Annotated in this window: 204 protein-coding genes, 2 tRNA genes, 1 pseudogene and 1 riboswitch (2 of these 208 cut by a window edge); of the genes and pseudogenes, 125 read left to right on the top strand and 82 right to left on the bottom strand. The window is 73.7% G+C overall.

What is annotated here, in order from left to right; translation table 11 throughout:
- Positions 1–600, top strand: partial view of an 8-oxoguanine deaminase gene (locus tag OG896_RS07570; protein WP_329363598.1) — the 3' end only. The gene continues 795 nt to the left of window position 1, outside the view; only the last 600 of its 1395 coding nucleotides appear in the window; its start codon lies off the left edge, out of view; it ends in the stop codon at positions 598–600.
- A gap of 253 nt (positions 601–853) precedes the next feature.
- Here OG896_RS07570 and OG896_RS07565 read toward each other — a convergent pair whose 3' ends face one another.
- The 3 genes from OG896_RS07565 to OG896_RS07555 form a co-directional block, all read right to left on the bottom strand.
- Positions 854–1348 (bottom strand): GNAT family N-acetyltransferase, encoded by a 495-nt coding sequence (locus OG896_RS07565; RefSeq protein WP_329363596.1) that lies wholly within the window; start codon positions 1346–1348, stop codon positions 854–856.
- A 49-nt stretch (positions 1349–1397) separates the two neighbouring features.
- Positions 1398–3017 (bottom strand): malate synthase A, encoded by a 1620-nt coding sequence (gene aceB / locus OG896_RS07560; RefSeq protein ID WP_329363595.1) that lies wholly within the window; start codon positions 3015–3017, stop codon positions 1398–1400.
- Between the two features lie 290 nt (positions 3018–3307).
- Complete coding sequence (locus tag OG896_RS07555) at positions 3308–3922, bottom strand: nucleotidyltransferase family protein (RefSeq protein WP_329363593.1); 615 nt, start codon at positions 3920–3922, stop codon at positions 3308–3310.
- A gap of 127 nt (positions 3923–4049) precedes the next feature.
- Between OG896_RS07555 and OG896_RS07550 the strand changes: the two genes are divergently transcribed.
- Entirely contained in the window at positions 4050–6206 is a 2157-nt protein-coding gene (locus OG896_RS07550; RefSeq protein ID WP_329363592.1) for a hypothetical protein, read from the top strand.
- Positions 6207–6308: 102 nt separating this feature from the next.
- Complete coding sequence (locus tag OG896_RS07545) at positions 6309–6623, top strand: DUF5955 family protein (protein ID WP_329363590.1); 315 nt, start codon at positions 6309–6311, stop codon at positions 6621–6623.
- A 421-nt stretch (positions 6624–7044) separates the two neighbouring features.
- Here OG896_RS07545 and OG896_RS07540 read toward each other — a convergent pair whose 3' ends face one another.
- Positions 7045–7797, bottom strand: a complete 753-nt coding sequence (locus OG896_RS07540; protein ID WP_328470917.1) for an IclR family transcriptional regulator — start codon at positions 7795–7797, stop codon at positions 7045–7047.
- A 208-nt stretch (positions 7798–8005) separates the two neighbouring features.
- Here OG896_RS07540 and allB point away from each other — a divergent pair, with 208 nt between their 5' ends.
- Positions 8006–9406: an allantoinase AllB gene (gene allB, locus OG896_RS07535; RefSeq protein ID WP_329363589.1), complete on the top strand. Its 1401-nt coding sequence runs from the start codon at positions 8006–8008 to the stop codon at positions 9404–9406.
- A 134-nt stretch (positions 9407–9540) separates the two neighbouring features.
- Here allB and OG896_RS07530 read toward each other — a convergent pair whose 3' ends face one another.
- Genes OG896_RS07530 through OG896_RS07515 form a run of 4 tightly spaced genes read right to left on the bottom strand, consistent with a single transcriptional unit; the run spans position 9541 to position 14136 of the window.
- Positions 9541–10896 carry a GH1 family beta-glucosidase gene (locus OG896_RS07530; RefSeq protein WP_329363587.1) on the bottom strand — a complete coding sequence of 452 codons (1356 nt, stop codon included), beginning with the start codon at positions 10894–10896 and terminating at the stop codon, positions 9541–9543.
- Between the two features lie 19 nt (positions 10897–10915).
- A complete protein-coding gene (locus OG896_RS07525; protein ID WP_329363585.1) occupies positions 10916–11785 on the bottom strand; it encodes a carbohydrate ABC transporter permease in 870 nt (289 codons plus the stop codon).
- Positions 11778–12782 carry a carbohydrate ABC transporter permease gene (locus tag OG896_RS07520; protein ID WP_329363584.1) on the bottom strand — a complete coding sequence of 335 codons (1005 nt, stop codon included), beginning with the start codon at positions 12780–12782 and terminating at the stop codon, positions 11778–11780. Before OG896_RS07520 ends, OG896_RS07525 begins: the two co-directional genes overlap by 8 nt.
- 16 nt (positions 12783–12798) lie before the next feature.
- Positions 12799–14136 (bottom strand): ABC transporter substrate-binding protein, encoded by a 1338-nt coding sequence (locus OG896_RS07515; protein ID WP_329363582.1) that lies wholly within the window; start codon positions 14134–14136, stop codon positions 12799–12801.
- Positions 14137–14284: 148 nt separating this feature from the next.
- On the opposite strand from OG896_RS07515, the gene OG896_RS07510 reads away from it, so the two are divergent.
- From OG896_RS07510 to aroA, 4 genes are all read left to right on the top strand, one after another.
- Complete coding sequence (locus OG896_RS07510; RefSeq protein ID WP_329363580.1) at positions 14285–15655, top strand: ROK family transcriptional regulator; 1371 nt, start codon at positions 14285–14287, stop codon at positions 15653–15655.
- Positions 15656–15760: 105 nt separating this feature from the next.
- A complete protein-coding gene (locus OG896_RS07505) occupies positions 15761–16585 on the top strand; it encodes an AIM24 family protein (RefSeq protein ID WP_328470931.1) in 825 nt (274 codons plus the stop codon).
- Positions 16586–16790: 205 nt separating this feature from the next.
- A complete protein-coding gene (locus OG896_RS07500) occupies positions 16791–17426 on the top strand; it encodes a bifunctional 4-hydroxy-2-oxoglutarate aldolase/2-dehydro-3-deoxy-phosphogluconate aldolase (RefSeq protein ID WP_328470933.1) in 636 nt (211 codons plus the stop codon).
- A 566-nt stretch (positions 17427–17992) separates the two neighbouring features.
- Positions 17993–19228, top strand: a complete 1236-nt coding sequence (gene aroA / locus OG896_RS07495; RefSeq protein WP_329363577.1) for a 3-phosphoshikimate 1-carboxyvinyltransferase — start codon at positions 17993–17995, stop codon at positions 19226–19228.
- 103 nt (positions 19229–19331) lie between these two features.
- On the opposite strand, the gene OG896_RS07490 is transcribed toward aroA, so the two are convergent.
- Complete coding sequence (locus tag OG896_RS07490; protein ID WP_329363575.1) at positions 19332–20120, bottom strand: arylamine N-acetyltransferase family protein; 789 nt, start codon at positions 20118–20120, stop codon at positions 19332–19334.
- A 92-nt stretch (positions 20121–20212) separates the two neighbouring features.
- Positions 20213–20938 (bottom strand): TetR/AcrR family transcriptional regulator, encoded by a 726-nt coding sequence (locus tag OG896_RS07485; RefSeq protein WP_329363573.1) that lies wholly within the window; start codon positions 20936–20938, stop codon positions 20213–20215.
- Positions 20939–21152: 214 nt separating this feature from the next.
- Between OG896_RS07485 and OG896_RS07480 the strand changes: the two genes are divergently transcribed.
- From OG896_RS07480 to OG896_RS07430, 11 genes are all read left to right on the top strand, one after another.
- Positions 21153–22109 carry an NAD-dependent epimerase/dehydratase family protein gene (locus tag OG896_RS07480; protein WP_329363571.1) on the top strand — a complete coding sequence of 319 codons (957 nt, stop codon included), beginning with the start codon at positions 21153–21155 and terminating at the stop codon, positions 22107–22109.
- 325 nt (positions 22110–22434) lie between these two features.
- Positions 22435–23421, top strand: coding sequence for a sugar ABC transporter substrate-binding protein (locus OG896_RS07475; RefSeq protein WP_329363569.1), 987 nt, complete (start codon positions 22435–22437; stop codon positions 23419–23421).
- Entirely contained in the window at positions 23418–24479 is a 1062-nt protein-coding gene (locus OG896_RS07470) for an ABC transporter permease (protein WP_402447711.1), read from the top strand. Before OG896_RS07475 ends, OG896_RS07470 begins: the two co-directional genes overlap by 4 nt.
- On the top strand, positions 24479–25426 hold the full coding sequence (locus OG896_RS07465; RefSeq protein ID WP_443057234.1) for an ATP-binding cassette domain-containing protein: 948 nt from the start codon (positions 24479–24481) through the stop codon (positions 25424–25426). Before OG896_RS07470 ends, OG896_RS07465 begins: the two co-directional genes overlap by 1 nt.
- Complete coding sequence (locus OG896_RS07460) at positions 25423–26571, top strand: ROK family glucokinase (protein ID WP_329363565.1); 1149 nt, start codon at positions 25423–25425, stop codon at positions 26569–26571. Before OG896_RS07465 ends, OG896_RS07460 begins: the two co-directional genes overlap by 4 nt.
- The gene (locus OG896_RS07455; RefSeq protein ID WP_328470949.1) at positions 26568–27191 is read left to right on the top strand and encodes a hypothetical protein; all 624 of its coding nucleotides are present in this window, start codon (positions 26568–26570) and stop codon (positions 27189–27191) included. The genes OG896_RS07460 and OG896_RS07455 overlap by 4 nt, the downstream gene beginning before the upstream one ends.
- A 59-nt stretch (positions 27192–27250) precedes the next feature.
- On the top strand, positions 27251–28636 hold the full coding sequence (gene pcaDC, locus OG896_RS07450) for a bifunctional 3-oxoadipate enol-lactonase/4-carboxymuconolactone decarboxylase PcaDC (protein ID WP_329363562.1): 1386 nt from the start codon (positions 27251–27253) through the stop codon (positions 28634–28636).
- A gap of 186 nt (positions 28637–28822) precedes the next feature.
- A complete protein-coding gene (locus OG896_RS07445; RefSeq protein WP_329363561.1) occupies positions 28823–29455 on the top strand; it encodes an MBL fold metallo-hydrolase in 633 nt (210 codons plus the stop codon).
- Positions 29456–29498: 43 nt separating this feature from the next.
- Positions 29499–30278 carry an exodeoxyribonuclease III gene (locus OG896_RS07440; protein ID WP_329363559.1) on the top strand — a complete coding sequence of 260 codons (780 nt, stop codon included), beginning with the start codon at positions 29499–29501 and terminating at the stop codon, positions 30276–30278.
- 197 nt (positions 30279–30475) lie between these two features.
- Positions 30476–30733: a TfoX/Sxy family DNA transformation protein gene (locus tag OG896_RS07435; RefSeq protein WP_328470957.1), complete on the top strand. Its 258-nt coding sequence runs from the start codon at positions 30476–30478 to the stop codon at positions 30731–30733.
- Positions 30734–30899: 166 nt separating this feature from the next.
- Positions 30900–32765, top strand: a complete 1866-nt coding sequence (locus OG896_RS07430; protein ID WP_329363557.1) for a transketolase — start codon at positions 30900–30902, stop codon at positions 32763–32765.
- Positions 32766–33219: 454 nt separating this feature from the next.
- On the opposite strand, the gene OG896_RS07425 is transcribed toward OG896_RS07430, so the two are convergent.
- Positions 33220–33612, bottom strand: a complete 393-nt coding sequence (locus tag OG896_RS07425; protein ID WP_329363555.1) for a DUF6479 family protein — start codon at positions 33610–33612, stop codon at positions 33220–33222.
- Between the two features lie 117 nt (positions 33613–33729).
- Between OG896_RS07425 and OG896_RS07420 the strand changes: the two genes are divergently transcribed.
- The 3 genes from OG896_RS07420 (at position 33730) to OG896_RS07410 (ending at position 37709) form a co-directional block, all read left to right on the top strand.
- Positions 33730–34707: a cation diffusion facilitator family transporter gene (locus OG896_RS07420; protein ID WP_329363553.1), complete on the top strand. Its 978-nt coding sequence runs from the start codon at positions 33730–33732 to the stop codon at positions 34705–34707.
- Positions 34708–34785: 78 nt separating this feature from the next.
- Complete coding sequence (locus OG896_RS07415; protein ID WP_328470965.1) at positions 34786–35538, top strand: ZIP family metal transporter; 753 nt, start codon at positions 34786–34788, stop codon at positions 35536–35538.
- A gap of 536 nt (positions 35539–36074) precedes the next feature.
- On the top strand, positions 36075–37709 hold the full coding sequence (locus OG896_RS07410; RefSeq protein WP_329373780.1) for a subtype B tannase: 1635 nt from the start codon (positions 36075–36077) through the stop codon (positions 37707–37709).
- Positions 37710–37813: 104 nt separating this feature from the next.
- Here the strand turns inward: OG896_RS07410 and OG896_RS07405 are convergent, their stop codons facing one another.
- The 4 genes from OG896_RS07405 to OG896_RS07390 all read right to left on the bottom strand — a co-directional run bounded on the left by OG896_RS07405 (position 37814) and on the right by OG896_RS07390 (position 41626).
- Positions 37814–38566: a hypothetical protein gene (locus OG896_RS07405; protein ID WP_328470967.1), complete on the bottom strand. Its 753-nt coding sequence runs from the start codon at positions 38564–38566 to the stop codon at positions 37814–37816.
- 238 nt (positions 38567–38804) lie between these two features.
- Positions 38805–39371, bottom strand: a complete 567-nt coding sequence (locus OG896_RS07400; protein WP_329363549.1) for an isochorismatase family protein — start codon at positions 39369–39371, stop codon at positions 38805–38807.
- Between the two features lie 244 nt (positions 39372–39615).
- The gene (locus OG896_RS07395) at positions 39616–41130 is read right to left on the bottom strand and encodes an MFS transporter (protein ID WP_329363547.1); all 1515 of its coding nucleotides are present in this window, start codon (positions 41128–41130) and stop codon (positions 39616–39618) included.
- Between the two features lie 64 nt (positions 41131–41194).
- Positions 41195–41626 carry a MarR family winged helix-turn-helix transcriptional regulator gene (locus OG896_RS07390; RefSeq protein ID WP_328470973.1) on the bottom strand — a complete coding sequence of 144 codons (432 nt, stop codon included), beginning with the start codon at positions 41624–41626 and terminating at the stop codon, positions 41195–41197.
- Between the two features lie 286 nt (positions 41627–41912).
- Between OG896_RS07390 and OG896_RS07385 the strand changes: the two genes are divergently transcribed.
- The 8 genes from OG896_RS07385 to OG896_RS07350 all read left to right on the top strand — a co-directional run bounded on the left by OG896_RS07385 (position 41913) and on the right by OG896_RS07350 (position 51271).
- Complete coding sequence (locus OG896_RS07385) at positions 41913–43292, top strand: hypothetical protein (RefSeq protein ID WP_329363545.1); 1380 nt, start codon at positions 41913–41915, stop codon at positions 43290–43292.
- A 224-nt stretch (positions 43293–43516) separates the two neighbouring features.
- Complete coding sequence (locus tag OG896_RS07380; protein WP_329363543.1) at positions 43517–43807, top strand: hypothetical protein; 291 nt, start codon at positions 43517–43519, stop codon at positions 43805–43807.
- 231 nt (positions 43808–44038) lie between these two features.
- Positions 44039–44881 (top strand): nitrilase-related carbon-nitrogen hydrolase, encoded by an 843-nt coding sequence (locus tag OG896_RS07375; protein WP_329363541.1) that lies wholly within the window; start codon positions 44039–44041, stop codon positions 44879–44881.
- Between the two features lie 4 nt (positions 44882–44885).
- The gene (locus OG896_RS07370) at positions 44886–46325 is read left to right on the top strand and encodes an aspartate aminotransferase family protein (RefSeq protein ID WP_329363539.1); all 1440 of its coding nucleotides are present in this window, start codon (positions 44886–44888) and stop codon (positions 46323–46325) included.
- Complete coding sequence (hydA, locus tag OG896_RS07365; protein ID WP_328470983.1) at positions 46322–47722, top strand: dihydropyrimidinase; 1401 nt, start codon at positions 46322–46324, stop codon at positions 47720–47722. The genes OG896_RS07370 and hydA overlap by 4 nt, the downstream gene beginning before the upstream one ends.
- A gap of 90 nt (positions 47723–47812) precedes the next feature.
- The gene (locus OG896_RS07360; RefSeq protein ID WP_329363537.1) at positions 47813–48823 is read left to right on the top strand and encodes a TIGR03842 family LLM class F420-dependent oxidoreductase; all 1011 of its coding nucleotides are present in this window, start codon (positions 47813–47815) and stop codon (positions 48821–48823) included.
- A gap of 115 nt (positions 48824–48938) precedes the next feature.
- On the top strand, positions 48939–49841 hold the full coding sequence (locus OG896_RS07355) for an inositol monophosphatase family protein (RefSeq protein WP_329363535.1): 903 nt from the start codon (positions 48939–48941) through the stop codon (positions 49839–49841).
- 11 nt (positions 49842–49852) lie between these two features.
- Positions 49853–51271: a phytoene desaturase family protein gene (locus OG896_RS07350; protein ID WP_329373779.1), complete on the top strand. Its 1419-nt coding sequence runs from the start codon at positions 49853–49855 to the stop codon at positions 51269–51271.
- 90 nt (positions 51272–51361) lie between these two features.
- Here the strand turns inward: OG896_RS07350 and OG896_RS07345 are convergent, their stop codons facing one another.
- Both OG896_RS07345 and OG896_RS07340 read right to left on the bottom strand, forming a co-directional pair.
- Complete coding sequence (locus tag OG896_RS07345; RefSeq protein WP_443056956.1) at positions 51362–51832, bottom strand: PGPGW domain-containing protein; 471 nt, start codon at positions 51830–51832, stop codon at positions 51362–51364.
- A gap of 116 nt (positions 51833–51948) precedes the next feature.
- Entirely contained in the window at positions 51949–52794 is an 846-nt protein-coding gene (locus OG896_RS07340; protein ID WP_329363533.1) for a helix-turn-helix transcriptional regulator, read from the bottom strand.
- Between the two features lie 53 nt (positions 52795–52847).
- Between OG896_RS07340 and OG896_RS07335 the strand changes: the two genes are divergently transcribed.
- Together OG896_RS07335 and OG896_RS07330 are read left to right on the top strand one after the other, a co-directional pair.
- A complete protein-coding gene (locus tag OG896_RS07335; RefSeq protein ID WP_329363531.1) occupies positions 52848–53003 on the top strand; it encodes a hypothetical protein in 156 nt (51 codons plus the stop codon).
- A gap of 41 nt (positions 53004–53044) precedes the next feature.
- Positions 53045–53653: a TIGR03086 family metal-binding protein gene (locus OG896_RS07330; RefSeq protein WP_329363529.1), complete on the top strand. Its 609-nt coding sequence runs from the start codon at positions 53045–53047 to the stop codon at positions 53651–53653.
- 9 nt (positions 53654–53662) lie between these two features.
- On the opposite strand, the gene OG896_RS07325 is transcribed toward OG896_RS07330, so the two are convergent.
- Positions 53663–54070, bottom strand: a complete 408-nt coding sequence (locus OG896_RS07325; protein WP_328470995.1) for a hypothetical protein — start codon at positions 54068–54070, stop codon at positions 53663–53665.
- Positions 54071–54319: 249 nt separating this feature from the next.
- Between OG896_RS07325 and OG896_RS07320 the strand changes: the two genes are divergently transcribed.
- Complete coding sequence (locus tag OG896_RS07320; protein ID WP_329363528.1) at positions 54320–54799, top strand: SCP2 sterol-binding domain-containing protein; 480 nt, start codon at positions 54320–54322, stop codon at positions 54797–54799.
- Between the two features lie 13 nt (positions 54800–54812).
- Here the strand turns inward: OG896_RS07320 and OG896_RS07315 are convergent, their stop codons facing one another.
- Complete coding sequence (locus tag OG896_RS07315) at positions 54813–55382, bottom strand: NUDIX hydrolase (RefSeq protein ID WP_329363526.1); 570 nt, start codon at positions 55380–55382, stop codon at positions 54813–54815.
- A gap of 84 nt (positions 55383–55466) precedes the next feature.
- On the opposite strand from OG896_RS07315, the gene OG896_RS07310 reads away from it, so the two are divergent.
- A complete protein-coding gene (locus tag OG896_RS07310; RefSeq protein ID WP_329363524.1) occupies positions 55467–56621 on the top strand; it encodes a glycerate kinase in 1155 nt (384 codons plus the stop codon).
- Between the two features lie 257 nt (positions 56622–56878).
- Here the strand turns inward: OG896_RS07310 and pssA are convergent, their stop codons facing one another.
- The 10 genes from pssA to OG896_RS07260 all read right to left on the bottom strand — a co-directional run bounded on the left by pssA (position 56879) and on the right by OG896_RS07260 (position 69034).
- Complete coding sequence (gene pssA, locus OG896_RS07305) at positions 56879–57721, bottom strand: CDP-diacylglycerol--serine O-phosphatidyltransferase (protein ID WP_329363522.1); 843 nt, start codon at positions 57719–57721, stop codon at positions 56879–56881.
- Positions 57708–58355: a phosphatidylserine decarboxylase gene (locus tag OG896_RS07300; protein ID WP_329363520.1), complete on the bottom strand. Its 648-nt coding sequence runs from the start codon at positions 58353–58355 to the stop codon at positions 57708–57710. Before OG896_RS07300 ends, pssA begins: the two co-directional genes overlap by 14 nt.
- Before the next feature lie 181 nt (positions 58356–58536).
- Positions 58537–59751 (bottom strand): acyl-CoA dehydrogenase family protein, encoded by a 1215-nt coding sequence (locus OG896_RS07295; protein ID WP_329363519.1) that lies wholly within the window; start codon positions 59749–59751, stop codon positions 58537–58539.
- A 1-nt stretch (position 59752) separates the two neighbouring features.
- Entirely contained in the window at positions 59753–60325 is a 573-nt protein-coding gene (locus OG896_RS07290; RefSeq protein WP_329373776.1) for a MaoC family dehydratase, read from the bottom strand.
- 2 nt (positions 60326–60327) lie between these two features.
- Entirely contained in the window at positions 60328–62331 is a 2004-nt protein-coding gene (locus OG896_RS07285; protein ID WP_329373774.1) for a protein meaA, read from the bottom strand.
- Positions 62332–62492: 161 nt separating this feature from the next.
- Positions 62493–63845, bottom strand: a complete 1353-nt coding sequence (gene ccrA / locus OG896_RS07280; protein ID WP_329363517.1) for a crotonyl-CoA carboxylase/reductase — start codon at positions 63843–63845, stop codon at positions 62493–62495.
- A 365-nt stretch (positions 63846–64210) separates the two neighbouring features.
- Positions 64211–64999, bottom strand: a complete 789-nt coding sequence (locus tag OG896_RS07275) for a TetR family transcriptional regulator (protein WP_328471013.1) — start codon at positions 64997–64999, stop codon at positions 64211–64213.
- A 96-nt stretch (positions 65000–65095) separates the two neighbouring features.
- Complete coding sequence (locus OG896_RS07270; protein WP_443057233.1) at positions 65096–66829, bottom strand: 3-hydroxyacyl-CoA dehydrogenase family protein; 1734 nt, start codon at positions 66827–66829, stop codon at positions 65096–65098.
- Positions 66830–67371: 542 nt separating this feature from the next.
- A complete protein-coding gene (locus OG896_RS07265) occupies positions 67372–67902 on the bottom strand; it encodes a GNAT family N-acetyltransferase (RefSeq protein WP_329363514.1) in 531 nt (176 codons plus the stop codon).
- A 19-nt stretch (positions 67903–67921) separates the two neighbouring features.
- Entirely contained in the window at positions 67922–69034 is a 1113-nt protein-coding gene (locus tag OG896_RS07260) for an Rv2578c family radical SAM protein (RefSeq protein ID WP_329363512.1), read from the bottom strand.
- A 168-nt stretch (positions 69035–69202) separates the two neighbouring features.
- Between OG896_RS07260 and OG896_RS07255 the strand changes: the two genes are divergently transcribed.
- A complete protein-coding gene (locus OG896_RS07255) occupies positions 69203–69646 on the top strand; it encodes an SRPBCC family protein (protein ID WP_329363510.1) in 444 nt (147 codons plus the stop codon).
- 97 nt (positions 69647–69743) lie between these two features.
- On the top strand, positions 69744–72353 hold the full coding sequence (locus OG896_RS07250) for an MFS transporter (RefSeq protein ID WP_443056955.1): 2610 nt from the start codon (positions 69744–69746) through the stop codon (positions 72351–72353).
- Between the two features lie 252 nt (positions 72354–72605).
- Here OG896_RS07250 and OG896_RS07245 read toward each other — a convergent pair whose 3' ends face one another.
- Positions 72606–74303 (bottom strand): MFS transporter, encoded by a 1698-nt coding sequence (locus OG896_RS07245; protein WP_329363506.1) that lies wholly within the window; start codon positions 74301–74303, stop codon positions 72606–72608.
- Positions 74304–74581: 278 nt separating this feature from the next.
- On the opposite strand from OG896_RS07245, the gene OG896_RS07240 reads away from it, so the two are divergent.
- The 6 genes from OG896_RS07240 (at position 74582) to OG896_RS07215 (ending at position 83444) form a co-directional block, all read left to right on the top strand.
- On the top strand, positions 74582–77209 hold the full coding sequence (locus OG896_RS07240; protein WP_329363505.1) for an ATP-binding SpoIIE family protein phosphatase: 2628 nt from the start codon (positions 74582–74584) through the stop codon (positions 77207–77209).
- 138 nt (positions 77210–77347) lie between these two features.
- Positions 77348–78070, top strand: coding sequence for a methyltransferase domain-containing protein (locus tag OG896_RS07235; RefSeq protein ID WP_329363503.1), 723 nt, complete (start codon positions 77348–77350; stop codon positions 78068–78070).
- A 120-nt stretch (positions 78071–78190) separates the two neighbouring features.
- The gene (locus tag OG896_RS07230) at positions 78191–79027 is read left to right on the top strand and encodes a M55 family metallopeptidase (protein WP_329363501.1); all 837 of its coding nucleotides are present in this window, start codon (positions 78191–78193) and stop codon (positions 79025–79027) included.
- Complete coding sequence (locus OG896_RS07225) at positions 79020–80432, top strand: M20/M25/M40 family metallo-hydrolase (protein ID WP_329363499.1); 1413 nt, start codon at positions 79020–79022, stop codon at positions 80430–80432. Before OG896_RS07230 ends, OG896_RS07225 begins: the two co-directional genes overlap by 8 nt.
- On the top strand, positions 80429–82423 hold the full coding sequence (locus OG896_RS07220) for a prolyl oligopeptidase family serine peptidase (protein ID WP_329363497.1): 1995 nt from the start codon (positions 80429–80431) through the stop codon (positions 82421–82423). Before OG896_RS07225 ends, OG896_RS07220 begins: the two co-directional genes overlap by 4 nt.
- 19 nt (positions 82424–82442) lie before the next feature.
- Positions 82443–83444, top strand: coding sequence for a S66 peptidase family protein (locus OG896_RS07215; RefSeq protein WP_329363495.1), 1002 nt, complete (start codon positions 82443–82445; stop codon positions 83442–83444).
- A gap of 115 nt (positions 83445–83559) precedes the next feature.
- Here the strand turns inward: OG896_RS07215 and OG896_RS07210 are convergent, their stop codons facing one another.
- The 3 genes from OG896_RS07210 to OG896_RS07200 all read right to left on the bottom strand — a co-directional run bounded on the left by OG896_RS07210 (position 83560) and on the right by OG896_RS07200 (position 86091).
- Positions 83560–83847 carry a hypothetical protein gene (locus tag OG896_RS07210; RefSeq protein ID WP_329363493.1) on the bottom strand — a complete coding sequence of 96 codons (288 nt, stop codon included), beginning with the start codon at positions 83845–83847 and terminating at the stop codon, positions 83560–83562.
- Positions 83848–84035: 188 nt separating this feature from the next.
- Positions 84036–85151 (bottom strand): sensor histidine kinase, encoded by a 1116-nt coding sequence (locus OG896_RS07205; protein ID WP_329363491.1) that lies wholly within the window; start codon positions 85149–85151, stop codon positions 84036–84038.
- Positions 85144–86091 carry a response regulator transcription factor gene (locus OG896_RS07200; protein ID WP_329363489.1) on the bottom strand — a complete coding sequence of 316 codons (948 nt, stop codon included), beginning with the start codon at positions 86089–86091 and terminating at the stop codon, positions 85144–85146. The genes OG896_RS07205 and OG896_RS07200 overlap by 8 nt, the downstream gene beginning before the upstream one ends.
- 115 nt (positions 86092–86206) lie before the next feature.
- Between OG896_RS07200 and OG896_RS07195 the strand changes: the two genes are divergently transcribed.
- The 4 genes from OG896_RS07195 to OG896_RS07180 all read left to right on the top strand — a co-directional run bounded on the left by OG896_RS07195 (position 86207) and on the right by OG896_RS07180 (position 90096).
- Positions 86207–87019: a glycosyltransferase family 2 protein gene (locus OG896_RS07195; protein ID WP_329363487.1), complete on the top strand. Its 813-nt coding sequence runs from the start codon at positions 86207–86209 to the stop codon at positions 87017–87019.
- Positions 87016–87714 (top strand): class I SAM-dependent methyltransferase, encoded by a 699-nt coding sequence (locus OG896_RS07190; RefSeq protein ID WP_329363485.1) that lies wholly within the window; start codon positions 87016–87018, stop codon positions 87712–87714. The genes OG896_RS07195 and OG896_RS07190 overlap by 4 nt, the downstream gene beginning before the upstream one ends.
- A gap of 753 nt (positions 87715–88467) precedes the next feature.
- A complete protein-coding gene (locus OG896_RS07185) occupies positions 88468–89706 on the top strand; it encodes a M14 family zinc carboxypeptidase (RefSeq protein ID WP_329363483.1) in 1239 nt (412 codons plus the stop codon).
- Positions 89707–89832: 126 nt separating this feature from the next.
- Positions 89833–90096, top strand: coding sequence for a LapA family protein (locus OG896_RS07180; RefSeq protein ID WP_329363481.1), 264 nt, complete (start codon positions 89833–89835; stop codon positions 90094–90096).
- Between the two features lie 134 nt (positions 90097–90230).
- Here OG896_RS07180 and OG896_RS07175 read toward each other — a convergent pair whose 3' ends face one another.
- Complete coding sequence (locus OG896_RS07175; RefSeq protein WP_329363479.1) at positions 90231–90710, bottom strand: GNAT family N-acetyltransferase; 480 nt, start codon at positions 90708–90710, stop codon at positions 90231–90233.
- A 119-nt stretch (positions 90711–90829) separates the two neighbouring features.
- Between OG896_RS07175 and OG896_RS07170 the strand changes: the two genes are divergently transcribed.
- Positions 90830–91639: a Mut7-C RNAse domain-containing protein gene (locus tag OG896_RS07170; RefSeq protein ID WP_329363477.1), complete on the top strand. Its 810-nt coding sequence runs from the start codon at positions 90830–90832 to the stop codon at positions 91637–91639.
- Positions 91640–91735: 96 nt separating this feature from the next.
- Here the strand turns inward: OG896_RS07170 and OG896_RS07165 are convergent, their stop codons facing one another.
- Positions 91736–92740: a hypothetical protein gene (locus OG896_RS07165; protein ID WP_329363475.1), complete on the bottom strand. Its 1005-nt coding sequence runs from the start codon at positions 92738–92740 to the stop codon at positions 91736–91738.
- A 462-nt stretch (positions 92741–93202) separates the two neighbouring features.
- Between OG896_RS07165 and OG896_RS07160 the strand changes: the two genes are divergently transcribed.
- From OG896_RS07160 to OG896_RS07150, 3 genes are read left to right on the top strand one after another with little or no spacing between them, the layout of a single operon-like run.
- Complete coding sequence (locus OG896_RS07160) at positions 93203–93904, top strand: ArsR/SmtB family transcription factor (RefSeq protein ID WP_329363473.1); 702 nt, start codon at positions 93203–93205, stop codon at positions 93902–93904.
- Entirely contained in the window at positions 93901–94488 is a 588-nt protein-coding gene (locus OG896_RS07155) for a dihydrofolate reductase family protein (RefSeq protein WP_329363471.1), read from the top strand. Before OG896_RS07160 ends, OG896_RS07155 begins: the two co-directional genes overlap by 4 nt.
- Positions 94481–95236 carry an SRPBCC family protein gene (locus tag OG896_RS07150; protein ID WP_329363469.1) on the top strand — a complete coding sequence of 252 codons (756 nt, stop codon included), beginning with the start codon at positions 94481–94483 and terminating at the stop codon, positions 95234–95236. The genes OG896_RS07155 and OG896_RS07150 overlap by 8 nt, the downstream gene beginning before the upstream one ends.
- 119 nt (positions 95237–95355) lie before the next feature.
- Here the strand turns inward: OG896_RS07150 and OG896_RS07145 are convergent, their stop codons facing one another.
- Positions 95356–96159: a polysaccharide deacetylase family protein gene (locus OG896_RS07145; RefSeq protein ID WP_329363467.1), complete on the bottom strand. Its 804-nt coding sequence runs from the start codon at positions 96157–96159 to the stop codon at positions 95356–95358.
- A 496-nt stretch (positions 96160–96655) separates the two neighbouring features.
- On the opposite strand from OG896_RS07145, the gene OG896_RS07140 reads away from it, so the two are divergent.
- The 4 genes from OG896_RS07140 (at position 96656) to OG896_RS07125 (ending at position 100616) form a co-directional block, all read left to right on the top strand.
- On the top strand, positions 96656–97639 hold the full coding sequence (locus OG896_RS07140) for a thaumatin family protein (RefSeq protein ID WP_329363465.1): 984 nt from the start codon (positions 96656–96658) through the stop codon (positions 97637–97639).
- Positions 97640–97912: 273 nt separating this feature from the next.
- The gene (locus OG896_RS07135; protein ID WP_329363464.1) at positions 97913–98620 is read left to right on the top strand and encodes an alpha/beta fold hydrolase; all 708 of its coding nucleotides are present in this window, start codon (positions 97913–97915) and stop codon (positions 98618–98620) included.
- A gap of 532 nt (positions 98621–99152) precedes the next feature.
- Positions 99153–99920: a L,D-transpeptidase family protein gene (locus OG896_RS07130; RefSeq protein ID WP_329363463.1), complete on the top strand. Its 768-nt coding sequence runs from the start codon at positions 99153–99155 to the stop codon at positions 99918–99920.
- Between the two features lie 243 nt (positions 99921–100163).
- On the top strand, positions 100164–100616 hold the full coding sequence (locus OG896_RS07125) for a nuclear transport factor 2 family protein (RefSeq protein WP_329363461.1): 453 nt from the start codon (positions 100164–100166) through the stop codon (positions 100614–100616).
- A gap of 63 nt (positions 100617–100679) precedes the next feature.
- Here the strand turns inward: OG896_RS07125 and OG896_RS07120 are convergent, their stop codons facing one another.
- From OG896_RS07120 to OG896_RS07110, 3 genes are all read right to left on the bottom strand, one after another.
- Positions 100680–101768 carry a phosphatidylinositol-specific phospholipase C domain-containing protein gene (locus OG896_RS07120; protein WP_329363460.1) on the bottom strand — a complete coding sequence of 363 codons (1089 nt, stop codon included), beginning with the start codon at positions 101766–101768 and terminating at the stop codon, positions 100680–100682.
- Between the two features lie 267 nt (positions 101769–102035).
- The gene (locus tag OG896_RS07115) at positions 102036–102353 is read right to left on the bottom strand and encodes an AzlD domain-containing protein (protein ID WP_329363458.1); all 318 of its coding nucleotides are present in this window, start codon (positions 102351–102353) and stop codon (positions 102036–102038) included.
- Positions 102350–103138: an AzlC family ABC transporter permease gene (locus tag OG896_RS07110; RefSeq protein WP_443056954.1), complete on the bottom strand. Its 789-nt coding sequence runs from the start codon at positions 103136–103138 to the stop codon at positions 102350–102352. Before OG896_RS07110 ends, OG896_RS07115 begins: the two co-directional genes overlap by 4 nt.
- Before the next feature lie 83 nt (positions 103139–103221).
- Between OG896_RS07110 and OG896_RS07105 the strand changes: the two genes are divergently transcribed.
- Positions 103222–103794, top strand: a complete 573-nt coding sequence (locus OG896_RS07105) for a helix-turn-helix domain-containing protein (protein WP_328471076.1) — start codon at positions 103222–103224, stop codon at positions 103792–103794.
- A 160-nt stretch (positions 103795–103954) separates the two neighbouring features.
- A complete protein-coding gene (locus tag OG896_RS07100) occupies positions 103955–104728 on the top strand; it encodes a crotonase/enoyl-CoA hydratase family protein (protein WP_329363455.1) in 774 nt (257 codons plus the stop codon).
- A gap of 33 nt (positions 104729–104761) precedes the next feature.
- Here the strand turns inward: OG896_RS07100 and OG896_RS07095 are convergent, their stop codons facing one another.
- A complete protein-coding gene (locus tag OG896_RS07095) occupies positions 104762–105931 on the bottom strand; it encodes a phosphoribosylaminoimidazolecarboxamide formyltransferase (protein ID WP_329363453.1) in 1170 nt (389 codons plus the stop codon).
- Positions 105932–105960: 29 nt separating this feature from the next.
- A riboswitch (ZMP/ZTP riboswitch) is annotated at positions 105961–106046 on the bottom strand.
- A gap of 143 nt (positions 106047–106189) precedes the next feature.
- Here OG896_RS07095 and OG896_RS07090 point away from each other — a divergent pair.
- A complete protein-coding gene (locus tag OG896_RS07090; protein WP_329363450.1) occupies positions 106190–106744 on the top strand; it encodes an AAA family ATPase in 555 nt (184 codons plus the stop codon).
- A 46-nt stretch (positions 106745–106790) separates the two neighbouring features.
- Here the strand turns inward: OG896_RS07090 and OG896_RS07085 are convergent, their stop codons facing one another.
- A complete protein-coding gene (locus OG896_RS07085) occupies positions 106791–107378 on the bottom strand; it encodes an anthrone oxygenase family protein (protein ID WP_329363449.1) in 588 nt (195 codons plus the stop codon).
- Positions 107379–107613: 235 nt separating this feature from the next.
- On the opposite strand from OG896_RS07085, the gene OG896_RS07080 reads away from it, so the two are divergent.
- From OG896_RS07080 to alc, 3 genes are all read left to right on the top strand, one after another.
- Positions 107614–108582, top strand: a complete 969-nt coding sequence (locus OG896_RS07080; protein ID WP_329363447.1) for an AraC family transcriptional regulator — start codon at positions 107614–107616, stop codon at positions 108580–108582.
- A 70-nt stretch (positions 108583–108652) separates the two neighbouring features.
- Entirely contained in the window at positions 108653–109576 is a 924-nt protein-coding gene (locus tag OG896_RS07075) for a LysR family transcriptional regulator (protein ID WP_329363445.1), read from the top strand.
- Between the two features lie 169 nt (positions 109577–109745).
- Positions 109746–110876, top strand: coding sequence for an allantoicase (alc, locus tag OG896_RS07070; protein WP_329363443.1), 1131 nt, complete (start codon positions 109746–109748; stop codon positions 110874–110876).
- A gap of 192 nt (positions 110877–111068) precedes the next feature.
- Here the strand turns inward: alc and OG896_RS07065 are convergent, their stop codons facing one another.
- The 3 genes from OG896_RS07065 to OG896_RS07055 all read right to left on the bottom strand — a co-directional run bounded on the left by OG896_RS07065 (position 111069) and on the right by OG896_RS07055 (position 113065).
- Positions 111069–111506 carry an ankyrin repeat domain-containing protein gene (locus tag OG896_RS07065; RefSeq protein ID WP_329363441.1) on the bottom strand — a complete coding sequence of 146 codons (438 nt, stop codon included), beginning with the start codon at positions 111504–111506 and terminating at the stop codon, positions 111069–111071.
- Positions 111507–111515: 9 nt separating this feature from the next.
- On the bottom strand, positions 111516–112127 hold the full coding sequence (locus OG896_RS07060; protein WP_329363439.1) for a hypothetical protein: 612 nt from the start codon (positions 112125–112127) through the stop codon (positions 111516–111518).
- A 119-nt stretch (positions 112128–112246) separates the two neighbouring features.
- A complete protein-coding gene (locus OG896_RS07055) occupies positions 112247–113065 on the bottom strand; it encodes a maleylpyruvate isomerase family mycothiol-dependent enzyme (protein WP_329363438.1) in 819 nt (272 codons plus the stop codon).
- Positions 113066–113249: 184 nt separating this feature from the next.
- Between OG896_RS07055 and OG896_RS07050 the strand changes: the two genes are divergently transcribed.
- Positions 113250–115580, top strand: a complete 2331-nt coding sequence (locus OG896_RS07050; protein WP_329363437.1) for a DUF5107 domain-containing protein — start codon at positions 113250–113252, stop codon at positions 115578–115580.
- A 42-nt stretch (positions 115581–115622) separates the two neighbouring features.
- Here the strand turns inward: OG896_RS07050 and OG896_RS07045 are convergent, their stop codons facing one another.
- Entirely contained in the window at positions 115623–116612 is a 990-nt protein-coding gene (locus tag OG896_RS07045; protein WP_329363436.1) for a ketopantoate reductase family protein, read from the bottom strand.
- Between the two features lie 149 nt (positions 116613–116761).
- Positions 116762–116968: pseudogene (locus OG896_RS07040) on the bottom strand (transcriptional regulator); the annotation flags it as partial.
- A gap of 1 nt (position 116969) precedes the next feature.
- Between OG896_RS07040 and OG896_RS07035 the strand changes: the two are divergent.
- The 3 genes from OG896_RS07035 (at position 116970) to OG896_RS07025 (ending at position 118911) form a co-directional block, all read left to right on the top strand.
- Positions 116970–117137: a hypothetical protein gene (locus OG896_RS07035; protein ID WP_329363434.1), complete on the top strand. Its 168-nt coding sequence runs from the start codon at positions 116970–116972 to the stop codon at positions 117135–117137.
- A gap of 153 nt (positions 117138–117290) precedes the next feature.
- Positions 117291–118358, top strand: coding sequence for an RNA ligase (ATP) (locus OG896_RS07030; protein WP_329363433.1), 1068 nt, complete (start codon positions 117291–117293; stop codon positions 118356–118358).
- A 124-nt stretch (positions 118359–118482) separates the two neighbouring features.
- Positions 118483–118911: an SseB family protein gene (locus OG896_RS07025; RefSeq protein ID WP_329363431.1), complete on the top strand. Its 429-nt coding sequence runs from the start codon at positions 118483–118485 to the stop codon at positions 118909–118911.
- Positions 118912–119113: 202 nt separating this feature from the next.
- Here OG896_RS07025 and OG896_RS07020 read toward each other — a convergent pair whose 3' ends face one another.
- Positions 119114–120577 (bottom strand): phosphatase PAP2 family protein, encoded by a 1464-nt coding sequence (locus OG896_RS07020; RefSeq protein ID WP_329363429.1) that lies wholly within the window; start codon positions 120575–120577, stop codon positions 119114–119116.
- 332 nt (positions 120578–120909) lie between these two features.
- Here OG896_RS07020 and OG896_RS07015 point away from each other — a divergent pair, with 332 nt between their 5' ends.
- Together OG896_RS07015 and OG896_RS07010 are read left to right on the top strand one after the other, a co-directional pair.
- The gene (locus OG896_RS07015; protein ID WP_329363427.1) at positions 120910–122055 is read left to right on the top strand and encodes an aminotransferase class I/II-fold pyridoxal phosphate-dependent enzyme; all 1146 of its coding nucleotides are present in this window, start codon (positions 120910–120912) and stop codon (positions 122053–122055) included.
- Positions 122056–122105: 50 nt separating this feature from the next.
- Positions 122106–123272: an MBL fold metallo-hydrolase gene (locus OG896_RS07010; RefSeq protein ID WP_329363425.1), complete on the top strand. Its 1167-nt coding sequence runs from the start codon at positions 122106–122108 to the stop codon at positions 123270–123272.
- Positions 123273–123408: 136 nt separating this feature from the next.
- Here OG896_RS07010 and OG896_RS07005 read toward each other — a convergent pair whose 3' ends face one another.
- Both OG896_RS07005 and OG896_RS07000 read right to left on the bottom strand, forming a co-directional pair.
- On the bottom strand, positions 123409–124104 hold the full coding sequence (locus OG896_RS07005) for a DedA family protein (RefSeq protein ID WP_329373770.1): 696 nt from the start codon (positions 124102–124104) through the stop codon (positions 123409–123411).
- The gene (locus OG896_RS07000) at positions 124104–124904 is read right to left on the bottom strand and encodes an MBL fold metallo-hydrolase (protein ID WP_329363423.1); all 801 of its coding nucleotides are present in this window, start codon (positions 124902–124904) and stop codon (positions 124104–124106) included. Before OG896_RS07000 ends, OG896_RS07005 begins: the two co-directional genes overlap by 1 nt.
- Positions 124905–125124: 220 nt before the next feature.
- Here OG896_RS07000 and OG896_RS06995 point away from each other — a divergent pair, with 220 nt between their 5' ends.
- Complete coding sequence (locus tag OG896_RS06995; protein ID WP_329363421.1) at positions 125125–127290, top strand: phage holin family protein; 2166 nt, start codon at positions 125125–125127, stop codon at positions 127288–127290.
- Positions 127291–127359: 69 nt separating this feature from the next.
- Here the strand turns inward: OG896_RS06995 and OG896_RS06990 are convergent, their stop codons facing one another.
- Together OG896_RS06990 and OG896_RS06985 are read right to left on the bottom strand one after the other, a co-directional pair.
- Entirely contained in the window at positions 127360–128130 is a 771-nt protein-coding gene (locus OG896_RS06990; protein ID WP_329363420.1) for an SDR family NAD(P)-dependent oxidoreductase, read from the bottom strand.
- A gap of 154 nt (positions 128131–128284) precedes the next feature.
- On the bottom strand, positions 128285–128866 hold the full coding sequence (locus OG896_RS06985; RefSeq protein ID WP_329363418.1) for a TetR/AcrR family transcriptional regulator: 582 nt from the start codon (positions 128864–128866) through the stop codon (positions 128285–128287).
- Positions 128867–128963: 97 nt separating this feature from the next.
- On the opposite strand from OG896_RS06985, the gene OG896_RS06980 reads away from it, so the two are divergent.
- Complete coding sequence (locus OG896_RS06980; RefSeq protein ID WP_329363416.1) at positions 128964–129752, top strand: Clp protease N-terminal domain-containing protein; 789 nt, start codon at positions 128964–128966, stop codon at positions 129750–129752.
- Positions 129753–129920: 168 nt separating this feature from the next.
- Here OG896_RS06980 and OG896_RS06975 read toward each other — a convergent pair whose 3' ends face one another.
- Entirely contained in the window at positions 129921–130652 is a 732-nt protein-coding gene (locus tag OG896_RS06975; protein WP_329363414.1) for a class I SAM-dependent methyltransferase, read from the bottom strand.
- Between the two features lie 288 nt (positions 130653–130940).
- On the opposite strand from OG896_RS06975, the gene OG896_RS06970 reads away from it, so the two are divergent.
- Entirely contained in the window at positions 130941–131603 is a 663-nt protein-coding gene (locus OG896_RS06970) for an SLATT domain-containing protein (protein WP_329363412.1), read from the top strand.
- A gap of 105 nt (positions 131604–131708) precedes the next feature.
- Here OG896_RS06970 and OG896_RS06965 read toward each other — a convergent pair whose 3' ends face one another.
- Positions 131709–133535: an AMP-dependent synthetase/ligase gene (locus tag OG896_RS06965; RefSeq protein WP_329363410.1), complete on the bottom strand. Its 1827-nt coding sequence runs from the start codon at positions 133533–133535 to the stop codon at positions 131709–131711.
- A gap of 331 nt (positions 133536–133866) precedes the next feature.
- A complete protein-coding gene (locus OG896_RS06960) occupies positions 133867–134769 on the bottom strand; it encodes a LysR substrate-binding domain-containing protein (protein ID WP_402447810.1) in 903 nt (300 codons plus the stop codon).
- A gap of 273 nt (positions 134770–135042) precedes the next feature.
- Here OG896_RS06960 and OG896_RS06955 point away from each other — a divergent pair, with 273 nt between their 5' ends.
- Together OG896_RS06955 and OG896_RS06950 are read left to right on the top strand one after the other, a co-directional pair.
- On the top strand, positions 135043–136143 hold the full coding sequence (locus OG896_RS06955; RefSeq protein WP_329373766.1) for a bile acid:sodium symporter family protein: 1101 nt from the start codon (positions 135043–135045) through the stop codon (positions 136141–136143).
- On the top strand, positions 136031–136660 hold the full coding sequence (locus tag OG896_RS06950; protein ID WP_329363408.1) for a DinB family protein: 630 nt from the start codon (positions 136031–136033) through the stop codon (positions 136658–136660). The genes OG896_RS06955 and OG896_RS06950 overlap by 113 nt, the downstream gene beginning before the upstream one ends.
- 127 nt (positions 136661–136787) lie before the next feature.
- Here OG896_RS06950 and OG896_RS06945 read toward each other — a convergent pair whose 3' ends face one another.
- Positions 136788–137162 (bottom strand): DoxX family protein, encoded by a 375-nt coding sequence (locus OG896_RS06945; RefSeq protein WP_329363405.1) that lies wholly within the window; start codon positions 137160–137162, stop codon positions 136788–136790.
- Positions 137163–137282: 120 nt separating this feature from the next.
- A complete protein-coding gene (fdhD, locus tag OG896_RS06940) occupies positions 137283–138128 on the bottom strand; it encodes a formate dehydrogenase accessory sulfurtransferase FdhD (protein ID WP_329363403.1) in 846 nt (281 codons plus the stop codon).
- A 164-nt stretch (positions 138129–138292) separates the two neighbouring features.
- Here fdhD and OG896_RS06935 point away from each other — a divergent pair, with 164 nt between their 5' ends.
- The 5 genes from OG896_RS06935 (at position 138293) to OG896_RS06915 (ending at position 142400) form a co-directional block, all read left to right on the top strand.
- Positions 138293–138652: a chorismate mutase gene (locus OG896_RS06935; RefSeq protein WP_328471138.1), complete on the top strand. Its 360-nt coding sequence runs from the start codon at positions 138293–138295 to the stop codon at positions 138650–138652.
- A 115-nt stretch (positions 138653–138767) separates the two neighbouring features.
- The gene (locus tag OG896_RS06930) at positions 138768–139460 is read left to right on the top strand and encodes an NAD(P)-dependent oxidoreductase (protein WP_329363401.1); all 693 of its coding nucleotides are present in this window, start codon (positions 138768–138770) and stop codon (positions 139458–139460) included.
- Between the two features lie 114 nt (positions 139461–139574).
- A tRNA-Leu gene (locus OG896_RS06925) sits at positions 139575–139662 on the top strand.
- Positions 139663–140326: 664 nt separating this feature from the next.
- Positions 140327–141154: an alpha/beta fold hydrolase gene (locus tag OG896_RS06920; protein WP_329363399.1), complete on the top strand. Its 828-nt coding sequence runs from the start codon at positions 140327–140329 to the stop codon at positions 141152–141154.
- Between the two features lie 310 nt (positions 141155–141464).
- Entirely contained in the window at positions 141465–142400 is a 936-nt protein-coding gene (locus OG896_RS06915) for a LysR family transcriptional regulator (RefSeq protein ID WP_329363397.1), read from the top strand.
- A 368-nt stretch (positions 142401–142768) separates the two neighbouring features.
- Here the strand turns inward: OG896_RS06915 and OG896_RS06910 are convergent, their stop codons facing one another.
- Positions 142769–143575 carry a serine hydrolase gene (locus tag OG896_RS06910; RefSeq protein WP_329363395.1) on the bottom strand — a complete coding sequence of 269 codons (807 nt, stop codon included), beginning with the start codon at positions 143573–143575 and terminating at the stop codon, positions 142769–142771.
- Positions 143569–145095 carry an N-acyl-D-amino-acid deacylase family protein gene (locus OG896_RS06905; protein ID WP_329363393.1) on the bottom strand — a complete coding sequence of 509 codons (1527 nt, stop codon included), beginning with the start codon at positions 145093–145095 and terminating at the stop codon, positions 143569–143571. Before OG896_RS06905 ends, OG896_RS06910 begins: the two co-directional genes overlap by 7 nt.
- Before the next feature lie 1014 nt (positions 145096–146109).
- Between OG896_RS06905 and OG896_RS06900 the strand changes: the two genes are divergently transcribed.
- From OG896_RS06900 to OG896_RS06875, 6 genes are read left to right on the top strand one after another with little or no spacing between them, the layout of a single operon-like run.
- Positions 146110–147915: an ABC transporter substrate-binding protein gene (locus OG896_RS06900; protein WP_329363391.1), complete on the top strand. Its 1806-nt coding sequence runs from the start codon at positions 146110–146112 to the stop codon at positions 147913–147915.
- Positions 147908–148969, top strand: a complete 1062-nt coding sequence (locus OG896_RS06895) for an ABC transporter permease (RefSeq protein WP_329363390.1) — start codon at positions 147908–147910, stop codon at positions 148967–148969. Before OG896_RS06900 ends, OG896_RS06895 begins: the two co-directional genes overlap by 8 nt.
- Positions 148966–149877, top strand: a complete 912-nt coding sequence (locus OG896_RS06890; RefSeq protein ID WP_329363388.1) for an ABC transporter permease — start codon at positions 148966–148968, stop codon at positions 149875–149877. The genes OG896_RS06895 and OG896_RS06890 overlap by 4 nt, the downstream gene beginning before the upstream one ends.
- On the top strand, positions 149874–150899 hold the full coding sequence (locus tag OG896_RS06885; protein WP_329363386.1) for an ABC transporter ATP-binding protein: 1026 nt from the start codon (positions 149874–149876) through the stop codon (positions 150897–150899). The genes OG896_RS06890 and OG896_RS06885 overlap by 4 nt, the downstream gene beginning before the upstream one ends.
- Entirely contained in the window at positions 150896–151969 is a 1074-nt protein-coding gene (locus OG896_RS06880) for an ABC transporter ATP-binding protein (protein WP_402447823.1), read from the top strand. Before OG896_RS06885 ends, OG896_RS06880 begins: the two co-directional genes overlap by 4 nt.
- The gene (locus OG896_RS06875) at positions 151966–152910 is read left to right on the top strand and encodes a S66 peptidase family protein (RefSeq protein WP_329363384.1); all 945 of its coding nucleotides are present in this window, start codon (positions 151966–151968) and stop codon (positions 152908–152910) included. The genes OG896_RS06880 and OG896_RS06875 overlap by 4 nt, the downstream gene beginning before the upstream one ends.
- A gap of 168 nt (positions 152911–153078) precedes the next feature.
- Here the strand turns inward: OG896_RS06875 and lysA are convergent, their stop codons facing one another.
- Both lysA and OG896_RS06865 read right to left on the bottom strand, forming a co-directional pair.
- On the bottom strand, positions 153079–154416 hold the full coding sequence (lysA, locus tag OG896_RS06870) for a diaminopimelate decarboxylase (RefSeq protein WP_402447826.1): 1338 nt from the start codon (positions 154414–154416) through the stop codon (positions 153079–153081).
- A 172-nt stretch (positions 154417–154588) separates the two neighbouring features.
- Entirely contained in the window at positions 154589–154912 is a 324-nt protein-coding gene (locus OG896_RS06865) for a hypothetical protein (protein WP_329363380.1), read from the bottom strand.
- Between OG896_RS06865 and OG896_RS06860 the strand changes: the two genes are divergently transcribed.
- Complete coding sequence (locus OG896_RS06860) at positions 154911–155312, top strand: DUF4232 domain-containing protein (protein ID WP_329363379.1); 402 nt, start codon at positions 154911–154913, stop codon at positions 155310–155312. The genes OG896_RS06865 and OG896_RS06860 overlap by 2 nt on opposite strands.
- Positions 155313–155458: 146 nt before the next feature.
- Here OG896_RS06860 and OG896_RS06855 read toward each other — a convergent pair whose 3' ends face one another.
- The 4 genes from OG896_RS06855 to OG896_RS06840 form a co-directional block, all read right to left on the bottom strand.
- Positions 155459–155665: a hypothetical protein gene (locus OG896_RS06855; protein WP_329363378.1), complete on the bottom strand. Its 207-nt coding sequence runs from the start codon at positions 155663–155665 to the stop codon at positions 155459–155461.
- Positions 155662–156453, bottom strand: coding sequence for a COG4280 domain-containing protein (locus tag OG896_RS06850; protein ID WP_329363377.1), 792 nt, complete (start codon positions 156451–156453; stop codon positions 155662–155664). The genes OG896_RS06855 and OG896_RS06850 overlap by 4 nt, the downstream gene beginning before the upstream one ends.
- 147 nt (positions 156454–156600) lie before the next feature.
- Positions 156601–158844 carry an FAD-binding protein gene (locus OG896_RS06845; protein ID WP_329363375.1) on the bottom strand — a complete coding sequence of 748 codons (2244 nt, stop codon included), beginning with the start codon at positions 158842–158844 and terminating at the stop codon, positions 156601–156603.
- 3 nt (positions 158845–158847) lie between these two features.
- A complete protein-coding gene (locus tag OG896_RS06840) occupies positions 158848–159567 on the bottom strand; it encodes a VIT1/CCC1 transporter family protein (protein ID WP_328471179.1) in 720 nt (239 codons plus the stop codon).
- 259 nt (positions 159568–159826) lie between these two features.
- Between OG896_RS06840 and OG896_RS06835 the strand changes: the two genes are divergently transcribed.
- Positions 159827–161509: a M14 family metallopeptidase gene (locus OG896_RS06835; RefSeq protein WP_329363372.1), complete on the top strand. Its 1683-nt coding sequence runs from the start codon at positions 159827–159829 to the stop codon at positions 161507–161509.
- A gap of 685 nt (positions 161510–162194) precedes the next feature.
- Here the strand turns inward: OG896_RS06835 and OG896_RS06830 are convergent.
- The 3 genes from OG896_RS06830 to OG896_RS06820 form a co-directional block, all read right to left on the bottom strand.
- Positions 162195–163775: an amidohydrolase gene (locus tag OG896_RS06830; protein WP_329363370.1), complete on the bottom strand. Its 1581-nt coding sequence runs from the start codon at positions 163773–163775 to the stop codon at positions 162195–162197.
- Complete coding sequence (locus tag OG896_RS06825) at positions 163768–164415, bottom strand: FMN-binding negative transcriptional regulator (RefSeq protein ID WP_329363368.1); 648 nt, start codon at positions 164413–164415, stop codon at positions 163768–163770. Before OG896_RS06825 ends, OG896_RS06830 begins: the two co-directional genes overlap by 8 nt.
- A gap of 156 nt (positions 164416–164571) precedes the next feature.
- On the bottom strand, positions 164572–166218 hold the full coding sequence (locus OG896_RS06820; RefSeq protein ID WP_329363366.1) for a PucR family transcriptional regulator: 1647 nt from the start codon (positions 166216–166218) through the stop codon (positions 164572–164574).
- Positions 166219–166621: 403 nt separating this feature from the next.
- Here OG896_RS06820 and OG896_RS06815 point away from each other — a divergent pair, with 403 nt between their 5' ends.
- The 7 genes from OG896_RS06815 to OG896_RS06785 all read left to right on the top strand — a co-directional run bounded on the left by OG896_RS06815 (position 166622) and on the right by OG896_RS06785 (position 173514).
- Positions 166622–168193: a peptide ABC transporter substrate-binding protein gene (locus OG896_RS06815; RefSeq protein WP_329363364.1), complete on the top strand. Its 1572-nt coding sequence runs from the start codon at positions 166622–166624 to the stop codon at positions 168191–168193.
- A 36-nt stretch (positions 168194–168229) separates the two neighbouring features.
- Entirely contained in the window at positions 168230–169159 is a 930-nt protein-coding gene (locus tag OG896_RS06810) for an ABC transporter permease (RefSeq protein WP_329363362.1), read from the top strand.
- Positions 169152–170099, top strand: a complete 948-nt coding sequence (locus tag OG896_RS06805; RefSeq protein ID WP_329363360.1) for an ABC transporter permease — start codon at positions 169152–169154, stop codon at positions 170097–170099. Before OG896_RS06810 ends, OG896_RS06805 begins: the two co-directional genes overlap by 8 nt.
- A complete protein-coding gene (locus OG896_RS06800; RefSeq protein WP_329363358.1) occupies positions 170096–171151 on the top strand; it encodes an ABC transporter ATP-binding protein in 1056 nt (351 codons plus the stop codon). The genes OG896_RS06805 and OG896_RS06800 overlap by 4 nt, the downstream gene beginning before the upstream one ends.
- The gene (locus OG896_RS06795) at positions 171148–172152 is read left to right on the top strand and encodes an ABC transporter ATP-binding protein (RefSeq protein ID WP_329363357.1); all 1005 of its coding nucleotides are present in this window, start codon (positions 171148–171150) and stop codon (positions 172150–172152) included. Before OG896_RS06800 ends, OG896_RS06795 begins: the two co-directional genes overlap by 4 nt.
- 214 nt (positions 172153–172366) lie before the next feature.
- On the top strand, positions 172367–173230 hold the full coding sequence (locus OG896_RS06790) for an isocitrate lyase/PEP mutase family protein (protein WP_328471198.1): 864 nt from the start codon (positions 172367–172369) through the stop codon (positions 173228–173230).
- A 56-nt stretch (positions 173231–173286) separates the two neighbouring features.
- Positions 173287–173514 carry a hypothetical protein gene (locus OG896_RS06785; protein WP_329363354.1) on the top strand — a complete coding sequence of 76 codons (228 nt, stop codon included), beginning with the start codon at positions 173287–173289 and terminating at the stop codon, positions 173512–173514.
- A gap of 119 nt (positions 173515–173633) precedes the next feature.
- Here OG896_RS06785 and OG896_RS06780 read toward each other — a convergent pair whose 3' ends face one another.
- The 3 genes from OG896_RS06780 to OG896_RS06770 form a co-directional block, all read right to left on the bottom strand.
- Positions 173634–174059 (bottom strand): Fur family transcriptional regulator, encoded by a 426-nt coding sequence (locus tag OG896_RS06780; protein WP_329363351.1) that lies wholly within the window; start codon positions 174057–174059, stop codon positions 173634–173636.
- Positions 174060–174174: 115 nt separating this feature from the next.
- On the bottom strand, positions 174175–174480 hold the full coding sequence (locus tag OG896_RS06775; protein WP_329363349.1) for an ArsR/SmtB family transcription factor: 306 nt from the start codon (positions 174478–174480) through the stop codon (positions 174175–174177).
- Between the two features lie 112 nt (positions 174481–174592).
- Positions 174593–174895 carry a hypothetical protein gene (locus OG896_RS06770; RefSeq protein WP_329363347.1) on the bottom strand — a complete coding sequence of 101 codons (303 nt, stop codon included), beginning with the start codon at positions 174893–174895 and terminating at the stop codon, positions 174593–174595.
- A gap of 430 nt (positions 174896–175325) precedes the next feature.
- On the opposite strand from OG896_RS06770, the gene OG896_RS06765 reads away from it, so the two are divergent.
- From OG896_RS06765 to OG896_RS06740, 6 genes are all read left to right on the top strand, one after another.
- Positions 175326–176306: a metal ABC transporter solute-binding protein, Zn/Mn family gene (locus tag OG896_RS06765; RefSeq protein ID WP_329363344.1), complete on the top strand. Its 981-nt coding sequence runs from the start codon at positions 175326–175328 to the stop codon at positions 176304–176306.
- Positions 176307–176524: 218 nt separating this feature from the next.
- Positions 176525–177418 carry a metal ABC transporter ATP-binding protein gene (locus tag OG896_RS06760; RefSeq protein ID WP_329363341.1) on the top strand — a complete coding sequence of 298 codons (894 nt, stop codon included), beginning with the start codon at positions 176525–176527 and terminating at the stop codon, positions 177416–177418.
- Positions 177405–178361 carry a metal ABC transporter permease gene (locus OG896_RS06755; RefSeq protein WP_329363339.1) on the top strand — a complete coding sequence of 319 codons (957 nt, stop codon included), beginning with the start codon at positions 177405–177407 and terminating at the stop codon, positions 178359–178361. Before OG896_RS06760 ends, OG896_RS06755 begins: the two co-directional genes overlap by 14 nt.
- Positions 178358–179224, top strand: a complete 867-nt coding sequence (locus OG896_RS06750; RefSeq protein ID WP_329363337.1) for a metal ABC transporter permease — start codon at positions 178358–178360, stop codon at positions 179222–179224. Before OG896_RS06755 ends, OG896_RS06750 begins: the two co-directional genes overlap by 4 nt.
- A gap of 215 nt (positions 179225–179439) precedes the next feature.
- Positions 179440–180585 carry a cation diffusion facilitator family transporter gene (locus OG896_RS06745; protein ID WP_329363335.1) on the top strand — a complete coding sequence of 382 codons (1146 nt, stop codon included), beginning with the start codon at positions 179440–179442 and terminating at the stop codon, positions 180583–180585.
- Positions 180586–180722: 137 nt separating this feature from the next.
- Positions 180723–184157: a carbohydrate-binding protein gene (locus OG896_RS06740; protein WP_329363333.1), complete on the top strand. Its 3435-nt coding sequence runs from the start codon at positions 180723–180725 to the stop codon at positions 184155–184157.
- A gap of 81 nt (positions 184158–184238) precedes the next feature.
- Here the strand turns inward: OG896_RS06740 and OG896_RS06735 are convergent, their stop codons facing one another.
- Both OG896_RS06735 and OG896_RS06730 read right to left on the bottom strand, forming a co-directional pair.
- Positions 184239–184763: a flavin reductase family protein gene (locus tag OG896_RS06735; RefSeq protein ID WP_329363331.1), complete on the bottom strand. Its 525-nt coding sequence runs from the start codon at positions 184761–184763 to the stop codon at positions 184239–184241.
- A 47-nt stretch (positions 184764–184810) separates the two neighbouring features.
- The gene (locus tag OG896_RS06730) at positions 184811–185335 is read right to left on the bottom strand and encodes a cupin domain-containing protein (RefSeq protein WP_329363329.1); all 525 of its coding nucleotides are present in this window, start codon (positions 185333–185335) and stop codon (positions 184811–184813) included.
- A gap of 134 nt (positions 185336–185469) precedes the next feature.
- On the opposite strand from OG896_RS06730, the gene OG896_RS06725 reads away from it, so the two are divergent.
- The 10 genes from OG896_RS06725 (at position 185470) to OG896_RS06680 (ending at position 197622) form a co-directional block, all read left to right on the top strand.
- The gene (locus OG896_RS06725) at positions 185470–185904 is read left to right on the top strand and encodes an RrF2 family transcriptional regulator (protein ID WP_328471231.1); all 435 of its coding nucleotides are present in this window, start codon (positions 185470–185472) and stop codon (positions 185902–185904) included.
- Positions 185901–186821 (top strand): DsbA family oxidoreductase, encoded by a 921-nt coding sequence (locus tag OG896_RS06720; RefSeq protein ID WP_329363326.1) that lies wholly within the window; start codon positions 185901–185903, stop codon positions 186819–186821. Before OG896_RS06725 ends, OG896_RS06720 begins: the two co-directional genes overlap by 4 nt.
- Positions 186822–187393: 572 nt before the next feature.
- Positions 187394–188974 carry an ABC transporter substrate-binding protein gene (locus tag OG896_RS06715; RefSeq protein WP_329363324.1) on the top strand — a complete coding sequence of 527 codons (1581 nt, stop codon included), beginning with the start codon at positions 187394–187396 and terminating at the stop codon, positions 188972–188974.
- A gap of 31 nt (positions 188975–189005) precedes the next feature.
- Positions 189006–190067 (top strand): ABC transporter permease, encoded by a 1062-nt coding sequence (locus tag OG896_RS06710; protein WP_329363322.1) that lies wholly within the window; start codon positions 189006–189008, stop codon positions 190065–190067.
- Positions 190068–190070: 3 nt separating this feature from the next.
- A complete protein-coding gene (locus OG896_RS06705; RefSeq protein WP_329363320.1) occupies positions 190071–190961 on the top strand; it encodes an ABC transporter permease in 891 nt (296 codons plus the stop codon).
- On the top strand, positions 190958–191929 hold the full coding sequence (locus OG896_RS06700) for an ABC transporter ATP-binding protein (RefSeq protein ID WP_329363318.1): 972 nt from the start codon (positions 190958–190960) through the stop codon (positions 191927–191929). Before OG896_RS06705 ends, OG896_RS06700 begins: the two co-directional genes overlap by 4 nt.
- Positions 191930–192096: 167 nt before the next feature.
- Positions 192097–192909 carry an ABC transporter ATP-binding protein gene (locus OG896_RS06695; protein WP_329373762.1) on the top strand — a complete coding sequence of 271 codons (813 nt, stop codon included), beginning with the start codon at positions 192097–192099 and terminating at the stop codon, positions 192907–192909.
- 114 nt (positions 192910–193023) lie between these two features.
- Positions 193024–194364 (top strand): NtaA/DmoA family FMN-dependent monooxygenase, encoded by a 1341-nt coding sequence (locus OG896_RS06690; RefSeq protein ID WP_329363316.1) that lies wholly within the window; start codon positions 193024–193026, stop codon positions 194362–194364.
- An 11-nt stretch (positions 194365–194375) separates the two neighbouring features.
- Positions 194376–196307, top strand: a complete 1932-nt coding sequence (locus OG896_RS06685; protein WP_329363314.1) for an FAD-dependent monooxygenase — start codon at positions 194376–194378, stop codon at positions 196305–196307.
- A gap of 193 nt (positions 196308–196500) precedes the next feature.
- The gene (locus tag OG896_RS06680; protein WP_329363312.1) at positions 196501–197622 is read left to right on the top strand and encodes an LLM class flavin-dependent oxidoreductase; all 1122 of its coding nucleotides are present in this window, start codon (positions 196501–196503) and stop codon (positions 197620–197622) included.
- Positions 197623–197631: 9 nt separating this feature from the next.
- On the opposite strand, the gene OG896_RS06675 is transcribed toward OG896_RS06680, so the two are convergent.
- Entirely contained in the window at positions 197632–198864 is a 1233-nt protein-coding gene (locus OG896_RS06675) for an ROK family transcriptional regulator (protein ID WP_329363310.1), read from the bottom strand.
- Between the two features lie 201 nt (positions 198865–199065).
- Between OG896_RS06675 and OG896_RS06670 the strand changes: the two genes are divergently transcribed.
- The 6 genes from OG896_RS06670 to OG896_RS06645 all read left to right on the top strand — a co-directional run bounded on the left by OG896_RS06670 (position 199066) and on the right by OG896_RS06645 (position 205576).
- Positions 199066–200088: a substrate-binding domain-containing protein gene (locus OG896_RS06670; protein ID WP_329363308.1), complete on the top strand. Its 1023-nt coding sequence runs from the start codon at positions 199066–199068 to the stop codon at positions 200086–200088.
- Positions 200085–201095 (top strand): ABC transporter permease, encoded by a 1011-nt coding sequence (locus OG896_RS06665; RefSeq protein WP_329363306.1) that lies wholly within the window; start codon positions 200085–200087, stop codon positions 201093–201095. The genes OG896_RS06670 and OG896_RS06665 overlap by 4 nt, the downstream gene beginning before the upstream one ends.
- A complete protein-coding gene (locus OG896_RS06660) occupies positions 201092–201913 on the top strand; it encodes an ATP-binding cassette domain-containing protein (RefSeq protein WP_329363304.1) in 822 nt (273 codons plus the stop codon). The genes OG896_RS06665 and OG896_RS06660 overlap by 4 nt, the downstream gene beginning before the upstream one ends.
- Positions 201910–202617: a nucleoside/nucleotide kinase family protein gene (locus tag OG896_RS06655; RefSeq protein ID WP_329363302.1), complete on the top strand. Its 708-nt coding sequence runs from the start codon at positions 201910–201912 to the stop codon at positions 202615–202617. The genes OG896_RS06660 and OG896_RS06655 overlap by 4 nt, the downstream gene beginning before the upstream one ends.
- Positions 202614–203381, top strand: a complete 768-nt coding sequence (locus OG896_RS06650) for an SDR family NAD(P)-dependent oxidoreductase (protein ID WP_329363300.1) — start codon at positions 202614–202616, stop codon at positions 203379–203381. Before OG896_RS06655 ends, OG896_RS06650 begins: the two co-directional genes overlap by 4 nt.
- A 182-nt stretch (positions 203382–203563) precedes the next feature.
- A complete protein-coding gene (locus tag OG896_RS06645) occupies positions 203564–205576 on the top strand; it encodes a transketolase family protein (protein ID WP_443057232.1) in 2013 nt (670 codons plus the stop codon).
- Positions 205577–206130: 554 nt separating this feature from the next.
- Here OG896_RS06645 and OG896_RS06640 read toward each other — a convergent pair.
- On the bottom strand, positions 206131–207990 hold the full coding sequence (locus OG896_RS06640; RefSeq protein WP_443056950.1) for a phosphatidylglycerol lysyltransferase domain-containing protein: 1860 nt from the start codon (positions 207988–207990) through the stop codon (positions 206131–206133).
- Between the two features lie 301 nt (positions 207991–208291).
- Between OG896_RS06640 and OG896_RS06635 the strand changes: the two genes are divergently transcribed.
- The gene (locus tag OG896_RS06635; RefSeq protein ID WP_329363295.1) at positions 208292–209269 is read left to right on the top strand and encodes a hypothetical protein; all 978 of its coding nucleotides are present in this window, start codon (positions 208292–208294) and stop codon (positions 209267–209269) included.
- Between the two features lie 46 nt (positions 209270–209315).
- On the opposite strand, the gene OG896_RS06630 is transcribed toward OG896_RS06635, so the two are convergent.
- Positions 209316–210224 (bottom strand): calcium-binding protein, encoded by a 909-nt coding sequence (locus OG896_RS06630; protein WP_329363293.1) that lies wholly within the window; start codon positions 210222–210224, stop codon positions 209316–209318.
- Between the two features lie 511 nt (positions 210225–210735).
- A complete protein-coding gene (locus OG896_RS06625; protein WP_329373758.1) occupies positions 210736–212253 on the bottom strand; it encodes a glycoside hydrolase family 3 protein in 1518 nt (505 codons plus the stop codon).
- A gap of 503 nt (positions 212254–212756) precedes the next feature.
- Here OG896_RS06625 and OG896_RS06620 point away from each other — a divergent pair.
- Genes OG896_RS06620 through OG896_RS06600 form a run of 5 tightly spaced genes read left to right on the top strand, consistent with a single transcriptional unit; the run spans position 212757 to position 218306 of the window.
- On the top strand, positions 212757–213818 hold the full coding sequence (locus tag OG896_RS06620) for a phytanoyl-CoA dioxygenase family protein (protein ID WP_329363291.1): 1062 nt from the start codon (positions 212757–212759) through the stop codon (positions 213816–213818).
- Between the two features lie 2 nt (positions 213819–213820).
- A complete protein-coding gene (locus tag OG896_RS06615; protein WP_329363289.1) occupies positions 213821–215311 on the top strand; it encodes a DUF6271 family protein in 1491 nt (496 codons plus the stop codon).
- Positions 215308–216486, top strand: coding sequence for a type III PLP-dependent enzyme (locus OG896_RS06610; protein ID WP_329363287.1), 1179 nt, complete (start codon positions 215308–215310; stop codon positions 216484–216486). The genes OG896_RS06615 and OG896_RS06610 overlap by 4 nt, the downstream gene beginning before the upstream one ends.
- Positions 216487–217098 (top strand): GNAT family N-acetyltransferase, encoded by a 612-nt coding sequence (locus OG896_RS06605; protein WP_329363285.1) that lies wholly within the window; start codon positions 216487–216489, stop codon positions 217096–217098.
- Between the two features lie 5 nt (positions 217099–217103).
- Positions 217104–218306, top strand: a complete 1203-nt coding sequence (locus OG896_RS06600) for an MFS transporter (RefSeq protein ID WP_329373756.1) — start codon at positions 217104–217106, stop codon at positions 218304–218306.
- A 140-nt stretch (positions 218307–218446) separates the two neighbouring features.
- On the opposite strand, the gene OG896_RS06595 is transcribed toward OG896_RS06600, so the two are convergent.
- Positions 218447–219427 carry an Lrp/AsnC family transcriptional regulator gene (locus OG896_RS06595; RefSeq protein ID WP_329363283.1) on the bottom strand — a complete coding sequence of 327 codons (981 nt, stop codon included), beginning with the start codon at positions 219425–219427 and terminating at the stop codon, positions 218447–218449.
- Positions 219428–219563: 136 nt separating this feature from the next.
- On the opposite strand from OG896_RS06595, the gene OG896_RS06590 reads away from it, so the two are divergent.
- From OG896_RS06590 to OG896_RS06580, 3 genes are all read left to right on the top strand, one after another.
- Positions 219564–221129, top strand: a complete 1566-nt coding sequence (locus tag OG896_RS06590) for an MFS transporter (RefSeq protein WP_329363281.1) — start codon at positions 219564–219566, stop codon at positions 221127–221129.
- Positions 221130–221227: 98 nt separating this feature from the next.
- Positions 221228–221761, top strand: a complete 534-nt coding sequence (locus tag OG896_RS06585) for a YceI family protein (protein WP_329363279.1) — start codon at positions 221228–221230, stop codon at positions 221759–221761.
- Between the two features lie 246 nt (positions 221762–222007).
- Positions 222008–223762, top strand: coding sequence for a hypothetical protein (locus tag OG896_RS06580; protein ID WP_329363277.1), 1755 nt, complete (start codon positions 222008–222010; stop codon positions 223760–223762).
- On the opposite strand, the gene OG896_RS06575 is transcribed toward OG896_RS06580, so the two are convergent.
- Positions 223739–226249, bottom strand: coding sequence for a hypothetical protein (locus OG896_RS06575; RefSeq protein ID WP_329363275.1), 2511 nt, complete (start codon positions 226247–226249; stop codon positions 223739–223741). The two genes, OG896_RS06580 and OG896_RS06575, sit on opposite strands and share 24 nt — an antisense overlap.
- 436 nt (positions 226250–226685) lie before the next feature.
- Positions 226686–226988 carry a hypothetical protein gene (locus OG896_RS06570; protein ID WP_328471271.1) on the bottom strand — a complete coding sequence of 101 codons (303 nt, stop codon included), beginning with the start codon at positions 226986–226988 and terminating at the stop codon, positions 226686–226688.
- A 299-nt stretch (positions 226989–227287) separates the two neighbouring features.
- Here OG896_RS06570 and OG896_RS06565 point away from each other — a divergent pair.
- Positions 227288–227361: transfer RNA gene (locus OG896_RS06565), tRNA-Met, on the top strand.
- Positions 227362–227472: 111 nt separating this feature from the next.
- Here the strand turns inward: OG896_RS06565 and OG896_RS06560 are convergent.
- On the bottom strand, positions 227473–227802 hold the full coding sequence (locus OG896_RS06560) for a DUF6343 family protein (protein WP_329363272.1): 330 nt from the start codon (positions 227800–227802) through the stop codon (positions 227473–227475).
- Between the two features lie 142 nt (positions 227803–227944).
- On the opposite strand from OG896_RS06560, the gene OG896_RS06555 reads away from it, so the two are divergent.
- Together OG896_RS06555 and OG896_RS06550 are read left to right on the top strand one after the other, a co-directional pair.
- Positions 227945–228880, top strand: a complete 936-nt coding sequence (locus OG896_RS06555; RefSeq protein WP_329363270.1) for a GNAT family N-acetyltransferase — start codon at positions 227945–227947, stop codon at positions 228878–228880.
- Positions 228852–229451: a DUF1349 domain-containing protein gene (locus tag OG896_RS06550; protein WP_402447916.1), complete on the top strand. Its 600-nt coding sequence runs from the start codon at positions 228852–228854 to the stop codon at positions 229449–229451. Before OG896_RS06555 ends, OG896_RS06550 begins: the two co-directional genes overlap by 29 nt.
- A 127-nt stretch (positions 229452–229578) precedes the next feature.
- Here OG896_RS06550 and OG896_RS06545 read toward each other — a convergent pair whose 3' ends face one another.
- Together OG896_RS06545 and OG896_RS06540 are read right to left on the bottom strand one after the other, a co-directional pair.
- Positions 229579–230292: a TetR/AcrR family transcriptional regulator gene (locus OG896_RS06545; protein ID WP_329363268.1), complete on the bottom strand. Its 714-nt coding sequence runs from the start codon at positions 230290–230292 to the stop codon at positions 229579–229581.
- Positions 230289–230686, bottom strand: the 3' portion of a protein-coding gene (locus OG896_RS06540) for an enoyl-CoA hydratase family protein (protein ID WP_329363266.1). It continues 343 nt past the right edge of the window; 398 of the gene's 741 nt are visible here — the last part of the coding sequence; its start codon lies beyond the right edge, outside the window — the gene reads right to left on this strand; its stop codon occupies positions 230289–230291. The genes OG896_RS06545 and OG896_RS06540 overlap by 4 nt, the downstream gene beginning before the upstream one ends.

The following is a 230686-nucleotide window of genomic DNA, read 5'->3' as shown; positions in this document are numbered from 1 at the left end:
GAGTCCACCGGCTGGCTCGGCGACGACGTGTGGATGGCGCACTGCGTGCACATGAACGACTCCGACATCGCCGCCTTCGCCCGCACCGGCACCGGAGTGGCGCACTGCCCGTCCTCCAACGCCCGGCTGGCCGCCGGGATCGCGCGGGTGCCGGACATGCTCGCCGCGGGCGTCCCGGTCGGCCTCGGCGTGGACGGCACCGCCTCCAACGAGTCCGGCGAGCTGCACACCGAACTGCGCAACGCGCTGCTGATCAACCGGCTCGGCGGCGGCGAGAAGGCGCTCAACGCCCGGCAGGCGCTGCGGCTGGGCACCTACGGCGGCGCCCAAGTACTGGGCCGGGCAACGGAGATCGGCTCCCTGGAGGCCGGCAAGCTCGCCGACCTGGTGCTGTGGAAGCTCGACGGCATCGGGCACGCGTCCATCGCCGACCCGGTCGCGGCGCTGGTCTTCGGCGCGGCGGCCCCGGTCACCCTCTCGCTGGTGGGCGGCCGCCCGGTGGTGGAGGACGGCCGGCTCACCCGGGTCGACGAAGACGCCATCGCGAAGCTGACCCGCAGCGAGGCCCGCCGCCTCGCACACATCGCCGGACTGGCCTGACCGCCCCGGCGGTTCGGCCGCTCGGCGCCGCGCCGCGCGGGTCGCCGCGCCATGGCGGCCGGCACCGGTGAAGACGACCGGTCGGGGAGGGACGGCCCCCGACCGGTGGCCGGGCCCTGTCCTGAACAGGCCCCGGCGACAGCGCCCCCGGGCCCGGAGATCCGATCCGGATCGCCGGTGCCCGGGGGCGCTGTGCCGTGCGCCGGCCCGTGGCGCGGGCCGCCCGGCCGGCGGCCGTGAGCGCCCAACCTCCTTACGGCTCCAGCGACTTGTACATGATGTGCAGCCCCACGTAGCCCAGCCGCGGGTGCCGGAAGCCCTCGGGCACGGTGCCGATGACCTCGAAACCCAGCGACCGGTAGAGCCGCACCGCGGGGGTGTTGGACGCCACCACCGCGTTGAACTGCATCCCGCGGTAGCCGGCCGCCGCCGCCCAGGCCAGCGCCTCCTCGCACAGCGCCCGCCCCACACCCCGCCCGGAGTGCGCCGGGTCGACCATGAAGCTGGCACTGGCGACGTGGGCCGCGTTCCCCATCTGGTTCGGGTTCATCTTCGCGGTGCCGAGGACCGCGCCCGACCCGGCGACGGCCACGACCGTACGGCCGGGCGGCGTGAGCATCCAGTAGCCGCGGCCCACCTCCTCGGTGAGGTCCACCGGGTAGCTGAACGTCTCGCCCCGCGCGCAGATCCCGTGCAGGAACGGCCAGATCAGCGGCCAGTCCGCGGCCGTCGCGTCGCGTATCTCCACCGTGTCGCGTCCTTCCCTCGTGTCGCGCACCTCCGGGTTCGGCACGCGTCTACCCGACCAGCCGCTGGTAGGCGGGCAGGGTCAGGAAGTCGACGTACTCCGTGTCGAGCGCGGTGCGGATCAGCAGGTCGTGCGCCTCGGCCCACTTCCCGGCGGCGAAGGCGTCCTCGCCGATCTCGTCCCGGATCGCGAGGAGTTCGTCGGCGGCGACCTGGCGGGCCAGCTCGGGGGTGGCCTTCTCGCCGTTGTCGAAGACGACCCCGGTGTTGGTCCACTGCCAGATCTGCGAGCGGGAGATCTCCGCGGTGGCCGCGTCCTCCATCAGGTTGAAGATCGCCACCGCGCCCGAACCGCGCAGCCACGCCTCGATGTAGCGGATGCCGACCTGGACCGCGTTGCGCAGGCCCTCGTAGGTCGGGCGGGCGTCGAGCGAGGCGATGTCGATGAGTTCGGCGGCGGTGACGTGCACGTCCTCGCGCAGCCGGTCCTTCTGGTGCGGCCGGTCGCCCAGCACCGCGTCGAAGGAGGCGCGGGCGATCGGCACCAGGTCGGGGTGGGCCACCCAGGAGCCGTCGAAGCCGTCGGCGGCCTCGCGGTCCTTGTCCGCCTTGACCTTCTCGAAGGCCACCTTGTTGACCTCGGGGTCGCGCCGGGACGGGATGAACGCCGCCATGCCGCCGATCGCGTGCGCGCCGCGCTTGTGGCAGGTGCGCACCAGCAGTTCGGTGTAGGCGCGCATGAACGGCGCGGTCATCGTCACCGCGTTGCGGTCCGGCAGCACGAACCGCGCGCCGCCGTCCCGGAAGTTCTTCACGATCGAGAACAGGTAGTCCCAGCGGCCCGCGTTGAGCCCGGAGGCGTGCTCGCGCAGCTCGTAGAGGATCTCCTCCATCTCGTAGGCGGCGGTGATGGTCTCGATCAGCACGGTGGCGCGGACGGTGCCGCGCGGGATGCCGACGTAGTCCTGGGCGAAGACGAACACGTCGTTCCACAGCCGGGCTTCGAGGTGCGACTCGGTCTTCGGCAGGTAGAAGTACGGGCCCTTGCCGAGGTCCAGCAGGCGCTGGGCGTTGTGGAAGAAGTACAGGCCGAAGTCGACCAGCCCGCCGGGGATCTGCTCGCCGTCGACGGTCAGGTGCCGCTCGCCGAGGTGCCAGCCGCGCGGGCGCACCACGACGGTGGCCAGTTCGGCCGCGTCCTTCAGGGCGTAGCTCTTGCCCTGCGGGGAGGTGAAGTCGATCCGGCGCTCGTAGGCGTCGATCAGGTTGATCTGCCCGCCGATGACGTTCTCCCAGGTGGGGGCGGAGGCGTCCTCGAAGTCGGCGAGCCAGATCCGGGCGCCGGAGTTGAGCGCGTTGATCGTCATCTTGCGGTCGGTGGGGCCGGTGATCTCCACCCGGCGGTCCTGCAACGCGGCCGGGGCCGGCGCCACCTGCCAGTCGCCGTCGCGGATGTGCGCCGTCTCCGGCAGGAAGTCGAGGGCGGCGGTGCGGGCGATCTCGGCGCGGCGCTCCTTGCGGAGGGCGAGCAACTCGTCGCGGCGGGCGGCGAAGTGCCGGTGGAGCTCGGCGAGGAAGGTGAGGGCCTCGGGGGTCAGCACCTCCTCCGAGCGGGGTACGGGCCCGGCGGCCTCGGAGACGACGGCCGGGGACGGCGCGCTTGCTGACATGCGGGTCACTCCTCCGTAGAGCAAGGGTGGCACGGGGTGCCGGGGCGCGCCGGAGCGCGCTCGCTTCTGCAAGGTGGAGCATAGTTTTCGCTGTGCGGAAGTTCAACGTTTTGTGGCACGCCGTGCAGTGTCGGATCGCGGTCCGCCCGGTGTCCGGCTGCCCGCGCCCGCTGCCCGCGCCGCCGCCGGAACGCACCGGACCGCTGCCTCGACCCGCCGTCGGCGCGCCGTCGGGCCGCCCCGGACCGTCCTCGCGCAGCCGAGCGCCCGCCGCCCGGCGCCGTCCCCCCTCAGTCGAGAAGCCGCAGGTCGGCGGGGGTGTCGATGTCGGCGGGATCGCCGACGTCCCCGCACTCGACGAGCACGGTCTGCTCGGCGTGCTCGCGCAGATACGTCCGGGCGCCGCGGTCCTCGCCCGCGCTGCACGCCACCCCCGCCCAGCGGCTCGCACCGAACAGCACCGGGTGCGCCCGCCGCCCGCCGTACACCGCCGAGACCAGCGCCGACGGCAGGTCGTCGGCCTCCCGGGCCGTCGCGATCACCCGCGCCACCGCCGCGCCCGGCACCCCCGGCTGGTCCACCAGTCCGATCACCGCCGCGGTCGGCAGCCGCGCCGAGGCGGCCAGCGAGGCGAGCCCGGCGCGCAGCGAGGAGCCCATGCCGTCCGCCCAGTGCGGGTTGTCCACCAGCACGCAGCCGGCCAGGTCGGCGCGCTCGCGCACCTCCTCCGCCGCCGCGCCCAGCACCACGTGCACCTGGTCGCAGCCGCCCGCCCGCAGCACCGCGACCGCGTGCTCCACCAGGGGCCGCCCCCGGTAGGCCAGCAGCGCCTTCGGCCGGCCGCCGAGCCGCCGACCGCCACCGGCCGCCAGCAGCAGTCCGGCCACCTCGCCATGAGAGTTCATACTTCCTGCATACCGCGCGTGTCACGGCACTGGAACAGGACGCCTTCGGCGTGGCGTGTTCCGGTATCGTCGGGCCGTGTTGCGGGTGGGGCGGTTGCCAGGTGAGGAACGGGGACTGAGGGGACTGATGGGGCCAGCGCACACCGGTCCGGACTTCGGTCAGGACCTCGGGCCGGACTTCCGCGGCCCGGTCTTCGCACCGCTCGCCGGCGACGATCCGGCGACGGTCTCCGGGCACCGGATCGGCGCGCGCCTCGGCGCGGACGGACCGGGTGCCGCCGGCACCACCTACCTCGCGTACGAGCCGGGCGGGCAGCCGGTCGCGCTCACCGTGATCCGCCCCGAACTCACCGCCGCCGACGGCTTCGCGTCCCGCTTCCACCACGACGCGCAGGCCGCGGCCCGGGTGCCCGGACCCCGCGCGGTGCCGGTGCTCGGCAGCGGGCGGGAGGGCGAGCGGTACTGGATCGCCTGCGGCTACGTGCCCTCGCTGTCGCTGCGCGCCGCCGTCGAGGGCGCGGGACCGCTGCCCACCGGGGTCGTGCTGCGGCTGGTCGCCGCGCTCGCCGAAGGGTTGCAGGCGATGCACCACGCGGGTGTGGTGCACGGCGGGCTGCGGCCCGCGCACGTGCTGCTCGCGGGGGACGGGCCCCGGGTGAAGGGGCACGGACTGGCGTGGGTCGCGCAGGAGGCCGGGAACGCCGACGCGGGCAGCGTGGACGTGGCCGGCGTGGACTCCGGCTCCGCTGATGCCGCCTCCGGTGCTGCCGGTTCCGGTGCCGCCGGTTCCGCTGCCGACGGTACGGGCGAGGCCGGCGCGGGCGGGCCCGAAGGCGCGGGCGGCGCGGGGGAGTCGGGGGATGCCGGACGCGCTTCCGCGCATGGGGCGGCACGCGAGGCCGGTCCGGCCGAGGTCGGTGAGGCGACCGCCTTCCGTTCGCCCGAGCAGGCCGCGGGCAAACCGGCCCGGGCCGCCACGGACGTCTTCGCGCTCGGCCAGATAGCGGCGTACGCCTCGATCGGCTCCGCACCCTTCGGCGACGGCTCCCGGGTCCAGCACGCCGAGCCCGATCTGAACGAACTCCCGGGCCAGCTACGGGAGATCGTCACCCGCTGCCTCATCAAGGACCCCGCGCTACGACCCTCCCTCGCGCAGATCACCACGATGTGCGCGCAGGCCGCTCCCGAGTCACGCCCCGTCTCCTGGCTGCCGGCCCCGCTGCTCGCCGCGATCCTCCCGGCCATCCCCCCGCCGCACTTCGCGCAGCCGCCGGCCGCGGCGGCGCCCCCCGCCGCGCACCCGGCCGCGCCCGTGTCGCCGCCCCACCCGCCGCAGCCCCCGCACCGGCCCGCGCCGGAGGCCCCACCTGCCCCTGCCCCTGCCCCTGCGCCCGGCGCCGAGGAGCCGTGGCCCGGGCCCGCTCCGGCCGGCCGCCCGCCGGAGCACGCCCACGCGCAGGTGCCGGGCCCGCCCGGTCCGCTCGGCCCACCGGGTCCGCCCGGTCCGCCGCAGCACGGCGGATACCTCTGGCACCCCCAGCAGTGGCCGCGGGCGCCGTACGTCCATGTGCCGCTGCCGCTGCCGAGGAAGAAGCGCAAGGCGGTCGGCGTGGTGGCCGCGGTCGCCGGGTTCGCGGTCGTGGCGACCGCCGCGGTCGCGCTGTCCTCGGGGGACGGCGGCGGCAAGCCGACCGTGGGGGCCCAGCCGCCGGCGGCCGGGGCGCCGCAGCCGTCGCCCTCGCCGTCGTCCCCCTCCGCACCGGCGATGCCCTCGCCCACGATGCCCTCGCCGACGTCGCCGCCGCCTGGCGGGGGCGCCACCGGGTCGCCGCCGGAGACCGGCCTCGTGTACCAGCAGTTGCACCTGCCCGCCGGCGACGGAATGTCACTGCGCGGCGACCCGCCTACCGTCAGTTCCGGCACGTACAGCGGGGACTTCGGGTTCACCGGGGACGCCGCCGCGTTCACCGCGGACCGCTCCCGCGACACGCTCGCCCTGATCCCCGCGGCGAGCCCGGCGACCGCCGCCGCATGCCGGTCGTCCGACGCGGTCCGGGTGAACTCGGTGAACGCCGACTCGCTCGGCGAGGGCGCGCGGCTGTGCGTGCGGTCCGTCGACGGCACGGTCACCGCACTGGTGACGTTCCGTCAACTGCCGGCCCGTCAGGCCGCCCACCCGGTCGCGGTGTTGGACCTCACGGTGTGGCACGAGGTGGCGGAGCGCTCCGCGCCGGGTACCGGAATCCGCGCGAATTTCGCCGACGGAGTGGCGCGACGAGGGTGATGTCGCGTTAACTGATCCGCCCCGGGGCGAGCCGTGGCGGGGAAGCGCCCGGGTGGAGTCCGACGCGAGGGTGGGTTGTCCGTGGTGGTGGGGGAGTCGCACGTGCTCGAGAACGGGCGCGGAGCCGCGGTCGGCAGCGGGCCGGGCGCGGATCTGGCGGAGGCGGTCGGCCGTATGCGCCGCGAACTGATCACGTACCGGCCGATGTTGCCGGACCGGGCCGTCGCCGAGGTCGAACTCGACGCACTCGCCCGCGCGGCCGGTGCCGTGGACCGGGCGCCCGGCTCGGTGGACTCCGAGCGGTTACGCCATTCGCTCCTGCTGGTCGTGGCGGCGATCGGCTCGGTGAGCGCGCTGACCGAAGCGCTCGACGCGCTGCGCGAGGCCGTCGAACGGATCGCCCCGCCGCGCCCCTGACGACGGAGGCGGCGACGCCGAATTCCGCAGCCGTCACCCCCGCGCTCGGCGGGTGGTCTGTCGCCTCCGCGTCGGGCGGGTGGTCTGTCGCCCCCCGGTGCCGGGCGGGTCATCTGTCATCCCGTGCTCGGTGGGTGGTCTGTCGCCTCCGCGTCGGGCGGGTGGTCCGTCATCCCGTGCTCGGTGGGTGGTCTGTCGCCTCCGCGTCGGGCGGGTGGTCCGTCATCCCGTGCTCGGTGGGTGGTCTGTCGCCTCCGCGTCGGGCGGGTGGTCCGTCATCCCGTGCTCGGTGGGTGGTCTGTCGCCCCCGCGTCGGGCGGGTGGTCCGTCACCTCCGCGTCGGGCGGGTGGTCCGTCACCCCCGCGCTCGGCAGGCGGTCCGTCACCCCGCGTCCGGCAGGCGGCCGGGCGCGGTCCGCTCTCAGGTCGCCAGCGCCCGCGCCAACTGCCGTGCCACGTCCTGGAGTACGGGCACGATCTTGTCGGTGGCCGCTTCGGTGACCCGCCCGGCCGGACCGGAGATGGAGATGGCCGCGGCGGTGGGGGAGTCGGGCACGGTGACCGCGAGGCAACGCACCCCGGCCTCCTGCTCGTTGTCATCGACGGCGTAGCCCAGGCCCCGGATACGGTCGAGTTCGGCGAGGAACGCGTCCGGGTCGGTGATGGTGTGCTCGGTCGCCGCCGGCATCCCGGTCCGCCCGAGCAGCGCCCGCACCTGCTCCGGCGGGACCTGCGCCAGCAGCGCCTTGCCGACCCCGGTGGAGTGCGGCAGCACCCGCCGCCCGACCTCGGTGAACATCCGCATCGAGTGCCGGGAGGGCACCTGCGCGACGTACACCACCTCGTCGCCGTCGAGCAGCGCCATGTTCGCGGTCTCGCCGGTCGCCTCGACGAGCTCCGCGAGGTATGGGCGGGCCCAGGTGCCCAGCAGCCGGGACGCGCTCTCGCCGAGCCTGATCAGCCGGGGCCCGAGGGCGTACCGCCGGTTCGGCTGCTGGCGGACGTAGCCGCAGTCCACCAGGGTGCGCATCAGGCGGTGGATGGTCGGCAGCGGCAGCCCGCTGCTGGCCGACAGTTCGCTCAGCCCGACCTCGCCACCCGCGTCGGCCATCCGCTCCAGCAGGTCGAAGGCGCGTTCAAGCGACTGGACGCCTCCGGTGCGGTCAGCAGGCACGTACGTTCCCCTCGTTCGTGGTGGACCCTCGCGGCGGGCCGCCCGGACGCTCCGGCGCGGCCGGTCCGGACCGGAGCGACACCCCGGCACCCGCCGCTGGCGGAAGGTGGTTTTCGCTCTGTGGAATCCTACCGCCCTTGACGTCCCGGGGAACGATACCCACCATGGCCGTCAACAGAACGTTGAAATTCTCGATGACGGAGGCCGTGTGGTGGAGGAGCAGGTGCTGCGTTCGACGCGCGTCGTGACCCCGGAGGGCGAGCGGCCCGCGGCGGTGGTCCTCGCGGCCGGCACGATCACCGCGGTGCTGCCGTACGACGCGCCGCTGCCACCGGGCGCCCGGTGCACCGACCTCGGCGACGACGTGCTGCTGCCCGGTCTGGTCGACACCCACGTGCACATCAACGACCCCGGCCGCGCGGAGTGGGAGGGCTTCGCCACCGCCACCGCGGCCGCCGTGGCCGGCGGCATCACCACCGTCGTGGACATGCCGCTCAACAGCGTGCCGCCCACCACCACGGCCGCGCACCTCGACGTCAAGCGCGCCGCCGCCCGCGGCCAGGTGCACACCGACACCGGCTTCTGGGGCGGCGCGGTACCCGGCAACACCCCCGACCTCAAGGCCCTGCACGACGCGGGCGTCTTCGGCTTCAAGTGCTTCCTGCTGCCCTCCGGCGTGGACGAGTTCCCGCACCTGGACCGGGCCCGACTCGTCGAGGCGATGGACGAGTTGGCGCGCTTCGACGGCCTGCTGATCGTGCACGCCGAGGACCCGCGGCTGATCGAGGGCGCCCCGCTGCGCGGCGGCCCGAAGTACGCCGACTTCCTCGCCTCCCGGCCGCCGGCCGCCGAGGAACGCGCCATCGCCGGGCTGATCGAACTGGCCGCGGAGCGCGGCACGCGGGTGCACATCCTGCACCTGTCCGCGGCGGGCGCGGTGCCGCTGATCGCCGCCGCCCGGCGGGACGGGGTACGGCTGACGGTCGAGACCTGCCCGCACTTCCTCACCCTCACCGCCGAGGAAGTCCCGGACGGGGCAACGGAGTTCAAGTGCTGCCCGCCGATCAGGGAGGCCGCCAACCAGGACGTGCTGTGGCAGGCGCTCGCCGACGGCGTCATCGACTGCGTGGTGTCCGACCACTCGCCCTCCACCATCGACCTCAAGCACAAGGACACCGGGGACTTCGCCACCGCCTGGGGCGGCATCTCCTCGCTCCAACTCGGCCTGCCCGCCGTGTGGACCGAGGCCCGCCGCCGCGGGCACACCCTCGCCGACGTGGCCGGCTGGATGTCGGCGGGACCGGCCCGGCTGGCCGGCCTCGACGCGGTCAAGGGCGCGATCGCCGTCGGCCGCGACGCCGACTTCACCGTGCTGGACCCGGAGCGGACCTTCACCGTCGACCCGGCCCGGCTGCACCACCGCAACCCGATCACCGCGTACGCCGGCCGCACCCTGCACGGCGTGGTCCGCGCCACCTACCTGCGCGGCCGGCTGGTCGCCGCCGGTCCCGGCGAGGGAACGGCCGCGGGCGCTCCGGCCGCCGGCCCCGCCCGAGCCCTGCGGAACCCCGCCGGCCGGCTCATCGAGCGGCCGTCCGACCGGAGTTGACCGGAGCGGCAGCCCCGGGCCCGGCCGTGCCGGAGGTGCCGGCGATCGGCGCGGAGGGGCGGCACCGGCTCGGGTGACGACGAGGACGCGCCGGTCGGAGGTCCGACGGGCGCGTCCTCGGGTCGTACCGCTGGTCAGGCCGCGCGGCGCGCCTTGCGGCGGTGTGCGGCAACGATGTCGGCGTAGCGCCGCCCGCTGCCCTTGATGGTGCGCTTCTGCGTGGCGTAGTCGACGTGCACCAGACCGAAGCGCTTGTCGTAGCCGTACGCCCACTCGAAGTTGTCCAGCAGCGACCAGGCGTAGTACCCGGCCAGCGGCACCCCGCGCTTGACGGCGCGGGCGCAGGCGGCCAGGTGGTCCTCCAGGTACTGCGCCCGCTCCGGGTCGTCGACCTGCCCGTCGGGGCCGACCACGTCGCGGTAGGCGGAGCCGTTCTCGGTGACGAAGACCTTCCGGGCGCCGTACTCCTCCGAGAGCCGGACCAGCAGCGACTCCAGGCCGTCCGCGTCCACCTCCCAGTCCATCGCGGTGCGCGGTACGCCCGGCCGGTACGCCATCTTCGCCTGCGGCGCCGGCCCGGTCGGGTCGTCCGTGATGTACTGCGGGAAGTAGTAGTTCAGGCCCAGCCAGTCCAGCGGAGCCGCGATCGACTCCATGTCGCCGTCCTTGACCGGCAGTTCGACGCCGTACAGGTCCACCATGTCCTGCGGGTAGCCGCGGCCGTGGATCGGGTCGAGCCACCAGCGGTTGGTGTGGCCGTCGGCCCGCTTGGCGGCCGCGATGTCCGCTTCGCGGTCGGTGGCCGGCAGGCAGGGGCTGAGGTTGTTGACGATGCCGATCCGCAGGTCGCCGTGCGCGGCCCGCAGCGCCTGCACCGCCAGCCCGTGGCCGACGTGCAGGTGGTAGGACGCGCGCACCGCGGCGGTCAGGTCGGTCCAGCCCGGTGCCATGGTGCCTTCCAGGTGGCCGATCCACGCCGAGCACAGCGGCTCGTTGAGGGTCGCCCAGTCCTTGACCCGGTCGCCGAGCGCCTGCCCGACCACGGCCGCGTACTCGCCGAACCGCTCGGCGGTCTCCCGCTCGGGCCAGCCGCCGCGGTCCTGCTGCGCCTGCGGCAGGTCCCAGTGGTACAGCGTCGCGTTGGGGGTGATGCCCGCCTCCAGCAGGGCGTCCACCAGGCGGTCGTAGAAGGCCAGTCCGGCCTGGTTGACCGCGCCGGAGCCCTGCGGGATGATCCGCGGCCAGGCCACGGAGAAGCGGTAGGCGTCCAGGCCCAGGGACTTCATCAGCCCCAGGTCCTCCTGCCAGCGGTGGTAGTGGTCGCAGGCGACGTCGCCGGTGTCGCCGCCCGCGACCTTGCCGGGGGTGTGGGAGAAGGTGTCCCAGATGGACGGGGTCCGGCCGTCCTCGTCCACCGCGCCCTCGATCTGGTAGGCGGCGGTGGCCGCGCCCCAGAGGAAATCCGCGGGAAGAGCGCTCAGGTCGTTCACGAGTTACCTTTCGGTGGGGTCACTTGACGGCGCCGGCGGTCAGCCCGGCCACCAAGTAACGCTGGAGAAGCAGGAATCCGGCGACCACCGGCACACTCACCACGAGTGAGGCGGCCATGACCTGGTTCCAGTACACGTCGTTCTCGGTTGCGTACTCGCGCAGGCCCACGGCCAGCGTGCGAGTGCTCTCGTTGGTCATGACCGAGGCGAAGAGCACTTCGCCCCAGGCGGTCATGAAGGCATAGACGGCCACCGCGACGATGCCCGGGACGGCGGCCGGCACGACGACCCGGAACAGCGCGCCCAGCGCACCGCAGCCGTCGACCTTCGCCGCCTCGTCCAGGTCGCGCGGGATCGAGTCGAAGTAGCCCGCGAGCATCCAGATGGAGAACGGCAGCGAGAAGGTGAGGTAGGTGATGATCAGCCCGAGCCGGCTGCCGTTGAGCGTGACACCCGTGTCGTTGCCGATGTTGACGAAGATCAGGTACAGCGGCAGCAGGAACAGGATGCCGGGGAACATCTGCGTGGACAGCACCGTCACCGTGAAGACCTTGCGGCCCATGAAGCGGTAGCGGCTCACGGCGTAGGCGGCGAAGATCGCCACCGCCACCGAGAAGACCGTCGCGCTGACCGAGACGATCACCGAGTTCACGAAGTAGTGCGCGAGCGGGATCGTCTTCCAGATGTCGATGTACGGGCGGACCGTCAGGCTGTGCGGAATCCACCGGAAGGAACCCTGCACGTCCTGGAGGCTCTTCAGGGACGAGCTGAGCATCACGTAGACGGGGATCGCCACGAAGGCGGTGATCAGCGTCAGCACGATGCGCCGGGTCCACAGGAAGGACTTCGGCCGCGCCATGGGGGACGGCTGGTCGGAGAACCTAGACATCGGATTCACTCCTTCCCCTGGACGTGACCAGCAGGTAGAGGGCGGTCACCACGAGCAGGAAGAGCAGCAGGAGCACCGACATCGCCGAGCCCGAGCCGAAGTTCCAGTTGACGAACGAGGACTGGAAGATGTGGATCGAGATCAGGTCCGCCTGTTTCGGCGGACTCTGACCGAACATGACGTACGGCGTGTTGAAGTCGTTGAACGTCCACAGGAAGAGCACCAGGACGATCACCTGGTTCACCGGCCGCAGCGAGGGCATGGTGATCTTCCTGATCTGCTGCCAGACACCGGCCCCGTCCATCGCCGCTGCCTCGTACAGCTCCCGCGGGATGTTCTGCAGGCCGGCCATCAGCGCCAGGAACGCGAACGGCCAGGACTTCCACACCGAGACGATCAGCATCGCCCAGAAGCTGTTGTTGCCCAGCAGCCAGAACGACTTGCTCGACGTGATGTGCAACTGGTCATGCAGGACGTGGTTCACCAGACCGGTGTCCTGCTGGAACATGAAGGTCCAGGTGATCAGCGCCGCGTAGGTCGGCAGCGCGTACGGCACCAGGAACAGGGCCCGCAGGATGCCCCGGCCGCGGAAGGCGTCCTGGAGCAGGATCGCCGCGGCGATCCCGATCAGCCAGGAGAAGCCCACGGACAGCAGGGTGTAGGACAGCGACACCCAGAAGGAGTGCAGCAGCGCCTGGCCGATCGGCTGGTGGATCTCGATCGCGGCCTTGTAGTTGTCGAACGCCGCCCACGGAGCGGTCTGCCAGTGGCGGATGTAGAAGAGCGTCAGGTCCCGGAAGCTGATGACGATGCCGAAGACCATCGGCACGATGTGGATCAGCAGTTCGGCGAGGATGGCCGGGAGCAGGAGGAGGTACGGCAGTCCGCCTTGGCGGAGCCGTTCGACGAGGCGCGGCCCTAGCCGGCGCCCGGCGGCGGACTTGCCGCTGCCGGGGCCGGCTTCGGGTGCGCGCCTGGGAGGGGCGGTGGCAGTCATGGAGGGGTGTCGATCCTTATGACGTGGGCATCTGCGACTGCGCCTTTTGCAGCGCGGCCTTGACGGTGTCGTCCGTGACGGCCTTGCCGGCGGCGGCGTCGGCGAACAGGCTCTTGATCGCAGGACCGACGAGGTTCTCGAACTGCGCCTCGTTGGCCACCTGCGGCATCGGGGCGGCCGACTTGCTGAGCACGCCGGCGAGGGCCTTCAGGTCCGGGGTCTGGAAGGCGGGGTCGCTCTGCGCCTCGGTGACCGGCGGGATCGTGCCGTAGGTGCCGTTGAGGATCTTCTGCTCCGGCGTGCTGGTGAGGAACTTCGCCAGCTGCACGGCGGCGGCCTTGTGCTTGGTGCTGTTGAAGACCGCGACGTTGATGCCGGCCACCATGGAGGTGACGCCCGCGTCACCGGTGGCTCCGGCGGTCTGCGTCGGGACCGGGACCACGCCGTACTGGTCCTGCGACATGCCGTGCGACTTGATGGAGGTCGCGGCCGACTGCCACATCATCATCGCGGCCTTGCCGGTGGCGAAGTCGGTGATGGTCTGGTTCTGCACGTACTCGGCGTCGCCCTTGGCGGCGATCTTGTCGCTGGCTATGAAGTCGACGTACTGCTTGACCGCCGCGACGTTGCCCGCACCGGTGAAGGTCGGCTTGCCGGAGGCGTCGAACCAGTCGGCGCCGTGCTGCTTGGCCAGCACGAAGGCGTGGTGGATGTTCTCCGCGCCGTTGGCGCCCTCGACGGCCAGGCCGTAGTGGCCGTCCTTGGTGAGCTTCTTGCCGTCGGCGACCAACTCGGCCCAGGTGGTGGGCGGTTGGGCGATGCCCGCGTCGGCGAACTCCTTCTTGTTGTAGTACAGGCCGTAGGCCATCGAGTACAGCGGCAGGGCGGCCGGGTCCTTGCCCGCGGCGCCGGCGGAGGCGAGCGCCGCGGCGGAGAAGCGGCCCTTGCCGCCGACGGTGGCGAACGCGTTGGCGTCCCACGGCATCAGGGCGCCGGTCGCCTGGAGCGAGGCGGACCAGGTGTTGCCGATGTTGAGCACGTCCGGGCCCTGGCCGGAAGTGGTCGCCGCCAGGATGCGGTTGAGCAGGTCGGCCCAGCCGACCACCTCGAGGTTGACCTTGATGCCGGTCTGCTGGGTGAACTTCTTCAGCTCGGGGGTGAGCACCTGCTTGTCGTTGGCCAGGCTGGTGCCCTGGTTGCTCGCCCAGTACGTGATCGTCTGGCCCTTGAGGCTGCCGGGGGAGGCGGAGATGTCGCCGCTGCCCTTGCTGTCCGAGCCGCCACCACACGCGGCGACGGTGAGGCCGAGCGCGGCCACGAGGGCGGTGGCCGCGAAGACTCTGTTGGTGCGCATAACGGTTCCCTCTCAGGGGTGGGATCGCTTCAGGAAGTGAACAGCGCCTGTGCCTTAATTCAGGCCGTGATTTAACTTGTGAGAAAAGGTGGCGTCAAGACCCCGTGCAGCGATAGGTTCCAGCGGGGCGGGGCAGGAGGGAGTCCAGATGGCTGAGCGGGCCAAGCGCACGGTGCGTGACCTGCGGCGCGGCAACCGCGCATCGCTTCTGCGTCATTTGTATTTCGAAGGCCCCCTCAGCCGGCAGGAGCTGGGCCGGGACACCGGCCTGAGCGCGGGCTCGATCAGCAACGTCGTTGGAGAGTTGATCGCGGACGGCATGGTCGAGGAGGCGGGCGCGGTCGAGTCCGACGGCGGGCGCCCGCGCATCCTCCTCCAGGTCGCCCCCGGCTACGGCTACGTGGTCGGCGTGGACGTCGGCGAGACCCGGGTGCGGGTGGAGCTGTTCGACCTCGCGCTGACCGAACGCGCCTCCGCCGACCTGCCGTTGTCCGACAGCGGGCACGACGTGGACCTGGTGGTCCGGCTCGCCCTGGAGGGCATCGAGGCCGTGGTGCGCGAGGCCGGCATCGACGACCGGGAGGTGCTGGGCGTCGGCATCGGCGTGCCCGGGATCGTGGAGCAGGGCGACCCGCGGGTGACCTCCCCCGGCGAGGGCGACGGCATCGTGGTGCACGGCCAGACCATCGGCTGGGACGCGGTGCCGCTGGGCCGGCTGCTGCGGGCCGGCACCGACCTGCCGCTGTTCATCGACAACGGTGCCAAGACCCTGGGCCAGGCCGAGATGTGGTTCGGCGGCGGGCGCGGTTCCGGCAACGTGGTGATCGCGCTGATCGGTTCCGGCGTCGGCGCCTGCGTGGTCGCCGACGGCACTCCGTACCACGGCGCGAGCAGCAGCGCGGGGGAGTGGGGGCACACCACGCTGCGGGTCGGCGGCCGGATCTGCCGGTGCGGCTCGCGCGGCTGCCTGGAGGCGTACGTCGGCGCCGAGGCGCTGCTGGGCCGGTGGTCGAACGCGCCGCGGGGGGCGAGCGAGGAGACCGCGCTCGCCGCGCTGCTGGCCGCCGCCGACCACGACCGGGAGGTGGCGGAGTTGCTCGCCGAGGCCGCGGAGTACCTGGGCGCGGGCATCGCCGACCTGATCAACCTGTTCAACCCGCAGCGGATCGTGATCGGCGGCTGGGCCGGACTGCTGCTCGGGCCGCGGCTGCTGCCGTCGGTGCGCGAGGTGGCCGCGGAGTACTCGCTGCACCACCCCTGCGCGCAGACGTCGATCGAGCTGGGCCGGCTGGGCGCGGACGCGGTCACCGTGGGGGCGGCGACGCTGCCGCTGGCCCGCTTCCTGGAAACCGGCGGCGAGCGGCCGGTGCGGCTGCCGGCGCAGGGCGGGCAACCGGACGGTGGTGGGGCTCCGGGCGGGGCGGTGGGCGGGCCGGGCCGCGGACCGGCCCGCGGGTCACGTTCCGGTGCCGCCTCCGGCGATCCGGTGCGGAACCGAACCACGCGGGCGGTACGTTGACGGGTCGGTGCCCGGCGCACCGCGGGTCCGGCGGAATGCCGGATTCGCCACCGTTTCGCACCTTTTTCGCAGTACATACCTCGCACGCCCTTCAGGAGTCCCCCCATGACCCTTCGACAGCAGATCGTCGGCAACGCCATGCAGATGGCCGTCTGCACCCTCGACCCCGGTCAGACCGTGTACTGCGAGGCGGGCAAGTTCCTGTTCAAGACCGCCAACGTCAGCATGGAGACCCGCCTCGGCGGCCCCGGCAACGGCAGCCGGCAGGGCGCCGGCGGCCCCGGCGGGCAGGGCGGCGGCATGGGCGGGATGCTGCGCCAGGCGATGGGCACCGCGATGCAGGTCGGCCAGCGCGCCCTGGCCGGCGAGTCGCTGGCCTTCCAGTACTTCACCGCCGCCGGCGGCGAGGGCACCGTCGGTTTCGCCGGGGTGCTCCCCGGCGAGATGCGCGCGCTCGAACTGAACGGCTCGCGCGCCTGGTTCGCGGAGAAGGACGCGTTCGTCGCGGCCGAGGAGAGCGTCAGGTTCGGCATCGCCTTCGCCGGCGGCCGGCAGGGCATGAGCGGCGGCGAGGGCTTCATCCTGGAGAAGTTCACCGGCACCGGCACCGTGATCATCGCCGGCGCGGGCAACTTCATCGACCTCAACCCGGCGGACTTCGGCGGCCGGATCGAGGTGGACACCGGCTGCATCGTCGCCTTCGAGGAGGGCATCCAGTACGGCGTGCAGCGGATCGGCGGGCTCAACCGCCAGGGCATCATGAACGCGGTCTTCGGCGGCGAGGGGCTGTCGCTGGCGACCCTGGAGGGCAACGGTCAGGTCATCCTCCAGTCCATGACCATCGAGGGCCTGGCCAACGCGCTGAAGAAGGCGCAGGGCGGGGACAAGCAGGGGCCGACCGGGGGCCTGTTCTCCACGCACGCCGGCTGAGCGGGCCCGGCCCGGGCGCGCCCTGGACCCTGGTCCGACCGCCCGCATCTCGGGTCTCATGCTCCTCTCATGTCACGGTGCGGTGACAGGTGGCCCGCCGTGACCCATCGCGGCGCCGCCCGGCGGGTAGCGTCTGGATCACGTGTATCCCGCAGTGCCGCACGATCCGCGTGCGGCACTCACGCAGGAAGGTGGACCGACTGCCGTGTACCGCTGGGAGATCACCCGGGCCGCACTGGCCCAGCGGGTATTCGCCACCATCCGCAGCGAGAGCTACGACCAGGCCGCCGCCACCGCGGACACGTTGCTGTCGGCCGGACTGACCACGTTGGAGATCTCCCTCACCACGCCGTTCGCCCTGGAAGCCGTCACCACGCTGGTCCGCGAGGTCGGCGACGACGCGGTGGTCGGCGCGGGCACCGTGCTCGACGAGGTCTCCGCGCGGATGGCGATCGAGGCCGGGGCGCGCTTCCTGCTGTCGCCCAACCTCGACGAGGCGGTGCTGCGCACCGGGCACCGCTACGGAATTCCGGTCTTCCCGGGCGTCGCGACCCCCACCGAGGCGGTCCGCGCGATGGAACTCGGCGCCGACGCGCTGACGCTCTACCCCGCCACCGCCTACACCCCGGACTGGGTGGTGGACGTCCGCGCGATCATTCCGCAGGCGGCGTTCCTGCCGATCGGGGGCATAACGGTCAGTGCGGCGCCCGATTGGGTCGCGGCCGGCGCGGTCGCGGTCGGCATGGGCTCCGCCCTCACCGACGGCGACCGCGCCACCGTCACCAAGCGGCTCACCGAACTCCTGGAGCGGCTCGCCGACACGGTTCCCTCCGGGGGCTGAGCCGTTCCCGGCGGGCCCCTGCGGGGTGGCTGCCCCGTCCCGTCCGCGGGCCGGTGGCCTGCTGGTCGCGCAGTTCCCCGCGGGCCCCTGCGGGGTGGCTGCCCCGTCCCGTCCGCGGGCCGGTGGCCTGCTGGTCGCGCAGTTCCCCGCGCCCCTGGGCGGGTGGGCCTTGTGGTGCGTTGTTTGTCTGCGGGTGCGTGGTGGCTGGTCGCGCAGTTCCCCGCGCCCCTGGGTGGGTGCCCCTTTGTGGTGCGTTGCTTGTCCGCGGGTGCGTTGTGGCTTGTCGCGCAGTTCCCCGCGCCCCTGATTTGGGTTGCTCGCCGTCGTCGGCGAGCTGTGCGCTGCGGAGCAGCCGCACGTACTCAGGGGCGCGGGGAACTGCGCGACCAGCAGGCCACCGGCCGGTGGGCGGGAACGAGACCGGTACCGTGATGGCGCGTAGCCGAGGGGCGCGGGGAACTGCGCGCTTAGCCGGTTACTGGCCGGTGGTCGGCGGCGAGACGGGCACCGTGATGGCGCGTAGCCGAGGGCAGGACGGGCGGGGGCGCGCCCATAGAATCACGTGGGTGACCGTTCTCGCTGTTCCTGGCTCGAAGTCCGTGACCGCTCGCGCGCTGTTTCTCGCCGCCGCCGCCGACGGAGTCACCGTGCTCCGGGACCCGCTGCTCTCCGACGACACGGAAGGCTTCGCCGAGGGCCTGACCCGGCTCGGCTACGAGGTGCGGCGCACCGCCCGTGAGTGGCGGATCACCGGCCGCCCGGCCGGCCCCGCGGCCGACCACGCGGAGGTCTTCACCCGCGACGCGGCCACCGCCTCCCGCTTCCTGCCCGCGCTGGCGGCCGCAGGCCACGGCACGTTCCGCTTCGACGCCTCCGCGCAGATGCGCTGCCGCCCGGTCGCCCCGCTGACCGAGGCGCTGCTCAGCCTCGGCGTGGACCTGGTGCACGAGGAGGAGGACGGCCACCTGCCGCTGCGGGTGGAAGCGCACGGCATCAAGGGCGGCGCGATCGACCTGGACGCGAGCCTGTCCTCGCAGTTCCTGACCGCGCTGCTGATGGTCGGCCCGCTCACCGCCGAGGGCCTGCGGATCAGGGTGACCGGCATCGTGTCGGTGCCGTACGTCGAGATCACGCTCGCGATGATGCGCCGCTTCGGCGTCGAAGTGGCCCGCGAGGGCGACACCTTCGTGGTGCCCGCGGGCGGCTACCGCGCGCAGGACTACCCGATCGAGCCGGACGCCTCCACCGCGAGCTACGTGTTCGCCGCGGCCGCGCTGTCCGGCCGTACCGCGACCGTGCCGGGGCTCGGCAGCGACGCGCTCCAGGGCGACCTGCGGTTCGTGGAGGTGCTGCGCCGGATGGGCGCGGAGGTCGAGACCACGGCGGACGCCACCACGGTGACCGGCACCGGGCGGCTGTCCGGCCTGACCGTCAACATGCGGGACATCTCCGACACGATGCCTACCCTCGCGGCCATCGCGCCGTTCGCGGACGGCCCGGTCCGGATCGAGGACGTCTACAACACCCGCGTCAAGGAGTGCGACCGGCTGGAGGCGTGCGCGCTGAACCTGCGGGCGCAGGGCATCGAGGTCGCCACCGGCCGGGACTGGATCGAGATCACGCCGGGCACCCCGAAACCGGTCGAGATCGCCTGCCACGGCGACCACCGCATCGCGATGAGCTTCGCCGTCGCGGGCCTGCGCACCCCGGGCACGACCTTCGACGACCCGGGCTGCGTGAAGAAGACGTTCCCCGGATTCCACGCGTTCTTCGCGGAGTTGCGGCGCACCTGGGACGTCTGAGGCGATCCCGCGTGGCCGTGTGGCCGTGTGGCCGTGCGGCGGGCGGCCGTACGACCCGCGTCGAGTCCGGGCGGCAGCGGCAGCGGCAGCGCGGACCGGACCGCTACCCCGCCGGCGCAGCCACCAGCACGGGCTCGCGGTCCAGCGTGATGCCGAAGTGCTCGCGGTAGGCGGCCAACACCTCCGCGGGTCCGGGCAGTTCGCGCTCCTGCCGGGAACCGCCCGCGGTGCGTACGAGGGTGCGCCCGCTGAGGGTGACCCGCCCGTCGGCGGTGAGCCGGGAGCACACCAGGGACGTGCGGAAGTGGGACAGCGGCGAGGTGCGCTGCCACCAGCAGGTGGCGGCGAAGTCGCCGAGCCCCCGCGGCCGTTGCTCGACGCGGTACTGCGGCTCGTCGTCGCGCAGCACGTCCAGGTCGCCGTCGGGCGCCTCGCGCAGCGTGAACACGCCGCCGGGTTCGGGCTGTTCGGCCCGGCTGCCGTAGGACAGCGGGAAGTGGCTGTGCCGGCCGAAACCGACGTCCGCCAGCCACACGGCGCCGTCCTCCGTGCGCACCCGCAGCGCCATGTGGTCGAAGGGCGGGCCGAGTTCGCCGCCGTCGCCGAAGGACCGGCAGGTCAGCAGCTCCACCTCGTAACCGAGCGCGCGCAGCAACTCGGCGAAGGCGCCGTTGAGTTCGTAGCAGAAGCCGCCGCGCCTGCGGTCCACGACCTTCGCCACCAGCGGGCCGGGCGCCAGCACGATGTCCTCGCCGCGGTGGATCGAGAGGTTCTCGAACGGCACCGTGCGCAGGTGGGCCAGGTGCAGCGCGCGCAGCGCGTCGAGGTCGGGGCGCGCCGGCCGCTCGGCGCCGATGTGCTCCAGGTAGGCCGCGGCCCGCTCTTGGTCCATGCTCCAGTTATGCCGTACCGCGTGCCCCGGCGTCATCCTCCCCGGGTACAGGATGCCCCGGGACCTGGGGCGTACGTCCGAAGGCGCCGCGCTCAGGCCAGCGAGAGGGCGTCCGCGAGGAGTTCGACCTGGGCGTCGAGCAGGGCCGCCGGGTCGTGGCCCATGCCGTTGTAGAGCCCGGAGACCTCCAGCGAGACGGTGCCGTGCACCTGGGTCCACACCTGCACGGCGCCGGTCAGCCCGGCCGCGGCGGCCTCGGCGGACGCCTCGGGCAGGTACGTCTCCAGCCACCGCTCGACCCCGGGTTCGCGCGTGACCCAGGCCCGCAGGTCCGCGACGACCGGGCCGAGCGCGGGGTGCGGGGTGCAGCCGGCCAGCAGGGCGACGAAGGGGCCGAGCACGGCGCGGGCGTGCTCGCGGGTCTGCGGCGGGGCCTCGTAGCCGGGCACGGGGGTGCCGCCGATCAGCAGGTAGCGATGCGGCTGCGCGACGGCCCAGCCGCGGAAGGTGCGCACGAGGTCGCGCAGCCGGGAGCGCGGGGTCGACCCGGCACCGGCGGACGTCGCGGCGGCGTCGGCCACGGCGGCGGCGAGGTCGGCGTACGCGTCGCAGATGAGGGCGTCGAGGAGGTCGTCGCGGCCGGCGAAGTAGCGGTAGAGGGCCGGGCCGGACAGCCCCAGCTCCTTGGCGATCTTCACGAGCGCGAGCGCCCCGGTGCCGCCCTCGGCGAGCTGGGCGAGGGCGGCCGCCTTGATCTCGGCGCGGGTCTGCTCCCGGTAGCGGGCGCGGGGTCCGGGGGTGGCGGCCTGCGGTGGCATCGGGTTCGGGGCTCCTCGTGAAGGGGGCGGGGCGCGGGGACGGCGACGGGCAGTTCTGTTACTGCCTCTCACTCTAGCAAGTGCCCATCGCGAACAAGATTGCGTGCGCCTATCGCACGAGTTACAGTCTCTAACAGAAGCGAGTTCATATCGCGGAGTGCGTCGCGCATCGCCGTCACGAACCCACCGGACCCGATCGCAGGGGAGAACCCTCATGGCCGCGCACCAGCAGCACCGCCCGCACGTCGTCCTCGGCGCCGGTCCCGCCGGCACCACCCTCGCCACCGAACTCGCCGCCCGCGGCCACTCCGTACGCCTCGTCGACCGCTCCGGCGGCGGCGACACCCCGCAGGGCGTCACGCGGCTGACCGCCGACGTGTCCACGGCCGACGGCGCCCTGCGGGCGGTCCAGGGGGCGGCCGTCGTCTACCACTGCGTGAACGTCGGCTACCACCTCCAGGTCGAGGTGATGCCGCGCATCCAGCGCGCCGTGCTCGGCGCCGTCGAGGCGGTCGGCGCCCGGCTGGTCGTGCTCGACACCCTGTACCCGTACGGGCCCACCGGCGGCGTCCCGATGACCGAGGACACGCCGTGGAACGCGACCAGCCGCAAGGGCCGGATGCGGGCCGAACTCGACGCGGTCTACCTCGACACGCACCGCGCCGGCCGGGCCCGGGTCGCCATCGGCCGCTCCGCCGACTTCGTCGGGCCCGGGGTGCTCAACTCCTCGCTGGGCGGAGGGGTCTTCCCCGGCGCTCTCACCGGCGGGACCGTGGTCGGCATGGGCGACATCGACCTGCCGCACAGCTACACCGACATCCGCGAGGTCGCGGCCGGGCTCGCCACCCTCGGCGAGCGGGCCGGCGACGACGCCGACGGGCGGGTCTGGCACCTTCCGACCGCCCCGGCCTGGACCACCCGGCAGGTGCACGACTTCCTCGCCGAGCGGACCGGGCGCCCGCTGGACGTCGTGGTGCTGCCCGAAGCCCGCCCGTTCGGGCCCTTCGACGAGGTGTTCGCGGCCGAGTACGCCGAGATGTTCTACCAGCACACCGAGGCGCAGATCATGGACTCCTCCGCCTACGAGGAGTTCTTCGGGGTACGGCCCCGCCCGCTGCCGACCACGCTCCGCGACACCCTCGCGTGGTACGGCCGGAGCGTCCCGGCGTAGCCGCGTGCCGCCGGCCCCGGTCCTCGCCGCGGGCCCCGGTCCTCGCCGCGGGCCCCGGTCCTCGCCGCGGGCCCCGGTCCTCGCCGCGGGCCCTGGTCCGCCCGCGGGGCCGCCCTCGCGCGCCGCGTGAACGGCGCCCGGTCCGGGCCCGGTCGGCGGTCGGGGTGCGCGGAGGCTTGACGGATTCTTGGGCCGCCGGGAAGGTCACACGCAGCACTTTCATCCCGGCTGCACCAGGGAACGTAGCGAAAGGCAGGGCCACGTGGCGGAGGCAAGGGCAGGACGCGACCGCGGCGACCGCGGGGGGAAACGAAGGACGCGCCGGGTGGTCGGGGCGCTGCTCGCGGCGGCGCTCGCGGCGGCGGCCCTGGCCGGGTGCAGCGCCACCGGCGGCAAGCGCGCGGAGGACCGGGCGAAACAACTCGCCGCGAACGGCTCCGCGGTGAACACCCCGCACTGGACGTTCGCGATGGTGACGCACTCCGGCGCCGGCGACACGTTCTGGGACATCGTGCAGAGCGGCGCGAAGCAGGCGGCCCAGAAGGACAACATCAAGTTCCTCTACTCCAACAGCGACCAGGGCGACCAGCAGGCGCAGTTGGTGCAGGCCGCGATCGACCAGCACGTGGACGGCCTGATCGTCACGCTCGCCAAGCCGGACGCGATGAAGGCGGTGGTCGCGAAGGCGGTGAAGGCGGGCATCCCGGTGATCACCGTCAACTCCGGTGCGGAGCAGTCGAAGCAGTTCGGCGCGCTGACCCACATCGGGCAGGACGAGACGGTCGCGGGCAACGCGGTCGGCGACGAGCTGAACACGCGCGGCCGCAAGCACGCGCTGTGCGTGCTGCACGAGCAGGGCAACGTCGGCCTGGAGCAGCGCTGCGCCGGGGTGAAGGCGAACTTCCACGGCACCCTGGACAAACTCTACGTGGACGGCACGAACATGCCCGACGTGCAGTCCGCGATCGAGGCCAAGCTCCAGGCGGACCCGTCGATCGACTCCGTGGTGACGCTGGGCGCGCCCTTCGCGGCGACCGCCGCCAAGGCCAGGCAACAGGCGGGCTCCAAGGCGGAGATCGACACGTTCGACCTCAACGCCCAGGTGGCCGCCTCGCTGAAGGACGGCACCCTCGGCTTCGCCGTCGACCAGCAGCCCTACCTCCAGGGCTACGAGGCGGTGGACCTGCTGTGGCTGTACCGCTACAACAAGGACACCCTCGGCGGCGGCCAACCGGTGCTCACCGGCCCGCAGATCGTCACCAAGGACGACGCGGACGCGCTGCTGGCGTACACGAAGCGGGGGACCAGGTGACCGGCACCCGCGCGGCCGCGCCGGACGTCGTCGGAGGCGCCGGCGACGAGCGGCTGGCGCCCAGGTCGGTGGCCCGACGGCTGCTCGGGCGGCCGGAGTTGGGCGCGGTGGTCGGCGCGGCCGCGGTGTTCCTGTTCTTCTCGTTCGTCGCGGACTCGTTCCTGCGCGCCTCCAGCATGGGCACCGTGCTGTACGCGTCGTCCACCATCGGCATCATGGCGGTGCCGGTGGCGCTGCTGATGATCGGCGGCGAGTTCGACCTGTCCGCGGGCGTGATGGTGACCAGCTCCGCGCTGATCTCGTCGATGTTCAGCTTCCAGATGACCGCGAACACCTGGGTCGGCGTCGGGGTGTCCCTGCTGGTCACACTGGCGCTGGGCGCGTTCAACGGCATCATGCTGGTGCGCACCAGGCTGCCGAGCTTCATCATCACGCTCGGCACGTTCCTGATGCTCACCGGCCTCAACCTCGGCCTGACCAAGCTGATCAGCGGCACCGTGGCGACGAAGTCGATCAGCGACATGCAGGGCTTCCCGACCTGCCGCGACCTGTTCGCCTCGCACTGGACGATCGGCTCGGTCGACCTCCAGGTGACCATCCTGTGGTGGCTGGGCCTGGTGGCCGTGGCCACCTGGGTGCTGCTGCGCACCCGCGCGGGCAACTGGATCTTCGCGGCCGGCGGCAACGCGGACGCGGCGCGCGCGGTCGGCGTGCCGGTGGCCCGTACCAAGGTCGGCCTCTACGTGGCGGTCGCGTTCTGCGCCTGGATCTCCGGCCAGCACCTGCTCTTCTCGTTCGACGTGGTGCAGTCCGGCGAGGGCGTCGGCAACGAGTTCCTGTACATCATCGCCGCGGTGATCGGCGGCTGCCTGATGACCGGCGGCTACGGCAGCGCGATCGGCTCGGCGGTCGGCGCGTTCATCTTCGGCATGGCCAGCAAGGGCATCGTGTACGCGCAGTGGAACCCGGACTGGTTCCAGTTCTTCCTGGGGGCGATGCTGCTGCTCGCCACCCTGCTCAACGTGTGGGTACGCAGGCGGGCGGAGGCGAGCAAGTGATCACGGTCGACGACGACAAGGCCCCCGGCCCCTCCGCCGGCGCGCCCGGCGCCCTGGTGGCGCTCACCGACGTCAGCAAGTCCTACGGGAACGTACGGGCGCTGCGCGGGGTGTCCCTGGAGGTGCACGCCGGGGAGATCACCTGCGTGCTCGGCGACAACGGCGCCGGCAAGTCCACCCTCATCAAGATCATCGCGGGCCTGCACCCGCACGACGCGGGCACGTACGCGATCGAGGGCGAGCAGGTCCGGCACAGCTCGCCGCGGCAGGCGCTGGACCGCGGAATCGCGACGGTCTACCAGGACCTCGCCGTGGTGCCGCTGATGCCGGTGTGGCGCAACTTCTTCCTCGGCTCGGAGCCGACCCGGGGCCGCGGGCCGCTGCGCCGCCTCGACACCGCCCTGATGCGCACCACCACCCGCCAGGCGCTGCTGCGGATGGGCATCGACCTGCGGGACGTGGACCAGCCGATCGGCACCCTGTCGGGCGGCGAACGCCAGTGCGTGGCGATCGCCCGGGCGGTGCACTTCGGCGCGAAGGTGCTGGTGCTGGACGAACCGACCGCCGCGCTCGGCGTGAAGCAGTCCGGGATGGTGCTGAAGTACGTGGCCGCGGCCCGCGACGCCGGTCTGGGTGTGGTGCTCATCACGCACAACCCGCACCACGCCTACCTGGTCGGTGATCGTTTCGTCCTTCTCAAGCGTGGCGCGATGTCCGGCAGCCACCTGAAGGAGGACATTACGCTGGACGAGCTGACGCGGGAGATGGCCGGCGGCAGCGAGCTCGACGAACTGACCCACGAGCTGAGCCGGTCCAGGAGAACCGGCACAATAGCGGAGGACGCCGCGCCGACCCCCTCCGCTGCACCGGCTTCCGCTGCTCCGTCCGCCCCGTCCACTCCGTCCGCCCCCCGCACCGACCCACCCGACCCGGAGATCACCGCTTGAGTGCCAATCGTGAACGCGTCTACCGCGGCGGCGCAGCGCGCGCCACGGTCTGGCAGAGCGTGGGTATGCGCGACCGCAGGGAGCGCCGCTCGCACCTGACCGCGCCCCGCGTGCCCACCGTCGGCATCGACATCGGGGGCACCAAGGTGATGGCGGGGGTGGTCGACGCCGACGGGGTCATCCTGGAGACGCTGCGCACCGAGACCCCCGACAAGTCCAAGAGCCCCAAGGTGGTCGAGGACACCATCGTGGAACTGGTGCTCGACCTCTCCGAGCGGCACGACGTGCACGCCGTCGGCATCGGTGCCGCCGGATGGGTGGACGCCGAGCGCTCCCGGGTGCTGTTCGCGCCGCACCTGGCCTGGCGCGACGAACCGCTGCGCGACCGGCTCTCCGAGCGGCTGCTGGTGCCCGTCATGGTCGACAACGACGCCAACACCGCGGCGTGGGCGGAGTGGCGCTTCGGCGCCGGCCGCGGCGAGGCCGACCTGGTGATGATCACCCTCGGCACCGGCATCGGCGGCGCGATCCTGGAGGACGGCCACGTCAAGCGCGGCCGCTACGGGGTGGCCGGCGAGTTCGGCCATATGCAGGTGGTGCCCGGCGGGCACCGCTGCGCCTGCGGCAACCGCGGCTGCTGGGAGCAGTACAGCTCCGGCAACGCGCTGGTCCGCGAGGCCCGCGAGATGGCCGCCGCCGACTCCCCGGTGGCGTACGGCATCAACGACCGGGTCGGCGGCAACATCCGCGACATCACCGGGCCGCTGATCACCGAACTGGCCCGCGAGGGCGACCCGATGTGCGTGGAGCTCTTCCAGGACATCGGGCAGTGGCTCGGCGTCGGCATCGCCAACCTCGCCGCCGCCCTCGACCCGTCCTGCTTCGTCATCGGCGGCGGGGTCAGCGCCGCGGACGACCTGCTGATCGCCCCGGCCAGGGACGCCTTCCGGCGCACCCTGACCGGCCGCGGCTACCGGCCCGAGGCGCGCATCGCCAAGGCCGAACTCGGCCCGGAGGCGGGCATGGTGGGCGCCGCGGACCTGGCGCGGCTGGTCGCCCGCCGCTTCCGCCGGGCCAACCGGCGCCGGGTCGAGCGCTACGAACGGTACGGACGCACCCTCGGACGGCAGGCAGCCCAACCGTGACCACATCGCAGCACCGCGGCCCGGAACCGGCCGCCGTCGACGACCTCGCCGAAGCGGAGGCGGAGTTCGCCGCCGCGCCGCGGCTGCCGCGCAACCCGCCGCGCTGGGTGCGCTGGACCGTGGTGCCGCTGCTGGTGCTCGTGCCGATGGGCTACGTGGCGGTGTCCGCCGCGCAGAGCCGCGGCAGCGGCGAGGACGCCATACACGAACAGGCCGGCCGCCGGCTCACCCAGGTGTACCCGACCCAGCTCCAGCAGCGGATCTACCAGGTGACCGTCCCGGTCGGCTCGCGCTACGTCCGCAACCTGGAGACCAACTCCTGGGACACCAGCGAGCTGTACGCCGAGTTCGTCACCACCGCCGGCGGCCTGGACACCTTCCTCGCCCAGATCGGCACCAGCCGGGCCGCACTGCGGAACGGCGCGGTGGCCATGACGGCCGCCCAGTCCAAGGCGGCCGGCTGGAACTTCGCCATCCCCCGCACCTGGGCGGGCCTCAGCCTGCACCGCCCCGGCGACAAACCCGACCACAACATCACCGTCGACATGACCAATCCGGACCACCCCCGGGTCTACGTCGTGTCCACCGTCAACTTCCAGCACGGGTTCGGGGGCGGCTGAGTGCCGCCCTTGGGGGAGGCCCCTGCCGAGCCCTGCCCTTCACTCGATAGCGTGAGGCGATGAGCGACGTGACCGACGAGACCGCCGACCGGCTCGGCACGTACGCCGGCGCGGCCACGTACACCCCGTACGGCGGCCGGGTCGGCGGCCTGACCGACGACGACGGTGGCACTGCCCCGGACGCGGACGACGAACGCGACGACCTGCAACCCCCGTTGCAGTACCGCTTCGACGGCCCCGACGACGCCCCCGTGCTGGTCCTCGGACCCGCGCTCGGCTCGACCTGGCACATGTGGGACCGGCAACTGCCGCAACTCACCGCGCACTGGCGGGTCCTGCGGTACGAACTGCCCGGGCACGGCGGCGCGCCCGCCGAGCCCGCCTCGACCGTGGACAACCTCGCCCGGCGGCTGCTGGCCGTCCTCGACGACGAGGAGGTCGACAGCTTCGGGTACGCCGGCTGCGAGCTGGGCGGGGCGGTGGGGGCCCGGCTGGCCCTGCTGCGGCCCGACCGGCTGGCCGCGCTCGCCCTGGTGTCGGCCGCGGCCCGGTTCGGCAGCGCGGACACCTGGCGGCAGCGCGGCGTGGTGGTCCGCGCCAACGGCCTGGACCGCACCGCCGCCAACACCCCCGAGCGCTGGTTCACCGGGCCGTTCCGGACCACCCAGCCGGCGATCACCCAGTGGGCCGTGCAGATGGTGAAGACCACCGACAGCGCCTGCTACATCGCCGCCTGCGAGGCGCTCGCCGGGTTCGACATCCGCGACCAGCTCGGCAGCATCACCGTGCCCACGCTGGTGGTGGCCGGCGCCGACGACACCGAGACGCCGCCGGCCGACGCCCGGCTGCTGGTCGCGGGCATCCCCGACGCGCGGCTCGCCGTCGTGCCCGGCACCGGGCACCTCGCGCCCGTCGAGGAACCCGCCGCCGTCGGCACCCTCCTGGTACGGCACTTCGAGACCGCGTGGGCGGCCGACCGCACGTCCGGCACGGTCCCGTACGCGCCCGCGCCGCCGCCGGTGCAGCCGCGCGTCCCCGCGCCCGCCGCCGCGCCGCCCGGGCCCGACGCGTACGCCGAGGGCATGCGCATCCGCCGGGAGATGATCGGCGAGGCCGAGGTCGACGCGGCGGTCGCCCGGGCGAAGACGTTCGGGAGCGGGTTCGACACGTTCGCCACCCGCTGGGCGTGGGGCGAGACGTGGACCCGCCCCGGGCTGGACCGCCGCACCCGGAACTTCGTCGCCCTCACCGCGCTCACGGTGCTCGGCCAGCTGGAGGAGCTCGCGGACCACACCCGGGCGGCGCTACGGGGCGGGCTGACCCCCACCGAGATAGAGGAGACCCTGATGCAGACGTCCGTCTACTGCGGGTTGCCCGCGGCGCGGGCGGCCGTGGACAGGGCGCGCTCCGTGATCGAGCAGGAGACGTCCACGGGTAAGGGGTGACGGGACCGCCCGGGGTGCCTGGTCGCGGATGTGCCCGGACCTCGCGGCTCGTGGGCGGTTCGTCGCGCGGTCCTCCCTCCGGCGGAGCCAGGGGGAGTACCCCCAGCGCCCCTGGACATCCGCGGGTCGTCCGGTGTCACCCGTGGCGGTGGGCGGCGAGGCGTCCCTCCGAGGCAGGATGGGGGGATGGAGCTGACCAAGAAATCTCATGCGTGCGTGCGGCTGGAGCAGGACGGGCGGACGCTGGTGATCGACCCGGGGGCGTTCAGCGAGCCGGACTCGGTGGCCGGAGTGGACGCGATCCTGGTGACACACGAGCACATGGACCACTTCAGCGAGGACCGGCTGCGGGCCGGGCTGGAGGCGAACCCGGCGGCGGAGCTGTGGACGCTGGCGAGCGTCGCGGAGAAGGTGTCCGCGGCGTTCCCGGGCCGGGTGCACACCGTGGGGCACGGCGACACGTTCACCGCGGCCGGGTTCGACGTGCAGGTGCACGGCGAACTGCACGCGGTGATCCACCCGGACATCCCGAGGATCACCAACATCGGGTTCCTGATCGACCGCGCCGTCTTCCACCCCGGTGACGCGCTGACGCTGCCCGGCCACGCCGTGGACACGCTGCTGCTGCCCGTGATGGCGCCGTGGAACAAGATCTCCGAGGTGATCGACTACGTCCGCGAGGTGAAGCCGCGCAGGTCGGTCGACGTGCACGACGCGCTGCTCACCGACCTCGCCCGACCGATCTACGACATGCAGATCGGCAACCTCGGCGGGGCCGACCACCTGCGGCTGGCGCCGGGGGAGGCCGCCACCGTCTGAGGGTGCGGGCGGGCTGTCGTACCCAGCGGCTAGGTTGGGGCACATGCGTATCGCGACCTGGAACGTCAACTCGATCACCGCGCGGCTGCCCCGGCTGCTGGCCTGGCTGGAGAGCAGCGGCACCGATGTGCTGTGCGTCCAGGAGACCAAGTGCACCGCCGAGCAGTTCCCGCACGACGAGCTGCGCGCGATCGGTTACGAGGCCGCCGTCGAGGCCACCGGGCGGTGGAACGGCGTGGCGGTCATCTCCCGGGTCGGCCTGGCCGACGTGGTGCACGGCCTGCCCGACGGCCCGCGGTACGAGGACGTGGCGGAGCCCCGCGCGCTCGCCGCGACCTGCGGCCCGGTCCGCGTCTGGTCGGTCTACGTGCCGAACGGCCGGGAGGTCGACCACCCGCACTTCGCCTACAAGCTGCGCTGGTTCGAGGCGCTGACCGCCGCCGTCGCCGGGGACGCGGCGGGGCAGCGCCCCTTCGCCGTCCTCGGCGACTACAACGTGGCGCCGGCCGACGCCGACGTGTGGGACACCACCGCGTTCGAGGGCGCCACCCACGTCACGCCGGCCGAGCGCGCCGCGCTGGCCACCCTGCGCGGCACCGGCCTGAGCGACGTGGTGCCCCGCCCGCTGAAGTACGACCGCCCGTACACGTACTGGGACTACCGCCAGCTCGCCTTCCCGAAGAACCGCGGCATGCGGATCGACCTCGTGTACGGCAACGAGCCGTTCGCGAAGGCGGTCTCCGACGCGTATGTGGACCGCGAGGAGCGCAAGGGCAAGGGTGCCTCCGACCACGCCCCGGTGGTGGTCGACCTGGAGGTGTGAGGGAGCCCCCGGTGTGGCGTGCGGCCGACCGGGGTCATCAGCGCGGGGGACCACCACGGGCGTGTCAGCCGCCGATCGGCCGGAAGGGCACCGCCGCGCGTGCATGATGGCGCCAGCGGACATCCCGGGACACGCCCTCACCGGTCCCTGACGCTCCCTCACACCACCTTCACCACCGGCTTGTACGGAGGCACGACGTGGACTCCCTTCAGCAACTGCCGAACATCGGAGCGGTGCTCGCAGATCGGCTGCGCCGCGCCGGAGTGGACGACGCGGGCGAACTGCGCCGGCTCGGCTCGGGCCGCGCCTTCGAGAAGATCCGTCCGGAGCTTCCGGAGGACGCCTGCACGCACACCCTGCTCGCGCTCGAGGGTGCGCTTCGCGGAATGCGCTGGACCGCGATCCCCCAGACCGAGCGCGACACCCTCGTCCACCGCGTGCTGGGGTGCCCCTGACCCCGCGGTCGGCTTGTCCTGCCGGTTCAGGGTCCACCGGTCGGTGGTGGGCCCGGCGCGCCGGCAGGCGGCGGGGCGAAGGCGCACCCAACTGCGGCGGGGTCGTTTACGTGCTAGGGGCCCGGGCAGCCGCACGAAGGGGGACCGTCGCGAGAAGGGAAACCTGATGCCCCCGACCGTCACGCAGGACACCGTGCTCGACCACGCGCAGATCGCCGAACTCGGGCAGCAGCTCAGAGTGGACGCGGTCCGGGCCGCGGATGCCGCCGGCTCCGGGCACCCCACCTCCTCGATGTCCGCCGCGGACATCTTCGCGGTGCTGCTCGCCCGGCACCTGCGCTACGACTTCGACCATCCGGAGCACCCCGGCAACGACCACCTGATCCTGTCCAAGGGCCACGCCTCCCCCCTGCTGTACGCCGCGTACAAGGCGGCCGGCGCCATCAGCGACGACGAGCTGCTCACCTTCCGCAAGCTCGGCAGCCGGCTGGAGGGCCACCCGACGCCGAAGATCCCGTGGGTCGACGTGGCCACCGGTTCGCTCGGCCAGGGCCTGCCGATCGGCGTGGGCGTGGCGCTGGCGGGCGCCCGGCTGGACCACCTGCCGTACCGCACCTGGGTGCTGTGCGGCGACAGCGAGATGGCCGAGGGATCGGTGTGGGAGGCGTTCGAGCAGGCCGGGATGGAAGGGCTCGACAACCTCACGCTGATCATCGACGTGAACCGGCTCGGCCAGCGCGGCCCCACCCGGCACGGCTGGGACCTGGAGGCGTACGCCCGGCGGATCAGGGCGTTCGGCTGGCACACCGTGGAGGTCGACGGCCATGACGTCGACGCCGTCGACCGGGCCATGGCGACCGCCCGCGGCAACCGCGGCGCCCCCACCGCGATCATCGCCCGCACCCGCAAGGGCCGGGGCGTGGCCGCCGTGGAGAACCAGGAGGGCAAGCACGGCAAGCCGCTGCCCGACGCCGAAGCCGCCATCCGCGAGCTGGGCGGCCGCCGTGACCTGCGGGTCCAGGTCGCCGGACCTCCCGACGTCGTACGGCCGCCGCGCACGGCGCCCGATCCGGACGCCGCCCTGCCGCGGTACGACAAGGGCGGCAGCGTCGCCACCCGCACCGCGTTCGGCGAGACGCTCGCGGCTCTCGGGGACCGGCGCGGCGACATCGTCACCCTCGACGGCGAGGTCGGCGACTCCACCAAGGCGCAGATGTTCGCCGCCGACCACGCCGACCGCTACATCGAGTGCTACATCGCCGAGCAGGAGCTGATCGGCGCGGCCGTCGGCGTCGGCAAGTGCGGCTGGACGCCGTACGCGTCCACGTTCGCCGCGTTCCTGACCCGCGCGCACGACTTCCTGCGGATGGCCGCGGTGTCCCGCTCCGACCTCAACGTGGTCGGCACCCACGCGGGCGTCGCCATCGGTGAGGACGGCCCGTCCCAGATGGGCCTGGAGGACATCGCGATGCTGCGCGCGATCCACGGCAGCACCGTGCTCTACCCGTGCGACGCGAACCAGACCGTGCAGCTCGTCACGGCCATGGCCGAGCGGCGCGGCGTCACCTACCTGCGGGCCAGCCGGGGCGACTTCCCGGTGATCTACGGGCCCGACGACGCCTTCCCGATCGGCGGCAGCAAGGTGCTGCGCGCGAGCGACGACGACCAGGTCACGCTCATCGGTGCGGGGGTGACCGTGCACGAGGCGCTCAGCGCCGCGGACAAGCTGGCGGCCGAAGGGATCAGCGCGCGCGTGATCGATCTCTACTCCGTCAAGCCGGTCGACGTGCAGACGCTGCGGGCTGCTGCGCAGGCGACCGGGCGGTTCGTCACCGTCGAGGACCACCATCCCGAGGGCGGGCTCGCCGACGCCGTCCTGGAGTCCTTCGGAAACGGGCATCCCATGCCGGTGCTCACGCGGCTCGCCGTTCACTCCATGCCGGGGTCGGCGACTCCCGATGAGCAGCTCGACGCCGCAGGGGTCAGCGCCCCCGCGATCACTGCGGCCGCCCGCAAGCTCCTCGCCGACTGACCCCCCGGGTGCCCCGGTCCCCTCGGTCGAGGGACCACCTCCCGGTGGGGGGTGAGGGGGAGCGCCCCCAGCGCCCCTCGGCTGTGCGCCGTCGTGGTTCGGCTCTGTTCCCGGCCGCAGCCCGGTGGCCTGCTGAGCGCGCAGTTCCCCGCGCCCCTTGAGGGTGGCCGTCCTTCCGCGGAAGGAGCCGCACCAACTCAGGGGCGCGGGGAACTGCGCGACAAGCCACAGCGCCACCGGCACTTTGGCGACGGAGAGCAACCACCCCAAGGAGGCGCTGGGGGAACCTCCCAGGCGAAGCTCTGGGGGAGGAACTGCGCGAGCAACCACCCACCGGCGGGCGGGTGAAGGCACGGCCGGAAGGGCCACGCACCTCACCCGCCCACCGGCAGGTGGTCCCGGGACGGGCAGGACGGGGGCACCCGGGCGGGTCCCGCCCGGGTCACCGCAGGGACTAGTCCACGTTGTGGCCGCCGTGCCGCTGCGTGTGGCTGCGGACGCGTCCACCGCGCACGCCGGAGGCGTGCACCTCGTGGGGGAGCCGCCGCCTCCCGTCGTGCGGCATCTCGTCGGGCTCGATCCGCCGCTCGTCGTGGCTGCGGTGCCCGTCACCCTGGTGACCGGGCCCGTGATCAGGCGGCGCACCACTGTCGTGCTCCTGACGGGTCGCCCACGCGCCCGACCGGGGCCGCCTGCCCCGTGGCACCGCGGGCCCGCGGCCCACCCGCCGCATCCCGAACACCACGGCCGCGATCAGGACGATCACGATGCAGATTCCGATCACCAAGGGGCCGATCGAACCGGCCGGGAGCGCGAGCTGGACCATGTGCTGCTCGGAAAGAGACATTTCGGCACCTCCTCAAGGGACGGATGCCCGCGATCAGCGGGGGAACACGAGTGGCGAGCGGGAAAAGCGGAGCGCTGTACGAGGGGCCACCGAGAGTGACCGATGGGGAGTGAGCGGATGGCAGGGCAGTCACGTGACGAGGGCACCCGCGGCGCCGTACTGGTCGCGCTCGGCGCGAACCTGGTGATCGCCGCCGCCAAGACCGCCGCGGGACTGTTCGCGGCCTCCCCGGCGCTGCTGTCGGAGGCCGCGCACTCGGTGGCCGACAGCCTGAACGAGGTCTTCCTGCTCACCTCGCTGCGCCGCAGCCGCCGTGCCCCGGACCGCCGGCACCCCTTCGGCTACGGCAAGGAGCGCTACTTCTGGTCGCTGCTCGCCGCGGTCGGGATCTTCGTGCTCGGCGGCTGCTTCTCCTTCTACCAGGGCATCCACGCGCTCGGCGACCACAGCAACGAGAGCCGCGACGGCTACCTCGCGGGCCTGGCGGTGCTGCTGGTGTCGCTGCTCGCCGAGGGCGGCTCGCTGCTGCGCGCCGCGCGCCAGGCCCGGCGGTCCGAGGAGGGCACCGACGACCCGGCGCTGCGCACGGTGCTCGCGGAGGACGGCACCGCCGTGATCGGGGTGCTGCTCGCCGCCACCGGCATGCTCGTGCACATGGCCACCGGAGACGGCGCGGCGGAGGCGGCCGCGTCGATGGCGATCGGCGTGCTGCTGATGATCGTGGCCACCGGCCTGGCGCGGACCGCGCACCGCCAGCTCATCGGCGTGGCAGCCGACCCGGGGCTGCGCGACGAGATCGAGGCGCTGCTCGCCCGGCAGCCGGAGGTCGACACCGTCGAGGAACTGCTGACGATGCGGCTCGGCCTGGACTCCACGCTGGTCGCCGCGCGGATCGACCTGGTCGGCGGGATGGACAGCGAACGCGTCGAGGAGGTCAGCATGCGCATCCGGCACTCCATCCGGGAGCGCTGGCCGGCCGCCGACCGGGTCTTCCTGGACATCACCGACGCCCGTACCGAGCGGGCCGAGCGCGCGGAGCGGGCGGAGCAGGCGGAGCAGGCCGAGCGCGACGCCGTCCGACGGGAGGCCGGCTGACCGCCCGCCCACGGCGGTGCTCCCCGGCGAGGGGCACCCGGATTCGCCTGCGCGGACGCCGTCCTGGATCATTGCGGCATGCCGGTCCTGATAGCCACGTGCGCCTTCGTGATGACCCTGGTCGGCGGCGTCGTCGCACAGCACATCGGGGACCGCCGCCACCTCGTCCTCGGCCTCGCCGCGGGGCTGATGCTCGGCGTCGTCGGGTTCGACCTGCTGCCCGAGGCGCTGGAGAACCAGCCGCACCACGTCTTCGGGGTACCCGCCGGGCTGCTGATGTTCGTGGCCGGGTTCCTGGCCCTGCACATCGTGGAGCGCTCGGTCGCCATCCACCGCGCCCACGAAGGCGAGTACGCCTCGCACACCCACGGCCACGGCCACGCGCACGACCCGGTCAAGGGCATCGGCGTCGCCGCGGCGGGCGCGCTGGTCGGGCACAGCGTGATGGACGGCTTCGCGATCGGCGCGGCCTTCCAAGCGGGCAACACCGTCGGCATCGTGGTGGCCATCGCGGTCGTCGCGCACGACTTCGCCGACGGCTTCAACACGTACACGATCACCCGGCTGTACGGGAACGGCCGGCGCCGGGCCCAGACGCTGCTGGCCGCCGACGCGCTCGCCCCGGTGGTGGGCGCCGCGGTCACCCTCGCGTTCACCATCCCGTCCGGGGTGCTCGGCCTCTACCTCGGCTTCTTCGCGGGGTTCCTGCTCTACCTGGCCACCTCCGACATCCTGCCGGAGGCGCACAGCCCGCACCCGTCCACCTCCACGCTGGTCTGCACGGTGGGCGGCGCCGGGATCATGTGGATGGTCATCGGCCTCGCCAACTGAGCGCCCCTCCCGGCGCGGCAGCGGCCCGCGCGCGACATCGGCCCCCGCCACGGCCCTGCGCCTGACCTGCCGGCACGGGAGCGCGTGCCCGAACTCGTGACGGCCACCGGCCGTTCGCCGCGTCGCTCCGGCCGCTCCTTTTCGTGACCACCGTGGCCGGTCAGTCGCCCGGGGCTGCCGCCGGCCAACCTGTGGGTCAGTGATGAATGCGCCAAAATTGTTGACGATGTTGAAGACACTTGAATACGTTCGTCGTCGCGAGAACGAGTGGAGCGCCACGCGGCGGGCCTGAAGAGGCGTCGCCACGGACCGTCCCGACCGGCGGAAGCGGGCCGTCGGTCCAGTGCGCACTCCTGCGTACCGGAGCCGGACCGTGCCGGCCGCTCCGGCCCGCCGCAGGTCCACCACCGGGCACGCCCGGGTGCCACGTGCGCCCGGACGCGCTCGGCAGCCGCCGCAGCAGCGGACAGCCGTGTGCCACGAACGAGGAGAAGACGACAGTGAGCGACAGGGCAGTGAATCGCAGGACCATCGTCATGGGGATCGGCGCGACCGCGGGCGTCGCGGCCGTCGGCGGGCTGACCGTGAACGCGCAGGCTTCGGATACGGGCGACCCGAAGTCCTCGGGTTCGCCGGACGCCCTCGTCTTCGACAAGGACGACTACACGGTGGTGACCGAGACCATCACCACGGACGACGGTGACAAGGAGGTCGTCTACCACTTCTACAAGCCCCGCGACTACGTCACCAACCCGTCCGACGGCACCCACCAGAGCCTGGTCGTCAGCGTTCCGGTCGCGATCGACGGCGAGGCCGTCGACGCCACCCGCGCCCCCATCGTGCTGGCCAACGTGGTCGGCGCCTACATGCCGTCGACCGTGGCGGACGCCGTCGGTGTGGGCCAGGCCGTGATGGAGATGGGCGACCTCGGCGGCGGGCCCGGTGGCGGCGGGCCCGGCGGCTCGCCCACCCCTCCGGGTTCCGGCACGGGCGGGCCCGGCGGCGGGGCCCCCGGCGGCGGCACGGGTGCCATCAACGGGATGGTCAACCTCGCGAAGCTGGCCGTCGCGGCGGGCTACGTCGCCGTGGAGCCGGGCACCCGCGGCCGCAGCCTCACCACATCCGACGGCACCTACTACGGCACGGCCCCCGCCGTCATCGTGGACCTCAAGGCCGCGGTGCGGTACGTGAAGTTCAACAAGGGCCGTATCCCGGGTGACACCGAGCGGATCATCTCCACCGGGACCAGCGCGGGCGGGGCCGTGTCCGCGCTGCTCGGCGCGTCGGGGGACAGCCCGATCTACCACAAGTACCTCAAGGAGCTCGGCGCGGCCGAGGCGAGCGACGCGGTCTTCGGTACCGGCACGTGGTGCCCCATCACCGACCTTGAACACGCCGACGGCGCGTACGAGTGGATCTGGGGCGGCAACGTCACGCAGGGCACCGGCGAGGTCGTCGACCAGGGCGTGTCCAGGGCGCTCCAGTCCCGGTTCGCCGAGTACCAGGCGTCGCTCAAGGTACGCGGTCTGAAGGGCTTCGGCCCGCTCACGGCCCGCAACTACGACCAGTACCTGCTGGAGACCTACCTCCAGCCGTCGGCCACGCGGTACCTCTCGGCCCTGTCGGACTCCGACCGCACGGCCTATCTGGCCTCGAACGCGTTCATCACCTGGTCCGGCGGCAAGGCGACCTTCACCTGGGCCGACTACCTCACGCACGTGGGCGCCCGGAAGAAGACCGCACCGGCCTTCGACGCCTTCGACCTGTCCGCGGGAGAGAACAACGAGTTCGGCGCGGGCACCACCGAGTCCCGCCACTTCACGGAGTACGGGCTGAGGAACGACACCACCGGTGTCACCGGCAAGCGCCTCGACAGCGACATTCCCGAGGTGCTCGACCTGATGAACCCGATGTACCACATCGAGAGGCACAACCCGGGCCGGTCCAGGCACTGGTGGATTCGGGTCGGCACCAACGACAGCGACACATCTCCCACGGTCTCCGCCAACCTCGCCGCCGCCCTGGACAACCTGGGCGACGACGTCAACCACCTCTACTACTGGGACCAGGGACACGCCACGAACATCGACCCCGGTGACTTCATCGCCTGGGTCGCGGAGATCTCGGGGCACAGGGGCACGGGCCACAAGAGCACGAGCCACAAGAAGTAGCCCCGCCCGCGGCCCGGAACCGGTTGCCGCGCGGCGGAGCGCGTACGGCCGGGGCGGGCCGCACCGGTCGGGACCGGTCGGGGCCGGTCGGGGCCGGTCAGGCCCTAACCGGCCGTCAGGGTCTTCGGCGGCTTCGGCGCGGTGACCGCCGCCTTCGTGACGTCAGCGACCAGTTCCACCACGTCGGAGCCGTACGCCTGCGAGTTCACCACCCGCAGCAGCAGGCAGAAGGTCGAGTCCAGGCCGTACTTGCGGGTCAGCCGCAGGTGGTGGCGGGCGAGGTAGCGGGTCGCGGCCTGGTTGGCTATGCCGCGCTGGCCCGAGGCGAGGAAGACCGGGCGGTCGTTGCCGGTGTCGCGGCCGGACGCCAGCCGGGCCAGCAGGACGTACTCCACCGCGCCCTTCTCCAGCCGGTACGTCTCCCCGGCCACGGTGATCGCGCCCTGGTCCGGGCCCTGCGCCGGGTCGGTGTCGATCTCCACGCCGGGCAGCATCGAGCGCAGGTGCGCGGCGAGCCGGTAGTTCGCCGCCGGCCCACCGATGCAGAACTCGGTGCGGGCGCCGAAGCCCTGCCAGGCGGTGTCGTGCGCCAGCACCTCGGCGTGCGCGCCGCACTCCTTGATCACCGCGGCCAGCTCCAGCAGCGCGAAGGCGTCGTGCCGGGCCAGGCTCCAGCCGCGCGCCCCCGGGTCGCGCGGCACCACGAGCAGGCACTCGGAGTCCTTCGGCAGCCCGAAGAAGCGCTGCCTGCGGTGCAGTTTGCGGTGCCACAGGTAGCCGCGGACCAGCCAGCCGAGCAGGCCGCCGATGACCAGCCCGGCCAGCGCCAGCACGAGGGTGCGCACGTCGTCGCTCATGGCGCGGCATCGTAGCGGTGTTCGAGCCGGACCGTCGCCCCCTCGGAGCCGCGGGCGCGAGCGCGGATACGGCTGTGGACACGGCCGCGGATACGACTGCGGGTACGGCCGTGGACACGGTCGCGGACACACGGCCGCCGCCGGGCCCGGGCGGGCGCGGCGGCGGCCGTGGGACGAGGCGGGCCGGCGGGCGGCGCCCCCTCGTCGGTTTCCGGGCCGGATCAGGGCCCGGTGCGGGTCAGTTCCCGGCAGCGGGCAGCAGCGCCAGGATCTCGTCGGTGCTGCCGGTCTCGCCGAGCCGCGGGAAGATCCGCTGCACGGAGTTGGCGTGCGCGTCCGCGTCGGTGTCGGTCACCGCGTCGGTGGCGATGGTGACGTGGTAGCCGGCCTCGTACGCGTCCCGGGCGGTGGACTCCACACCGATGCTGGTGGAGATGCCCACCAGCACGATCTGGGTCACCCCGCGCCGGCGCAGCTCCATGTCGAGGCCGGTGCCGTAGAAGGCACCCCACTGCTGCTTGCTGACGGTGATGTCGCTCGGCTGCTGGTCCAGCTCCTTGACCAGGTCGGCCCAGCCGTCGGGGAAGGTGACGGAGCCGCCGGGGCCGCCGTCGTTGCGGCCGGGCGCCACGCCGGTCACGTTCACCAGGACCACGGGCAGCTCGCGCTCGCGGAAGGCGGTGGCCAGGCGGGCGGCCCGCTCGATCACCTCGGCGGACGGGTGGACGGTCGGCAGGCCGGTGATGCCCTGCTGGAGGTCGATGACGACGAGCGCGGTGCGGGCGTCGAGGGTGGTGGCGGTCATGACTGAATGCTCTCTCTCACGGGGTCGGTGGTGCGTGTTGCGATGACGGGAATGGTCAGGGGGCGGTACGGCCGGGGCGGTACGCGCGGCGGCGGGCGTACGCGTACACGCGGGCGTACGGGTGCGGCCGGGTCGGCCGGGCGTACGGGCGCTGCCGGGTCGGCCGGGCGTACGGGTGCGGGCGCCGCGGTCGTCTCGGGCGTCACGTGCGGAAGGCGCGCGCGGGGCCTGCGGGCGACGGGGATCACCGGCCGGTCCCGCGCAGCGAACGGTCGGCCACGGTGAGCACGAGGACCACGACCCCGAGCCCGGCCGAGGTCAGCGCCATCTCGTGCAGCCCCGCGTCGGTCGCCCGCCGGCCGTAGAACAGGCCGATCAGGCTCGCGGCCGTGATCGCGCCCAGGTACTGCGAGGTGCGCTGCAGCCCGGCCGCGCTGCCGGTCTCGCCGGACGGCGCCTGCGCGTACACCGCCGCCTGGTTGGCGGTGGAGGTCAGGCCCTGCGGCAGGCCGAACAGCGCGCCCGCCGCGCCCAGCGCGACCGCCGGGGTGGTGTGGCCGGCCGCCAGCAGCAGCCCGCTGCCGCCGAGCAGCAGCACAGCGGCCGTGATCAGCGGTGCCCTGATCCCCTTCGTCCGCGCGCCCAGCAGCGACGTGGCCATCGCGGCGACCGACATCGGCAGCATCAGCAGCCCGGCCGTGGCCGAGGAGTAGCCGTGCGCGTCCTCCAGCCACTGCGCGTAGCCGTACATCACGCAGTACACGACCAGGTACGTCATGCCGTGCCGCAGATACGTCAGGGACAGCGGACGGTTGCGCGCCAGCATGCGCAGGTCGAGGAACGGCGCGGGGCGGCGCAGTTCCCACCAGGCCAGCACGCCGCCCAGCACGGCGGCCACCGGCAGCAGCGGCCACGGCGGCGCGGCCAGCCGCATCAGGAACAGCATCAGGGAGGTGAGCAGCGCGGCGAACAGGGCGATGCCGACCGGGTCGAGGCTGCTCGGCCGCGCGTTCCCGGCAGCCGCCCCGGCCGCGGCGAAGCCCGCGGCCGCGGGCTTCGCCGGGGGCGTGCGCGGCAGCCAGAGCGCGGCGAGGACGAAGCCGAGCAGGGCGAGCGGGAGGTTCACCGCGAAGACGGCGCGCCAGCCGAGGGTCGCGGCGAGGACCCCGCCCAGCACCGGGCCGACCGCGGCACTGGACAGGCCCGCCAGCGACAGCAGCCCCAGCACCGGGCGCGGGGTCGGGACGCCGATCCGCTGCGAGTGGGCGCGCAGCAGCGCCATCGCCGCCGGATAGGCCGCCGAGGTGCCGACGCCGAGCAACACCCGGGACACGATCAGCCACGCCAGCGACGGTGCCACGGTGCCCACCAGCCCGGCCGCCGCGACCACCAGCAGCCCGGTCAGGAACACCCGGCGGGGCCCGAGCCGGTCCGCGAGCCGTCCCATCGTCGGCTGCGCCACCGCGCTGGCCAGGTACAGGCTCGACACCAGCCAGGCCGTGTCGGCGGCGCCGACGTGGAAGCTGCCGCCGATCGCGACCAACGTGGTCGCGATCATGGTGGAGTTGATCGGGTTGAGCACCGCGCCGAGCATCAGCGGCACGATCAGGCGTGGGCCGAACCCGGCGGTGGTGCCGGCCGAGCCGGCGGCGGCACCGCCGGTGGGGCGGTGGTCGGCGGCGGGGTTGCCGGTGGGGGAGTTGCGCCCGTGCGGCGCGTCGCGCGGCTCGTCCACGGGTTCGTCCAGCGACCGGCTCATCGGCGGACCGCCGGGCGTAGGGCGGGGCGTATTCGAGGGGCCGTGCGGGGCGTGGGGGCGCCGGTCACGACTCCACCAGGCGCCGAAGCAGCGGGATCGCCGCCGCCATCGCGCGCTCCTCGGCAGGGCTGAGGTGCGTCTCCATCGCTTCGGCGAGCCAGCCACGGCGGGCCTGGCGGCCGGTGTGCAGCAGGTGGGAGCCCTCGTCGGTGAGGGAGAAGACGACCTGGCGGCCGTCGGTCGGGTGCGGGGCGCGCACCACGAGGTCGCGTTCCTCCAGCGCGGTGAGCGTCGCCCGCATCGATTGCGGCCGGACGAGTTCGCCGCGGGCCAGCGCGGCGGTGGTGGCCGGGCCCTCCCGGTGGAGCCGGCTGATGACCGACTGCTGGGACGGGGTGATCTCCGCCCCGGCCGAGGCGGTCCGCATGCGCCGCGAGAGCTGCGCGACGAGCGTGGTCAGCTCGTCCGCGGTGCGGAGACGTTCGGCCTGTGACATGACCTCCACCGTAGGAGATGAGCAGGAAGACTTGCAAGTTTGACTGTCGAGTGGCGGGTGTGCTCCTCCGGCGCGGGGGCCGGCGGCGACGCGCGGGAGCGGGCAGCCGCGGGGCGAGAGCGGTCGAGAGCGGTCGCTTGCGGAGGGAGCGGGCCGGTGGAGCGGGTCCCGGGCCGGGCGGAGCGGGGCGGAAAACTCCCCGTAGCAGCCCCGTAACGGAGCGGGTGTCCAATGCCGGACGGAAGCCGGGTGGAGCGGAGCCCGACTCGTGAGGGTGGAGGGCGCGGTGGCGGCCGAATTCACTTACTACTTCCGGTCGTTGCTCGCGGCGCTCGGCCGGCAGCCCGGCTGGTACGGGGTGTTCGCCGAGCGCGAGCCGGACGCCGCGGCCGCGTACGGCAGCGGGCGCCGACTCCCGCCGTGGGACGTGGTCCGTACCGTGCTGCGCGACGTCGCGGCCAACGGCGGTGCGGGCGACGCCGATCCGGCCGAGGTGGGCCGGGCGTACGCACTGCACCGGGCCGCGGCCGCCGCCGAGGACTCGGCGCCCGGCGCGTCCCACGCGCTGCGCGGCCGGCTGGACGCGGCGATCCGCGCCCGTGACGGTGCGGCGGCGCGGGCGCGGGCGGCCGCGCGCGCCTACGAGGAGGCGGGCGCCGAAACCGCGGGCCCGGCCGGCGCCCGGCTGGCGAACGGCCTCGCCTGGGCGCGGGACGACCTCTCGCGGGCGGCGGCGCGCTGCGAGGAGTTGCGGGGGCGGCTGGCCGGTGCGGTGGGGGCGGCGCGGCTGGGGCGGGAAGCCGCGGGTGCGGGTACCGGTGGGGGTACCGGCGCGGCCGGCTCCGACGACGCGGGGGCGGCGGAGCGGTCCGAGGCCCCGACGGTGCGGCGGCCCACGGGAGCGCGGTTCGCCGGTTCCGGTGCCGCGGTGCCCAGCGGGTCGCCCGTCGCCTTGGCCCCCGCGACGGCCGCCCGGGTGAGGTCGGCCGCGCCGCGCGGAGCGCGGTTCGCCGGCGCACCCACCGCGGACGCGGTCGGCGAGGCCGTACTCCCGGCGCCGTCCGCGCCCGCCGCCGGGCCCGCGCCCAGCGGGGCGCGTTTCGCCGGAGCCCCCAAGGCACCCGCCACCCCCTCCGCCGCGCCTGCCCGCGACCCGCGCTGGACCGCGGAGGCGCAGGCCGGCGCGGCCAGGCTCGGCGCGCTGCGGCGGGCCGGGGAGAGCGGCGCCGCCTACCTCGTCCTGTGCGCCGCCGCCGAAGGGCCCGCCGACCGTATCCCCTACGTCGTACGGGAGTTGGAGCGCACCGGGCTCGGCGCCGACGTCGCCACCCTGCTCTGGGAGATCGCCGCGCTCCCGCCGGAACCGCTCGCCGAGGCCGTCGCCGCGCTCGCCGCCGACGGGCGCGGACCCGACTGCCGCACCCTGCTCCACCAAGCGGCCGCCCGCAGCCCCGAGGACGTCGCCGTCGTGGCCGACCTCCTCCACCACGCCGGCCGCACCGACGAATCCGGCGAACTCCTGGAGACCTTCGCCCGCTCCCGCCCCGCCGCCACCGCGGCCGCCGTCACCCGCACCCGCCCCTCCCTCGCCACCCCCCTCCTCGCCGCCGCCGCCCGCGTCTCCGCCCCCTGCCAACGCGACATCTCCGCGGCACTCCGTCTCTAGCCGGCCGTTGCCCGTGGGCGGTACGGCTCCTGGCGACCGGCTCCATGTCCCGCGCGACTTCCCGGACATGGACCAGGAGCGGCTTGCTCAGCGGTGCACCCTCAACTCGCCCCGGAAATCCCCTCGGAACGCGGCCCGCACGGCCTCCCGCTCCGGCCGCCACCGGTCAGGTACGACCGCCACCCGGCGATCGTGGCCGTCACTCTCGACGGGAAACGGTGGACATGGCGCCTGCGAGCGGCGGTGGTTTCTACACCATCGCGGAGACCGCCGCCATCAGCGAGTACGTCCTCCTGCACGTGCCGGCGACCGGGAGGACGGCTGTCATGGTGCGGCAGCCGATCGCCAGTGCCGGATGCGATGCCGGGAAGCAGTATCCGTCGCTGCGCAATTCGTGCGAGGCGCAGAGCTGTGTCGTCCAGAGCGGCGCCCTGGTCGTGCTGATGTGCAATCTCACCTCCACCGGCGACGGCCGTCCCCAGCCCGCCCTCGCGGTCAAGGCCGTCACCTCGTAGCTGTCGACTCCGGTACACGACACAAGGAGCGGACCCGGCCCAGCCCCCGGCAAGGGACCCGCACGAGGTCCACCGGGATGCGCCGTATGGGTCGGGCGGGCAGGAAACATGCCCGTTGTCGGCTGGTAACCGCACGGGCCTTGCCAGAGTGGAGCGCGGGACTTACGTTCGTCGGACGGCTGGGATCTACGGGCGTAGAACCGACGTGACGTCACGTCAGAGGAGCTGCGGATGAGCAACGTCGTCAGGGCCGCCTTGGTGCAGGCCACCTGGACCGGTGACACCGAGTCGATGATCGCCAAGCACGAGGAGCACGCGCGGGCCGCGGCCGCGCAGGGCGCGAAGGTGATCGGGTTCCAGGAGGTGTTCAACGCCCCCTACTTCTGCCAGGTCCAGGAGGCCGAGCACTACCGGTGGGCCGAACCGGTGCCGGACGGCCCGACGGTGCGCCGGATGCAGGCGCTCGCCAAGGAGACCGGGATGGTCATGGTGGTGCCGGTCTTCGAGGTCGAGCAGTCCGGCTTCTACTACAACACCGCCGCCGTGATCGACGCCGACGGCAGCTACCTCGGCAAGTACCGCAAGCACCACATCCCGCAGGTCAAGGGCTTCTGGGAGAAGTACTACTTCAAGCCCGGCAACCTCGGCTGGCCGGTCTTCGACACCGCCGTCGGCCGGATCGGCGTGTACATCTGCTACGACCGGCACTTCCCCGAGGGCTGGCGCGCCCTGGGCCTGGCCGGCGCCCAGCTCGTCTACAACCCCTCGGCCACCAGCCGCGGCCTGTCGGCGTACCTGTGGCAGCTGGAGCAGCCCGCCGCGGCGGTCGCCAACGAGTACTTCATCGCGGCGATCAACCGGGTCGGCACCGAGCCGTACGGGGACAACGACTTCTACGGCACCAGCTACTTCGTGGACCCGCGCGGCCAACTCGTGGACGGCGCCGCCTCCGACAGCAAGGAGGAACTGCTCGTCCGCGACCTCGACTTCGACCTGATCGACGAGGTCCGCCAGACCTGGGCGTTCTACCGAGACCGCAGGCCGGACGCCTACGGCGACCTGACGGAGGCGTGAGCAGATGGCCACCGCGACCCAGAGCGCGCACGCCGCGCTGTACGCCCGTCACCAGGCGGTGCTCCCCGACTGGCTGGCCACCTACTACGCCCGGCCGATCGAGCTGACGCACGGCGAGGGCCGCCACGTCTGGGACGCCGAGGGACGCCGCTACCTGGACTTCTTCGGCGGCATCCTCACCACCATGACCGCGCACGCGCTGCCGGAGGTGACCGCCGCCGTCACCGAGCAGGCCGGGAAGATCCTGCACACCTCGACGCTCTACCTCAGCCGCCAGGCCGTCGAACTCGCCGAGCGGATCGCCCACCTGTCCGGCATCCCGGACGCCCGGGTGTTCTTCACCACCTCCGGCACCGAGGCCAACGACACCGCGCTGCTGCTGGCCACCACCTACCGCCGCTCCAACCAGGTGCTGGCGCTGCGCAACAGCTACCACGGCCGGTCCTTCACCTCGATCGGCATCACCGGCAACTCCGCCTGGTCCCCGACCAGCCTCTCCCCGCTCCAGACGCTCTACGTGCACGGCGGGGTCCGCACCCGCGGCCCGTACGCGCACCTGACCGACGCGGAGTTCACCGCCGCGTGCGTGGAGGACCTGGAGGACCTGCTCGGGCAGGCGAACGGCACGATCGCGGCGCTCATCGCCGAACCGGTGCAGGGCGTCGGCGGGTTCACCTCCGGTCCCGACGGTCTGCTGGCCGCGTTCAAGCGGGTGCTGGACCGGCACGGCATCCTGTGGATCACCGACGAGGTGCAGACCGGCTGGGGCCGTACCGGCGACCACTTCTGGGGCTGGCAGGCGCACGACCAGGCCGGCCCGCCGGACATCCTCACCTTCGCCAAGGGCATCGGCAACGGCCTGTCCATGGGCGGTGTGGTGGCGCGCGCCGAGGTGATGAACTGCCTGGACGCCAACTCCATCTCCACCTTCGGCGGCAGCCCGATCACCACCGCGGGAGCGCTCGCCAACCTCGCCTACCTGCTCGACCACGACCTCCAGGGCAACGCCCGCAGGGTCGGCGGCCTGCTGAAGTCCCGGCTGGACGCGGTCGCCGCGCGCAGCACCATCGTCCGCGAGGTGCGCGGCCGCGGTCTGATGCTCGGGGTGGAACTGGTCGAACCCGGCACCGACATCCCGTCGCCGGCCGCCGCCTCGCTGGTCCTCGAAGCCGCCCGCGAGCACGGCCTGCTGATCGGCAAGGGCGGCCGGGCGGGCAACGCGCTGCGGATCGCCCCGCCGCTGACGCTCACCGTGGCCGAGGCGGAGCAGGGCGCCGACGCCCTGAGCGCGGCCCTGAGCGCCGCGCAGGCCGAACTGGAGCGGCAGTCCGCGCAGGGGCCGTCCGCGCAGGGGTCGTCCGCGGGACGGGAGCCGTCCGCGCCGCCGCAGCCGTCCGCAGCCGCGAAGTCCGCGCCTCCGGTGCAGGAAGGAGCCGCGCAGTGACCCGCACCCTCATCCGCGGCGGCCTGGTGATCACCGCCGCCGACGAGGTCCACGCCGACGTGCTGATCGAGGGCGGGCGGATCGCCGCGCTCGCCGCCCACGACAGCGACACCGCGGCCGGCTGGACCGCCGACACCGTCATCGACGCCACCGACCGCTACGTCATCCCCGGCGGCGTGGACGCGCACACCCACATGGAGATGCCGTTCGGCGGCACCGTCGCCTCGGACACCTTCGAGACCGGCACCCGCGCCGCCGCGTGGGGCGGCACCACCACCATCGTGGACTTCGCCATCCAGCAGGTCGGCGGCAGCCTGCGGGCCGGCCTCGACGCCTGGCACGCGAAGGCCGACGCGCGGTGCGCGATCGACTACGGCTTCCACATGATCGTCGCCGACGTCAACGAGCCGGTGCTCAAGGAGATGGACCTCCTCGTCGAGGAGGGCGTCACCAGCTTCAAGCTCTTCATGGCGTACCCGGGCGTGTTCTACAGCGACGACGGCCGGATTCTGCGGGCGATGCAACGCGCGGCGGCCAACGGCGGCCTGATCATGACGCACGCCGAGAACGGCATCGCCATCGACGTCCTGGTCCAGCAGGCGCTCGCCGCGGGGAAGACCGACCCGCGCTACCACGGCGAGGTCCGGCACGCGCTGCTGGAGGCCGAGGCCACCCACCGCGCCATCCAGCTCGCCCGGGTCGCCGGCGCGCCGCTGTACGTGGTGCACGTCTCCGCGCAGCAGGCGGTGGCCGAGCTGATCACGGCCCGCGACCAGGGCCTGCCGGTCTTCGGTGAGACCTGCCCGCAGTACCTGTTCCTGTCCACCGACAACCTCGCCGAACCCGGCTTCGAGGGCAGCAAGTACGTGTGCAGCACCCCGCTGCGGCCGCGCGAGCACCAGGCCGCGCTGTGGCAGGGCCTGCGCACCGACGACCTCCAGGTGGTCTCCACCGACCACTGCCCGTTCTGCTTCACCGGGCAGAAGGACATCGGCGTCGGCGACTTCTCCAAGATCCCCAACGGCCTGCCCGGGGTGGAGAACCGGATGGACCTGCTGCACCAGGCCGTCCTCGACGGCCACCTCACCCGGCGCCGCTGGATCGAGATCGCCTGCGCCACCCCGGCCCGGATGTTCGGGCTCTACCCCCGCAAGGGCACCCTCGCGCCCGGCGCCGACGCCGACGTGGTGGTCTACGACCCGCACGCCGGCCAGGTGCTCTCCGCGCAGACCCACCACATGAACGTCGACTACAGCGCGTACGAGGGCCGCCGGATCACCGGGCGGGCGCAGACCGTCCTGTCCCGCGGGGTGCCGGTGATCCAGGACGGCGCGTACGTCGGCCGGGCCGGGCACGGGCAGTACGTGCCGCGCGGCACCTGCCAGTTCCTCGGCTGACGTCTTAGTTCCTCGGCTGACGTCGTTCGGCGCCCGCCGAACCCCGCCGACCCCCTGCGAGCCTCCCCACGTTGAAGGAGCGGTGCCGCCATGGACTTCGGACTCGTCCTGCAGACCGACCCGCCCGCGTCGAACGTCGTCGGCCTGATGCGCCGCGCCGAGCGCAACGGCTTCAGCCACGGCTGGACCTTCGACTCCGCCGTGCTGTGGCAGGAGCCGTTCGTCATCCACAGCCGCATCCTCGACCACACCGACCGGCTCACCGTCGGCACCATGGTCACCAACCCCGGCACCCGCACCTGGGAGGTGACCGCGTCCACGTTCGCCACCCTCAACTCGATGTACGGCAACCGCACGGTGTGCGGCATCGGGCGCGGCGACTCCGCGATGCGGGTGGCGGGCCGCCCGCCCAACACGCTCGCCCGGCTCGGCGAGGCGATCACCGTGATCCGCGACCTCGCCGAGGGCCGCGAGGCCACCGTCGACGGCACCGCGCTGCGGCTGCCGTGGGTGGAGGGCGGCGAACTGCCGGTGTGGATGGCCGCCTACGGGCCGAAGGCGCTGGCCATGGCGGGGGAGAAGGCCGACGGGTTCATCCTCCAGCTCGCCGACGTCTACCTCGCCGAGCAGATGGTCAAGGCGGTGCGCGCCGCCGCGGAGCGGGCCGGCCGCGATCCGGCCGCGATCACCATCTGCGTGGCCGCCCCGGCGTATGTCACCGACGGTTCGGCGGAGGGCCTGGCGCACGCCCGCGAGCAGTGCCGGTGGTTCGGGGGGATGGTCGGCAACCACGTCGCCGATCTCGTCGCCCGCTACGGCGAGCACTCCGCGCTCGTGCCCGACGAGTTGACCGCCTACGTCAAGCAGCGCCAGGGCTACGACTACGCGCACCACGGGCGGACCGGCAACCCCGACACCGCGTTCGTGCCCGACGACATCGTGGACCGCTTCTGCGTGCTCGGCCCCCCCGAGGCGCACCTCGACAAGCTCGCCGCACTCCGTGACCTGGGCGTCGACCAGTTCGCGCTCTACGCCATGCACGACGCGAAGGAGTCCGTCATCGACGCTTACGGTGCCCACGTCGTTCCGGCGCTGCGGTAACCCGGCGCAGGGGTTCGCCGCGGTTCCCGGGCGCGCGCGAGCCACCACCGGGCGACAGCCGGGGACGAGACCGGCACCGTCACGGCGGGACACCGTTGTCTGGTTGGATGGCCGCATGGCCAACGATGCTGATGCGGTCGATGACGCGCTCCTCGCCGCTGTCGAGGAGACGGTCAGGGACGTGGTGGCGGCGGAAGTCGTCCCCCGTTGGCGGCAACTGACGGCCGCGGACGTGGTGGAGAAGCACGGCCCGCACGATCTGGTCACCACTGCCGACCGGCGCGCCGAGGAAGCCCTCACCGAACGGCTCCCCGCGCTGCTGCCCGGGTCCGTCGTGGTCGGTGAGGAAGCGGTCGCCGCGGACCCGTCCCGGCTGGAACTGCTGCGCGGCGACGCCCCGGTGTGGGTGGTCGACCCGGTCGACGGCACCTCGGCGTTCGTCCGCGGCGACAAGGGGTTCTCCACGCTGGTGAGCCTGGTGCGCGGCGGCCTGCCGGTGGCCTCCTGGACCTACGCCCCGCTGCTCGGCCTGTTCGCCACCGCCGGACGCGGCCGGGGCGCGTACCTCGACGGCGAGCGGCTTCGTACCGCCGGCGCCCGCGAGCCGCTGCGGATATGGATCTCCAACCCGGTCTTCCGCGACGAGGAGGAGCGCGCCGCGCTGGAGCGGCTGGAGGCCGCGGGCGTCGAGACGGTGCCGTGCACCACGAGTGCGGGGCTGGGCTATCTGGAGGTGGCCCGGGGGATCGCGGACGGGGTGGCGTTCTTCTGGGAGGCGCCCTGGGACCACTCGGCGGGGCTGCTGCTGGTCTCGGAGGCGGGCGGCGCGAGCCTGACGCCGACCGGGGAGCCGTTCCGCGTGGCCGGGGGCAACCGGCTGCCGTTCACGGTGGCCCGGGACGAGGCGACGGCGCGGCGGGTGGTGCGCACCCTGGGGGTCGGCTTCACCGAGGACGCCGCGGACGCCGGGAACGCGGGGAACTCCGCGGACGCCGGCCGGGAAGGCGGCGCGCGGTGAGCCGGGCGGTGGTGGCCGACGCGGTCGTGGTCGGCGCCGGCCCCAACGGGCTGACCGCCGCGGTCGAACTCGCCCGCGCGGGCCTGTCCGTGCACGTCTACGAGGCGGCCGACACCGTCGGCGGCGGCGCCCGCACCGAGGAGTTGACGCTTCCCGGCTTCCGTCACGACCCCTGCTCCGCCGTCCACCCCTTCGGCGTCGGCTCGCCCGTCTTCCGTACGCTGCCGCTGGCCCGGCACGGCCTGGAGTGGCTCCAGCCGCGGGTGCCGATGGCGCACCCCTTCCCCGACGGCACCGCGGCCGTGCTGGCCCGCACGGTCGGCGAGACCGCGGCCTCGCTCGGGCCGCGCGACGCCCCCGTCTACCGCAAGCTGCTCGCCCCGTACGTCGGCCACTGGGAGACTATGGCCGCCGACTTCTTCCGGCCGCCGTGGTCCGGGCTGCCCAAGGACCCTTACCGTTTCGCCCGGTTCGGCCTCACCGGCCTGCCGCCGGTCGGGCTGCTGGCGTACCGGTTCCACGACGCGAAGGCCCGCGCGATGCTCGCGGGTCTCGCCGGGCACGCCATCGCCCGCCTCAGCGAGCCGCTCACCGGTGCGATGGCCCTGATGTTCGCGCTCGCCGCGCACGAACGCGGCTGGCCGGTGGCGCGCGGCGGCTCCCAGGCGATCAGCGACGCGCTCGCCGCCCACCTCACCGAACTCGGCGGTGTCCTCACCACCGGCGTGACCGTGCGCAAGCTCGACGAACTCCCGCCCGCCCGCGCCTACGTCTTCGACACCTCGCCGACCGCGCTGGCCCGGATCGCCGCGCTCGGCGACGTCTACCGCGGCTACCGCCACGGGCCGTCCGTCTTCAAGATCGACTACGCGCTGGACGGCCCCGTGCCGTGGACCGCGCCGGTCGCCAGGGAAGCCGGCACCGTGCACATCGGCCCCACGTACACGGAGATCGGCGACGCCCTCAACCGCGCCGTCACCGGCCGCCCGCCGCAGACGCCGTTCCTCATCACCTCCCAGCCCACCGTGGTCGACCCGTCCCGGGCGCCGGAGGGCAAGCACGTCTTCTGGGCGTACGGCCATGTCCCGCGCGGCTGGCACGGTGACGCGACCGACGCCGTCGAGCGGCAGATCGAACGGTTCGCGCCCGGCTTCCGGGACCTGGTGCTGGCCCGCGCGGTGACCGGCCCGGCCGGGCTCGCCGCCCGCAACGCCAACTACGTCGAGGGCGACATCGCCTGTGGCGCGTTCTCCGGCCTGCAGACGGTGTTGCGGCCCCGGCTCGCCGCGATCCCGTACGCCACGCCCCGGCCCGGGGTCTTCCTCTGCTCCGCCGCGACCCCGCCCGGCCCGGGCGTGCACGGCATGAGCGGCCACCACGCGGCGAAGGCGGTGCTGCGGCACCTGCGGCGCGCGGCGGCCCGCCGGTAGGTCGGGCACGCGGGCGGGCGCCTCGCGGTTCGGGCCCCGAAGGTGAGGAGCCGGGCAGGTCACGAGCGGGGGAGGTCAGGAGCCGCGCGGTCAGGAGCCGTGCACCCGGCGGTGGCTCCACACCAGCAGCCCGAGCAGCACCAGGCCGGAGAGGATCAGGCTGGACCCGGTCGACCAGCCGCCGAAGGGCAGCCCGGACACCAGGCGCGCGCCCCAGACGACCCCGGCGCCGATCAACCCGAGGCCGACCAGCGCGGTGCCCGCGATCCGCCATCGCGAGGCCACGCTCGCCTCGACGCCCTGCATCGCCCGGACCCGTACCGGCTCCTCGAACCGGGCCACCGCGGGCATCGCCCGCGAGAGCAGCACCAGCCCGGCGAGCACCAGCAGCATCCCGGGACCCGGCAGCACCAGCAGCGCCACCCCGACGAGCAGCAGGACGCCTCCTGCGGTGCCCAGCAGCACCCGCTTGGCCGGGTGGATGCGCCGGGCCCGCTCCGCGGCGTCGAGCCTGCCGCCCCCGCCGGTCCTGCCTTCTCCCGCCCGCCGCGCCGCGTTCACTCACTCACCGTAACGGTTTGGCGTGCGGCGGGCACGGCAACGCGCCTGGTGGGGCGGTACGGCCACGGTGACGATCACGGGCACGACCGCGGGCCCGGCCACGGGCGACGGGCGGTTCAGCCGCGGGCCAGCTCCTGGAGCCCGACCACGCGCAGCAGCTCCAGCCGCTCGTGCGACTCGCTGCCCGGGCGGGCGGAGTGGACGATCAGCCGCTGGTCGTGGTCCGGGTTGAGCAGCACCTCGCAGTCCAGCTCCAGCAGGCCGACCACCGGGTGCAGGAAGCGTTTGACGTCGCTGCGGCGCACCGCCACGCGGTGGTCGTCCCACAGCGCCGCGAACTCCTCGCTGCGGGCGCGCAGCCGGCGGACGAGCCCGGCCAGCCGCGCGTCGTCCGGGCGGCGGGCGCAGGTCGCGCGCAGGTCCGCCACCGACACGCGGGCGGCCCGCTCCCGGTCCTCGGCCGGGATGAGGTCCCGCGCGGCGGGATTGGTGAAGTACCTCCAGATGATGTTGCGTTCGGCCTCGGGGCGGGCGGACGCGTCGCCATGCAGCGCCTTGGCCATCGGGTTCTGCGCGAGGATGTCGCCGCGGTCGCTCACCACCTGGGCGGGGGTGTCGGTCAGCCGGTCGAGGAGCAGGAGCAGGCCGGGGCGAACGTGCTCCGTGGCGGGCCGGTTGCCGCGCGGGGGCTCCTCGCCGGCCAGATGGAAGAGGTGGTCCCGTTCGTCGCCGGTCAGGCGCAGCGCGCGGGCGACGGCGGCGAGCATCTGGCGGGACGGGTGCGAGCCCCTGGCCTGCTCCAGCCGCGTGTAGTGGTCCGTGGACATCCCCGCCAACTGCGCCACCTCCTCGCGGCGCAGCCCCGGGGTACGGCGCCGCGGGCCCTCGGAGAGCCCCACGTCGGCAGGGGCGAGCCGGGTACGGCAGCGGCGCAGGAAGTCGGCCAGCTCGGTTCTGTCCACCTCTCCACCATGCACCGGGACGCCGGGCGCAGCCAGGGACCGGCTGTCCCTGGATGAGGACGTCTCTCCCGCCGGCCCCCGAACCGCCCCAGGCTGGGCACCGGACGCGGCGCCGCACCCTCGGCACCCTCGACCAGGCGTACGTGCCGCCGGCCCTTCGGCAGGTGAGCCTGCGCCGCCGCCCGGTCGGCGAACGCACCGCCTCCTGACAAAGCCCGCGGCGGCGTTCCCGCGGGGCTAGGGTGGCGGGATGAGTGATCTTCGGGGGTATCACCGTACGGCGATCGAGGTGGCGTCGGCACTGGTCGCTGGCGTGCCGGCGGACGGGCTCGGGGTGGCGACGCCCTGCGGCTCCTGGGACCTGGGGCGACTGCTCGCGCACATGACCGGGCAGAACCACGGGTTCGCGGCGGCGGCGCGCGGCGAGCGCGAGGACATGGGGATCTGGGCGGACCGCCCGGTGGCGGCGGGGGAGGACCCGGGGCGGGTCTTCGCCGCGTCCGGCACCGAGGTGGTGGCCGCGTTCGCGGCGATCGAGGACCTGCCGGGCAGCCGGATGTGGCTGCCCGAGGTCCGGCCCGAGCCGCTGCGTGCCGAGGTGGCGGTCGGCTTCCAGCTCGTGGACACCGTCGTGCACGCCTGGGACGTGGCCAAGTCCGTCGGTGCGCGGGCCGAGTTCGACGCGGACCTGCTCGACGTCACGCTGCGGATCGCGCTGGCGGTGCCGGACGGCGCCGAACGGACGGCGCAGGGCGCGGCGTTCGCGCCCGGGGTGGCGGCGCCCGAGGGGGCCGCGGCCCTGGACCGCATCGTGGCGGCGCTGGGCCGCGACCCCCACTGGGCCGCGCCTGCGGGGTGACCGGTGTGATCAGGCGGTCGGGTAGCCGTAGCCCTGGCCGGGCTGCTGGCCGGGCTGACCGCCAGGCTGCTGCGGGTAGCCGTAACCGGGCGCCGGCTGCTGGTAGTTGGGCTGCTGCTGGTAGCCGAGCTGCGCCGGCTGGCCGCCGGCCGGGAACGCGCCGTTGGGGTCGCGGACCTCGGACAGCGCCCGCTTGATGACGACCTTCTGGAAGTAGCCGCTGCCGAAGAGTATGCAGAGGATGACGTACCAGAACTTCTCCGCGCCGGTCATCTCGACCAGGCCGTACTCGCTCAGCGCCTTCTTCACCGGCACCTTGGCCATGTAGTAGGCACCGAAGTAGATGCAGCCGAGGACGTACCAGAACTTCTCCGCACCGGTGTTGGTGCCGTGTCCGAGGAACTGCCGTTCCGCCATGGGACTTTCCGCCTTCTGTCGCTCGAAATGGGAGTGCCGGGGTCGTGCCCGACCCGACTCCCGTCGGAGCGATGCCAGCTGGGCCGTCCGCGAAGCGGAAAGCCGTCGTCCCCCGTGGGCGGAATCCTAAGGGGCAAGGGGCACGGATGTCCCGTCTCGGTGGGGAAGCCTTGCCACGTGGAGAGCGGTTCATTAACCTTACTCATGAGTAAGGTTACTCCGAAGTCAGGAACAGGAAGAGGCGTTCGCATGGCCGCACTTGATGATCTCGACCTGGAAGCACTGGACTTCGGGTCGGTCGAGCCCCGGGAGTTCGCCCGGATCGTGAAGGGTCTGCCCGGCCGGCGGATCACCGAGCTGATGGCCGGGCCGCAGCGCCGCCGGGTGCTCGACGAGGTGTTCGGGCGGATGCACACCCTCTTCAAGCCCGAGGCCGCGGGCGGCCGGGACGCCCTGATCCGCTGGCGGATCACCGAGAACGGCACCGAGCCGGGCGACGGCGACGACGTCTACGAAACGCACATCGCCCGGGGCGCCTGCACCGTCGTCACCGAACGCACCGACCGCACACCGCAGTTGAGCCTCACGATGGCCGCGCCGGAGTTCCTGAAGCTGGTCTCGGGCAACGCCTCGGGGCCGACCCTGTTCTTCACCCGCAAGTTGAAGCTGAAGGGCGACATCCGGCTCGCGGGCGGCCTCACCTACTTCTTCGACATCCCCAAGGCGTGACCGGCCGCGGCGGTCAACTCCCCGCGGAGTCGGCCGAGCCGGCCGAGTCGGCTGGAGTGGCCGAGTCGGCCTGAGCGGGCGAGCCGGCCGCGTCCGCCGGGTCCCCGTCGACCAGTTCGACCGGTCCGGTGCCCGCCGCCAGCGCGGCCAGCCCGGCGCGGATGCGGCGCGCGCCGTTCGCGTACAGGTACTGCTCCAGGTCGTCGGGCTCGACCAGCCGCCAGGAGTCCAACTCCTCCTCCTGCAACCGGATCGCGCCGAGTTCCTGCTCGCCGAGCACGCCGCCGTCGTAGAGGTAGATCACCAGCGGGGGCCGCGCGGTCCCGCCGATCCAGTCCACCGCGAGCAGCGCGCCCGGCGGCACGTCGAGACCGATCTCCTCCAGGGTCTCCCGGCGGGCGCCCTGCCGCGGGTTCTCGCCCTGGTCCGACTCGATGGTGCCGCCCGGCAGCGTCCAGGTGCCGTCGTCCCGGTAGTTGGGCTCCACGAGCAGGACCCGGCCGTCGGCCGACCGGAACAGGGTGTTCGCGCTCGCCAGGATCTTGGGCAGTGAGGCGATGTACGTGGCGTAGTCGGTGGTCATGCGCACCAACCTACGGGGCGCGCACCGCACGTGGGATAAGGTCCGGAGCGGCGCGACGTTCCGTTTCGGATCAGGAGAATTCACGTGTCCGATGCAGTACGACGGCCGACGGGGCATGTGCTCGTCGCCGCGGACAAGTTCAAGGGCTCGCTCACCGCGGTCGAGGTGGCCGCCCGTGTCACGGCCGGCCTGCACAAGGTCGCACCCGAGGTGACCGTCACGTCGCTTCCGGTGGCCGACGGGGGCGACGGCACCGTGGACGCGGCGGTCGCCGCCGGGTTCGAGCGCCGTACCGCCCGGGTGACCGGCCCACTCGGCGAGCCGGTCGAGGCCGCGTACGCGCTGCGCGAGGGCACCGCGGTGGTCGAGATGGCCGAGGCGTCCGGGCTGCGGCACCTGCCGCCCGGGGTCTTCGCGCCGCTGACCGCCACCACCTACGGCACCGGTGAGCTGCTGCGGGCCGCGCTCGACGACGGTGCCCGCACGATCGTGCTCGGGGTCGGCGGCAGCGCCACCACCGACGGCGGCGCGGGCATGCTCAGTGCGCTCGGCGCGCGGCTGCTGGACGCGGAGGGGGTGCCCGTCGCCCCCGGTGGCGCCGCGCTGGCGTCGCTCGCCACCGCCGACCTGTCCGCGCTGGACCCGCGGCTGGCGGACACCGAGATCGTGCTCGCCAGCGACGTCGACAACCCGCTGCGCGGGCCCAAGGGCGCCGCGGCCGTCTACGGGCCGCAGAAGGGCGCCTCCGAGGACGACGTGGCGCTGCTGGACGGTGCGCTCGGGCAGTACGCGGCCGTACTCGGCGCCACCCTCGGGGGTGCCGCGCTCAGCGCCGCCGACGCCCCGGGAGCGGGTGCCGCCGGCGGGATCGGCTACGGCGCCCTCGTCGGGCTGCGCGCGTCGTTCCGGCCCGGGATCGACGTCCTCCTCGACGTCCTCGGGTTCGCCGCCGCCCTCGCCCAGGCCGACCTCGTCATCACCGGGGAGGGGTCCCTCGACGCCCAGACCCTGCACGGCAAGGCCCCGGTCGGGGTCGCCGCGGCGGCGAACGCCTCCGGTGTGCCCGTGGTGGCGGTCTGCGGCCGCCTCGCCCTTTCCCCCGAGGAGCTCGCGGGGGCGGGGATCAGCCGCGCCTACGCACTTGCCGAGCTGGAGCCCGACGTCCAGCGGTCCATGGCTGAGGCGGGGCCGCTTCTTGAGCGGGCGGCCGTCGCCCTCGCGCGGGATTTCCTGGGGTAGCGGGGCAACGAACCCCCGGGCCGCCCCCGCCCCGCCGGTTCAGGGACCACCCGTGAGCAGCTGCGGCTCCCTCCGTGCTTGAGGCGGAGGGAGCCGTGCTCAGCAGGCCACCGGCCTGGGGTCGGGAAAACACCGCGGCCGGGAAAACACCGCGGCCCCGACGGCGGGTAGCCGGAGGGGCGCGGGGAACGGCGCGCGGACCCACCACTCACCGGTGGTCCCGGAACCTACAGGACGGGGAAACCCGGGGGGACCGCCTACCGGGCGGTAGCGCGCTCACGACGGTTCGCCCGGATCGTGTTGACCCGACGGGTCGTCGCGAACCCGGGAATCGTGGCCGCGGCCACACACTGGAGGGCGCAGCCCGCCTGCAGAAGCTGGTGCCCACCGGGAATGTTCAGGGTCCACGCGGCGAGGCACCCCATGCTGACCAGCGTCCAGCAGAACGTGATCAGCGCCAGCCGTCCACGCGGCTTGGGGTACTCGACCCGGCTCACCATCAGCCACGCCACCCCGACGATCGCGATCACCGTGGGCAGGAAGGGCAGCTCCAGCAGGACCAGGGAGACCACGGTCATCGCCCCGAAGGGACTGGGCATGCCCTGGAAGACCCCGTCCCGCAGCGTGGTGCAGGAGAAACGGGCCAGCCGCAGCACCACCGCGAGTACGACGAGGACGGCCGCGGCGGCGGCCACCTTGCCGTGCGCGTCGTCGGAGACGATGCCCCACACGACGACGAAGTACGCGGGCGCGAGCCCGAAGCTGATCAGGTCCGAGAGGTTGTCCAGCTCCGCGCCCATCGCCGAGCTGCGCAGCTTGCGCGCGACCAGCCCGTCGAAGAGGTCGAAGACCGACGCCATCAGCATCAGCGTCACCGCGTTGGCCGCGCTGTGCTTGGACATCGCGCTGTCGCCGTTGCCCATCAGGTGCGGCACCAGCACGCCGGTGGTGGTGAAGTAGACGGCCATGAAGCCGCAGATCGCGTTGCCGAGGGTCAGCGCGTCGGCGATCGACAGCCGTGTCGACAGGGGCAGGTCGTCGTCCTGCTCCTCGATCTCGCTGACCCAGCTGCCGTGTGTCTCGTGCTCAGTCACGGTCAAGGCGCGTCACCCCAGCCGTCATGGTCTCGCCGACCTCGACCGCGGAGCCCACGCCTTCCGGCAGGTAGACGTCCACCCGGGAGCCGAACCGGATCAGCCCGATCCGCTCGCCCTGCTCGACCTTGCAGCCGCGCGGCACGTACGGCACGATCCGCCGGGCCACCGCGCCGGCGATCTGGATCACCTCGACGTCACCGATCTCGGTGTCGAAGTGCCAGACCACCCGCTCGTTGTTCTCGCTCTCCTTGTTGAACGCCGGGACGAAACCGCCGGGGACGTGCTCGACGGAGGTGACCGTGCCGCTGAGCGGGGCGCGGTTGACGTGGACGTTCAACGGGCTCATGAAGATCGCGACGCGGGTGCGCCCGTCCTTCCACGGCATGACGCTCTGGACCACGCCGTCGGCGGGGGAGACCACCCCGCCCTCGGTGATCTTCCGCTCGGGGTCGCGGAAGAACCACAGCATGCCGGCCGTGAGAACGGTGGCGGGGACGGCCACCGCCGTCCAGCGTCCGGAGCGGCGGGCACGCAGCAGACTGACCGCCGCCGTGGCCGCGGTCGGGAGGAGCCACGGCGACGCTCCGCGCGCGAGGCCGACCCGGCGGCGAGGTGCAGAGGATTGGCTGTGGGGCATGGAAGACCTTCGTAGCGGAGGGTGCCGCGAAATGCTTCAGGGGACGGCGGCTTTCATTGATGGTATCGGCTGACACCGGCAACTCGGCAAGCTGATGGGCGAGTCGATGGCTGGTTCCCGCGACCCCGGTCTTCACGCAGTGTGACCCTGATCTCAGGAAAACCACCGCGAACGCGGACATTCAGCCTTGGACACGGTACTCCTCCAACAGCCGCCGTCCGATGATCATTTTCTGGATCTCGGCGGTCCCTTCGCCGATCAGCAGCATGGGCGCCTCGCGGTACAGCCGCTCGATCTCGTATTCCTTGGAGAAGCCGTAACCGCCGTGGATGCGGAAGGCGTCCTCCACGACCTCTTTGCAGTACTCGGAGGCGAGGTATTTGGCCATGCCCGCCTCCAGGTCGTTCCGCTCGCCGGAGTCCTTCTTGCGGGCGGCGTTCACCATCAGCTGGTGGGCGGCCTCGACCTTGGTGGCCATCTCGGCCAGCTTGAACTGGATCGCCTGGTGCTCGGCGATCGGCTTTCCGAAGGTGTGCCGCTGCTGCGCATAGGAAATGCCCAGCTCAAAGGCCCGGCGGGCGACTCCGCAGCCGCGCGCGGCGACATTCACCCGGCCCACCTCGACGCCGTCCATCATCTGGTAGAAGCCGCGGCCGCTTGTCCCGCCGAGCACGCGGTCGGCCGGGACGCGGACGTCCTCCAGGATCAGCTCGGTGGTGTCGACGCCCTTGTAGCCCATCTTCTCGATCTTCCCGGGCACGGTGAGCCCGGAGACCTTCGGGTTCGGGCCGAAGCCGGGTTCCTTCTCGATCAGGAAGGTGGTCATCGACCGGTGCGCCGGCGCGTCCTGCGGCTGGCCCTCGTCGGTGCGGCACAGCACGGCCACGAGGTTCGCCGAGCCGCCGTTGGTGAGCCACATCTTCTGCCCGTTGATGACGTACGCGTCGCCCTCGCGGACCGCCTTGGTGCGGATCGCGGACACGTCGGAGCCGAGCCCCGGCTCCGACATCGAGAACGCTCCGCGTACGTCGCCGGTCGCCATCTTCGGCAGGAAGTAGTCCTTCTGCTCCTGCGTGCCGTGCTGCTGGATCATGTAGGCGACGATGAAATGCGTGTTGATGATGCCGGACACGCTCATCCAGCCGCGGGCGATCTCCTCCACGGTGAGCGCGTACGTCAGCAGCGACTCGCCGAGGCCGCCGTACTCCTCGGGGATCATCAGGCCGAAGATGCCGAGGTCCTTCAGGCCCGCGACGATCTCGGTCGGGTACTCGTCGCGGTGCTCCAGCTCGGTGGCGACGGGCAGGATCTCCTTGGCCACGAAGGAGCGCACGGTGGCGAGGATCTCCTGCTGGACGTCGGTCAGGCCATCGGTCTGCGCGAGGCGCTCGGCCATGTCACTTCCCTCCCCGGGAGTCGGTGGCGGTCGTGGTGCCGGTCGTGGTGCCGGTCGTGGTGCCGGGCGTGGCGGCTGCGGGTTCGGGGCGGCCGGGCTGCTCGCCGCCGCGCTCCTTGACGTACGAAGCGGTCGGCACCATCACCTTGCGGCGGAAGACGCAGACCAGGGTGCCGTCCTGCTTGTAGCCGCGGGTCTCCACCTCGACGATGCCGCGGTCGTCCTTCGACTTCGACCTCCGCTTGTCGAGCACGGTGGTCTCGCCGTAGATCGTGTCGCCGTGGAAGGTCGGCGCCACGTGCCGCAGCGACGCGACCTCCAGGTTGGCGATCGCCTTCCCCGACACGTCGGGCACGGACATGCCCAGCAGCAGCGAGTAGACGTAGTTGCCGACCACCACGTTGCGGCCGAAGTCCGTGGTGTGCTCCGCGTAGTTCGCGTCCATGTGGAGCGGGTGGTGGTTCATGGTGAGCAGGCAGAAGAGGTGGTCGTCGTACTCGGTGACCGTCTTGCCGGGCCAGTGCTTGTAGATCGCACCGATCTCGAACTCCTCATAGGTGCGCCCGAACTGCACAGTCATACCTCCAGCTTGTTCGCTCGCCGGATCTCGTCCACGATCCGGCCGATGATCACGGTGATACCGAAGTCCTTCGGCGTGAAGACGGCCGCCACACCGGCCGCGCGCAGTTCCTCCGCGTCCGCGGCCGGGATGATGCCGCCGACCACCACCGGCACGTCGTCCACCCCGGCCCGCCGCAACCGCGCGAGCACGTCCGGCACCAGCGCCGCGTGCGACCCGGACAGGATCGACAGACCCACGCAGTGCACGTCCTCGGCGACCGCCGCGGAGACGATCTGCTCGGGGGTCAGCCTGATCCCCTGGTAGACCACCTCGAAGCCGGCGTCGCGGGCGCGTACCGCGATCTGCTCGGCGCCGTTGGAGTGCCCGTCCAGGCCCGGCTTGCCGACCAGCAGCCGCAGCCGCCCGTCGCCCAGCTCCGCCGCGGTCCGTGCCACCTTGCGCCGCACGTCGGCCAGTTCGCTGCCGGCGTCGGCGGTGACCGCGACCGGCGCGCCGCTCACCCCGGTCGGCGCGCGGAACTCGCCGAACACGTCGCGCAGCGCCGACGACCACTCGCCGGTGGTCACCCCGGCCCGCGCGCACTCCAAGGTGGCGGACATCAGGTTCTCGGCGCCGGCGGCGGCGGCCCGCAGCTCGGCGAGCGCCTTGTCGGCCCGCGGCTGGTCGCGGGCGATCCGCCAGTCGTGCAGCGCCGCCACCACGCGGGCCTCGCCGGCCGGGTCCACCGTCATGATCGCCCGGTCCAGGTCCGCGGTGAGCGGGTTGGGCTCCGTGGACTCGTAGACGTTGACACCGACGATCTTCTCCTCGCCGGACTCGATCCTGGCCCGCCGCTCGGCGTGCGCGGACACCAGTTGCGACTTGAGGTAGCCGGACTCCACCGCGTCCATCACCCCGCCCAGTTCGGCGATGTGCGCCATCTCCGCGCCGGCCTGCTCGACCAGTTCGGCGACCTTCGCCTCGATGACATGGCTGCCGGCGAAGATGTCGTCGTACTCCAGCAGGTCGCTCTCGTGCGCCAGCACCTGCTGGATACGCAGGCTCCACTGCTGGTCCCAGGGCCGGGGCAGGCCCAACGCCTCGTTCCACGCCGGGAGTTGGACCGCGCGGGCGCGGGCGTCCTTCGACAGCGTGACGGCCAGCATCTCCAGCACTATCCGCTGGACGTTGTTCTCCGGCTGCGCCTCGGTCAGGCCCAGCGAGTTGACCTGCACGCCGTAGCGGAACCTGCGCTGCTTCGGGTCCTGGACGCCGTACCGCTCGCGGGTGACGGTGTCCCAGATCCGGCCGAAGGCGCGCATCTTGCACATCTCCTCGACGAACCGCACGCCCGCGTTGACGAAGAAGGAGATCCGCGCGACCACGTCGCCGTGCCGCTCCCGTGGGATCTGCCCGGAGGCGAACACCGCGTCCAGCACGGCGATCGCGGTGGACATCGCGTACGCGATCTCCTGGACCGGGGTGGCCCCGGCCTCCTGGAGGTGGTAGCTGCAGATGTTGATCGGGTTCCACTTCGGGATGTGGTTGACCGCGTACGTGATCATGTCCGTGGTCAGCCGCAGCGAGGGGCCGGGCGGGAAGACGTGGGTGCCGCGGGACAGGTACTCCTTGACGATGTCGTTCTGCGTGGTGCCCTGCAGCGTGGTGATGTCGGCGCCCTGCTCCTCGGCGACCACCTGGAGGAGCGCGAGCATCCACATCGCGGTGGCGTTGATCGTCATCGAGGTGTTCATGCGCTCCAGCGGGATGTCCTCGAACAGCCGCCGCATGTCGCCCAGATGGGAGACCGGCACCCCCACCCGGCCCACCTCGCCGAGCGCCAGCACGTGGTCGGGGTCGTAGCCGGTCTGGGTCGGCAGGTCGAACGCCACCGACAGCCCGGTCTGCCCCTTCTCCAGGTTCCGCCGGTACAGCGCGTTGGACGCCTCGGCGGTCGAGTGCCCGGCGTACGTCCGCATCAACCACGGCCGGTCCCGCCTTTTTCTGTGCTCGCTCACCTCCGGCGGCTTCGACCCGGTGTCGACGTTCCTCGCTCCCGCGCTCGTGCCTCGCTTGTCGCTCGTCTCTTTCGACACCGGCGCCGCCTTTGGCTCGCTCGCCGGGGGCGCCGTCCTCACAGGGTTGCCCTGCGGGTGCTGGTCGTCCGTCATGGGTGCCCTCACGCGTTCCGGAACAGGTTGATGGCAGGCAGGTGGCGCTCGCGCAGTTCGGGGTCGGTGACGCCCAGGCCCTCGCGCGGGGAGAGCGCGAGAACGCCGACCTTGCCCTGGTGCAGGTTGCGGTGCACGTCGTAGGCGGCCTGGCCGGTCTCCTCCAGGCTGTAGGTGCGTGACAGGGTGGGGTGGATCTTGCCCTTGGCGACCAGGCGGTTGGCCTCCCACGCCTCACGGTAGTTGGCGAAGTGCGAGCCGACGATGCGCTTGAGGCTCATCCACAGGTAGCGGTTGTCGTACTCGTGCGTGTAGCCGCTGGTGGAGGCGCAGGTGACGATGGTGCCGCCCTTGCGGGTGACGTAGACCGACGCGCCGAACGTCTCGCGGCCGGGGTGCTCGAAGACGATGTCCACGTCCTCGCCGCCGGTCAACTCCCGGATGCGGGCGCCGAATCGTTTCCACTCGCGCGGGTCCTGGTGGTGCTCGTCCTTCCAGAACCGGTACCCCTCGGCCGAGCGGTCGATGATCGCGTCGGCCCCCATCCGCCGGCAGATCTCCGCCTTCTGCGGGCTGCTCACCACGCAGACCGGGTTGGCGCCGCCGGCCAGCGCGAACTGCGTGGCGTACGACCCGAGTCCGCCGCTCGCGCCCCAGATCAGCACGTTGTCGCCCTGCTTCATGTCGGCGCCGTTGCGGGAGACCAGCTGCCGGTAGGCGGTGGAGTTGACCAGCCCGGGCGCGGCGGCCTCCTCCCAGGTGAGGTGCGCGGGCTTGGGCATCAGCTGGTTCGACTTGACCAGCGCGATCTCCGCCAGCCCGCCGAAGTTGGTCTCGAAGCCCCAGATCCGCTGCTCCGGGTCGAGCATCGTGTCGTTGTGCCCGTCGGCGGACTCCAACTCCACGCTCAGGCAGTGCGCCACCACCCGGTCGCCGGGGTGCCACTTGTTGACGCCCGGCCCGGTGCGCAGCACCACGCCCGACAGGTCGGAGCCGATCACGTGGTACGGCAGGTCGTGCCGCTCGGCCAGCGGCGACAGGCGGCCGTAGCGCTCCAGGAAGGCGAAGGTGGGGACCGGCTCGAAGATCGAGGTCCACACCGAGTTGTAGTTGACCGAGCTGGCCATGACCGCGACCAGGGCCTCGCCCGGGCCGAGTTCGGGCACCGGCACCTCGTCCAGGTGCAGCGAGGTGCGCGGGTCCTTGTCGCGGGACTCCAGACCGGCGAACATCTCCGCCTCGTCCTTGTGCACGGTGACGGCGCGGTACGACGCCGGCAGCGGCAGGGCCGCGAAGTCGGCGGCGGTGGCGTCCGGTGCCTGGATCGCGTCCAGGACTTCCTTCGTGGAACTCGTCGTCATGTGACTCGCCTCCGGCGAAGCGTTCTGCGCGTTCGCACGCTCTGCGGCAACGCTCGTTCAGGGAACGCGGTGTCGATGGGATGGAGGTGCCGTCGTCGGTTCGGCGAACAGATGAGATTCCCGGCCGGGCCTGGGGGACAGTGCCCGGACTACGGATACGGTATGGCACTGCGTGCCAGTCGTAAAGACACTGCGTGCCACTAATTTCTCTCAAGTGTCACCCCGGCGGTACAGACGAGCAACGCGAACGCCACCCGCCGCATCCGCCGGCACCCGGCATGCGAACGGCCGCCCGGATGGCGCCGGGCGGCCGTGTCAGCGGTCGATGTGCGAAGGGAATGCGGGGGGAACGGGGCGGACGGGCGCTACGCCTTGCGCAGCGCCTCCTCGATGCTGCGCAGGATCTCCGCGGGGGAGGCGTCCGTACGGGCCACCGCGACCACCACCTCGCCCTGCCGCGAGACGGCCGTGGCGCTGCCGGTGCCGGCCCGGGACGGTATCCGCCCCGCCCCGATGCCGGTGCCGAACGTCGCCTTGATCACGTCGAAGGCGTGGTCGAGCTGCGCCTCCACGTCGCCCTTGCCGTCCGCCCGCAGCCAGCGCCTCAGCACGTGGTTGTGGGCGGCGACCACCGCGGAGGCGGCGACCTCGGCGAGCAGCGGGTCGTCGTCGCCGTCGCGGTGCGCGCCCTCGTCGAAGTGGCCCAGCAGGTAGCGGGTGAACAGCCGCTCGTAGCGGGCCACCGAGGCGATCTCCCGCTCCCGCAGGGTGGGCACCTCGCGGGTGAGCCGGTAGCGCTCGACCGACACCTCGGGCACGTTCGCGTACATCCGCAGCACCTCGGTGATGCCCCGGCAGACCGTGTCCAGCGGGTGTTCGTGCGGGTCGGCGGAGTCCAGCACCGCCTGCACCCGGACCAGGGTGTCGTCGTGGTCCGGGAAGATCGCCTCCTCCTTCGACCGGAAGTGCCGGAAGAAGGTGCGCCGGGCCACCCCGGCGCTCGCGGCGATCTCGTCGACGGTCGTGGCCTCGTACCCCTGCGTCGCGAACAGCCGCATGGCCGCCGACGCGAGGTCCTGCCGTACCCGGTGGCGCTGAGCGGCCGCACGGCGCCCGCTGGCGGTGTCGGTGGCGGACTTCACAGGCTGCGGCATGCGGGGAACGTAACACGAGCGGCAGCCGATGATCGACGGCGAGCCCTCCGGCCGCCGAGCCGTCGTCCGTGGCCATCGAGCCGGGGAGCGCGCCGCTCAGCGGGCGTACTCACGGAAGCCGCGGCCGGTTTTGCGGCCGAGGCAGCCCGCTGAGACCAGGTGTTCCAGGAGCGGGGCGGGGGCCAGGCCCGGGTCGCGGAACTCGTCGTGCAGGACCTGCTCGATCGCCAGCGAGACGTCCAGGCCGACCACGTCGAGGAGTTCGAACGGGCCCATCGGGTAGCCGCCGCCCAGCTTCATCGCGGCGTCGATCGCGTCGACGGTCGCGTAGTGGTCCTGGACCATCTTCACCGCGTTGTTCAGGTACGGGAAGAGCAGGGCGTTGACGATGAAGCCGGCCCGGTCGCCGCAGTCCACCGGGTGCTTGCGCAGCGCGCCGCTCACCTCGTGCGCGGTCGCCACCACGTCGTCCGAGGTCAGCACGGTCCGCACCACCTCGACCAGCTTCATCGCCGGCGCCGGGTTGAAGAAGTGCAGGCCGACCACGTCCTGCGGGCGCCCGGTGGCCCGCGCGATCGCCACCACCGGCAGCGAGGACGTGGTGGTCGCCAGCACCGCGCCCGGCCGGCAGACCTTGTCGAGCACCCGGAACAGCTCCTGCTTCACGTACAGGTCCTCCGCGACCGCCTCGACCACCAGGTCGGCGTCCGCGAAGGCGTCGTACGACCCGGCCGGCGTCACCCGCGCCACCGCCGCGTCGCGCTGCTCCGCGGTGAGCCGCCCCTTGGCCACCGATCGGTCCAGGGAGGCCGTCAGCCGGGCCAGCGCCCGCGCCGCCTTCTCCGGAGTCCTGGCCGCCAGCGCCACCTCGAACCCGGCCTTCGCGAAGACCTCCGCGATGCCGGTGGCCATGGTGCCGGAGCCGGCCACGCCGACCGTGTGGACCGTACGGCCCCGCGCGCCCCCGCCGCGCTTGCGGGGCGTCTCGGCGTCCGGCACGACCGCGCCCGAGCCGGGGGATTCGTAGCTGTAGAAGCCGCGCCCCGACTTGCGGCCCAGCAATCCCGCCGCCGTGAGCTGCCGCAGCACCGGCGCGGGTGCGTGCAGCCGGTCCCTGCTCGCCTCGTACATCGCCTCCAGCACGGTGGTGGCGGTGTCCACGCCGATCAGGTCGAGCAGCGCCAGCGGGCCCATCGGCAGCCCGCAGCCGAGCCTCATCGCCGCGTCGATGTCCTCCCGGGTGGCGTACCGCGCCTCGTACATCGCCGCCGCCTGGTTCAGGTACCCGAAGAGCAGGCCGTCCGCGATGAAGCCCGCGCGGTCGCCGACCGGCACCGGCTCCTTGCCCAGGCTGCGCACCAGCGCGGTCACCGTGCGGGTCGCCTCGGGCGCCGTCAGCACCGTGGAGACCACCTCGACCAGCTTCATCGCCTGCGCGGGAGCGAAGAAGTGCAGGCCGAGCACGCGGTCGGGCCGCCCGGTCTCCGCCGCCAGCCGGGTCACCGACAGCGCGTTGGTGCCGGTGGCGAGGATCGCCTCCGGCTTGGCGATACGGTCCAGCGCGGTGAACACCTCGCGCTTGACGTCGTACCGCTCGGAGACGACCTCGATCACCAGGTCGGCCGCGGCGGCCGCCCGCAGTTCGGGGAAGGTGCGGAAGCGTGCGAGCACGTCGTCCCGCTCGGCCGGGGTCAGCCGGCCGCGCTCGACCTGGCGGGCGGTACGGGCCTCCAGGGCGCTGACGGCCCGGCGGGCGGCGGCGTCGTCGATGTCGACGCCGACCACCTCGTGGCCGGCGCAGGCCAGCACTTCGGCGATGCCGGTGCCCATGGTGCCCAGGCCGACCACGGCCACCACGGAGGGGAGGAGCGGCGGTTCGGTCGCGGACCGGGCGGACCGGGCGGGCTCGGCGGCCGAGTCGGTCGGCGTGTTCGATGCGGTCGCGGAAGAAGCGGAGGGACGGTCCATCGCGTGACTCCAGGAGTGGCAAGAGCCGCGCCGCGCAGCGCGCGGGCGCACGGCAGAGGGATGAGTGGAGTCGCGGGCCTGACCGCAGAAGCGGTGCGTGTGCGCGCCCGCGCGAGCCGGCGGACCCTGTCCCGGGGCCACGCCGCACAGTGCCGAACCGACAACGGCATCCGCCGAGCGGTCGGTTCACCGGCCGCCTGGCGTGTCCTCCGAGGGTAACTCGCGGGTAACTTGGCCGCCAGTCCTTTGCACAGGTGATTTCGGTGCGTGACAGATGAGCGGCCGTGGGCGACCCGCCCGGGCAAGCCACGGCAAGGAGGCAAGCCGCGGCAAGGAGGCGGGGCGCGACCGGCCTTACGGGCCGCGGCGAACCGTAGGGCGCGCTGCGCCGGTTCGGGCTCGCCCTACGGCAGCGAGCGGGTGTAGCGCGTCTCCTCGACCGGGACGCCGTCGTACAGCTCGGTCATGGTCGCGCCGTCGGGTGAGAAGCCGGCGGCGGCGTAGAAGCGGCGGGCCCGCACGTTGTCGGTGAGGACCCACAACGCCAGCCGGGTGCGGCCGAGTTCGGCCGAGCGGCGGACCACCTCCGCGGTGAGCGCGCGGCCGGCGCCGGTGCCGATCCGGTCCGGTCGTACGTACAGCGCGTACAACTCCCCGGTCGTCGCGCCGGTGTCCTCGCCCCGGTACGGCCCGAAGGCGGCCCAGCCGATCACGGGCGCGGTGCCGTCGGCGGCGGCCTCCTCGGCCACCAGGTTGTGCACCCGCCCCGCCGAGCGTACGAACCACTCCCGTCGCCGCGCCGCGTCGTCGGCCGGGTCCATCGCGTCGAGGTGGCTCTGCGGCACCATCCCGGCGTACGCGTGCTGCCAGCCGCGGACCCGGATCGCCGACACGGCCGGCACGTCCGGCTCGGTCATCGTCCTGATCCGCACCATGCCCCGCATTCTAGGCAGTTCACAACAGGGTGAGCTGGGTGTTCTCCGGACCCGGACCCGGACCCGACCCCGGCTCCCCCTCCGGCTCCCGCCCCGGCCCCGACCCCGCGCCGGGTGCTCCGGCGGCGCCCTCCACCGTCTCCTCGGCGTCCTCCCCGGGCGCCGGCCGCCCGCGCATCGCCCCGAGCCGGGCCGGCCCGCAGCCGAACTCCGCCGCGAACTCGTGCACCTGCCGGGTGATCCGCCGCTGGTACCACTTCGGCGCGTACGAACCGCCCGCGTAGAGCGCTTCGTACCGCCGCACCAGGTGGGGGTGGTGCTGCCGGAGCCACGCGGTGTACCACTCCCGCGCGCCCGGCCGCAGATGCAGCACCAGGGGCGTCACGGAGGTGGCGCCGGCCGCGGCGATCGCCCGGACTGTGGCGCGCAACTGCGCGGGGGAGTCGCTGAGGAAGGGCAGCACCGGCGCCATCAGCACCCCCACGGGTATGCCGTTCTCGCTCAGGGTGCGGCAGACCGCCAGCCGCGTCTCGGGGGAAGGCGTGCCCGGTTCCACGCTGCGCCACAACTCCCCGTCCAGGAAGCCGATCGACAGTGCTATGGACACATCGGTGACGCTCGCGGCCTGCCGCACCAGTTCGAGGTCGCGCAGGATCAGCGAGCCCTTGGTGAGGATCGAGAACGGGTTCGCCCGGTCGCGCAGCGCGGTGAGGATGCCGGGCATCAGCTGGTAGCGGCCCTCGGCCCGCTGGTAGCAGTCCACGTTGGTGCCCATGGCGACGTGCTCGCCCTGCCAGCGCGGCGCGGCCAGTTCGCGGCGCAGCAGCTCCGGCGCGTTGACCTTCACCACGATCTGCGAGTCGAAGCCGAGTCCGGTGTCCAGGTCGAGGTAGCTGTGCGTCTTGCGGGCGAAGCAGTAGACGCAGGCGTGCGAGCAGCCGCGGTAGGGGTTGAGCGTCCACTCGAACCTCATCCGCGAGGTGCCGGGCACCCGGTTGAGGATCGAGCGGGCCCGCACCTCGTGGAAGGTGATGCCGCGGAATCCAGGGGTGTCGAAGGTCCGCGTCGTCACCGCCGAGGTCCCGAAGAGCGCACCCGCGGAGTCCTCGGCGTTCAGCCCGTCCCAGCGCATCGTGCCCTCCTTCCGTCGTCCGGCCCCCACGGGCGGTCCGATGGCCGCCCGCTACCCACAATAGAACACAGATTCGATAAGCGAGTGTGGTTGGCTGGTGTGTCGCGTGAGGAAGTGCGCGCACCAAGCACCCCGATGCCCGCAGGGGCATGGACCCGAGGAGAAGTCATGGCGCTGGTCGAGGCCACCACGGAGCGGATCGTCGCGGCGGAGCCGGAGCGGGTGTTCGCCGCCCTGGCCGACTACGCCGGCACCCGCGGCCGGGTCCTGCCCGGTCAGTACAGCGAGTACGAGGTCCGCGAGGGCGGCGAGGGCGCCGGCACCGTCGTGCACTGGAAGCTCCAGGCGACCAGCAAGCGCGTGCGCGAGTGCCTCTTCGACGTCACGGCGCCCGTCGCCGGGCAGCTCGTCGAGACCGACCGCAACTCCTCGATGGTGACCACCTGGACCGTCACCCCGGCCGGCGAGGGCCGCAGCAAGGTGGTCAACGCGACCGCCTGGCAGGGCGCCACGGGCGTCGGCGGCTTCTTCGAGCGGACGTTCGCCCCCAAGGGCCTCAACGCCATCCACGACGAGGTGCTCGCCAAGCTCGCCGCCGAGGTGGAGCAGTAACTCCCCCGATACTCGCCCGGTTTCGCGAGCATTCACCAGTAAGGGTGGTTTTGCCAACTTCCTGAGACTCGCCGGGTCCGTCCGTCGTTGTCGCCTCATGGCGGGAGACGGTGGCGGAGCAGGTGTGACGAGGGGAGTGGCAGTGAGTGGCGGCACGCTGATCGAGCGACTGGGGGAACCTCACCCGGACGAAGTCCTGGGCGAGGCCGGGCCGGTGGACGGCGCGGCGGGCGGTGCGGCGCAGCCGCCCCCCGACGTGCTCGCCACCGGCCCCGAGGGGGAGCCGGGCACCCTCACCCCGCGCCGGCTGCGGCTGGTCTTCCTCGGGCTGATGCTCGCCCTGCTGCTGGCCGCCCTCGACCAGATGATCGTGGCGACCGCACTGCCCAAGATCGTCGGCGAACTGCACGGCCTGGACCGGATGTCCTGGGTCGTCACCGCCTACCTGCTCTCCTCCACCATCGGCCTGCCGATCTACGGGAAGCTCGGCGACCTCTTCGGCCGCAAGAGCGTCTTCCAGTTCGCGATCCTGACCTTCGTGGTCGGCTCGGCGCTCGCCGCCTGGTCCCAGACGATGAACGAGCTGATCGCCTTCCGCGCGATCCAGGGCATCGGCGGCGGCGGGCTGATGATCGGCGTGCAGGCGATCATGGCCGACATCGTGCCGCCCCGCGAACGCGGCCGGTACATGGGCCTGATCGGCGCCGCGTTCGGCGTCGCCTCGGTCGCGGGACCGCTGCTGGGCGGCTTCTTCACCGACCACGCCTCCTGGCGCTGGTGCTTCTCCATCAACGTGCCCTTCGGCCTGGTCACCCTGGTGGTGATCAGCCTGGTGCTCAAGCTGCCCAAACCCACCGCCCGGCCCCGGCTCGACGTGATCGGCGCCCTGCTGCTGGCGGCCGGCTCGACCTGCCTGGTGCTGCTGACCACCTGGGGCGGCTCCACCTACGCCTGGCGGTCCAAGGAGATCCTCGGGCTCGCCGGGGGCACCGTCGTGTGCGTGCTGCTCTTCGTCCTCGTGGAGCGGTTCGCCGCCGAACCCGTCATCCCGCTGCGGCTGTTCCGCGACGGGGTGTTCAACACCTCCGCGCTGATCGGCGCCGTGGTCGGCGTCGCCCTCTTCGGCGCCGCCAGCTACCTGCCGACGTTTCTCCAGATGGTCGACGGCGCCAGCGCCACCGGCTCCGGGCTGCTGATGCTCCCGATGATGCTCGGCGTCGTGGTCGCCTCCATCGGCAGCGGGCAGCTCATCAGCCGCACCGGCCGCTACAAGGTCTTCCCGCTGGTCGGCAGCGGCCTGTCCGCGATCGGGATGTATCTGCTCTCCCGGCTGGACGCCCACACCGCGCGCCCCGAGTACAGCGTCTACATGGCGGTGCTCGGCCTCGGCATCGGCTTGATCCTGCCGGTCCTGGTACTCGCCGTGCAGAACTCGGTGAAGCCCACCGACATCGGCTCCGCGACCAGCGCCAACAACTACTTCCGGCAGATCGGCGGCTCCGTCGGCGCCGCGGTCTTCGGCACCCTGTTCGCCAACCGCCTCAGCCACCAGCTCGCCAACGACCTCCCGCGCGGCGTCAAACTGCCCGACCCCGAGTCGGTCACCCCCCAACTGGTCCGCACCCTGCCCGCGTCCCTGCGCGACGGATACGTACACGCGTACGCCGACGCCATGCCGCGGATCTTCCTCTACCTGGTGCCGGTCCTCGTCCTCGGCTTCCTCATCACCTTCCTGCTCAAGGAGAAACCCCTGGTGACCCAGCACGGCCCCGCCGCTCAGGCGGCGTACGAACCCGGTTACGACCCCGGCTACGACCCCGGGTACGAAACCCCCTACGAGTCCGGCCACGACCCCGTCTACGGCGCGAACCCCGCCGCCGTGACCGCCACGATCGCCCCCGGCGGTCCCGCACCCGACTCGGTGGTGCCCGGTGCCCGGCGCGGCCAGGGCGGCGTCCCGGTGTGCGGCACCGTCCAGCACTCCGACGGCACCTCCGTGGGCCGCGCCGCCCTCACCCTCATCGACGGCTCCGGCCGCCAGGTCGGCCGCGGCGCCACCGCGGAGGACGGCCGCTACGCCCTGAGCACCCCGGGCGCCGGCAGCTACGTCCTGATCGCCGCGGCCGGCGGGCACCAGCCGCAGGCCGTCACCGTCGCCGTCGGCGACCACCCGGTCGAACTCGACGTCGTGCTCGGCGGCGCCGGGCGGCTGGCCGGCACCGTCCACACCGCCGACGGCACCCCGGTCCGGGACGCGATCGTCACGCTCACCGACGTACGCGGCGACGTCGTGGCCACCTCCCGCAGCGGCCGCGAGGGCGTCTACGCGCTCACCGAACTCGTCGCCGGGGAGTACACCCTCGCGGCCAGCGCGCCCGCCTACCGGCCGGCCGCCCTCCCCGTCACCGTCCAGGCGTCCCGCGAGACCCGCCAGGACGTCGAGCTCGCCGGCGGCGCCTCCCTGCGCGGCATCGTCCGCGCGCCCGGGGGCCGCCTGGTGGAGGACGCCCGCGTCACCCTCCTTGACGCCGCCGGCAACGTCGTCGACTCCGTCACCACCGGCCCTGACGGCCACTTCCGGTTCGTCGACCTCGCGGCCGGCGAGTACACCGTCATCGCGGCGGGGTACCCGCCGGTGGCCACGGTGCTCCAGGTCGCCGGGGGCGGCCGCACGGAACGCGACCTTCAGCTGGGCCACGCGGACTAGTCCCCGCGGGCGGCCCGAGCGGACCCTCCCGAGCGCCCTGTCCTGTCGGTCCAGGGACCGGCTGTGAGCATGCGGCCGAGCGCGCAGCCATCCGCGCCCCTTGAGACAGGTGCGGCTCCTTCCGCGGAAGGACGCCGACCCTCAAGGGGCGCGGCGACGCGTTCAGAGGGGGTACCCCCAGCGATCAACCAACGGGGACGGTCCCTGGGCCGACAGGACGGGCCGACAGGACAGGCCGCCCGGGTGGGTGGGTCACCCTCCTTTGGAGGAGGGGTTGCGGCCGGTGCCGTCCTGGATCTGCGCCTTGTCGCACTGCGTCCCGCGGATCAGCGCGTAGGTCCCGCCGATCTTGTACGTCCCGGCCTTGGGCGCGTACAGCCGCGTCCAGTCACCGTCGGGCGCGAGGCACCCGCTGTCGTTGTCGGCGGCCCCCTCGATCCCCAGCACGGGCGACCACGGGATGCGCAGCAGCACCGACCCGCTGCTCGGCATCGTGACGGTCAGATCGGCAGGACCGGCCTGGTCGACCACGGCCGGCGGGTCCGCCATCGGGTCCGCACCCGTCACGGAATACACCTGCCAGTCCGGGTCGTGCCACACCTCGGTCATCCAGGGCTGTCCCGCCGCCACCAGCTTCGCCTCGGCGACGCCCGCGCCGTCCGGCTGGGCCGCGGGCAGCACCACGTAGTTGACGCTCCAGCGGCGCAGCCAGTCCCGGTAGGTGTCGGGGGTCAGGGTCCCGTCGTAGAAGAGCGGGTTGCGCTCCACGTCGGCCTGCCGGTTCCAGCCGCGCGCGAGGTTGACGTACGGCGACAGGCCGGACGCCTCCCAGTGCGAGCGCAGCGGTACCACCTCGACCCGGCCGCGGTCGGCACGCAGCGTGCGCAACTCGTGGATCAGGGAGGACGCCTGCACGGAGGAGGTCCCCGAGGAGGTGGTGACCTGGTCCACTATCGGCTTCGTGATCTGCCAGGACGCGGTCCCGGCGAAGGCCAGCCACAGCAGCAGCGTCCGCTTGGTGCCCCAGGTGCTCGCCATCGCGACGATCAGCAGTATGGTGCCGCCGTACAGCAGCGCGAGCCGCTCGACGTTGCTGCCGATCGGCGAGGGGATGACGAAGGTCAGCACCACGCCCGCCGCGTAGACCCACGAGCCCAGGTGGATGGCCTTCCACGCCTTGGGCACCGCGAGCGCGATCGCGACCGACACCGCGAACGGGATGATCGCGAAGTACCACTTGAAGGGCTGCACCCCGTAGAAGGGGAAGAGCAGCGAGGTGGCGCCGACCACCAGCGGCGGCGCGGCGGCCAGTATGTACGCGTCCTTGCGCCGGCCGGTCAGGAACAGCGCCGCGGCGACCACGAGCAGGAAGAGCCCGGCGACCGGGCTGCACATCGTGGCGAACGCCGCCATGACCGTGGCGAGCGCCAGCCGCGGCGACCGGCCGCGTGCGGCCCGCTCCACGGGGTAGAGCACCATCGTGGCGACCACCGCGAAGAGCATGCCCAGCGCGAAGGTGACCCGGCCCGAGACGACATCACCCCAAAGAGCGAACGTCGTCCACAGCACCGGCACCAGCGGCCGCTTCACCCGGGCCCGCATCAGCAGCGCCGCGGAGAACGTCGCGGTGAGGGTGCCGGCGATCACCCCGGTCATCCGCACCCCGAGCGCGGCCATGATGTACGGCGACAGGATGCTGTACGAGGCCGGGTGCATGCCGCCGTACCACGACAGGTTGTACGACGCGGCGGGGTGGGCCTTTATGAACTCCGTCCACGCGTACTGGGCGGCCATGTCGCCCGAGTCCTTGGCCAGGTACAGCGCCCACACCGCGTGCAGTACGGCGGCCAGCAGTGTGGCGATGACCACCGGGTGGCGCAGATCGACCCGTCGCAGCAGGCCCCTCGGTCCGCGGACGACAGCGACGCGCGCGGGCTGCCAGGTGGTCACGTGGCCTCTTCCGGTAGCGGGTGCGGAGTGTCCCGGCCGGGGTCCCGTCCGGCGGGAACGAACTCCACCGTGACAAGAGTTCGAACACAGGGTTTGGACGCTAGCACGCTCGGATCGGTTGCTCCCGTGCGGGCGTACGCCGGTTTCCTGCTTTGCCTCCCCTGCTGGTCCGGTCCGGCCGTACCGTGGTATCGGCATCGCGGATCATGTGCCGGGGACAAGCTCAGGCGCGCCCGGGCATGACCCCGTGACTGCCACGGGAAGGAGCCCAACGAACCATGGACCGCCGCAATCCGCCAGTGATTTCCGGCCGGGTGCCGCTCGCGGTGGTGGTCGTCGACGTCGCGGGTGAGATCTCCCACTGGAGCACGGGGGCCAGGCGCCTGTTCGGGCCCACCAGGGACGAGGCGGTCGGCCGCCCGGCGGTCGACGTGCTGCCCGTGGTCGGGGCTCTGGACGCTGCCTGGGTGGAGGATGACCCGGAGCCGGTCCAGGCCGGCGAGGGCGCGTATCCCACCGCGGGGCGGGCCCGGGTCTTCGACCGGGCGCACCGCGTGGCCGGCGATGCGGGCGGGCCGCTCGGCGATGCGGGCGTGCTGCTCGCTGAGGAGGGCGGCGGGGCGGACGACGCGCGGCCGCTGGACCTGCTGTGGTGGGCGTATCCGCTGGTCGGTCCGGGGCCCGAGCGGCTGCTGGTGCTCGCCGCGGACGCCGTGCAGGCCGGGGTGGTGGACCCCGAGGCGCTCGCCGCGGCCGGGTCGGACGCCCCCGAGCCGGCCGAGGTCTTCGAGCGGATCGCGCCGGGCTTCGCGCTGCACTCGGTGTTCGCCGAGTTCCCGGGCTCCGACGAGCTCGCCAAGCGGTTACCGGAGATCCTGCCCAGCATGAACCCGCTGGACAGCGCCCGGATCGTGGCCCAGGTGCTGGAGCTGGGGTATCCGGTGCTTGAGGTCAGCCGCCAGGACCGGGTGCCGGTCACCCCGGACTGGGGCGTGCCGCGCCGGGCCGAGCGCGAGGCAAGACGGCGGGCCGCCGAGGCCGCCCGCGCCGGAGCGGATGCGGGCGCGGATGCGGATGCCGGCGCCGCAGCGGGAGCGGGCGCGGGCGCGGGTGTGGGCGCGGGTGCTGGGGAGCGAAGAGCGCACGCCGGCGCATCGGCGGTCGTCGGAGTGGCCGGCGGCACGGCTCCCTCGGCCGCGGACGACGACCTGGCGCCCGACCTGGAGTACGCGGCGGTCCGCGAGCACCTGGAGTTCCTCAACGAGGTCAGCCGCAGGATCGGCAGCTCCCTGGACCTGGCCCGCACCATCGAGGAGGTCAGCGCGGCGGTCGTGCCGCGCTTCACCGACGTCGCGGGCACCTACCTGCGCGAGCAGGTACTGGCCGGCGAGGGCTTCCCGGACGGTCCGCCCGACGTCACCACCATGTGGTACCGCGTCGCGGTCGAGCACACCGACGAGCCGGGCCGCTGGGACGACGTGGTGCCGGTCGGCGAGTCCATGCCGTTCCCGGCGCAGACCCCGTTCTTCCGCTGCATGACCACCGGCGAGCCCGTCCTGGTGCCGCGGATCAGCGAGGAGATGGGCAACTCGATCGCCGCGCAGTTCCCCAAGCGCGACATCAGCCCGCTGATCAACCACCGCTCGATGCTGGTGGTGCCGCTCAAGGCGCGCGACGTGGTGCTCGGCTTCATGATCCTGCTGCGCCACCGGGAGCGGCCCGCGTTCGACGACATGGACCGTGTCACGGGCGCCGAACTCGCCGCCCGCGCCGGGCTCGTGCTCGACAACGCCCGGATGTACACCTACCAGGAGAACGTCGCCGACACCCTCCAGGACAGCATGCTGCCGCACATCGCGCCGCGCATGCCCGGCTGCGACGTGGCCACCCGCTACCTGCCGGGCACCCGGCTCGGCCGGGTCGGCGGCGACTGGTTCGACACCATCAAGCTGCCCGGCTCCCGGCTGGCCCTGGTGGTCGGCGACGTGATGGGGCACGGCCTGAACTCGGCCGCGATGATGGGCCAGTTCCGTACCGCCGTGCAGACCATGGCCGGGCTCGACATGCCGCCCGCGCACCTGCTGCGCAACCTCGACGACCTCGCCCAGCGGCTCGGCGAGCAGTACCTGGCCACCTGCCTCTACGCGGTCTACGACCCGGTCGAGTCCGACCTGCTGATCGGCAACGCCGGGCACATCCCGCCGGTCCTGGTGCGCGCCGCCGACGGGCGCAGCGAGCTGCTGGAGGTGCCCACCGGCGCGCCGTTGGGCGTCGGCGGGGTCGCCTTCGAGACGGTCCGGGTGCCGGTCGCGCCCGGTGACCGGCTGGTGCTGTGCACCGACGGCCTGGTCGAGGTGCGCGGGCAGGACATCGGCGCCGGGCTCGCCGCGCTGTGCGAGAGCGCCGCGCACCCGGCCGCGTCGATGGACGACGCCTGCGACACGATCATCCGCGCCCTGAACCCGCGCGGAGGCCGCAAGGACGACGTGGCGCTGCTGATGGCGCGGCTCAACGGCATCCCGCGCGGCGACGTGGCGGCCTGGGAGCTGGCGAACGACCCGCGCGAGGCGGCCCGGGCCCGCGGCCTGGTCCGGGCGGCGCTGCACGGCTGGGGTCTGGACGCGATCGGCGAGAGCGCGGAGCTGCTGGTCGACGAGCTGGTCACCAACGCGCTGCGCCACGCGCGCACCGACCGGGTGAGCCTGCGGCTGGTGCGGGCGGGTGCCCTGCTGTGCGAGGTCGGCGACGACGACCACGCGGTGCCGGTCCTGCTGAGCGCCGGCGCCGAGGACGAGGGCGGGCGCGGCATGCGGATCGTCAGCCGGCTGGCCCGCGAGTGGGGCACCAGCCGGTCCGCCCACGGGAAGACGGTCTGGTGCGAGCTGGCCCTGCCGCGGGGCCTGTGAGCCGGGTGGCTCCTGCGGGGTGTGCGGGGGAGCAGGGGGAGAAGGTGCGGGGCGGCTACGCGTGCGCGGGCGTGCGCGGGGGTGAACACGGGTAGCGGGCAAGGACATGCGGCGGTTCCACGGCGGAGGTGCGTACCCATGAAGGTGACCGGCGAGTACCAGCAGGTCTGGGAGAGCTTCTGGAAGGACGCGCCGGACGAGGTGGGCGGGGCGCTCTGGGACGTCGAGCCCGCGCTCGCGTCGGCGCTGCATCTGCCGCACTTCGAGGGGTACTTCGACCCGGGGCTGCCACTGGTCGACCTGGGCTGCGGCAACGGCACGCAGACGCGCTTCCTCGCCGGCCGGTACGACCGGGTGGTGGGTGCGGACCTGTCGCGGGAGGCGGTGGCCAGGGCCCGGCGGGCGGACCCGCACGGCGTGGCGGGCTACGAGGTGCTGGACGCCGTCGACCGCGAGGCGATGCGGCGGCTGCACGCGGAGACCGGTGACGCGAACGTGTACATGCGGGGCGTGCTGCACCAGTGCGCGCCGCAGGACCGGGCCGAACTGGTGGCGGGCATCGCCGAGCTGACCGGCGTGCGCGGCCGGGTCTTCGCGCTGGAGCTGGCGGAGGCGGCGAAGGGGGTGCTCGGCGCGCTCGCCGCGGCGCCGGCCGGTCCTTCGCTGAAACTCCGGGCGATCTTCTCGCACGGCATCGCGCCGGGCGAGGTGGCCGACGCGGCGGTGCCCGGCTACTTCTCCGACGCGGGCCTCGACATACTCGCGCAAGGTGAACAACCCCTGCTGACCGTCGAGTTCGACGCGGCCGGGGAGCGGGTGGCGGTGCCGTCGAAGTGGCTGGTCGCGGGCCGGAAGGGGTGAGGTGAGGGGCCGCCCGCGGGATCGGACCGGCCCGCCCGAGAGGTCTGGACCATTGAAGTTATCCACAGGCGAAGAGGAGGGGCTGGCACGGCCGTCACGGGGCCGCGTAACGTGACGCTCATGACGAAGATCCTCATCTCGGCGGACATGGAAGGCGCGACCGGCGTGACGTGGCCGGCCGACGTCCTGCCGGGCAGCGAGCAGTGGCAGCGCTGCCGCCATATGTTCACGTCCGACGTCAACGCGGCGATCGCCGGCTTCTTCGACGGCGGCGCCGACGAGGTCCTTGTCAACGAGGCGCACTGGTCCATGCGCAACCTCCTGCTGGAGAAGCTGGACGAGCGCGCCCAGATGCTCACCGGCCGCCACAAGGACCTGTCGATGGTCGAGGGCGTCCAGCACGGCGACGTCGACGGCATCGCCTTCGTCGGGTACCACACCGGCGCCGGCACCGAGGGCGTCCTCGCCCACACCTACCTCGCCAACTCCATCACCGGCGTGTGGGTCAACGGCGAGCCGGCCAGCGAGGGCCGGCTCAACGCCCTGGTCGTCGCCGAGTACGGCGTCCCGGTGGTGCTCGTCACCGGCGACGACCGGACCGGGCTGGACGCGCGGGGATACGCCCCCGAGGCCCACACGGTCGCCGTCAAGGACTACGTGTCGCGGTACGCCGCGGTGTGCCGCCCGCCCGCGCGCACCGCCGCCGACATCCGGTCCGCCGCCAAGCAGGCCGCCGCGCTCGCCGTCAAGCACGCACCCGCCGAGGCCGGGCCGTACACGGTGGAGCTGGAGTTCGACGCGGTCCACCTGGCCGGGGCCGCCACCGTGGTACCCGGCGTCGAGCGCACCGGAGAGCGGCGGGTGGCCTACACCCTGCCGACCATGTACGAAGGAATCCGCGCCTTCAAGGCGGTCACCACACTCGTTTCGCAGGCCGTGGAGGAGCAGTATGGCTGAGCAGTTTGTCGACGCACAGGCGCTCGACGAGGTGGTCCGCTTCACCTCCGACCTGATCCGGATCGACACCACCAACCGCGGCGGTGGCGACGGCAACGAACGCCCCGCAGCCGAATACGTCGCGCGGCAACTCGCCGACGCCGGCATCGAGCCGCAGATCCTGGAGTCCGCCCCCGGCCGGGCCAACGTGGTCGCGCGCATCCCCGGCACCGACCCGTCCGCCGACGCGCTCCTCGTGCACGGCCACCTCGACGTGGTGCCCGCCGAGGCCGCCGAGTGGAGCGTGCACCCCTTCTCCGGCGAGATCCGCGACGGCGTGGTCTGGGGCCGCGGCGCCATCGACATGAAGAACATGGACGCGATGGTGCTCGCCACCGTCCGCAACTGGGCCCGGGCGGGCCACCGGCCGGTCCGCGACATCGTGCTCGCCTTCACCGCCGACGAGGAGGACAGCGCCGACTACGGCTCCGGGTTCCTCGCCGACAAGCACCCCGAGCTCTTCGAGGGCTGCACCGAGGGCATCAGCGAGTCCGGCGCCTACACCTTCCACGCGGGCGACGGCCTGCGGCTCTATCCGGTCGCGGCCGGCGAGCGCGGCACCGCCTGGCTCAAGCTCACCGCGCGCGGCCGGGCCGGCCACGGCTCGAAGGTCAACGCGGACAACGCCGTCAGCCGGCTCGCCGCCGCCGTCGCCCGGATCGGCGACCACCGCTGGCCGCTGCGGCTGAGCGACACCGTGCGCGCCGCACTCACCGAACTGTCCGCGCTCCAGGGCGTGGACGTCGACCTCGACCGCGTCACCGACGGCGACGGAGCGACCGACCCCGACAGCATCGACGCCCTGCTCACCAAGCTCGGCCCAGCCGCGTCCTTCATCCGCTCGACCGTCCGCAACAGCTCCAACCCGACCATGCTCCAGGCCGGTTACAAGGTGAACGTCATCCCCGGCTCCGCCACCGCCCACATCGACGGACGCGTGCTGCCCGGCGGCGAGGAGGAGTTCACCACCACCATGGACCGGCTCACCGGGCCGGACGTCGACTGGGAGTACCACCACCGCGAGGTCGCCCTCGAAGCGCCCGTCGACTCACCCACCTTCGCCGCGATGCGCGAGTCCCTGGAGCACTTCGACCCGGGCGCCCACGTGCTGCCGTTCTGCATGTCCGGCGGCACCGACGCCAAGCAGTTCTCCCGGCTCGGCATCGCCGGCTACGGCTTCTCGCCGCTGAAGCTGCCGCCCGGCTTCGACTACAACGCGCTCTTCCACGGCGTGGACGAGCATGTCCCGGTCGAGGCGCTGCACTTCGGGGTCGAGGTGCTGGACCGCTTCCTGCGCCGCACCGGCGCACCCGCCGCGCACACCACCGGCACCGCGACCGCCACCACCGGGAAGGGCACCCGATGACCACCACCGACCGGACAGCCGTCGCCTACGGCACCTGGCCGTCACCGATCGACGCCACCACCGCCGCCTCGCACGACGGCAGCCCGGAGTTCGTGGGCGTCGTCGGCGACGAGGTGTGGTGGACCTCGCCCCGCCCCGCCGAGGGTGGCCGGCGCGCGCTGATCCGCCGCCTGCCCGACGGCACCGAGCAGTGCCCGCTGCCCGCGCCCTGGAACGTCCGCAGCCGCGTCATCGAGTACGGCGGCACCCCCTGGGCGGGCGCGGTCCTCGACGGCTCGGCGCTGATCGTCTTCGCGCACCACCTCGACCAGCGGCTGTACGCCTTCCGCCCCGACCAGCCGGAGAGCGAGCCGCGCCCGCTCACCCCGGTCTCGCCGGTCGGCGGCGGTCTGCGCTGGGCCGACCTCACGATCAGCCCGGAGCGCGGCGAGGTCTGGGGCGTGCTGGAGGAGTTCACCGGGGAGGGGCCCTCGGACGTGCGCCGGGTGCCCGCGGCCGTCCCGCTGGACGGCTCGGCCGCCGACGACCGCGGCGCCGTACGCGAACTGGCCGCCGACGCCCACCGCTTCGTCACCGGACCGCGGCTGTCGCCCGACGGCGCGCGGGCGGTCTGGCTCGCCTGGGACCACCCGCTCATGCCGTGGGACGGCACCGAGCTGCGGATCGCCGACGTGGGCGCCGACGGCGTGTTCGGTCCGGCCCGCACCCTGATCGGGGGCCCCGAGGAGTCCGTCTCGCAGGCCGAGTGGGCGCCGGACGGCACCCTGCTCGCCGCCACCGACCGCACCGGCTGGTGGAACATCCACCGGGTCGACCCGGTGGGCGGCGACGCGGTCAACCTGTGCCCGCGCGAGGAGGAGTTCGCCGGGGCGCTGTGGAAGCTCGGCCAGCGCTGGTTCCAGCCGCTGGAGCACGGCCTGATCGCGGTGCTGCACGGCGTCGGCGCCCCCCGGCTCGGGCTGCTCGACACCGCCACCGGCGACGTCATCGACGCCCCCGGCCCGTGGACGGAGTGGAACCCGACCCTCGCCGCCACCGGCGGCCGGGTGATCGGCATCGCCGCGAGCGGCCGCACCTCCTACGAGGTGGTCGAGCTCGACACCGCCGTCGGCCGCACCCGCGTGATCGGCAACGCGCACCACGACACGGTCGACCCCGCGTACCTCCCCGAACCGGTCGCCCGCACCTTCACCGGCCCCGACGGCCGCGAGGTGCACGCCCACGTCTACCCACCGCGTCACCCGGAGATCACCGCCGACGGCCCCGCGCCGTACGCGATCTGGGTGCACGGCGGGCCGACCAGCCGCGCGGCGATGGTGCTCGACCTGGAGATCGCCTACTTCACCTCGCGCGGCATCGGGGTCGCCGAGGTCAACTACGGCGGCTCCACCGGCCACGGCCGCGAGTACCGCAACCGGCTGCGCGAGCAGTGGGGCGTGGTCGACGTCGAGGACTGCGCCGCGGTCGCCCAGGGGCTGGTCGCGGAGGGCGCCGCCGATCCGGACCGGCTCGCCATCCGGGGCGGCAGCGCCGGTGGCTGGACCAGCGCGGCGGCCCTGACCAGCACCGACACCTACGCCTGCGGCACGGTGATCTACCCGATCCTCGACCTGCTCGGCTGGTCGAAGCAGGGCGGTGAGACCCATGACTTCGAGTCGCAGTACCTGGAGTCGCTGGTCGGACCGGTCGACGAGGTGCCCGAGCGCTACCGCGACCGCTCGCCGATCAACCGCAGCGACCGGATCGGGGTGCCGTTCCTGCTGCTCCAGGGGCTCGACGACGTGATCTGCCCGCCGGTGCAGTGTGAGCGGTTCCTCGCCGCCGTCGCAGGGCGCGGCATCCCGCACGCGTACCGCGCCTTCGCCGGCGAGAGCCACGGCTTCCGCCTGCTCGACACCATGGTGACCTGCCTGGAGGCCGAACTGTCGCTCTACGGCCAGGTGTTCGGCTTCACCCCGGCCGGGGTGCCGGTGCTGGAGCTGACCACATGACCGGGCAGGAGCCGACCTCATGACCGAACGGCTGCGACGGGTCGCCGATGTCGTCGGCGTCCCCGTGCCCGCGCTGATCCGGTCGCGCCGGCTCAGCCCGGGCGACCGGATCTCCGTGGTGGCCCCCAGCGGACCGGTACCGGCCGACCGGCTCGCGGCAGGTGTCGAGGTGCTGCGCGGCTGGGGCCTGGAGCCGGAAGTGGCCCCGCACGTCCTGGACATCCACCGCTCCGGCTACCTCGCCGGCAGCGACCAGGCCAGGGCGGACGACTTCCAGGACGCCTGGTGCGACCCCACCACCACCGCGGTGCTCTGCGCCCGCGGCGGCTACGGCGTGCAGCGGATGGTCGACCTGCTGGACTGGGACGAGATGCGGGCCGCGCCCCCGAAGGCGCTCATCGGCTACAGCGACATCACCGCCCTGCACGAGGCCGTCGCGACCCGGCTCGGCCTGGCCACCGTGCACGGCCCGATGGCCGCGGCCGCCACCTTCCTCGACGACGCCCCGACCCGCGACGGATTGCGGCGCACCCTGTTCGAGCCGGAGACGGTGCAGGTGCTGGCCCCGGCCGGTGCCCGCACCCTCGTCCCCGGCCGGGCCGAGGGCGTCACCCTCGGCGGCTGCCTGTCCCTGCTCGCCGCCGACCTCGGCACGCCGTACGCGCGCCCGTCGGCGGCCGGCGGCATCCTCCTGCTGGAGGACGTCGGCGAGGAGCCGTACCGCCTCGACCGCTACCTCACCCAACTGCTGCGGGCCGGCTGGTTCGACGGGGTCGGTGCGGTCGTGCTCGGTTCCTGGGCGGACTGCGGGCCCTACGACGCGGTGCGCGACCTGTTGGTGGACCTGCTCGGGCCGCTCGGGGTGCCGGTGGTCGAGGAGTTCGGCTTCGGGCACTGCGCGTCCACGCTGACGATGCCGCTGGGCGTCCCGGCGGTCCTCGACGCGCCTCCGCCCGGCGCGCCCGGCGACCCGGCGGCGGCCCGGCCCGTGCTCACCATGGAGGTGCCCGCGCTGGCGTGATGAGGGTGCGCGGGTGTTCCGGGCCGGGCGGCCGGCCCGCGTGCCGCGTACCGCCGGCCGGTAACGGGCGCGCGGGGTCGGCCGCACGGCCGACGTGGCCAAGGGCCGTTCGGGATCAGCGAGCCGGGTCGGTACGAGGCCGGCCACCGGCGGGGTCGGGCACGAAGACGCTCAACCGGTAGGTGGTCGGCTGGGCCAGCCGGCCACAGAGCGTGTCGATCCGGGCCATGGCGGGGTCGATCGGCTCGTCCCCGGCGAGCAGTTCGGGCAGCCGGGCGCGCCACTCCCGCTCGTCCTGAGTCTCGAAGACCACGTCCCAGCGGCCCGTGCCGGCGGCCGTGCGAGCGGCGGCCCGACGGCTCGCGTCGAGCCGCTGACGTCTCCGCTTCCGCTGACCGGGCACCGCACCAGGATCACGGGCCGGCCGTGCTCACGGCAAGGCCGTCGCCCAGGGTGCGGCCCGCGCGGCAGCGGTCATGGGCGGCAGCGGTCATGGGCGGTAACGGTCACGGCCGGCGGTGGTCACGGCCGGCGGCGCAGGACGGGCCGCGGCGCAGGACCGGGGGCGGTCGTCGGCCGGGCGGCCTCGGGTCATCCCGCTGCCGGGAGCAGGACCTCGAAGCGGCAGCCGCCCGGCACGTTGTGCACCGAGGCGCGACCGTGGTGGGCCTCCACGATGCCGCGCACGATGGCCAGTCCGAGGCCGGCGCCGGCCGGAGGGGTGCGCGCGCCGGTGCCGCGCCAGCCGGTGTCGAAGACCCGCGGCAGGTCGTCCGCCGGGATGCCGCCGCAGCCGTCGGTGACGGACAGCACCACCGAGTGCGAGGCCGAGTCGTGCCGGGCCGAGACCGCCACGGTTCCGTCTGCGGGGGTGCGGTGGATCGCGTTGGCCAGGAGGTTCGCCAGCACCCTGGTCATCTCCCGGCCGTCCACCTCGATCGGCACCTGCTCCACCCGGTCGCCGACCAGCCGTACGCCGTGCTCGGCGGCGAGCGGGTTGGCGCCGGCGATCGCGTCGCCCACCAGGTCGTACACCGACATACGGGCGGGCGTCAGCGCGAGCACCCCGGCCTGGATGCGGGAGAGTTCGAAGAGATCGCCGACCATGCCGCTGAGCCGGTCCACCTCGGCGCGGATCTGCCGGTGGTAGCGCGCGGGGTCCTCCGCTATGCCGTCCTCCAGGGCCTCGGTCATCGCCCGCAGCCCGGCCAGCGGGGTGCGCAGGTCGTGCGAGATCCACGCGACCAGCTCGCGCCGGGACGCCTCCAGGGCGCGCTCCCGCTCCCGGGAAGCCGCCAGCTTGGCGCTGGTGGCGGCCAGTTCGCGCCCCAGATCGGCCAGTTCGGCCGTGGGTGCCTGGGCGGGGGCGGCGAAGGGGCCGCCGTCGCCGAAGGCGCGGGCCGCCTCGGTCAGCGCCCGGCTGCCCGCCACCACCCGCCGCCCCAGGATCAGGGCGACCGCGAGCGAGACCACCGCCGCTATGGCGCACACCGTGGTCACCACTCCGAGGTCGTGCTCGGACAGGAACATCGCCCACGCCACCGACAGGGTGCCCGCGAGCATCGCGGCGACGGTCACCGCGGCGACCACGGCGAGTGACAGCGCGACCGAGCGGTTCCGCAGCAGCCGCAGCGCCAGCGCGCCCAGCAGCCCGGCCGCCGCGGCGCCCATCGCCGCATAGGCGGCGATCAGCAGGACGTCACGCATCGCGCACCTCGCTCGGGGGGCTCGCGGTCCCGTCCGGCGCCGGCCCCGCGTCCCCCTCGCCTGCCAGGTGCGCACCCGCGCACTCGTCCGTACCCGCGCACTCGTCCGTACCCGCGCCCTCGTCCGTACCCGCGCCCTCGTCCGTACCCGCGCCCTCGGCCGTACCCGCGGCCGGGCCCGTGCCGTCGGCAGCAGCACCGACGGCAGCACCGACGTCGGCCGGGTCGAAGCGGTAGCCCACCCCCCACACCGTGCTGATCAGCCGGGGCCGGGCCGGGTCGTCCTCGACCTTCTCGCGCAGCCGCCGGACATGCACGGTGACCGTGGACAGGTCGCCGAACTCCCAGCCCCACACCCGGCGCATCAGCTCCTCGCGGCCCAGCACGCGGCCGGGGTGCCGCAGGAAGAAGGCGAGCAGGTCGAACTCGCGTATGGTCAGCGCCAGTTCCTCGCCCTGCCGCAGCGCGCGCCGGGCCGCGGGGTCCAGCGCGAGCGACCCGGCCCGCAGCCAGGGGCCGGCCGCAGGCGGGCTGCCCGCCCGCCGCAGCACCGACTCCACGCGCAGCACCAGCTCGCGGGGGCTGAACGGCTTCGTCACGTAGTCGTCCGCGCCGACCTCCAGGCCGAGGATGCGGTCGTCCTCGTCGCCACGCGCGGTGAGCATCACCACCGGCAGCGGCCCCGGCTCGCGCAGCCGCCGGCACACCTCCAGACCGTCCATGCCCGGCAGCATCAGATCGAGCACCACCAGATCCGGCCGGATCGCCGCCGCCCGCGCCACCGCCGACGGACCGTCCGCGACCCGCTCGACCGCGAACCCGGCCCGGTCCAGATAGCTCGCGACGACCTCCGCGACGGTCGGGTCGTCGTCCACGACCAGGACCCGCCGCCGCGCGTCACGCGGCGGCGTCGGCGATACGGATACGGGTGCGCTGCTCATGTTCCCGAGTCTGGCACCCACCACTGACAGTGACCACGGCCGGGCGCCCGCAGGGCCCCGCCGTCCGCGTTTCGTAAGGACCGCGCATCCGGTATGTCCGTTCGGCGTCCCTAGGGTGAAGCGGGTGACCAAGCCAGCGCCCGCCGCCGACATCGTCCTGCCGTGCCTCGATGAGGCCGCCGCCCTGCCCTGGGTCCTGGGCCGTATCCCGCCCGGCTGGCGGGCGATCGTGGTCGACAACGGCTCCACCGACGGCTCCGCGCGGATCGCCGGGGAGCTGGGGGCCCTCGTCGTACGCGAGCCGGTGCGCGGGTTCGGCTCCGCCTGCGACGCCGGGCTGCGCGCGGCCACCGCCGAACTCGTCTGCTTCTGCGACTGCGACGGTTCCCTCGACCCGGCGCTGCTGAAGGAACTGGCCGCGCCGGTGCTGGCCGGGAGCGCGGACCTGGTGCTCGGGCGCCGCCGGCCCACCTCGCCGCGCGCCTGGCCGCCGCACGCGCGATTGGCCAACCTCCAGCTCGCCCGGCTGGTCCGGCGCCGCACCGGGCTGCGCCTGCACGACCTCGGGCCGATGCGCGTGGCCCGCCGCGCCGCGCTGCTCGACCTGGAACTCACCGACCGCCGCAGCGGCTACCCGCTCCAGATGGTCGTACGGGCGGCCGACGCGGGATGGCGGATCACCGAGGCCGACGTGCCGTACACCCCGCGGTCGGGCCGCTCCAAGGTCACCGGTACCTGGCGCGGCACCTGGCACGCGGTCCGGGACATGTCCGCCGTGCTCCAGGAGCCCGCCGCGCCGGCCCTGACCACCCTGCCGACCGGCCCTGCCGCCCCCACCGTGCCGGCGACGCGCCCGGCAGCCGCCTGCCCGCCGCCCGCCGCACCGGCCGCAGCCTCGGCCGGCTCCCGCACGGGAGAACCGCGATGAGCCGCACCGCCGCGCCGCCGGCGCCCGCGCCCACGTGGGGCGGAGACCCGTACGCCCGGGCGCTGGCCCAGGGGCGCGGTCCGCTGTTCCTGCGCCGGGCGGACGGCTGGCTGCTGCCGTTGGAGGTCGAACGCTGGTGCGCGCCGCCGGACGAGGCCGACCGCACGCTGCTGGCACGCTGCCGCGGCCCGGTGCTCGACATCGGCTGCGGCCCTGGGCGCCTGGTCGCGGGGGCGGCCCGCCGCGGTATGCCGGTGCTGGGGCTGGACGTGAACCCGGTGGCCGTCGAACGCACCAGGGGCGCCGGGGGAGCGGTGCTGCGCCGTTCCGTCTTCGACCGGCTGCCGGCGGAGGGCCGTTGGGACACCGCGCTGCTCGCCGACGGCAACATCGGCATCGGCGGCGACCCGGTGGCCCTCCTCCGCCGGGTGCGCGGGGTCCTCGCTCCGGGCGGCCGGCTGCTCGCCGAGGCCGCGCCGCACGAGGTCGACGAGCGGCTGACCGTACGCGTCGAGGACGGTCGCGGCCGGCAGGGCGTCGACTTCCCGTGGGCCCGGCTCGGCCCCGGCGCCCTGCGCGCGGCCGCCCGCGCCGCCGGCTGGCAGGTTGCGGAGGAGTGGTCCGCGTCCGGGCGCCGCTTCGCCGCTCTCCTCAACTCGCCGCTCCCCGCCGCCAGATCGGCCGAACCGGCCTGAAGCCACGGCGCCCGGGCGGCCCCGCGCCCGCCCGGGGCCACCAGCGGCCGTCCGGTACGGTTCCGATCCGTTCCGGTCCGATCCTGGTCCTTCCGGTACGGGTCCCGGTCCGCCTGGTACGGGTCCGGTCCGCCCGGCGGCATCCCGGTCCGGCCGCGGGTTTCGGGGGCGAACCGGGCCAGGCCCGCCACCGCCTGATGCGTTCCCTCCCGTTCCGGTTCCCGGTCTGCTGCGTATCGTGCCTGCGGCGGTCGCCGTCGTCGGACCGGCGTATCTGCCGTAGCTCGTCCGGTCACCGTCAGGAAGGCCCGGGGGCCCGGCCGACCGTGTCAGGGGGGCGGGCGCGGGTGTCCGCGGTGGCCGGAAAGAGGCTCTGGTGGGTGCTTCCGGTGCGGTCGCCGGCGCCGGGCCGCGCGGGCGAGGGGCCCGGTGGTGAGCCGGCGGGACATCGCGACGCACTGCTGCTGAGCTGCGCCTTGTCCGCGGCCGAGGCGCGTGGCGCGGTCGCGGTCGGGTTCCCGCGCCGGCGTCCCGCATCCGCCGGCGCGCCCGCCGCCGCGCCGGGGCGCGCGCCCGACCGCGGCCCGCCGGCACGGCGCCGTGCCGCGTGCGCTGGCGGCGCCCGCGGCACAGCTCGGGAACGGTGTCGGTAGCACCGTTGACACCTTTGCGCGGGGCGTGACCTACTGACGGAACCGAACTCGAAGTCGTCATGCGGGGTGCGGGCTCGGGGGTCCGCGGCAGGGGGTTGCGGTGACGGGAGAGCAATATCCGACGACAGCCGACGTCACTCATGGTGCTCGTCGACTCACTTTGAGATACCGCGGGCTGTGCCGGCTGGGGGAGGTCGGCAGATCGCGAGCCGGCCGTCCGCTGCTGATGCTGACGGTGGGTCAAGGGCCGCGCAACGTCCTGGTGGTGGCCGGACCGCACGCCAACGAGGCCGCGGTGGGCGGCGCCACCGTCCTGCGGCTGGCCGAGCGGATCGCCGAGACATGCAGGTCCGGTGCGGGCGACGGCAGCACCTGGCACTTCCTGCTGTGCATCGACCCCGACGGCGCGGCGCTCAACGAGCCCTGGTTACCTGGGCCTTACACGCTGCGTCGGCACTACGAGCACTTCTTCCGGCCGTGCGCCGCCGAGCAACCCGAGTGGCTGCCGCACGACGGCACCGTCCGCTCCGCGGCACTGCCCGAGACCCGTACCCTGGTCGGGCTCCTCGACCGGCTGCGACCGGTGCTGCAGTGCTCGCTGCACGGCATCGACGTCGGCGGCAGCTTCGTACAGCTCACCCGGGACGTGCCCGGCGTGGCCGAGCGGATCGGCAAGTCCGCGGCCGAACTCGACATCCCGCTGGAGAGCGGCTCCTCCGACGCCTTCCAGTGGCCGAGCCCCGGCCCGGGGGTCTACGTCATGCCGCCCACGTCCGACCCCGCCGCCGGCGACGGCGCCCACTCCACCTGGGCGCACGCCGAGCGGTACGACGGGGTGACCGCCATCGTCGAGGTGCCGATGTGGGCCTGCGACCGCGCCGCCGACACCACCCCGCATCCTGACGCCGACCGGGCCCTGCGTACCGCCGGGGCCGCGCTGCGCCGCGATCTGCCCACCGTGGCGAGGATGCTGGCGCGGATCGACCCCCGAACGATCGGCGCCGACGGCCCGATGCTCCGCACCGTACGCGAACTCGTCGGCATAGGACCCCAGTTGAGCGCGGAATGGGACCCGGCGGTCCGTCCCGCGAGCGCGGGCCCGCTGCCGGAGATGACCACCGCGCGCGTCACCAGCATCCAGGTCTACGCACAGCGCATCCCGCTGCGCGCCGCCGCGATGCTGCGCCGGATCGCCGCGCTGCCCGCCGTGACCCGCCTGGTCGACTCCTGGTGCGAGGCGTACGAGGCCGCCTACCGGCCGCGCTGGGTGCCGGTCGACGACCAGGTGGAGCAGCAGGCCCGCAGCGTGATGGCGGTGTACGAGGAACTGCGTTCATGACGTCGAGCGGGTGGCCTGACGGCGGGGCCGCGATCACCCGTTCGGCTCGCCCCGCGGCCCCCGCGGCCGTCACTGCGGCGACCATGGAGACCGGGGGCGACCGTGGAGCGGAAGCAGGTGGGCGCGATGAGTACCGACAAGGCGGCCAAGGCCGGCGGCGGCCGCGTGCGGGAGATGCTGACGCCGCGCCGGATCGCCGCTCTGGTGCTGTGCGCGCTGGCTCTCGTGTTCATCTTCGAGAACACCCAGCGGGTGAAGATCCGGCTGATCGTGCCCGAGGTGAAGATGCCGCTGTGGCTGGCGCTGCTGATCACGTTCGTGGTGGGCGGCGTGTGCACGCTGCTGTGGCGGTGGAGCGGCCGGCGGCGCGCGCGGCGCGCCACGAGGTGAGCGGGTGCCGCGTGGCTTGAGCCGAGCACTCGGTACGAGGTGAGCGGACCGCGCGCCGGAGGACGCCCTGGCAACGGCAACGGCAACGCAACGGGAAGGGCGCCGGCACGTGGTCCCAGCGACGGCCCCGGGCGTCAGGCGGTGAGCGGCTTCCCCAGGTGCACGCTCAGCGCCTCGTACCGGTAGTAGCCGAACTTGGCCACCGGCAGGTACCCGCACGACTCGTACAGCGCGATCGCCTCAGGCTGCTTCTGCCCGGTCTCCAGCACCATCCGGGTGCGGCCGGCCGCCGCGGCCGTGGCCTCCAGCTCGGCCAGCAGCGCCCGGGCGTAGCCACGGCCGCGGGCCTCCCGCACCACGAACATCCGCTTGATCTCCGCGTCGCCGTCCTCGAAGCCCTCCGGCGAGGCGTCCTGCGCCCGCCAGCCGCCGCTGGCCACCGGCTTCCCGTCCGCGTCGTACCCCAGCAGGTAGAGGCCCTGCGGCGGGTCGAAGTGGTCCGCGGCCATGTGGGTCAGGTCCCCGTCGCCGTACCGCTCCGCGTATTCCAACTGCACCAGGTCGTTCAGCCGTATCGCGTCCGGGTGGTCGAAGCGCGTCTTCCTGATCTCCATCCGGCCATCGTAAGCGGACCCACCGACAGCCCCGAAAGCGTCCCCTGCTGGTTACCGGCGCCCGGCGGTGGGGCGGAAAGGCGTGGCAGGCGGGAGCGCGGCGGTGGGATGCTGAGGGGGTGAGGCGAAACACCGAGGGCCTGCCGCGGATCAGCGTGCGCATCGCCCCTGAACTGCACGTGTTCGTGGCGGCCGAGCGACGCGGGGCGGTCGCGGAAGTGGCGACGGACGGGGCGTCCTCGCTCGGGCACGTGGTGGAGTCCCTCGGCATCCCGCTCACCGAGGTGGGCCGGTTGCGGGTGGACGGCCGGGAGGTGTCCGTCGGGCACGTGCCCGTGGCGGGCGAGGAGGTCGCCGTCGAGGCGGTGCGGCGGCCGCAGCAGATCCCCGACCCGCCGCCGAGGTTCCTCCTCGATGTCCATCTGGGCACGCTGGCACGGCGGTTGCGGCTGCTCGGCGTCGACGCCGCGTACGAGAACGAGGACATCGGCGACCCCGCGCTCGCCCGCCGGTCCGCGCAGGAGCGGCGCGTGATGCTCTCCCGGGACCGGGGACTGCTGCGCCGCCGGGAGATCTTCGCCGGCGGGTACGTCTACAGCGACCGTCCGGAGGAGCAACTGCGCGACGTGCTCGGCCGGTTCGCGCCGCCCCTGGCGCCCTGGACCCGGTGCGTGGCCTGCAACGGCACCCTCGCCGCCGCGGACAAGGACACCGTCCGCGACCGGCTGCGCGACGGCACCCAGAAGTCCTACGACGTCTTCGCCCGCTGCACCGCCTGCGAACGCGTCTACTGGAAAGGGGCGCACCACGCCCACCTGGAGGCGGTCGTGGAGTGGGCGATGCGGGAGTACGGCCCGGCGCCGACCGTCCCCGGCGAGGCTTCGGGCGTCCCGGGCGAGGCTTCGGGCGTCCCGGGCCCGGCGGCCTGAGCGCGGCGCGACGGGTCCACGAACCCGCGCGGGGGCGGCCAACGGGTCCAGCGGACCGCCGACGACGGCGTGCGCGCCCGACGGGCCGGCGGCCGGTCAGGCGCCGACGCGGGCGCGCCAGGCGAGGAAGGGCGCGACGGGTGAGCGCTCGTCGAGATACCGCCAGGGCATCTCGGTGGGCAGCTTGCGCACCATCCGGAACATGGCCCGGGCCGCTTCGTTCTCACCTGCCAGCGAGAACGCCAGCGCGAAGGTGTTGACGCCGACTGCCCAGTCCCGGCGCCGGACGAACGCCGGATGGTGCACCGAGCGCGCGCCCGCCTCGTGCAGGGCGCGCACCACCTCCGGGGCCCGCAGCAGGGTGGAGTCCGGATCGCCGCCGGCCTCCTGCCAGTCCTCCAGGTGGGCCTGCGCGACGAGTTGACCCAGCCCGCTGCCGTCGGGCGCGGCGAGCACGGCCTGCCGCGCGAAGGCGTGCATCCGGTCCCGCGAGCCACCCCACCTCACGCTCAACTGCCGCAACTGCTGCCGGTGCGCGGCCACATGGCCCGGCGCCCGGTGGCACGTCGCCTCGAACCGGCGCTCCGCCTCCTCCTGCCCGACCCGCAGACCACGGCCGCTCACCTGGAGGAAGTACCAGGGCGCCGCCCACGACGGTTCGCGCTCGGCCACCTCGGACAGCTGCGTCTCGGCGACCAGCAGCCGCTCCCGGGACACCTCCCGCTGCTCCTCCGACACGGAAGAGGGTTCGTACCCGCTGTGCGCCTGCCAGGCCGACGCGACGTAGCGGGCGCCGGAGACCAGCAGCGCCAGCGTGTCGTCGGGGTCGGCGGCGACCACCTCGGCGATCCACCGCTCGACATGGGCGACGTCCTGGACCCCCTCGACCAGGAAGGTCAGATCCTCGTGGCCCTCGGCCGCCGCCAGATGGCCGCGGATGTCGGGCCACCGCTCGGCGCCACCCTGGAGCGCGGCCGCCCGCATGGCGACGAGCCGCGCGTCGCCGTACGAGCGGTCGATGCCGGGACTGCTGTTCCGTCGCCGCAGCAGGAACGTCGCCCCCTCGGGTCGGCGCGCCCGCAGCAGCCTCCACCACGCCATGCGCGGCCACCTCCGTCCATGCCGTCGCCGCGCCCGGCCGGCCGCCCCGGCGAAGCTTTCCGACGACTGAATATCACGCCGCCGACCGGCCAACCCCCGCGCCCCGCTTCCCCCGGCCCACGTGTACGCCTTCGCCTCTGTCCGGCCCGGCCCGGCTCTGCCCGGCCCGCGCGTCCAGCCGATCCCCGGCCCGCGTGTGCGCCTTCGCCTCTGTCTGGCCCGGCCGACCCGCGCCGCGCCTCCCTCCGGCCCGCGCGTCCGCCCTCGCCCCCGCCCGGCCCGCGCGTCCGGCCAATCCCCGCGCCGCGTCCACGCGATGTCCGCGCGTACGCCCGCCTCGGCGTCCAGCCGATCCCCGCGCCGCGTCCACGCGACGCCCGCGCGTACGCCCGCCTCGGCCCCCGACTCACCGACAACCAAAACGCGCTGGACAAAAAAAGTTTTCGGTGAGACGGTGGGGACATGTTGGACGTGACGGTGATCGAGGACGCGGCGGCGGCCGCCGCCTCGCTGGACCCCATACGGGCCCGGCTGCTGGCCGAGCTGGGGCAGGGGCCGGCCTCGGCGGCGATGCTGGCCGCGCGGGTGGACCTGCCGCGGCAGAAGGTGAACTACCACCTGAAGGCGCTGGAGCGGCACGGACTGGTGGAGCTGGCGGGGGAGCGCAGGAAGGGCAACGTCACCGAGCGGATGATGCGGGCGACGGCGGCCTCGTACGTGATCTCGCCGAGCGCGCTGGCCGCGGTGCAGCCGGACCCGGCCCGGGCCCGGGACGAGCTGTCGGCGCGGTGGCTGCTGGCGGTGGCCGCGCGGCTGGTGCGGGACGTGGGCGCGCTGATCACCGGCGCGAGCCGGGCCCGGCAGCGGGTGGCCACCTACGCGCTCGACGCGGAGGTGCGCTTCGCCTCGGCGGCCGAACGTGCCGCGTTCGTGGAGGAGTTGACCCGCGGGGTCAGCGCCCTGGTGGCCAAGTACCACGACCCGGACGCGGAGGGCGGCCGCCCGCACCGCGTCGTGGTCGCGCTCCATCCGACCGTCAAGCCCGAGACGCTGGCCGAACTTGCCCGCCCGGCAGGCGAGTCGGTGGCCGAGATCCCGTCAGCCGCCCCGGCCGAAAGCTCCGAGCGCCGCGAGCGCCCCGAGTCCCCTGAGGAGTCGCGATGAGAAAGCTGATCGTCACCGAGTTCCTGACCGCCGACGGCGTGATGGAGGCTCCCGACCAGTGGCACGGGCCGTACTTCGACGACGACATGGCCCGTACCGTCGCCGCGCAGATGGCCCGCTCCGACGCGCTGTTGCTCGGCCGGAGGACGTACGAGGGCTTCGCCGCGGCCTGGCCCGCGATGCCCGACGCACCCGGCGCGGAGCACATGAACGGCGTCGCGAAGTACGTCGTGTCCCGCACCCTCGACACGGTGGAGTGGAACAACTCGACCCTGCTCGGCGGCGGTGACCAGGAGGAACTGGCCGCTGAGATCGCCGGGTTGAAGCGGCGTGACGGCGCCGCGATCAGCGTGATGGGCAGCGCCACGCTCGTGCGGTGGCTGCTGGCCCGCGGCCTGGTGGACGAACTCGACCTGCTGGTCGACCCCGTGGTCATCGGCCGCGGCAAACGGCTGTTCCAGGAGGGACTGCCGGTGATCCCGCTGACGGTGGCGGAGTCACGGATGTTCGGATCGGGTGTGCACCACGTGGTCTACACGGTCGGCACGCCCCTTCAGAAGGGTGAGAGTGGCAAAGATGTCTGAACGGTTCGAGATCGTCAAGGAGTTGGAGATCGCGGCGAGCCCGCAGGAGGTGTGGGACGCGATCACCACCGGCACCGCAGGCTGGCTGTGGCCGATGGAGTACGAACCGAAGGAAGGCGGCGCCGCCCCCTTCGGCGGCACCGTCACCGTGTGGGAGCCGCCGCACCGCCTCACCGCGCGCACCGAGGACGTGGCCGGGATCTCCCAGCAGACCTTCAACCAGCTCGAGCACGTGATCGAGCCGCTGGAGGGCGGCGGCTGCCGGCTGCGGTACGTGCACAGCGGCATCTTCGTCGACGACTGGGCGAACCAGTACGACGGCGCGGACAAGCACAACGACTTCTACCTGCACACCCTGCGCGAGTACGTCACGCACTTCACCGGCCGCCAGGCGGTCTTCGCGACCGCCGACGGCCCGGCCGCGGCCGGTGCGCCCGACGCGCTCGACACCGCGGCCCGCGCGCTGGGCCTGGCGCCCGGGACGGCTGTCGGGGAGACCGTGACGGTGACGTTGCCCGGCGCGTCCGCTCCGGCCGCCGCGGTCCTGGACTACCGCAACCCGTACTTCATCGGGCTGCGCACCCAGGACGCGATGTACCGGATCTTCGGCCGCAACCGCTTCGGTGCGACGGTCGGCCTGTCCATCCACGACTTCGCCCCGGGCGCGGAGCGCGGCGCCGGCTCCGAGGCCGCCTCCGCCGCGCTCACCCGCGATGCCGAGAGCTGGCTCGCCGTGGTCTACGGCTGACGGCGGGTGGCGGCCGGCCGCGGGTCGGCCGCTCCGACGTCGATCGCTCCGACGTCGATCGCCCGGACGTCGATCGCCCGTTGGGGGCCGTGCGGCGGCCGGGTCACAGGATCACCGGGTCACTTGTAGACCTTGCCCGCCTGCGGCGTCCCCGGCGCGAGGAGCTGCTTGACGGTGACGAAGGTGTAACCGCGGGCCTGGAGCGTGGAGATGATCGGGGCGATGGATGCGACGGTGCCGTTGTAGCCCTTGTTCGTCTTGTCGACCAGGTCGTGCAGCAGGATTATCCCGTCCGGCTTGGCCGACTTGAGTATCCGGGAAGCTATCAGCTTGGAGTCGGTGGTCTTGTAGTCCGCTCCGTTGGAGTTCCAGACCACCTCCGACATGCCGAGTTCCTTGGCGATCTTGGTGACCTTGCTGCTGGTCCGGCCCTGCGGGGGGCGCAGCAGGGTCGGCGTCACCCCGGCGACCTTGTGCACCGCGTCCCGGCCCTCGGTGATCTCCTTGCGGACCTCGGACGAGCTGATCTTGGTGAGGATCTGGTGGCTCCAGGTCAGGGTCTCCACCTCGTGGCCCTGCGCGACCATGTCCCTGACCATCTGCGGGTGCTTCATCACGTGGTTCTTGCCGAGCGTGAAGAAGGTCGCGTGCACGTGGTACTTGCTGAGGATGCCCAGTATCTGGGGCGTGCGCACGCTCGGCCCGGCGTCGAAGGTGATCGCGATGCACTTGACCTTGCGGCAGTCCACCGTGCCCTTCGCGTCGGTCGCGAACGCCGCGGGGCCGCTCTTCGCCATGTGCTTGCGGGCGGCGGCCGGGGACGTGCTGTCGTAGCCGTTGCACCCGGTGAGGGTGAAGGCCATGGTGGCGGCGGCCAGCAGCGTGGTCAGCGCGCGGGCTCGGCGCGCCGTGGTCGTGCGCATGTCGGAGTTCCCCCTCATGGTGATGGAGGACCTGCTCGGGCGGGTCCGGCAGGCACTATACACATGGGGTATACATGCGGCGGATATCGGCCCTGCGACCCTCTCGGGCGCCGTGCCGTGCACAGCATTCTCCCAGGATTCTCCCAGCCGTGCTCGGCCGGCCATCCGGCGGCCCCGTCGATGAGCGCAGGTCCCGCGCCTGCCGGGGCCTCGTGGGCCTTCCTCCGCCCGCGTTCCGATGCCTTCCGCCGCGTTCCGACGCCTTCCGTCCCGCGTTCCGCCGACCCGCGACCGCCGACCGCCGTCCGCGCCCTCCTCCCTCCTCCCGCACCCCCCTGCGCGCCGCGGTTTCCGTTATCCGCCGTCCGCGCCCGCCGTCTCCTGAGTGAACCGGCCGCGGCAAGCGTGAAGCGGGAGGAAGCCGATGGGGAGCAGGGGCAGAGGCGGGCGCAGGCGCAGGCGTGGCCGTCGGCGCGGCGCCGCGTGGTCGGCGGCGGTGATCGCCGTCGTCGGCGTCTGCGTCGCGGTGTACGTCGTGGCGGGCGGCGGCGGGCGGCAGTCCTCGGCGGCGGACGGGCGTACGGCCGCCGCGCCGCGCCCGTCCGCCTCCTCGACCTTCTCGACGCCGGCAGGAGCCGTGCCGACGACGGCGCCTCACACCGCGTCGCCGTCGAAGCCGGCATCGTCCGCGCGGCCGACGCCCGCCGAACCGTCGCGCGGCGCCCGGCCGAAGTCCTCGCCGTCGGTCGGCTCGGGCGCCCCTTCCGCTCTCGCCCCCACCGCGGGCACCCGCGTCTTCACCTTCGTCAACCACGTCCGGCAGACCGTGTGGGTCGGCGCGGGCCAGCAGACCGCTCAGCCCGCGCTCGCCACCACCGGCTGGGTGCTGCCGCCCGGCCGTAGCCTCTCCGTCCGCGTGCCCGACCACTGGAACGGCCGATTCTGGGGCCGCACCGGCTGCTCCTTCGACGCGGCCGGCCGCGGCCACTGCGAGACCGGCGACTGCGACGGCCGCCTCCAGTGCCCCGGCTACGGCGAAATCCCCGCCTCGCTGGCGGAGTTCAACCTCAACGCGTGGGACGGTCTGGACTTCTACGACGTGAGCCTGGTCGACGGCTCCAACCTGCCGATGTTCATCAACCTCGTCGGCGGCTCCACGAAGGACCCGATCAGCGCCTCCGGGTGCTCCGCCGCGGGCTGCACCCACCCGGTCGACTGCCCGGCCGCGCTCCGGGTGAAGGCCGCCGGCCGGGTCGTCGGCTGCGAGTCGCCCTGCGGTGTCTTCGGCACCGACCAGTACTGCTGCCGCGGGGCGTGGGCGCCGCGCGACAAGTGCCGGCCCGATCAATGGCCGGTGGACTACGCGGCGCTGTTCAAGAAGGCAGAGCCGTTCGCGTACTCCTACGTGGACGACGACGCGACGAGCACGTTCACCAGCAAGGGGGAAGCGGGGTACCGGATCACGTTCGGGGTGAGCTGACCGGCGCCCGGGGCAGGCGAGTTGGGCCGTTCGGGGTGGAACGCACCATATCGTACCCGCCCAACCGGCTGCCGCGGCAGGTCCGTTCGGCGCGGCACACCGCGAAGGCCGGTGCTTGCTCCGGCCCGTTGGCTGATCCACAGTGGGGAGCCGCGGGTCGGACACCGGTTCGAAGCGCGGCGGCGCCCGATCGGCCGGCGGCCGGGCGGTGGTCGGCTCAGGGGCGCTCGCGGTCGACCGGCCGCGCGCGGTGGGAGCACGGGAGAGGAATCGATGGCGACGTACGTACTCGTCCCCGGTGCGGACGGCACCGCCTGGTACTGGCACCTGGTGGCGCCGCTGCTGCGCGAGCGCGGCCACGCGGTGGTCACCCTCGACCTGCCGTCCCACGACACCGCGAGCCTCGACGACTTCGCCGAGGCGATCACCGCGGCCGTGCACGCCGCCGTGCCCGACGGCTCGGCCGGGCCGGAGGCGCCGCTGGTGGTCGTGGGGCAGTCGCTCGGCGGCTTCTCCGCGCCGCTGGTCTGCGGGCCGCTGCCGGTGGACCGGCTGGTGCTGGTCAACGCGATGGTGCCGGCGCCCGGCGAGAGCGCGGGGGAGTGGTGGGGCAACGTCGGCCAGGCCGAGGCGCGCGAGCAGTACGCCGAGGTGCTCGGCCGGACCGGCACCGACGCCGAGTTCGACCCGCGCACCGACTTCTTCCACGACGTGCCGGATGCGCTGACCGAGGAGGCGTTCGCGGGGGAGCCGGCCGGGCCGCCGCCCGGGGTGTTCGCGCAGCCCTGGCCGCTGGCCGCGTGGCCGGACGTGCCGACCCGTTTCCTGCAAGGGCGCGGAGACCGCTTCTTCCCGCTGGAGTTCCAGCGCCGGCTGGCCCGCGAACGTCTCGGCATCGACGTCGAGGAACTGCCCGGCGGCCATCTGGTCGCGCTCAGCCGCCCGCGTGAACTGGCGGACGCGCTGCTGCGTTCGGCCTGACCGCCCGGCGGGTTGGGGCGGGCGAGGCGGCTGCCGGGTGTGTGCGTGCGTACGTGCGGCCGGCGCCCTCGCCTCCCGCGTACCCGTCGGCGCGAGCGGGTCGAGCGGACCGCGAACCGGAGCGAGTCGGTCGAGCGGACCGCGAACCGGAGCGAGTCGGTCGAGCGGACCGCGAACCGGACCGGTGGCGCGGCCCGCCGACTCGACTCGGCAACGGGGACCGGCCGGTGTCGCGGACCCGCGGCGGCTCCGGTGAATTGACCCGATGATCCGACCCGGCGACGTCACCTGGCCACGCGGGCCGCCGATGTGACCCGGAGTAAGGTCGCGCGAAGTCCGCACATCTGTGCGCCACGAAGGTGACTTGTAGGGCGAAACGGACGTTGGCGGGGGTTGGATGATGTACTCCCACTCCGGGTTTGCGAGGATCGTGCCGATGACTGCCGCTCCTCCTGACGCGCTTGCCCAGCGTCCCAGCCAAGACGACCGTGGCCCCCGTCGGCACCGGCGGCCGCGCCGTACCGCGAAGCGGGTGGCGATCGCCGTGTCGGTCACGGCCGTCGGCCTTGCCCTGCTCGGCGCCGGCTACGTGGCGACCGATCACTACGGCACCGAGTCCGCCGACAACCGGGACACCGCCGTCGGCCACCCCGCCGCCGGCGCGCCCGCGCACGCCAAGTCGAGCGCCTCGCCGTCGTCCGACCCGATGCCGTCCACCATCCCCGGGCTCGGGCCCAAGACCCGCGCGCAGATCCCGGCGAGCAGCCGGCAGGTGCTGGTGGCGTCCGGCCGTGCCAAGGACTCGTCCAGCTCCCTGGTCACCCTGTGGTCCCGGCTGTCCGACGGCCACTGGCACCCCGGCGCGACCTGGGCGGCGCACAACGCCAAGGACGGCTGGACCACCGACCACCACGCCGGCGACCTGCACAGCCCGATCGGCGTGTTCACCCTGCACGACGCGGGCGGCTTCGACGCCGACCCGGGCACCAAGCTCCCCTACGACCACTCGTCGAGCTTCCACGCCGGCGGCGTCGGCTTCGACGGCGAGACGCTGGACGAGGCGTTCGACTACGTCATCGCGATCGACTACAACCGCGTCCCCGGTACCTCCCCGCTCGACGGCACCCAGCCGCTCGGTTCGAGCAAGGGCGGCGGCATCTGGGTGCACGTCGACCACGGCGGCCCCACCCACGGCTGCGTCAGCGTCGCCGCGCCCCACATGGTGACCCTGCTGCGCACCCTGCTGCCCGCCGACCACCCGGTGATCGTGATGGGCGACGGCCAGTCGCTCGCCCGCTGAGGCCCGCGCGCCCGCCGGGACCCGGCGCGAGGGTCCCACGGCCGCGCCCCCGTTGCCCCGGCCCCGCCCGTTGCCCCGGCCCCGTTCCGGCCGTTACTCCTGCGGGAGTACGCAGGCCGGTGCCCGGTGGTTCCGCTGGGAGTAGCGCGGTTGCCTACCGCCGGCCGATGTCACGAACCCCCGCCCGCGGGAGTCTTCATGGTGAGACCCCGCGGGGGCGGCACACGTGCAACGGAGGCCAGAATGCCAGAGACGTCAGGGATGCCGGCGGCACCGCAGGTACGGGAGCCGGAGTGGAAGTCGGAGTCGGAGTCGAAGTCGCAGGCGGAACGCCGCGGCGGGCTCGCCGACTTCGGCCACCGCTGGGCCGAGGCTGAGCGGCTGGGCGACGTGGCCGCCCTCGACGCCCTGCTCACCGACGACTTCACCGCGGTCGGCCCGCGCGGCTTCGTGCTGGGCAAGGCGCAGTGGCTCGACCGCTACGCGTCGGGCGCCCTGGTGCACGACGACTTCACCTGGGATGAGGTGACGCTGCGTCAGTACGGGCGTACCGCCGTCGCGGTGGGCGTCCAGGGCCAGCAGAGCGTCTTCGACGGGCGCGACGCGGACGGCCGGTTCCGTATCACCCAGACCATCGTGGAGGTGGACGGCCGCTGGCAACTCGCGGCCGTCCACCTCAGCCCGACCGGCGCGTGAGCCGTGCGTGGGCCGGGCGGTTCCCAACGCGCTTCGTCCGTGCGCCGGTTGGAGTCCTGACGGTCAGCCGCGCGGCAGCACCGTCGACTGGACGTCGGTGAGGCCGGTCCAGTCGTTGGACGCGATCGACGCGTGGGCCTTGGCCAGTTGGGCGACCCGGGCCTGCGCGTCCGCGGACGTCGGGTTGGTGTCGTCCAGGGTGGGCGGCACGTTCTGCGCGTCGGTCATGATGAGCAGGTAGTGGTGGGTGTCGTACCAGCTCGTGTCGATGCTGCCGTTCAGGTAGGTCGCGGCGTCACCGTCGAAGACCACGAACCAGGGGCGGATCGAGGCGTCGGAGTAGCGCGAACGCGGGTCGCCGGCCTGGGCGTTGTGCACCGCGGGGAAGACGTTGGCCTGCGACAGCTTGCCCTGGCTCTGCAGCCCCTGGAGGTAGTCGGCGTACTCCTGGTCGGTCCACAGCGTGTCCGTCGGGTTGGACTCCTCGACGGTGCCGGGGATCACCTCCAGCAGCACCTTGCCGGCGAGTTGCTGACGGGTCGGCCAGTTGCCCGCGCCGGCCGCCTCGTCGAGTGACGCGTACTGGCCGCCACCCGGCTTGGCCAGCAGGTCCGACGGCTTGTAGACCAGGTTGCCCAGGTGCGCGCTGATCGACTGGTCCAGCTTGGCCGGGCCCATCCCGAACGTGCTCTGGAAACCGGCCTTCATCTCCAGCTTGATGATCAGCGGCCCGTGTCCCGGGTGGGCGCCCAGCCACACCCGCACGTCGTCCAGGCAGCTCTCCAGGTCCTTGTTGGCGCCCCCGGTGTACAGGTCCGCGGGGGAGGACGCGTCCACGCAGTTGTTGCTGTTGCCCAGCGGGTTGGAGTGGCTGACCTTCCACTCCTGGGTGACGAAGTCGTCCCAGACGTCCAGCTCGATCATCGACGTCCCGGTGTCCAGGGACTGCGCGAGGTACGTGAACGCGCCCGGGTCGTAGGTGTTGTGCAGCCCGGAGCCGGTGCTGCCGGAGAACGGCAGCGAGTCCGTGTCGGCGGCGGACGCGGCGCCGCCTCCGGCACCGGCGACGGTGAAGGCGAGGCACAGCGTCAGAACGCCCAGTAGCGCGGCGCGAATGCGTAGGGAAGCTCGGCGGATCAACCGACCGGTCACGTGTCCTCCTGTGGGGGTGTCGCTCCGTCCAGACGGTGCCCGTCGGCCATGAATCGACGGAGACATGACAGGTAACACGATCTGTCGTCCCTCTGTCACCTCCCCTACCGGCCATACGCTTTGGCCCCGCGCAACCCGCACACCCCGGCCGCGTTCGGCTCGCGCCGCGCTCGATGCGTACTGTGCGCCACTTGTGCCGCGCTCAACTCGTGTGCCGCGCTCAGCTCGTACCTCGGTCGTCTCGTGCCGTGTTCGGCTCGGCTGTGCTCAACTCGCGCCGAGCAGGCGCAGGACCGCGGCCGTGACCGCCGCGGCCAGGACCACCACCGCGAACGGGGCGCGGCGCCAGGCGAAGAGCACGCCGACGGCCACTCCGGCGGTGCGCGCCATACCGGAGAAACCGTGGCCCTCGGTCAGCGCGGACGTGGCCACGAGCGCGGCCAGCAGGACGACCACGGCGGTGGCCATGAACTGCTCGACCCGGGCCGAGAGGGTGATCCGGGAGCGCAGCACCGGTCCGGCGAAGCGGAACGCGAAGGTGCCCGCGCCCAGGACCGCCGTGGCGATCAGGAGCCCGGTGTTCATCGGCTCGCCTTCTGCTCGTTCGGCTGACCCTCGTTCGGCTGTTTCTCGGCCGGCTTCTCCTCGGCCGCTTTCTCCTCGGTCGCCGCCGCGGGAGCGGGCTTCGCGTCGTACGGCAGCCCGGCCGCGACGCCGGCGAGCGCGAGCAGTACCGGCAGCCCGGCGGGCAGGAAGGGTGTCGTGACGAGCGCGACCGCCACCCCGGCCAGCGCCGCCCGCCGGTTGCCGGCCCGGTCGAGGGAGGGGAGCAGCAGGGCGAGCAGCACCGCGGGGAACGCCGCGTCGAGCCCGAAGGCGTCGGTGTCGCCGACCGCCCGGCCGCCGAACGCGCCGGCCACCACCCCAAGGTTCCAGGCCGTGAACAGCCCGGCCCCGCACAGCCAGTACGCCGTACGGCGCCGGGCCGGCGTGCGCTGGGCGAGCGTGAACGCCACCGTCTCGTCGACCATCACATGGCTGCCCGCGATCCGGCGCAGCCATCCGGTGCCGGTGAGCACGTCCCCGACCGCGAAGCCGAACGGCACGTGCCGCACGTTGACCAGCAGGCCCGCCGCGAGCGCGGCCACCGGATTGCCGCCGGCCCCCACGATCCCGATGAAGAGGAACTGCGCGGCGCCCGCGAACACCACCACCGACATCAGCATCGGCAGCCACAGCGGCAGGCCGAGCCCGACCGCGATCGCGCCGAAGGACACTCCGACGAGCGCGTCGGCCACGCAGACCAGGGCGATGTCGCGGAGCAGGTCCGCCAGGTCCTTCTCGGGGGTTCGCCAAATCGAACGGATCACCGTATAGAATGAACATAGTAGATTGCCGTTCGTCAAGCCGAACGACATGACTTTTCCATCGAACGAATCTGGAGCCATCCGGTATGCCGACGGAGGACAGACCACGCGGCGGCCCCCCGATCGCCGCCATCGCCGCCTCGCTGCAACAGGAGCGGCGGCGCGCAGGGCTCTCCCTCGCCGAGGCCGCGCGCCGTGCGGGCATCGCCAAGTCCACCCTCTCCCAGCTCGAATCCGCCACCGGCAACCCGAGCGTGGAGACGCTGTGGGCGCTCAGCGTGGCTCTCGACGTGCCCTTCGCCCAGCTGGTCGACCCGCCGCGCCCCCGGGTCGAGGTGATCCGCGCCGGCGAGGGCCCCACCTTCACCGCCGAGCACTCCTCTTACGTCGCCACGCTCCTGGCGTCCTGCCCGCCGCACGCCCGCCGGGACATCTACGTCGTCTCCGCGCAGCCCGGCAGCGACCGCGAGTCCGAGCCGCACATGCCCGGACTGATCGAGCACGTGGTGCTCAGCACCGGCCGCGCCATGGTCGGCATCACCGACGACCCGGTCGAGCTGTACCCCGGCGACTACATCAGCTATCCCGGAGACGTGCCACACGTCTTCCGCGCGCTCGAACCCGGCACGGTCGCCGTGCTGCTGTCCGAGCACAACTGAGCCGAGCACAACTGAGCCGAACACAACTGTCCGAGCGCAACTGTCCGTTACGGCTGGGCGGGACGGCCGAGCGCGCGCAGCCGAACGAGCCCGCACTCGTAGACGAGGAGTCCGCGCCGTGCCCTTGCCGCCCGTACCACCCGTAGGGCCCGTGCCACCCGTGCCGCCAAGGCCGGCCGTTCGCACCGAGCGCTCCGGTCCGGTCACCACCGTGGTGCTGTCCCGGCCGCACGCGCGCAACGCCGTGGATCGGGACACCGCGCAGGCGCTCGCGGACGCGTTCCGTGCGTTCGACGCCGACCCGGACGCCGCCGTCGCGGTGCTGTGGGGCGAGGGCGGCACGTTCTGCGCGGGCGCCGACCTCAAGGCGGTCGGCACCGAGCGCGGCAACCGGCTCGCGCCCGACGGCGACGGCCCGATGGGCCCCACCCGGATGCGGCTGGGCAAGCCGGTGATCGCCGCCGTCGCGGGCCACGCGGTCGCGGGCGGGCTGGAGTTGGCCCTGTGGTGCGACCTGCGGGTGGTCGAACGGGACGCCGTGTTCGGGGTGTTCTGCCGCCGCTGGGGAGTGCCGCTGATCGACGGCGGGACCGTACGGCTGCCCCGGTTGATCGGCGCCGGGCGGGCGATGGACCTGGTCCTCACCGGGCGTCCCGTCGACGCGGCCGAGGCACACGCCATCGGCCTGGCCGACCGGCTGGTCGAGACCGGCACCGCCCGCGCCGCGGCCGAGCAACTGGCCGCGCGGATAGCCGCGTTCCCGCAGACCTGCCTGCGCGAGGACCGGCTGTCCCTGCTGGAGCAGGAGGGCCGGCCCGAACCCGAGGCGCTGGCCGCCGAGTTCGCCCACGGCCAGGTCTCGCTCACCGAGATGGCCGCGGGCGCCGCCCGGTTCACCGCGGGCGAGGGACGGCACGGCGCCTTCGGCCCGTGACCCGGTCGCCGACTCCGCTCCCGCCGGGGCTGATCAGTGCCGGAAGAGCCGAAGTCCGGTCCGCACCAGGGTCATTCCCTGCCGCTCGCACGCCTCGACGACCTTGTCCGAGCGGATCGACCCGCCGGGCTCGGCGATCCACCGCACCCCGTAGCGTGCCGCGTGCTCCACGTTGTCCGCGAAGGGCAGCGCCCCGTCCGAGGCGAACGCCACCCCCGTCAGCCGTTCCCGCCACGCCTGCCGCTCACCGCCGTCCGGCAGCAGCACCGCGCTCGGCGGCGGCCCGGCCAGCACCCCGCGCAGCGCCTCGGCCTCGTACGGCGTCAAGTCGCCCTCGGCGCACCGCACCTGCCAGTTCACCCGGTCCTGCCGGCGTACCTCGGGCCTGAACTCCATGGCGCGTACGGCGGGGTGGCGGCGCATCCACCAGGTGTGCGTCTTGCGGCCCGCCAGGCGGGTGCAGTCCAGCCGGGACTGCTGGCCCGCGCCGATGCCGAGCGTCACCCCGTCCCGCACATAGCAGACCGAGTTGGACTGGGTGTGGCGGACCACGGCCAGGCCGAGCAGCAGGTCGTCGGCGGCTGCTCGCGGCAGCTCGCCGCACACCACGTCGGTCAGCAGGCCGGCGCAGATCGGCACGTCGTCGCGTGCCTGGCTCAGCCGCAGCCCGTACTCCTCGCGGCTGTCGGCGGCCGGCGGCACGTACCCGGGGTCGGCCTCCAACACCAGGAAGCGGCCGCGCCGTTTGCGGCTCAGCGTGGCGAGCACGCCGGGCGCGTAACCGGGTGCCACGATCCCGTCGCAGACCAACCCGCCCAGCAGCTCGGCGAGTTCCTCGTCCACCGGGTGCGACACCGCGGCCAGGTCACCGTAGGACGACCGCGGATCGGCGTCCCGGGCCCGCAGATACGCACCGGCCAGCGGACCGGGCGCGGTCGTCCCGAGGCCGTAGCGTGCGGCGGTGTCCGCGTCCACCGGGCCGGCCAGTGCCGCGCCCGCGGGCGACACGTGCTTGAACGACGCCGCCGCGGGCCGCCCGAGCGCGCCCGCCGCCTCCCGTACGAGCTGCCAACCGGCCAGCGCGTCCAGCAGGTTGATGTACGACGGTTCGCCGTTGAGCACCCGCAGCGGGCCGGGCCCCGGCGCCACGGATACGGCATGTGCCGGCTGCTGCTGGGGGTTGAGTCCGTACCGCAGTTCCATCCGGGTCCTCCTCGGTCGCGTGCGCTGATCCGAGGCGCCCAGGCGGTCGACGCGTCCGAAGGTGTGCGTGCCGCTTCCCGGTGGTGGCCCACCCTCGCCAGTCGCGGCGCCGCCGATCGTACCCAACATGCTCCGTGACCGCGGCGGGTGGGGCGGGGGAGACGCGGGCCGCCGGGCGGCGGGGGTGGCCGGGCGGCGGGGTTGGCCGGGTGTGGCGCGAACCGGTGGACGTGCCCGGCCGGCACTAGGCTCGGAGCCATGATCGTATGGCTCAACGGCACCTTCGGCGCGGGGAAGACGACCACGTCGCGGCTGCTCACCGAGATGCTGCCCGGAGCTCGGATCTTCGACTCGGAGTACGTCGGCTACATGCTCCGGCCGTTCCTGACCGACAAGCCGGTACGGGACTTCCAGGAGCACCCGCCGTGGCGGTCGCTGGTGGTGCAGACCGCCGTCCAACTGCTCGACTACGTCGGGGGCACCCTGGTCGTCCCGCAGTCGGTGCTGGTCGAGGCGTACTGGACCGAGCTGTCCGGCGGACTGGCCGAAGCCGGCGTGCCCGTCCACCACTTCGTGCTGCACGCCGATCCCGAGGAGCTGGTCCGGCGGATCGAGCAGGACACCGAAGGGGCGCCGGCCCGGCAGTGGCGGCTCGACCACGTCTCCGCGTACGAGGCGGCCCTGCCGTGGCTGCGGGAGGCGGGCGAGGTCGTCGACACGGCGGGGACGCCGCCGGCGGACGTGGCGCGGCGGATCGCGGCGCGGGTGGCGGGCGCGGCGCACCCGGCCGAGGTGGCGAGCGCGGCGGGGTGACCCGGCGGGCGCCGCCGGGTCGGGTGCTCGGCGTACCTTCCGGTCCTCACGCCTGGCCGCTCGCCCGGGCCGCGACCCGCATCGCCCAGGCCAGGCAGCCCAGCGACGCCGTACAGGCGAGGGTGCGGGCGACGTTCCAGTGCACCCAGGTGGACTCGAACCGTTCCCGCACGGCCGCCAGGTCATGGACCTTGCCCGGGTCGCCGGCGTTCGCCAGCCGGTCGTTCAGCGGCACGTTCAGGCCCATCGTGATCAGCAGCGACAGTGCGTAGAGCGCGACGCCCGCGATGATCCACGGCAGAGCGGCACTGGCCGCGCCGCGCCGGTGCAGCGCGATCGCGAGGCCGCCGAGCACCAGGGCGCCGCCGAACGCCAGGCTGAACCAGCCGTTCAGGATCGCCACGTTGATGCGCTGCATGGACTCCACGAAGGTGCGGTCCGACGAGCGGCCGAGGCCGGGCATCACCGCGCACGAGAACGCGAAGTACAGGCCGGCCATCAACCCGGTGGTGAGCGTGGCGGCGAGCAGCACCAGGCTGCGGAGATCGGCGGACATGGCAACTCCCTTGGCGGGGACGGGTGATGCGGCGGGGGCGGGCGCCGCGGGCCACTGCGAGGTGGAGGTCGTCGTCATGCCTTCGAGTACAGCCGCCCCGGACCGGTCCCGGCCATGGCCGAGAAACTCACCCGCATACGCGCGCGTCCACCGCCTACGCTGGGACGTATGCAGCCGTACGCACATCTCCCGTACGCACGCGGTCCGTACGCCCACCGTCCGTGCGGGCAGTTCCGTGCGCGCGCCGTTCGTACGCGCGCCGTTCGTACGGGCACCTTCGGTATCCGCGCCCTGACGTGCGTCTGAGGCCGACATGGACGCACTGACCGACCTCCTCGACGGGCCGCGGGCGCGCGGTGCGTTCCTGCTGCGCTCGGTGCTGGCCCCACCGTGGGCGATCCGGATCGCCGACCGCGCCCCGCTGACGCTGCTCTACCCGGTCGACGGGGACGCGTGGGTGGTGCCCGACCGGGAGCCGCCGGTGCGGATCGGGCCCGGGGACATCGCGGTGGTGCGCGGCCCGGAGCCGTACACCGTCGCGGGCGACCCGGCGACGCCGCCGCAGATCGTGATCCGGCCCGGCCAGGTCTCCCAGACCCCGGACGGCGACGAGCTGTGCGAGGAGATGGACCTCGGGGTGCGCACGTGGGGCGACACTGCCGAGGACACACCGGGCGCGGGGGTGCTGATCAGCGGGACCTACCAGATGGACGGCGAGGTCAGTCGGCGGCTGCTGGCCGCGCTGCCGCAGGTGCTGGTGCTGCCGGCGGACGCCTGGCACAGCCCGCTGCCCGAGCTGCTGTTCGCGGAGGTGGTGCGCGACGAGCCGGGGCAGGAGGTGGTCCTCGACCGCCTGCTGGACCTGCTGCTCATCGCGGTGCTGCGCGCGTGGTTCGCCCGGCCGGAGGCGGGCGCGCCGGGGTGGTACGCCGCGCAGGGCGACCCGGTGGTCGGCCCGGCGCTGCGGCTGCTGCACGAACGGCCCGCGCACGGCTGGACCGTCGCCGCATTGGCCGCCGAGACCGGTGTGTCGCGTGCGGCGCTCGGCCGCCGCTTCACCGAACTCGTCGGCGAACCGCCGATGGCCTACCTGACGAGCTGGCGGCTCGCCCTCGCCGCCGACCTGCTGCGCGAACCGGACGCCACCATCGCCGCGGTGGCGCGCAAGGTCGGGTACGGCAGCCCGTTCGCCCTCAGCGCGGCGTTCAAGCGCGTGCGCGGGGTCAGCCCGCAGGAACACCGCAGAACGCGCGGGACGGGGAGCGCGGCAGCGGTGTCGTGACCGGTGTCGTCACTCGTCGTACCCATCAATCCACCCGCACAATCATGAGCTGACTGTTTAGTCTGGCCGTATGAAAGAGTGGGACCTCAAGAAGCTCCAGATCCTTCGTGCCCTGCACGACGCGGGTACCGTCACCGCCGCGGCGGCCGCGCTGCGGATGACGCCGTCGGCGGTGTCGCAGCAACTGGCCACGCTCTCGAAACAGATAGGGACGCCGGTCGTCGAGGCCCGCGGCCGCGGGGTGCGGCTGACCGGTGCGGCGCAGGTCCTGCTGCGCCACACCGAGGTGGTCTTCGCCCAGTTGGAGCGGGCGGGCGCCGAGCTGGAGGGGTACGCCCGCGGTGACGCGGGCCTGGTCAGGGTGGGCACCATCGCCACCGCGATCAGCCGGCTCGTCGTGCCTGCCGCGGAGCTGCTGCGCCGGTCCGCGCCCGCGATCACGGTGTCGGTGCGGGAGATCGAGGCCGCGGCGGTCTTCGAGGAGCTGGCCGCGGGCGAGGTGGACGTCGCGGTCTCCCTCGCGGTCGACGCGCCCACCGCCCGGGACCCGCGGTTCGCGGTGTTCCCGCTGCTCACCGACCCGCTGGACATCGCCCTGCCGATCGGCCACCCGCTGGCCACCGCGCCGGGACTGCGGCTGGCCGCGCTCGCCGAGGAGCCGTGGATCTTCGGCAGCCGCGGGCCGTGGCGCACCATCACGCTCGCGGCCTGCGCCGACGCGGGGTTCGTACCGGAGCAGGCGCATGCCGCTGCGGACTGGCCGGCCATCTTCTCGCTGGTGGCGGCGGGTATGGGGATCGCGCTGGTGCCGCAGATGGCGACCGTGGGCGGCTGGCGGCGCCTGGTCGCGGTCCGGCCGCTGGACGCGGACCGGCCGGTGCGCCGGATCGTGGCGGCGGTCCGCGCGGGCACGGAGGAAGGGGCGCTGGTGCGGCGGGTGATGGGGGCGCTGCGGCACGCCGCTGAGTTGGACCCATTCGTGAAGTTGAACTGAAAGGAATGTTCAAAAACTATCGATGGACCTGAAGTGTCGGAGGGGGGAGGGTGGGGGCATGAAAAGGAGCGAGGGACGAAGAGGGACGGCTGGAGCAGAAGCAGTGACAGTGGCCGCGGCGGCGGACATGGATGCGGCGCGGGCCGCGGAGACGAGGGGGACAGCGGGCATGGAGCAGGAAGCGGCCTTCACCGCACTGACCGATTTCACCGGGGACGCGCTGCCGTACGGAGGGGGGAATCCGTTCGCGGACTACCGCCGGGCGGAGTTGCCCTTCACCGGGCTGGCGGATCTGACCGACCGCCGGCTCGGCGCGGGGGTGATAGCGGCCAATGACGAGTTCTTCGCCGAGCGGGAGAATCTGTTGCTTCCCGGGCCCGCGGTCTTCGACCCCGAGCGGTTCGGGCACAAGGGCAAGGTGATGGACGGCTGGGAGACCCGGCGCCGCCGCGGCCGCTCGGCGCAGACCCCGCATCCGGAGCCGGCAGACCACGACTGGGCGGTGGTGCGGCTCGCGGTGCCCGGCGTGGTCCGCGGCATCGTGGTGGACACCGCGCACTTCCGCGGCAACTACCCGCAGTCCGTCTCGGTGGAGGCCGCCGCGCTCTCCCCGTCCGCCGGGCCCGAGGATGTGGCGGACCCGTCGGTCGAGTGGACCGAGCTGGTACCCCGCACCCCGGTCGGCGGCCACGCGGAGAACGCCTTCGCGATCCGCGTCGAGCGGCGCTTCTCCCATCTGCGGCTGCGCCAGCACCCTGACGGCGGGGTCGCGCGCCTGCGGGTGTACGGACAGGTGGCGCCCGACCCCGCCTGGCTGGCCGCGCTCGGCACCATCGACCTGGTCGCGCTGGAGAACGGCGGCACCGTGCAGGACGCCTCCGACCGCTTCTACTCGCCCCCCGAGCACACCATCCTGCCGGGCCGCTCCCGGAAGATGGACGACGGCTGGGAGACCCGACGCCGTCGGGATCAGGGACACGACTGGATCGAGTACCGGCTGGTCGAACAGGGCACCGTCCGGGCGATCGAGATCGACACCGCCTATCTCAAGGGCAATGCGGCAGGCTGGGCCACCTTGTCCATACGGAACGGCGAGGACGGGGAGTGGGTGCCGCTGCTCGACCGGGTGCGGCTGCACCCGGACACCGCCCACCGCTTCCTCGTCGACGAAGCCGCCCCGGCCACGCATGCCCGGATCGAGATCTTCCCGGACGGCGGCATCTCCCGGCTGCGGCTGTACGGCTCGCTCACCGAGCAGGGCGTGGCGCGGCTGGCCGAGCGGGCCGAGGCGATCGGCTGAGCGACCGCCCGGGCGGGCAACGGGAGAAGGAAGGGCGCGCCTTCCACGGAAGGACCCGCACGAATCCGGGGCGCGTGGAGCCCCTTGGCGAACCCCCGCGGGCGAACGGCGCGAGCGGCCACCCGTCGGCAGGGTGGCCCCTCAGCCGGGCGGGGGCAGCCCGGAGGGGTCAGGGGCGCGGGGCCGGCGCGGTCACTCCGCGCCGAAAAGCGCCAGCAGTTCGGTCCTGCCGAACACGCGGGCGGTGTCGATCGCGGACGGGGTGCCCGCGGCCGGATCGGCGCCGGCTTCCACCAGGGCCGTGATCACCTCCTGCTCGCCCTTGAACACCGCGCCGGCGAGCGGGGTCTGGCCGCGGTCGTTGATTCGGTCCACGTCGGCGCCGCGCTGGATGAGGGCGTGCACCGCTGAGGGGTGGCCGTGGTAGGCGGCGAGCATGACGAGGCTGTCGCCGCGGTCGTTCGTCAGGTTGGCGGGCACCCCGGCGTCGACGTACGCGGCGAGCTTGTCGGTGTCGCCGTGCCGGGCCAGATCGAAGACCTGCGAGGCGAGTTGGAGGACCTCCGGGTCATGCGCGGGCTCGCCGGTGGGTCCGGAAGCGGAAGCGGGGTCGGGGCTGGACTCGGTCATGCCACCACCCTACGCAGGGCAGCGTCCGCTGAAGAAGGAGATCACCACGTGCCGCGCCGGGGCGTCACCGACCTTGACGTCCAGCGGGACGCAGGCGCGGCCGTCGCCGGCGACGAAGAAGGAGCCACGAAAGGAGGTGGGGCTGCCTGGGCAGGAGTGGAAGGCGACCGCGGGCGCGGGCGCGGAGCCGTACTCGCCGCCGAACTCCAGCCCGGCGCGGGCGCGCTGCTCGGCGCCGACCGTGACGGTGACGGTGGAGTCGGGGCGGACCACGGTGTCGATGCGGTAGTGCCAGCCGCCGGAGTTCTGCCGGCCGCGGTCGGTCTGGTCGCCGCCGGCCAGACCGCCCAGGCCCTGCCAGGTCAGCGGGCCGACGGTGACATCGGAGCCGGCGGGCGCCGCCGACGGGCTGCTGCCGGTGCTGAGGTGGCCGGTCGACGAGGAGGACGGTGCCTTGGGGGTGCCGGTCGGTGAGCCGGCCGGGTTGGTGGTGCGGCGCGGCGCGGGCGGGGAGCCGTCGCGCTGGACGAGGCCGTCGACGCACTCCACCGGCCGGGGATGCTCGATGCTGCCGACGGGTGGGGGTGCGGACGCCGCGGTGGGCGAAGCGGTCGCGGTCACATGCGAGTGTGTGCCGAAGGAGCAGCCGGAGAGCAACATGAGCGCTCCGCCCATGGCTCCGCCCACTCGCAACGCTCGTCCTGACATGAGCATCACTCCTCAGTCAGGACGGTACGTGCTCAATCCAGCGGCGACCAGACCACCAATTGCCGGACCAGCTCCGCGTCGCCGCTCACCCGCAGGGTGCCGCGGTCGTAAGGAACCCGCCGGTAGAGCGCCAGCAGCAACTCCTCGGCGGGGCCGGTGAGCGAGGCGCCCGGGGCGGGGCCGCCGCCCGGGGCGACGCGTATCGCGGACGCGCCGGTCGCGTCGAGGATCAGCGTCCAGGCCGGGCCCTCCTCGCAGACCAGGGCGACCCGGGCGGGGGCGTGCGGCCAGCCGTCCATGCTGCCGAAGCCGATGTGCAGGAACTCGTCGAGTGCGTCCACCGCCAGCGCCGGCGGCAGCGGTTCGGGGGCGCCCACCGCGTCCTGCGCGTCGCGGGCGTGCACCGCCGCCTCCTGCACCTGGTGGCGGGCGACGGCGCCCGCCGTCGCCGGACTGCCGGACGTCGACCACCATGTCCAGCACTCCAGGTCCGGGCCGGCCGCCCGCAGCGCGTCCAGCAGCAGCGCGGTCGAGCGGGCCGACCACGCCGTCAGCTCACCGGAAGGCGTCTCACCGGAAGGCGCCGCGTCTCCCACCGCGTCCGCGTCCGGGTCGGGCGGCCGGGAGGCCGGCCCGGCGGCGACGGCGGCCGCCCAGAAGCGCTGCACCTGCCCGAGGTGCGCCACCAGATCGCGCACCGTCCAGTCCGGGCAACCCGGCACCCGGGCCTGCCCGTCGGCGGTCCCGGCCGCCTTGCGCAGCGCGGCGGACCGGTCCTCCACCAGTTCCAGCCAGTCGGGGAAGCGCAGGGCCGGAAACGCCCCGGCGGGCGGGGTGCGGAATGACGTCATGGGCACCGTTCTAGCAGCGGGCGCCGACAGCGGTGGCGCAACGGGTCGGCGGACCGGGCGGACGGGACGTTTTACCTGGTTTCCATCAGTTTTGCCCAACCCTGTACGGTGCGGGCTCTGTTCAGCGGGCCGCGAAGCATGTTCCATGGTGATCACACGGCCGCCGTGCGGAAGGCGGCCGCCCGTGCCGGATGAGGTGGCCTTGGCCAGGACCGCGACGACCGATACGACCGCGACGACCGTGCGGCGCGCCACCGTGCGCATCCCCGCCGCGCCGCTGGGCCCGGAGAACCCGCTGCCCGCGCTCCACGAGCGCCTGGAGCAGCACCGCCTGGACCCGCACGAGCGCAAGGGCCTGCCCCCGGACATGGCCCGGCAGATCGGCTACGCCCCGCTGCGCACGGTGCTGCCGGTCCGCGTACTCGACGGCTACGGGCGGGACCGCGCGCCCGCCGAACTCGACGCCGTCGTCATCGAGAACGACCGGCTGCGCGCCACCGTGCTGCCCGGCCTCGGCGGCCGGCTCTACTCGCTGCTGCACAAGCCCACCGGCCGCGAACTGCTCTACCGCAACCCGGTGTTCCAGCCCGCGGACTTCGCGCTGGCCGGCGCCTGGTTCTCCGGCGGCGTCGAGTGGAACCTCGGCGCCACCGGCCACGCCGCCCACACCTGCGCGCCGCTGCACGCCGCCCGGCTCACCGCGCCCGACGGCGGGGAGATGCTGCGGCTGTGGGAGTGGGAGCGGCTGCGCGACCTGCCGTTCCAGGTCGACCTGTGGCTGCCGGCCGGCTCGGACTTCCTGTACGTCGGGGTCCGGGTCCGCAACCCGCACGACCGGACGGTGCCCGTGTACTGGTGGTCCAACACCGCCGTCCCCGAGACCGCCGACACCCGGGTGCTGGTACCCGCGGACGCCGCCTGGCAGTTCGACTACCACCGCACCCTCACCCATGTCGCGGTGCCGCGCATCCCGGACGGCCCCGGCGGCCCGGACGCGCAGGCCGACGCCGACGTCACCTACCCGACCCGGTTCGAGCACGCCGCCGACCACTTCTTCGACATCCAGGGCGACGACCGCCGCTGGATCGCCGCGCTCGACGGGCAGGGCCGCGGCCTGGTGCAGACCTCCACCGACGGGCTGCGCGGCCGCAAGCTGTTCCGCTGGGGCCGCGGTCGCGGCGGGCGGCGCTGGCAGGAGTGGCTCACCGAGCCCGGCACCGGCGGCTACCTGGAGATCCAGGCCGGCCTGGCCCGTACCCAGCTCGAACACCTGCCGATGGCCGCCGAGTCGGAGCTGTGCTGGCTGGAGGCGTACGGCCCGCTCGACGCCGACCCCGCACTGGTGCACGGCGCCGACTGGGCCGCGGCCCGCGCGGAGGCCGCGGCGAGCCTGGAAGCGGCGCTGCCCCGGGCCGCCCTCGACGCGGCCCGCACCGCCTGGCTCACCCGGGCCGACGCCGACCCCGAGCCCGCGGACCTGCTCGCCGCCGGCTCCGGCTGGGGCGCGCTGGAAGTCGAGCGCGGCCGCTACCCGCTGCCGGGCACCCCCTTCCCGCCCGCGACCCTCGGCGCCGCCCAGAAGCCCTGGCTCGAACTGCTGCTGGCCGGCGTGTTCCCCCGCCCCACCCCCGCCTCCGCGCCCGGGCCCACCCTGGTCTCGCCCGAATGGCGCGAACTGCTGGAAGCCGCCGACACCTACCCCGGCAACGAGTGGTACCGCGACTACCACCTCGGCGTCGCGCAGTGGGCGGCCGGCGACCGGGCCCAGGCGGTGCGCAGTTGGGAGCGCTCGCTCGCCGCCCACTCCTCGCCGTGGGTGCTGCGCGCCCTGGCCGTCGCCGACGCCGCCGCCGAGCGCACCGAACGGGCCGCGGAGCGGTACATCGCCGGGTACGAGGCGCTCGCGGACACCTTGATCGAGGCGCTCGCCGGCACCCCGGCCGATGCCCCCGCCGCCCCGGCGGACCCGTCCGCGGACCCCTCCGCAGACCTGCCCGAGGACCCGTCCGCGGCCCCGTCCGCAGCCTCGCCAGCCGCCCAGGTGGACCCCCAACCCGCCGAATCCCCACGGCAGTCCGCCCGCACCGCGCTGCGCGCCTACGCCCTGGAGGCCGTCCCCGCGCTGCTCGCCGCCGGCCGAGCCGACGCCGCCGCGCGCATCCTCGACCGCCCCGTGCCCGACCCCGGCGGCGGCACCTCACCCCTCGACGGCGGGCGCGCGAGGCTGCTGCGGGCCCGTACCGCGCTCGCCCAGGGCGACCCGGTCAGGGCCCGCGCGCTGCTCGACGAGGGCGTGGTCGTCGACGACCTGGCCGAGGGCGACGAAGCGCTCAGCGACACCTGGTACGCCGTCGCCGAGGCCCTGCTCACCGACGGCGCCGAGACCGCGGGCGACGCGAAGCCGTACGACGGCACGTCGGACGACGCGCGCGCCCGGGCCCGCCGCGAGCACCCGCTGCCCGCCGCGTACGACTTCCGGATGCGCCCGCAGGAGCCGCCGTCGGCCCACACGTGAGACGGTGAAGCGGTGAAGCGGTGAAGTGCGGCTGGGCGCGGGTCAGTTGCCCGCGCCCAGCAGCTCCGCGCGCTCCTCGGCCGTCAGCTCGCCGGGGGCGCGGCGCTCGCGGGCCGCGCGGTTCGCGGCGTGCCGCAGCGCCTCGTTGGCCGGCGTCGGCACCCCGAACCGGCGGCCGAGCAGCACGATTTCGCCGTTGAGGTAGTCCGACTCGATCGATCCGGTGCCGCGCGCCAGGCTCTGCCAGGTCGAACTGTGCTTCGCCTGCGGGGACTCCACCCGGTCCCCGCGCATCCGCGCCTGCTGCTCGGCGCCGATGTACGGGATGCCGGCCGCGTCCAGAGCCGCCACGCCCTCGGCCCTTGCCCGCGCGGCCAGTTCGCGCCGCGCGTCCTCGTCGGGGCCGAGCACCGCGTCCGCGGCGTTCGCCAGGTTCCCCAGCAACTTGGCGTACTTCCAGGCCATCACGTCCTCGGTGACCGGTGCGGCGAAGCCCGCGGCCGTCAGATCGGCGGCGATCGCCCGCACGGTCGGGTCCGACCCCGACGGGTAGCGGCCCAGGTGGAGCATCCCGGTCAGCGGCGCGCCCAGCGCGCTCACCACGCCCGGTTCGAGGAAGGACGCCGGCAGCCATACGCACATCCCGTACACGTCGGCGAACCGGCGCAGCGCCAGGCGCTCGTTCTCCACGCCGTTCTGCGCGCACACCACCGCGGGCCCGGTACCCGCGCGGTCGCCCGTGCCGGTGCCGTAGCCGTACGCGCCCCACGTGTCCAGGACGGCGGGGGTGTCCTGGGTCTTCACGCCGAGCACGAGCACGTCGTCGTCCCGCGCCGTCAGCTCCGCCGGACCCTCGACCGCCGGAATCCTCAACTGTTCTTCCCGGTCCGCAAGTTGGAGCCGCAGCCCGTGCTCGCGCAGCGCGTCCAGATGCGTCCCGCGGGCCACGAGCACGACCTCAAGGCCGCTGTCGAAGAGCCGTCCGCCGATGGCGCCGCCCACCGCGCCCGCGCCGATGATGATGTATCGCATGGTCGAACCCTCGTCGGCCGCCGCCCCGATGACAACTTCCGCCCCGCCGAAGCCCGGCGGACCCGTCACGGACCTGCCCCGGACCGGCCCCCCGGGCCTGCCCCGGCGTCCGGGGGCCCGCGCCGATCCCGCCGCGGCCGAGCCCCCGCTCACAGGCCGTCCGTCGACACGCCCAGGTGCTCCTGCCACGCCCGGCGGCCGGTGGCGGTCACGGCGAGCGCGCGGGACGTGCCGACCCGCGTGACCCATCCGGCGGTGAACGCGTGGTCGCACAGGGCCGCGCCCACCGCGCCCGCCAGGTGGGAACGGCGCTCGGTCCAGTCCAGGCACGCCCGCGCCCGCGGCCGGCGCTCCGCCGTGCCCTACACGATCAGTTTCCAGGCCCCGGACTTCTACCGGAAGCAGGGGTGGCAACTGCTGGGGGAGGTCCCCTGCGACCCGCCGGGCACCAGCCGCGTCTTCCTGACCAAGGACCTCGCCGCGCCGGGCGGGAGCGGGGCCGGACCGGCACCCCGGTCCGCCTGAATCCGTTGCCCCAGATCCGTTGCCCCCAAATCCGTTGGCCCCTAAAGCTGTTGGTCCCTAAAACCGTTGGCCTGTCGCCCCGGGCACGTCGCACAGTGGGGGCGCGGGCCGGGAAGGCGCCGCGGACACACGAACACCAAGGGGGGCACCACCATGTCCACGCTGCGCGTCACCGCCGAGCGGCTCACGATCCTCGACCACCCGAACGCGGACGCGCTGGAGTTGGCGCAGGTCGGGCTCTATCGCGCGGTGGTGGCCAAAGGGGCTTACCGCACCGGGGAGTTCGCGGTCTACATACCCGAGCAGTCCGTGCTGCCCGAGCCGCTGATCTCCGAACTCGGCCTGACCGGACGGCTGGCCGGGTCGCGGAAGGACCGGGTGCGGGCGGTACGGCTGCGCGGCGAGCTCTCCCAGGGCATCGTCTGCCGGCCGAGCGCGCTCGACGGTGTCGACCTGGAGCGGGCCGCCGCCGACGACGCGGACTTCAGCGAACTGCTCCAGATCGTCAAGTGGGTGCCCCCGGTGCCGATCTCGATGAGCGGTGACGTGGATGCCGCGCCCGACCTGCTGCCGTGGATCGACATCGAGAACCTCAAGCGCTACCCGGACATCTTCGCGCCCGGTGACCAGGTCACCGTCACCGAGAAGCTGCACGGCACCGCCTGCTGCCTCACCTACCACGCCGGCTCCGGCACCGTCGACGTCACGTCCAAGGGGCTGGGCGCCAGGCAGCTCGCGCTGAAGGAGTCCGACGGCAACCTCTACTGGCGCGCGGTGCACGGCTACGGCCTGCCCGCCGTGGCCGCCGCGCTCGCCGAGCGGCTGGGCGCGGACCGGGTCGGGATCTTCGGCGAGGTCTACGGCAAGGGCGTGCAGGACCTCGACTACGGCACGAACGCGGGCACCGGACTGCCCGGGTTCGCCGCGTTCGACGTGTGCGCGGACATCGCCGGGCAACTGCGCTGGTTCGACCCCGCCGACCTCCTCGACGGCGAACTGCCGCTCGTACCAAGGCTGTTCCACGGCCCGTTCGACCTGGACCGGGTGCTCGCCCTCGCCGCGGGCGACGAGACGGTCTCCGGCCGCGAGCTGCACATCCGCGAGGGCGTGGTGATCCGCACTGCCGACGGGAAGTACAGCCCCGCCGTCGGCGGCCGGGCCATCGCCAAGGTGGTCGGTGACGCGTACCTGACCCGCAAGGGAGGCACCGAGTACGAGTGAGCCGGGCGGCCGCCCGGGAGCGATTCCGGAAAACGGGCGGCATGCTCCGGCACTCGCTGGGTACGCGCCGGGTTCAGCCACTTGCAGACACCGAGCGCAGACGCGGCGAGAGGAAACCACGACGATGACCGACATCAATCCCAACGGTGCCCTGCCCCCTGCCCAGCGTGCCCTCCACGAGATCTCCCACGGCAGCGAGAACGTGATCGCGCTGAGCACCCTCGCCGTGAGCGAGGTGCTGCTGCCGGTGCCCGGCGCCGAGGAGCGCCCGCAGGAGCCCGACCCGACCGCCGCCGAGCCGCCGCGCGAGATCCAGCTCCCGGTCTACGAGCAGGAGGACGGCCGCCAGCTCGTCCCCGTGTTCACCTCGGAGACGCGGATGGCCGAGGCGCTGCCCGCCACCCGCCGCTACCGGCTGGTCCAGCTCGCGGTGCTCAGCGGAGCCTGGCCGTCGGACGACCTGATCCTGTCCATCGACACCGGCAACGAGGACGCGCTGAGCATCTCCGGCGAGGGGGTGCGGGCACTGGCCGGGCTGGTCGGCGGCAACTGACCACCCCGTCCACCCGGCCACGCGGCACGGTCGCGCGGCACGTTCCCCATGCGGCCCCGGCGGAAAACCGCCGGGGCCGCAACGTGCGGGTGCCGTACCTGCGCGTACGTACGTGTGCCGTACGTCCGTCCGGTTACGTGCGGGTCGCGTCCGCGTCGGTCGCGCCGAGCCGCTGAGCCGCCTGGCTGTCGGGCCGCCGGGCTCAGGCCCGGTACACGACCAGGCCGCCCGGCGCCTTGTCGAGCAGCATCTCGCCGGGAGCGGCCGCCACCTCCCCGTCGCACGCGAGGTGCACCCCCGCGCCCGGTACCCGCACCCGCAGCCTCGGCACGGCCGCCGTGGTGTAGACCGGCGACGAGGTGAGCGCCCCGGTCAGGGCGGCGCCCAGCATCCGGGTCCTGGCGAACGGCCCGCCGTCCACCATCCGCACGTCCAGCAGCCCGTCGGCCAGGTCACGCCGCCGCACCGGCGCCGGCCCCCAGCTGGAATAGCGGCAGTTTCCCGCGAAGAGCAGCCACACCGAGCGCGGCCGCCCGTTCACCACCACGTCGACCGGCTCGCAGGTGCGCAGCACGTGCACCGCCGCCAGAACGCTCGCCGGCCAGCTCCCCACCCGCCGCGACCAGCGCTCCCGCACCCGGACCAGGTCCGGGTAGGCGCCGATGCTGAAGGTGTTCAGAAACGGCGCCGCCCCGCCGGTCCCGTCGCCCACCCCGGTACTGCGGGCCACGTCCACCCGCGACGCCTGGCCCGCCGCCACGGCCGCCGCGGTCAGCTCGACCGACAGCAACCCGAGGTCCGCGGCGAAGTGGTTGCGGGTGCCACCGGGGAAGACCGCGAGCGGCAGACGGTGCCGCAGCGCGACCGCGGCCGCCTCCCGTACGGTGCCGTCGCCGCCGCACACCCCCAGCGCGCCACCCTCCCGCGCCGCCGACCTCGCCGCCCGCTCCAGCAGCTCGCCCAGGTCGTCGTCCTCCGTGCACTCCGCGACCGCTGCCTCCGGCAGGGCCGCGGCGATCCGCTCGGCCGGCGTGCTCAGCAGCGGCGGCGGGCCCGACGCGGTGTTCGCCACCACGTGCAGACCGCGCCCGTCGGGCAGCCGGGGCGCCCGCGCCGGCGGGCCCGATTGCGGGCGGCGCTGGACCGGGAGCAGCGCCCGGACCGCCAGCGCCGCGCCGGCGCCCAGCGCGGCACCCACCACCACGTCGCTCGGGTAGTGCACACCGGTGTAGACCCGGGAGAACGCCACGCTCGCCGCGACCGGCGCCACCGCCGCGCCCCACGCGCCCGACTGCGCGGCCACCCCCGCGGCGAACGCGGCGGCGGAGGCGGCGTGGCCGGACGGGAACGACGTCGTGACCGGCTGCCGCTGCAACTGCCTGATCACCGGGACCGCGTCCAGCAGCGGGCGCGCCCTGCGCACCGCGCCCTTCCCCAGCGTGTTCACCGTCAACGAGGCCAGCGCCAGCGACCCCACGCCCCGCAGTGCGGCCTTGCGGCCGTTCGGGCCGCCCACCGCCGCCATCCCCGCGGCGATCCCGAACCACAACCGCCCGTGGTTCGCGATCCGGCTCAGCCGCGGCAGCACGGGCTCCGCGCCCGGCCAGTTCCGCCCGGCCACCGCCGTGAACAGCGCCCGATCCCATTCCTTCCACGGATACGTCATGGGGCACAGCTACCCCCGCTCCCACCGCACGCACCTGTCGAAACGGTCACGGCGAGCCGTGCGGGCGGGGAGCCGTGCAAGGAGAGCCGTACTGAAGCCTGGGCACCCTCGCGCCAGGACGGTGCGGTTCCCGCGTGGCCGGAAGAACGGTTCCCGCGTGGCCGGCGCGCTCCGGCGGGCAGCCGTACCCCCGCTCGACGGGCGGGGGGTGGGGAAACGGGGGAAAGTGGGGGCTAGTGGGCTGTCTTCGCACCTGGAGGTGCGCAATGCCGTGGGCGTTCGAGGTGAGGCCCGACCCGGGGTTGCCGGTGCCCGGGTACTGGGGTGCGCGGATGGCGGGTGCGAGGGGCGGGACCGAGCCGGCCGGGGGCGGGCGGGAGCTGCTGGAGGCCGCGGACGGGTACTGGTCGAGGAGGGCGCTGCCCGGGGGCGCGGCCCATGTGCTGGCCGCGCCGGGGGCCGAGCAGCTGCTGCTCGCGGTGCTGACGGCGAGCGAGGGGGACCCGGTGCTGGCCCGCCCGGCCGCGGCGTGGCAGCACCCGGTGGTGCGGATACTCGGCCGCAGGGTGCATACGGTGCCGACCCCCGCGGAGGGCGGCGGCGTACCCGATCCGGTCGCGCTGCTGGAGACGGTACGGCGGGCCCGGGCGCAGGGCGCTGACCCGCGGCTGCTGGTGCTGTCGGCCGCGGACGACCCGAGCGGCACCGTCTCCGCGCCCGAGCTGCTGCATGAGACATGCGAGGCCGCGGCGGAGGCGGGCCTGCTGATCGTGTCCGACGAGACGTACTCCGACACGCTGCACCACCGTGAGACGGTCCTGCTCAGCCCGGCCGAGATGCTGCCCGAGCACACGGTGGTGCTCACCGACCTGGGCGCGACCCTGGTGCCCGCCGGGGTGCCGGCCGCGCTGGCCCGCTTCCCCGACACCGTGCACGGCACGTCGTGGCGGCAGCGCGCCGCCGATGTGCTGGCCGCCTTGCGCGCGGTGCTGCCCGCGCCCGTCGCCGCCGCGACCGCGTACGTGCTGGGCGAGCCGCCGGAGGTCGCCGAGCGCAGCGCCGCCGCGAACCGGGTGCACGCGAGGACGGCGGCGGCCGCGTACCGGGCGATCACCGAGGCCGGAGCGTCCTGCCGGCCACCGCAGGCTGGCTTCCAGCTCTACCCGACCGCCGGGCCGTCCGGACCACACGCGGCGCGGCAGGCCGAGGAGCGGCTCGGTGCCGTGCTCGGCCGTCACGTGCCCGGGGGCCATCGCTTCGGCGACGACCCGGAGGAGCCGCGGGTGCGGATCGCCACCGGTGTGCTGCTGGGCACGACCGAGGCCGAGCGGCAGGCCGCGCTGAGCGCCGCCGACCCGGTCGCGGTGCCGCACGTCGCGGCCGGGCTGGCCGCGCTGACCGCCGCGTTCACGGCGCTGACCGGCATGGGGGCGGTCAGCGGTTCGGCCGACACCGGATCGCGGGGGACAGGGGTCTGACTTACGTTCGTGGAGACGTTCCGGCCTGGCGGGGGAGCGAGGGAGCCCAGATGAGCGACCAGCGCGCGCACTCCCTGGCCGCGCCCGGAGCCACGGACCCCGCAGCCGCCGACGGGGCGACGGACCCCGCCGCCACGGAATCCGCCGCCACGGACCCCGCTGCCACGGAATCCGCAGCCACGGCGGATGCGCGGCCCGGTGGTCCGCGCGCCGCCGCCGGCCGCGGGCTCGACGCGCCCCGCACCACCGACGTGCCCGATCCGTCCGCCGGGCCCCGGCGCTGGCCGGCCAGCTTCGTGGACCGGCTCTCCGACCCGCTGCCGATGCCCGGGGTGCGCGACATCGCCCGGCTGGTCCGCGAGTGCGCGGTACGCCCGCCCGCGCACACCCTCAAGGACCTGCCGCTGCTGCCGGTCGCGCCCGAGCCGCTGCCCGCCGCCGGGCCCGGCACGGTGAGCGTGACCTGGGCCGGACACGCGAGCTGGGTGGTCAGGATCGGCGGGCTGACGGTGCTCACCGACCCGGTCTGGTCCCGCCGCATCCCCGGCACGCCCCGCCGGGTCACCCCGGTCGGCGTGCCCTGGCGGACCCTCCCGCCGATCGACGCGGTGGTCATCAGCCACAACCACTACGACCACCTCGACGCGCCCACGGTCAAACGGCTGCCGCGCACCACGCCCTGCTACGTGCCGGCCGGGCTCGGCGAGTGGTTCCGGCGCCGCGGCTTCACCCGGGTGGCCGAACTGGACTGGTGGGAGGGCACGTGGCTGCGCGGGGTGCGGTTCGACTTCGTGCCCGCGCACCACTGGAGCCGCCGCAGCCTCACCGACACCTGCCGGACGCTGTGGGGCGGGTGGGTGCTCACCGACAGCGCCGGGCACCGCGTCTACTTCGCCGGGGACACCGGCTACGGCGCCTACTTCGCCGAGATCGCCCGGGTACACCCCGGCATCGACCTCGCGCTGCTCCCCATCGGCGCGTACACGCCCCGCTGGATGCTGCGGCCGGTGCACACCGACCCCGAGGAGGCGGTGCAGGCGTATCTCGACCTCGGCGCGGCCGCGATGGCGCCGATGCACTGGGCGACGTTCCTGCTCTCCGGCGAGCCGCCGCTGGAACCGCTCATCCGGCTGCGCGCGGCGTGGAGGGCCGCGGGGTTGCCGCGCGACGCGCTGTGGGACCTGCCGATCGGCGCGTCACGGGTGCTGGTGGCGTGAGCGCGCACCGCACCCGGTAAGGACCGCGCACCGGGGCGACCACCCCTTACCGGCCACTACCTCTTACCGGCGCCCGGAACACCCCGCACCCCCCCGAACACCCCGCACCCCCCGAACACCCCGCACCCCCCCGCCGTCACGGCGCCGTACGCGGCTGCTCCGGCCCGTCCCCGTGTGCTCCGCGTTCCCCGCGGGCCTGCCGCACCTTCCGCACCCGCCCGCTGATCGCGGGCCCCACCGCGATCACGAGGGTCAGCGCCACCGCCAGCGCCACCCCCTGCCACGGCTTGTCGAAGAGCGACCCGCCGAGTATCCCGATGAGCTGGTACGCCGCCGCCCACGCCAGGCACGCGGGAACGTCGCCGCGTACGAAGCGCCGCATCGGCATCTCCGCCAGCAGGCACGCCACCATCACCGGGATGCGGCCGGCCGGCACCAGCCGGGACAGCACCAGCACCGCCGCCCCGTGCCGGTCCAGTTGCCGCTCCGCCCGCTCCAACGTGCCCTGCTCCGAACGCTCCTGGAGCCGGTGCAGCCAGCGCGAGCCGTTCCGCGAGCGCACCCCGCGCAGCCCCAGCCAGTACAGCGCCACGTCGCCGATGAACGCCGCCACCGACGCCACCGCGAAGACGAAGGCCAGCGCGACCGGCTCGGTCTGGTGGAACGCGACCACCGCCGCCCCGGACACCAGCGCGCCGGTCGGTATCACCGGCACCAGCGAGCCGAGCACCACCAGGAAGAACAGCGACGGATAGCCGATCGCCGACTGGGTGCCCTGCGACGCCGCCGGGTGCGTGGCGGAGTGCGCCGCCGCCGCGGCCAGGAAGCCGATCACCCGCCGCTCCCCTTTCCGGCCCGGCCCACGTCGGTGACCCGCACGCTGTGCCCGTGCGCCGGACGGTGCACCGCCACGCCCGGGGCCAGTTCGGCGGCGAACCGTTCGAACTCCCGGCCCGGCGTGTGGAACTCGTGCGGCCGGACCGCCTCCATCCCGATCGGCCAGTACGTGCCGTAGTGCACCGGCACCGCCGCCTTGGGCGCCAGTTCGGCCAGCGCCCGCGCCGCCCGCTCGGCGTTGAGGTGCCCAGGCCCCAGGAACGGACCCCAACCCCCCACCGGCAGCAGCGCGATGTCGCACGGCCCGACCGCCTCGGCCATCCCGTCGAAGAGCCCGGTGTCCCCGGCGAAGTACGTCCGCGCCTCGCCCGCCAGTACGTACCCGAGCGGCGCGGCCCGCTGCGGCCCGTACGGCAGCCGCCGCCCGTCGTGCGCGGCCGGCACCGCCCGCACCGCCAGCTCGCCGAACTCCACCACGTCCCCCGCGGCGACCTCGACCAGCCGCAGCCGGTCCCGTACCCGCCGCAGCGCCGGCACCGCGTCCTGCGCGCCGCGCGGCAGCAGCACGGTGGTGCCCGGCGCGAGCCGCGCCAGCGAACCGACGTGCAGATGATCGGCGTGCAGGTGCGAGACCAGCACCACGTCCGCCCGGGCGGCCTGCGGGGTGGGCAGCGCGCCGCGCCGCCTGCGCAGGTGCGCCAACCGCCGTACGAACAGCGGGTCGGTGAGCACCCGTACGCCCGAGTCCTGCACGGTCACCGTGGCGTGCCCCCACCACGTGATCTCCACCACCACGCCGCCACGCCCTTCCCGGCCACTCCTGACGACCGCCCGATCCGGCCGGTCGGACCCGGCGGGCCCGGCTGCTCGCGCCGCCGTTCGGCCGCCGACCTTGAGCGTATGCCCTGTTCCGCCGCCGATCACCCGTCGGACCTGAGCAGACCTGCGGATATGGCAGTCTGGAGAGGTGCCTCAGCCGGGAGAGAGTCGGAGACGGGCCGCGAGGCGCAGCGCCGTGCGGACCGTCGGCCGCGTTCTCGCGGTGTGGGTGGTCGCCTCCGCGACGCTCGCCGTACTGGCCGCGGTGCTGCCCGACTTCCGGCTGGAGTCGCCCGGCGGGGACAGTCCCACCCAGATCGCGGTCACCGCGGGGCTCGGGGCGGGCGCGTTCGGCGTGCTCAGCGCGCTGGTGTGGCCGCTGCTGGTCCGCGCGCTGCTGCTGGTGCCCGCGCTGGTGCTGGGCGCGCTGGTCTTCTTCCTCAACGGCTCGTTGCTGCTGGTCGCCTTGAGCCTGACCCCGCACGGCCGCGGCGAGGTCACACCGGCCACCGCCGTGGTGATCGCCGCCGTCATGTCCGCCGCGTCCTCGACGACCAGCACCGCGCTCGCCGTACGCGACGACGCCGCCTACGGGCGCCGGCTGGCCCGGCTGGCCGGCCGCGGGCGTCGGCACGCCGGCGACCCGCCGCTGCCCACCACCCCGGGCACCGTCTTCCTCCAACTCGACGGCGTCGGCCACGACGTGCTGCGCGACGCGCTCACCTCCACCCCGCCCGCGATGCCCACCGTCGCCTCCTGGCTCGGCGGCACCCACCGGCTCGCCCCCTGGCGTACGGACTGGAGCAGCCAGACCGGCGCCAGCCAGCTCGCGATCCTGCACGGCAGCAACCACGACGTCCCCGCCTTCCGCTGGTACGAGAAGGAGACCGGGCAGGTGATGGTCTGCAACCGCCCTTCCAGCGCCGCGGAGTTGGAGCGGCGGGCGGTGCGGCGCACCGGCTGCGGCGGGCTGCTCGCCGACGACGGGGCCAGCCGCGGCAACCTCTTCACCGGCGGCGCCGAGCAGTCCGCGCTGGTGATGTCGGTGGCGGCGCAGCGGGCGAAGTTCACCCGGTCCCGGTCCGGTTACTTCGCCTACTTCTCCGACCCGGCGAACGCCGTGCGCACCGCCTGGTCGTTCGCCGCCGAAGTCGGCCGGGAGATAGGCGAGTCCACCGCGGCCCGGCTGCGGCGCGACCGGCCGCGGATCAAGCGCGGCGGCCTCTACCCGCTGCTGCGGGCGTTCGCGACGGTCGTCGAGCGCGACGTGGCGGTCGCGGCCGTCATCGGCGACATGCTCGCCGGGCGCACCGCGGTCTACGCCGACCTGGTCGCCTACGACGAGGTCGCCCACCACTCCGGGCCGCGCAGCCGCGACGCCCGCAAGGTGCTGGCCCGGCTCGACCGCTCGGTCCGGCTGATCGCCGACTCCTCCCGCTACGCCCCGCGCCCGTACCGGATCGTGCTGCTCTCCGATCACGGCCAGAGCGCGGGGGAGACCTTCGAGGGTGCGTACGGAACGGGCCTGCGCGCGCTGGTACGCGCCGGGTGCGGCCTCGTGGACAGTGCCGCGGCGGGTGGGCGGCGCGGCGCGCGGCGGGGCGGCGGCGCGGAGGCGCGTACGGCGGCGCGGACCGCGCTGCGGCGCCCGGAGCGCGGCAGGCGGGCGGAGGAGGCGGAGTGCGACGGGCCGCCGTCCGAGCCGGTGGTGCTCGCCTCGGGGAACCTCGGACTGGTCGCCTTCCCCGACATCGCCGGCCGGGCCACGCTGGAGGAGCTGGAGCGGCGCTGCCCCGACCTGCTGCCGACGCTCACCGGGCACCCCGGGATCGGCTTCGTCCTGGTGCGCAGCGCCGCGCGCGGCCCGGTCGTCCTCGGCCGTGACGGCTCGCACGAGCTGGCCACCGGGCGGGTGACCGGGACCGACCCGCTGGCGCCGTTCGGGCCGGGTGCCGCCGCGGCCGTGCTGCGCGCGGACGCCTTCCCGCACACCGCCGACCTGATGGTCAACTCCGCGTGCGACCAGCGGAAGGGCACGGTGCACGCCTTCGAGGAGCAGGCCGGCTCGCACGGCGGCCTCGGCGGCCCGCAGACCCACCCGTTCCTGCTCCACCCGGTCGAACTTCCGCTGCCCGCAGGGCCGTTGGTCGGCGCGGAAGCCCTGCACCACCTCTTCCACGACTGGCTCGCCGCCGCGCCGGACGCCCCGGGGCTGCCTGCCCAGGCCGCCCCGCCCGCGCGTTCCCCGGGGACCGGGGGAGCGCCGCCGGTGCCCGCGCCGATGCCCGGCCAGGCCGCCGCCTGCCGCCCCGCCGACCCGGTCGGCGGCCGGATGATCGAGGCCAACGGCGGCAACGGGTAGGCCGGGACGGGGCGGCGCCCACCGCCAGGAGCGGGCCGCGCGGTTCCCTGGCCGCCCGGCATCCGCCGGCTACGCCGTCGCGGCTCCGTCCAGCACCAGGTCGGCGCCGACGGTGGACGCCGCCGCGGGGGAGGCCAGGTGCAGCACGGCGGCGGCGATCTCCTCGGGGGAGGACGCGCGGCCGAGCGGCAGCTCGTCGCGCAGTCGGGCCGCCTTCTGCTCGGGCGTCTCGCCGGGCCGGCTGGACATCGGGGTGTCCACGGGCCCGGGGCTGACCGCGTTGATCCGTACGCCGTCGCGGATGTGGTCCAGCGCCGCGGTCCTGGTGAGCACGCTCACCGCGGCCTTGCTCGCGGCGTAGGCGCCGAGGCCGGGCGCGCGGCGGTGCGCCCCGATGTTCGAGGCGATGTTGACCACGGCGCCGCCGCCGTGCTCCCGCATGTGGGCGATCTCGTACTTCATCGACAGCCAGATCCCGGTGAGGTTCGTGTCCAGCGCGTGGTGCCACTGCTCCTCGGTGATGTCCGCGACGGCCGCGGGCGGCGGGAAGACCCCGACGTTGTTGACCGCGACGTCGAGCCCGCCGAAGCGCCGCACGGTGCCGGCGACCAGCGCGCTCACCTCCGCCGCGCTGGTGACGTCCGCGGTGAGGGCGGCCGCCTCGCCGCCGTCGGCCTCGATGAGCGCGACGGTCTCCTTCAGGGTGCGCTCGGTGCGGCCCGCGACGGCCACCCGGGCGCCGTGGCGGGCGAAGGCGCGCGCGACGGCCCGGCCGATTCCGGTGCCGCCACCGGTGACCAGCACCGCCCGGCCGTCGAAGATCCTGGACTCCCCGGTCATGACGGGTCCCTCCCACATGGTTTCTTGGCTGGAACGATCGTTCTCGAAAAGGCCCGCAAGGGCTCTCAGTGAGGGCTCGAAGCAAGGGTGTGGACCAAGGGTCCGGAAGTGGTGCGCGGCGGGCCCGGGCCGGTACGATCCGGCGCCCGGCCGCTCAGTCCAGCAGGGTGAGCGCCTGGGCCGCCGCGTCCCGTGCCCGCTCCGCGTCGCCCCCGGCCTTGCCCACCACGCGGATGCCCTGGAGGAGCACCAGCAGCATCCGGGCCAGCCCGCGCGGGTCGCGTCCGGCCGCCAACTCGCCGTCAGCGCGCGCCCGTAGCAGCGCGGAGGTCAGGGCCGTCTCCAGCGCGTCCCAGCTCACCTCCACCCGTCGCGCGGCCGCCGTGTCGTGGGGCGCGAGCTCCACCGCGGTGTTGGTGACGAAGCAGCCGCGCCGCAGGTCGTCGCCGGCGGCCTGCTCGGCGAAGTCGGTGACGAGGGCGCGCACGGCGGGCAGCGCGGGGCCGGGCCGGGAGAGCGCTTCGAGCACCTGGTCGTCGCGGGCGCGCTGGTAGCGGGCGAGCGCGGCCAGGTACAGGTCGTGCTTGCTGCCGAACGTGCCGTAGATGCTCGCCCGCGCGATGCCGAGCGCCTCGACCAGGTCGGCCATGGAGGTGGCCTCGTAGCCGCGCCGCCAGAACAGGTCCAGGGCGCGGTCGAGCACGGCGTCCGGGTCGAATTCCTTGGTCCTCGCCATGACGACGACCCTAGTCTCATCGAGAACGATCGGTCAATAAAGACTCAATCGTCAACCCGTGGTTGACGATCATGGATCGTCAACCTATGGTTGACGCATGACTGGACAGCAGCCCGTACGACTCGACGACCTCATCGACTACGTCAAGCAGCAGCACCCCGGCGCCGATCCACTCCAGGACCTGGAGCACGCCGTGGGCGTCGCCGGGCACCTCGGCGACGTCGCGGACCACCTGATCGGCCACTTCGTGGACCAGGCCCGCCGCGCGGGCGCGTCGTGGACCGACATCGGCCAGCACATGGGCGTCAGCAAGCAGGCCGCGCAGAAGCGGTTCGTGCCCAAGGCCCCGGCGGACCTGGAGTTCCTGGGCGCCGAGGCGCCCTTCTCCCGCTTCACCCCGCGGGCCCGCAAGGCCGTCGCGGACGCCGAGAAGGAGGCCCGCATGGCCAGGCACTCATCGGTCGAACCCGAACACCTCGTGCTCGGGCTGCTCGACCAGGCCGACACCCTCGCCGTCCGCACGTTCGCCGAACTCGGCACCACCCCGGCGGCGATCCGCGGCGCGGTCGCCACTCCGGGTACCGAGGAACAGCCGCTCATGGGCCATGTCCCGGTGGGCGCGGCCACCAAGCGCACGCTGCAACTGGTGCTGCGCGAGGCGCTGCGGCTCGGCCACAACTACATCGGCACCGAGCACATCCTGCTCGGCGTGCTCAGCGACGAACAGGCCCCCTCCGCACGGGCGTTGACCGCGCTCGGGGTCAGCCACGAAGCAGCCGAGCGATGGCTGCTCGCGGAACTCGCCAGGATCGTCGAGGCGAACAAGGCGGCGGAGGCGTCGGCCGGCGGGGCGCCCGACGCCGAGGACGGCGAGTCGTCGCACTGACCGGCGCGCGGGAGACACTCCACCGGGCCGGCGCGGAGGAGACGTTCCACCGGGCCGGCGCGGAGGAGACGTTCCACCGAGTCGGCGCGGAGGAGACGCGCGAGCGGGCCGGGGCAGAAGGGGACGCGGAAGGGGGAGCGGGAGGGGCCGGCTCGAACGGCCCCCGGCTCACTCCTCCTTGCGCAGCGCCAGCAGCCGGTACACCGGGTCGGCGCGCGGCACTTCGGGGTCCGGCAGCAGCGACAGCCGCCGGACCAGCGCCCCGGACTGCTCCGGGTCCAGGGCGAGCGTCGACGCGAAGCCGCCGCGCGCCACCTTCCCCGCGGCCCGCGCGGGGGACATCCCCTGGCCGTGCCCGGTGAAGCGGGCCTCGCCCGAGCGGCGCAACCCGTGCTCGGCGCCCACCGTCTGCACCCGCAGCGCCGTGTCGTGGGCGGGGGTGATCCGGAAGGGCGCCAGGAGCCGGCTGACGTCGCTGTCCATGTCGTGCCCCGCGTCCTTGTCGACGGTGGCCACGAACACCCCGCCCGGCCGCAGCACCCGCGCGCACTCGGCGACCACCGCGGCCGCGTCCGGCAGCAGGTGCAGCAGCCACACCGCGCTCACCGCGTCCAGGCAGCCGTCGGCGAACGGCAGTCTGCGGCAGTCGCCCAACACCAGTCCGCTGCACAGCCGTTCGGCCGCGAGCCGGGTCATCCCCGTCGACGCGTCCACCCCGAACACCCGCAGCCCCGGCCGCAGCAACCGCTCGGTCACCAGCCCGGTGCCGCACCCCACGTCCAGCATGGTGCGGGCCCGCTCCGGGACCAGGGCGAGCACCGCCCGGGCCGCCGAGCCCGCACGTGGGACGCCCCCGCGGGTGGCGTCGTAGCGCGCCGCCTCCACGTCGTAGTCCAGCATGTCGACGAATCTACGGGCGCCGGATGAACGGCGGTCCACCCCGCGTCTTGCGCTCCGGTTACAAACCGGGCGCTGTGCAACGGGCGTGTGTGCTGGGGTGCGTGGGTCGGACGGCCCCCTCGGTGACCCCCTGCCGTCGCGCACACGCCATCGTGCTCACGCCGCCGCGCCGCCTTCGTCCCGCTCCTCCCGCACGCTTCCTTCGTCCCGCCTGCGCCCGGGCGCTGCGGGCCGGTACCCTCACGGCCGGGACCCGCACGGGGGTGCGGCGGGAGGGGAGCGGTGACCATGGCGGGCACGGAAGGTGGCGTGGCGGCCGGACCGCGCGGGTGGGGCCGCCGGGACCTGGTGCTGCGGCCGTTTCCCGCCGTCGCGGCCGACACCCCGGCCGCCCAGCGCCGGGCCCTCGCCGACCTGCGCGCATGGGCGGAGCAGGGCGCCGAGGACGCCATCGACTGGTATCTGCGCGACAAGCGGAGCAAGCGGACCGCGTCGCGGCTGCTCCAGGGCCTGGCGATCGTCTTCGCGGTGGCCGGCACCGCGATCCCGCTCGGCGCCGCCGCCACCGGCTCCCCCGGCCAGGGCTGGGGATACGTCCTGCTCGCGGCCGCGGCCGGCTGCAAGGGCTTCGACCACTTCTTCGGGCTGTCCGCGAGCTGGATGCGGGACATCACCGTCGCGCACGCGCTGCGCTTCGAACTCGGCGAGGTCCGGCTGGAGTGGGCCGCCGACGTGCTGAGGGCCGGGCCCACCGCCCCCGCCTCACCGGACACGCCGGTCGAACCCGCCGAGGTCGAGCGGCAGTTGGCCCTGATCGTACGGCTCACCGCGGCCGTGCGCGGGCAGGTCGAGCACGAGACGTCCACCTGGCAGGCCGAGTTCAGTGCCGCCACCCGTCAACTCCACGAGCAGGGCGGGTTGCCCGGCCAGGACCGCGCGCCGGGTGCCTGAATCACGTGACGGGTGACGCGTGACGCGCGGCGCCGGTACCCGTACCCGTATCCGTGCCGAACTCCCCCTGCCGGCGGGCTGGTTCGTATACCGGCCGGCAGGCCGTCAACCCCGGTACAGCGCTTCGATCTCCGTCGCGTATGCCGTCTCGATCGCCCGCCGCTTCAGTTTCATCGACGGCGTCAGGGTGCCGCGCTCCTCGGAGAACTGCCCGCCCAGGATGCGGAAGGTGCGGATCGACTCGGCCTGTGAGACAAGGGTGTTGGCCGCGACCACGGCCCGCCGGATCTCCGCTTCCAGGTCCGGGTCGCGCACCAGCCGGCCGAGCGGCATCAGCGGCTTGCCGCGCATCTGCAGCCAGTGCTCGACCGCTTCGGGGTCGATGGTCACCAACGCGGCGACGTAGGGGCGGTTGTTGCCGACCGCCACGCACTGGGCGACCAGCGGATGGGCCCGCACCCGGTCCTCCAGCGGGGTCGGCGACACGCTCTTGCCGCCGCTGGTGACCAGGATCTCCTTCTTCCGGCCGGTGATGGTCAGATAGCCGTCCTCGTCGAGGGAGCCGATGTCGCCGGTGGCCAGCCAGCCGTCCCGCAGCACCTCGGCGGTGCCCTTCTCGTCGTTCAGGTAGCCCGCGAAGACCTGCCCGCCGCCGAGCCAGATCTCGCCGTCGTCGGCGATCAGCACGGTGGTGCCGGGCACAGGCAGCCCGACCGTGCCGAACCGGGTCTGCTCGGGCGGGTTCGCGGTGGCCGCGGCGGTGGTCTCGGTCAGTCCGTAGCCCTCGAAGATGGTCACCCCGGCGCCGGCGAAGAAGAGGCCGAGCTGCCGTTCCATCGCCGAGCCGCCGGAGATGCCGTGCCGCACCCGGCCGCCGAGGGCGGCGCGGACCTTGCTGTAGACCAGCTTGTCGTAGAGCTGGTGCTGCATGCGCAGGCCCGCGCTGGGGCCCGGGCCGGTGCCGAACGCCTTGGCCTCCGCGGCCTCCGCGTACCGCACCGCGATGTCGACGGCCTTCTCGAACGGCCCGAGCCGCCCGCTCGCCTCGGCCTTGCGGCGGGCGCCCTGGAAGACCTTCTCGAAGACGTACGGCACCGCGAGCACGAACGTCGGCCGGAAGGCGGCCAGGTCCGGGATGAGGTCGGCGGCGGCCATGCTCGGCTGGTGCCCGAGCTTGACCCGGTGCCTGATGCAGCCGACCTCCACCATGCGCCCGAAGACGTGGGCGAGCGGCAGGAACAGCAGGGTGGACGGCTCCTCGCCCGGCTTGCTGGCGAAGACCGGCTCCCAGCGGGCCACCACGTTGTCGGTCTCGGCCATGAAGTTGGCGTGCGTGATCACGCAGCCCTTGGGACGGCCGACCGTCCCCGAGGTGTAGATGATCGTGGCGACCGCGTCCGGGGTGACCGCGAGCCGGTGCCGCTCCACCACCTCGTCGCCCAAGTGACGTCCGGCCTGGCTCAGTTCGGCCACGCAGTCGGTGTCGAGCTGCCACAGCCTGGTCAGTTGGGGCAGTTCGTCGACGGCGGCGCCGATCGTCATCGCGTGGTCGGCGTGCTCCACGATCGCCGCGACGGCCTCCGAGTCGTGCAGCATCCAGCGCACCTGCTCGGAGGAGGAGGTCGGGTACACCGGGACCGGCTGGGCGCCGATCGACCACAGCGCGAAGTCGAAGAGGGTCCACTCGTAGCGGGTCCTGGACATGATCGCGACGCGGTCGCCGAACCGTATGCCCTCCGCGAGCAGCCCCTTGGCCACCGCGAGCACCTCGTCGCGGAACTCGGCGGCCGTCACGTCCCGCCATCCGCCCTGTCCGTCCGCGCGCCCGAGCACCACCTGGTCCGGGTGGTCCTGGCCGTTGCCGTAGACGGCATCGGCCAGCCCTCCCGCCTGTGGTGTCGTGACCAGTGGGGGGACAGTGAACTGACGCAACTGGTGTTCTCCTAGGGGGCCTCTGCGAGCCCGTAAGCTACCCGATCCCCGCCACCCGCGGGAGAGGTGAGCGAGTACCCACTCCGCCGGCGTTCATGCAGTTCATCCGCCTGTTACCGGACGTAGTAGGGCCGCTGGGCCAGGAATGGCCCGATCGCGGCGATGACACACGGTACGGATCTCCACCAAATCTGCCCGGATCGACCACGGTCGCTCCACCCGCGGGTCGCCGGGGCGCGGCCTGGCCAGCGTTTTCACGTCACTGGCGGGTATCCGCCCGCGCCTGTGCCGTTGCCGGTGCTCGTGCTCGTGCCCGCGCCTCGGGTCAGGGTCAGGGCAGCGGGCGGTGGAGGGTGTCGCCGGCCGCGAGCAGCGCCTGGGACAGCGCGGCGGCCGCCTCCTGGGCGGTGGTCCGCGGGTGGTCGCTGCGGGGCGCGCGGCCGTGCAGCAGGACGAAGTCCACGCCGCCCAGTTCCGGCAGTCCGGCGGTACGCGGCGGCAGCCGCACCAGCCCGGCGGGCACCAGCGACTGGGCGTGGGCCATCACGCCCAGACCGGCCCGGGCGGCCGCGACCAGGCCGCTCAGGGAGGCACTGGTGCAGGCGACCCGCCAGGCGCGGCCGTGCCGTTCCAGCACTTCCAGCGCGCGGGCGCGGGTGATGCCGGGCGGCGGGAACGCGATCAGCGGCACCGGCCGGTGCGGGTCCAGCCGCAGCCGCTCGCTGCCGATCCACACCAGGGTGTCCTGGAAGACCAGTTGCCCCGGGCCGCCGGGACCCGGCCGCTTGGCGAGGCACAGGTCCAGCTGCCCCGCGTCGAGCATCCGGTGCAGGATGCCGGACAGTTCGACGGTCAGCTCCAGGTCCACTTCGGGATGTTCGTGCCGGAAGGCGGCCAGGATCTCCGGCAGCCGGGTCAGCACGAAGTCCTCGGAGACCCCGAACCGCAGCCGCCCGCGCAGCCGGGTGCCGGTGAAGAAGCCGGCCGCCCGCTCGTTGGCCGCCAGGATGGTGCGGGCGAAGCCGAGCATCGCCTCGCCGTCCTCCGTGAGGTCCACGCCGTGCGTGTCCCGGTGGAACAGCCGGCAGCCCGCGGCCTCCTCCAGCCGCCGCACGTGCTGGCTGACGGTGGACTGCCGCAGGTCGAGCCGCTTGGCGGCCTGCGTGAAGCTCAGCGTCTGGGCGACGGCCAGGAACGTACGCAGTTGCACCGGTTCGAACACGGCAGCCAGCATAGCCGCTCATCGCGATTCGTGATGACAGTCAGAGCGGTGAGCGGGGTTCCCGATCACCGGACGAACCGGCAGGCTGGGATCGTGCCCACCCCTTTCGAGAGCGACGACGCCGTGCCCGCCGATGCCGCGCCGGGACGTACCGCTGATCCCGTGCCCGGTGGTCCCGGGCCGACCGGTTCCGCGTCCGCCGGTGCCGCTGCCGCTGTGGCCCCCGGTTCCGCGTCCGCCGGTTCCGGTGGGACCGGGGTCGGCGGACCCACCCGCGGGCGGCCGATGGGCGCCGTCGGCAGGCTCCTCAAGCGGCTGCCCGTCGACCCGTACATCGCCGCGCTGCTCTGCACCGTCCTGCTCGCCGCGCTGCTGCCGGCCACCGGGAGCGGGGCCCACGTGGCGAGCGGTGCCTCCGACGCCGCCGTCGGGCTGCTCTTCTTCCTCTACGGCAGCCGGCTGTCCACCGGGGAGGCGCTGGCCGGACTGCGGCACTGGCGGCTGCACCTGACCGTGCTCGCCGCGACGTTCGTGATGTTCCCACTGCTCGGGCTGGCCGCCCACGGCCTGGTCCCGTACGTCATCTCGCCGAAGCTCTACCCAGGCTTCCTGTTCCTGTGCGTGCTGCCGTCCACCATCCAGTCCTCGATCGCCTTCACCTCGATCGCCCGCGGCAACGTGGCCGCCGCGATCTGCGCCGGCTCCTTCTCCAGCCTCGCCGGGATCGTGCTCACCCCGCTGCTGGCCGCCCTGCTGGTCGGGGGCAGCGCCGGCATCAGCGGGCACGCCGTCACCGGCATCGCGCTCCAGTTGCTCGCGCCCTTCCTCGCCGGGCAGTTGCTGCGCCGCTGGACCGCGCCGCTGCTCGCGCGGTACCGCAAGGTGCTCGGGTACGTCGACCGCGGCTCGATCCTGCTCGTCGTCTACACCGCGTTCAGCGAGGGCATGGCGGAGGGGATCTGGCACCAGGTGGCCGTGCCGCGGCTGCTGGAACTCGTCGTGGCCGAGGCCGCGCTGCTCGCCCTGATGCTGTCGGCCACCGCCTACGGCGCCCGCGCGCTCGGCTTCGGTCGCGCCGACCGGATCACCATCGTGTTCGCCGGCTCCAAGAAGAGCCTGGCCTCGGGGCTGCCGATGGCCTCGGTGCTGTTCGGCGCGGGGGCCGGGCTCGCGGTGCTGCCGCTGATGCTCTTCCACCAGATGCAGCTCATGGTGTGCGCGGTGATCGCAAAACGGTGGGCGCGGCAGGGGGAGCCGCGGCTAGGGTTGCCCGATGATCGAGGAGACACCGAACTCCGCCCAGGGCCCGAACTCCCGGCTGGACCCGGACTCCCGTCCGGCTCCGGGCTCCCCTCGGCCCCCGGACTCCCCGCGGGAAACGGGTAGTTCGCCGTCGGCCGCGGACCGCCCCGACCCGCGCGGTGACCTGCGTCCGCCGGAGGCGCACGCCGATGAGCGGACCACCCTGCTGACGTTCCTCGGGTACCTGCGCGAGGCGCTGATCCGCAAGGCCGAGGGCGTCCCCGACAGCGCGGCACGCACCCCCGCGGTCCCGTCCGGCACCAGCCTGATCGGGCTGCTGCGGCACTTGGCCGCCGTCGAGCTGAACTGGTTCGAGTGGGCGTACGCGGGGCAGGGGCGCCAACCCTTGGACGACGAACCGGCCGTGGACGACGGCGACACCGTCGAGGCGGCCGCGGCGGCGTACCGCGAGGCGGTGCGCCGGGCCGACGCGGTCGTGCTCGGCTGCGCGGACCTGGAGCGGCCCGGTGCGCGCTCGCTGCGGGAGACGGCTCCGCCGTCGATGCGGTGGGTGCTGGTGCACATGATCGAGGAGACCGGGCGGCACGCCGGGCACGCGGACATCCTGCGCGAGTTGTACGACGGTTCGGTGGGCCGCTGACCGGGGGCCTCTCCCTTCACGGCGGCCGGGTGGACGGGCGGGTGGACGGGCCTCGCCGGTGTGCGCGGTCCGTTCAGCCGCCCAGGACGGTTCGGCGGCCCGGCACCGTTCAGCGGCGTGGGACCGTTCAGTGGCGCAGCGCCGCGACCAGCAGGACCAGGGCGGACCAGCCGGTGAAGAGCGCGTAGGCGAAGAGCGGCCGGCCGCGGTCACCGGCGGCGAGCTGGCGGGCGAGGACCCAGCCGAAGTAGAGGACTTCGAGCGCGGCGCCGAGGACGCCGTAGCCGGGGTGCCAGATGCCGATCAGGAGCAGGACGGCGCAGGCGGTGTGGAGCAGGCCGGCGGCCGGCGGCACCCAGCGGTGCCGGCCCTCGCGCAGCCCCAGCCGGGTGAGGCTGTCGAGGCGCTCCACGCCCGGGCCGTAGCGGGCGAGTGCGGCGAGCGCGGAGGGCACCACTTCGAGCAGCAGAAGTGCGGTCAGTACGGCGCTGAGCGCGAACACGGCGGGCTCCCGGTCTCGGTGTGGGCCGCCCCGGTGCGTACGGCGGAGACGGGGTGCGCGGCGGGGCGGTGCGTACGGCGGGGGCGGTGCGCGCGGCCGGGACGGCCGCGGGCACGGTGCTCAGTGTGCCTGCTCGGACTCCAGTGCGAAACGGTTTTCCCCCGCGTAGACGTTCATCGAAGTGCCGCGCAGGAACCCGACGAGGGTGAGCCCCGACTCCGCGGCGAGGTCCACCGCGAGCGAGGACGGCGCCGACACCGCGGCCAGCACGGGGATTCCGGCCATCACCGCCTTCTGCACCAGCTCGAAGGAGGCCCGGCCCGACACCATCAACACCCGCCCGGCCAGCGGCAGAAGCCCCTCCCGCAGTGCCCGGCCGACCAGCTTGTCCACCGCGTTGTGCCGTCCGACGTCCTCGCGGACGTCGAGCAGCCGGCCGTCGCCGTCGAACAGCGCTGCCGCGTGCAGGCCGCCGGTACGGTCGAACACCGCCTGCGCCGCGCGCAACCGGTCCGGCAGCGCGCTGAGCAACTCCGGGGTCAGCAGCGGCAGTTCGGGGTCGACCGGCGGCATGCGCGTCGCGGTGCGCACCGCGTCCAGGCTCGCCTTCCCGCACAGGCCGCAGGACGACGAGGTGTACACGTTTCGCTCCAGGGCGATGTCGGGGAGCGGGACGCCGGGGGAGAGGGTCACGTCCACCACGTTGTACGTGTTCCCGCCGTCGGAGGTGGCGCCCGCGCAGTACACGACATTGGCCACTTCGTCCGCCGCGGCCAGCACCCCTTCGCTGACCAGGAAGCCGACCGCCAGCGCGAAGTCGTCGCCCGGGGTGCGCATGGTGATCGCCAGCGGCCGGCCGTTCAGCCGGATCTCCAGTGGCTCCTCGGCGACCAGCGTGTCCGCGCGGTGCCCGACCACGCCGTCCCTGATCCGCAGTACGCGGCGCCGCTCGGTGACCCGTCCCATGCCGTACCTGCCCTGGTGGTCTCGTCGGTTCTTGTCGGTTCTCGTCGTCAGTTCACGGTCGGGTGGTTCCCTCCACGGTGCCCCCGCCGCCCGGGCACCGTGTCATAGGGTGTGCCAGGCAGGAAAGCGGACCACCACGGACTTCCCCAGGATGGCAGACCGAGATGACAGACCAGCCGACGTCGGCCGCCGAGCACACCCTGGGCGACAACGAGCGCGCCCTCGCGAAGTTGCGCACCTTGCGCGGCAGCATCGACAACCTTGACGCGGCCCTCGTCCACTTGCTCGCCGAGCGCTTCAAGTGCACCCAGGAAGTGGGGGAGTTGAAGGCGGCGCACGACCTGCCGCCGGCCGACCCGGCGCGCGAGGCCGACCAGATCGCCCGGCTGCGGAGGCTCGCCGCCGACGCCCGGCTCGACCCCGCGTTCGCGGAGAAGTTCCTCAACTTCATCATCGACGAGGTGGTCCGCCACCACCGGGCGATCGCCGCGCGGCCGCGGCCGGACGGCGCGGGCGAGGCGTGATCGGGCCCGCCCGGACGGCTTGCGTGCGGCGCGGTCACATTTCCGTCGCGCGGCACGACTCATAGGTAGGACGCGCCTCGATCCGCGGGGCCGTATCCCGAGCACGGGAGCACCCATGAGACTCGCGATCTTCGCCGCCACCGGCGGCATCGGCACGCAACTGCTGGCGCAGGCGCTGGCCGGCGGCCACTCGGTGACCGCGGTCGTCCGCAACCCCGCCAAGCTGGGCGATCACGCGGGCCGGGACGCGGCGGGCCGGGACGTACACGTGGTCACCGCCGACCTGTCGGCGCCCGACCCGGAGGTGCTGGCACGCGCCGTCAAGGGCGCGGACGCGGTGCTGTCCGGGTTCGGCCCGCGCGGGCGGGCGGACGCCGGCCACACCGGGAGCGGCACCCGCGCGATCGTGGAGGCGATGCAGACCAGCGGCGTACGGCGGATCGTCGCGGTCAGCGCGGCGCCCGTGTCCACCACGCCCTCGCCGGGCCGCCCGCACCCGCCCCGGCACGACCCGGGCGACAGCACCTTCATGCGCTACGTCGCCGCGCCGCTCGGGCAGCTCTTCCTCGGCAAGGTCTTCGCCGACGTCGCCGTCATGGAGGACGTGCTGCGCGACAGCGGCCTCGACTGGACCGTGGTGCGCCCGCCCCGCCTCACCGACAAGCCCTTCACGGGCAGCTATCGCACGGCGACCGACCGCAACCTCAAGGGCGGCTTCAGCGTCCCCCGGGCCGACGTCGCCCACCTCATGCTCAGCTGCCTCACCGACCCGGCCACCGTCCACCACGCCCTCGGCGTCGCGACCTGACCGGCCGCCCCGCCCCACCCCTTCCCACCGGCCCGAATCCAGGTGAGGAGCACTCCGATTCCTTGGTATCGTGGACTCGTCACCGCGACCCCACCGGTCCGGCGACGCCCACCGGTCCGGGTGGCGGAATGGCAGACGCGCTAGCTTGAGGTGCTAGTGCCCTTTATCGGGCGTGGGGGTTCAAGTCCCCCCTCGGACACCAGTAGTACCAGTAGAAGTCCCATCATCGTCCGGGTCGAGATCCACTTCGACCCGGACGATTTTTGTGCGGGGCGGTGGGCGCCTTTCAGACCTCGGCGCCCTCTACGGTGGCGGACGACGGCCCCACCGCCGCGGGTCTCTGGTGACCTGCCGGGTCGAACTGCCGGAGCATCTCGTCGACGGAATTGGCCATCTCCTTCTCCTCTTCCTCCCCACGTTCCCCCCCACGCGTGCCGACGGCCCGCCCGAAGCTTCGCGGTCGGGCGGTTGCCCGAGCATGCGTCACGCCTCGTGCGCGAAGGCGTGGGAGACGCGGCGTGCCATGGCTCCCCTTCGCGGGCGCGGGATCGTTCCTGGTGTCAGGAGGACGGTAGGGCAGGGCCGGGTGCCAGGTCTACGGGGTCTCGCCGATGTGCGTGGTGCCGGGGGACGATCTTGGGAAGCCCTGGCTGGTCCGGGGCGCGGGCGGGCAAGTGGGGGTGGGGTCATCCGGGTGGCCCTGGTGGGGGCGGTCTCGGCTGTCGCGCGGGGCGGATGTGGGTTTGGGTGGGTGGCACGGCCGTGGTTCCGCTCAGTGGCGTGCGAGCGTGCCGTGTTCCCCCGGGGGCCGTGTGCCCCGCCAATTGCCGGGCAGCGGTGTGCCCGGCTCCGGACCGGAGGCGATCATGCCTTACTGCACTACCCGCGACGGTGTGGAGATCTTCTACAAGGACTGGGGCAGCGGACGGCCCGTGGTGTTCATCCACGGCTGGCCGCTGAACGGCGACGCGTGGCAGGACCAGCTCAAGGCGGTGGCCGACGCCGGGTTCCGCGGCATCGCCCACGACCGCCGCGGTCACGGCCGCTCCACCCCGGTCTGGGACGGCTACGACTGGGACACCTTCGCCGACGACCTCGACGACCTCATCACGGGCCTGGACCTCCAGGACGTCACCCTGGTCGCGCACTCCATGGGCGGCGGCGAGCTCGCCCGCTACATCGGCCGGCACGGCACCTCCCGGATCAGGTCCGCGGTCCTGCTGTCCGCCATCCCGCCGCTGATGCTCAAGGGCCCCGGCAACCCCGAGGGTGCGCCGCAGGAGGTCTTCGACCAGATCAAGGCCGGCATCCTCAAGGAGCGCTCGCAGTTCTGGAAGGACACCGCGGTCGGCTTCTTCGGCGCCAACCGGCCCGGCAACAAGGTCACCCAGGGCAACCAGGACGCCTTCTGGTCCATGGCCATGCAGGAGACCATCCAGGGCGGCGTCGCCTGCGTCGACGCCTTCGCGAACACCGACTTCACCGATGACCTCAAGAAGTTCGACGTCCCCACCCTGGTCGTGCACGGCGACGACGACCAGGTCGTACCGATCGACGCCACCGGCCGCAAGTCCGCGAAGATCATCCCCGACGCCACCCTCAAGGTCTACGAGGGCGGCTCGCACGGCATCGCCCTGGTCCCCGGCGACAAGGAGAAGTTCAACGCCGACCTGCTGGAGTTCCTCAAGCGGTGACGCCCGGGCGGGTCCGGCCCCGTCGCGGTCCGGCCCCGTCATGGGTCGGCCCCGTCGTGGGTCGGCGCCCGCGGTCCTGGGCACCCCGTGGGGACAGCGCGGAGGACCGGTCCAAGTCGGTCTCGGGGCCGCCCGGTTGCCCGCCGACCTCCTGCGGCGCGGCGCAACGGCTGAAGCGGAGCCGCACGTGTGGTGCCGACTTCGTCAAGATGCCCAGCCCAGGTCCGGACCATGGCGCGGGCGCGGGGACAAACGGAATTCGGTCATACCCCCTTGGCCGGAGAGGGGCGCGGCGTCGTAGGGTGCCGCCATGTTGAACACGCACCGACTGCGCATACTGGCCGAAGTCGACCGGGCCGGGAGCATCGCCGGGGCGGCCCGCGAGCTGAAGCTGTCGCCGTCCGCCGTGTCGCACCAGCTTGCCCAGCTGGAGAAGGAGGCCGGCGTCAGCCTGGTCGAGCGCAGCGCGCAGAGCCTGCGGCTCACCTCGGCCGGGCAACGGCTGTCGCTGCGCGGGCAGGACGTCCTGGCCCTGCTCGACTCGGCCGAGAAGGATCTGCGGGCCCAGTCCCGGGCGGATTCCGGGCACCTGCGGATCGGTTTCTTCGCGTCGGCCGGCTACCACCTGCTGCCGCAGTCGCTGTCCCGGTTCTCCAGCCGCCACCCCGCGGTCGGGCTGGACCTGGTCGAGGGGCAGCCGCACGAGCTGGCCCTCAGCGTCCAGCAGGGCGCGATCGACGCGCTGGTGATCTTCGAGCACGCGCTCGACCCGTGGACGCCGCCGGAGGGCGTCGAGGTGAAGGAGCTCTTCCACGAGCCGCAACTGCTGGTGGTCCCGGACGGCCACCCGGCCGGCCGGCGCAGCCAGGTCCGGCTGGAGGAGCTGTCCGGAGAGCAGTGGATCACGTCGTTCGGTACGGGTATGCCGGTGCTGTCCGTGCTGGAGCGGGCCTGCGCGCTGGCGGGCTTCGTCCCCCGCATCCGCTGCCGCAGCGACCACTACGAGGTGATCGTGGGCCTGGTGCGGGCCGGCATGGGGATCGCGCTGGTGCCGAGCCTCGGCGTCACCGACACCACCGGGGTGCAGACCACCCGGGTGTCCGGACTGCGGCTGCACCGGAAGATCGGCGTCGCCTGGCGCCCGGAGAACCCGAACCCGCTGCTGGGCAGCTTCATCGCCTACCTGGGCAGCGCCGCGTCGAACCTGCTCGCCGCCGGACGCCAGGGCCGGCCCACCTCGCGCTGACCGTACGGCCCCGGCTGACGCGTGCCTGTATCGCCGGGCGCGGGCTGACCGTATGGCCTGGCTGGCGCGGGCCCGTAATCGGCCGGCTGGCGTCGACCGTACGGCCCCGGCTGGCGCGTGCCTGTATCGCCGGGCGCGCGTTGACCGTACGGCCCGGCTGACGCGTGCCCGTGTCGCCGGGCGCGGGCTGACCGTACGGCCGACCGGCGCGGGCCCGTATCGGCCGGTCCGCGGCGACCTGCCCGCCCGGCCCACCCCGCCCGGCCCGCCCCGCCCGCCCCGCCTGCCGGCCCGGCCCGCCCGTGCGGGCCGGACCGGTGACGGGGGGATCGGCCAGCGGGCCGTCCGGGCCGGACCCGGGCGGAGGGTCAGCGCGCGGCCGCGGCGATCCGCGCCCCGACCGTCCGCATGGCCTGCAACGTCTCGAACTCGCTCCCCGGACGGCACGAGCCCAGCACGGCGTAGCAGACCTGCCGGGCGCCGCGCACCACGCCGACGTCGCAGCGGACCCCGACGTCGGTGCCGGTCTTGTTCGCGACCCACAGCGACGCGCTCGGGACGTCGCGGACCGTGCTGTCCTCGGGGTCGTGCGGGATCAGCGCCGGCACCATGCTGCGGTCGCCGCACCCGGCCATCCAGCCGAGCAGCAGGCGCGCCCACGGCTCGTCGGCGGCGATCCGCTGCGCGAGCCCGGCCAGTTCCGCCGCGGTGCCGACCGCGAAGGTCGGCGGGTGGGCCGACGACCGGGGCTCGCGGATGCGGTCGAGGACCCGGGTGCGGACGAGCCCCAGCGCGTCCGCACCCTGGTTGACCCGGTCGAGGCCGACGCGGCGGATCAGGGCGTTGGTCGCGGTGTTGTCGCTCACGGCCGCGGTGAGCAGCGCCAGGTCGGGGACGGTCCAGCGCCGGGCCGACAGCGCGGTCAGCAGTCCGGAGCCGCCGCAGTAGTCCTCGTCGAGCAGGTCGAACGGCTCGCCAGGGTCCAGATCGCCGCCGGTGAGGCCGCGCGCGACCTCGGCCAGGAGCAGCAGCTTGCCGACGCTGGCGAGCGGCCGCACCCGGTGCGGCTGGTGCTCCAGGACGCCGGGGACCATGACGGACAGGGTGCTGGGCAGGGCGTCGGGCGGGATGCCGGGCAAGGTGCCGGGCAACTCCGGTGGGACGGCGCTCAGCACGCCAGCACCTGCCCCGGCCGCGCCGACGTCATCTCGCCGTCCTCCACGACGACCGCGCCCGCCACCACGACCAGCCGGACGCCGCTCGGCGCGAGCAGGGGTTCGGCGAAGGTGGCACGGTCGGCGACCGCCGCCGGATCGAAGACGACCAGGTCGGCGTGGCCACCGTCGCGCAGCACGCCCCGTCCGGCCAGGCCGAACCGGGCCGCGGTGGCGCCGGTCATCTTGTGCACCGCCTCGGGCAGCGTCAGCAGGCCCAACTCGCGTACGTAGTGCCCGAGGACCTTCGCGAACGTCCCGGCCCAGCGCGGATGCGGCAGCCCCGGCTTGGGCACCCCGTCCGAGCCGATCATGGAGAACGGCACGGCGAGCACCCGCCGGACGTCGTCCTCCCGCATCGAGTGGCTGATGATCGTCACGTCGCCCGCTTCGGCCAGCAGCAGTTCGGCCACCACGTCGACGGCGTCGGCACCGCGCTCGGCGGCGATGTCCGCGATCGTCCGCCCCTGGAGTTCCGGATGCCGCGCGGCGCCGGCCACCGAGATCCGGTCCCAGCCGCCGTTGCCGACGGTGTTCTCCCAGCCGGCCACGCCGTCCGCGATGGCCGCGCGCATCCGGGCGCGCTGTCCGGCGTCGCGCAGCCGCTCCAACAGGCGGTCCTGCCCGCCGTCGTGTGCCCAAGGCGGCAGCATGGCCGCGAGCGCGGTGCTTCCCGCGGTGTAGGGGTAGACGTCGCAGGTCACGTCCATGCCGTCGGCGCGGAGCCGGCGCAGGTGGGGCAGCGTTCGCTCGGTGCCGCCCCAGCCGTGCCGGCCGGCCGTCTTGTGGTGCGAGACGTGCAGCGCGGCGCCGCTGTCGCGGGCGATCCGCACCGCCTCGTCGAGCGCGGCCTCGACCTGGGACATCTCGTCGCGCAGATGCGTCACGTACGGCTTGCCGTGGCGGGCCGCCACCGCCGCGAGCGCGGTCACCTCGGCGGTGTCGGCGAAGGAGCCGGGCGTGTAGATCAGGCCCGTCGACAGGCCGGCCGCGCCCGAGCCGAGCGCCTCGTCCAGCACCCGGCACATGGCGGCGAGTTCGTCCGGGGTGGCGGCGCGGGCGGCGTGACCCACCACGGCGCCGCGCAGCGTGCCGTGGCCGACCAGGGCGGCCAGGTGGTTCGCCCGGCCCGCCGCGGCGTGCGCGCGGCCGAACGCCGCGAAGTCCGGGTACGGCGCCGGGAACGCGCTGTCGCCGCAGTTGCCGCAGATCTCGACGGTCACGCCCTGGAGCACGGCGGCGTGCGCGGGCAGGGTCCCGGAGCCGTCCAGCGTGGTCAGGTCGGAGTGCGTGTGCGCGTCGATGAAGCCGGGCGCCACGACATGCCCGGGTACGTCGAGTACCCGGTCGGCGGTGGCCGGGGCGCGGGGCGGCAGCACGCGGACCCGGCCGCCGGTGACGGCGACCTGCCCGGCGATCAGCGGCCGGCCGGTCCCGTCCGCGATGTCCGCGCCGCGGACCAGGAGGTCGAAGTGGGACACGTTCACCGCACCTCGGTGGGCGCGAAGCCGTCCCCGGAGCCGTCCCCGGCTGCGGCACCGTCCCCGGCTGCGGCACCGGCGCCCGTCCGGACGGCGCGAGTGATCCGGCCGGCGGCACCGTGCCCGGTACCGCCGAGGCGCGGGGCGGCCGTACCGGTGTCGGAACGTATCCGGCGGCTGCGTACGGCAGTTGAAGGCAGGGACATGGGCTTCCTCGCTGGTGTGCTGGGGGCGGACACGGACGGACCCAGCGTGCGGTCCGCGGACGGCGCCGGCATCGAAGCGTTGAAGATCTGGCCGCTCACGGACCACTTCGTGTTCGGCGGACGGTACGGCGCGGTCATGACGTCGGCCTACGGGCATCGAAGTCTTCGATGCTCAGAGACGCAAGCGCGCACGGGTCCTTGCCGATCTGCGAGGGCTTGCCAGTCTTCAACCACTTGACCTCCAGGCGAACGTGAGGTGCTGCCCATGCCAGCGGATGCCGCTTCGGCGCCACCCGTCCTTTCGACGGCCGACACCGGGGTGCGTGCCGCAGACGCCACGACCCGGCGCTCCCGGCCGACCAGGTCCGGCACCGGAAGCACCGGAAGCACCGGAAGCACCGGAAACACCGGCGGCACGGGCAGCACGGGCGGTGCCGGTGACCCCGGAATCCCCGGCAACCCCGGGCACGGAAGGCGGCGCGGCGGGCGCTCCCGCAGCGCGTGACGCCCGTCCGCCCGCCCCGCCCGACCAGGCGGTCAAGGCCGAGGCCCGCATCCCTCGGCAGTTCGGGTCCGATGTCGTGTCGGCCGCACCCGCGTCGACCTCGACCCCCGGCATTACGTGTTCGGCGCCGCCGGCGACCGCGTACGCACCGACGAAACCCGGCTTCAGCGCGGGCGTGCCGGTCAGTCACCCTCTGACCGGTCCCGAGCACTCGCCTGAGGCGGCACCGTCCCCTGCCCTCCCCAGCAACGGAGACCCGAGATGGTTTTGCGCACACCCCGCAGACTGCGTGCGGCCCTGGCCGTGACCGCAGTCAGCGGCATCCTCCTGGCCGGCCCGGCCGGCCTGACGACCTCCGCGGGTGCCGCGTCCCCGAGCACCAAGTCCGGGACGACGCTGAGCGTCGCCATGGACAGCTCGGGGGTGGACACCCTCAATCCGTTCCTGGCCTACTTCAACGGCTCGCTCGACCTCTTCGGCGCCATCTACCCGTCGCTCACCACCATCGACCAGAGCGGCAAGCCGAGCCCCTACCTCGCCACGTCCTGGAACGTCTCGCCGGACCACCTGACCTGGACCTTCAAGATCCGCGACGGCCTGAAGTGGAGCGACGGTCAGCCGCTCACCGCCGAGGACGCGGCCTGGACGTTCCACCTGATCATGACCGACGAGATCGCCGGCACCGCCAACGGCACGCTGGTGTCCGGCTTCCAGTCGGTGACCGCGCCCGACCCCACCACGCTGGTGATCAAGACCAAGCAGCCCCAGTCCAACCTGAACTACGTCAGCATCCCGGTCGAGGGCATCCCGATCGTGCCGGAGCACATCTGGAAGTCGCACGTCGCCGATCTCAAGGACTACAAGAACGACTCCTACCCGGTGGTCGGCTACGGCCCCTGGACGCTCACCGGTTACAAGACCGGCCAGTACGCCACGCTCGACGCGAACAAGTCCTTCGTGCTGGGCGCGCCGAAGTACGACCACCTGATAGAGCAGCTCTACAAGACCAGTGACAGTGCCGTCGCGGCGCTGCGGTCGGGCCAGCTCGACTACATCCCCGGCGGCGTCATCAACTCCACCGAGTTCAAGTCGCTGACGCACGTCAGCGGCGTCGACACCGCGCAGACGGTCGGCAACGGCTGGACCGGGCTGGAGATCAACCCCGGCGCCAAGTCCCGCAGCGGCAAGCCGATCGGCACCGGGAACCCGGCGCTGAGCGACCCGCAGCTGCGCCGCGCGATCGCCCTGAGCATCGACAAGCAGACGCTGGTCAAGAAGGTCGTCGACGGCTACGGCACCGTCGGGGAGGGCTACCTGCCGCCGGCCTGGTCCCAGTGGGTGTGGAAGCCGTCGGCCGGCGAGCGGCAGGGCTACGACCCGGCCCGGGCCAACCAGCTGCTGGACAAGGCCGGCTACAAGCGCGGCTCCGACGGCATCCGGATCGATCCGAAGACCGGCAAGCCGCTGGACCTGCGGCTGGGCATCCACTCCGACGACGCCACCGACGCGTCGATCGCCCCCTACCTGGCCGGCTGGCTCAAGGCGATCGGTATCAAGGTGAAGCTGGAGCCGATGAGCATGTCCGCGCTCAACAGCGACCTGGGCAAGGGCGACTGGGACATGCTGATGGACGCGTGGACCACCGGCCCCGACCCGACCTACCTCCTCGGCATCCAGAGCTGCGCCACGCTTCCCAACGACCAGGGCAACGGCGGCAACACCGACTCGTTCTTCTGCGATCCCGCCTACGACAAGCTGCAGGCACGCCAGCAGAGCCTGTTCGATCCGGCGCAGCGGGTGAAGGTCGTCGGGCAGATGCAGCAGATCCTCTACGACGCCGACGTGGACGTGATGCTCTACAACCAGACGCAGAAGACGGCCTCCTCCTCGAAGGTCACCGGTGAGAGGGTCGGCAAGCCGGACGCCCAGGGCTTCTACCCCGCGCAGAACTCCTTCTGGACGTACCTGAAGGCGACACCGGTGGAGCACGGCGGCTCCTCGTCGTCGGGCGGTCTGGGCATCGGGCTCGGCATCGCCGCCGCCGTGATCGTGGTCGGCGCGGGTGCCGTCGTCCTCCGGCGCCGGGCGGGGGCCGACGACCGTGAGTAGCCCCGACGCCGTGGCCGAACCGGCCCTCGAAGCCGCGCTGTCCGCCCCGAAGCCGCGGCGCTCGCTGCGGACGGCGTGGGGCGGCTACCTCGTCGGCAAGCTCGCGGCCGCGGTGGTCAGTTTCGCGGTCACCCTGGTCATCGGCTTCGTGCTGTTCAACGTGATGCCGTCCGACCCGGTGCGCACCATGACCCGCGGCCGCCCGGTCAGCCAGGCCCAACTCGCCCAGCTGCGGGTCCAGCTGGGCCTGGACAAGCCGATGTGGCAGCGGTTCCTGGACTTCGTCAACGACACGCTGCACGGGCGGCTCGGCTACTCCTGGGAGTACCGGCAGTCGGTGGCGTCGCTGGCGATGAACCGCCTGGGCCCGACCCTGCTGCTGATGGGCACGTCGTTCGTCATCTCGGTGCTGCTCGGGCTGTGGCTCGGCCAGCGCAGCGGCTGGCGGTCCGGCAGCCGGTTCGACCGGATCACCTCCTCCACCGCGCTCACCCTGTGGTCGGTGCCGACCTTCTGGCTGGGCATGATCCTGCTGATGGTGTGCAGCGTCGGGATCGGCCCGATCCACGGCTTCCTGCCGGTCGGCGGCATGAGCGACCCGACCCTGCCGCAGACCGGGATGACGCACTACGTGGACGTCGCCAAGCACCTGGTGCTGCCGGCGCTGACCATGATCCTGGTCGTCTACGCCCAGTACGTGACGATCATGCGGTCCTCGATCATCGAGGAGAAGGGCAGCCCCTACCTGCTGACCGCCCGCGCCAAGGGCCTCACCGACGACGCCGTACGCCGCCGGCACGCGCTGCCCAACGCCCTGCTGCCCTCGGTGACCATGATCTTCATGCACCTCGGCACGCTGATCAGCGGCGCGGTCACGGTCGAGGCGGTCTTCTCCTGGCCCGGCCTCGGCGACCTCACCTACGAGGCGCTCAAGATTCCCGACCTGCCGCTGCTCCAGGGCACCTTCATCGTCTTCAGTGCGAGTGTGATCATCATGAATCTGCTGGCGGACCTCGCCTACCGGTTCCTCGACCCGCGGGTGCGCGCCCAGTGACGGCCGCGCAGATCGTCACCGCGCAGGACGTGGCCTCGGCCGTCCCGGTCAGGTTCGCCGGAGCACGCCGCTTCGGCAAAGCCTTCATCCGCCGCCCCGCCGGAGTGGCCGGGCTCGCGGTCCTGCTGCTGTTCTGCCTGCTGGCGCTGTTCGCACCGCTGTTCATCGGCCCCGACCAGATGGACGTCACCAAGGTCGACGGGCCGCTGCTCGCCGCGCCCAGCGCGCACTACCCGCTCGGCACCGACCTGGCCGGCCGCAACGTGCTGCTGCTGCTGATCTGGGGCTCGCGGGAGTCGCTGCGGATCGGCATCATCGCCACCGCGCTGACCGTCGTCATCGGCGCCGGGGTGGGCATCGTCGCCGGCCACTACGGTGGCGTGGTCGGCCGGGCGCTGATGCACGTCACCGACTGGTTCATCGCGCTGCCCAGCCTGCCGCTGGCGATCTCGCTGGCGGCCGTGCTGGGCCAGGGCGAGACGTCGATCACCATCGCCATCGCGGCCACCTCCTGGACCGCCACCGCGCGGCTGGTGCGGGCGCAGACCCTCGCCGTCGAGGCCCGGCCGTTCGTCGAACGGGCCCGCGCGCTGGGGGCCGGCGACCGCCAGATCATGGTGCGCCAGGTGCTGCCGAACGTGATGCCGCTGATCCTGGTCTCCAGCACCCTGACGGTCGCCGGATCACTGCTCTCCGAGGCCACGCTCACCTTCCTCGGCCTCGGCAACCCGGCCAGCGTCACCTGGGGCGAGATGCTCAACGACGCCTTCTTCAACGGCGCGTTCACCGCCGACGCGTGGTGGTACCTGCTGCCCCCGGGCCTGGCGATCCTCGTGGTGGTGCTGGGCTTCACGCTCACCGGCCGCGCCGTGGAACACGTGCTCGACCCGCGGATGGAGAACAAGTGACCGCCCAGACCGCGGCGGCGGCCGGTGCCGCCGCCACCGCCGACCCGCCCCTGCTGGAGGTCCGCGACCTCCAGGTCGCCTACCGCCAGGGGAACCGTTTCGTCCCCGCCGTGCGGGGCGTCGACTTCACCCTCGCCGCCGGTGACACGCTCGGTGTCGCCGGGGAGTCCGGCTGCGGCAAGTCCACGATGGCGCTGAGCCTGCTGCGCCTCCAGGACCGTTCCGCGAAGGTCAGCGGGGAGGTGCTGTTCCGCGGCGAGAACCTGCTGACCACCAGCTGGGCCCGGCTGCGGGCGGTGCGCTGGGCCGGTGCGTCGGTGGTGTTCCAGGGCGCGATGAGCGCGCTGAACCCGGTGCGCACCGTGCTGGACCAGATCGTCGAACCGATGGTGCTGCACGACAGGACCCGGGTGAAGGACGCCGAGCGCCGCGCCGCCGAACTGCTCGACAGCGTCGGCATCCCGTCCCGGCGCGTCCGCAGCTATCCGCACGAGTTCTCCGGCGGCCAGCGGCAGCGCGTGATGGTCGCCATGGCCCTGGCGTGCCGCCCGGACCTGATCATCGCCGACGAGCCGACCACCGCGCTGGACGTCATGGTCCAGGCGCAGATCCTGGAGTTGCTGGCCGAGCGGGTCCGCGAGTCGCGGATCTCCGTCATCATGATCACGCACGACCTGTCGCTGCTGGCGCACACCTGCGACCGGCTGGCGGTCATGTACGCGGGCCGGATCGTCGAGCTCGGCCCGTCCAAGCAGGTGCTCCAGCAGCCGGAACACCCCTACACCCGGGCGCTGTCACGGGCTTTCCCGACCATCGGGGACCCGGCCTCACGGCGCGCGCCGGTCGGCCTCGCGGGCGACCCGCCCCGGCCCTCGGAGGCCGGCACGGGCTGTGCCTTCGCCGCGCGCTGCCCCGAGGCGCTGCCGTCCTGCCGCACCGAGGAGATGCTGCTGTGGCCGGCCGGGCCCGGCCGTTCCGCCGCGTGCGTACGCGTCCGGCCCGACCACGGAGGTGCGCGGTGACCCGTGACCCCAGCCCCAGCACCAGCCCCAGCACCAGCCCGGGACCCGGCCACGGCCCGGGACCCGGCTCCAGCCCCGGCCGGTCCACGCCCGCGCTGGAGGTCCGCGACCTCTCGGTGGTCTACCCGGCCGCCCGCGGCCGCGCCCCGGCCCGCGCGGTGGACGGCGTCAACCTGCGGATCGGCAAGGGCGAGATCGTCGCGCTCATCGGCGAGTCCGGGTGCGGCAAGTCCACCCTGGCCCGCTCGCTGGTCGGCCTGGTGAAGCCGACCGCCGGCGAGGTGCGCTACGACGGCACGCCGCTGGACTACACCGCCAAGGGCCTCAAGGCGTACCGCCGCCACACCCAACTGGTCCTCCAGGACCCGGGCGGCGCCCTCAACCCGAAGCAGAACGTCTACGACGCCGTGGCCATGGGCCCGCGGCTGCACGGGCTCACCGACGGGCTGCCGCTCACCGTGCACGACGCGATGGTCCGGGCCGGATTGCGCCCGCCGGAGGACTTCTTCGGCCGCTACCCGCACGAACTGTCCGGCGGGCAGCAGCAGCGCGTCGTCATCGCCGGCGTGCTGGCGCTGAACCCGTCGGTCATCGTCGCGGACGAGCCGGTGGCGTCGCTGGACGCCTCGGTGCGCGGGGAGATCCTGGCGCTCATGCTGCGGCTGCGCGACGACCTCGGCCTGTCGGCCCTGGTGGTCAGCCATGACCTCGGCCTGGCCTGGAACATCGCCGACCGGGTGGCCGTGATGTACCTGGGCCGGGTGGTCGAGCAGGGCACCGTCGAGGAGGTCCTGCTGCGGCCGCAACACCCCTACACCAAGGCGCTGCTGTCGGTGGTGCCGACCGGTGCCGAGGACTGGCGCCCCACCCTGCTGACCGGTGAGCCGCCGGACCCGACCGCGATCCCGTCCGGCTGCCGCTTCCACCCGCGGTGCACCCGCTGGGCCGGCGCCTCGCCGGCCGACCGCGCCACGGCCGCCTGCGACCGCCGTGAACTGCCGGTGCTGGCGCCGGACACCTCCTGCGCCGCCTGCCATCTGCTCGGTTCGACATCCCTGGAGAAGATATGACTCTGCTTCGCCCGCCCGGGTTGAAGCCCGGTGACACCGTCGCCGTGATCTGCGCCAGCTCGCCCGTGGACAACCAGGACCACCTGGAGTCGGGGCTGGCGGCCATGCGGTCCGTGGGCCTGGTGCCGGAGGTCTTCGGGTCGGCCCGCGACGCCGGGAGCATGTACGACTACCTGGCGGGTGACGACGCGCTGCGGGCCGGCGACCTGACCCGCGCACTGACCGACCCCGAGTACGCCGCCGTGTTCCTCGCCTGCGGCGGCTACGGCTCGCAGCGCACGCTGGAGCTGGTGGACTGGAGCCGGATCGACCCGAACCGCCCGAAGGTCGTGGTCGGTTACTCGGACGTGACCGCGCTGCTGGAGGCGCTGGCCGTCAAACTGGGCTGGGTGTCGCTGTTCGGGCCGATGGTGGCCTGCGGCGGCTTCTGGGAGGGCCCGCAGGAGTACGACTTCACCGAGCTGATGAAGCTGCTCTACACGCCGGCCGAGGTGAAGGAGCTGTCCTTCCCGGGGGCGCGGACGCTGGTGCCCGGCGTCGCCGAGGGGCTGACCCTGGGCGGGACGGCCACCTTGATCGCGGCCAGCCTCGGCACGGACACGTCGTATCCGGCCAGGGACGCGATCCTGTTCCTGGAGGACGTCGACGAACTGCCCTTCCGGATGGACCGGATCATCACCCAGATCCGCCGCGCCACCAGCTACCTCGACGGCGTGGCCGGGATCGTCCTCGGCACGTTCACCGAGTGCGGGGACCCCGAGCACATCGACCGGATGCTGGCCGAGCGCTTCGGCGACCTGGGCGTTCCGGTGCTGGCCGGGGTGAACATCGGCCACAACACGCAGATGCAGACCTACCCGGTCGGGGTGCGGGCCCGGTTGGACGCCGACGGCAGGACGCTGACCTTCCTCGACCAGCCGCTGACCGACCCGCGGGAGTGACGGCACGCCGAAGCGGCCGGTACGACGGGGCAGTCGATCCCGTCGGGCCGGCCGCTTCGCGCGGATGGCGGGCGCGCTGCACACGAACAGTGCGCCTCACACGAACAGTGCGCTGCACACGAACAGCGCGCGTCGCAGCGACAGTTCGCGTCTCGCGCGCAGCGCGCTTCACACGAACAGGCTGAGCAGGTCCTCCTGCGTCTCGCGGCGGACCAGGGTCCGGGCCGCACCGTCGCGCACGGCGACCACCGGCGGCCGGGGGACCTGGTTGTAGTTGCCGGCCGCCGACCGCTGGTAGGCGCCGGAGCAGGGGATCGCGACCAGGTCGCCCGGCCGGATGTCGCCCGGCAGCTCGACCGAGTGCACCAGCACGTCCCCGCTCTCGCAGTGCTTGCCGACGATCGTGAACGTCCGCGGCGGGGCCTGACCGGCCCGGGAGGCGAGGACCGCCGTGTACGCGGCACCGTAGGTGGCCGGGCGGGGGTTGTCGCTCATGCCGCCGTCGACGCTGACGTAGTGTCCCTTCACCGTGCCGACCTCGTAGACCGCGACCGTCGTCGGCGCGGCGATCGACCGGCCGGGCTCGACGGCCAGCCGCACGTCGTCGGGCACCGCCACCCGGAGCGCGTCGGCGAGTTCGGCCGGTGTCGGGGCCGGCTCGCCGCCCGGGAGGTAGGGGACGCCGAGGCCGCCGCCGAGGTCCAGCCGGGCGATGCGGACCCCGTGCTCGGCCTCGACCTCCTTGAGGAAGCGCGCCATGCGCTCGGCCGCGGTGGTGAAGGAGCCGAGGTCGAAGATCTGCGAGCCGATGTGCGAGTGCAGGCCGACGAGTTCCAGGCCCGGCGTGGCCAGCACCCGGCGTACCGCCTCGGCCGCCTCGCCCGAGGCCATGGACAGCCCGAACTTGGTGTTCTCGCCGCCCGTCGCCAACGCCGCGTGGGTGTCCGCGTCCACTCCCGGCTTCACCCGGATCATGACCGGCTGCCGGGCGCCGCCGGCCCGCACCAGGTCCGCCAGGCGGTCCAGTTCGTGGAAGGAGTCCACGACGATGCACCCGATGCCCCACTCCACGGCGGCCCGGAGCTCGGCGACCGACTTGTTGTTGCCGTGGAAGACCACGCGCTCGGCAGGCATGCCCCCCAGCCGGGCCACTGCCAGCTCGCCGCCGGTGCACACGTCCAGCGACAGGCCCAGTTCCCGCAACCAGCCGACGAGGGCCGGGGCCAGGAACGCCTTGCCGCCGTAGTGGACGTCACCCGTGGGGAACGCGGCCGTCCATGCGGCGCACCGGGCCCGGAAGTCGTCCTCGTCGAGAACGTAGACCGGTGTGCCGAAGCGCGCGGCGAGTTCGCCGACCCCGATGCCGCCGACCCGCAGTTCGCCGTCCGTCCGACCGGCCGTACGCGGCCATACCTGATCCATCTCGTGGTAGCTGCCCATACGGCAGAAGCTAGGGACGGCAGCGCCGCCTGACGGGGCAGCGTCGAAGAACTGATTGCTCAGCATGCCGGCCGTGGGTGGAGGGCCCATGGGGGATGTGGCCGGCGCGTGGCGGGTGTCGCGATCATGATCCCTCCATGTCACGGGGTTGTCGCGGTCATGTCCGCGCGCAACCGGCCCGGGTGCGGCGGAACTCCATGAACGCAGAAGGGTCCGCACCGTGTGGGCCGGCATCGATCTACGGAGTGGCAATGCGCAGCAGCAAGAGGCTCTCGGTCATCGCTCTGGTCGCCGTGGCCGCCGGACTGTCCCTGACGGCTTGCGGCCCCGACGACTCCAGCGCCTCCGGACCGACGTCGTCCGACACCGCCGGGGCGACCTCGTCCAGCGACGCCGGCCAGACGTTGGCGCCCAGCTCCGCGCCCGGCCAGGACACCTCCTCCAGCGGCGGTTCCTCCAGCGGTTCGTCCAGCGGTTCCAACGGCGGTTCCACCGGCGGCAGCAGCACGAGCGGTGGCTCCGGCTCCTCGAACTCCGGGTCGGGGTCGGGCAGCATGTGCATGACCTCGAACCTCGCCATCTCCGCCGAGCACGGCATCTCGGGGGAGGGCATGGAGCTGGTCCACCTCAAGAACACCGGTTCCAGCTCCTGCACGATGCACGGCTTCGCGGGTGTCGACCTGAAGAACGGCTCGGACTCCGTCAGCGTCCCGCGCCACAGCGGGGGCGACGTGCCCACCGTCAAGCTGGCCCCCGGCGAGGGGACCGACTTCGTCCTGTACTACCCCTTCAACAACAGCGGTGGCAGCGGCTACACGTTCACCACGATGGTCATCACGCCGCCCAACGAGACCCACTCCAAGACCGTCAGCGCGTCCATCAACGTCCCCGTCCAGAACCCCGACGACCAGGGCTCCGACTCCGGCAAGCTGTACCTGCTCGCGGTCGGCGGCGGCGAGTAGCTGCCCCTCGCGGGTCGCCCGCAGACGGGACGGCCGCAGACGGTACGGCCGCACGCGGGACGGCCCGCACCTCGGACGCGCGGCCTCAGGTGCCGGGGGCCGGATGCCGGGGCAGGGACGCGCATCCCTGCCCCGGCCCCCTCGCGTCAGCGGGCCGCCGCCACCGCGCGGCGCAGCGACAGGCCGAGCAGGACCACGACCGCGACGGGCGGCAGCCACCAGGCGTTCACACCGGCGCCGTGCACCAGGCCGGCGGTCGCGCCCAGCGCCACCACCACTCCGACCGCGACCCGCCAGTCGTCGCCGACGACGAAGTCGTACCAGAACAGCGCGAACGAACGAATCCACTTCACTGCATGCTTCCCTTCGCCGCCGGAGCCGGCGGAACGGTGGTGGCCGCGGCAGGGGGTACCGCGGTGTCGGTGCGGCGCAGCAGCGCGGCGGTGCCGAGGCCGAGCAGCGCGATGACCGGCACGAGGACCAGCAGGGCCGCGTCGGCGCCGGGCCAGTCGACCCCGGCGCCCTCGGCGGACCAGAAGACGCCGAAGGCGGTGAGCATGATGCCGACGGCGAACTTCATCGAGTTCTCCGGCACCCGGGCCAGCGGCGCGCGGACCGCGAGGCCGACACCGGTGACCGCGACCACCGCGGCCGCCGCGCCGAGCGCCGCCAGCGGCACGCTGCCCTGGTTGTTGCCGAAGGTCACGACGATGAAGGCGACTTCGAGCCCTTCGAGGAAGACCCCCTTGAAGGACAGGGTGAAGGCGTACCAGTCGGTGACGATGCCGCGTCCTCCGCCCGCCGCGGCGTCGGCCGCCGCGACCTCCTTGGCGTAGGCGCCGGCCTCGTCGTGCAGGGCCTTGTGGCCGGAGGCGCGCAGGATGGCCTTGCGGAGCCACTGGAGCCCGAAGACCAGCAGCAGGGCGCCCACCACCAGCCGCAGCGCCTCGAAGGGGATCATCCCGATCGCGGGGCCGAGCGCGGCGACCACGATCGCGAGGGTGACCAGCGCCGCCGCGCTGCCTTGCAGCGCCGAGCGCCAGTTCCGGCTGGTGCCGGCGGCCAGCACGATGGTCAGCGCCTCGACCGCTTCGACGGCACACGCCAGGAAGACGGTGAGGACGAGGACGAGGCCGCTCATGGACGACCACCGCCGCGTGGGTGGGCACGGGTGGTGAAGGGGCAGGGCATCACGGTTGGCTCCATGGTTCGGGCCCCGGTACGGGGCGGGTGGGACGGAACGAGCAGGTGGCATCGGGCCGGTGGCCGCTGCTGACGGCGACGGGCCTCAGACGGCGGTGGCCTCGGGCGCGGACGCGGCGGTCGGCGCCCGCCGGAAGGCGGCGGTCAGCGCGGGCAGGACGTCCCGCCAGTCGGCGACGATGCCGATGTCGCAGTGGGCGAACACCGCCGCGTCCGGATCGCTGTTGACCGCGAGGACGGTGTGCGCGCGCTCCACGCCGGCCAGGTGGTGCGGGCTGCCGGAGACGCCGAGCGCCACGTACAGCCGCGGGGCGATGTTCCGCCCGGTGACGCCCAGTTGGCGGCAGTGCGGCAGAGCGCCGGCGTCGGTCACCTTGCGGGTCGCGGCGAACTCCGCGCCGAGCAGGGCCCGCAGCGGCTCGACCTCCGCGTAGCGGTCCGGAGCGACGCCCGCGCCCAGGCCGATGACCGTGGCCGCACGCTCGACCGCGTCGAAGTCGTCCTCGGTGCGCCGGTCCGAGCGCCGCAGCAGCGGATCGGCCGGCACGTGCAGCGTCTCGACGGGGATCGGGGCGGCGATCCGGGCGGGGCTCGTGACGGGGTCGGCGTGCCCGGCGCGCACGGTCAGCGAGCCGGTCCGCAACGTGGCGATCTGCGGGACACCGTCGCTGCCGACCTCGGCGAGCGTGCCGTTGCCCGACGGCTTGCCGCCCACCAGGCGGAGCCGGCCGCGGGCGTCCGGGCGCACCGACGTGGTGGTCAGGTCGGAGAGCAGCCCGGCGTCCTGGTGCACCGCGAGGCGGGCCAGGACCTCGCGGTCCCAGGCGGAGGCGCCGCCCAGCACGGCCCAGGGGGCGCGGGAGCCGCGCAGCCGGCCGGCGAGCGCCGCCGCGACGGGGCGGGGGTCACCGCCGGTGAGCCGCAGTGCCGCGTCGGCGCCCCAGTCGCGGAGTTGTTCCGGGTCCGCGGCCGGCGTGACGGCCAGCACGTGGCCGCCGATCCGCCGCGCGATCCTCGCGGCCTCGCCGAGCAGGGCCCGCCCGCCCGTCTCGGGGCTGCCGGTCACCGCGAGGACGGCGGGCCCGGGGAGTCCGGCGGGATACGGGTCCGCCGCCCGGCGGGTGACGGCCGTACGCCCGGGTTCGCCGGCGGTCGCGGACGGCGCCGCGGGATCGGGCGCAGCGACGCCGGCAACCGCGACGTCGGATGCCGCAACACCCGTTGCCGTAACGCCCGTCACCGCGAGGACGGCGGCCCCGGGGAGTCCGGCGGGATACGGGTCCGCCGCCCGGCCGGTGATGGCCGTACACCCGGGTTCGCCGGCGGTCGCGGACGGCGCCGCGGGATCGGGCGCAGCGACGCCGGCAACCGCGACGTCGGATGCCGCAACACCCGCTGCCGCAACGCCGGTTGCCGCCGCCGGGCCGGGCCGGTCGGCAACGGGATTCCCCGGCCCGGAAGTTCCCGCGTACGTACCGGCCCCGACGGCCGAGGAGCGGCCGGAGCAGTCGGCCGCCGCCAACCGTGCGGTGATCAGCGCGACCGCCTGTGCGGCCTGTTCCGCCGGGCTGCCGGACACGAGCACCGGGCGGCGGGTCGCCGCGACGCGCTCCACCCGGTGCACCCGGGTGGGGCTCGCGGCCCCCGGCTGGGCGCCGGTCAACTGATCCAGCGTCAGGACGCGGATCTGCGGCGCGGCGGGCCAGGCGGCCGGCGGGGCCTTCGCCGGCCGGCAGGAGCGCTCCGCCACCGCGAGCACGGCGGGCAGCGCCAGTTCGGCGGTCTCGGTGACCGCGTCGAGCTGGAGTACCGCGCGCAGCCCGTCACCGCCGACCGCCTCGATCGACAGCGCCGGCCCGGCGAACGGCAGGCCGAGCAGCGCGGCGACCATCGGCCCGACCGCACCGGTGCCGCCGTCCAGCGTGCTGTGCCCCGCCAGCACCAGGTCCACCGGGCCCAGGCTCCGTACGGCGGCGGCCAGGGCCTTCGCGGTGACCAGGGTGTCCGCGCCCGCCAGCGCCGGGTCGCACACGTGCAGGCCCTCGTCCGCGCCGCAGGCCAGCGCCTCGCGCAGGACGTCGGCGGCGGCGGGCGGCCCCATCGTGACGACCGTGGTGCGGCCCCCGCTGCCCCGGCCCAGTTGCACCGCGCGGGTCACCGCACGGCGGCACCACGGGTTGAGCTCCACCGGGAAACCGTCCCTGCGCAGGCGCCCGCTGCCGTCCAGGTCGCCCGGGTGGTCGCCGAGCGGCACCTGCTTGACCAGCGCCACCGCGTGCAGCGGACGGTGGTACGCGGCCTCGCCCCACGGGCTGTCCGTCGTCGCCATCGGTCAGGACACCCCCGTGCCGACCAGCAGCCCGACCCCGAAGGTCACCGCGGCCGACAGCCCGCCGAGCACGAGTTGCCGGCTCGCGCCGAACCACCCGGAGCGCGCGGTGAGTTTCGCGGTCAGCGCGCCGGTGACGACCAGCCCCGCGGAACTGGCGAGCAGCGCGGGCACCAGGCCGGATGCGCCGAGCACGAACGGCAGCAGCGGGACCAGGGCGCCCAGCGCGAAGGCGGCGAACGAGGAACCCGCCGCCGACCAGGGGGAGGGCAGGTCGTCCGGGTCGACGCCTAGCTCCTCGCGTACGTGCACGCGCCAGGCGACGTCGGGCTCGGCGGTCAGCGCCCGGGCGACCTCCTCCGCCAGCTCCTGCCGTACGCCCTTCGCCTGGTAGGCCAGGGTCAGCTCGCGCAGTTCCCCGGCCGGGTTGGTGGCCAGTTCGTGCTGCTCGCGGGCGATCTCGGCCTGCGCCAGCTCGTTCTGGGACGACACCGAGACGAACTCGCCCGTGGCCATCGAACAGGCGCCGGCGGTGAGGCCGGCCAGACCGGTGAGCAGGACGGTGTGGGTGCCGGCGCCGCCGCCGACGACGCCGGCGACCAGGGCGAAGTTCGACACCAGGCCGTCCACCACGCCGAAGGTCGCCGGTCGCAGCCAGCCGCCGGTCACATCGCGGTGCTGATGGTGGATCTCGGCCGTGCCGAGGTCCGCTGTCGCGGTCATGCGCGGGTCCAATCTCGGCCGGGGGAGTGCCCTACCCGGCCCGGCCGGCAAACAGGGAGAACGACCACGGTCGTTCGCGTTCTCGGGTCGTGCTCGGGTCATGGAGCACTGTGGCCGCCGGGCCGGTCCCCCGTGATTGGCGGCGGACGAGAACTCGGCCGGGAAACATTGGCCGCCCGCCCAAAGCACCGGGCGCGGGCCGCGCGCAGACTGGCCGCGCTTGCCAGGCTGCCGCCGTGCGATTGCGAGGACTCGCCCCATGATCCGCCCGCTGAAGTTCGACAGGTTCTACGTCCACGACGAGTTGACCGCGCTGCTGCGGGACTGGGCCGACGGCCGTCCCGACCTCGCGGCGCTGGAGAGCGTGGGCCGCTCGTGGGAGGGCCGCGACATCTGGCTGGTCACTCTCACCAATACCGCGACCGGCCCGGCCGCCGAGAAGCCGGCCCACTTCGTCGAGGCGGGCATCCACGGCACCGAGTGGTCGTCCTGCTTCGCGGCCCTGCACCTGGTGCACCGGCTGCTGACCGGCTACGGGACCGACGAGCGGGTGACCAGGCTGCTGGACACCCGCGCGGTCTACGTCGTCCCGCGGCTCAACCCGGACGGGCACGAACACGCCATGGCCGAGGGCCGTTTCATCCGCTCCAGCGTGCGCCCGCACCCGAGCCCGGACGCCGATCCGGGCCTGCAACTGCGGGACGTCGACGGCGACGGCCGGGCGCTGTTCATGCGGGTGCGCGACGCCGACGGGCCGTGGAAGACCCACCCCGACGAGCCCCGGCTGCTGGTGCCGCGCGAACCCGACGAGGTCGGCGGCGACTACTTCCGGCTCTTCCAGGAGGGCGACGTCACCGGCTACCGCGGCGACGTCGTCGAGGTCGCGGAACCGGTCGAGGGCCTGGACCTGGGCCAGAACCTGCCGACCGACTGGGAGGCGGCGCCCGCGCTGCCGCGCAACGCCGGGCCGTTCCCCGGCTCCGAGCCCGAGACGCAGGCGGTGCTGCGCGCCGTCACCGACCGTCCGAACATCACCGGTTGGGTCACCTGCCACACCTTCGGCGGCCTGCACCTGTGCCCGCCGATGAACGCCGGCGTCCGGCTGCCCGGCCCCGACCAGCATGTCTACGACGTGTTCGGCGCCAAGGCGGCCGAGCTGACCGGGTACGACGTCATGTCCTTCCAGGACCTGAAGCACGACCCGGCCGCCGACTTCCGCGGCGGCCAACTGGGCTGGTACTACCACCAGTTGGGCATCTTCGCCTGGATCACGGAGTTCTGGAGCCCGCAGCGGGCGGCCGGCATCGAGTCGTACCACGCCTCGCGCTGGCTGATCGACCACCCGGTCGAGGACGACCTGCGGATGATCAAGTGGAGCGACGCCGAACTCGACGGCAAGGGCTTCGTCTCCTGGTACCCCTTCACGCACCCGCAGCTCGGACCGGTGGAGCTGGGCGGCTGGGACATGATCAACTACTGGTACAACCCGCCGATGGACCGGATCGAGGCCGAAGTCGCCCCGCACACCGAGTGGGTGATCTTCCAGGCGCTGGCCTCGCCGCGGATCGAGGTCCGCCGGCTGACCGCGACCCGGCTCGCGCCGGACGTGCACCGGGTCCGGCTGGTCGTCGGCAACACCGGCTGGCTGCCCACGTACGTCACCAGGACCGCGCTCGACCGCGGGGTGGCGGGGGAGCTGTCCGCGGAGATCACGCTGCCCGGCGGCGCGGAACCGGTCACCGGCGAGCGCGTCGAACGCCTCGGCCAGCTGGAGGGCAGGAGCGGCACCCTGTCGTCCACCACCTGGTGGGGCCATGACCCGGGCACCCCCGACCTGACCGCGGTGGAGTGGACGGTCCGGGCCCCCGCGGGGACCGTCGTCGCCGTCACCGCCCGGCACCCCCGAGCGGGCACCGCCCGCGCCGAGGTCCAACTCGGCTGACCGCCCGCCGAGTCGGGCGGGTGAACGGGCCAGGGGCCGCGGGACGCATGTCCCCGCGGCCCCTCCGCCGTGCCGGCGGTGCGTGCCATGTCTGGGGGTGCGCCATGTCCGGCGGTGCACGATGTGCGGTGGGTGCGCGATGCGCGCGGCGGCACGCCGTGTCCGGTGGCGCGCGACGCGTGGTGGTGCGCGATGTCCGGCGGTGCGCCATGTCTGGTGGTGCACGACGCCCGGCGGTGCGCGATGCGCGCGGTGCACGATGCCCGGCGGTGCGCGATGCGCGCGGCGGCACGCCATGCCTGGTGGCGCGCGACGCGTGGTGGTGCGCGATGTCCGGCGGTACGCCATGTCCGGCGGTGCACGACGCCCGGCGGTGCGTGATGCGGGCGGCGGCACGCCGTGTCTGGTGGTGCGCGACGCGTGGTGGTGCGCGATGTGCCCGTAGACACGCCATGTCTGGCGGAGCGCGCCATGTCTGGCGGTGCGCGATGTGCCCGGTGGCGCGCCATGCCCGGCGGCGCGCGCCATGTCTGGCGGTGCGCGGCGCCCGGCTGTGCGCGGCGGCGGACGGCCGCCCGGTGGCGCGCGAGCCCGGACGGCCGTCCGGTGGTGCGCGCCCGCACGGCCGTCCGGTGGGTGCCACCGGACGGCCGCTGTTCCCGCCCCCTCTCCCGCCCGGTCGCTGCTACCCGGCCGGCGCCGGCTGCGGCTCCTGGTCGGCGCGGTGGGTGAACCGCCCCGCGAGCAGCGTGCAGAAGATCGGCATGGCGGGCAGGTCGTGCGGGGCCAGCAGGGCCGGGTCGTACTCGGTGACCACGAGGTCGGCGGGATCGCCCACGCGCAGCGCGCGGCGGCCCGCCGCGGCGGCGGCGAGCGCGTCGGGCACCCCGATCGCCTGCTCGGGGTGCCACTCGGGCCGCCCGTCCGCGCCGGTGCGGTGCACTGCCGCGGCGATGCCCGGCCACGGGTCGAGCGGCGAGACCGGCGCGTCCGAGCCGATCTGCAACCGCGCGCCGGCCCGCGCGAGGTCGGCGTAGGCGAACGACCGCTCGGTACGGCCGGCCCAGTGGCGGTCGGCGATGTCGCGGTCGTCCGCGGCGTGCGCGGGCTGGACGCCGAGCACGAGCCCCGGCCGGGCGAAGCGGGGCAGGTCGGCCCGGTCGATCAACTGGGCGTGCTCGATCCGGCCCGGGCAGCCGACCTCCTCGAAGGCGTCCAGCGCGATGGTGTTGGCCCGGTCGCCGATGGCGTGCACGGCGCTGTGGATGCCGTGCCGCGCCGCGTACGCCATCAGCCGCCGCAACTCGGCCGGTTCGGTCTGGAGGATGCCGTACTCCTGCCCGGCCGCCGTCACCCCGGGATAGGGCTCGTTGCACAGCGCGGTACGGGTGTTGAGCGAGCCGTCGACGAAGAGCTTCAGCGGTCCCATCCGCACCATGCCCCCGGTGCCCGGCAGCCGGTCGCCGGTGCGCAGGCCGAGGGATACGGCCTGGTCCAGGTAGGCCGGGTAGACAGCGCAGGCGACCCGGGTGTCCAGCGGCTGCCGGCCGGCCCTGCGGGTCCAGTCGGCGACGTTGTCGGCGTACTCGAAGTCCAGCAGGCCGACCACGCCGCGCGCCGCCGCCGCCCGGAGCGCGTCGGCGACCCAGCGGTCGACGACCGCCGGATCGGCCGCGCTGAGCCGGGCCACCGCGTCCAGGCAGTCCGCCTCGCGCAGCACCCCGGTCGGGTGGCCGTGCACGCCGAGGCGGTGCAGCGCGGCCTGGTTGAGCCACGCGGTGTGCAGGTCGTTGCTGACCAGGGCGACGGCCTGGCCCGAGCCGTCGGACCAGGCGAGCAGCGCGGGCTCCGGGCGGTCGGGCCACAGCCCGTCACGGAAGCCGAAACCGATCAGCGGCTCGTCCGGGGCTCGTTGCCCGACACTCGCGGCCCGTTGCCCGGCACCCGCGGCTTCGGCCATCGTCCGGGCCGCCTCGGCGGCGGACCCGGCGCCCGACAGGTCGACCCGGCGCCGCGCGCTGGCCCACTGCACCATGTGCACGTGCGCGTCCCACAGCCCCGGCAGCACCGTACGCCCGCCGGCGTCCACCACCTCGCCCGCGGTCCGCGCCAGGGCGTCGGGGGCCTCGGGGGTGATGGCGGCGATCCGGCCGCCGTCGATCATCAGGTGCGCGAGCGGCCCGCCGGAGCCGAGCCGGACATTGCGCAGCAGTACGCGGGTGGCCCGCCCCGCGGCCGTCCCGGTGGCGGTCTGCGGTTCAGTCACCGGGCACCAGCACCCGACGCATCGCCGCGGCCAGGGCCGGGTTGCCGTGCGGGCCGCCGTCCTCCAGGGCCTCGACCACCCGCCGCGCGACCTCGTACGGCTTGTCCTGGCTGAGCTTGTGCTTGCCGACCACCCGGCTGGGCCGCAGCCGGAAGGCCGTGGTGTACGGGGCGATCTCCCGCGCGTAGTCCGCCACGGTGTCCAGCCGCCACGGCTCCGGCCGGTCGGCCTCGAAGTGCTCCACGGTGCGCTCCAGCACCCGGTAGCCCGCCGCGCCCTCCAGCACGGTGGGCCGCCCGTGCAGGTGCGCGACGACGAAGTTCCAGGTCGGTACGTACGGTCCGGCGCGGTAGCTGCTCGGCGAGACGTAGCCGCCGGGTCCCTCGACGATCACCACCACGTCGTGCGCGCCCAGTTCGTGCAGTTCGGCGTCGGCCCGGGCCAGGTGCCCCACGATCGTCAGATCGCCCCCGCCACCGTCCCCGCCCTCGTCCGGTTCCGGGTCGGGGATCACCGGCAGATGGGAGACCACCGGGCCGCCCCGGCCGGTGGCGCTGACCAGGGTCGCCCAACCGTGGCCCGCGACCAGTTCATGTAGTCGTACCGGGTCGGTCAGGGCGTAGATCGGTTGTTCCAGCATGGGTTCCCCATCGGCTCGGCTGCGTTGTCCGGGCGACGGTATGCGCGGGGAGGGGGTCAGGAAATCGTGCGGCCCGTGCAATTGAGCCGGGGGGCGTTGTCGGCGCGGACAGCGGCAGCGCGCCGGGGGCGCCGGCGCGGCGGGCGCCGGCCGGTGTCACCCGGAGATCTGGTGCAGCCGCAGTTGCAGCCAGACCACGAGCCGGGTGTCGGGGTCGTCCAGATCGAGGTCGAAGAGCTCCTGGATGCGGCGGACCCGGTAGCGCAGGGTGTTCTCGTGCACGGCCAGCCGCGCCGCCGCGGGAATCGCCTCGCCGAAGGCGTCCAGGTACGCCAGCAGCGACTGGGCGTACGTGGTGGAGTGCTGCGCATCGTGTTCGATGATCCGCTGCACGGGGCCCGGTGGCAGGTCGACCGACGGGGCGCCGCGCTCGGTCAGCTCCATCAGCGTCACCCGGCTGCGGACGTCGGTGACCGTGGCGATCGTGGGCGCCTGCGCGCTGCCGGCCAGCGCCCGCAGCACCCGGTCCGCGATACGCCGGCCGGCCGGCACCTCGCCGAGCCGGGCCGCGGGCACCCCGATGCCGACGCGCAGGGCCAGGCCCGCGCTGCGCTGCACCGTGCTGACCACGTTCTCGGCGAACTTCACCACCCGCCGCTCGGCGCCCGCGTCGGTCCTGGTCGGGAGCAGGGCGTAGACCAGGCCGCCGGTCGTCGTGCACAGCGCCTGCGGATGCCACGCCTCGCAGTACAGACCGACCAGGTCGACGATCCGGGCGCCGCCGAGGCCGGGCATCTCCTCGGGTGCGGCCTGCGCGAACGCCACCACCGTGCTGGTGGTGTCCTCGGCGATGCCCAGCTGCGCCGCCGCCGTACGCCCCGACACCGCGCCGTCCAGCAGCGACGCCAGCGCCTCGCCGCGGCTCCACCGGTCCGGGTCCCGGTGGCTGCGGGCCCGCAGCAGATGCAGCGCGGTGACCTTCGCGGCCTCCTCCAGCGCGGTCTCCGCGCCCTCGCCGAGCGGCGGGTTGCCGTCCAGCGCCCACAGCAGGCCGAGCAGTTGCGGCCCGGCGCGCACCGCGACCGCCAGCCGGTCGACGTGCTTGGTGTCGGGGATGTCGAAGCGCACGGGCCGGTCGGCGCGGATGACCCGGTGGTACTCGTCGAGGTTGGTCGGGCGGTCCGGGGTCTGCCGGCCCAGGATGCCCTGCCGCCGGATCTCGTCGATCTCCTGATGCGGCAGGTTGGAGTAGGCCAGCACGTGACCGAGCGGGTCCTCGATGGTGATCGCCCCGCCGACCTGGTAGGCGATCGCGTTGGCCAGCGGGAACAGGTCGCCCATGCCGATCGAGGTGTACGTGTCCTGGGCCGGCCCGGACGCGCTGGTCGCGGCGGTGACCAGCGCGTCGAAGTGCCGCCACGGCATGTCGTCGGGGATCACCAGCAGAGCGACACCCGCCGCGCCCGCCACCGCGGTGGCCGCCGCCAGGTCGCCGCCGCGGGTCTTGACGACGACCGCGCTGTAGCGGGCGGCGCCGGCCTGCCGGATCGCGTCGAGGCAGTCCTCGCGCTCCGGCGAGCCGCCCACGACCAGCAGCACGCCGTCGGCCTGCCCCGGCACCGGCTCGCACAGGTCGTGGACGACCTGCCGGCCGATGAGGACGTCCTCACTCTGCGGTGCGCACTCGACCTGGAGCACCAGCGGACCCAGGTGCTCGCGCAGGCGGCGCAGCGTCGTGCCGGCGGGCTCGTCGCGCGCTGTCGAGCCGGTGACCTGCGAGGAGGGACGGGAAGTGCTCGGCATCGCCACATCATAGGCACCCCTGGCAAGCCCCGGCCGGATCGCGCCCCGGTGACGTAACGCAGTCGCCGTCGGGGGACGGGCGGGATGCGTGGGGCACTGCGCGGGCACATTCGGCGGGTATTCGGGCACACCCGGCGGGCATCCGGGCGCGGCCGGCGTCGCCCCGGGAGCGGCCCTCGGCCGCAGGGCATGTGCGCCGAGACAAAGCGGCCGCGGCGTTTTTGCCCGCTCCGATAAAGCTGCCGCCTCGGTAAGGGGGCCAGTCTCGGCTCACCCGAAAACCAGACCGCGCCTGGAGGTACCCGAGATGACTCCGCCACGACCAGGACGTGTCACCCGGTCAGGACGTCTCAGCCGGCCGGGACGTGCCGACCGGCCGGGACGCACCGGCCGCAGAACCGCGGTGGCCCTGTGCGCGGTCGGCGCGCTGGCCGCCGTGAGCGCCTGCGGCGGGGGAGGGACGCAGGCCGGCGGCGCGACAGCCGACGGCGGCTCCTACTCGATCGGCGTTCCGACCTGGTACATCGCCCATCTCACCCCCGGCCGGGCCGGGTTCAGCGGTGTCGCGGACGCCATCTGGACCCCGCTGACCCAGGTCGACCGCAGCGGCAAGGTCGTCGACGCCGTCGCCAGGTCGGTGCGCTCCACCGACCAGCGGCACTGGACGATCACCCTGAAGTCCAGGTGGAAGTTCCAGAACGGCGAGCCGGTCACCGCTCAGTCCTTCGCCGACTCCTGGAACGCCGCCGCCTACGCGCCCAACACCATGGCCAACGGCTACCTGTTCGCCGGCATCGAGGGCTACGCCGCGCTCAACCCGCCCGACGGCAAACCCACCACCGACAAGCTCTCCGGCGTGCGGGTGACCGGCACCGACACCCTTGAAGTGACCCTGACCCGGCCGCTGTCGACGTTCCCCTACGTGCTGGCCGGCACCGCCTTCGCCCCGATGCCCAAGGCCGCCTTCAAGAACCTCGCCGGCTACGACCGGCTCCCGATCGGCAACGGCCCCTACCAGGTCGCGGCGCCCGGACTGGCCCCCGGCGGGCAGCAGATCACCCTCAAGCGCTTCGACGGCTACCCCGGTGCCAAGGGCCACGCGGCGCAGATCACCGTCAAGACCTACCAGACCGACGCCACCGCGTTCACCAGCTTCCGCTCCGGCGCCGTCGACATCGCCACGGCCGGCGGCAACGACCTGTCGACGGCGAGCCGGACCTACGCCGCGCAGCTCGTCACCTCGCCCACCGCCGCGGTGGAGTACCTCGGCTTCCCGCTGTGGGACCGCCGGTTCGCCGACCTGCGGGTGCGGCAGGCGTTCTCGCTGGCCATCGACCGCAAGGCGATCGTCGGCTCGCTGCTCCAGGGCCATGCCCAGCCCGCCGAGGGCATCGCCCCCGACGTGATCGCCGGTGGGGGCGGCACCGACTGCGCCGCCTGCGGCTACGACCCCGCCAGGGCACGGCAGTTGCTGGCCGCCGCGGGCGGCTGGCACGGCTCGCTGACCCTGTGGACCAAGCAGGAACCCGAGTCCCAGACCGTCCTGGAGGCGATCGTCAACCAGCTGCGTACCAACCTCGGCATCACCTCCATCTCGCTGAAGGTCCAGCCGACCGACCAGATCTACCCCAACCTGCTGGCGCACAAGACCACCGGGCCGTTCCTGCTCTACATGGGCGCGGCCTACCCGAACATCTACTCCCAGGACGACCAGCTCTTCGGCAGCAGTTCCGGCACCAACGTCACCGGCTACAAGAGCGCCGGCTTCGACGCCCTGATGGACAAGGCCGCGGGCGCCACCACGACCGCCGACGGGCTGCGGTTCGCCCGGCAGGCCGGCCGCACCGCGATGGCGGACCTGCCGCTGGCCCCGCTGTACTACCCGGTCAGCGGCGCCGTGCACGCGAAACGGCTCTCCGGGGTCCGGCTGGGCTACCTCGGCGACGTCGACCTCTCCTCGGTCACCGTCCGATGAGCGCGGCCGGCCGCGCCGCGCCGCGAGGGGGCCGGTGTGGGTAGCTACCTGCTGCGCCGCGTGCTGCTGATGGTCCCGGTGCTGGTGGGCACGACCTTCGTCATCTACGCCGCGGTCTACGCGCTGCCCGGCGACCCGGTCCAGTCGCTGGCCGGCCCCGGCCACGTGGTGACCCCCGCGACAGCCGCGGCGATCAGGGCGCACTACCACCTCGACGACCCGTTCCTCGTGCAGTACTGGCACTACGTCACCGGCCTGACGCACGGCGACTTCGGCATCGACCTGAACAACACGCCGGTCTCCGCGGTGATCACCGCGAGCTGGCCGATCACGGTCAAACTCGCGGCCCTGACCTGGGTCATCGAGGCGGTCGCCGGGATCGCGCTGGGCTGCCTGGCCGCGCTGCGGGCCGGCCGGCCCAGCGACCTGGCGGTGCTCGGCGGGTCCAGCCTGATCCTCGGCGTGCCGTACTTCATCACCGCCTACGTGGCGCAGAACCTGCTCGGGGTGAAGCTCGGCTGGTTCCCGGTGTCCGGCACCGACGCGGGCTGGCCGCTGAGTTACCTGGTGCCCGCGCTGTGCCTGGCGCTGCTCGGAGTGCCAGAGATCTCCCGGCTGACCCGGGCGAGCATCCTGGAGAACCTCGGGGCGGACTTCGTCGTCACCGCGACCGCCAAGGGACTCAGCGGCACCCGCGTGCTGCTGCGGCACGTGCTGCGCACCTCGCTGGTGCCGGTGGTGTCCATGCTCGGGACCAACCTGGGCTACCTGCTGTCGGGGACGATCCTGATCGAGGGCATCTTCAACCTGCCGGGCCTGGGCTACCAGGTCTTCCAGAGCGTGCAGCAGCACGACGGCCCCACCGTCGTGGGCATCAGCACCCTGCTCGTGCTGGTCTTCCTGTTCGTCAACCTGGTCGTGGACCTGCTCTACGGCGTGCTCGACCCGAGGATTCGCCTTGACTAGCGCCCTGCGGAGGAGGACCTCCGCCGACACCGGGCCCGACGCCCTCGCCCCTTCCCCCGACGCCCCCGCCCCCGCCCCCGCCCCCGGCGGACCTGCCGACCGCGGCACCCTGCGGCGCCTGCTGCGCCGCCCGCGCTTCTTCCTCCCGCTGTCCGCCGTCGTGCTGCTGTGCGCCATGGCGGCCGTGCCGTCGGCCTTCGCCGGCTGGTTCGGGCACGGCGATCCGCACCAGTGCTCCCTGGCGCACAGCGGGCAAGGGCCCACCGCGGGCCATCCGTTCGGCTACGACGTGCAGGGCTGCGACCTCTACAGCAACGTCATCCACGGCGCCCGCGACTCCCTCAGCATCGGCCTGCTGACCACCGCGCTCACCCTGGTCGTCGCCGTCGTCCTCGGCTCGGTCGCCGGATACTTCGGCGGCCTCCTCGACCTGCTGGTCAGCCGGCTGATGGACGTCTTCTTCGGCTTCCCCATGCTGGTCGGGATGATCGTGGTGCTGGAGACCTTCAGCGTGCACAGCATCCTGAGCGTCTCGCTGGTCCTCGCGCTCTTCTCCTGGCCGGTGCTCACCCGGATCATGCGCTCCTCGGTGCTCGCCGTGCGCGGCCTGGACTACGTGACCGCCGCCCGTGAACTGGGCGCGGGACCGCTGCGGATCGTGCTGCGGCACGCCGTTCCCAACGCGATCATGCCGGTGGCGGTGCTGACCAGCATCAACATCGGCGGGGTGATCACCGCGGAGGCGTCGCTGACCTTCCTCGGTGTCGGCCTGACCGCCCCCGCGATCTCCTGGGGCGTCCAACTCAACACCGCGCAGCAGTACTTCACCACCCACCCGGGCCTGCTGCTGTTCCCCGCCCTGTTCCTGTCCCTGGCCGTGCTCAGCTTCGTCCTGCTGGGCGACTGCCTGCGCGACGCGTTCGACCCGAGGCTGCGATGACCACCATCGAAGACCCGCCCACCGCCCGGACCCACCCGCTCGCCCGGTTCCCCGGATACGATCCCGCCGCGCCCCCGCTGGAAGTCGTCGACCTGCGGGTGGCCTTCGCCGGCCGGACCGGGCGGCCCGGCGCCGGCAGCGTCGTGGTCGACGGTGTCGGCTACCGCACCGAGCCCGGCCGGACGCTGGCCGTGGTCGGCGAGTCGGGCTGCGGCAAGAGCCTGACGGCGCGCGCGGTCATGGGCATCCTGCCGCCCGGCGCGGCCGTCACCGGCGGATCGATCCTGCTGCACGGCATCGACCTGCTGCGACTCGACCGGCGCGCGCTGCGGAAGATCCGCGGCCGGCACATCGCCATGGTCTTCCAGGACGCGCTGTCCGCGCTCAACCCGGTGCTGCCGGTCGGCTTCCAGATCGCCGAGGTCTTCCGCGCCCACCGCGGCCTGACCCGCCGTCAGGCGGCCCGGGAGGCGGTGGCCATGCTCGACCGGGTGCGCATCGCCGACGCCGCCCGGCGCGCCGGCCACTACCCGCACCAGTTCTCCGGCGGTATGCGGCAACGGGTCATGATCGCCATGGCCCTCGCCCTCACCCCCGAGGTCCTGATCGCCGACGAGCCCACCACCGCTCTCGACGTGACCGTGCAGGCGCAGATCCTGGAACTGCTCGCCGACCTCCAGGCCGAACACGCCATCAGCCTGGTGCTGATCAGCCACGACATGGGCATCGTCGCCAACGCGGCCGACCGCGTGGTGGTGATGTACGCGGGCCGGGTCGCCGAGCAGGCACCGGCCGGCGCCCTCTACCGCGGCCCGGCCCACCCGTACACCCGGGCGCTGCTGGACGCGATCCCGCGGCGCGGCTCGCGCGGCCGCCCGCTCGCCGTGCTGGAGGGCGCGCCGCCGGACCCGGCCGCGATGCCGGACGGCTGCGCGTTCCGGGCCCGCTGCCGGTACGCGGACGAGGCGTGCGCGGTCGCCCCGCCGCACCACGGCGTCGCCCCCCTGCGCACCAGCGCCTGCCACCACTGGAAGGAGGTGGTCGGCGGATGACCGGCGCACCGCTGATCCTCGAAGTCCGCGACCTGGTCAAGCACGTGCCGGTCGGCGGCGGACTGCTGCGGCGCGGGACGGGGCAGGTCAGGACCGTCGACCGGGTGAACCTGGAGCTGCGCCGCGGCGAGACCCTGGGCCTGGTCGGCGAGTCCGGGTGCGGCAAGTCCAGCCTCGCCCGGCTGCTCACGGCCGTCGACCGGCCGTCCTCGGGAGAGATCCGGCTGATGGGCGAGCGGCTCGACGCGTTGCGCGGCAGCCGGCTGCGGGCCGCCCGACGGCACATCAGGCTGGTCTTCCAGGACCCCTTCGCGTCCCTCGACCCGCGGATGACCGTCGAGGCGATCGTCCGCGAGCCGTACCTGATCCACCGGGACGCCGCCCCGCGCGGCGAGCACCGGCGGCTGGTCCGCGAACTGCTGGAACTCGTCGGCCTCAACCCCGACCACGCAGGCCGCTACCCGCACCAGTTCTCCGGCGGGCAGCGCCAGCGCATCGCCATCGCCCGCGCGCTGGCGCTGCGCCCGGAGATCCTGGTCTGCGACGAGCCGGTCTCCGCCCTCGACGTCTCCGTACAGGCCCAGATCGTCAACCTGTTCACCTCGCTCCAGCGCGAACTGGGCATCGCCTACGTCTTCATCGCCCACGACCTGTCCGTGGTCGAGCACATCGCGGACCGGGTCGCGGTGATGTACCTCGGCAGGATCGTCGAGGAGGGCACGGCCGAGGAGGTGTACGACCGCCCCCGGCACCCGTACACCGACGCGCTGCTGTCCGCCGTCCCCGACCCGGTCCCCGATCCGTCCCGGACCTCCGCCCGGGTGGTGCTCCACGGCGACGTGCCGAGCCCGCTCGATCCGCCCGCGGGCTGCCGCTTCCACACCCGCTGCCCGCACGCGGCCCCCGAGTGCGCCACCCGCGAACCGCCCCTGCGCGCCCCGGACACGCCGGCCGTCGCCCACGCGGCAGCCTGCCACTTCCCGCTGCACACGGCTCCCTGAGGTGCGCGGGGGCGGGTGCCGCCATACGGCCCGCGGCCGGCGCTTCCGTGACGTTTCTGCGGTGAACGGGTTAGCCCGCGTGAGTGACTAAAGGCCCAGTCATCTATGAATCAAGACTCGGCACCGGAACCATCCTCTTTTGGTAAAGAGTCCCCGTTTCGGGACGGCCCGGGCCGCGCCCGTTCAGAGGGCGCCATCATCCAAGGGAGTCACCTTGAGCTACGGAAACAAGTTGCGTGCGCAGATCGCCGCGCCGGGCACGACGCCGTTGATCGGCGTCTACGACATGTACTCGGCGTCGCTGGCCGCTGAGCACTTCGACGGGATGTTCGTCTCCGGCTTCGGGTTCGCCGCGTCGTACTACGGCCTGCCCGACATCGGGTTCATCGCCTGGCCGGACATGGTCGGCTTCGTGCAGCGGCTGCGCGGCGCCTTCCCCCAGCAGCACCTGCTGGTGGACATCGACGACGGTTACGTCGACCCGGAGGTGGCCTGCCATGTCGTGGAGGGACTGGAGCGGATCGGGGCCTCCGGGGTGATCCTGGAGGACCAGAAGCGCCCGCGCCGCTGCGGGCACGCCGACGGCAAGCAGGTGCTGCCGTTGGAGGAATACCTGGAGAAGCTGGAGATGGTGCTGGCGACCCGCCGGGACCTGGTCGTGGTGGCGCGCACGGACGCGACGGAGGAGAAGGACATCCTGCGCCGCGCCGAGCGCCTCGCGGCGACCGACGCCGATGTCGTCCTGGTGGACGGGGTCCGCAGCGTGGAGTGGATCAGGCGGATTCGCGAGGCGGTCGGCAGCAAGCCCCTGCTGTTCAACCAGATCGCCGGCGGCAAGTCCCCGCGGCTGTCGCTGAGCGAGCTGACCGAGCTCGGCATGGACGTGGCGATCTACAGCACGCCGTGCCTGTTCGCGGCGCACGCGGCGGTGGGTGCGGCGCTCGTCGACCTCAAGGCCGCCGACGGACGCCTTCCGGTCGTCGACGAGGTGGAGGGGATCGGCGTCGCGGCGTCCACCCGGCTGCTGGAGCGGAACATCGCCCGCCACCACCCCGACGTCGAGCTGGCCGGCGTATGAGCCGGGGTGCGCACGCGGCTCTCCCGGGGTCGCGTTCGCGTTCGCGGGCGCGGGCGGTGCTGCTGCTCACCGCGGCCGCGCTGGCCTGCGGGGCGGCGCCCGCGGTGGCCGACGGAAGCCCGATCACCGTCCTGGACAACTCGCACTCCGACTCGATCCTTGAGGTCGACCGGACGGCCAACGTCCAGACCGGTCACGGCGATGCCGGCAGTGACCACGACGGCAGCGCGGTCGATGCCCTGGAGGTCCTCTTCGGCGGGGGCCACCCGGAGGGTGACGACTGAGCGGACGGGCGAGCCGCCGGCGTGCCGCGACCCGTACGCCGCGGGCCCCGGGCGAGTGCTCCCCGGGGCCCGCGGTACGCCCGGCGAACCGCGCGCCGGCGGCGTTCCTTGGGTGGGCGCTACTTCGGGGCGGGCCGCTCCGAAGCGCACCCGGCGCAGGTGCCGAAGATCTCCATCGTGTGCACGATGTCGACGAAGCCGTGCTCGGTGGCGATCGCGTCGGCCCACCGCTCCACCGCGGGCCCCTCGACCTCGACCGTTCGTCCGCAGGAACGGCAGACCAGATGGTGGTGGTGGCCGCCCTCGGAGCACCGGCGGTAGACGGACTCGCCGTCGCCGGTGCGCAGCATGTCCACTTCCCCCGCCTCGGCGAGGGACTGCAGGGTGCGGTAGACGGTGGTCAGGCCCACCGACTCGCCGCGCAGCTTCAGGATGTTGTGCAGGTCCTGCGCGCTGCGGAACTCCTCGACCTCGTCCAGGGCGGCGGACACGGCGGTGCGCTGCCGGGTCGAGCGGCCGCGGACGGACTGTCCGGCTGCGCTCACGGATCTTCCCTCCGGTGGATGCGGGGTGGGTTCGACGTGCTCGGTGGGTTCGGTGGGCTCGGTGGCGGTGGTGGCCGGCGAAGCGGCGGCCGGGGCGGACACCCCGGCCGGCCGTTCACTCCTCGACATGCCGGATCGCGTCGAGCACGATGTGCGCGACGTGCTCGTCGACCAGGGTGTACTCGACCTCGCGGGCCTGGCGGTGGGTCGCCACGATGCGTGACGTGCGCAGAACGCGCAGGTGCTGCGAGACCAGGGGCTGGTTGACCCCGAGGGCGGCGACGAGTTCGTGGACCCGCTTGCCGCCAGTGGACAGCTCACGCACGATGCCCATCCGTACGGGCGACGCCAGGGCCCGGAGCAGCTCGCTTGCCGCCCGCAGGGCCAGGGTCGAGTCGTCCGGCTGAACGGGAACCGTCATATGCAAAACCTAACATATGAGAATGGGTCCCATGTAGGGCGTCGGACGGGGGCCGGGGCGGGCCGCGGGTGAGGTCCGGACGGGGCGTGGGCGGCCCTGGGTGGGCCCGCGCTCAGTGCTCGTCCCAGTGCCCTTCGTGGGCGGCGTGCCGGTGCCCGTCGTGCACGTAGTCGGTGTGCCCCTCGTGCGGCACCGCGACGTGGCCGCAGCCGGGGCCGTGCTCGTGGGTGTGCCCCTTGTGCTCGGCGTGCTGCGCGGTCGCGCACTCGTCGGCGTGGCCGTCGTGGCTCCGGTGCAGATGTCCGTCGTGCACGTAGTCGGTGTGGTCGCCGTGCGGCACGGCGACATGGCCGCATCCCGTGCCGTGCACGTGCTCGTGATCGGTGTGCGGCCGGTGCTCGGTCGAGGTGGTCATGCTGCCACTCCTCGTCTGGTGGCGGAGTTCGGGTCGGACTCCGGTGTCGGGCGGGCGCGATCGCGCTCTTATGGCGACATTAACATATGGCAATGTGCGCATGTATCGAGGTCGCGAGCGCGCCGCCATACGAGCCGGGCCGTCGTGCGACGACGCCGTGCCGCCGTACGCGGGCGCCCTTCCGTCCCTCCGGAGCAGCCCGCGGCCGCCGTGCCCGACCCGGCCCTTCCCGCCGCGCACCGCTGTGACCAGCGGCGATGCGCCGACGGTGGGCTCCGGAGCCTGGACGGCGGAGCCAAAGGTCAAGATTCTGTAATGATTTTCATCTTGCATTGGCCGAGGTGGGATTGAGATTCGTTTTCAATTACGGTGAGGGAGCCGCGGCCGATCGTGCCGCGGTCCTTGCCGGCACCGCACGAGGAGAACCGCCATGACCAGCCCCGTCGCCCGCAGTACGGCGCACCGCCGCTCCACGTTCGCCGCCGGCGGGATACTGGTCGCCGCCCTGGCGGCGACCAGCGCGTGCTCCACCTCCTCGAAGTCCTCCGGCGACGGCAAGTCCGGCGCCTCCGCCGGAAGTTCGGGCGGCGGCAAGGTCATCCGGGTGGTCGCGGCGGAGAACTTCTGGGGCAGCATCGCCGCGCAGGTCGGCGGCAGCCATGTGAAGGTCACCAGCATCATCTCGAACCCCGACACCGACCCGCACGACTACGAGCCGACCGCCGCCGACGCGCGCACCGTCGCCACCGCCACGTACGCGATCGTCAACGGCATCGGCTACGACGCGTGGGCCGGCCAGCTGCTGGCGTCCAACCCCTCGGGGCAGCGCACGGAACTCGACGTGGGCGACCTGGTCGGGGTCAAGGACGGCGGCAACCCGCACCGCTGGTACTCCCCGGACGACGTGCACAAAGTGATCGAGCGGATCACCGCCGACTACAAGAAGGCCGACCCCGCGGACGCCGGCTACTTCGACGCCCGGAAGGACGCCTTCGAGACCAAGACGCTCGGGGAGTACAACAGCCTGGTCGCCGGCATCAAGGCGACGTACGCGGGCACCCCGATCGGTGCCTCGGAGTCGATCGTCAGCCCGCTCGCGGACGGCCTCGGCCTGAAGATGCTCACTCCGTACTCGTTCCTCAACGCGATCAGTGAGGGCTCCGACCCCACCGCGCGGGACAAGAACACCATCGACCACCAGATCGCCGCCAAGCAGATCAAGGTCTACGTCTACAACAGCCAGAACGCCACGCCCGACGTGCAGGCGCAGGTCAAGGCGGCCAAGGCGAAAGGCATCCCGGTCGCCACGGTCACCGAGACCCTCACCCCGGCGGGGGCGTCGTTCCAGCAGTGGCAGGTCACCGAGCTCAAGGGTCTCCAGCGGGCCCTGGCCGAAGCGACGGGCAAATAGCCGTGCGCCCGCTCACCAGACTCCGCGAGGCCGTCCGCCAGGGCGTGCCCGGTCTGCGCGACGGCGTGCCCGGTCCGCGTGACGGCGAGGCCGCCGGTTCGTGCGAGGGTTGCCCGCCCGGCCCGCGAGGAAACGTCCCGCCTGTTCGGCGGGGAGACGCCGCGTCCGGCCGGCGAGGAAACGTCCCGCCTGCCGCGCGGGGAAACGTCCCGCCCGCGGTGACGGCCGCCGACCACACGCTGCGGACGGCCGCCGGCGGCCCGCCGCCGCCGGACGGTCCCGCGGTGGTGTCCCTGCGGGACGCGGCCGTGCGGGTCGGCGGCCGCACCCTGTGGTCCCATGTCGAACTCGACATCGCGCCGGGGGAGTTCGTCGCCGTCCTGGGGCCCAACGGGGTCGGCAAGTCGACCCTGGTCAAGGCGATCCTCGGGCTGGTCCCGACGGCCGGCGGCAGCGTCACCGTCCTCGGCCGCGCGCCGGGCCGGCTCGCGCACCAGGTCGGCTACCTGCCGCAGCGGCGCAGCTTCGACGCCGGCCTGCGCATCCGCGGCGTCGACATCGTCCGGATGGGCTGGGACGGGGACCGCTGGGGGCTGGGGCGGCCGGGCTCGGCGCGTGCCGCCCGGGAACGGATCGCCCAGGTCATCGATCTGGTCGGCGCGTCGGCGTACGCACACCGGCCGATCGGGCAGTGCTCCGGCGGCGAGCAGCAGCGGCTGCTGATCGCCCAGGCGCTGGTCAGGCAGCCCCGCCTGCTGCTGCTGGACGAGCCGCTGGACAGCCTCGACCTGCCCAACCAGGCGTCGGTGGCCGCCCTGATCGGCCGGATCTGCCGCGAGGAGAAGGTCAGCGTGGTGATGGTCGCCCATGACGCCAACCCGATCCTCGCGCACCTGGACCGGGTGGTGTACCTGGCCGAGGGCGGGGCGGTGGCCGGCACCCCGGACGAGGTCATCACCTCGCGGACCCTGACCCGCCTGTACCGGACGCCGATCGAGGTGCTGCGGACCTCCGACGGCCGGCTGGTCGTCGTCGGGCAGCCCGAGGCGCCCGCGGTGCACGGCGACCGCCACCCGCCGGCGGGGGAGGGGGAGTTCCGTGCTGATCGCTGACGCGGCGACCGACTGGTCCTGGAACCCGGTCGCCGACCTCCGGCAGATGTGGGCGTTCCCCTTCATGGTCAACGCCTTCCGGGCCGGCGCGATCGTGGCCGTGCTGGCCGGGGTGATCGGCTGGTACATGGTGCTGCGCCGGCAGAGCTTCGCCGGCCACACCCTGTCCACCGTGGCCTTCCCGGGTGCCGCCGGTGCCACCCTGCTGGGAGTCGGCGCGGTCTACGGCTACTTCACGTTCTGCGTCGGCGCGGCGCTGGTGATCGCCGCGATCCCGCGGGCCGGGGGGCACGAGTCCGGCCACGGGTCGGGCGGCGGCGAGGAGGCGGCGGTGACCGGAACCATCCAGGCGTTCCTGCTCGGCGCCGGATTCCTCTTCATCGCCCTCTACAAGGGGTTCCTCGGCGGCGTCGACGCCCTGCTGTTCGGCAGCTTCCTGGGCATCACGACGACCCAGGTGGAGGTGCTGGCCGCGGTGGGCGCGGCGGTGCTGCTGGTGCTGGCCGTCGTCGGGCGGCCGCTGCTGTTCGCCTCCGTCGACCCGGCGGTCGCCGCCGCCCGCGGCGTGCCGGTCCGGCTGCTGTCCACCGTCTTCCTCGTCGTGCTGGGTGCGGCGACGGCGGCGACCAGCCAGATCACCGGCGCGCTCCTGGTGTTCGCGCTGCTGGTGATGCCCGCCGCCACCGCGCAGAACCTGACCGCCCGGCCGGTCCTCGGCATCGCCGCGTCGGTGGGCATCGCGCTCGCCGTGACCTGGACCAGCCTGACCGTGGCCTACTACTCGCCGTACCCGATCGGATTCTGGGTGACCACCTTCGCCTTCGCCGCCTACGCGGCCAGTTGGGGAGTCCGCCTGCTGCGCGAGCGCCGCGGACGGGCGCCCGGCCGCAGGGCCGTGGCTGCCGCGGGCACGCCCGCGTGGACCTCGGGGAGCCTGCTGTGACCGTCCTCGCCTCCGGGTGGCCCGGCGCGCTCGGGCACCCCTTCTTCCTGCACGCGGTCCTGGCCGGGGCGGCCATCGCCGCCGCGTCCGGCATGGTCGGCTACTTCCTGGTGCTGCGCGCCCAGGTCTTCACCGGCGACGCGCTCAGCCACATGGCGTTCACCGGTTCGCTCGCCGCGCTGGCCGCCGGGGTCGACCTGCGGCTGGGGTTGTACGCCGCGACCATCGCCGTCGCCGTCCTGCTCGGCACCCTGTCCCGGTCCGGCCGGGCCGACGACGTCGCGATCGGCAGCGTCTTCGCCTGGATCACCGGCCTGGGCGCCTTCTTCCTCACCCTCTACACGACCTCCGGCGGCGCGGACAACGCCGGAGCCGGCGTGCGGGTGCTCTTCGGCTCCATCTTCGGGATGTCGGCGGGCCAGGCCGGTACGGCCGCCGCCGTGGCGGCGGGGGTGTGCGCGGTGGTGCTCGCCGTCTTCCGGCCGCTGCTGTTCGCCTCCGTCGACGAGGCGGTCGCCGCGGCGCGGGGCGTGCCGGTACGGCTGCTGGGGTTCGGCTTCCTCGCGCTGGTCGGCGTCACCGCGGCCGAGGCCAGCCAGGCGGTCGGGTCGCTGCTGCTGCTCGGACTGCTCGCCGCCCCGGCGGGCACCGCCCAGCGGCTGACCGACAACCCCGCGCGGGCGTTCGCGCTGTCCACGGTGCTCGCGGTCGCCGAGATGTGGGGCGGCCTGACCATCAGTTACGCGGTCCCGAAGATGCCGCCGAGCTTCGCGATCGTGGCGGTCGCCGCCACCGTCTACGCGGCCGCGTTCGCCGTCGGGGCGCGCCGGCGGAGCCCGGCCCCGCGCCTCGCCCGGGCCTGAACGGGAGGGGTCCGCGGGGAAAGGGACCGCGCCGAACGGGTCCGCGCCGAACGGGCGTGCACGGAAAGGACCTTCGCGGTCCGGGCCGGGCCGGTACGAACGGCACGCAACGGCCTTCCAGTGGCGACAGAGGAGTTGTTGCGACGGAATCGCAGCAGCTCAGCGCAGGTATCAGGGTGATGGCTGCAATCGGCCGGAGCTGTCACCGTAGGGGCATGGACGCCGGCGAGCACACCCACGGGCACGGCCACGAGCACGGGCACGGCCACACGCATGAGCGCGCGGACGGGCGCGCGGACGCGCGGGAGCGCGGCCACGAACACGGCCACGAACACGGCCACGAACACGGCCGCGAACACGGACACGGCGGTGCGCGGCGGGCCCGGTTCCGGCACCGGCTCGCGCACATGGTCACCCCGCACAGCCACGAGGCGATGGACAAGGTGGACTCCGCGCTGGCGACCTCGCGGGAGGGACTGCGGGCGCTGTGGCTGTCGTTGGGAGTCCTCGGTGCCACCACCGTGATCCAGGTGACGGTCGTCGCGGTGTCGGGGTCGGTGGCGCTGCTGGGTGACACGATCCACAACGCGGCCGACACGCTGACCGCGGTACCCCTGGGGATCGCCTTCGTGCTCGGCCGGCGCGCGGCGACCCGCCGTTACACCTACGGGTACGGGCGGGCGGAGGACCTGGCCGGCATCGCGATCGTGCTGACCATCGCCGGCTCCTCCGCGCTGGCCGGCTACGAGGCGGTGCGCCGGCTGCTGGAGCCGCGTGACGTGACGCACCTGTGGGCGGTGGCGGTCGCCGCGCTGGCCGGGTTCGCCGGCAACGAGTGGGTGGCGCGCCACCGGATCGCCGTCGGCCGGCGGATCGGGTCGGCGGCGCTGGTCGCCGACGGCCTGCACGCCCGCACCGACGGCTTCACCTCGCTGGCGGTGCTGCTGGGCGCCGGGGGCGCCGCGGTCGGTTGGCGCTGGGCCGACCCCGTGGTGGGCCTGCTGATCACCGCGGCGATCCTGGTGGTGCTCAAGGACGCCGCCCGGCAGGTCTACCGGCGGCTGATGGACTCCGTGGACCCCGCGTCGGTGGACGCCGCGGAGGAGGCGCTGCGCCAGGTGCCCGGCGTGCTCGGCGTCGGGGCGGTGCGGATGCGGTGGATCGGCCACGCGCTGCGGGCCGAGGCGGACATCGTGGTCGACCCGCACCTGACGGTGGTGCGGGCCCACGCGTTGGCGGTCGCCGCCGAACACGCCCTGATCCACGCAGTTCCGCGGCTGACCGCCGCGACCGTGCACATCGACCACGTCGCCCACGGCGCCGACCCGCACGCGGAGTTGCGCCACCACGCCGTGGCGTGACCGCCCGCGGGCGCGCCGCTTCGGGGCCGGCCGCGGGTCAACCGCGCTGGTTGACAACGGCGGTAGCGTGCCCGGTGGCCGCCGGCGCGGGTCGCGGGCGGGCGGAAGCGGGCGGGCGCGGACAGGGGCGGGGCGGTATGTGGCGGAGAAGGACCGGGCGTGCGGGTGCGTCGACGGTGGTCGCGGTGCTGCTCGCGGCGGGTACGGTGGCGGTGCCGGCGGCCCAGGCGGCGGCGCCCGACTCCGCGGCCGGGCCCGCGGATTCGTGGGTGCTCACCAACCGTTCCTACGCGCCGGACGACTACACGCAGGAGCCGTTCGTCGGCAACGGCTACCTCGGCCAGCGGGTGGCCGCCATCGGCGCCGGGTTCGAGGGCGACGGCGACCTCGGTACGGGCAACTGGCCGCTCGGCAACCCCCGTTCGACCACCGCCCTGGTCGCGGGGGTGTACGGGAAGGACGGCGACTCCGACTACATCTCCACCCTGCCGACCTGGTCGGACCTCTCCTTCACCGTCGACGGGCACGTACTGGACCCGCACGTCCCCGCCGACCAGGTCAGCGACTACCGCCAGACCCTCGACCTGCGCACGGCCACCGTCACCACCACCTTCCGCTGGACGCCCGCGCCGGGCCGGTCCGCGACCGTCAGGTACGAAGTGCTCGCCGACCGGGACCGTATGCACCTCGGCGTGGTGCGGGCGAGCATCACGCCGGCCTGGAGCGGCGGCCTGTCGGTCGCTTCGCTGCTGAACGGCGCCGGCGCGCAGCGGATCACCCCGACCGGGCGCGCGGTGGACACCTCGTCCGACACCGCGACCGTTCAACTCGCCACGCCAGGACGCGGGACGGCCGTCGCGGAGACCGCCCGGCTGGTGGCGGAGCACGGGGTGCGGGTCGCCCGCCGGGACGCCCTGCTGCCCGCGGACGACGCCGCCACCGCGGGCGAGCGCCTCGCGGTGCCGGTACGCGCCGGGGCCACCTACGCCTTCACCAAGTACGTGGGCGTCTCGACGTCCGACGACCCCGGCAGCCCGGCCGCGGTGGCGCGGGAGACCGTGGACCGGGCGGCCGCGACCGGCCGGCAGCGGCTGCTCGCCGCACACGTCGCGCAGTGGGCCGCGCTGTGGCGGCGGCGCGTGACGGTCGACGGGCAGCCGTCCGTGCAGACGGCCGTCAACAGCTCCTTCTACCTGCTGTATTCCAGCCTGCGCGCGGGCGTGGACTTCAGCATCCCGCCGGCCGGACTGTCCAGCGACAACTACGGCGGTGAGATCTTCTGGGACGCCGACACGTGGATGTTCCCCGCGCTGCTCGCCCTGCACCCCGAACTCGCCAAGTCCATCGTCGCGTTCCGCCACGACACCATCGGCGCGGCCGAGGCGAACGCCAAGTCCGCCGGCTACCAAGGCGGTTCATGGGCCTGGGACAACGGCCCCAGCGGTACGTGCGGTGGCCTCGCGCCGTGCGCCGGCTACGAGGACCACCTCCAGTCGGACATCGCCCTCGCCCAGTGGCAGTACTACCAGGCCACCGCGGACACCGGCTGGCTGCGCGCCGACGGCTATCCGGTGATCAAGGACGTCGCCGACTTCTGGGTCAGCCGCGTGACGCCGGGCCCGGACGGCAAGGACCACATCGACCACGTCACCGGTCCCGACGAGTACACCTCGGGGGTCGACGACGAGTCGGCGACGAACGCCGGTGCGGTCGTCGCGCTGCGCGACGCCGTGGCCGCGGCGCACGCGCTGCACGTGGACCCGGACCCGGCCTGGTCGGCGGTCGCGGCGCGGATCGACGTCGCGACCGACCCCGACGGCACCCACCCCGAGTACCCGGGATACGCCGGGCAGCCGGTCAAGCAGGCGGACACGGTGCTGATGACGTACCCGTTCGGCTATGTCACCGACCTCGGCGCCGCCGCGGCCGACCTCGACCGCTACATGCCCGTCACGGACACCGGCGGTCCCGCGATGACCGCGTCGGTGGAGGCGGTGATCGCGGCGCAGGTCCGGCAGCCGGGCTGCCTGGACTACACGCTCTTCCAGAACTCCTACCAGCCGTTCCTGCGCGGCGCGTTCGCCCAGTTCAACGAGACGCAGTACCTGACGCCCTCCGGCGGCCAGTCCAACCCGGCGTTCGACTTCGCGACCGGGGCCGGCGGGTTCCTGCAGACCCTCGGCTACGGGTTCGCCGGCCTGCGGTGGGACACCGGCGCGCTGACGCTCGCCCCGACCCTCCCGCCGCAACTGCCGGGCGGGATCACCCTGACCGGCCTGCGCTACCAGGGGCGGAGCGTGGACGTGCACGTCGGGCCCGCGACGACGACGGTCCGCCTCGCCTCGGGCGCGCCGGTCACCCTCGCCTCCCCGGACGGCACCAGGCGCCTCGCCACCGGGCGGACCGCCGTCCTGCCGACCGCCCGCCCGGACCTGAGCCCGACCGACAACTCCGCCCGCTGCCAGGCCGTTTCGGCCAGTTCCGCGCAGGCCGTCGACCAGCCGGCCGCCGCCGTCGACGGCAACGCCGTCACCACCTGGACAGCGGCGGACACCACCTCGTCGTACACGGTGACGCCCGCCCGGCCGGTCAGCACCGGTCACGCGGACGTGCGCTGGGGTGCGACCCGGCCCGCCTCGTACGCCGTCCAGGTGCGGTCGGCCGGCGGGCGCTGGCAGCAGGTCGCCGCGGGCGCCGTGCCGCCGGCCGGGAACCTCGACGCCACCTGGCGCCCGGTCACCGGCCGCGCCGTCCGGCTCGCCTTCGCCGGAGGCGATCCGGCGAGCATCGCCGAACTCGACCTGCCCGACGCGGCGGCGCCCGACCTGATCACCACCCTCGACGCGCCCGACGCGATGGCGCCCGGCTCGTCGGCCGTGGTCACCCAGACCCTGCGGTCGATCGGCGGCGCGGACGCCACGGACGTGCGCACCGCGTTCTCGCTGCCCGCCGGCTGGACGGCCACGCCCGACCAGGCCACGCCTGACTCAGCGGCGGCGGCGACCGTACGCCAGGGCGCGACCGTCACCCGCGCCTGGACGCTGACCGCCCCGGCGGACCAGGCGCCGGCCCGGGTGCCGCTCACCGCGACGACCACCTGGCGGGGCGCGGCCGGCACCGACTCGGCCACGGCCACAGCCTCGGTCTACGTGGCGACGCCGGTCCCGGCCGGGACCGCCGCCCAGGCCGAGGACGCGATCAACAGCGGCGGCGCGTCCGTGGCGAGCGACCACACGGGCTATACCGGCACCGGGTTCGTCGGCGGCCTCTACGCGGGGGCCGCGACCACCGCCGTCGTCGCGGTCCCGACGGCCGGCCCGCACCGGATCACCGTGCGGTACGCCAACTCCACCGGCGGCCGGCAGCCGCCCTACGAGTCGGTGACGCGGACGATCAGCGTCGTGGCCGGCGGCAGCGCGCAGCAGATCTCGCTGCCGGTGACCGGGAGTTGGGACACCTGGTCCACGGTGACCGCCGAAGTGACGCTGCCGGCCGGCGACGACGTGGTCCGCCTCCTGGTCCGGCCGGGCGACTCCGGCAGCGTCAACGTCGACAGCGTCCTCGTCGAGTGACGAGTGGCGAGTGGCGAGTGACGAGTGGTGACGTGCTGACGCGTGCCGACCCGTGCTGACGCGTGGGCCGCAAGGCCGCTGTCAGGCGCGGGAGTCGACGTCCAGCGCGGTGTGGGTGCCGAACGCCCGCGCGTGGTAGGTCAGCGGCGGCCTCGGCGCGGCCTCGGCGCTCAGGACCCGGCCGAAGACGACGACGTGGTCGCCGCCCGTCACCAGGTCGGCCACCTCGCACGCCAGGAAGCCGCTCGCGCCGGGCAGCCTGGGCACCTGGGAGCCGAGGCGCCAGTCGACCCCGCCGAACTTGGCCGGGCCGCCCTTGCGGGCGAAGTTCATCGCGAGGTCCGGCTGCTGCGCCCCGAGGATGTTGAGGCCGAACCTGCGGCTGCCGCCGATGACCGCCAGCAGGTCCGAGCCGCGGTCGAGGGAGACCAGGACCATCGGCGGGTCCATCGAGAGCGAGGTGAAGGCGCTGACGGTGGTGCCGTAGGGGGACGGCCCGGCCATGGCGGTGACCACGGCGACGGGGGTGGCCACGCCGGCCATGGCCTCCCGGAACGCGGACTTCAGGTCCGCCGCGACGTCCGGGCGGGATTCGGTACTGGTCACCAGGGCTCTCCTCTGCGTCGTCGGTCTGCTCGGATCGCTCGGTTCGCTCAGCCGTCCTCGGGTCCCGGCTCCGACCCCAGCGCGTAGAGCCGGGGCAGGTTGACCACGATCGCCTCCTGGGTGCTGCGCGCGATGACGACCACGGCCTCGTCGTCGGGGTCCGGGTTCTCCTCGCGGTGCGGCACGTAGGGCGGGACGAAGATGTAGTCGCCGGGGGAGGTGCGCAGCCGTACCTCCTGCGGGGTGTCGCCGGAGTCGTCGACGAAGACGAACTCCGGGTGGCCGCTCACCACATGGATCGCGGTCTCGGACTCGCCGTGGTGGTGGTCGGAGGAGGCCGTCGCGGGAGCCACGTGGGTCTGGCCCATCCACAGCTTCTCCGAACCGACGGTCTTCCCGCTGACGGCGGCGAACCTGCGCATGCCGCCGCTCTGGGCGGTGTCGCCGTCCAGCGCGTCGGCGCGGATGTGGTGCAGGCGGGCCCGCAGGGACGACGTCGGCGGGGTCGGGGTGTCGGTGTCGTGCAGGTGGGGATGGAAGCCTTCACCAGGCTGCGTCGGCGGCGTACTCATGGCCGGGACGCTAGGGCGCCGCCGAAAAGGATGTCAAGAGGTGTCTATTAGCCTTCACCTGCGGCAATGTTCCCGCAATGGTCGGTACACAGCGGAAATCCCCGCCCGGAAGGGGCATCGGGCATGATGGGAGCATGCATATCTCCGCGAAGGCGGACTACGCCACGCGCGCCCTTCTGGAACTCGCCAGCGAGCCCGGACGCCCGCTCAGTTGCGAGGCCATCGCCTCGGCACAGGAGATCCCGTTCCGCTTCCTGAAGTCCGTGGTGGCCGAGTTGCGAAGAGCCGGACTGGTGCGCAGCCAGCGCGGCTGCGAAGGCGGTTACTGGTTGGGCCGGGCGGCCGACGAGATCACCCTGCTCGATGTCGTGCGCGCGGTCGACGGCGAGCTGATCACGCTGCGCGGCGAGCCGCTGGCCGCGCTGGCCTACCCCGGCCCGGCGGCCGGGCTGACCGCGGTGTGGCGGCAGGTCGAGGCGGAGGCCGCGGCGGTCCTGGGCGGGGTGACCCTGCACTCGCTGCTGGCCCCGGCGAAGCGCGAGCGGCCGGCCCGGAAGCGCGCGGCGTGACAGCTGCGCGGCAGCCGGAACCGGCGGTGGAGGTGGTGGAGTACACCGATCCGCTCTGCCCGTGGTCCTGGGGCTCCGAGCCGGTGCTGCGCCGGCTGCGGGCCGCGGTGGCCGGCCGGGTCCGCTGGCGCCGGGTGTACGCCATCCTCTTCGACCACGACGACGACCCGCCGCCCGACCCCGCCGCGGAGACCGCCTGGTACGCGCGCTACGTCGCGGGGATCACCGAGCACACCCGGGCGCCGTGCGCGGTACGGCTGAGCCGGGTCGCGGCCAGTTCCTGGCCGTCCTCGCTCGTCGCCAAGGCCGCGGAGCTCCAGGGCGGCGACACGGCCGAGGCGGTGCTGCGCCGGCTGCGGGAGACGGTCTTCGTGCTCGGCGAGCCGGCCGACACCGCGGAGTTGGCGCTCGCCGCGGTCCGCGGCGCGCCCGGCCTCGACCTGCGCCGGCTGGCGGCCGACGCGGCGTCGCCGCGGGTGCTCCGGCAGGTGCGCGCCGACCGCGCGGAGGCGCGCCGCCCGGTGCCCGAGGTGCTCGACCCCACCGCCGGCTCGCCGCACCCCGGCGTCGCCAAGGAGACCGCCGACGGGAGCCGCCGCTACGCCCTGCCGACGCTGCTGCTGCGGACGGCGGCCGGCTACCGCGTGGTGCCCGGCTGGCGGACGTTCGAGGAGTACGCCGCGGCCTTCGACGACCTGTGCCCGGGCCTGCTGCCGGCCCGCGACCGGCTGCCGGAGGGCGGAACGCTCTCCCCGGCGGCGGCACTCGCGCGCTACCGGAGCCTGACCGACCCGGAGCGGCTGCTGCTGGCGCAGGGGCCGTGGCCACCGCCGCACGCGGTGCGGGTGGAGACCGGCAACGGCCCGCTGTGGCTGCACCCCGCCGAGGCCGCACTGCATCCCGCCGCCCAGGTGTAGTTCGTCACGCCGGGCGGGGCCGATCCGCGGCCGGGGCGGGGAAGACCCCGGTCCGCCGAATGAGACATCAAAAGGTGTCCATTGACAGCCGCTCGCCGTAGCCCACAAGATGTGCAGCATGCTCTCGACGCACCCTGGTGTGGTGTGCCGCTACGTGGACCTGCGGCGCACGTGCAGCGCCCTCTGTCGCTGACCATCCGTCACCCACGGTTCACCGGCGCCTGACCGCCCCCGGCGGTACCGGCCCCCTTCGCGCCGCCGAGCGGCGCCCCCGCCGTTCCGCGTCACCGACGCCGCGCATCGGCGTGCCCCCTTTCCCCGTCCGGCCCGCTTCGCCTGCCCGCCCGGCCCCTGCTCGCCGCTGTGCGCCACCGACCCGCTCCCTGACCAACAGCACCTGAAAGGCGGTGCGTTGGCCGAGGTGTGTCCCGACGCGTGCTCGTGAGCCGTACCGGCATGCCCGTACCGACCGCGCCGCGGGCCGGTGCGCTCCGGTACGGGCGCCGGGCCCGCCCTCCGCCCTGCCGCTCCTGCCCCGCCCCGGTCGGGAGTGCGTCGACAGAAAGTATGAGATGTCCATACGCATCGCCACCCGCCGTTCCGCGGCGGGCTCCCGCCTCCGCCCCCGCCCCCGTCCGCGGTTCGGCCGTATCCGGCTGGCCGCCCTCTCCGCCGTCCTCGTCACCACCGCGGGCGCCTCGCTCAGCGCCTGCGGCGGGCAGTCCGCGTCCGCGGGCGGCGGCGACACGCTGAAGTGGGCCTCCTCCTCCTTCCCGAGCCACTGGGACCCGGTGGTCAGCGGCAGCGGCGCCCAGTTCCGCGAACTCGCCCTGGTCTACGCCTCGTTGACGCGTACCGACGCCACCGGCAAGGCCGTGCCCGACCTCGCCAGGTCCTGGGAGTACAACGCCAAGGGCGACCAGGTCACCTTCCACCTGCGGCCCGGCCTGAAGTTCAGCGACGGCAGCGTACTGGACGGCAGCGCGATCAAGGCCGCCATCGAGCGGGCCAAGACGCAGAAGGACTCCGCGCTGTTCGGCGACCTGACGTCGATCAGGTCCGTGGACGCGAGCGGCCTCGACGTGGTCGTCCACCTCTCCCAGGTCGACTACCAGATCCCGCAACTGCTCGGCGAGCGCGTGCTCCAGGTCGCCAGCCCCAAGGCGGCCGCGAACCCGAAGAAGCTGGACCAGAGCCCGGTCGGCGCCGGGCCGTTCACCGTCACCCAACTCGTGCCGGGCACCAAGGTGCTGCTGAGGAAGAACCCGGACTACTGGGACGCGAAGGACATCCACATCGACAACGTGGAGCTGACCTCCGCCCCGGACGCCTCCACCGTCGTCTCCGGCCTGCAGACCGGCGTCTACAACTTCGCCGACATCGCGCCCAGCCAGGCCGACGCCGCGAAGAAGGCCGGCCTCGACGTGTTCGTGCAGCCGGGCTTCAACGCCGAGAACATCAGCCTCAACGTCAACAAGGCGCCGTTCACCGATGCCAAGGTGGTGGACGCCGTCCGCTACGCCGTCAACCGGCAGGAGTTCGTGGACAAGCTGACCTTCGGCTACGGATCGGCCACCGACCAGCCGTTCCCCAAGGGCTACGTGGCCTACGACCCGAAGTCCGCGGACCTCTACCCGTACGACCCGGCGAAGTCGAAGCGACTGCTCGCCGAGGCGGGCTACAAGCCCGGCGCCATCAAGCTGACCCTGGTCATCCCGGCCGCGGACCCGCAGGCCGAGATCGTCCAGTCGCAACTCGCCAAGGTCGGCATCACCGTCACCATCAAGGTGGACAAGAACTGGGCGACGCCGTTCTTCGCCAAGGACCTGACCTTCTCCCTGTACGGGACCACCGGGCGCGACTCGGCCCTCCAGACGCTCACCGCGCACTTCGGCCCCGACGGCCCGCTGAACCTCAGCACGCCGTACGAGCCGGCCGGCTTCGAGGCGGCGGTGGCGAAGGTCCGGCAGACCAGCATCGACTCGCCGGACTACCCGCAGGTCCTCCAGGCGGCGACCCGCGCGGGCCTGCAGAGCAAGGCGCTGGTCTTCACGTACTCCGCGCCGAACCTCTTCGCCAAGAGCAAGGCGCTGTCGAACCTGCCGAAGAACCCCGGCCACATCGACTGGACCGGCGTGACCCTCGGCCACTGATGTCCACCCAGCACAGAGAGGGGGCAACCCCATGACGACGACCACGACCACGACGGCGCCACCGGTGAAGGAGCGCCCGGCACCGGCCGGGCCCGCCCGCCACCGCGGGGTCGCCGCGGCCAGGGCCCGGCACACGCTGGGCCGGGTGACGGCCGCCCTCGCCCGATCCGCCGCGATCTTCGTGCCGGTCTTCCTGGTCGCGACCTTCGTGACGTTCGCACTGCGGTCGCTGAGCGGACTCAGCCCCGCGCGCATCCAGTTGGGCGAGGACGCGACTCCCGCGGCGATCCACCGGGTGGAGGCCCAGTGGGGCCTGAACCAGCCCTTCCTGGTCCAGTACGGGCACTGGTTCAGCGGTGTCCTGCACGGACAGCTCGGCACCAGCTGGACCAACGGCGCCGACATCTCCACGCTCATCGGCCTCGGCCTGGGCGTCAGCCTCTCCATCGCGACCTTCGCGCTGATCATCGGCGTCTGCGCCGGCTTCCTGCTGGGCACGGCGGCGGCGCTGCGGCACACCACCTGGGTGGACCGGGCGATCACCGGGTTCGTCACCCTGATCTCGGTGATGCCGGCGTTCGTGGTCGGCATCGTGCTCGTGGAGGTCTTCGCGGTCGGGCTGCACCTGTTCCCGGCGGCGGGCTACGTCCCCGCGGCGCAGGGCCTCACCCCCTGGCTGGAGCACATCACGCTTCCCGCGCTCGCCCTCAGCTTCGACGTGATCGCCGACGTCGCCCGGCAGTTGCGCACCAGCCTCATCGCGTCGTACCGGGAGAACTACGTCACCGGCGCGATCGTCCGCGGGCTCAGCCCGCGGCGGATCTTCTTCGGGCATGTGCTGCGCAACGGGATCGGGCCCGCGCTCGCCACGCTGGGGCTGAAGTTCCCCGCGCTGGTCGGCGCCTCCGTGGTGACGGAGTGGGTGTTCGGCCTCCAGGGGTTCGGCCGGTTCGCCAACGACTCGGCCCAGTCCGGCGACGTGCCGGCGGTGCAGGGCGTCCTGGTGGTGTCGATCGTGCTCGTCGTCGTCTTCAACCTGATCGTCAACCTGGTGCTGGCCCGCGTGACGCCGGCGTCCCAGCGGGGGGTGTGACGGATGTTCCGCCGCGTACTGTCGCTTCCCACCGGCCGGATCGCCGTGGCGATCCTCACCCTCATCGCGCTGCTCGCCGTCTTCGGCCCGCTGCTGGCGCCGCAGAACCCGCTGGGCACCAGCACCCACACGCTCGCGGCCGGCTCCGGCTCCCACTGGCTGGGCACGGACTACCTCGGCCGCGACGTGTTCAGCCGGCTGCTCGCCGGCTCCCGGGTCAGCGTGCTCGGCTCCCTCGAAGTGGCCGTGACCGCCCTGGTGGTCGGGGTGGTCCCCGGCATCCTGTCGGTGTACCTCGGCCGGGTCTTCGAGTGGGTCACCCTGCGGGTGGTCGACACGCTGGTCGCGCTGCCGTTCCTGCTCTTCGCCGTCGCGGTGATCGCGCTGCTCGGCAACGGCATCACCCAGGCCATGCTGGTCACCGGCGTGCTGGTCTCGCCGCTGTTCTACCGTGTCTCGCGCGCCGCCACCTTGACCGTGGCCCGCTCGCAGTACGTGGAGGCGGCTCTGATCTCCGGTGCCTCCGTCGGCTGGGTGGTCCGCCGCCACGTCTGGACCAAGGTGCTCCCGCCGATCGCGGTCGCGCTCGCCCAGACCGTCGGCGTCGGGTTCGTCATCGTCTCCAGCCTGACCTTCCTGGGGATCGGGGTCCAGCCGCCCGAGCCGACCTGGGGCGGCCTGCTCGCCTCGGACCTGGGATACCTCAGCTACCAGCCGTGGGCCCCGGTGGCCCCCGCACTGCTGATCATGGTCACCGTCTGGGCCGGCAACCTGCTCGCCGACGCGATCCGGGACGTCTCGGGCGAGGCGGGCCGCGCGCTGGTCGACAACCGCAAGGTCCGCGCCGGCCGCCCCGACCGGACCCCACCCACTCCGGTCGGAGGCGCGTCATGACGGCACTGTCCGAGAACCTGTCCGAGAGCCCGTCGTCCACGCGGACCGCGGAGACGGAGGAGGCCGAGCAGACGCAAGGGGCCGCCGACACGGCCGGGACCGCGGGCACGCCCGGCACCGCGCCCGCCGAGGCTCCCGCCGGGAGCGCCGAACCCGCCACCGTGCTCAAGGTCGCCGGCCTGCACATCACCGACCGGGCCACCGACCGCGAGATCGTGCACGGCGTCGACTTCGAGCTGACCCCCGGCAAGGCGGTGGGCGTGGTGGGGGAGTCGGGCAGCGGCAAGACCCTCACCTGCCGTGCCGTACTCGGCATCCTCCCCGCGCACTTCGAGATCTCCGAGGGCGCGGTCGAGATCGCCGGCACCGACATCGCCACCCTCACCCCGCAGCAGTGGACGCGGTTGCGCGGCGCCACGATCAGCGCGGTCTTCCAGGACCCGGCGTCCTACCTCAACCCGTCGATCAAGGTGGGCGCGCAGATCGCCGAGGTGGTCCGCGCCAAGAACGGGCTGAAGCGGGGCCCGGCCCGGCAGCGCGCCCTCGAACTGCTGCGCGCGGTCCACCTGCGCGAGCCGGAACTGGTCTACGGCCAGTACACCTACGAGCTGTCCGGCGGGATGCTCCAGCGGGTCCTGATCGCCGCGGCGATCGCGGCCGGCCCGCGCGTGCTGATCGCCGACGAGGCCACCACCGCGCTCGACGTCACCGTGCAGGCCGAGATCCTCGACCTCCTGGCCGACCTGCGCGAACGCACCGGCCTGGCGCTGGTGGTGGTCTCCCACGACCTGGCCGTGGTCGCCCAGATCTGCGACGAGGTGCTGGTCATGCGGCAGGGCGAGGTCGTGGAGCACGGCCCGACCCGCCAGGTGCTGCACCACCCGCGCCACGAGTACACCCGGCTGCTCGTCGCCGAGCACGAGCAGTACGGCCTGGACAGGTTCCGTACGTCGAAGGAGGCGTCGTGACCGGCGCGCACCCGCAACACCCGCCCGCCGAAGAGACGTTGGCGGGGCCGTCTGCGGGGGCGTCCGCCGGTGCCTCGGCCGGTCCGTCCGCCGGGCTGTCCGGCAGTCCGTCCACCGGGCCGTCCGCCGGTGCCTCGGCCGGTCCGTCCGCCGGTCCCGCCGGTACGGTGCTCGCCATCGACGGGCTCGACGTCCACTACGGCCGGCGCCGGCGCCGGCGGCGCGCCCTGCACGGGATCACGCTGAGCGTCGCCCCCGGCGAGACCGTGGGCGTCATCGGCGAGACCGGGTCGGGCAAGTCCACCCTCGCCCGCGCCGTCCTCGGCCTGGTCCGCGCCTCGGCGGGCTCGATCGTCGTCGGCGGCGAGGAGGTGACCGGCTACGGCGCCGGCAAGTGGCGCGCCCTGCGCCGCCGCGGCGTGGTGCAGTACGTCTTCCAGGACCCGCTGCGCAGCCTCGACCCGGACCTCACCATCGCCGACTCGCTGGCCGAGCCGCTGCTGCTGAAGGGCGTCGCCCACGCCGAGGCGACCGCGCGGACCCGGTCCTTCCTCGCCCGGGTCCACCTGCCCGAGGACCTGCTCGACCGGCTGCCCGGCGAACTCTCCGGCGGCCAGCGGCAGCGCGTCGCGGTCGCCCGGGCCCTGGTCACCGAGCCCGAACTGATCATCCTCGACGAGCCGGTCAGCGCCCTGGACTCCGCGAACCGGGTGCAGATCCTGGAGATCCTCAAGGAGTTGCGCGGCACCGGCGTGGCCATCGTGCTGATCTCCCACGACCTGGGGTCCGTCGCCGGGATCGCCGACCGTATCGCCGTGCTCTACCAGGGCGAACTCGTGGAGGCCGGCGCCGCCCGCGACGTCATCGAGGAGCCGCGACACCCCTATACCCGCCTGCTGGTCAGGTCCGCGCCCACCCTGCACACCGCCCCGGCCGGACGGGCCGAGCGCGACGCCCTGCGCGCGCTGCTCGACGCCTGAACCCGCGCCGCTTCGCGGCCACCCCCGAACGGGCCACCCCACGGCCGCTCAACCGCCGCCCCGCGCCCGCCCCGAGCCCTGCCACCCACGTCTCATCACGGAAGAGGGAGAACCATGTCCCGCACGATCCACCTCGCGCTCCACCCCTACGGCGTCGGCGGCCCCGGCCAGCACGGCCTGTGGAAGGACCCGAGCGTCGCGAAGAACGCCAGCATCGACATCAACTACTACATCCGGCAGGCCCAGGCCGCCGAACACGCGCTCTTCGACGCCCTGTTCATCGTCGACAGCCAGTTCATCAACTCCACCTACCCGGCGCACTACCTCAACCGGCTGGAGCCGCTCACGCTGCTGTCCGCGGTCGCCACCCACACCAAGCACGTCGGACTGGTCGGCACCGCCAGTTCGACGTACAACTCGCCGTTCAACCTGGCCCGCCGGTTCGCCTCCCTCGACCACATCAGCGGCGGCCGCGCCGGCTGGAACGTCGTGACCAGCTTCGACACCGGCGCGTCGAAGAACTTCGGTCTCGAGGAGCACCTCGACTACGCCACCCGCTACGGCCGCGCCCTGGAGTTCGTCCAGGTCGCGCGCGGCCTGTGGGACTCCTACGAGGACGACGCGTTCCCCGCCGACGTCGAGCGCGACGTCTTCCTCGACCCGGCCAAGCTGCACGCGCTCGACCACGTCGGCGAGCACCTCAGCGTGGCCGGCCCGCTCAACCTCTCCCGCTCCCCGCAGGGCCAGCCGGTGATCTTCCAGGCCGGTGTCTCGGAGGAGGGCCGCGACCTGGCCGCGCAGGTCGCCGAGGGCATCTACGCGCCCGGCGGCGGCCTCCAGCAGGCCCGGGAGTACTACTCCGACATCAAGAAGCGCACCGCCGGATACGGCCGCGACCCCGAGCACATCAAGATCTTCATCCACGGCGGCCCGATCGTGGCCGGCACCGAGGAGGCCGCCCGGCGCCGCGAGCGGGAGATCTTCGAGGAGGACGACGACTTCGAGGGCAACCTCGCGCTCCTCGGCCGGTCCTTCGGAGCCTACGACTTCAGCGTGCACGACCTGGACGCGCCGTTCCCCGACGTCGCGCACCTGGCCGAGCGGGGCGGCCGGACCGGCGCGGGCCGGATCATCGAGCGGGCCCGGACCGAGAATCTGACGCTTCGTCAAGTAGCCAACTCCGTACGGGAGTTCCGCCGCTCACCCTTCGTCGGCACGCCGCAGGGAGTCGCCGACACCATCGAGGAGTGGTTCCACGCCGGCACCTTCGACGGCATCAACCTCGCCTTCCGCACCGAGGCCGAACTCGCCGCCTTCGTCGACGGAGTGGTGCCGATCCTCCAGCGGCGCGGGCTGTTCCGCACCGAGTACGAGGCCGACACCCTGCGCGGCAACCTCGGCCTGCCGGTACCGGCCAACCGCTACACCCGCGAGCGCCAGCTCGTGAACGACTGAGAGGCCGGCCGATGACCGCGTCCGTGGCACCGCTGTCCAGATCCCTGCCCCCGTCCGCCCCCGCCTCCTCCTCTTCGCCCTCCGCCCTCTCCCCGTCCCTCTCCCCGACCGGCGGGCGCGACGTGCACACCGTCCGGTTCCCGGTCGGCACGCCGCCGCGGTCGGTGGACGTGCTGATCGTCGGCGCCGGCCCGGCCGGCCTCGCCGCGGCGGTCGAACTGACCTCCCGCGGCGTGCGGGTGGCCGTCGTCGAACGGGCCCGCACCGCGACGCTGGTCCGGGCCGGCGCGATGGGCCACACCCCGCGCGTGGTGGAGCACCTGCGCCGCTGGGGGCTGCTCCAGCGGGTCCGCGACGCGTGGACCTTCCCCCCGGAGTGGAACCAGGGCATCAAACTGGTCACCTCGCTGGCCGGGCACGAACTGGTGCCGGTGCCCCGCCCCGACTTCCGCGGCACGCTCGGCGGCGGCCACTCGGCCGACGAGGCGCTGCGCCGGCCGCAGACCGTCTTCCAGCACGTCTTCCTCGAACACCTCGCCGAGCGCCGGGTGAGCGTGGCCGGCGGCTGGGAACTGCGCGGCCTGCGCCAGGACGAGGACGGTGTGGACGCCGAGGTCGTCGACGTCGACTCCGGCGAACCGCTCGTGATCCGGGCCGGATACGTCCTCGGCACCGACGGCGGCCGCAGCACCACCCGCCGGCTGGCCGGCATCGAACGGGACGGGGAGCACGCCACCGAGAAGCGGCTGCGCCTCATCGTGCGCACCGGCGACATCACCGAACGGGTCGGCGCCGCGCCCAGCGGCACCAACATCGTCTTCAACCCGCACGCGTCCGGCTTCCTCGCCGCCGTGAGCACCCGCGAGTGGCGGGTGTACGCGGGGCCGTTCCCGCTCGAACACGAGCCCACCGAGGAGGAGTTGCTGGCCACCGCGCGGGCCGCCTTCGGCTTCGACCTCGACCTGGAACTCGTCTCCGCCACGACCTTCTACCACGCCACCCGGATCGCCCGGACCTTCCGGCACGGCCGGGTGCTGCTGGCCGGCGACGCGGCCCACGTACGGACGCCCGGCGGCAACCTCGGCGAGGGCATCGGCGACGTGGTGAACCTCGGCTGGAAGCTCGCCGCGGTGCTCGGCGGCCAGGCCCCGCCCGCGCTGCTCGACTCGTACGACCAGGAGCGCCGCCGGCACAACTGGCGGATCGCCGACCACGCGCTCCAACGGGCCCGCCGGGCCCAGGCCACCCTCGCCGACATCCGGGCCGGCGGCATCCCCGACGACGCCGACCTCGGCCCGGCCGCCGCCGCCCGCCGCGCCGAGATCGGCGAACGCCTGCGCCGGGACCGCCTCGGCGCGAACGGCGTCACCTTCGACGAGCGGTACGACGACTCGGCCGCGGTCTGGTACGAACCGGGCCAGCTCGACACCGAGCCCGCCTGGCGCCCGGACGTCTACGAGGACGACCCCCGCCCGGGCCACCGGGCGCCGGACGGACTCGTGGACCCCTACGGCGGCACCCTCTACGACCGGATCGGCACGTCCTTCGCGCTCCTCGTCCTGACCGACGCGCGCACCGACGTACGCGCGGACACGCGCACGATCGAGCGGGACTTCGCCGAGCAGGCCGCGGCCAGGGCGCTGCCGTTCACGGTCATCCACCTGACCGACCCGGCGGCCCGCGCGCTCTACGGCACCGCGCACGTGCTGGTCCGCCCGGACCAGCACGTCGCGTGGCGGGGCGCGGAGCTTCCGGCCGGCGGCGCGGCGGCGGTCCTCGACCGGGTGCTCGGCGGAAGCTCCCACCGTGCGGCGGCGGAAGCGGAGGCGGAAGCGGAGGCGGAGGCCGCGGCAGACGGCCGGGCGGCCGGACTGGTGGAGGCGGAGGCCGCGGCAGACGGCCGGGCGGCCGGACTGGTGGAGGCGGGCGCCGCCGGCGAGTAGGCGGACGGACCGCGATGCGGGCGGGCCCGCCGCCACGCGAGCCCGCCCGTACACCGATGCCCGTACACCGATGCCCGTACACCGCCGCCCCTTTCCGTCAGGGCTTCGCAGGCCGCCGCCCGCGCCCTCTGCGAGAATCGGGGCGGCGCCGCCGACGCGGCGGACCCCGCCGCCGGGACCATGGAGGAAGCACGTGCCACCTGCCTCGGAGCCGCTGCGGAAGCTGGGCTTCCTGACCATCGGGCTGTTCGACGAGGCCGATCCGCGCGCGGGCCACGAATCGACGCTGCGCGTCATCGAGCTGGGCGAGCAACTGGGCTTCGACAGCGCCTGGGTGCGGCACCGGCACCTCCAGTACGGCATCTCCTCGCCGGTCGCGGTGCTCGCCGCGGCCACGCAGCGCACCAGCCGGATCGAACTGGGCACCGCGGTCATCCCGTTGGGCTGGGAGAACCCGCTGCGGCTCGCCGAGGACCTGGCCACCGTGGACATCCTCTCCGGCGGCCGGCTCAACCCCGGCGTCAGCGTCGGCCCGCCGATGCGGTACGACCGGGTCAAGGACGCCCTGTACCCGGACACGGCCGACGCCGAGGACTTCGGCTACGAACGGGTGCGGCGGCTGCTGTCCTTCGTCCGCGGCGAGCCGGCGACCGCGTCCGGCGCGACCGAGGGCTTCGAGGTGTTCTCGCCACGGGTCCAGCCGCACGCCGCCGGGCTGGCCGACCGGATGTGGTACGGCGGCGCGAGCCTGCGGTCGGCCCGCTGGGCGGGGGAGCAGGGCATGAACTTCCTGACCAGCAGCGTCGTCAAGGCGGGGCCGGCCGAGCGGGCGGGGACGGCCGACGGGTCAGAGGCGGCCGGCGGCTCCGGCGACTCCGGGGTGCCCGGCGGCTCCGAGGACTCCGGCGAGGCCGCGGCCACCGCCACCTTCGCCGCGCTGCAACTCGCGCAGATCCGCGAGTTCCGCGCGCACCACCCGGCGGGCGACCGGGCCCGGGTCTCCCAGGGCCTCGTGGTCATCCCCACCGACTCCGCGACGCCCGAACAGCGCGCGAAGTACGAGGAGTTCGCCCGCAAGCGGCTGCCGCGCACGGCCGCCCCGCAGGGACCGGCGCGGTTGCTGTTCGCCCCCGACCTGGTCGGCGAGTCCGCGCGACTCGCCGAACGGCTGCACGCGCACGCCGCGTTCCGCGAGGTCCACGAGGTCGCCTTCGCGCTGCCCTTCACCTTCGACCACGCCGACTACGTCCAGATCCTCACCGACCTCGCCACCCGCCTCGGCCCCGCCCTCGGCTGGCACCCCGCCGCGCCCTGAACGGGCGGCCTACAAGGTCGAGAAGGGGGTGGCGCCGACCGCGAGGGTGGCGTCGAGGGTGGCCGGGTCCAGCACGTGGTCGCGGACCAGGTAGGCGGCTCCCGCGATGCCGGCGCGGGACTTGTACTTGGTGGGCACGATCTGCAACTGGCGGGTGGCCAGCGGCAGTGAGCGCTGGTAGATGACCTCGCGGACGCCGGCCATCAGGTGGTCGCCGACGGTGCTGAGCCGGCCGCCGAGCACGATGATGTCGGGGTTGAGCAGGCTGGTCGCGTAGGCGACGGCCTCGCCGAGGACGCGGCCGGCGGTCCGGAGCGCGGCGACCGCGGTGCTGTCGCCGCGCCGCACCTGGTCGACGACGTCGCGCGCGTCCTGGCCCTTGGTCTGGCGGCGGTCGCGCAGGTCGCGGGCGAGCGCCCAGCCGCCGACCAGGGACTCCAGACACCCCCGGTTCCCGCACCGGCACTGCGGGTCGCCGAACCCGCTGATGTGGATGTGCCCGATGTCGCCGGCCGCGCCCTGCGCACCGCGGTTGACGTGGCCGTCTATCACCATCCCGCTGCCGACCCCGGTGCCGGCCTTGATGTAGAGCAGGTGCGGCTGGTCGCGCCAGAAGCGGCGGTGCTCGGCGAGGGTGAGCAGGTTGACGTCGTTGTCGATGAGGATCGGGACCTGCCAGGTGCGGCGCAGGTGCCCGCGGATGTCGTAGTCGTCCCAGCCGGACATGATCGACCAGCCGAGCACGCGGCCGGCCTCGTAGTCGACCGGCGCGGGCAGCCCGAATCCGATGCCGGCGACCGGGGTGGCACCGAGGTCGGCGTGGCTGATCATGCCGCGCACCGTCGCCGTGATCGTGTCCAGCAGCGCTTCAGGGCCGTCGCCGACGGCGAGCCGTTCCACCCGCTCGGCGAGGATGCCCGCGTTGAGGTCGGTGATCGCCACCCGCGTCCGCTGCTCCCCGATGTCCACGCCGATGATGAGCCCGGCGGCGTGGTCGAGGGTGAGCGCGCGCGACGGGCGACCGCGCGAGGGCACGCTCTGGTCGCTCTCCTTGAGCAGTCCCGCGGCGAACAGCGCGTCCAGCCGCTGACCGACCGTCGACCGGGACAGGCCCGTCAACTGGGCAATCCCGGTACGGGTGTTGGCCCTTCCGGTCGTGATCAGCTGCAAGATCCGCCCGGGGCCCTCCTCGGCCCGCCAGGGGGCCGGGCCGCTCGCGGCCGTGCGTGTCGTCTCGCTCATCTCGCTCCGCTCTCGGGACGTCGGACTGCACTGTAGTGAAGGGCCATTTATGTCGGCAACCATACAGAAGTAGTTTATTTTTGCTTGACAGCCGATCGAACGATCCGCAACATCGACGTAATCACCCGGTCATATCGACGCCCGTGGCGGGTTCCTCCCGCACCGAAGCCGAGTTGACGGCCCTGCGTCCAGGAGGACTCAATGAAGATCGTCCGACGTGCTCCCGCCTCCTTGCGGATCAAAGTCGCCGCCCTCACCGTCGCCTGTGGCGTGGCCGCCGTGGCGTGCGGGCCCGGTGGTTCCGGCGGCGGTTCCGGCGGGTCCCCGAAGATCGGGATCGTCGCGCTGAACCTGAGCAACCCGTTCTTCGGCACGCTGGAGAACGCCACCGAGAAGGCCGCGAAGGCCAAGGGCTGGAAGGTCATGAAGGCCGAGGCCAAGACCCCCGGGGACTCGGCGACGCAGGTGACCGCGATCGAGAACATGATCGCCAACAAGGTGAAGGCGATCGTGGTCACCCCGGCCAACGCGACGGCGCTCAACGGCGTGCTGAAGCAGGCCAAGTCCAAGGGCATCCTGGTCCTGACGGTGAACGCGGCGCTCGACCCGACCGACGCCGCGGACGCCACCTACGCCACCGACAACGTCGCCGCCGGCGAACTCATCGGGAAGTGGGCCAAGGCGTCCGCCCCGAAGGACCCGCATGTCGCCCTGCTCGACTTCGACCTCTCGGACAAGCCCGCCTCAGACCGCCACCAGGGGTTCCTCAGCGGGTACGGCATCACGTCCAAGTCGCCGGAAGTGGCCGGCAGCGCGCTGACCCAGGGCACCGAGGACACCGGCCAGTCCGCGATGGAGAACCTGCTGTCGGCGCACTCCGACATCAACGTCGTCTACACCATCAACGAGCCGACCGCGCACGGCGCCTACACCGCCATCAAGAACAAGGGCCTGGCCGGCAAGACCGTCCTGGTCTCCGTCGACGGCGCGTGCAGCGGCGTCGAGGACGTGAAGAGCGGTGCGATAGGCGCCACCGCCATGCAGTTCCCGGACAAGATGGGCGAGATGGCGGTCGACGCCGCCGCCGCGTACATCAAGGACGGCACCAAGCCGAAGAGCGGCGTCATCGACTCGGGCACGGCCCTGATCACCGACCACCCGGTGCCCGGCGTCGCCTCGCAGACCTCCGCCTGGGGCCTGAGCCACTGCTGGGGACCGAAGTGACCACGACCACCCAGGACGCCGACGTGCTGGCGCTCGAACGGGGCGTCGGTCCCCGCCGGGACCTGCGCGGCCTCGCGTCCCACCAGATCGCCGGGCCGCTCGCGGCCCTGGTCACCGCGGTGATCGTCTTCGCCCTGTCGACGAGCACCTTCTTCAACTCCGACAACCTGGCCCTGATCGCGCAGCAGTCCGTCGTGGTGGGCACCCTGGCGCTCGGTCAGACGCTGATCATCCTGACCTCCGGGATCGACCTGGCCAACGGCGCCATCATGGTGCTCGGTTCGGTCGTGATCGGGAAGATGGCCGTGCACGGCGACCCGGTGGCCGCCGCGCTGGTCGGCCTGGTGGTCTGCGTCGTGGTCGGCTCGGTCAACGGCGTCCTGGTGTCGCTGCTGAAGCTGCCACCGTTCATCGTCACGCTCGGCGTGATGTCGGTGGTCGCCGCCTCGTCCCGGCTCTACACCTCCTCGCAGAGCTACCCGATCAGCTCGGACTTCCTGACCTTCCTCAACCGGGGCCCGACGGTCGGCGGCGTGACCATCACCTACGGGGTGATGCTGTGGATCGCGCTCACCGCGGTGCTCGGCTACGCGCTCAGCCAGACCTCCTGGGGCGTACGGGTCTACGCGGTCGGCGACAACGACAAGGCGGCCGCGCTGGCCGGCATCAAGGTCAAGCGCATCCTGCTGAGCGTCTACATCGTGGCCGCGGTGATCTACTTCTTCGCCGCCTGGCAGGCCCTGGGCCGCACCCCGACCGCCGACCCCAGCGGCTACACCAACGGCAACCTCGACAGCATCACCGCCGTGGTGATCGGCGGCACCAGCCTCTTCGGCGGCCGGGGCGGCGTGGTCGGCACGTTCATCGGCGCGCTCATCGTGACGGTGCTGCAGAACGGCCTCACCCAGGCGGGCATCGACTCGCTCTACCAGCAGGTCGCCACCGGTGTCCTGGTGGTCATCGCGGTCGGCGTGGACCACCTCGTGCGAAGGAGGCAGACCCGATGACCGGCTCCGAGAACGGCTCCGACGCCCGGCCGAACGTGCTCCAGGCCCGCGGCCTCACCAAGCGCTACGGCCACGTGGTGGCCATGGACAACAGCGACTTCGACCTGCGCCCGGGCGAGATCCTCGCCGTCATCGGCGACAACGGCGCGGGCAAGTCCACCCTGATCAAGTCGCTCACCGGCGCGGTCGTCCCCGACGAGGGCACCTTGCACCTCGACGGCGAACCGGTGCACTTCCGCAACCCGCTCGACGCCCGCAACGCCGGCATCGAGACCGTCTACCAGGAGCTGGGCGTCGCCCCCGCGCTCGACATCTCGCAGAACCTCTACCTCGGCCGGGAGCAGCGCCGCAAAGGCGTACTGGGCACCGTCTTCCGGCAGTTGGACAAGCGCGGGATGCGGCACGGCTCGGCACGGCACATGGTCGACCTCGGTATCCGCATCCAGTCCATCGGCCAGAAGGTCGAGACGCTCTCCGGCGGCCAGCGGCAGGCCGTCGCCGTCGCCCGCGTCGCCGCGTGGGCGACCCGGGTCGTGGTCATGGACGAGCCGACCGCGGCGCTCGGCGTCCGCGAGACCAACCAGGTCCTCGACCTCATCCTGCGGGTGCGCGAGCGCGGCCTGCCGGTGGTGCTCATCAGCCACAACATGCCGAACGTCTTCCAGGTCGCCGACCGTATCCACATCCACCGGCTGGGCCGCCGGATCGCGCTGGTCGACCCGAAGGACACCTCCATGGAGGAAGCCGTCGCCCTCATGACCGGCGCCAAGTCGCCCGAGGACGTATCCATGCCACTGACGAAGGACGGACCACGATGAACCCCGCACCGACCGGCCGCGACGCCCAGCCGCCGCGCGGCGAGGCCGTCACCTTCGAGGAGCTGACCGCGGCGGCCCGCGCCCTGATCACCCCCGGCGGGCGGCGGATACTCGGCATCACCGGCGCGCCGGGATCGGGCAAGTCCACCCTCGGCGAGACCCTCGTGGCCGCACTCGACGGCCAGGCGGTGCTGGTCGGACTCGACGGCTTCCACCTGGCCGGCGCCGAGTTGGACCGGCTGGGGCGCAAGCCCCGCAAGGGGGCCGCCGACACCTTCGACGCCGCCGGCTACGTCCACCTGCTGCGCCGGCTGCGGGCCCGCGAGGACGCGACCGTCTACACCTCCTTCTTCGACCGGAGCCTGGAGGAGTCCATCGCCTGCGCCGTCCCGGTGCCGCGCGAGGTGCCGCTGATCATCACCGAGGGCAACTACCTGCTCGTCGACCAGGGCCCGTGGCAGCCGGTGCGCGAACTGCTCGACGTGTGCTGGTTCCTGGAGCCGGGCGAGGACGTCCGCTTCGACCGGCTGATCGCCCGGCACATGTCGTACGGGCGGACCGCCGAGGAGGCGTACGAACGCTCGCACGGCTCGGACCAGCGCAACGCCGAACTCATCGAGAGCACCCGGTCCCACGCGGACCGGATACTCCGGGTGCCCGCCGTGCGGACACCGTCCCGACCCACAGAAGAGGCAACCGCATGAGCGTCCTGGATCGATTCCGTCTGGACGGGAAGGTCGCCGTCGTCACCGGCGGCAACCGCGGCATCGGCAAGGCCATCGCGACCGCGCTGGCCGAGGCCGGCGCGTCGGTGGCGATCGCGAGCCGCGACGAGGACCGCAACCGCGAGGCCGTCGCCGACCTCGCGAAAGTCGGCGGCGCCGTCATCTCGACGAGGACCGACGTCACCAGCCGGGCCGACCTGGAGGCCATGCGCGAGACGGTCACCGGGCAACTCGGCCCGATCGACATCCTGGTCAACAACGCCGGCGTGGGCATCCACGGCGAGTCCCTGAGCATCGACGACGAGGCTTGGGACCGGGTGATGGCCACCAACCTCGACGCGGTGTGGAAGGCCAGCCAGGTGGTCGGCGCGTCCATGGTCGAGCGCGGCACCGGTTCCATCGTCAACGTCGGCTCGATGTCCGGCATGATCATCAACCGGCCGCAGTGGCACGCCCCTTACGCCGTCTCGAAGGCGGGGGTGCACCACATGACCCGCTCGCTGGCCGCGGAGTGGGCGCCCCGCTCGGTACGGGTGAACGCGATCGCCCCCGGCTACACCAAGACCGAGATCTCCGACATCGACCTGCCCGAGTACAAGCACTACTGGATCGACGAAGTCCCCATGCAGCGCTACGCGCAGGCCGTGGAGATCGCCCCCGCCGCGCTCTACCTGGCCAGCCCGGCGTCCTCCTTCGTCACCGGCGAGGTCCTGGTGATCGACGGCGGCTACACCCTGTGGTGAACCCGCCCCGCAGCGGCCGGCGCACCCCGCGCCGGCCGCCGGTGCGCCGCGCCGGCCCACCCGCACGCCTCACCTCGTCGAAGGAGCGCCCCGTGACGGGCACCGCCACACCCCAGCCCACCACCCCGTTCGTGTGGACCGAGCAGGACGCGCGCGCCGTCACCACCGCGCGGGTGCTGGCCATGGACGCCGTGCAGGAGGCCGGGCACGGCCACCCCGGCACCGCGGTCAGCCTCGCCCCGGCCGCCCATCTGATCTTCCAGCGGTTCCTGCGCCACGACCCCGCCGACCCGCAGTGGCCCGGCCGGGACCGCTTCGTGCTGTCCTGCGGGCACTCCAGCCTCACCCTCTACATCCAGCTGCACCTCACCGGTTACCCGCTCACGCTGGACGACCTGCGCGGGTACCGGAAGAAGGGCAGCCTCACCCCGGCGCACCCCGAGCGGGGACACACGCCGGGCGTGGAGACCACCACCGGGCCGCTGGGCCAGGGCATCGCCACCGCGGTGGGCATGGCCATGGGCGCCCGCCGCGAGCGCGGACTGCTCGACCCCGACGCGCCGGCCGGCACCAGCCCGTTCGACCACCGGGTCTTCGTGCTGTGTTCCGACGGCGACATCCAGGAGGGCATCAGCTCCGAAGCGGGCGCCTTCGCCGGCCACCAGCGACTCGGCAACCTCGTGGTGGTCCACGACGACAACCGCATCTCCATCGAGGGCAGCACCGAACTGGCCACGAGCGAGGACGTCGCCGCCCGCTACGCCGCCTACGGGTGGCACGTGCAGAGCGTCGACCTCGCCGCCGACGGCGACATCGACCTGCCGGGCCTGTCCCGCGCGCTCCAGGCGGCGACGGCCGAGACCACCCGGCCCTCGCTGATCGTGATGCGCAGCATCATCGCCTGGCCGGTGCCCGGCGCGCAGAACACCCCCGCCTCCCACGGCTCCGCGCTCGGCGCGGAGGCGGTGCGCGCGGCCAAGACGGTGCTCGGCGTCGACCCCGACACGACGTTCGACGTGCCCGCGGGGGTCCACGCGTGGACCGCGTCCGCGGCGCGTGACGCGGGCGCCCGCGCCCACGGCGCCTGGGACAAGGACTTCGCGGCCTGGGCCGACCGGCACCCCGACAGGCACGACCTGGTGCGGCGGCTGCGCGGCGGCCGGCCGCCGGCCACCTTCGACGGCGCGCGACCGGCGTTCGCGGCGGGCACCCCGGTCGCCACCCGGAAGGCGTTCGGCCGCGCGCTGAAGGCCGCCGCGGCGCAACTGCCGGAACTGTGGGGCGGCTCCGCCGACCTCGGCGACTCCAACAACACCACCGTCGACGGCGGTTCCTCGTTCCTGCCGGCCTCCAGCCCGCTGCCCGGCGCGGACCCCGCCGGGCAGACCATCCACTGGGGCATCCGCGAGCACTTCATGGCCGCCGCCATGAACGGCATCGCGCTGTCCGGGCTCAGCCGCCCCTACGGCGGCACGTTCCTGGTGTTCAGCGACTACATGCGTCCGGCGGTCCGCCTCGCCGCGCTGATGCGGCTGCCCACCGTCTACGTCTGGACCCACGACTCCATCGGCCTCGGCGAGGACGGCCCCACGCACCAGCCGGTCGAGCACCTCGCCTCGCTGCGCGCCATGCCCGGCCTCGACGTGGTGCGGCCGGCCGACGCCAACGAGACGGCGATCACGCTGTGGAAGGTCCTCGCCGGCCCGGCCCGGCCGACCGGATTCAGCCTCAGCAGGCAGGACCTGCCGGTGTTCCCCGACGACGGGGAGGGCTTCCACCCGGCCACCGGCGCGGTCCGCGGCGGGTACGTCCGCTACGAGGCGCCGTCGCCGGGCGCCGCGGCCGACCCGGACGTGGTCGTCATCGCCACCGGGTCCGAGGTCGCGGTCGCGGTCACCGCGGCCCGCCTGCTCGCCGACGAGGGCGTCCGGGCGCGGGTGGTCTCGATGCCCTGCCGCGAGTGGTTCGACGAGCAGCCCAGGTCGTACCAGGACAGCGTCATCCCGCCGGCCGTCCGCCGCCGGATCTCGGTGGAGGCGGGCGTCAGCCAGGGCTGGCACGACCTGCTGGGCCTGGACGGGAGGGCGATCGGGGTGGAGGACTTCGGCGCGTCGGCCTCGGCCGCCGAGCTCTTCGAGGACTTCGGGATCACCCCGCACTCCGTCGCCGCGGCGGCCCGGGAACTGATGCGGTGACCCGAGCGCCCGGCGGCCGACGGGCTGCGAGCGGTCAGCGTCCAGGCCGGCGACGGGCGGGGCGCCGAGCTCTTCGAGGACTTCGGGATCACCCCGCACTCCGTCGCCGCGGCGGCCCGGGAGCTGATGCGGTGACCCGAGCGCCCGGCGGCCGACGGGCTGCGAGCGGTCAGCGTCCAGGCCGGCGACGGGCGGGGCGCCGAGCCGTTGGAGCCGGCTGCGGGCGCCGCTGCGCGGGAACGGGACGGCCATGCGGGAACGGGACGGCCGTGCGCGGCCGGCCCGGATACCGCGGGCCGGCCTGGGGCACTGACGGCGGGCGGGCACCGACGTCCGCCGTACCGCCTCGCGCGCCGCCGTACCGCCTCGCGCGCCGCCGTACCGCCTCGCGCGCCGCCGTACCGCCTCGCGCGCCGCCGTACCGCCTCGCGCGAGGCGAACGGCCCCGGTGCGCCGCCGCGTTCGGCGGGCTTCGCCGTCGGGAGGCAGGAGGGTCGGGTCGTTCTCGTCGAGGCGGGGGGCCGCGCGAGGCGCGGGGAGCACGGGCCGGCGGGCTACCGGTGCTGGGCGGTGGCCTCGCGCGCCTCGGAGGCGGTGCTCGCGCCCCGGGCGTCGTCCGGGTCCGCCTTCCCGCGCCGACGCAAGCGCGGCCGGGGCAGGTTGAGGAACGCCTCGGCCTGGAGCGCGGCGACGCTGATCCGGAGCAGGTCGCGGCCGGTCGGGTAGACCAGGAAGCGCGGCTCCCACCGCGGCTGGAACTTGGCGTTGAACCTGTAGAGCGACTCGATCTGGAACCAGCGGGACAGGAAGAGCAGCAGACCGCACCAGGCGCGCAACACCGGCCCCGCGCCCAGGCGTTCACCGCGGGCCAGCGCGGCGCGGAACATCGCGAAGTTCAGCGACACCCGGGTGATGCCGAGGTCGGGGACCTGCTGGAGGGCCTTGACGATGAGCAGTTCGTTGAGCCCCGGGTCGGCCTCCCGGTCGCGGCGCATCAGTTCCAGCGAGATGCCGTCCCTGCCCCAGGGCACGAAGTGCAGGATCGCCCGGATGTTCCCGCCCGGCGCGGCGGCACCGGCCTCCGGCTCCTTGTGGGCGGTGACCACCACGCAGTCGCCGTCGCCGCTGCCGCCGAAGCGGCCGAGCGCCATCGAGAAGCCGCGCTCGACCTCGGTGCCGCGCCAGGCCGCGGCCGCGTCGCGGATCTCCGCCTTCTCCGCCTCGGACAGGTCGCCCACCCGGCGCACCCGGCAGGTGTACCCGGCGCGCTCGATCCGGTTGACCATCTGCCGGACGTTGCGCATCGACCGGCCGGTCAGGCTGAAGGAGCCGGTGTCGATGATCGCCTCGTCGCCGATCTCCAACGCGGACAGGTTCGCCTCGCGCGCCCACACCTCGCCACCGGTCTCGCTGCACCCCATCGCCGCCGGCACCCACGCGTGCCGGGTGGCGGTGTCCATGAACTCCCTGATCGCGCCGGGCCACGCCTCCACGTCGCCGATCGGGTCGCCGCTGGCGAGCATCACCCCGGACACCACCCGGTAGGCGATGGCCGCCTTCCCCGACGGGGAGAAGCAGACGTTCTTGTCGCGGCGCAGCGCGAAGTAGCCGAGCGAGTCCCGCCCGCCGTGCCGCGCCAGCAGCGCGCGCACCCGCCGCTCGTCGGTCTCCTCCAGCAGCGGCACCGGCGAGGAGGGGCGCAGCGCGAGGTAGATGGTGGTGGCCGCGGTCAGCAGGCCGAGCCCGGCGAGCGAGTAGTAGACGAGGTCACTGGTGCGGGTGCTCGCGTACTGGACCGGGCCGCTGATGCCGACCAGGCCGTAGGCGACGTGCTGGAGCCGGTCGGTGAGGGGAGGGGTGCCGATGTCCGTCTTCGGGTGGGCGCTGACGATCAGCAGCCCGGCCCCGAAGCTGAACGCGGTCAGCGCGAGGAAGTTGACCACCGCGCGCCAGCGGGTGCGCGGATCGGACAGTGCGTGGAACTCGCGGTGCGCGATCAGCAGCAGGACGAACAGCACCACGGTGACCATGGCCGGAACCCGCTGGTGCCAGCGCAGCGCCTCCAGTACCGCGCCGGTCGGCAGCAGGACCATCACCGCGCGCCAGGCGCGCCGCTTCCGGCGGCGCAGCGCGTGCGCGAGCATCACCATCAGCACGCCCACGATCAGCGAGGCCGCCGTCGCCAGCGTGGACACCACGCCCGGCAGCGCCACCGCCAGGGTCTGCACCCGCGCCCGGCGCATGTGCGGGAAGATCGCCGCGAGGACGTCCAGCACCCCTGCCAGCAGGCACAGGTAACCGGCCACCGCCGGAACCCAGTCGTATCGGAAGAGCCGAATCCTGTTCCCGACGGAGCGGATTCCGGATGCCGCGGAGCCATTCACGAGCACAGCGTACGGCGTGCCGACGCCCATGACAGCCACCCGTTCGGCCCAGGCGCCGCCTGGATACGAGCAGGTCGGGCGGCCGTCGCGGGCCGAGCTGCGACAACTCCCGGGCGTGGCGCGGGCGGCGGGCGCGGCCGGACGCGCACCCTGGCCGGAAACCGGCGGTCACCGCCCCGAACGCCCCCGCGCCCAGCCCATATATGTAACCCCTGTGTGTGCGCCATGTAGCCAGGGGGTTAGATTCCGATGGGCACGATCGCGGACGCGGCGGTTGCTGGGAGGGGCATTGATCCGGCGAGACAGACAGGTGTACCCGCTCCGCGCAGGCGTGGCAGCAGCAACGTTCCTGTGGCGCACGCTGCGTCGCGAGTGGCAGGGCGTCATCGCTGATCCGGTGCGGCAACTGACCCGGCGAGGCCCGTCCGGGCTCCTGCTGGCCTGTGTCGCCGCGTTCGGCGTCATCTTCTTCCACGACCTGGCGCAGCGTCAGGCCGGCGCCGTGGCCGTACGGATACTGGGCGGCGTCTACGGCAGCCTCCCGCTGTGGCTGGAGCTGCTGCGCACGCCGGTGTCACTCTACGTCCCGGCGCTCGACCTGCCGGTGTGGGCGGGCATCACCCAGCTCTTCCTCGCCTTCGCGCTGGCCGAGTTGGCGCTCGGCCGGCTCAGGACCCTGTTCATCGCCTACGCGACGACGCTGGCCGGCACCCTCACCGTGCGGGTGATGATAGCGATGGGACCGGGCTGGTGGCGGCTGGGGCTGCCGCCGCAGACCGGGCAGGTGCTCGACACCGGGCCGTCGGCCGCGGTGGTCGGCCTGTTCACCTACATCTCCGTCATCCGCCGCGCCCCGATCGTCTTCGCGCTCACCGGCGGGTCCATGGTGTGGGAGTCGATCGCCGATCCCAACCTGGCCGGGCGCGAGCACCTCATCGCCGTGGCCACCGCGATGATCCTGGGCCTGTGCCACGGGCGCGGCCGGTGGTGGCCGGCGTTGAGGGCCCGGGGCGCGTCATGGCGGCATCCGATCGGTCCCGCGCCGCGGCCGGCCGCGGCCCTCTGCGGGCGCCCGGCGGTCCCGACCGCGCCCAGGGCGGGCGTGCCGCGCGGCGCGCCCGCTCCGGCGGGGCAGGCGCTGGGCACGCCCCGTGCGGCGGCGTCGGTGCCCGCGCCGGCCCCGGCGCCGGAGGCCGGCGGCGCCTTGCGCCCGGGCGGCGGCGCGTCCGCCACGAGCCCGGCGGTGCGGGTCGATCCGCGGGGGGATCGGGACGGCCGGGGCGACCGGACCGACCGGGACACCGGCTGACCTGGCGAGTTCCGTGGCGGCGGGGGCGCCGGGCGGAGCCGGTGGCTCAGTCCTGGTGGACGGTGTTCTTGCCGGGGCCGCCGGAGAGGACGTCCTTGCCGGGGCCGCCGTACAGCGCGTCGTCGCCGCTGTTGCCGTAGATCGTGTCGACACCGCTGTTGCCGTAGATGGTGTCGTCGCCCTTGCCGCCGTACAGGAAGTCGTCGCCCTTCCCGCCGTAGATCCTGTCGTCGCCGTCGCCGCCGGACAGGTTCTGCCGTCCGTCGCCGCCGTAAAGGACATCGTTGCCGGTACCGCCGTCGGCGGCGGCGTCGGTGCCGCTGGAGTAGATCGTGTCGTTGCCCTCACCGCCCTGCGCGATGCTGCCCGCGCCGGCGTGGAGGGTGTCGTTGCCGTCGCCGCCGAGCACCACCGTGTCCGGGCCCACCGTCAGGTTGTCGTCGTCGGCGCCGCCGTCGACGCTGTCGCCGCCCACGCGGCCGGTCTCGGTGTAGGTGTCCTTGCCGGCGCCCAGGTCGAACGAGGCGAAGTAGTACGCCTGGTTGGTGGTGTTGGCGTACGCGGCGGTGTCGGCGCCGTCGCCGAGGTCGACCTTCAAGGTCGGGTACGGGTCCTCCGTGTCGTAGGTGGTGACCGTGCAGGAGACCTTGGTGTGGTCCGTGCCGTTGGGATAGGTGCAGCCGTCGCCGGCCGTGATCGGGACGGCGTCGTCGATCACGTAGGTGATGTCGCTCAGGGTCGTGGTCGAGCTGGTGATCGTCACCTTGTTGGTCTGGCCGGGGGCCGCCGTGTAGTCGATTGCCTGGTCGCTCGCGTTGTACGCGGCGGTCGCCGACGGCGTGGCGGCGCCGGCCAGGCCCGCGGCGAGGAGCGGGGCGGCCAGACCGGTACCGAGCGTGAGCGTCAGCGCCGACGCGGTGCGGAGGGCCCGGCGGCCGGAGAAGGGGGAGGACATGGTCGCAACCTCACTGAGGAGTAGGGGACTTACGGATGCATAGGACTCCGGGTGTCGGGGGTTGGTTGTATGCGGGTGGGGCCGGAATACGCGGGCGGGTTCCGTGCCCGGGTGGGGGAAAATCCGTTGAGCTGGGGTGTTGTGCTGGGCATCCGCGGGGCGGCGCATTCCATTCAGCCCTGATTCAGCGGGAATTCACGCGGGCGGAAACGGTGGAGGGTGTGAATTCCCTTGCGGGTGAAGGGTTTTGGCGGGCGCATTCCGTGGTCCTCGGACTCGGGCGAAGAGCGACGCGGCGGCCTTCGGGGGCGGTGACAGCCGGTCACCGCGAGCTGTCCGGTTCGCGGTTCTGAGAGGACGGCGCCGACCCTCGCCGACCTTGCCGACCTTGCCGACGGCAGCGCGAAGGGGGCCGCGACGTCGTGGACGTCGCGGCCCCTGCCGTGTCCGGCGGGCCGGGGGCTTGCCGCCCGGGCGGTCCCCGGGCGGTTGCCGGGTGGCTGTCGCGCGGTTACCGGGTGGGGACGCCGGCGAGTACCTCGGCCGCGGCCACGCCGGACGCCGCGGTGGCGCCGTGCGTGAAGACCCGGACCGCACCGGCCCCGGAGTCGTCCGGCAGCCCCATCTCGACCACGACCGCGTCGGGACGCGCCTCGGTGAGGTCGGTCAGGGCCTTGCCCATCCACTTGTTGCGCGCCGCGTCCCGGACGACGACGACCAGCGGGCGGCCGGCGGCGGGCGCGAGGGCGTGCTCGTCGAGGACCGCCGGGTGGTCGGTCAGCTGCTGCGGGTGCACCCGGACGAAGGTGGTTCCGGGCAGGCGCTCGCGCAGCGGTACGGCGACGCCCCAGGGGGTCTCCTTGCCGATCGCCAGGTTGGTGGACGGCACCAGCTCCACCACGTGCGGCGCGGCGGGCAGCGGCAGCGCGGTGTCCGCGGGGCCGCTGACCCGTATCGCGCGCCGGGCGGCGGTGAAGCCGATGTCGCCGCTGACCGGGTCGACCGGCACCGCGCGGGCCAGCCCGCTCGACCAGTCGGCGAACTCCCTTACCCGGCGCGACGCTTCGGCCAGCCGGGCCTCGGTGAGCCCGCCGGAGCGGACGGCGCCGGTGAGCGCACCGGCGAGCAGTTCGAAGGTGTCCTCGCCGGCGTGCTCCCCGCCGACGCAGATGGCGTCGGCGCCGGCCGCGATCGCCCGTACCGTGGCGCCGTCGATGCCGTACCGGTCGGTGACCGCGCCCATCTCGATCGCGTCGGTGACGATCAGGCCGTCGAAGCCGAGTTCCTTGCGGAGCAGGCCGTCCAGGATGCGGCTGCTGAGGGTGGCCGGGACGTGCGGGTCGTAGGCCGGCACCAGCAGGTGCCCGCTCATCACCGCGCGCACGCCCGCCTCCATCGCGGCCCGGAACGGCGGCAGCGCCTGCGCGGCGATGGTGTCGAGGTCCGCGTCGTAACTGGGCAGGCCGTGGTGGGAGTCGACGGCGACGTCGCCGTGCCCGGGGAAGTGCTTGGCGCAGGCGGCGACGCCGCCCGACTGGAGGCCGCGGACCCAGGCGGCGGCGTGCCGGGCCACCCGGTCGGGTTCGACGCCGAAGGACCTGACCCCGATGATCGGGTTGTCCGGGTTGGAGTTGACGTCCACGCTGGGCGCGTAGTCGAGGCTCACCCCGGCGGCGTGCAACTCGCGGGCCAGGTCGCGGGAGACGGCCTCGGTCAGCGTGACGTCGTCGACCGCGCCGAGCGCGAAGCTGCCCGGCCGGGTGGAGCCGGTGGAGGACTCGATCCGGGTGACGTCGCCCGCCTCCTCGTCGATCGCGATGATCAACGACGGGTTCTCCGCGCGTAGTTGGGCGGTCAATCGGGCGACCTGCTGGGGCGAGGCGATATTGCGGGAGAAGAGCACGACGGATGACAGACCGTCAGCGATGGCCCGCAGCACCCAGTCCGGTGCCTCCGTGCCGACGAATCCCGGCTGGAGGACGGAGAGCGCGAGAGCTCGCAACTCGTTGCTCTGCTTGCTGGTGGACACCAACTTGCTGGCGGACATCAACGGGGCCTTTCCGTGGGGCCGACGCACTGACCGCATCCGGCGGTGATTGGTACAGACCAACGGATACTGACTCAGGCTGCTCAGGGGTGTCAAGGCGGCTGCCGCCCGCGGTTGCAACTACTCGTGGTGCGGAGGTAATTGCGGAACGCGACGAAAGTGCTGGTGGGGCACGGTGGTTCACCAAGTGGTCATTTGACAGCGCCAGTTGGTCTAGTCCAACTTAGGAGAGCGCGAGTTCAGCGAGCGACAGTCGTGGCGTGAGTGACGGCAGATGCGCACGTTGACCGGCGGAGCCCAGCAGGACCACCCGGTGGATCGGGTGGACCCCGAGCCCGACGGCCAGGCATCTGTCGGTAGCGGGCGTCGATATCCGTTGCCGCCCCCCAACCCGCTGAGCCCGCACAGTCGACAGGTCCGCACGCCCAACCCCCCTCGCGCGGCGGACCGCTCAAGAACATTCCACCCTTGGAGCGACTGTTTTGTTGGCGCCTCAGAGCCCTTACCGGGCCGCATCGGAGTTCCCGTACTACAGCCCGGACGGCGAGACCTATCTCACCCCGGTACCGCTGCGGGACCTGCGCAAGACGCAAGAGCTTCGCGTGCTGTCGGAAGAGGACTTCGCCTTCTGGCAGAAGTACGGCTATGTGGTGGTCGAGCAGGCGATACCCGCGACCGCCGCACAGGAACTGCTCGACTTCGCCTGGGACTTCCAGGGCCTCGACCCGACCCGGCCGGAAACCTGGTACGAGGAGCGGGAGTTCCGCACCGACCTCGAACGCGAGCTGCACATCTACGGCTTCGTCGAGGCGTACCACCACCAGCTCATCTGGAACAGCCGGCAGGCGCAGCGGGTCTACGACGCGTTCGTCGACGTCTGGGACTGCGAGGAGCTGTGGGTCACCCAGGACCGGCTCAACCTCAACCCGCCGAACATCAAGAACCGCGACCGCGCGCTGATCGCACCCACCGAGCGCGGCTTCGACATCCGGCTGCACTGGGACATCGACAGCACCCTCGACGTGCTGCCGCAGCGGGTCCAGGGGATCATCGCGCTCGCCGACACCAAGCCGGACATGGGCGGCTTCCAGTGCTGCCCCGAGCTCTTCCACCGGTTCGAGGAGTGGAAGGCGACGCAGCCGGAGGACCGTGACCCGATCCGCCCCGCCATCGACACCGACGAGTTCCCGATCGTCCGCCCGGACCTGCGCGCCGGGGACCTGCTGATCTGGAACGGCTCGCTGGCGCACGGCGTCGCGCCCAACACCTCCACCGACGGGGTGCGGTCCGCGCAGTACCTGTCGATGATGCCCGCGCTGGAGTCGCACGAGGAACTGCGCCGCTCCCGCGTCGAGTCCTGGCGCACGCTCGGCACGCCGGAGTGGAACAAGACGCTCGTCGGCGACGCGACCAGGCACGAGTCGCTGCGCTACGACACCGCCGAGCTCACCGAACTCGGCGAGAAGCTGCTCGGCCTGCGGTCCTGGCACCCGCAGGGCACCGACACCGCGGCCCGCCAGGACGCCCAGCCGGCGGCCGGAGAGTAGCGATGCGCCGAATCTGCCTTGCACTTCCCACCAACAGGTCATGCCTGCCGGCGATTTCCGCGCTGCACGACGAAGCGGTCTACGCCGTCTCGCACTTCGACGTCGAGGTGCACCTGCTGGTCCTCGACTCCTGCGGGCCGGCGGTATCCGAGCAGCACGCGGCCGCCGTCCGCGCGCTGCCCGCGACCCCCGGCGTCGTCGCGCACCACCTCGACGAGGCGGCGCAGCGGGACTTCCTGCGCCGGGCGATCGACGAATCGGGCGTGGAGAAGCCCGAGTTGGTGCTCGACCTGATGCTTCCGCGGGCCGTGTCCTACGGTGCCTGCACCAACCGCGCGTTCCTGGTCGCGGCCGCGCTCGGCTGCGAGTCGGTGCACCGGCGGGACTCCGACAGCCGGTACCAGGTCGTCGCGGGGGAAGCCGGGCGGGCCGTCGCCGCCGGGCAGTCCGTGCCGGCGGGGTCGTCCGTGGCCGCCGGGTCGTCCGGGCAGTCCGGGCCGGCAGGGCAGTCCGGGCCGGCAGGGCAGGCCGTCGCGGACGGACCGGTCGGGGGGACGTCCCCGGCCGGGGACACCGCGCGGCCCGTCTTCCCGATCCACCACGAACTGCTCGCGCTCGGCCGGCCCGCGGGCGACGCGGCCGCGGACGTGACCGAGACGGACCTGGACGCCGAGCACGCGGGCAAGCCCGTCTCGATGGTGGGGAGTTCCTTCGTCGGCGAGATGTCCGTGGACATCGAGGAGATGCGCCGGCTCGACCCCGGCGCCTACCACGACGTGGTCGGCCTGTGGGCGCCCTTCGACTGGTCGGCCGAGCAGAAGAGGGAGTTCGCCGACGACTCCTTCCGCGGCGCCGGCACCGAACCGTTCCACCACGACCACTCCACGCTGACGCACGTGGACCCCATGCGGGTCGACATGTGCAACATCGCCTTCCACGGCGTGCACGAGTCGGTGCCGCTGCTGCCGGCGACCGACACCATCGGCAGCGACTACTTCCTCATCCACCTGGTGCACGACGCGACGCTGCCCGGGGTGCTGCACAACCGGAACATCGTGAACTTCTACACCCCGGAGCGCAGGACCGGCCCCGGATTCACCGCGTACCAGCTGCGGTTCGCCAAGTTCTTCCTGTCGATGCTCTACCTGAACTTCGTCTACGACCGGATGGAGCGGGCCGGCGCGTCGCTGCTGGACGAGCGGAACCAGGTCAGGACCGACGCGATCGTCGAACTGCTCTGGGAGAGCAGCAGGTTGGACCAGGCCGAGAACGTGCAGCGGCTGGACGTCCTCGATGACGCCTACCGCCGGCTCGGCGGGAAGTACGCCGAGTTCGCCGATCTGCTGGCCGGCAGCCGGGAGCGGCTGCTCGACGAGGCGCGGCGCGACATCGAGGAGTTCGCGGTGCTCACGGAGGCCTGGCCGGCCCTGGTCGGCGGCGCGAGAGCCACGGGCCCCGGCCTGCTCCAGCGGCAACCGGACCGACGTCCGTGAGGCATGACGACACGCTGCTCGCCGCACTGGCGGCGGCCGACGACGACCGGATCGTCTTCGATCTCAGCGGCATCGAGGAGCGCTACGCCTCCCTGCTGGCCGAACTGCCCGGCGTCGCCGTCCGGTTCGCCCTGAAGGCGTGCCCGGTGGACGAGGTGCTCGACTGCCTGGCCCGGCAGGGCAGCGGGGTGGACGCGGCGAGCGTGCAGGAGATCGGGCAGGCGCTGCGCGCCGGGGTCCCCCCGGAGCGCATCCACTACGGCAACACCATCAAGTCCGACCCGGACATCGCCGAGGCATACCGGCTCGGCATCCGGGACTTCGCCACCGACAGCCTGGCGGACGTCACCGCCGTCGCCGAACACGCGCCCGGCGCACGGGTGTTCTGCCGGCTGGCGACCGACGGCGGCGGCGCGCTGTGGGGACTGAGCCGGAAGTTCGGCTGCTCGCCCGAGGACGCCGTGGCCGTGCTGGAACGGGCCCGGGACGCGGGCCTGGAACCGGCCGGACTGTCGGTGCACGTCGGGTCCCAGCAGATGACCGCCGGTGCGTGGCGGCGGGCGTTCGAGCAACTCGCCGATCTGCTCGACACGTTGCGCGGGCGGGGGATGGCGCTGAAGTACGTCGACCTCGGCGGCGGCCTGCCGGCGCTCGGCTACCTCGACGAGCGCGGCGAACCCCTCGACCCGCCGCTGGACAAGATGTTCGCCGTGATCCGGGAGGGCATGCAGATGTGCCGGGACGCGGGCGGCGCGCTGGACTTCATCGTGGAGCCCGGCCGCTACCTCGTGGCCGACCACGGCGCGGTCCGGGCGCACGTCGTCCGGCTGTCGCTGCGGCACGACGCGGACGGCGAGCCGCGCCACTGGCTCTACCTGAGCTGCGGCAAGTTCAACGGCCTGTACGAGATGGACGCGTTGCAGTACCGGCTGGTCTTTCCCGGCCGGCACGGCGGTCCGTCCGTCCCGGCGACGGTCGCGGGGCCCACCTGCGACAGCGACGACGCCTACCCCGGCGGCCACCGGCCGGTCCGGGTGCCCGCGTCGATCGCGTCGGGCGACCCGGTCTGGGTGATGTCCAGCGGGGCGTACGCGGTCAGTTACATGACGCAGGGCTTCAACGGCTTCGGCCCGCTGCCGTGGACGTGCGTGCGCAAGGCGGAAGGCGGGCGGTAGATGACCTGGAACGCGCGTATCCGGCGGATGGCCGACGACGACTGGGAGGACGTCGTCGGCCTGGAGACCCGCGCCTACGCGGCCCTCGGGCTGTCCGAGGGACGGGCGGCGCTGGAATCCAAGGCCCGGGTCTCCCCGGCGACGTGTTTCGCGCTGGAGCTGGTCCCGGGGCTCGGCGCTGACCCGGGTGCCGATCCGGGCGCCGGGGCGCGGCTGGCGGGCTACCTGCTGGCGCTGCCGTACCCGGAACGGTCCTACCCGGGTCTGGCCCGCAGCGAGGAGGCGGCCGCCCCGTCGCGGAATCTGCACCTGCACGACCTGGTGATCGCCGAGGACGTGCGCGGCCGCGGGCTCGGGAAGCGGCTGCTCGGCCGGCTGACCGCCGCGGCCCGGGCCCAGGGGTACGAGCAGATCTCGCTGATCGCGGTCGGCGGCAGCCACACCTTCTGGTCCGCGAGCGGGTTCACCGCGCGCGACGGCGTCGAGGCCCGCGGCTACGGGCCGGGTTCTGTGTACATGACGATGGCGCTGCCGTCCGGCCAGGTGGAGGGCGACCGGACCGCGGTCGGCGGCCTGCCGATCGGGGCGCCGTCACGAGAAGAAGTGGGATGAGCCCGATGCTGCGCGTTCACGATCCTTTCCGCAGAGGGCAGTTGGCCACGGCCGCGCTGTTCTTCTCGCTGGGCTTCCAGTACGCCACGTGGGCGTCGCGGCTCCCCGCGATCAAGTCGCACCTGGACCTGACCGCGGCGGAGGTCGGCCTGCTGCTGATGGCCACCGGGATCGGGGCGGTGGCCACCTTCCCGGTGGTGGCCGTGCTGATGCGGCGGCTGGGCTCGCGGCGGCTCGCGCTCGGCTCGGCGCTCGGCCTGGCGCTGCTGCTGCCGGCGATGTCCGCGCTGCCGGACTACCCGGTCGCGCTGCTGGTGATGCTCTGCGACGGCGCCCTGGTCGGCGGGCTGAACGTGGCGATGAACGCGCAGGGCGCGGCCCTGGAGGCGGTCCACGAGCGCAACGCGATGGCGCGGCTGCACGCCGTCTTCAGCGGCGGTTCGCTGGCCGCGGCCCTGCTGGCGTCGGGGATGAACGCGCTGACGTCCACGCTGATCGTGCACTTCGCGGTCGCCGCGGGGCTGATCCTGCTGCTGCTCGGCTTCGCGCGCGGCGGCCTGCTCACCGAGGACCGGCAGGCGCAGGAGAAGACGGAGAAGGGCCGCGGGCGGTGGACGCTGCCGTCCCGGGTGACGCTGTGGCTGGGCGCCGCGATGGTCTTCGGCACCGTGACCGAGGGCGCCATGAACGACTGGTCCGCCCTCTACATGAAGGACGTCGCCAAGGCGTCGGCGGAACTGGCCCCGATGGGGATCGCGGTCGTCTCGGTGATGATGGTGCTCGCCCGCGTCTTCGCCGACTCCTGGCGCAGCCGCTGGGGCGACGGCCGTATCGTCCGGGTCGGCAGCGCGCTGGCGGCCGTCGGGCTGGCGCTCGCGCTGCTCAGCGGGGGAGTGGTGCCTGCGCTGCTCGGCTTCGCCTGCGTCGGCCTGGGCATCGCCTCGGTCACGCCGTGCGTCTACGTGGCCGCCGCGAAGAACGGTTCGGACGCGCTCACCGTCGTGGCCACCATGGGGACGACCGGTCTGCTCGCCGGGCCGCCGGTGGTCGGGTTCATCGCGAACGCGAGCGGGCTGGTCTGGGCGCTCGGGGCGGTGGCCGCCGCCGCGATGCTCGTCTCCGTGTGCGGCACCCGGATTCGCTGGACCCCGGTCGAGCCGGAAGCCGCTGTCGCCGCCGAGGTGAGCGTGACCGCCGGGTCCGTGTGAACGGTGGTCGTGCGCGAACGGTGGTCGTGCGCGGCCACCGGGTTCGTACGACCACCGGACGCGTACGGCGAGGGGCGCGTATGGCCACCGGACGCGTGTGACGGGCGGGTTCGGGTGACCGTAGCCGGAATCGCGGCCGGTCAGGTGGCGTTCGGGCGGAGCACCGACCCGGCGCGCTTGACCGTACGGATCAGCGGAGCGGTCTCGATCGCGCGGATACCCGGCAGCCGGCCGAGGGTGCCGCTGAGGTAGTCGTACAGGTGGCGTTCGTTGCGGCAGACGACGTTGGCCACCAGGTTGCTGCTGCCGGTGACCGCGGCGACGAACGGCGCCTCGGGGTGGCGGGCGACGGCCCGCGCGGTCTCGTCGAGCCGGTCGGGCCGGGCCGAGATCCACAGCAGCGAGTTGCTGGTCATGCCGAGGGCGTGCTCGTCGAGGTCGAGGTCGAAGTAGAGCACCCCGGAGTCGCACAGGCCGCTGATGCGGCGGCGTACCGACGACTCGTGCCAGCCGGTCGCCGCGGCCAGTTGCGCGGTGCTGGTCCGCCCGTCGTGCGCGAGGTGGGACAGCAACTGCTCGTCGTCGGCGTCGAGGGCCAGTACGGTGTCGTCCCGCTCGCGCGCGATCGGCGGGGGCAGCCGGTCGAGTTGGGCGTCGGTCAGGGCCGAGGTGAACACCGGCCAGGTGGGCGAGGAGAAGGTGCGCAGCAGCGAGTGGGCCGAGATGTGCACCACCCGGCGGCTGTTGGGGATGCCTTCGAGGAAGAGCGCGTCGCGCTGCTCGGCGGTGCGCGCCTGGACCACGCAGACCACCTCGGTGCCGCCCGAGGCCAGTTGCACCCACCGGGTGTCCACCCGCCGGGTCAGCGCGGCGGCGATCGCCCCCGTCGAGCCCGGGGTGCACCGCAGCCGGACGAGCCAGTCGGTCCAGCCGACCCGCTCGCCGTTCACCCGGCCCAGGACGCGCAGGCCGGCCGACTCGCGCAGCCGGCGGTAGCGGCGCGCCGCGGTCTGGTCCGAGACCCCGACCAGCTCGGCCAGCGTCCGGAACGCGATCCGCGGCTCCACCACCAGCGCGTGCAGGATCTGCCGGTCCACGGTGTCCAGCGTGGCGATTTCCACGGAGCTGAGCCTATCGCTGTCGAGATCCGTCGCGAACGGCCGGATTCCTGGTCGGCGCGAACACGTCGGCCGAGCATGTCCTCACCCGGCCGGAAGCCGCTTTCCCCGCGGTGCGCCGCCGATGAGAGGACATGTGATGGACAGGAAATGGTGGACGTTGCTGGCCGTGTGCGCCGGCTCGTTCATGCTGCTGCTCGACGTGACGATCGTGGTCGTCGCGCTGCCCGAGATCCAGGGCTCGCTCGGCGCCGGCTTCGCCGAGGTCCAGTGGGTGGTGGACGCCTACGCGCTCACCCTGGCCGCCCTGCTGCTCACCACCGGCTCGCTCGCCGACCGCTACGGGCGCCGCCGGCTCTTCGCGCTCGGGCTGGGCGTCTTCACCGCCGGCTCGGTGCTGTGCGGCCTGGCCCAGTCGCCGCTGATGCTCATCGTCTCCCGCTGCGGCCAGGGCGTCGGCGGGGCGATGATGTACTCCACCTCGCTGGCCCTGCTGGCACACGGCTTTCCGCGCTCGGAGCGGGCCGTGGCCTTCAGCGTGTGGGGCGCGGTCACCGGCGCCGCCGTCGCGCTGGGCCCGATCCTGGGCGGCGCCCTCACCAACGGCCTGAGCTGGCGGTGGATCTTCCTGGTGAACATCCCGGTCGGCGCGCTCGCCCTGGTCGTCACGCTGGGCAAGGTCGAGGAGTCGCGGGCGCCGCGGGTGGCCCGGCCGGACTGGACCGGGTTCGGCCTGCTCACCGGCGGCCTGGTCGGTCTCGTCTACGGGCTGATCCGGGCCAGCGAGAACTCCTGGGGCGACACCGCGGTCGTCGCCTGCCTCACCGCCGGCGCGGTGCTGCTGGTCGCCTTCGTGATCGTGGAGAGCCGGGTCGCGCACCCGATGTTCGACCTGTCGCTGTTCCGGACGCCGACGTTCGTCGGCGGTTCGATCGCCGCCTTCACCATGAACGCCTCGCTGTTCGCGATGTTCCTGTACCTGGTGATCTACCTCCAGGACGTGCTCGGCTACAGCTCGCTCGGCGCGGGCCTGCGGCTGCTGATCATCACCGGCGCGCTGCTGGTCGCGGCCGCGGTCGCCGGGCGGCTCAGCGAACGCGTCCCGATCCGGCTGCTGATCGGACCCGGTCTCGCGCTGGTCGGCATCGGCCTGTTCCTCATGGCGGGCCTGCACGGCGACAGTTCCTGGACCCACCTCGTCCCCGGCTTCGTCGTCGCCGGTGTGGGCGCCGGGCTCGTCAACCCGCCGCTGGCGGCGACCGCCATCGGCGTGGTCACCCCCGACCGCTCCGGCACCGCCTCCGGGGTGAACTCGACCTTCCGGCAGGTCGGCATCGCCACCAGCGTCGCCGTGCTCGCCTCCGTACTGTCCTCGTCGCTGCACCGCGACCTCGACCACCGGCTCGCCGGGGTGCCCGGCCTGCGCGGGCACGGCGGGCAGATCGCCGCCGGCGTAAGGCAGGGCGACACCGGCAAGGTCATCGCGGGCGCCCCTCCCCAGCAGCGCGGAGTGCTGGCCGCCGCGATCCGGGACGGCTTCGCCGCCGGCCTCGACAACCTGCTGGTCATCACCGGGGTGGTGGCGTGCGTCGGCGCGGTCTGCGCGCTCGTGCTGATCAGGAGCAGGGACATCATCACCTCCGAGACGGGCGAGCAGCCGAAACGCCCGCCGGCCGCGGACGGCCTTCGGACGGTCGCGCGTTGAGCCGTACCGCCGGCGCGACCCGCCGTACCCGGAGCCCGGCGCCGACGTCGCGCCGGCCACCCGCGGATTCCTCACCGTCGTACGCAGGAGGAGACCTCATGACCAGGGCGACAGCCGTCAACCCGCTCACCACCGGGACCGGAGCCGGGCACTGGGTCCTCGGCAGCCGGGCCGGGAGCGTCCGTTTCGCGCACCGGCTGATGGGCGGACTGCTCACCGTCAGGGGCGGTTTCGCCGTCACCGGCGACGTCACCGTATCGCCGGACGGGTCGGTCACCGGCACGCTGCGGATCGACTCGGCCTCGATCGACACGAGGAACAGGAAGCGGGACCTCCATCTCAGATCCGCCGACTTCCTCGACGTGGCGCGGTATCCCGAGATCCTGGTCGTGATCGACTCGGCGGCCGTGTCAGGGGACGAGGTGGAACTGCGGGCCGACATCCGCGTCAAGGGCATCCGGGAGCGGCAGCGGCTGCATGCCCGGATCACCGACGTGAGCGGTGACAAGGTGGCGGTCGCCCTCGAGGTGGCGATCGACCGGCACCGCTTCGGCATCACCTGGAACCGGTGGGGGATGGTGCGCGGCAGCACCCTCATCACCGTCGACGCGGTCCTCACCCGCGCCGCCTGATCGCACCCGCGCCCGGCCTGATCGCGCCGCCGATGTCGCGTCGCGCCGCCCTGGCCGAACCCGTGCTCGCGTATCGTCGGCCTGGGCGGCCGCGCGGTACGGCAGGCCGCGGTACGACGGCGGGCCGTACCGTACGACGGCGGGCGCGGCAGGCCGTGCGCGGCGGGTCGGCGCGGCTGCCCGGCGTGCGGTCGAGAGGCGAGAAGGTGAGAGGGGACGAGCGCGGTGCAGGGTGCGGGGCGACGGGTGCCGCTGCCGTTGGCCGAGGACGCCGAGCGCTGGCGGAGCGTGTTCGCCGAGCGGACCGTCCTCGCCGTCGCGCACAACGTCACCTCGGCGACCCGCCTGCTCGACCTGCTCGCGCTCTTCGAGGGCGACCGCCGGGTCGAGACCGTCTTCACCTGCACCGGCTCCTCGGCCCTGGACAACGGAACGCTCGAACTGCTCCAGGCGCGCGGCGCGCTCGTGCTGGCCTGGAGCGAGGCGAAGCAGCGCAAGTTCGACCTGGCGATCGCCACCAGCCGCGGTGGCGACCTGTACAACCTGCACGCGCCCCTGATCGGCACGCCGCACGGGGCCGGCTACAACAAGCTGCTCGGCGGCAGCCGGGAGGCGTTCGGGCTCACCGAGGAATGGCTGATGCACGACGGCCGCGTGGTGCCGTCGGCCATCGTGCTGTCGCACGAGGAGCAGCGCGCGCGGCTCGCCGTGAGCTGCCCGGACGCCGTGCCCCTGAGCCTGGTGGCCGGCGACCCGTGCTTCGACGAGCTGGCGGCGAGCGCTCCGTTCCGGCCGGACTACCGCCACGCGCTGGGCGTCCGGCGCGGTCAGAAGCTCGTCGTGGTCTCGTCCACGTGGGGCAGGGACTCGGTGCTGGACGCCGCCGACCCCGAACGCGACGCCCTGCGGCGCGCGCTCGCGGAGTTGCCGGCCGACGAGTACCGCGTGCTCGCCGCTGTCCACCCGAACGCGTACTACGGGCACGGCGCGTGGCAACTGCACACCTGGCTCGCCCCGTTGCTCGCCTGCGGGCTGATGCTGCCGCGCCCCGACACGCAGACGTGGAAGGCCGCGCTGGTCGCCGCGGACGCGCTGTGCGGGGACGGCGGATCGGTGACGCAGTACGGCGTGTCGCTCGGCCTGCCCACCGTCCTCGGCTCCTTCGCGACGGACAAGGCGGCGCCCGGCTCGCCGATGGCGCTGCTCGCCCGGGCGGTGCCCCGGCTCACCGCGCACCGCCCGCTCCTGCCCCAACTCGACGACGCCGCCCGCCGGCAGGCCGCGGACCCCGAACTACGGCACCTGCGCTCCCTGGTCACCTCACGTCCGGGGCAGGCCGCCGCGCTGCTGCGCGCGCTGTTCTACCAGCGGCTCGGGCTGCCCGAGCCCGCCACGCCGGCCGCCGCCCGCGCCGTGCCCGTGCCGGCGGCGCCCGGCGAACCCGCGGCCGGGCCGCCCGAGGCGCGGCGCTCTCCCGTCGTGGCGCCCATGTACGTGACGGTCGGCACGGACGGCACGGACGGCGACGCGGTCACCGTGCGCCGCTACCACGCCGCACTCCAACGCCCCAGCCAGGAAGGCCACTTGGCGGGCGCCCAGCTCGTCGCGGACATCGACGACCCCGACACGCAGTGGCCCCGGTCCGCCGACGTCCTGCTGGTGCCCGCGCGTCCGCGCGGCGGTCCGGTGCCCGCGGAGCGCGCTGCTGCCGGCGCCGAGGCGGTCGCGCGGTATCCGGGGTGCGCGCTGATCGCCACGGAGGAACCGGACGACGGGTGCGTGGCCCTGCTGCCGGGCAGCGGCACGCGGGTGCGCGCGACGTGGTCGGGGCTGCGCCCCTGGTGGGTCTCCCCGGCGATCGCGGCCTCGGTCGTGCACGAACGGCTGCTGAGCGGTCCGCGTGCGCCGCACGGCCCCGGCGCCGGCCGCCCGCCGCTGCGGGCGCGGGTCACCATCGGCGCCGACGCCGAGCCCGCGCTACTCGTGGTCACCGCCCTCTGAACCGCCTCCCGCGGAACCCCGATCCGGGTCCGCGCCCTCGTCCTGGCTCTGATCGGGCTCCGGCTCCGGGTCCGGGTCCGGGTGCTCCGCCAGGCGCCGCCGCGCCTGCTCGACCCGGTCGCTGTTGGCCGCGCGCAACAGCGCTGCCGCGTCGCTCCAGTCCGCGCGGGCCCGCCGCACCTCGCCGCGCGCGAGCAGCAGGTCGCCCCGGGCGAGCAGGACCCCGGCGCGCTGGTAGCCGTGCCGCGGCCGGCCCAGACCCGCCACGGCCTCGTCGAACGCGGCGAGTGCCTGGTCCCGACGCCCCGCCGCCAGCAGCGCCTCGGCCAGACGGGCGCTCGCCTTGGCCGCGTTGAAGGTGTCCGGCGGCGACAGCGCCAGGAACTGCGCACCCGCCGTGGCCAGTACGGCGGCGGCGTCGTCGTACCGCCCGAGCTTCGTCAGCACCGGTCCGCGGTGCAGGGCGATCAGGGCACGGCCGCGCGGGTGGTCGACGCCGTCCAGCGCGGCCAGCGCCTCGTCCAGGTGCGCGAGCGCCTGCTCGGGCCGGCCGAGGCCGTCGGCCAGCTTCCCCAGGCCCTCCAGCGCGCTGGACCGGGTGCGCCGCCACCCCTCGGCGTCCGCCGCGGACGTCTCCGGGCGGGCGAGCGCCGGGTCGCAGAGTTCGAGCGCCTGCTCGAACTGCCCCCGGGCGGCGGCCGGATCACCCGGAGCGAACCGGTCGAGGAAGGCGAACCCGAGGCCGTACCGCATCCGGGCGAGCGCCAGGAGGTTACCGCGTACCGGGTCCTCCAGGGCGGCCCCGCACGCCAGTTCGTACACCTCGACCCAGTCACCGTGGAACCCGCAGCGCAGGTAGAACGTCCACAGGCCCTGGGCCAGGCGCCAGGTCGCGTCGTAGTACCACGCGTCGTACGTCCCCGCGTCGTAGGCGGCGCGCACCGCGGCCTTGAGGATGTGCCGGCGGCGGACCAGCTCCTCGACCAGGATGTCCTGGGTGTCCTCGTCGGCCGGCGGGTATCCGGCGTACGCGCCCGAAGGATCGTGCCGGTACCGCGGCGACAGGCCGGCGTCGAAACGCTCCGCGAGGTCCACGTAGTGCCGGACCCAGCGCCGCCGTGCCGCCTCGCGCTCCGGCCCCGGCAGATCGGCCCTGGCGCACTCGGCCGCGTGGGTGTGCACCAGGCCGCTGATCACGCGGTACATCCCGCCGTCGATCCGCTCGATCAGGCTGGAGTCCCGCAGCGTCCGGATCGCCTTGGCGCGGGTGCGGCCGTCGAGGCCGGGCGCCATCGCCGCCACCACGTCCTCGTCGAACTCCGCGGTCGGGTGCAGGCCCAGCAGGCGGTAGACCTGCGCTGCTTCGGGGGAGCGGCGGCCCAACTCCTGGTAGCCGGCCTCGAAGATCTCGGCTCCGCTGCGCTCGTCCACGTCGAAAGCCCCCAGCCGGACCTCGGGACGGTGGTCCGACAGCGCGGTGGCGAACTCGCCGATGCCGTACGGCTGGTCGAAGAGCATCTGCGCACCCGCGATCCGCACCAGCAGCGGGTTGCCCTCGCAGACGCGCACCGCTGTGTCGATCTCCGCCCGGTGCGAGGCGGCGTACGGCGCGAGCCGACCGGAGCTGATCAGCAGCCGCCGGCTGTACTCCGGCAGCAGCGGCCCGACCCTGAACGCCTTCGCGTGCACGTCGGAGACGAGGCTGCGCATCAGCTCCCTGCCGGTGACCACCACCACGGCCTCCGAGGAGGCGGGCAGGAAGTGCTTGGCCAGGGAGGCCAGCGCGACATCCTCCAGCAGCACGAACACCGGCCCCTCGGCGGTGACCTGGTGGAACTTGGCCATCTTCGCCGCGAGGTCCGACGGCACCTCCTGCTTCGGCACGTGCAGCAGCCGGAACCACTCGTCGAAGACCGCCGCCGGATCGGGCAGCGCTCCGGTGGCGCTCCTGGCCAGCACCGCGGACAGTTCAGGACCGGCGCTGAAGGTGTCGCGGTGCCTGAGCAGCCACTGCCGCACGAGTGTGGTCAGACCGATGCCGCGCGGGCCGTACACGAACAGCACCGTCGGTCCCGGACTCCCGCGCCCCGCCTCCCAGGCGGCGTCCATCTGCCGCAGCTCTTCCTCGTGGTTCTCGAAGTCGTCCACGGCGGAGACCGCGATACGGGCGAGTGGCTGCGACCGGGCGGTGGTCGCCGTCGCGAGCAACTCCCGCACCTCGGCGGCCAGCGACGACTGCTCGGCGGCGAGGGTGCCGAGTGTCGAGCGCAGCAGGTCCTCGACGCGCCCGAGTGCCTCGTCGGGCGCGCTCGTCGCGGCGGCCGCGCGCGCCTGCTCCAGGTCGCCGAGCACCTGCTCGTCCTGGCCGCCGCCCCGCAACCGGAGCAGCGCCGCGAGCCGCGGTTTCACCCCCGCGTCCCAGGCATCGCTCAGGACCTTGCCGGCCAGAGCCGACAGCAACTTCGCGATCTCCGGTTCCACCAACACGCCCAGCCCCCTCGGAACGTTCGCCCAGTCGTGACCGACTGCCCGTACACCGTCACCGTACGGTGTCGGCGCCGCCGACCTCCAGAAGGCCGAAGCCCGAGCCGCACCCCCGGCCGAGGGCCGAGCCGCACCCTCGGCCGAAGCCCGAGCCGCACCCCCGGCCGAGGGCCGAGCCGCACCCCCGGCCGAGGGCCGAGCCGCACCCCCGGCCGAGGGCCGAGCCGCACCCCCGGCCGAAGCCCGAGCCGCACCCCCGGCCGAAGCCCGAGCCGCACCCCCGGCCGAAGCCCGAGCCGCACCCCGTACCGGATTCCGGGTCGCGCGCCCCGCCGCATCCCGGACCCGGCGGGTCCGCCGAGCAACTCGCCATGCCCGCAGAGGAGTTCGGGCCCGCAAAGGAGTTCGCGCCCGCAGGGAAGTGCGGGGCCCGCGGCTGCTACCGGCCGCGCCCCGCGACCGCCCAGGACGCGGCGGCTATGCCCCCGGCCACGGCGAACACGGCCGGCCAGGCGCCGACCTTCTTCGCGAGCGGGTGCGCACCCGCGAACGCCGCCACATAAGCCCCCGTGAGGGCCGCCGCCGGCACCGCGCCGGTGCTCCGACGCCACTCGCGCGCCGCCACCACGCCGGCCGCGGCCAGCGCCACACCGCCCAGCTCGCGCCGCTTGGTCCACCGGGCCACTCCGTAGCCCCCGATCAGTCCGGTCGCCGCCACGGCACTCGCGTTCACCCCGGCCATCACGCCCTCCTTCATCCCGCTCGCCAACTCCCGCGACCGCGCCGCGGGCCCGCTGATCTTCGACTCCCTGAGATTAACCCGCGGCCCCTCCCGCCCGCCGAAGGGCCTGTGGATAACTCCTCGTTCCCTGATCCCCTCGGCATTTCCGCGATCCCCTCGGCATTTCCGCGCGTCTGCCCGCCTACGCGACCCGCCGCATCCGGTCCACCACTCACCGTGTCCATACGTGCCCGCCGCACCGCGCCGGGGGGAATGGATTTGGCGCCCGGGCATCCACCCCGTAAGGTGGTGTTCACCGACGCGGGGTGGAGCAGCTCGGTAGCTCGCTGGGCTCATAACCCAGAGGTCGCAGGTTCAAATCCTGTCCCCGCTACGAATCGAAGGGCCCGGCACTCAGTGCCGGGCCCTTCGAGCGTGGACGGCCCCGCCCCGTTGCGCCCCCGGGCCCCGTGAACCCGGTCATCCGGTGCCGCGCCGCCCGGGCTCACCGTCGCGGGGCCCCGTGGAAGTGGCGGGACTCGACCGGCCGCACGACCGGCGGATCGGGCGACTCCTCGGGGTCGACCGGCGGATTGGGCGGCTCGTCCCGGCCGGGCTGGTAGCGGGCGCCCTGCCGCATCCGGTAGCGGACGACGAAGACGTCGCCGACCGCGACCAGCGCGACGAAGGCGCACAGCCCCGCCCAGCCGGGCAGGTTCACCAGCGCGAAGCCCACGGCCGCGCCCACGCCCCACACCACCCCGAGCAGCGCGAACGTGAGCCGCAGCCGGAGCGCGCTGCGGGCCTGCATCGGTTCGTATCCGCTTCTGGGCACGGTGCTCGCCTCCTGAAGCGCGTGCCACCCCCCCCGCACCTTCCAGGGTCCACCCGTCGGGCCCGTTCCGGACCGTCCGGGCCCGACGAGAGTGCCGAAAACCAGGGCGGCGGCCCGTACCGGCCGCGTAGGGTGCGGCAGCATGGTGGCGATCAGGGACTACGACCCCGCCGACGCCCACGCTCTGTGCGCGCTCTTACGCGCCGAGGAGCCGTACCAGGTCACCACGCCCAGGAGCGTGCACGCGCAGGCGACGGCCATGCCGGCCCGGCAGCGCTGCCGGCTGCTGGTCGCGGTGGACGGCGAGCGGATCGTCGGGTGCGCCCGGGCGGGGCTGTTCGCCGACGCCGAGGACGCGGGCGCCGCCTTCGTGAACCTCAACGTCGCCGCCGCAGACCGCGGCCGCGGCACCGGCCGGGCGCTGCTGGCCGCCGCCGAGACGCACCTGGACGCGATCGGAGCGACCGCGTGCTTTGCGTGGGCGCACCCCGACCCGGCGTGCGAGAGCTTCGCCACCGCGCACGGCTACCGCCCCGGCCGCGAGGCACGGTTCCTGCGCCTGGACCTGTCGCCCCGCGGCCCGCTGCCGGCCCGCCCGCGGCTGCCGCGCGGCGTGCTGCTGCTGCCGGCCGTCGCGTGGGAACGCGACCCGCGGCCACTGTGGCGGACGGACGTGGAGTGCTTCGGCGACGAGCCGGGCGACGTCGCCGCCGACCGCCTCAGCTACGCGGACTGGCGCGCCCTGAACTGGGACCGGCCGGACTTCGACGCCGACCTGAGCACGGTCGCGGTGGTGGACGGCGAGGTCGCCGGGCTGGTCATCGCGCAGACCGACGGCGCGCGGCACTACGCGTCCGGCGGCACCGGAATCCGCCGCCCCTTCCGCGGCCGCGGCCTGGCCAAGGCCGCCAAGGCTCAGTCCCTGTACCTGGCCCGCGCGAAGGGCTATCGCGAGGCCACGACTGCCAACGACGACGGAAACGCGCCTATGCTCGCGATCAACATCTGGCTCGGCTACCAACTCTGCGGCTCAGAACGGCGGTACATACGTGACCTCGCCCCTCCCCGTCCCGCGTGACCTGCCCTGGTCGCAAGGAGAATGGCTCAACCCGCCCGCGGACGTCGCGGTCGACGGCACCGACCTGCTGGTCACCGCCCGCTCGGGCAGCGACTTCTGGCGCACCACGAGCTACGGCTTCGTGCACGACGACGGCCACGCCCTGCTCACCGACTTCCCGCCCGGCACCGCCGTTGAGGTCGGCTTCCATGCCGACTTCACCGAGCTGTACGACCAGGCGGGCGCCCTGGTCAGGGTCGACGCCTCGACCTGGATCAAGGCGGGCGTGGAGATCTCCGACGGCCTGCCGCAGCTCGGCGCGGTCGTCACGCACGGCACCTCGGACTGGTCGCTCGCCCCGGTCCCGGAGTGGGCGGGCCGCGAGGTGACGATCCGGGTCAGCAGGTCGGGCGACGCGGTGACGGTACGGGCCCGCTGCGAGCACGAGCCGTGGCGGACGATCCGGGTGGCGTGGCTCGACCCGGACGCCAAGGCGCGGGCCGGGCTGCTGTGCTGCGCGCCGGAACGGGACGGGATGACCGTTCGCTTCACCCGCATGGCCACCGGCCCCGCTGACACGTCCCTGCACTGACACGTCCCTGCACTGACGCGGACCCGTAACGCGGCGGGACCCGTAGCGCGGCGGGACCGGTAGCGCGGCGGGACCGTACCGCACGGGGCGGGTGCCGGCGGGTGGGCCGCGGCCGGGGTGGCCCGCCTCACGCCGCCGGGGGCCGCAGCACCGCGTCCAGCGTCCGCGACCACTGCCGGACGATGCCGGCCCGGCGCGCCGAGTCGTCGCTGAGCAGGTTGGCCAGGCCCAGGCCGCGGGCCATGTCCAAGGTGGCCTGCACGGCCTCCCGCACCCCGGGCACCGACTCGTCCGCGGCCAGGAACTCCACCGCGAGCCGGTGCGCCTCCCGGCCGATCCGGGCCTCCAGCGCGGCCACCCGGGTCCGCAGCGCCGGTTCGTCGGTGGCCGCCACCCACAGGTGCAGCGCCGCGCGGAAGAGCGGCCCGGTGTGTACGGCGACGAGCATGTCCACCACGGCGTAGGTACGGTCCTGGCCGCTGCCGGGCAGCGCGCGGGCACGGGCGCGTACGGCCGCCAGCCACTCCTCGGCCATGTGCGCGATCGCCGCGGTGAACAGCTCCTCGCGGGTGCGGAAGTGGTGCTGCGCGGCGCCCCGGGTCACCCCGGCCCGGGCGCACACCACGGCGACGGTGCTGCCGGACCAGCCGTGTTCGGCGAGGCAGGCGACGGCGGCGGACAGGATGCGCTGCCGGGTGGCGCGGGCCCGGTCCTGCTTGGGCTCGCGGTCGGCGGGTTGGCGGTCGGCGGGTTGGCGGTCGCCGGGTTCGCGGTCGGCCGGCTCGCGCTTGCCGGGTTCGTGTTCGCCGGGTTCGCGTTCGGCGGCCGTCCTGTCGCTCACAACGCCCATGGCGGGTCCCGTCGTTCGAGGAACGCCCGCATGCCCTCGGCGGCGTCCGCGGACTCGAAGAGCCGGTGGCTGAGGTGCGCCATCGTCGGCGCGTCGGCGTCCAGCCGCTTCAGCAGCGCCGCCGCGGTCAGCTCCTTGGTCGCGGCCAGGCCCTGCGGCGAGGCGGCGCGCAGGCCGGCGAGGATGCCGTCGAGTGCGTCCTCCCACGCGGTGACCAGCCCGATCCTGATCGCCTCCGCGGTGTCGAAGCGCTCGCCGGTGAGGAAGTAGCGGGCCAGGGCGCGCTGGTCGCCCGCGGCCAGCACCGGCATCGAGGCCACCGCGGGGGCGAGCCCGAGCCGGGACTCGGTGAAGGCGTAGTCGGCGCCGGCGGTCGCCACCGCGA

The organism is Streptomyces sp. NBC_00669, assembly GCF_036226785.1.
GTDB lineage: Bacteria > Actinomycetota > Actinomycetes > Streptomycetales > Streptomycetaceae > Actinacidiphila.
This window is presented reverse-complemented; position numbering and strand designations above follow the sequence as displayed.

Coding starts and splice junctions, on each gene's coding strand:
- OG896_RS07095 (WP_329363453.1), bottom strand. CDS start 105,931: ATGGAACTGCGGTACGGACTCAACCCCCAGCAGCAGCCGGCACATGCC.
- OG896_RS07010 (WP_329363425.1), top strand. CDS start 122,106: ATGAGCGACCAGCGCGCGCACTCCCTGGCCGCGCCCGGAGCCACGGAC.
- OG896_RS07160 (WP_329363473.1), top strand. CDS start 93,203: ATGTTGGACGTGACGGTGATCGAGGACGCGGCGGCGGCCGCCGCCTCG.
- OG896_RS06915 (WP_329363397.1), top strand. CDS start 141,465: ATGTTGAACACGCACCGACTGCGCATACTGGCCGAAGTCGACCGGGCC.
- OG896_RS06950 (WP_329363408.1), top strand. CDS start 136,031: ATGATCGAGGAGACACCGAACTCCGCCCAGGGCCCGAACTCCCGGCTG.
- OG896_RS07430 (WP_329363557.1), top strand. CDS start 30,900: ATGCCCCCGACCGTCACGCAGGACACCGTGCTCGACCACGCGCAGATC.
- OG896_RS06655 (WP_329363302.1), top strand. CDS start 201,910: ATGAACCCCGCACCGACCGGCCGCGACGCCCAGCCGCCGCGCGGCGAG.
- OG896_RS07485 (WP_329363573.1), bottom strand. CDS start 20,938: ATGCCACCGCAGGCCGCCACCCCCGGACCCCGCGCCCGCTACCGGGAG.
- OG896_RS07480 (WP_329363571.1), top strand. CDS start 21,153: ATGGCCGCGCACCAGCAGCACCGCCCGCACGTCGTCCTCGGCGCCGGT.
- OG896_RS06840 (WP_328471179.1), bottom strand. CDS start 159,567: ATGACCGCGACAGCGGACCTCGGCACGGCCGAGATCCACCATCAGCAC.
- OG896_RS06990 (WP_329363420.1), bottom strand. CDS start 128,130: ATGACCGGGGAGTCCAGGATCTTCGACGGCCGGGCGGTGCTGGTCACC.
- OG896_RS07490 (WP_329363575.1), bottom strand. CDS start 20,120: ATGGACCAAGAGCGGGCCGCGGCCTACCTGGAGCACATCGGCGCCGAG.
- OG896_RS07425 (WP_329363555.1), bottom strand. CDS start 33,612: ATGTCTCTTTCCGAGCAGCACATGGTCCAGCTCGCGCTCCCGGCCGGT.
- OG896_RS07200 (WP_329363489.1), bottom strand. CDS start 86,091: ATGAGCAGCGCACCCGTATCCGTATCGCCGACGCCGCCGCGTGACGCG.
- OG896_RS06670 (WP_329363308.1), top strand. CDS start 199,066: ATGAAGATCGTCCGACGTGCTCCCGCCTCCTTGCGGATCAAAGTCGCC.
- OG896_RS06725 (WP_328471231.1), top strand. CDS start 185,470: ATGCATATCTCCGCGAAGGCGGACTACGCCACGCGCGCCCTTCTGGAA.
- OG896_RS07075 (WP_329363445.1), top strand. CDS start 108,653: ATGAAAGAGTGGGACCTCAAGAAGCTCCAGATCCTTCGTGCCCTGCAC.
- OG896_RS07165 (WP_329363475.1), bottom strand. CDS start 92,740: ATGGCGTGGTGGAGGCTGCTGCGGGCGCGCCGACCCGAGGGGGCGACG.
- OG896_RS06970 (WP_329363412.1), top strand. CDS start 130,941: ATGGCGGGCACGGAAGGTGGCGTGGCGGCCGGACCGCGCGGGTGGGGC.
- OG896_RS07115 (WP_329363458.1), bottom strand. CDS start 102,353: ATGAACACCGGGCTCCTGATCGCCACGGCGGTCCTGGGCGCGGGCACC.
- OG896_RS07390 (WP_328470973.1), bottom strand. CDS start 41,626: ATGTCACAGGCCGAACGTCTCCGCACCGCGGACGAGCTGACCACGCTC.
- OG896_RS06845 (WP_329363375.1), bottom strand. CDS start 158,844: ATGGCGACGACGGACAGCCCGTGGGGCGAGGCCGCGTACCACCGTCCG.
- OG896_RS06700 (WP_329363318.1), top strand. CDS start 190,958: ATGACGGCACTGTCCGAGAACCTGTCCGAGAGCCCGTCGTCCACGCGG.
- OG896_RS07085 (WP_329363449.1), bottom strand. CDS start 107,378: ATGACGACGACCTCCACCTCGCAGTGGCCCGCGGCGCCCGCCCCCGCC.
- OG896_RS07265 (WP_329363514.1), bottom strand. CDS start 67,902: ATGGTGCGGATCAGGACGATGACCGAGCCGGACGTGCCGGCCGTGTCG.
- OG896_RS07360 (WP_329363537.1), top strand. CDS start 47,813: ATGGACTTCGGACTCGTCCTGCAGACCGACCCGCCCGCGTCGAACGTC.
- OG896_RS06865 (WP_329363380.1), bottom strand. CDS start 154,912: ATGCACATGCTGCCCGACCCCGACCCGGAGTTCGAGGAGCCGGAGCCA.
- lysA (WP_402447826.1), bottom strand. CDS start 154,416: ATGCTGAGCAATCAGTTCTTCGACGCTGCCCCGTCAGGCGGCGCTGCC.
- OG896_RS07240 (WP_329363505.1), top strand. CDS start 74,582: ATGGACCGCCGCAATCCGCCAGTGATTTCCGGCCGGGTGCCGCTCGCG.
- OG896_RS07400 (WP_329363549.1), bottom strand. CDS start 39,371: ATGACCGCCACCACCCTCGACGCCCGCACCGCGCTCGTCGTCATCGAC.
- OG896_RS07295 (WP_329363519.1), bottom strand. CDS start 59,751: ATGGCCGAGCGCCTCGCGCAGACCGATGGCCTGACCGACGTCCAGCAG.
- OG896_RS07505 (WP_328470931.1), top strand. CDS start 15,761: ATGACCCTTCGACAGCAGATCGTCGGCAACGCCATGCAGATGGCCGTC.
- OG896_RS07255 (WP_329363510.1), top strand. CDS start 69,203: ATGGCGCTGGTCGAGGCCACCACGGAGCGGATCGTCGCGGCGGAGCCG.
- OG896_RS06675 (WP_329363310.1), bottom strand. CDS start 198,864: ATGAGCGAGACGACACGCACGGCCGCGAGCGGCCCGGCCCCCTGGCGG.
- ccrA (WP_329363517.1), bottom strand. CDS start 63,845: ATGACGACGAGTTCCACGAAGGAAGTCCTGGACGCGATCCAGGCACCG.
- OG896_RS07520 (WP_329363584.1), bottom strand. CDS start 12,782: ATGACTGCCACCGCCCCTCCCAGGCGCGCACCCGAAGCCGGCCCCGGC.
- OG896_RS07355 (WP_329363535.1), top strand. CDS start 48,939: ATGGCCAACGATGCTGATGCGGTCGATGACGCGCTCCTCGCCGCTGTC.
- OG896_RS07015 (WP_329363427.1), top strand. CDS start 120,910: ATGGCGGGTGCGAGGGGCGGGACCGAGCCGGCCGGGGGCGGGCGGGAG.
- OG896_RS06745 (WP_329363335.1), top strand. CDS start 179,440: ATGGACGCCGGCGAGCACACCCACGGGCACGGCCACGAGCACGGGCAC.
- OG896_RS07225 (WP_329363499.1), top strand. CDS start 79,020: ATGGCTGAGCAGTTTGTCGACGCACAGGCGCTCGACGAGGTGGTCCGC.
- OG896_RS07370 (WP_329363539.1), top strand. CDS start 44,886: ATGGCCACCGCGACCCAGAGCGCGCACGCCGCGCTGTACGCCCGTCAC.
- OG896_RS06740 (WP_329363333.1), top strand. CDS start 180,723: ATGTGGCGGAGAAGGACCGGGCGTGCGGGTGCGTCGACGGTGGTCGCG.
- OG896_RS07375 (WP_329363541.1), top strand. CDS start 44,039: ATGAGCAACGTCGTCAGGGCCGCCTTGGTGCAGGCCACCTGGACCGGT.
- OG896_RS07510 (WP_329363580.1), top strand. CDS start 14,285: ATGGCTGAGCGGGCCAAGCGCACGGTGCGTGACCTGCGGCGCGGCAAC.
- OG896_RS07180 (WP_329363481.1), top strand. CDS start 89,833: ATGAGTACCGACAAGGCGGCCAAGGCCGGCGGCGGCCGCGTGCGGGAG.
- OG896_RS07275 (WP_328471013.1), bottom strand. CDS start 64,999: ATGCCGCAGCCTGTGAAGTCCGCCACCGACACCGCCAGCGGGCGCCGT.
- OG896_RS06660 (WP_329363304.1), top strand. CDS start 201,092: ATGACCGGCTCCGAGAACGGCTCCGACGCCCGGCCGAACGTGCTCCAG.
- OG896_RS06770 (WP_329363347.1), bottom strand. CDS start 174,895: ATGACCACCTCGACCGAGCACCGGCCGCACACCGATCACGAGCACGTG.
- OG896_RS07320 (WP_329363528.1), top strand. CDS start 54,320: ATGGCCGCACTTGATGATCTCGACCTGGAAGCACTGGACTTCGGGTCG.
- OG896_RS07175 (WP_329363479.1), bottom strand. CDS start 90,710: ATGGAGATCAGGAAGACGCGCTTCGACCACCCGGACGCGATACGGCTG.
- OG896_RS07145 (WP_329363467.1), bottom strand. CDS start 96,159: ATGCGCACGACCACGGCGCGCCGAGCCCGCGCGCTGACCACGCTGCTG.
- OG896_RS06605 (WP_329363285.1), top strand. CDS start 216,487: ATGACCTGGAACGCGCGTATCCGGCGGATGGCCGACGACGACTGGGAG.
- OG896_RS06795 (WP_329363357.1), top strand. CDS start 171,148: ATGACCGGCGCACCGCTGATCCTCGAAGTCCGCGACCTGGTCAAGCAC.
- OG896_RS06980 (WP_329363416.1), top strand. CDS start 128,964: ATGACTGGACAGCAGCCCGTACGACTCGACGACCTCATCGACTACGTC.
- OG896_RS07380 (WP_329363543.1), top strand. CDS start 43,517: ATGGCGCCTGCGAGCGGCGGTGGTTTCTACACCATCGCGGAGACCGCC.
- OG896_RS06860 (WP_329363379.1), top strand. CDS start 154,911: ATGACCTCGAACCTCGCCATCTCCGCCGAGCACGGCATCTCGGGGGAG.
- OG896_RS07420 (WP_329363553.1), top strand. CDS start 33,730: ATGGCAGGGCAGTCACGTGACGAGGGCACCCGCGGCGCCGTACTGGTC.
- OG896_RS07215 (WP_329363495.1), top strand. CDS start 82,443: ATGACCGAACGGCTGCGACGGGTCGCCGATGTCGTCGGCGTCCCCGTG.
- OG896_RS06850 (WP_329363377.1), bottom strand. CDS start 156,453: ATGAGCGGCCTCGTCCTCGTCCTCACCGTCTTCCTGGCGTGTGCCGTC.
- OG896_RS06570 (WP_328471271.1), bottom strand. CDS start 226,988: ATGGCCGGGGTGAACGCGAGTGCCGTGGCGGCGACCGGACTGATCGGG.
- OG896_RS07125 (WP_329363461.1), top strand. CDS start 100,164: ATGCCAGAGACGTCAGGGATGCCGGCGGCACCGCAGGTACGGGAGCCG.
- OG896_RS06960 (WP_402447810.1), bottom strand. CDS start 134,769: ATGCTGGCTGCCGTGTTCGAACCGGTGCAACTGCGTACGTTCCTGGCC.
- fdhD (WP_329363403.1), bottom strand. CDS start 138,128: ATGGGACGGGTCACCGAGCGGCGCCGCGTACTGCGGATCAGGGACGGC.
- OG896_RS07300 (WP_329363520.1), bottom strand. CDS start 58,355: ATGCCCCACAGCCAATCCTCTGCACCTCGCCGCCGGGTCGGCCTCGCG.
- alc (WP_329363443.1), top strand. CDS start 109,746: ATGGAGCAGGAAGCGGCCTTCACCGCACTGACCGATTTCACCGGGGAC.
- OG896_RS07020 (WP_329363429.1), bottom strand. CDS start 120,577: ATGACGTATCCGTGGAAGGAATGGGATCGGGCGCTGTTCACGGCGGTG.
- OG896_RS07230 (WP_329363501.1), top strand. CDS start 78,191: ATGACGAAGATCCTCATCTCGGCGGACATGGAAGGCGCGACCGGCGTG.
- OG896_RS06765 (WP_329363344.1), top strand. CDS start 175,326: ATGACCAGCCCCGTCGCCCGCAGTACGGCGCACCGCCGCTCCACGTTC.
- OG896_RS06775 (WP_329363349.1), bottom strand. CDS start 174,480: ATGACGGTTCCCGTTCAGCCGGACGACTCGACCCTGGCCCTGCGGGCG.
- aceB (WP_329363595.1), bottom strand. CDS start 3,017: ATGTCAGCAAGCGCGCCGTCCCCGGCCGTCGTCTCCGAGGCCGCCGGG.
- OG896_RS07315 (WP_329363526.1), bottom strand. CDS start 55,382: ATGACCACCGACTACGCCACGTACATCGCCTCACTGCCCAAGATCCTG.
- OG896_RS07150 (WP_329363469.1), top strand. CDS start 94,481: ATGTCTGAACGGTTCGAGATCGTCAAGGAGTTGGAGATCGCGGCGAGC.
- OG896_RS07335 (WP_329363531.1), top strand. CDS start 52,848: ATGAGGACGTCTCTCCCGCCGGCCCCCGAACCGCCCCAGGCTGGGCAC.
- pcaDC (WP_329363562.1), top strand. CDS start 27,251: ATGAGCGACGTGACCGACGAGACCGCCGACCGGCTCGGCACGTACGCC.
- OG896_RS07055 (WP_329363438.1), bottom strand. CDS start 113,065: ATGACGTCATTCCGCACCCCGCCCGCCGGGGCGTTTCCGGCCCTGCGC.
- OG896_RS07395 (WP_329363547.1), bottom strand. CDS start 41,130: ATGAGCCGGTCGCTGGACGAACCCGTGGACGAGCCGCGCGACGCGCCG.
- OG896_RS07525 (WP_329363585.1), bottom strand. CDS start 11,785: ATGTCTAGGTTCTCCGACCAGCCGTCCCCCATGGCGCGGCCGAAGTCC.
- OG896_RS07445 (WP_329363561.1), top strand. CDS start 28,823: ATGGAGCTGACCAAGAAATCTCATGCGTGCGTGCGGCTGGAGCAGGAC.
- OG896_RS06640 (WP_443056950.1), bottom strand. CDS start 207,990: ATGGGCGTCGGCACGCCGTACGCTGTGCTCGTGAATGGCTCCGCGGCA.
- OG896_RS07080 (WP_329363447.1), top strand. CDS start 107,614: ATGGACGCACTGACCGACCTCCTCGACGGGCCGCGGGCGCGCGGTGCG.
- OG896_RS07030 (WP_329363433.1), top strand. CDS start 117,291: ATGTCCACGCTGCGCGTCACCGCCGAGCGGCTCACGATCCTCGACCAC.
- OG896_RS06715 (WP_329363324.1), top strand. CDS start 187,394: ATGTCCATACGCATCGCCACCCGCCGTTCCGCGGCGGGCTCCCGCCTC.
- OG896_RS06930 (WP_329363401.1), top strand. CDS start 138,768: ATGAGACTCGCGATCTTCGCCGCCACCGGCGGCATCGGCACGCAACTG.
- OG896_RS07025 (WP_329363431.1), top strand. CDS start 118,483: ATGACCGACATCAATCCCAACGGTGCCCTGCCCCCTGCCCAGCGTGCC.
- OG896_RS06800 (WP_329363358.1), top strand. CDS start 170,096: ATGACCACCATCGAAGACCCGCCCACCGCCCGGACCCACCCGCTCGCC.
- OG896_RS06920 (WP_329363399.1), top strand. CDS start 140,327: ATGCCTTACTGCACTACCCGCGACGGTGTGGAGATCTTCTACAAGGAC.
- OG896_RS07410 (WP_329373780.1), top strand. CDS start 36,075: ATGGGGATCGGCGCGACCGCGGGCGTCGCGGCCGTCGGCGGGCTGACC.
- OG896_RS06650 (WP_329363300.1), top strand. CDS start 202,614: ATGAGCGTCCTGGATCGATTCCGTCTGGACGGGAAGGTCGCCGTCGTC.
- OG896_RS06835 (WP_329363372.1), top strand. CDS start 159,827: ATGATCCGCCCGCTGAAGTTCGACAGGTTCTACGTCCACGACGAGTTG.
- OG896_RS07065 (WP_329363441.1), bottom strand. CDS start 111,506: ATGACCGAGTCCAGCCCCGACCCCGCTTCCGCTTCCGGACCCACCGGC.
- OG896_RS06955 (WP_329373766.1), top strand. CDS start 135,043: ATGGGCGCCGTCGGCAGGCTCCTCAAGCGGCTGCCCGTCGACCCGTAC.
- OG896_RS07440 (WP_329363559.1), top strand. CDS start 29,499: ATGCGTATCGCGACCTGGAACGTCAACTCGATCACCGCGCGGCTGCCC.
- OG896_RS07550 (WP_329363592.1), top strand. CDS start 4,050: ATGGGGCCAGCGCACACCGGTCCGGACTTCGGTCAGGACCTCGGGCCG.
- OG896_RS07135 (WP_329363464.1), top strand. CDS start 97,913: ATGGCGACGTACGTACTCGTCCCCGGTGCGGACGGCACCGCCTGGTAC.
- OG896_RS07155 (WP_329363471.1), top strand. CDS start 93,901: ATGAGAAAGCTGATCGTCACCGAGTTCCTGACCGCCGACGGCGTGATG.
- OG896_RS06645 (WP_443057232.1), top strand. CDS start 203,564: ATGGACGCCGTGCAGGAGGCCGGGCACGGCCACCCCGGCACCGCGGTC.
- OG896_RS06935 (WP_328471138.1), top strand. CDS start 138,293: ATGACAGACCAGCCGACGTCGGCCGCCGAGCACACCCTGGGCGACAAC.
- OG896_RS06690 (WP_329363316.1), top strand. CDS start 193,024: ATGTCCCGCACGATCCACCTCGCGCTCCACCCCTACGGCGTCGGCGGC.
- OG896_RS06730 (WP_329363329.1), bottom strand. CDS start 185,335: ATGAGTACGCCGCCGACGCAGCCTGGTGAAGGCTTCCATCCCCACCTG.
- OG896_RS07235 (WP_329363503.1), top strand. CDS start 77,348: ATGAAGGTGACCGGCGAGTACCAGCAGGTCTGGGAGAGCTTCTGGAAG.
- OG896_RS06685 (WP_329363314.1), top strand. CDS start 194,376: ATGACCGCGTCCGTGGCACCGCTGTCCAGATCCCTGCCCCCGTCCGCC.
- OG896_RS07220 (WP_329363497.1), top strand. CDS start 80,429: ATGACCACCACCGACCGGACAGCCGTCGCCTACGGCACCTGGCCGTCA.
- OG896_RS06585 (WP_329363279.1), top strand. CDS start 221,228: ATGACCAGGGCGACAGCCGTCAACCCGCTCACCACCGGGACCGGAGCC.
- OG896_RS07190 (WP_329363485.1), top strand. CDS start 87,016: ATGAGCCGCACCGCCGCGCCGCCGGCGCCCGCGCCCACGTGGGGCGGA.
- OG896_RS07515 (WP_329363582.1), bottom strand. CDS start 14,136: ATGCGCACCAACAGAGTCTTCGCGGCCACCGCCCTCGTGGCCGCGCTC.
- OG896_RS07270 (WP_443057233.1), bottom strand. CDS start 66,829: ATGGGCACCGGCATCGCCGAAGTGCTGGCCTGCGCCGGCCACGAGGTG.
- OG896_RS06590 (WP_329363281.1), top strand. CDS start 219,564: ATGGACAGGAAATGGTGGACGTTGCTGGCCGTGTGCGCCGGCTCGTTC.
- OG896_RS07045 (WP_329363436.1), bottom strand. CDS start 116,612: ATGCGATACATCATCATCGGCGCGGGCGCGGTGGGCGGCGCCATCGGC.
- OG896_RS06825 (WP_329363368.1), bottom strand. CDS start 164,415: ATGCTGGAACAACCGATCTACGCCCTGACCGACCCGGTACGACTACAT.
- OG896_RS07090 (WP_329363450.1), top strand. CDS start 106,190: ATGATCGTATGGCTCAACGGCACCTTCGGCGCGGGGAAGACGACCACG.
- OG896_RS06975 (WP_329363414.1), bottom strand. CDS start 130,652: ATGCTGGACTACGACGTGGAGGCGGCGCGCTACGACGCCACCCGCGGG.
- OG896_RS06555 (WP_329363270.1), top strand. CDS start 227,945: ATGGTGGCGATCAGGGACTACGACCCCGCCGACGCCCACGCTCTGTGC.
- OG896_RS06705 (WP_329363320.1), top strand. CDS start 190,071: ATGTTCCGCCGCGTACTGTCGCTTCCCACCGGCCGGATCGCCGTGGCG.
- OG896_RS06615 (WP_329363289.1), top strand. CDS start 213,821: ATGCGCCGAATCTGCCTTGCACTTCCCACCAACAGGTCATGCCTGCCG.
- OG896_RS06820 (WP_329363366.1), bottom strand. CDS start 166,218: ATGCCGAGCACTTCCCGTCCCTCCTCGCAGGTCACCGGCTCGACAGCG.
- OG896_RS06710 (WP_329363322.1), top strand. CDS start 189,006: ATGACGACGACCACGACCACGACGGCGCCACCGGTGAAGGAGCGCCCG.
- OG896_RS06875 (WP_329363384.1), top strand. CDS start 151,966: ATGACTCTGCTTCGCCCGCCCGGGTTGAAGCCCGGTGACACCGTCGCC.
- OG896_RS07325 (WP_328470995.1), bottom strand. CDS start 54,070: ATGGCGGAACGGCAGTTCCTCGGACACGGCACCAACACCGGTGCGGAG.
- OG896_RS07415 (WP_328470965.1), top strand. CDS start 34,786: ATGCCGGTCCTGATAGCCACGTGCGCCTTCGTGATGACCCTGGTCGGC.
- OG896_RS06600 (WP_329373756.1), top strand. CDS start 217,104: ATGCTGCGCGTTCACGATCCTTTCCGCAGAGGGCAGTTGGCCACGGCC.
- OG896_RS07250 (WP_443056955.1), top strand. CDS start 69,744: ATGGCGGGAGACGGTGGCGGAGCAGGTGTGACGAGGGGAGTGGCAGTG.
- OG896_RS07105 (WP_328471076.1), top strand. CDS start 103,222: ATGCCGACGGAGGACAGACCACGCGGCGGCCCCCCGATCGCCGCCATC.
- OG896_RS07330 (WP_329363529.1), top strand. CDS start 53,045: ATGAGTGATCTTCGGGGGTATCACCGTACGGCGATCGAGGTGGCGTCG.
- OG896_RS07405 (WP_328470967.1), bottom strand. CDS start 38,566: ATGAGCGACGACGTGCGCACCCTCGTGCTGGCGCTGGCCGGGCTGGTC.
- OG896_RS06630 (WP_329363293.1), bottom strand. CDS start 210,224: ATGTCCTCCCCCTTCTCCGGCCGCCGGGCCCTCCGCACCGCGTCGGCG.
- OG896_RS07260 (WP_329363512.1), bottom strand. CDS start 69,034: ATGCGCTGGGACGGGCTGAACGCCGAGGACTCCGCGGGTGCGCTCTTC.
- OG896_RS06985 (WP_329363418.1), bottom strand. CDS start 128,866: ATGGCGAGGACCAAGGAATTCGACCCGGACGCCGTGCTCGACCGCGCC.
- OG896_RS07555 (WP_329363593.1), bottom strand. CDS start 3,922: ATGAACTCTCATGGCGAGGTGGCCGGACTGCTGCTGGCGGCCGGTGGC.
- OG896_RS07205 (WP_329363491.1), bottom strand. CDS start 85,151: ATGCGTGACGTCCTGCTGATCGCCGCCTATGCGGCGATGGGCGCCGCG.